The organism is Serratia sp. CY83965 (genome assembly GCF_052166375.1).
Lineage (GTDB): Bacteria > Pseudomonadota > Gammaproteobacteria > Enterobacterales > Enterobacteriaceae > Serratia > Serratia marcescens.
Map to the genome: position 1 here is coordinate 54,874 of NZ_JBJNOV010000019.1, position 161,617 is coordinate 216,490.

The 161,617-nt window shown below is 61.2% G+C and carries 136 protein-coding genes and 2 tRNA genes (1 of these 138 cut by a window edge); 71 read left to right on the top strand and 67 right to left on the bottom strand.

The window, feature by feature from the left end; translation table 11 throughout:
* On the bottom strand, positions 1–488 hold the 5' portion of the coding sequence (locus tag ACJ8PL_RS23775) for a PilN domain-containing protein (RefSeq protein ID WP_442531424.1). It extends 52 nt beyond the left edge of the window; 488 of the gene's 540 nt are visible here — the first part of the coding sequence; the start codon lies at positions 486–488; its stop codon lies beyond the left edge, outside the window.
* The gene (pilM, locus tag ACJ8PL_RS23780) at positions 488–1,321 is read right to left on the bottom strand and encodes a pilus assembly protein PilM (RefSeq protein WP_033639214.1); all 834 of its coding nucleotides are present in this window, start codon (positions 1,319–1,321) and stop codon (positions 488–490) included. Before pilM ends, ACJ8PL_RS23775 begins: the two co-directional genes overlap by 1 nt.
* Before the next feature lie 121 nt (positions 1,322–1,442).
* On the opposite strand from pilM, the gene mrcA reads away from it, so the two are divergent.
* Positions 1,443–4,001, top strand: coding sequence for a peptidoglycan glycosyltransferase/peptidoglycan DD-transpeptidase MrcA (mrcA, locus tag ACJ8PL_RS23785; RefSeq protein ID WP_031300057.1), 2,559 nt, complete (start codon positions 1,443–1,445; stop codon positions 3,999–4,001).
* Positions 4,002–4,052: 51 nt separating this feature from the next.
* Here mrcA and nudE read toward each other — a convergent pair whose 3' ends face one another.
* Positions 4,053–4,607 (bottom strand): ADP compounds hydrolase NudE, encoded by a 555-nt coding sequence (gene nudE, locus ACJ8PL_RS23790; protein ID WP_015379304.1) that lies wholly within the window; start codon positions 4,605–4,607, stop codon positions 4,053–4,055.
* A gap of 444 nt (positions 4,608–5,051) precedes the next feature.
* Between nudE and ACJ8PL_RS23795 the strand changes: the two genes are divergently transcribed.
* From ACJ8PL_RS23795 to ACJ8PL_RS23825, 7 genes are all read left to right on the top strand, one after another.
* Positions 5,052–7,187: an intracellular growth attenuator family protein gene (locus tag ACJ8PL_RS23795; RefSeq protein ID WP_028127610.1), complete on the top strand. Its 2,136-nt coding sequence runs from the start codon at positions 5,052–5,054 to the stop codon at positions 7,185–7,187.
* Positions 7,188–7,284: 97 nt separating this feature from the next.
* Positions 7,285–7,965 (top strand): GMP/IMP nucleotidase, encoded by a 681-nt coding sequence (gene yrfG / locus ACJ8PL_RS23800; RefSeq protein ID WP_016930376.1) that lies wholly within the window; start codon positions 7,285–7,287, stop codon positions 7,963–7,965.
* A complete protein-coding gene (gene hslR, locus ACJ8PL_RS23805; protein ID WP_016930377.1) occupies positions 7,962–8,369 on the top strand; it encodes a ribosome-associated heat shock protein Hsp15 in 408 nt (135 codons plus the stop codon). Before yrfG ends, hslR begins: the two co-directional genes overlap by 4 nt.
* A 25-nt stretch (positions 8,370–8,394) precedes the next feature.
* A complete protein-coding gene (hslO, locus tag ACJ8PL_RS23810) occupies positions 8,395–9,273 on the top strand; it encodes an Hsp33 family molecular chaperone HslO (protein WP_015379307.1) in 879 nt (292 codons plus the stop codon).
* Positions 9,274–9,467: 194 nt separating this feature from the next.
* On the top strand, positions 9,468–11,087 hold the full coding sequence (gene pckA, locus ACJ8PL_RS23815; RefSeq protein WP_015379308.1) for a phosphoenolpyruvate carboxykinase (ATP): 1,620 nt from the start codon (positions 9,468–9,470) through the stop codon (positions 11,085–11,087).
* A 126-nt stretch (positions 11,088–11,213) separates the two neighbouring features.
* Positions 11,214–11,477 (top strand): FitA-like ribbon-helix-helix domain-containing protein, encoded by a 264-nt coding sequence (locus ACJ8PL_RS23820; RefSeq protein ID WP_004930730.1) that lies wholly within the window; start codon positions 11,214–11,216, stop codon positions 11,475–11,477.
* Positions 11,474–11,953 (top strand): type II toxin-antitoxin system VapC family toxin, encoded by a 480-nt coding sequence (locus tag ACJ8PL_RS23825; RefSeq protein ID WP_442531425.1) that lies wholly within the window; start codon positions 11,474–11,476, stop codon positions 11,951–11,953. Before ACJ8PL_RS23820 ends, ACJ8PL_RS23825 begins: the two co-directional genes overlap by 4 nt.
* 33 nt (positions 11,954–11,986) lie before the next feature.
* Here ACJ8PL_RS23825 and envZ read toward each other — a convergent pair whose 3' ends face one another.
* The 4 genes from envZ to cbpA all read right to left on the bottom strand — a co-directional run bounded on the left by envZ (position 11,987) and on the right by cbpA (position 15,604).
* A complete protein-coding gene (gene envZ / locus ACJ8PL_RS23830; RefSeq protein ID WP_015379311.1) occupies positions 11,987–13,357 on the bottom strand; it encodes a two-component system sensor histidine kinase EnvZ in 1,371 nt (456 codons plus the stop codon).
* Positions 13,354–14,073: an osmolarity response regulator transcription factor OmpR gene (ompR, locus tag ACJ8PL_RS23835; RefSeq protein WP_004709363.1), complete on the bottom strand. Its 720-nt coding sequence runs from the start codon at positions 14,071–14,073 to the stop codon at positions 13,354–13,356. Before ompR ends, envZ begins: the two co-directional genes overlap by 4 nt.
* Before the next feature lie 257 nt (positions 14,074–14,330).
* On the bottom strand, positions 14,331–14,636 hold the full coding sequence (locus tag ACJ8PL_RS23840) for a chaperone modulator CbpM (RefSeq protein ID WP_004930739.1): 306 nt from the start codon (positions 14,634–14,636) through the stop codon (positions 14,331–14,333).
* Positions 14,637–14,641: 5 nt separating this feature from the next.
* Positions 14,642–15,604, bottom strand: coding sequence for a curved DNA-binding protein (gene cbpA, locus ACJ8PL_RS23845; protein WP_016930380.1), 963 nt, complete (start codon positions 15,602–15,604; stop codon positions 14,642–14,644).
* Positions 15,605–15,834: 230 nt separating this feature from the next.
* Between cbpA and greB the strand changes: the two genes are divergently transcribed.
* The 5 genes from greB (at position 15,835) to ACJ8PL_RS23870 (ending at position 22,256) form a co-directional block, all read left to right on the top strand.
* Positions 15,835–16,308 carry a transcription elongation factor GreB gene (greB, locus tag ACJ8PL_RS23850; protein ID WP_117287513.1) on the top strand — a complete coding sequence of 158 codons (474 nt, stop codon included), beginning with the start codon at positions 15,835–15,837 and terminating at the stop codon, positions 16,306–16,308.
* A gap of 157 nt (positions 16,309–16,465) precedes the next feature.
* Positions 16,466–18,799: a Tex family protein gene (locus ACJ8PL_RS23855; protein WP_442531426.1), complete on the top strand. Its 2,334-nt coding sequence runs from the start codon at positions 16,466–16,468 to the stop codon at positions 18,797–18,799.
* A 606-nt stretch (positions 18,800–19,405) separates the two neighbouring features.
* Positions 19,406–19,630, top strand: coding sequence for a ferrous iron transporter A (feoA, locus tag ACJ8PL_RS23860; protein WP_028127609.1), 225 nt, complete (start codon positions 19,406–19,408; stop codon positions 19,628–19,630).
* Between the two features lie 71 nt (positions 19,631–19,701).
* Entirely contained in the window at positions 19,702–22,017 is a 2,316-nt protein-coding gene (feoB, locus tag ACJ8PL_RS23865; protein ID WP_442531427.1) for a Fe(2+) transporter permease subunit FeoB, read from the top strand.
* Positions 22,017–22,256 (top strand): FeoC-like transcriptional regulator, encoded by a 240-nt coding sequence (locus ACJ8PL_RS23870; RefSeq protein WP_004930758.1) that lies wholly within the window; start codon positions 22,017–22,019, stop codon positions 22,254–22,256. The genes feoB and ACJ8PL_RS23870 overlap by 1 nt, the downstream gene beginning before the upstream one ends.
* A 43-nt stretch (positions 22,257–22,299) precedes the next feature.
* Here the strand turns inward: ACJ8PL_RS23870 and ACJ8PL_RS23875 are convergent, their stop codons facing one another.
* Together ACJ8PL_RS23875 and bioH are read right to left on the bottom strand one after the other, a co-directional pair.
* Positions 22,300–22,584, bottom strand: a complete 285-nt coding sequence (locus ACJ8PL_RS23875) for a YdgH/BhsA/McbA-like domain containing protein (RefSeq protein WP_004930765.1) — start codon at positions 22,582–22,584, stop codon at positions 22,300–22,302.
* Positions 22,585–22,854: 270 nt separating this feature from the next.
* Positions 22,855–23,625 carry a pimeloyl-ACP methyl ester esterase BioH gene (gene bioH / locus ACJ8PL_RS23880; RefSeq protein ID WP_016930386.1) on the bottom strand — a complete coding sequence of 257 codons (771 nt, stop codon included), beginning with the start codon at positions 23,623–23,625 and terminating at the stop codon, positions 22,855–22,857.
* A gap of 40 nt (positions 23,626–23,665) precedes the next feature.
* Here bioH and gntX point away from each other — a divergent pair, with 40 nt between their 5' ends.
* Positions 23,666–24,349, top strand: coding sequence for a DNA utilization protein GntX (gntX, locus tag ACJ8PL_RS23885; RefSeq protein ID WP_028128296.1), 684 nt, complete (start codon positions 23,666–23,668; stop codon positions 24,347–24,349).
* Between the two features lie 58 nt (positions 24,350–24,407).
* Complete coding sequence (gene nfuA / locus ACJ8PL_RS23890) at positions 24,408–24,983, top strand: Fe-S biogenesis protein NfuA (protein ID WP_004930777.1); 576 nt, start codon at positions 24,408–24,410, stop codon at positions 24,981–24,983.
* Positions 24,984–25,167: 184 nt separating this feature from the next.
* Here nfuA and malQ read toward each other — a convergent pair whose 3' ends face one another.
* Both malQ and malP read right to left on the bottom strand, forming a co-directional pair.
* On the bottom strand, positions 25,168–27,258 hold the full coding sequence (gene malQ, locus ACJ8PL_RS23895; RefSeq protein ID WP_442531428.1) for a 4-alpha-glucanotransferase: 2,091 nt from the start codon (positions 27,256–27,258) through the stop codon (positions 25,168–25,170).
* 9 nt (positions 27,259–27,267) lie between these two features.
* Positions 27,268–29,673, bottom strand: coding sequence for a maltodextrin phosphorylase (gene malP / locus ACJ8PL_RS23900; RefSeq protein WP_046687935.1), 2,406 nt, complete (start codon positions 29,671–29,673; stop codon positions 27,268–27,270).
* Positions 29,674–30,133: 460 nt separating this feature from the next.
* Between malP and malT the strand changes: the two genes are divergently transcribed.
* From malT to glpD, 5 genes are all read left to right on the top strand, one after another.
* Positions 30,134–32,848 carry an HTH-type transcriptional regulator MalT gene (gene malT, locus ACJ8PL_RS23905; RefSeq protein ID WP_016930390.1) on the top strand — a complete coding sequence of 905 codons (2,715 nt, stop codon included), beginning with the start codon at positions 30,134–30,136 and terminating at the stop codon, positions 32,846–32,848.
* Between the two features lie 82 nt (positions 32,849–32,930).
* Complete coding sequence (glpE, locus tag ACJ8PL_RS23910) at positions 32,931–33,257, top strand: thiosulfate sulfurtransferase GlpE (RefSeq protein ID WP_004930790.1); 327 nt, start codon at positions 32,931–32,933, stop codon at positions 33,255–33,257.
* A 171-nt stretch (positions 33,258–33,428) separates the two neighbouring features.
* On the top strand, positions 33,429–34,265 hold the full coding sequence (glpG, locus tag ACJ8PL_RS23915; protein WP_016930391.1) for a rhomboid family intramembrane serine protease GlpG: 837 nt from the start codon (positions 33,429–33,431) through the stop codon (positions 34,263–34,265).
* Positions 34,266–34,315: 50 nt separating this feature from the next.
* Positions 34,316–35,074: a DeoR/GlpR family transcriptional regulator gene (locus ACJ8PL_RS23920; protein WP_004930797.1), complete on the top strand. Its 759-nt coding sequence runs from the start codon at positions 34,316–34,318 to the stop codon at positions 35,072–35,074.
* A gap of 247 nt (positions 35,075–35,321) precedes the next feature.
* Complete coding sequence (gene glpD, locus ACJ8PL_RS23925) at positions 35,322–36,830, top strand: glycerol-3-phosphate dehydrogenase (protein WP_004930801.1); 1,509 nt, start codon at positions 35,322–35,324, stop codon at positions 36,828–36,830.
* A gap of 59 nt (positions 36,831–36,889) precedes the next feature.
* Here the strand turns inward: glpD and glgP are convergent, their stop codons facing one another.
* The 6 genes from glgP to asd all read right to left on the bottom strand — a co-directional run bounded on the left by glgP (position 36,890) and on the right by asd (position 48,049).
* Positions 36,890–39,337 (bottom strand): glycogen phosphorylase, encoded by a 2,448-nt coding sequence (gene glgP / locus ACJ8PL_RS23930; RefSeq protein WP_004930804.1) that lies wholly within the window; start codon positions 39,335–39,337, stop codon positions 36,890–36,892.
* Between the two features lie 141 nt (positions 39,338–39,478).
* Positions 39,479–40,909 (bottom strand): glycogen synthase GlgA, encoded by a 1,431-nt coding sequence (gene glgA, locus ACJ8PL_RS23935; protein ID WP_004930807.1) that lies wholly within the window; start codon positions 40,907–40,909, stop codon positions 39,479–39,481.
* Positions 40,910–41,043: 134 nt separating this feature from the next.
* On the bottom strand, positions 41,044–42,321 hold the full coding sequence (glgC, locus tag ACJ8PL_RS23940) for a glucose-1-phosphate adenylyltransferase (protein WP_016930394.1): 1,278 nt from the start codon (positions 42,319–42,321) through the stop codon (positions 41,044–41,046).
* Positions 42,322–42,336: 15 nt separating this feature from the next.
* A complete protein-coding gene (glgX, locus tag ACJ8PL_RS23945) occupies positions 42,337–44,319 on the bottom strand; it encodes a glycogen debranching protein GlgX (RefSeq protein ID WP_442531429.1) in 1,983 nt (660 codons plus the stop codon).
* Positions 44,316–46,502, bottom strand: a complete 2,187-nt coding sequence (gene glgB / locus ACJ8PL_RS23950) for a 1,4-alpha-glucan branching enzyme (protein ID WP_123867969.1) — start codon at positions 46,500–46,502, stop codon at positions 44,316–44,318. Before glgB ends, glgX begins: the two co-directional genes overlap by 4 nt.
* Before the next feature lie 443 nt (positions 46,503–46,945).
* The gene (asd, locus tag ACJ8PL_RS23955; RefSeq protein ID WP_016930397.1) at positions 46,946–48,049 is read right to left on the bottom strand and encodes an aspartate-semialdehyde dehydrogenase; all 1,104 of its coding nucleotides are present in this window, start codon (positions 48,047–48,049) and stop codon (positions 46,946–46,948) included.
* A 395-nt stretch (positions 48,050–48,444) separates the two neighbouring features.
* Between asd and ACJ8PL_RS23960 the strand changes: the two genes are divergently transcribed.
* The gene (locus ACJ8PL_RS23960) at positions 48,445–49,038 is read left to right on the top strand and encodes a YhgN family NAAT transporter (protein WP_025159894.1); all 594 of its coding nucleotides are present in this window, start codon (positions 48,445–48,447) and stop codon (positions 49,036–49,038) included.
* 30 nt (positions 49,039–49,068) lie between these two features.
* Here ACJ8PL_RS23960 and gntK read toward each other — a convergent pair whose 3' ends face one another.
* The 4 genes from gntK to ACJ8PL_RS23980 all read right to left on the bottom strand — a co-directional run bounded on the left by gntK (position 49,069) and on the right by ACJ8PL_RS23980 (position 53,176).
* Complete coding sequence (gene gntK / locus ACJ8PL_RS23965; protein WP_033639197.1) at positions 49,069–49,596, bottom strand: gluconokinase; 528 nt, start codon at positions 49,594–49,596, stop codon at positions 49,069–49,071.
* A 101-nt stretch (positions 49,597–49,697) separates the two neighbouring features.
* The gene (gntT, locus tag ACJ8PL_RS23970; protein ID WP_016930400.1) at positions 49,698–51,014 is read right to left on the bottom strand and encodes a gluconate transporter; all 1,317 of its coding nucleotides are present in this window, start codon (positions 51,012–51,014) and stop codon (positions 49,698–49,700) included.
* A gap of 340 nt (positions 51,015–51,354) precedes the next feature.
* Complete coding sequence (gene gntR, locus ACJ8PL_RS23975; protein WP_033639195.1) at positions 51,355–52,350, bottom strand: gluconate operon transcriptional repressor GntR; 996 nt, start codon at positions 52,348–52,350, stop codon at positions 51,355–51,357.
* 130 nt (positions 52,351–52,480) lie between these two features.
* The gene (locus ACJ8PL_RS23980; protein WP_004930835.1) at positions 52,481–53,176 is read right to left on the bottom strand and encodes a pirin family protein; all 696 of its coding nucleotides are present in this window, start codon (positions 53,174–53,176) and stop codon (positions 52,481–52,483) included.
* A 390-nt stretch (positions 53,177–53,566) separates the two neighbouring features.
* On the opposite strand from ACJ8PL_RS23980, the gene ACJ8PL_RS23985 reads away from it, so the two are divergent.
* Both ACJ8PL_RS23985 and ACJ8PL_RS23990 read left to right on the top strand, forming a co-directional pair.
* The gene (locus ACJ8PL_RS23985; protein WP_049300445.1) at positions 53,567–54,082 is read left to right on the top strand and encodes a GNAT family N-acetyltransferase; all 516 of its coding nucleotides are present in this window, start codon (positions 53,567–53,569) and stop codon (positions 54,080–54,082) included.
* On the top strand, positions 54,075–55,253 hold the full coding sequence (locus ACJ8PL_RS23990) for a P1 family peptidase (RefSeq protein ID WP_442531430.1): 1,179 nt from the start codon (positions 54,075–54,077) through the stop codon (positions 55,251–55,253). Before ACJ8PL_RS23985 ends, ACJ8PL_RS23990 begins: the two co-directional genes overlap by 8 nt.
* A 61-nt stretch (positions 55,254–55,314) precedes the next feature.
* Here the strand turns inward: ACJ8PL_RS23990 and iolE are convergent, their stop codons facing one another.
* From iolE to iolD, 4 genes are read right to left on the bottom strand one after another with little or no spacing between them, the layout of a single operon-like run.
* Positions 55,315–56,211 carry a myo-inosose-2 dehydratase gene (iolE, locus tag ACJ8PL_RS23995; protein ID WP_016930404.1) on the bottom strand — a complete coding sequence of 299 codons (897 nt, stop codon included), beginning with the start codon at positions 56,209–56,211 and terminating at the stop codon, positions 55,315–55,317.
* A gap of 59 nt (positions 56,212–56,270) precedes the next feature.
* Positions 56,271–57,155, bottom strand: coding sequence for a sugar phosphate isomerase/epimerase family protein (locus tag ACJ8PL_RS24000; RefSeq protein WP_004930845.1), 885 nt, complete (start codon positions 57,153–57,155; stop codon positions 56,271–56,273).
* Between the two features lie 39 nt (positions 57,156–57,194).
* Positions 57,195–58,208: a Gfo/Idh/MocA family protein gene (locus ACJ8PL_RS24005; protein WP_016930405.1), complete on the bottom strand. Its 1,014-nt coding sequence runs from the start codon at positions 58,206–58,208 to the stop codon at positions 57,195–57,197.
* Between the two features lie 41 nt (positions 58,209–58,249).
* Positions 58,250–60,190, bottom strand: a complete 1,941-nt coding sequence (iolD, locus tag ACJ8PL_RS24010; RefSeq protein ID WP_048796030.1) for a 3D-(3,5/4)-trihydroxycyclohexane-1,2-dione acylhydrolase (decyclizing) — start codon at positions 60,188–60,190, stop codon at positions 58,250–58,252.
* A 548-nt stretch (positions 60,191–60,738) separates the two neighbouring features.
* On the opposite strand from iolD, the gene ACJ8PL_RS24015 reads away from it, so the two are divergent.
* A complete protein-coding gene (locus ACJ8PL_RS24015) occupies positions 60,739–62,670 on the top strand; it encodes a bifunctional 5-dehydro-2-deoxygluconokinase/5-dehydro-2-deoxyphosphogluconate aldolase (protein WP_442531431.1) in 1,932 nt (643 codons plus the stop codon).
* A 203-nt stretch (positions 62,671–62,873) separates the two neighbouring features.
* Positions 62,874–63,710, top strand: coding sequence for a MurR/RpiR family transcriptional regulator (locus tag ACJ8PL_RS24020; protein WP_004930856.1), 837 nt, complete (start codon positions 62,874–62,876; stop codon positions 63,708–63,710).
* Between the two features lie 41 nt (positions 63,711–63,751).
* Here the strand turns inward: ACJ8PL_RS24020 and ACJ8PL_RS24025 are convergent, their stop codons facing one another.
* The 4 genes from ACJ8PL_RS24025 to ACJ8PL_RS24040 form a co-directional block, all read right to left on the bottom strand.
* Positions 63,752–64,090 carry a type II toxin-antitoxin system RelE/ParE family toxin gene (locus tag ACJ8PL_RS24025; RefSeq protein ID WP_004930859.1) on the bottom strand — a complete coding sequence of 113 codons (339 nt, stop codon included), beginning with the start codon at positions 64,088–64,090 and terminating at the stop codon, positions 63,752–63,754.
* A gap of 14 nt (positions 64,091–64,104) precedes the next feature.
* Positions 64,105–64,374, bottom strand: a complete 270-nt coding sequence (locus tag ACJ8PL_RS24030) for a hypothetical protein (RefSeq protein ID WP_004930864.1) — start codon at positions 64,372–64,374, stop codon at positions 64,105–64,107.
* A 175-nt stretch (positions 64,375–64,549) separates the two neighbouring features.
* Positions 64,550–65,371 (bottom strand): 5-deoxy-glucuronate isomerase, encoded by an 822-nt coding sequence (gene iolB / locus ACJ8PL_RS24035; protein ID WP_033639188.1) that lies wholly within the window; start codon positions 65,369–65,371, stop codon positions 64,550–64,552.
* 77 nt (positions 65,372–65,448) lie between these two features.
* Positions 65,449–66,954: a CoA-acylating methylmalonate-semialdehyde dehydrogenase gene (locus tag ACJ8PL_RS24040; RefSeq protein ID WP_015379335.1), complete on the bottom strand. Its 1,506-nt coding sequence runs from the start codon at positions 66,952–66,954 to the stop codon at positions 65,449–65,451.
* Between the two features lie 556 nt (positions 66,955–67,510).
* Here ACJ8PL_RS24040 and ACJ8PL_RS24045 point away from each other — a divergent pair.
* Both ACJ8PL_RS24045 and ACJ8PL_RS24050 read left to right on the top strand, forming a co-directional pair.
* Positions 67,511–68,953, top strand: coding sequence for a sugar porter family MFS transporter (locus ACJ8PL_RS24045; protein WP_016930409.1), 1,443 nt, complete (start codon positions 67,511–67,513; stop codon positions 68,951–68,953).
* 32 nt (positions 68,954–68,985) lie between these two features.
* Positions 68,986–69,822, top strand: a complete 837-nt coding sequence (locus ACJ8PL_RS24050; protein ID WP_016930410.1) for a TIM barrel protein — start codon at positions 68,986–68,988, stop codon at positions 69,820–69,822.
* 35 nt (positions 69,823–69,857) lie between these two features.
* Here ACJ8PL_RS24050 and fetB read toward each other — a convergent pair whose 3' ends face one another.
* The 5 genes from fetB to ACJ8PL_RS24075 all read right to left on the bottom strand — a co-directional run bounded on the left by fetB (position 69,858) and on the right by ACJ8PL_RS24075 (position 73,295).
* Positions 69,858–70,631, bottom strand: coding sequence for an iron efflux ABC transporter permease subunit FetB (gene fetB, locus ACJ8PL_RS24055; RefSeq protein WP_004930878.1), 774 nt, complete (start codon positions 70,629–70,631; stop codon positions 69,858–69,860).
* Positions 70,618–71,295, bottom strand: a complete 678-nt coding sequence (gene fetA, locus ACJ8PL_RS24060; RefSeq protein ID WP_016930411.1) for an iron efflux ABC transporter ATP-binding subunit FetA — start codon at positions 71,293–71,295, stop codon at positions 70,618–70,620. Before fetA ends, fetB begins: the two co-directional genes overlap by 14 nt.
* A 191-nt stretch (positions 71,296–71,486) precedes the next feature.
* On the bottom strand, positions 71,487–71,774 hold the full coding sequence (locus ACJ8PL_RS24065; protein ID WP_004930885.1) for a FaeA/PapI family transcriptional regulator: 288 nt from the start codon (positions 71,772–71,774) through the stop codon (positions 71,487–71,489).
* A gap of 37 nt (positions 71,775–71,811) precedes the next feature.
* Positions 71,812–72,921 (bottom strand): FKBP-type peptidyl-prolyl cis-trans isomerase N-terminal domain-containing protein, encoded by a 1,110-nt coding sequence (locus tag ACJ8PL_RS24070; RefSeq protein ID WP_079452439.1) that lies wholly within the window; start codon positions 72,919–72,921, stop codon positions 71,812–71,814.
* A 29-nt stretch (positions 72,922–72,950) separates the two neighbouring features.
* The gene (locus ACJ8PL_RS24075) at positions 72,951–73,295 is read right to left on the bottom strand and encodes a hypothetical protein (protein ID WP_370446676.1); all 345 of its coding nucleotides are present in this window, start codon (positions 73,293–73,295) and stop codon (positions 72,951–72,953) included.
* Positions 73,296–74,121: 826 nt separating this feature from the next.
* Between ACJ8PL_RS24075 and ACJ8PL_RS24080 the strand changes: the two genes are divergently transcribed.
* The 9 genes from ACJ8PL_RS24080 (at position 74,122) to pdxR (ending at position 83,165) form a co-directional block, all read left to right on the top strand.
* Positions 74,122–74,652, top strand: a complete 531-nt coding sequence (locus tag ACJ8PL_RS24080; RefSeq protein ID WP_015379342.1) for a fimbrial protein — start codon at positions 74,122–74,124, stop codon at positions 74,650–74,652.
* Between the two features lie 91 nt (positions 74,653–74,743).
* Entirely contained in the window at positions 74,744–75,295 is a 552-nt protein-coding gene (locus ACJ8PL_RS24085) for a fimbrial protein (RefSeq protein WP_016930414.1), read from the top strand.
* A gap of 86 nt (positions 75,296–75,381) precedes the next feature.
* Complete coding sequence (locus tag ACJ8PL_RS24090; RefSeq protein ID WP_042706109.1) at positions 75,382–77,868, top strand: fimbria/pilus outer membrane usher protein; 2,487 nt, start codon at positions 75,382–75,384, stop codon at positions 77,866–77,868.
* A gap of 24 nt (positions 77,869–77,892) precedes the next feature.
* Positions 77,893–78,639: a fimbrial biogenesis chaperone gene (locus tag ACJ8PL_RS24095; protein WP_442531432.1), complete on the top strand. Its 747-nt coding sequence runs from the start codon at positions 77,893–77,895 to the stop codon at positions 78,637–78,639.
* Positions 78,640–78,650: 11 nt separating this feature from the next.
* Complete coding sequence (locus ACJ8PL_RS24100; protein ID WP_048795381.1) at positions 78,651–79,283, top strand: fimbrial protein; 633 nt, start codon at positions 78,651–78,653, stop codon at positions 79,281–79,283.
* A gap of 14 nt (positions 79,284–79,297) precedes the next feature.
* On the top strand, positions 79,298–80,302 hold the full coding sequence (locus ACJ8PL_RS24105) for a fimbrial protein (RefSeq protein ID WP_016930417.1): 1,005 nt from the start codon (positions 79,298–79,300) through the stop codon (positions 80,300–80,302).
* A gap of 18 nt (positions 80,303–80,320) precedes the next feature.
* A complete protein-coding gene (locus ACJ8PL_RS24110) occupies positions 80,321–80,860 on the top strand; it encodes a fimbrial protein (RefSeq protein ID WP_016930418.1) in 540 nt (179 codons plus the stop codon).
* A 108-nt stretch (positions 80,861–80,968) separates the two neighbouring features.
* The gene (locus ACJ8PL_RS24115) at positions 80,969–81,592 is read left to right on the top strand and encodes a LuxR C-terminal-related transcriptional regulator (protein ID WP_016930419.1); all 624 of its coding nucleotides are present in this window, start codon (positions 80,969–80,971) and stop codon (positions 81,590–81,592) included.
* Positions 81,593–81,671: 79 nt separating this feature from the next.
* Complete coding sequence (gene pdxR, locus ACJ8PL_RS24120) at positions 81,672–83,165, top strand: MocR-like pyridoxine biosynthesis transcription factor PdxR (RefSeq protein ID WP_079450491.1); 1,494 nt, start codon at positions 81,672–81,674, stop codon at positions 83,163–83,165.
* On the opposite strand, the gene ACJ8PL_RS24125 is transcribed toward pdxR, so the two are convergent.
* Positions 83,162–84,079: a DMT family transporter gene (locus ACJ8PL_RS24125; protein ID WP_370530996.1), complete on the bottom strand. Its 918-nt coding sequence runs from the start codon at positions 84,077–84,079 to the stop codon at positions 83,162–83,164. The two genes, pdxR and ACJ8PL_RS24125, sit on opposite strands and share 4 nt — an antisense overlap.
* 294 nt (positions 84,080–84,373) lie before the next feature.
* Between ACJ8PL_RS24125 and ACJ8PL_RS24130 the strand changes: the two genes are divergently transcribed.
* The 3 genes from ACJ8PL_RS24130 to ACJ8PL_RS24140 are packed head-to-tail and all read left to right on the top strand — an operon-like array spanning position 84,374 to position 90,743.
* Positions 84,374–85,612 carry an SrfA family protein gene (locus ACJ8PL_RS24130; RefSeq protein ID WP_110147497.1) on the top strand — a complete coding sequence of 413 codons (1,239 nt, stop codon included), beginning with the start codon at positions 84,374–84,376 and terminating at the stop codon, positions 85,610–85,612.
* On the top strand, positions 85,612–88,557 hold the full coding sequence (locus ACJ8PL_RS24135) for a virulence factor SrfB (protein WP_028130681.1): 2,946 nt from the start codon (positions 85,612–85,614) through the stop codon (positions 88,555–88,557). Before ACJ8PL_RS24130 ends, ACJ8PL_RS24135 begins: the two co-directional genes overlap by 1 nt.
* Positions 88,554–90,743: a virulence factor SrfC family protein gene (locus tag ACJ8PL_RS24140; protein ID WP_442531433.1), complete on the top strand. Its 2,190-nt coding sequence runs from the start codon at positions 88,554–88,556 to the stop codon at positions 90,741–90,743. Before ACJ8PL_RS24135 ends, ACJ8PL_RS24140 begins: the two co-directional genes overlap by 4 nt.
* Positions 90,744–90,776: 33 nt before the next feature.
* Here ACJ8PL_RS24140 and ACJ8PL_RS24145 read toward each other — a convergent pair whose 3' ends face one another.
* Positions 90,777–91,676 carry a LysR substrate-binding domain-containing protein gene (locus ACJ8PL_RS24145; protein ID WP_016930425.1) on the bottom strand — a complete coding sequence of 300 codons (900 nt, stop codon included), beginning with the start codon at positions 91,674–91,676 and terminating at the stop codon, positions 90,777–90,779.
* A gap of 142 nt (positions 91,677–91,818) precedes the next feature.
* On the opposite strand from ACJ8PL_RS24145, the gene ACJ8PL_RS24150 reads away from it, so the two are divergent.
* The 4 genes from ACJ8PL_RS24150 to ACJ8PL_RS24165 all read left to right on the top strand — a co-directional run bounded on the left by ACJ8PL_RS24150 (position 91,819) and on the right by ACJ8PL_RS24165 (position 94,682).
* Positions 91,819–92,829: an aldo/keto reductase gene (locus tag ACJ8PL_RS24150; protein WP_016930426.1), complete on the top strand. Its 1,011-nt coding sequence runs from the start codon at positions 91,819–91,821 to the stop codon at positions 92,827–92,829.
* Positions 92,830–92,884: 55 nt separating this feature from the next.
* Complete coding sequence (locus tag ACJ8PL_RS24155) at positions 92,885–93,682, top strand: SDR family NAD(P)-dependent oxidoreductase (RefSeq protein ID WP_028127812.1); 798 nt, start codon at positions 92,885–92,887, stop codon at positions 93,680–93,682.
* Positions 93,683–93,718: 36 nt separating this feature from the next.
* The gene (locus ACJ8PL_RS24160) at positions 93,719–94,135 is read left to right on the top strand and encodes an SRPBCC family protein (RefSeq protein WP_028127813.1); all 417 of its coding nucleotides are present in this window, start codon (positions 93,719–93,721) and stop codon (positions 94,133–94,135) included.
* Between the two features lie 127 nt (positions 94,136–94,262).
* Positions 94,263–94,682 (top strand): VOC family protein, encoded by a 420-nt coding sequence (locus ACJ8PL_RS24165; protein WP_016930429.1) that lies wholly within the window; start codon positions 94,263–94,265, stop codon positions 94,680–94,682.
* Here the strand turns inward: ACJ8PL_RS24165 and ACJ8PL_RS24170 are convergent.
* A complete protein-coding gene (locus ACJ8PL_RS24170; protein WP_016930430.1) occupies positions 94,679–95,362 on the bottom strand; it encodes a Crp/Fnr family transcriptional regulator in 684 nt (227 codons plus the stop codon). The genes ACJ8PL_RS24165 and ACJ8PL_RS24170 overlap by 4 nt on opposite strands.
* A gap of 160 nt (positions 95,363–95,522) precedes the next feature.
* Between ACJ8PL_RS24170 and ACJ8PL_RS24175 the strand changes: the two genes are divergently transcribed.
* The gene (locus ACJ8PL_RS24175) at positions 95,523–96,464 is read left to right on the top strand and encodes a nucleoside hydrolase (protein ID WP_016930431.1); all 942 of its coding nucleotides are present in this window, start codon (positions 95,523–95,525) and stop codon (positions 96,462–96,464) included.
* A 9-nt stretch (positions 96,465–96,473) separates the two neighbouring features.
* On the top strand, positions 96,474–97,466 hold the full coding sequence (gene add, locus ACJ8PL_RS24180; protein ID WP_028127815.1) for an adenosine deaminase: 993 nt from the start codon (positions 96,474–96,476) through the stop codon (positions 97,464–97,466).
* A gap of 28 nt (positions 97,467–97,494) precedes the next feature.
* On the opposite strand, the gene ACJ8PL_RS24185 is transcribed toward add, so the two are convergent.
* Positions 97,495–98,694, bottom strand: coding sequence for an NAD(P)/FAD-dependent oxidoreductase (locus ACJ8PL_RS24185; RefSeq protein WP_016930433.1), 1,200 nt, complete (start codon positions 98,692–98,694; stop codon positions 97,495–97,497).
* A 300-nt stretch (positions 98,695–98,994) separates the two neighbouring features.
* Here ACJ8PL_RS24185 and pitA point away from each other — a divergent pair, with 300 nt between their 5' ends.
* Complete coding sequence (gene pitA, locus ACJ8PL_RS24190) at positions 98,995–100,497, top strand: inorganic phosphate transporter PitA (RefSeq protein WP_016930434.1); 1,503 nt, start codon at positions 98,995–98,997, stop codon at positions 100,495–100,497.
* Positions 100,498–100,840: 343 nt separating this feature from the next.
* On the opposite strand, the gene uspB is transcribed toward pitA, so the two are convergent.
* Entirely contained in the window at positions 100,841–101,176 is a 336-nt protein-coding gene (gene uspB, locus ACJ8PL_RS24195) for a universal stress protein UspB (protein WP_016930435.1), read from the bottom strand.
* A 433-nt stretch (positions 101,177–101,609) separates the two neighbouring features.
* Between uspB and ACJ8PL_RS24200 the strand changes: the two genes are divergently transcribed.
* The 10 genes from ACJ8PL_RS24200 to ACJ8PL_RS24245 all read left to right on the top strand — a co-directional run bounded on the left by ACJ8PL_RS24200 (position 101,610) and on the right by ACJ8PL_RS24245 (position 112,748).
* Positions 101,610–102,383: an SDR family oxidoreductase gene (locus ACJ8PL_RS24200; RefSeq protein WP_033639172.1), complete on the top strand. Its 774-nt coding sequence runs from the start codon at positions 101,610–101,612 to the stop codon at positions 102,381–102,383.
* Between the two features lie 104 nt (positions 102,384–102,487).
* Positions 102,488–103,396, top strand: coding sequence for a LysR family transcriptional regulator (locus ACJ8PL_RS24205; protein WP_016930437.1), 909 nt, complete (start codon positions 102,488–102,490; stop codon positions 103,394–103,396).
* 267 nt (positions 103,397–103,663) lie between these two features.
* Complete coding sequence (uspA, locus tag ACJ8PL_RS24210; RefSeq protein WP_004930988.1) at positions 103,664–104,101, top strand: universal stress protein UspA; 438 nt, start codon at positions 103,664–103,666, stop codon at positions 104,099–104,101.
* A 199-nt stretch (positions 104,102–104,300) separates the two neighbouring features.
* On the top strand, positions 104,301–105,644 hold the full coding sequence (gene gdhA, locus ACJ8PL_RS24215) for an NADP-specific glutamate dehydrogenase (RefSeq protein ID WP_016930438.1): 1,344 nt from the start codon (positions 104,301–104,303) through the stop codon (positions 105,642–105,644).
* A gap of 328 nt (positions 105,645–105,972) precedes the next feature.
* Positions 105,973–106,959, top strand: coding sequence for an autoinducer 2 ABC transporter substrate-binding protein (locus ACJ8PL_RS24220; protein ID WP_028128102.1), 987 nt, complete (start codon positions 105,973–105,975; stop codon positions 106,957–106,959).
* A gap of 105 nt (positions 106,960–107,064) precedes the next feature.
* Positions 107,065–108,564: a sugar ABC transporter ATP-binding protein gene (locus tag ACJ8PL_RS24225; RefSeq protein WP_123867961.1), complete on the top strand. Its 1,500-nt coding sequence runs from the start codon at positions 107,065–107,067 to the stop codon at positions 108,562–108,564.
* A complete protein-coding gene (locus tag ACJ8PL_RS24230) occupies positions 108,557–109,546 on the top strand; it encodes an ABC transporter permease (protein ID WP_442531434.1) in 990 nt (329 codons plus the stop codon). Before ACJ8PL_RS24225 ends, ACJ8PL_RS24230 begins: the two co-directional genes overlap by 8 nt.
* A gap of 1 nt (position 109,547) precedes the next feature.
* Complete coding sequence (locus ACJ8PL_RS24235) at positions 109,548–110,501, top strand: ABC transporter permease (RefSeq protein WP_016930441.1); 954 nt, start codon at positions 109,548–109,550, stop codon at positions 110,499–110,501.
* 10 nt (positions 110,502–110,511) lie between these two features.
* Positions 110,512–112,149, top strand: a complete 1,638-nt coding sequence (locus tag ACJ8PL_RS24240; protein ID WP_016930442.1) for an FGGY-family carbohydrate kinase — start codon at positions 110,512–110,514, stop codon at positions 112,147–112,149.
* Entirely contained in the window at positions 112,149–112,748 is a 600-nt protein-coding gene (locus tag ACJ8PL_RS24245) for a KpsF/GutQ family sugar-phosphate isomerase (protein ID WP_016930443.1), read from the top strand. The genes ACJ8PL_RS24240 and ACJ8PL_RS24245 overlap by 1 nt, the downstream gene beginning before the upstream one ends.
* Before the next feature lie 28 nt (positions 112,749–112,776).
* On the opposite strand, the gene rsmJ is transcribed toward ACJ8PL_RS24245, so the two are convergent.
* The 4 genes from rsmJ to ACJ8PL_RS24265 all read right to left on the bottom strand — a co-directional run bounded on the left by rsmJ (position 112,777) and on the right by ACJ8PL_RS24265 (position 116,575).
* Positions 112,777–113,523: a 16S rRNA (guanine(1516)-N(2))-methyltransferase RsmJ gene (gene rsmJ, locus ACJ8PL_RS24250; protein ID WP_442531435.1), complete on the bottom strand. Its 747-nt coding sequence runs from the start codon at positions 113,521–113,523 to the stop codon at positions 112,777–112,779.
* An 8-nt stretch (positions 113,524–113,531) separates the two neighbouring features.
* Positions 113,532–115,574: an oligopeptidase A gene (prlC, locus tag ACJ8PL_RS24255; RefSeq protein WP_016930445.1), complete on the bottom strand. Its 2,043-nt coding sequence runs from the start codon at positions 115,572–115,574 to the stop codon at positions 113,532–113,534.
* A gap of 118 nt (positions 115,575–115,692) precedes the next feature.
* Entirely contained in the window at positions 115,693–116,154 is a 462-nt protein-coding gene (locus ACJ8PL_RS24260; RefSeq protein ID WP_049300429.1) for an HIT family protein, read from the bottom strand.
* Between the two features lie 16 nt (positions 116,155–116,170).
* Positions 116,171–116,575, bottom strand: coding sequence for an ASCH domain-containing protein (locus ACJ8PL_RS24265; protein ID WP_079450483.1), 405 nt, complete (start codon positions 116,573–116,575; stop codon positions 116,171–116,173).
* Between the two features lie 135 nt (positions 116,576–116,710).
* Here ACJ8PL_RS24265 and ACJ8PL_RS24270 point away from each other — a divergent pair, with 135 nt between their 5' ends.
* A complete protein-coding gene (locus ACJ8PL_RS24270; protein WP_004931012.1) occupies positions 116,711–117,553 on the top strand; it encodes a 23S rRNA (adenine(2030)-N(6))-methyltransferase RlmJ in 843 nt (280 codons plus the stop codon).
* Between the two features lie 130 nt (positions 117,554–117,683).
* Complete coding sequence (gorA, locus tag ACJ8PL_RS24275) at positions 117,684–119,036, top strand: glutathione-disulfide reductase (RefSeq protein ID WP_442531436.1); 1,353 nt, start codon at positions 117,684–117,686, stop codon at positions 119,034–119,036.
* Between the two features lie 78 nt (positions 119,037–119,114).
* Here the strand turns inward: gorA and ACJ8PL_RS24280 are convergent, their stop codons facing one another.
* The 3 genes from ACJ8PL_RS24280 to ACJ8PL_RS24290 form a co-directional block, all read right to left on the bottom strand.
* Positions 119,115–119,633 (bottom strand): DinB family protein, encoded by a 519-nt coding sequence (locus tag ACJ8PL_RS24280; protein WP_110147503.1) that lies wholly within the window; start codon positions 119,631–119,633, stop codon positions 119,115–119,117.
* Positions 119,634–119,699: 66 nt separating this feature from the next.
* Positions 119,700–120,551, bottom strand: a complete 852-nt coding sequence (locus ACJ8PL_RS24285; protein ID WP_079450481.1) for a PhzF family phenazine biosynthesis protein — start codon at positions 120,549–120,551, stop codon at positions 119,700–119,702.
* 33 nt (positions 120,552–120,584) lie between these two features.
* On the bottom strand, positions 120,585–121,214 hold the full coding sequence (locus tag ACJ8PL_RS24290; protein WP_016930451.1) for a LysE family translocator: 630 nt from the start codon (positions 121,212–121,214) through the stop codon (positions 120,585–120,587).
* A 139-nt stretch (positions 121,215–121,353) separates the two neighbouring features.
* Here ACJ8PL_RS24290 and ACJ8PL_RS24295 point away from each other — a divergent pair, with 139 nt between their 5' ends.
* The 3 genes from ACJ8PL_RS24295 to ACJ8PL_RS24305 all read left to right on the top strand — a co-directional run bounded on the left by ACJ8PL_RS24295 (position 121,354) and on the right by ACJ8PL_RS24305 (position 125,140).
* Positions 121,354–122,703 carry an aminotransferase-like domain-containing protein gene (locus ACJ8PL_RS24295; protein WP_116404077.1) on the top strand — a complete coding sequence of 450 codons (1,350 nt, stop codon included), beginning with the start codon at positions 121,354–121,356 and terminating at the stop codon, positions 122,701–122,703.
* A 161-nt stretch (positions 122,704–122,864) separates the two neighbouring features.
* Entirely contained in the window at positions 122,865–123,359 is a 495-nt protein-coding gene (locus ACJ8PL_RS24300) for a molybdopterin-dependent oxidoreductase (protein ID WP_004931017.1), read from the top strand.
* Entirely contained in the window at positions 123,356–125,140 is a 1,785-nt protein-coding gene (locus tag ACJ8PL_RS24305; protein WP_016930453.1) for an ATP-binding response regulator, read from the top strand. The genes ACJ8PL_RS24300 and ACJ8PL_RS24305 overlap by 4 nt, the downstream gene beginning before the upstream one ends.
* Here the strand turns inward: ACJ8PL_RS24305 and ACJ8PL_RS24310 are convergent.
* The 3 genes from ACJ8PL_RS24310 to ACJ8PL_RS24320 form a co-directional block, all read right to left on the bottom strand.
* A complete protein-coding gene (locus tag ACJ8PL_RS24310; protein ID WP_016930454.1) occupies positions 125,130–125,981 on the bottom strand; it encodes a helix-turn-helix domain-containing protein in 852 nt (283 codons plus the stop codon). The genes ACJ8PL_RS24305 and ACJ8PL_RS24310 overlap by 11 nt on opposite strands.
* A gap of 454 nt (positions 125,982–126,435) precedes the next feature.
* Positions 126,436–129,459: an autotransporter outer membrane beta-barrel domain-containing protein gene (locus ACJ8PL_RS24315; protein WP_442531437.1), complete on the bottom strand. Its 3,024-nt coding sequence runs from the start codon at positions 129,457–129,459 to the stop codon at positions 126,436–126,438.
* Positions 129,460–129,937: 478 nt separating this feature from the next.
* Positions 129,938–130,591, bottom strand: coding sequence for a TetR/AcrR family transcriptional regulator (locus ACJ8PL_RS24320; RefSeq protein WP_042706136.1), 654 nt, complete (start codon positions 130,589–130,591; stop codon positions 129,938–129,940).
* Between the two features lie 250 nt (positions 130,592–130,841).
* Here ACJ8PL_RS24320 and ACJ8PL_RS24325 point away from each other — a divergent pair, with 250 nt between their 5' ends.
* Positions 130,842–132,059, top strand: coding sequence for a Tm-1-like ATP-binding domain-containing protein (locus ACJ8PL_RS24325; RefSeq protein WP_442531438.1), 1,218 nt, complete (start codon positions 130,842–130,844; stop codon positions 132,057–132,059).
* A 94-nt stretch (positions 132,060–132,153) separates the two neighbouring features.
* On the opposite strand, the gene spy is transcribed toward ACJ8PL_RS24325, so the two are convergent.
* Positions 132,154–132,645 (bottom strand): ATP-independent periplasmic protein-refolding chaperone Spy, encoded by a 492-nt coding sequence (spy, locus tag ACJ8PL_RS24330; RefSeq protein ID WP_442531439.1) that lies wholly within the window; start codon positions 132,643–132,645, stop codon positions 132,154–132,156.
* 531 nt (positions 132,646–133,176) lie between these two features.
* Here spy and pdeR point away from each other — a divergent pair.
* Positions 133,177–135,171, top strand: coding sequence for a cyclic di-GMP phosphodiesterase (pdeR, locus tag ACJ8PL_RS24335; protein WP_016930460.1), 1,995 nt, complete (start codon positions 133,177–133,179; stop codon positions 135,169–135,171).
* 16 nt (positions 135,172–135,187) lie between these two features.
* Here pdeR and ACJ8PL_RS24340 read toward each other — a convergent pair whose 3' ends face one another.
* Positions 135,188–136,054 carry a crotonase/enoyl-CoA hydratase family protein gene (locus ACJ8PL_RS24340; protein ID WP_016930461.1) on the bottom strand — a complete coding sequence of 289 codons (867 nt, stop codon included), beginning with the start codon at positions 136,052–136,054 and terminating at the stop codon, positions 135,188–135,190.
* A gap of 341 nt (positions 136,055–136,395) precedes the next feature.
* Here ACJ8PL_RS24340 and yhjD point away from each other — a divergent pair, with 341 nt between their 5' ends.
* The 3 genes from yhjD to ACJ8PL_RS24355 all read left to right on the top strand — a co-directional run bounded on the left by yhjD (position 136,396) and on the right by ACJ8PL_RS24355 (position 139,936).
* A complete protein-coding gene (gene yhjD, locus ACJ8PL_RS24345) occupies positions 136,396–137,415 on the top strand; it encodes an inner membrane protein YhjD (protein WP_016930462.1) in 1,020 nt (339 codons plus the stop codon).
* A 329-nt stretch (positions 137,416–137,744) separates the two neighbouring features.
* Complete coding sequence (locus tag ACJ8PL_RS24350) at positions 137,745–139,067, top strand: MFS transporter (RefSeq protein WP_016930463.1); 1,323 nt, start codon at positions 137,745–137,747, stop codon at positions 139,065–139,067.
* Between the two features lie 101 nt (positions 139,068–139,168).
* A complete protein-coding gene (locus ACJ8PL_RS24355) occupies positions 139,169–139,936 on the top strand; it encodes a CDP-diacylglycerol diphosphatase (protein WP_116404213.1) in 768 nt (255 codons plus the stop codon).
* Here the strand turns inward: ACJ8PL_RS24355 and ACJ8PL_RS24360 are convergent, their stop codons facing one another.
* A complete protein-coding gene (locus ACJ8PL_RS24360; RefSeq protein ID WP_123867988.1) occupies positions 139,937–141,976 on the bottom strand; it encodes an AsmA family protein in 2,040 nt (679 codons plus the stop codon). It abuts the gene before it with no gap.
* A gap of 91 nt (positions 141,977–142,067) precedes the next feature.
* Positions 142,068–142,859, bottom strand: a complete 792-nt coding sequence (gene pdeH / locus ACJ8PL_RS24365; RefSeq protein WP_016930466.1) for a cyclic-guanylate-specific phosphodiesterase — start codon at positions 142,857–142,859, stop codon at positions 142,068–142,070.
* 238 nt (positions 142,860–143,097) lie between these two features.
* Between pdeH and ACJ8PL_RS24370 the strand changes: the two genes are divergently transcribed.
* A complete protein-coding gene (locus ACJ8PL_RS24370) occupies positions 143,098–144,030 on the top strand; it encodes a sugar kinase (protein ID WP_442531440.1) in 933 nt (310 codons plus the stop codon).
* A gap of 243 nt (positions 144,031–144,273) precedes the next feature.
* On the top strand, positions 144,274–144,975 hold the full coding sequence (locus ACJ8PL_RS24375; protein ID WP_261460443.1) for a LuxR family transcriptional regulator: 702 nt from the start codon (positions 144,274–144,276) through the stop codon (positions 144,973–144,975).
* Positions 144,976–145,022: 47 nt separating this feature from the next.
* Here the strand turns inward: ACJ8PL_RS24375 and ilvC are convergent, their stop codons facing one another.
* Positions 145,023–146,498 carry a ketol-acid reductoisomerase gene (gene ilvC, locus ACJ8PL_RS24380; protein WP_016930469.1) on the bottom strand — a complete coding sequence of 492 codons (1,476 nt, stop codon included), beginning with the start codon at positions 146,496–146,498 and terminating at the stop codon, positions 145,023–145,025.
* A gap of 168 nt (positions 146,499–146,666) precedes the next feature.
* Between ilvC and ilvY the strand changes: the two genes are divergently transcribed.
* Entirely contained in the window at positions 146,667–147,557 is an 891-nt protein-coding gene (ilvY, locus tag ACJ8PL_RS24385) for an HTH-type transcriptional activator IlvY (RefSeq protein ID WP_004929971.1), read from the top strand.
* A 9-nt stretch (positions 147,558–147,566) separates the two neighbouring features.
* Here the strand turns inward: ilvY and ACJ8PL_RS24390 are convergent, their stop codons facing one another.
* The 10 genes from ACJ8PL_RS24390 to ACJ8PL_RS24435 form a co-directional block, all read right to left on the bottom strand.
* Positions 147,567–148,268, bottom strand: coding sequence for a DUF2461 domain-containing protein (locus ACJ8PL_RS24390; protein ID WP_016930470.1), 702 nt, complete (start codon positions 148,266–148,268; stop codon positions 147,567–147,569).
* Positions 148,269–148,289: 21 nt separating this feature from the next.
* A complete protein-coding gene (locus tag ACJ8PL_RS24395; protein ID WP_016930471.1) occupies positions 148,290–148,868 on the bottom strand; it encodes a hypothetical protein in 579 nt (192 codons plus the stop codon).
* The gene (locus ACJ8PL_RS24400; RefSeq protein WP_016930472.1) at positions 148,868–149,863 is read right to left on the bottom strand and encodes a hypothetical protein; all 996 of its coding nucleotides are present in this window, start codon (positions 149,861–149,863) and stop codon (positions 148,868–148,870) included. The genes ACJ8PL_RS24395 and ACJ8PL_RS24400 overlap by 1 nt, the downstream gene beginning before the upstream one ends.
* A gap of 112 nt (positions 149,864–149,975) precedes the next feature.
* Entirely contained in the window at positions 149,976–151,520 is a 1,545-nt protein-coding gene (ilvA, locus tag ACJ8PL_RS24405) for a threonine ammonia-lyase, biosynthetic (protein WP_016930473.1), read from the bottom strand.
* Positions 151,521–151,525: 5 nt separating this feature from the next.
* Positions 151,526–153,376, bottom strand: coding sequence for a dihydroxy-acid dehydratase (ilvD, locus tag ACJ8PL_RS24410; protein WP_442531441.1), 1,851 nt, complete (start codon positions 153,374–153,376; stop codon positions 151,526–151,528).
* 106 nt (positions 153,377–153,482) lie between these two features.
* Positions 153,483–154,409, bottom strand: a complete 927-nt coding sequence (locus tag ACJ8PL_RS24415) for a branched-chain amino acid transaminase (RefSeq protein WP_016930475.1) — start codon at positions 154,407–154,409, stop codon at positions 153,483–153,485.
* A gap of 23 nt (positions 154,410–154,432) precedes the next feature.
* Positions 154,433–154,690, bottom strand: coding sequence for an acetolactate synthase 2 small subunit (gene ilvM / locus ACJ8PL_RS24420; protein ID WP_004929955.1), 258 nt, complete (start codon positions 154,688–154,690; stop codon positions 154,433–154,435).
* Entirely contained in the window at positions 154,687–156,333 is a 1,647-nt protein-coding gene (gene ilvG, locus ACJ8PL_RS24425; protein WP_261106780.1) for an acetolactate synthase 2 catalytic subunit, read from the bottom strand. The genes ilvM and ilvG overlap by 4 nt, the downstream gene beginning before the upstream one ends.
* A 142-nt stretch (positions 156,334–156,475) precedes the next feature.
* Entirely contained in the window at positions 156,476–156,574 is a 99-nt protein-coding gene (gene ilvL, locus ACJ8PL_RS24430; protein ID WP_013814970.1) for an ilv operon leader peptide, read from the bottom strand.
* Between the two features lie 133 nt (positions 156,575–156,707).
* Positions 156,708–157,940 (bottom strand): MFS transporter, encoded by a 1,233-nt coding sequence (locus tag ACJ8PL_RS24435; RefSeq protein ID WP_261106782.1) that lies wholly within the window; start codon positions 157,938–157,940, stop codon positions 156,708–156,710.
* 341 nt (positions 157,941–158,281) lie between these two features.
* Here ACJ8PL_RS24435 and ACJ8PL_RS24440 point away from each other — a divergent pair, with 341 nt between their 5' ends.
* Positions 158,282–159,805 (top strand): YifB family Mg chelatase-like AAA ATPase, encoded by a 1,524-nt coding sequence (locus ACJ8PL_RS24440; protein WP_442531442.1) that lies wholly within the window; start codon positions 158,282–158,284, stop codon positions 159,803–159,805.
* 27 nt (positions 159,806–159,832) lie between these two features.
* Here ACJ8PL_RS24440 and ACJ8PL_RS24445 read toward each other — a convergent pair whose 3' ends face one another.
* Positions 159,833–160,171 carry a DUF413 domain-containing protein gene (locus ACJ8PL_RS24445; RefSeq protein WP_004929946.1) on the bottom strand — a complete coding sequence of 113 codons (339 nt, stop codon included), beginning with the start codon at positions 160,169–160,171 and terminating at the stop codon, positions 159,833–159,835.
* Positions 160,172–160,290: 119 nt separating this feature from the next.
* Here ACJ8PL_RS24445 and hdfR point away from each other — a divergent pair, with 119 nt between their 5' ends.
* Entirely contained in the window at positions 160,291–161,118 is an 828-nt protein-coding gene (gene hdfR, locus ACJ8PL_RS24450) for an HTH-type transcriptional regulator HdfR (protein WP_028128092.1), read from the top strand.
* Positions 161,119–161,387: 269 nt separating this feature from the next.
* Here the strand turns inward: hdfR and ACJ8PL_RS24455 are convergent.
* A tRNA-Trp gene (locus tag ACJ8PL_RS24455) sits at positions 161,388–161,463 on the bottom strand.
* 51 nt (positions 161,464–161,514) lie between these two features.
* Positions 161,515–161,591, bottom strand: a tRNA-Asp gene (locus tag ACJ8PL_RS24460).
* Positions 161,592–161,617: the final 26 nt, after the last annotated feature.

Below are 161,617 nucleotides of genomic sequence, written 5' to 3' on the forward strand. Positions count from 1 at the left end.
TCGCGTTGCGCCACCTCAGCCAAACGCAACCGCGGCAACGCAGGCATCCCCGCCAGCCGCCGTTCGAACTGCGTGATGGCCGCAGGAGAACGGCTCAATCCACGCAGCCGCAGGCCGTTCACAGCATCGCTCTCCAGCGCCGTGAGCCACAGCGGTGGAGGAATGCTGGAGGACAATTGCTGCAGCAGCTGAAAATAACGCCGGTTATGCTGGGCATTGCTCGCCTGCCGTTCGGCGCGGACGCGGTGCAGCGCCCGCTGCGCCCGCTCTTGCTGTTGCTGACGGGCGAGCAACGTCAGTGCCGCCAGCTCTTCACCCAGCATCGCCAGCCGCGCCTGCCGCTGCGCCTGTTGGTGACGCAATTGGCCGGCGACCAGGAACAGCGCCAGCAGCAGTGCCGTTACCTGCAACATCAGCACGCCCAACCAGAAATAGCCGCGTCGCCGATCGCGGCGTTGTCGCCAGGGCAGAAAGTTGACCTGATACATCAGCGATCCTCCTCGCGCAGCGCCAGGCCACCGGCCAACGCGAACGCCGAAGGATGCGCAGGCAACGGCGGACGCAGCTGCGTGAAGGCGCTGAGCGGCGACCAGGCAAGGCAACCGGCGGGCAAGGCTCCCGCCAGCACGCTGCCGGCATAGACCGGCCGATCGTCGCCCGCCGGCATCTGAGCTTGCAGCGCCCGCAGCGCCTGCGCGTCATCGTCGCCCGGCGCCAGACCAAAAGCGAACGCGCCGTCGGCCGGCGCCACCCACAGCCATTCTCGTTCGAGACGGTGCATCAGCCCCGCAGCGGGCGGCACGCCTGCCGCCGTCGCCATCATCCGCAGCGCGCAGGGGGTGATATCGACCGCTTGCGGATGCAGGCCAGCCTGACGCAGACAATGCAGCCACTGCTGCAGCTCCTGCCGCCGCGCGGCGGTCAGCAACAGCGCCGCCTCATCCGCCGGCGCGGTGCGATAGTCGAGCGCCAGCGTCTGGCCATCGAGCGGAAACTGCTTCACACCGTGGCCGCCGATATAGTCGCTGCGTTCCGGCTCGCGCAGCCGCACGTCCGGCTGCGCCATGCGTTGCTGCAACACGCGCTGCGCCGGCAGGGCAATGCGTAAGGAAATATGTCGCGGCAGTTGGACGCGCCATTGCCGCAGCGCCCGGATCAGGAATTCGGAAGGTTCCAGACAGCCATCGCGTAAAACCGCCTGCGGCAGCGCCTGCTGCCACCAGTGGCGCAACTGCCAGCCGTTGCGGCGGCGTTGGGCCGCCACCGCCCGCACGCAGTCGATTTGTATATCCAGCCCCACCTGCCATGCTTGAGGGAACATGTTTCGCAAGCCTCCATAACATCAGATGATAAAAGAACATATCCATGTCGCAGGCTTGCCTTTATACTACCGCGCGGTTGTTTATAAACTGCCCAAATGACTTAGAAATGGGAAATCTCAGGTGAAGTTCGTAAAGTATTTACTAATCCTTGCAGTATGTTGCATCGTGCTGGGAGCAGCCTCGATTTTCGGCTTGTACAAATATGTCGAGCCGCAGCTGCCCGACGTCGCAACGCTGAAAGATGTGCGGCTGCAGATACCGATGCAGGTCTACAGCGCCGATGGCGAACTGATCGCCCAATACGGCGAGAAGCGCCGCATTCCGCTGAAACTGGATCAAATTCCACCGGTGATGGTGCACGCATTCATCGCCACCGAAGACAGCCGCTTCTATGATCACCATGGCGTCGATCCGGTCGGCATCTTCCGCGCCGCCTCCATCGCGTTGGTCTCCGGCCACGCTTCGCAGGGGGCCAGTACCATTACCCAACAGCTGGCGCGTAACTTCTTCTTAAGCCCGGAACGCACCCTGATGCGTAAAATCAAGGAAGCCTTCCTGGCGGTGCGCATCGAGCAGATGCTCACCAAGGATGAAATCCTTGAGCTGTATCTGAACAAGATCTATCTGGGTTACCGCGCCTACGGCGTAGGCGCCGCCGCGCAGGTCTATTTCGGCAAAGACGTCAGCCAGCTGACCCTGAGCGAAATGGCGACCATCGCCGGTCTGCCGAAAGCGCCGTCCACCTTCAACCCGCTCTATTCGCACGATCGCGCCGTTGCCCGCCGCAACGTGGTGCTGTCGCGCATGCTGGACGAACACTACATCACGCAGGCGCAGTACGATCAGGCGCGCTCCGAAGATCTGGTCGCCAATTACCATGCGCCGGAAATCAGCTTCTCCGCGCCGTATCTCTCCGAGATGGTGCGTCAGGAGATGATCAAGCGTTACGGTGAAAACGCCTATACCGACGGTTACAAGGTTTACACCACCGTCACCAAACGGCTGCAGTTGGCGGCGCAGGAGTCGGTACGCAACAACGTGCTGGCCTATGACATGCGCCACGGTTACCGCGGCCCATCCAACGTGTTGTGGAAAGTCGGCGAAGCGGCCTGGGATCGCAAACAGATTGTCGATTCGCTGAAAAACCTGCCGAACTACGGCCCGCTGGCGCCGGCGGTGATCACCGCCGCCAACCCGCAGGAAGCGACGGCGATGCTGGCCGACGGCAGCAGTATTGCCCTGCCGATGGCGACCATGCGCTGGGCACGCCCATACCGTTCGGACACTCAGCAAGGCCCAACGCCGAAACGCGTCACCGACGTAGTGCAGGCCGGCCAGCAAGTGTGGGTGCGTAAAGTGAACGAAGCCTGGTGGCTGTCGCAGGTGCCGGACGTCAACTCGGCGCTGGTCTCTATCAACCCGAACGACGGCGCGGTGAAAGCGCTGGTTGGCGGCTTCGACTTCAATCAGAGCAAGTTCAACCGCGTCACGCAGGCTCTGCGTCAGGTGGGCTCGAACATCAAACCGTTCCTGTACACCGCCGCGATGGATAAAGGCCTGACGCTGGCCACCATTCTGAATGACTTGCCGATTACCCGTTGGGATGCCGGCGCCGGCACCGACTGGCGGCCGAAGAACTCGCCGCCGACCTACGACGGCCCGATTCGCCTGCGACAGGGGCTGGGGCAGTCGAAGAACGTGGTGATGGTGCGTGCGATGCGCGCGATGGGCGTCGACTACGCGGCGGAATATCTGCAGCGCTTCGGCTTCCCGGCGCAGAATATCGTGCATACCGAATCGCTGGCGCTGGGGTCCGCCTCCTTCACCCCGATGCAGCTGGTGCGCGGCTACGCGGTGCTGGCGAACGGTGGTTATCTGGTCGACCCGTACTTCATCACCAAAATTGAAGACGATAACGGCAATACGGTGTTCGAAGCCAAACCGAAAGTGGTGTGCGGCAGCTGTAACCTGCCGGTGATCTACGGCGACACCCACCGTTCGGCGGTGCTGTCCGACGACAACATCGAAAACGTCGCCACCTCGCAGGAAGGCAACAACAGCACGGTGCCGATGCCTCAGCTGGAGCAAGTCACCCCGGCTCAGGTACAGCAGGACGGCGATCAACAGTATGCGCCGCACGTCATCAGCACACAGCTGGCCTTCCTGATCCACGACGCGCTGAACAGCAACATCTTCGGCGAACCGGGTTGGATGGGTACCGCCTGGCGCGCCGGCCGCGATCTGAAACGTCATGATATCGGCGGCAAAACCGGTACCACCAACAGTTCCAAGGACGCCTGGTTCTCAGGCTATGGCCCGGATACCGTGACCTCGGTGTGGATCGGTTTCGACGATCACCGCCGCGACCTGGGCCGTTCGACGGTATCCGGCGCCATCCCGGATCAGATTTCCGGCGGTGAAGGCGGTGCCAAGAGCGCCCAGCCGGCGTGGGACGACTTTATGAAAACCGCGCTGGAAGGCATCCCAGAGCAGAAAGTCACGCCGCCGCCGGGCATCATCAGCGTCACCATCGACAAGAGCAGCGGCAAGCTCTCTGGCGGTGGCGGTGGCAGCCGTTCCGAGTACTTCATCGAAGGAACGCAGCCGACGGACTACCCATCGCGCGATACCGGCACCACGTTGACCGATCCGGGCGGTGAAAGCCACGAGCTGTTCTGATCGAAAAGGGCCAGAGAAATCTGGCCCTTTTTTTATTCGGCGTGAAGCGTATCAGCGCGACGCGCGCAAAAATGCCTCGGAAAGGAACAGCGCGCTGACGTTGCGCGCCTCACGGAAATCCGGTTCCGCCAGCAGCGCCATCATGTTGGCGATCGGCCAGCGCACCTGCGGCAAGGGCTCCGGCTCATCCCCCTCCAGGCTCTGCGGATAGAGATCGTGCGCCAGCACGATATTCATTTTGCTGGAAAAGTAGGACGGCGCCATCGTCAGCTTACTGAGAAAATCAAAGCGTTTCGCGCCGTACCCCACCTCTTCCATCAGCTCGCGGTTGGCCGCCTCCAGCACCCCTTCGCCGGGATCGATCAGCCCTTTCGGGAACCCCAGCTCATAGGATTCGGTGCCGACCGCATATTCGCGGATCAGCAGCAGGTCATCGCCAATCACCGGCACGATCATCACCGCTTCGCGATCCGAAGGCCGCATGCGTTCATACACCCGCCGAACACCGTTGCTGAATTCCAAATCGACCGACTCGACGTTAAACAAACGCGAACGCGCGACCGTTTCCACTTTCAGAATTTTAGGTTTTTGCAGGTGTTTATCCATGATTGCCTCAAAGAGGTTACCCAGGCGCGGACGGGCAACCGAAAAAATGATTGGCGTAACGCACGGCTCGTTGGCGCTCAAACGCTGACCAAATTCGATCCTGATCACATTGTGCGTTAAGGGCAAGCTCCGCCGCAACGCGCATGAACAGTAATTTACTTTCTTTTAACAAGCGTAGCCAGCGGCCGGCGATTTTCCGTACTGATTCAGCAAACAGCGCGCAAGAAAATAGGATAATACCGATATCGACGGCAGAGACCGGTTGCTAGTATCACGCAGGCAAGAATCAGTGATAAAATGGCCTTGCGTCATGAAGGAATGAGATCCAGAGCGAGAATCTGTTTGTTCCCTCATTAGTTCTGGGTGCCTCCTGGCGGTTTACTCCGTATAATATTCAGCTTTTCATCAGGTTGGCGAAATTCACGGGTGTGAGATGGGGATTGCATGAGCACAATAGTGTTGATATTGGCCTTAGTGCTTGTCTGCCTGATTGCCGCCGGCCTGTACCTGTGGTTCAAGGCCCGCAACCCGTCGGCGCTGGCGCACGCATTGCCGTTTATCAAGCCTGCCCACCGCAAGCTGACCGACGAAGAGCGCGCCGCGGTCGAGTTCTATCTCAATCAGCAAAACAAGCTGAGCAACAAACTGTTGCCCGGCGGCGGCGCTACGCTGCCCGCGGCCAAGCTGGCGCTCACACCGCAAAGCGATAACGTATATCCGGTCACGCACGCCATTACCCGCTACGGGCTGGCCAGCGACGATCCCAATAAATGGCGCTATTACCTCGACGCGGAAGAGGTACATCTGCCGCCGTTTTGGGAACCCTATATCACCGCCGACAACCATGTGGAAGTGATCAGAACCCAGACGCTGCCGCTGGTGATTTCGCTCAACGGACACTCGCTGAAAGATCATATTCACGATCGGCCGCAGCCGCCGGTAGTGGCCGCCACGCCGACCAAAAACGCGTCCATCCGCAAGGAAGAGAGCGAGCATGTCGAGCTGGTCAATATTCGCAAGGAAACGCCGGAAGAGCATGCGCTGAACCGGCCGAACGGCATCCGTGAAGCCGTCATCATCTCCGCCGCGCTGCTGCTGCTGTTCTTCAGCCTGATAAGCCCGGTGCTGGTTATCCCCTGGATGATTTTTGTGGCGGTGCTGATGATCGCTTGGGGATGCTGGAACCTGTTCCGCCGTCCGGCGTCGCGTGAGCTGAAAGAGATCCACTGCCTGCGCGGCACGCCGAAGCGCTGGGGCCTGTTCGGCGAGTCCGATCAGGGGCAGATCAGCAACATTTCGCTCGGCATCATCGATCTTATCTACCCGCCGCATTGGCAGCCGTACCTGACGCAGGATCTGGGCAAGACCACCGATGTGGACGTCTACCTCAATCGGCAGGTAGTGCGCCAGGGGCGCTTCCTCTCGCTGCATGACGAAGTGAAGAATTTCCCGCTGCAGCAGTGGGGCCGCAACGCGGTGCTGGTCGCCAGCTCGGCGCTGGTACTGCTGTTGCTGCTGATCTATATTCCGCTCAACCTGCCGCTGACCCTCAGCATGGCCTGGCTGCAGGGTGCGCAAAAAGTGGAAGTGACCAGCGTGCAAGCCCTGGAAGCCACGCCGCTGCGCATCGGCGACACGCTGAAAGTGCGCGGCAGCGGCATGTGCTATGTGCCGCCGCCGGCCAACGGCGGCGGCACCGTCAATTTTGCGCCGTTCGACTGCTCCGGCATCTATTGGAACAACGCCGCCCCGTTGCCGCAGCCGGAATCGGAAGTCATAGACAAAGCGACGGCCCTGCTGGCCACGGTCAACAGCCAGCTGCATCCGAGCGGCGCCGATCAGAAGGTCAACCCGCAGCTGGCCAGCGCCATCGAGAAATCCGGCATGATCCTGTTGGATGATTTCTCTGATATCGTTCTGAAAACACAGGATTTGTGCCAGGCAGAAAACGACTGCGTGCGGTTAAAAAACGCCTTGGTCAACCTGGGCAACGCCAAAAATTGGAGCGGCCTGGTGAAACGCGCTAGATCCGGCGCGCTGCAAGGCGTCAACGTCCTGCTGCGCCCGGTAAGCGCAGAGTCGCTGGAAAGCCTGACCAAAGTGGCCACGTCGTCGTTCATCTTCAATGAAACGCGCCTGGCCGCCGCGGCGCTCAACAGCCCGCCGCCGGGCGGTTTCCTGATCCGCAGCGATGAAGGCCGCCAGCTGGTCAGCCATCCGCAATCCTCAGCGCCGCAGAGCGAATACAACGCCCTCGACCAGTGGAATGAGCTGCAGCGCCTTTCCACTCTGCTGCTGCATACCCCGTTCCAGGCGCAAGGGGTAATCACCAGCCTCAGCGTCGATGCCAACGGCACCCGCCACGTGGCGCTGCACAGCGAACCGGACATGATCACCCTGTGGCGCTATCTCGGCACCAGCCTGCTGTTGCTGGCCGTAGTGGTCAGCCTGGGTTATAACGCCTGGCGGCTGGTGCAGCGTCGGCGCATCAATCAGCACCGCGTCGCCGATATCCAGCGGTACTACGACAGCTGCTTCAATCCGCAGATCAATCCGATGTCGATGCGGCCGATGGCCTGAACCTGACGCCGGGCCTCCGCCCTGTCATCTGCTTATGCTACGCTAACGCTATTATTCTCATCTGCGGACCGCCCGTCGGTCCGCCCGTGGAGTTTTTATGGTTCCCGAATTTGATTGGCCGCAGATCGATACCGTGCTGCTGGATATGGACGGCACCTTGCTGGACCTGGAATTCGACAGTCACTTCTGGCTCAGCCTGGTGCCGCAAGCGCTGAGCGAAAGGCGCGCCATTCCGTTTGACGAAGCCCGTCATATCATTGAGCGGGAATATCAGGCGGTGCAGCACACCATGAATTGGTATTGCTTCGATTACTGGAGCGAGCGGTTGGATCTGGATATCTACCGCATGACCAGCGAAGTGGGCAGCCGCGCCCGGCTGCGCGAGGATACCGAGCCGTTTTTACGGGCGCTGCGCGGCGCCGGCCTGCAAACCATTTTGCTGACCAACGCCCATCCGCACAGCCTGGCGGTGAAAATCGAGCATACCGGTCTGGATCGGCACCTTGATTTATTGTTTTCCACCCACACATTTGGTTATCCGAAAGAAGATCAGCGTCTGTGGCAGGCGGTGCAACAGCACACCGGGTTCAACCCGCAGCGCACGCTGTTTGTCGACGACGGCGAGCCGATCCTCGACGCGGCGCGCACTTTCGGCATTCGTTACTGCCTGGGCGTGCAAAACCCGGACTCCAGCACGGCGGAGAAAAGCTTCCAGCGCCATCCGTCGATGCGCGACTATCGCCTGCTGATACCGGCGCTGGCCAAGGGGGAAGCATGAAAGACAAAGCGACGCGCGACGACGCGGTTCGGCTGGATAAATGGCTGTGGGCCGCACGCTTCTACAAGACCCGCGCGCTGGCGCGCGAAATGATCGACGGCGGCAAGGTGCATTACAACGGCCAGCGTGGCAAGCCGAGCAAGATTGTCGAACTTAACGCCGAGCTCAAGCTGCGGCAGGGCAACGAAGAACGTACGGTGATCGTGCTGGCGCTGACCAGCCAACGCCGCGGCGCCGGCGAGGCGCAGCAAATGTATCAGGAAACCGAAGCCAGCATCGCCAACCGCGAAAAAATGGCGCTGGCGCGCAAGATGAACGCGTTGACCATGCCGCATCCGGACCGTCGTCCGGACAAAAAGGAGCGGCGCGACCTGATGAAATTTAAATTTGGTGAGCCGGAATAAGCCCTCACCGCAATGAGAGAAGATTATGTCCAACCATGACCAATTGCACCGTTACCTGTTTGAAAACTACGCGGTGCGCGGCGAGCTGGTTACCGTCAGCGAAACCTATCAGCAGATCCTGAATAACCACGACTACCCGGCGCCGGTGCAAAAGCTGCTGGGTGAACTGCTGGTCGCCACCAGTCTGCTGACCGCGACCCTGAAGTTCGACGGCGACATCACCGTTCAGTTGCAAGGCGACGGCCCGCTGAAGCTGGCGGTGATCAACGGCAACAACCGCCAGGAGATGCGCGGCGTTGCGCGCACCCAGGCGCCTATCGCCGACGACAGCACCTTGCATCAGATGATCGGCAACGGCGTCATGGTCATCACCATTTCCCCGACGGAAGGCGAGCGCTATCAGGGCGTCGTCGGCCTGGAAGGTGAAACCCTGGCCGAATGCCTGGAAGCCTACTTCCGCCAGTCCGAGCAGCTGCCAACCCGCCTGTTCATTCGCACCGGCGAAGCGGAAGGCAACGCCGCGGCGGCCGGTATGCTGCTGCAGGTGCTGCCGGCGCAGGACGGCAACCTCGATGATTTCGATCATCTGGTGCAACTGACCAACACGGTCAAAAGCGAAGAGCTGTTCGGCCTGCCGGCCAACGAAGTGTTGTACCGCCTGTACCATCAGGAAGAGGTCACCTTGTACGAACCGCAGGACGTGCAGTTCCGCTGCACCTGTTCTCGCCAGCGTTGCGCCGACGCGCTGCTGACCCTGCCGACCGACGAAGTGGCGGACATGCTGGAGCAGGACGGCAACATCGACATGCACTGCGACTACTGTGGCAGCCACTATGTCTTTGACCCGGTTGATGTTGCCGCGTTGTATGCGGGTAACACCGGCGAAAGCGACCAGTTGCACTAAGTTACACCCTTTCGGCGGGCGCGCCCGGCGCCCGCCAACGCCCGCCGTTTGCACGTTTGCTTTTTTCCGTGTGCTATCTCTCAGATCGTAACGAAATACCGCCTAAAACGTTAAATATTTGATACCCATCGCGGTTACGCACCGTTAGATCCCTACAATTGCCGCCAGAAATTCTGTGACCAAGGAGTAGTAACATGCGCGTTAAAGGTATAACCCCTCAGGATCTGGCCGCTTACGGCATTCACGACGTTAGCGAAATCGTTCACAACCCGAGCTATGAACTGCTGTTTAAGGAAGAAACAGACCCATCTCTGGAAGGTTTTGAGCGTGGGGTAGTCACCAAGCTGGGTGCCGTCTCCGTCGATACCGGCATCTTCACCGGCCGCTCGCCGAAAGACAAATACATCGTCCGCGACGACATCACCCGCGATACCGTGTGGTGGGCCGATCAGGGCAAAGGCAAAAACGACAACAAACCCCTCAGCCCGGAAGTGTGGGCCGATCTGAAACACCTGGTCACCGAACAACTGTCCGGCAAACGCCTGTTCGTGGTGGATACCTTCTGCGGCGCCAACGCCGACTCGCGCCTGAAAGTGCGCTTCATCACCGAGGTGGCCTGGCAGGCGCACTTCGTGAAAAACATGTTTATCCGCCCGAGCGACGAAGAGCTGGCTGACTTCGAGCCGGACTTCGTGGTGATGAACGGCGCCAAGTGCACCAACCCGAACTGGCAGCAGCAAGGCCTGAACTCGGAGAACTTCGTCGCCTTCAACCTGACCGAGCGCATGCAGCTGATCGGCGGCACCTGGTACGGCGGCGAAATGAAGAAAGGCATGTTCTCGATGATGAACTACCTGCTGCCGCTGAAAGGCATCGCCTCGATGCACTGCTCGGCCAACGTGGGCGAGAAAGGCGACGTGGCGGTGTTCTTCGGCCTGTCCGGTACCGGCAAGACCACCCTCTCCACCGATCCTAAGCGTCAGCTGATCGGCGATGACGAGCACGGCTGGGACGACGACGGCGTGTTCAACTTCGAAGGCGGCTGCTACGCCAAGACCATCAAGCTGTCTGAAGAAGCCGAACCGGACATCTACCACGCCATCAAACGCGATGCGCTGCTGGAAAACGTCACCGTGCTGGCCGACGGCAGCATCGACTTCAACGACGGTTCGAAAACCGAGAATACCCGCGTTTCTTACCCGATCTATCATATCCAGAACATCGTCAAGCCGGTGTCCAAGGCGGGTCACGCCACCAAGGTGATCTTCCTGACCGCCGACGCTTTCGGCGTGCTGCCGCCGGTATCGCGCCTGACCGCCAACCAGACTCAGTACCACTTCCTGTCCGGCTTCACCGCCAAACTGGCCGGCACCGAGCGTGGCGTAACCGAACCGACGCCAACCTTCTCCGCCTGCTTCGGCGCCGCGTTCCTGTCGCTGCACCCGACGCAGTACGCCGAAGTGCTGGTGAAACGCATGCAGGCCGCCGGCGCCCAGGCTTACCTGGTCAACACCGGCTGGAACGGCACCGGCAAACGCATCTCGATCAAAGATACGCGCGGCATCATCGACGCCATCCTGAGCGGTGAAATCGACAAGGCGGAAACCGTCACTCTGCCTATCTTCGATCTGGCGATGCCGACCGCGCTGCCGGGCGTGAACCCGGAAATCCTCGATCCGCGCAACACCTACGCCAGCCTCGAGCAGTGGCAGGAAAAAGCGCAGGATCTGGCCGAGCGCTTCATCACTAACTTCGACAAATACACCGACACGCCTGCGGGCGCGGCGCTGGTTAGCGCCGGCCCGAAGCTGTAATTCGGTAACGTTACCTCTTCAGCTAAGGCGCGGATCCCGCGCCTTTTTTTATTTCAATTGATTGCTTTTTAATCGGCAAGACGAGAGAATAAGTCAATGCAATCATTGATAGCAAAGGAGGTTTCAATGGCTACTATCACCGTCAGAAATCTGGACGACGAAATCAAAGAGCTGCTGCGTATCTCAGCGGCGAAAAACGGCCATTCCATGGAAGAGGAAGCGCGCATGATCCTGAAACAGGCGCTGGTGAAAAAGCCGCCGCGCTATGGATTGGGTACCTGGATGCATCAGCACTTCGCCGAATTCGGCGGCGTTGAGCTGGAGATCCCACCGCGTGACGCCGTGCCGCCACGCATCGTCACCTTTGATGATGAAGATGACAACGCATGATCATTATCGACACCAACGTCATTTCAGAAACGCTGCGTCCCAGCCCGTACTACAACGTCATTAACTGGTTAAATGAAAAGGACAATGACGAGCTCTATCTCAGCGCCATTGTCCTCACCGAACTGTTTAGCGGCGTCGCCTGCATGCCTGACGGCAAGCGCCAGCGGGATCTCAAGCTGAAATTGGCGGACGCCATTGAATTGAAGTTCGAGGGGCAGATATTGCCGTTTGATGGGCTGTGCGCGATGCAATACGCGGAATTGACGGCAAGGAATCGGCTGCTGGGTAAAGCGATGAGCGTGCCGGATACCCAAATCGCCGCCACCTGCCTGCATTACGGCGCCGCCCTGGCCACCCGCAATACCAAAGACTTCCTCCACTGCGGCATCGAGTTAATCGATCCGTGGCAGGCGCCGACCGGCCGTCGGTTGCATGAAGATGCGGCGGAATACTACGTGATGAGCAGAAAGTCCTGACGGGGCCGCAGCGGCGCGGCCCACACCAGAGTGTCAGGCGTTTTCCCTGGCCGTTTGATGGCCGTTGGTCGACTCTTTTTTCTCCATCGGCAACGGAATATACGCGCGGATCAACAGCCCACCGCGCTCGCTGGTGCCGATATCCAGTTCGCCGTCATGCGCGTCGATAATACGCTGCACGATCGCCAGCCCCAGACCGGTGCCGCTGGTGCTGCGCGCGCTGTCACCGCGTACGAACGGCTGCAGCAGGTGCTTCAATTCTTCCGGCTTGATGCCCGGGCCGTCATCTTCCACCTGGAACCAGCCGCGCTGCAGCTCGCGACCGCTGCTGACCTTGATCCAACCGTTGCCGTAACGCGCCGCGTTCACCACCATGTTCACCGCCGCCCGCTTAATCGACAGCGGATGCACATTCATCATCAGCTCGCCCGGCGACAGCGCGGTTTCAATTACCCGCTCATAGCCGCTTTCCGCCGCGACCACTTCGCCTAAAATGGCGTTCAGATCGCTGCTTTCGGTCGGCATCTCCTGCCCGGTGCGCAGATAATCGATGAACTGCTCGATGATGGCATTGCACTCTTCGATGTCTTTATTGATCGACTCGGCCAGATAACCGTCTTCGGCGCTCATCATCTCCGTCGCCAGCCGAATGCGCGTCAACGGCGTGCGCAGGTCATGGCTGACCCCGGCCATCAGCAAGGTGCGATCGTCCGCCAGCTGCTTGACGCCCGACGCCATCTGATTGAATGCGCGAGTCACTGACCGCACTTCGGAAGCGCCATACTCGCGCAGCGGCGGCGGAATGATGCCCTTGCCCACCTGCAGCGCCGCATGTTCCAGCTCCACCAACGGGCGGTTTTGAATGCGGATAAACAGCCAGGCGCCGCCGATCGCGAGCAGCATGATCGCCAGCGTATAGCGGAACAGCGGCGAGAAGTCGCCCTGGTGGATTTCCGTCAGCGGCACGCGCACCCAGATATCGGGCTGCAGCCAGGTTTTCAGCCACACCACCGGGGAGTTCTTGTTCACCTCCACCCGCACATCGGTCGGCCCGCCGAGCTGCTGCGCCATCTGCTGGCTGAGGAACTGGTAGTGCTGCGCCCAGCGCAGGCCGCTCTCCTCCGCCGCCGAATTCGTGTAGAGAGAGATGCCCAGTTCGCGGTAGATCTCACGGCGGAATGCCGGCGGCACTTCCAGCAGCGTGCCGTCTTCCAGCTGCAGCCGATCGGTCATCAGCATACGCACTTCGTAGGCCAACACCTTGTTGAACTGCTGCAGGCTGGGCAGGATGGCGAAGTTCAGCACCACCAGATAGGTCGTCACCAGGCTGACGAACAGCAAGGTGACGATCAACAACAGGGTTCGGGCAAACGAGCTACGCGGTGAAAAGCGCAATCGCCTCATGCCTTGCTGCCGTCCGGTACGAAGACGTAGCCGAGCCCCCACACGGTCTGGATATAACGCGGATGCGCCGGATCTTCTTCAACCATGCGGCGCAGGCGAGAGATCTGCACGTCAATGGAACGCTCCATGGCGCTGTATTCGCGGCCACGCGCCAGGTTCATCAGCTTATCGCGCGACAGCGGTTCACGCGGGTGGCTGACCAGCGCCTTCAGTACCGCGAACTCGCCGCTGGTCAACGGCATCGGTTCGTCTTCGCGGAACATTTCGCGGGTGCCGAGGTTCAGTTTGAATTTGCCGAACGCGATCACCGCCTCTTCCTGCGAAGGCGCGCCCGGCAGTTCGTTCGCCTGGCGGCGCAACACCGCGCGGATACGAGCCAACAGCTCACGCGGGTTGAACGGTTTAGGAATGTAGTCGTCGGCGCCGATTTCCAGCCCCACGATGCGATCGACCTCTTCGCCTTTGGCGGTGACCATAATGATCGGCATCGGGTTGCTCTGGCTGCGCAGGCGGCGGCAGATGGACAGGCCGTCTTCGCCCGGCAACATCAGATCGAGCACCATCAAATGGAAGGATTCACGAGTCAGCAAGCGATCCATTTGCTCAGCGTTGGCAACGCTGCGAACCTGGAAGCCCTGCTCGGTTAAATAACGTTCTAAAAGCGCGCGCAGGCGCATGTCATCATCGACAACCAGGATCTTATGATTCTCTTGCATGGTATTACTCCCAAAGGCTTTATTGCCTGACTCGAATATTGTTAGAAATCCTTGCCATTTGAGACAGCGTTTAATGGTATGTATTCTAGACGAAATTGTTACAAAGCTTATTCTTTTCCCCATTTATCAACAATTTTCAGTGAATGTCGACGGGGGTTCGTTAAAATTTCGCCCTTTATCGGCGCAATGTGGGGCGACGGCCCAATTTTGCACAATTTCGCCACCGGCGAACCGACCGGTGGCGTTTAGCCGTCGGGTCAGGAAGTCTGCAGGAAACGCGCCAGCTGCCGGCGCAACTGCCGGTTCTCTTGCTGCAGCGCATCAACCCGATCGAGCAACGTCAGCGCCATGGCGATCCCCGGCCAATCCAGATCCAGCTCGGCACGCAGCCTGCGCGCGCGCTGCAGATGGCTCAGCGCCGGGTAATCGAACTCCCAGCGCGGCTGCGCCGGCTCCAGCGGCACGATCACGCCCAGGCCGACGATCTCGACCAATTCGTCCTCTGAAATCTCCACTCGCTGACACAGTTCCACCACGGTGAATGTGATCTCTTTCTTCATCATGTGCTTTACTCCCATTCCGCACGCGGGTTGAACGCCGCCTGCTCAGCCAGCTCTCGCCACAGGGCGCTGGCCTTCTCGTTCGGCTTCGGCGGCATCACCACCTTGAGAATGACATACAGATCGCCGGGCTCTTTCTTGCCCGCCAGCCCTTTGCCCTTGACCCGCAGCCGTTTGCCGCTCTGGCTGCCGGCCGGCACGGTCAACGCGATTTTGCCGGTCAGCGTCGGCACCTCGATGCTGGCGCCGAGCGCCGCTTCCCACGGGGCGAGCGGCGCCACGATGCTCAGATTGTGGCCATCAATTTCGAACAGCGGATGCGGCGCGAGGCGGATGACCAGATACAGGTCGCCGTTCTGGCCGCCGCCCACGCCGGCAACGCCCTGCCCCTTGAGGCGAATGCGCTCGCCGTCGCCCACGCCGGCCGGGATTTTCACGTTCAGCGTTTTGCTGGCTTCGCTCACCTGCCGCCCCAGCTCGTCGTACACTGGCAGCGTGTAGGAGATCTCGCGGCTTTGGCCATGTAGCGTTTCCTCGAGGAACAGCGGCACCTCCATTTCGAGATCCTGGCCGCGGAAGCCATGCCCGCCGTGCGAGTGCGAAGCGGAGCGATGCCCGCCCGCCGCCCGCCCGCCGAACATGCTTTCGAAGAAATCGGAGAAGTCTTGCGCGTCGGCGCCGCCGCCGTGCCATGAAGCGCTCTGCTGATAGCCGCCGTGATCGCCGCGCGCCTGGCGGCCAAAGTTCGGATCGTTGCGGTGCAGCCGGATCTGATCGTACTCGGCGCGGCGCTCCTCGTCCTTCAGCACCTCATAGGCTTCGGCCACTTCCTTGAACTTGCTTTCGGCGTCGTCTTCAGTGCTCACGTCAGGGTGATATTTACGCGCCAGCCGACGGTAGGCCGTTTTGATGGTTTTCAGATCGGCGTTGGGCTCAACGCCCATCGTGGCGTAGTAATCTTTAAATTCCATGCGGTAATACCTTCAATGTGTTGGGTTGTGCGCCAAAATTCCTTGTCTCTCTCGCCAGATATCCTCCTTTCGTCACATTCCTTTTCCGCTATCGCTAAGCATACTCCCGATTGTTAAAAGCTGCGCAAACTGAATAAAAACCGTGCGACAACGCGCAGGCCCGCGCACCATTTCTAAAGCCCCCCGCATTCACGTACACTGTGGCGGTGACCCCATAAAGATAAATCACGATGAGAACTCAACTGATAACCCGTGAAGGGTATGACAAGCTCAAACAAGAGCTGGATTACCTCTGGCGCGAAGAACGCCCCGAGGTGACCAAGAAAGTGACCTGGGCCGCCAGCCTGGGCGACAGAAGCGAAAACGCCGATTACCAGTACAACAAGAAGCGGCTGCGCGAGATCGATCGCCGCGTCCGCTATCTGACCAAATGCCTGGAGCAGTTGAAGATCGTCGATTACTCCCCGCAGCAGGAAGGCAAAGTGTTCTTCGGCGCCTGGGTAGAGGTGGAGAACGAAAACGGCGAAATCAAACGCTTTCGCATCGTCGGTTACGACGAGATCTTCGGCCGCAAGGATTACATCTCCATCGACGCGCCTATGGCGCGCGCCCTGCTGAAAAAAGAGGTCGGGGACGTCGCCACCGTCAATACGCCGCTGGGCGAGGCGCAGTGGTACGTGAACGAGATAGACTACCCGAAGTAAGCTTTCAGCTTTTTCCGAACCGCCGCCAACGCCGCCGCCTGAGCTGTTCTCCACGCCGCGGCCGCGCGGCGGCGGCCCGCTCCACTGGCATTTTCCCCGATCAATCCGTATAACTGTCCCCTGTTTATTCACCGTTCTCAATACAGATACCAGACCTATGAATGACCCACTGAGCCGCATTATTGCAACAGAACTGCAGGCCCGGCCGGAGCAAGTCGACTCCGCCATCCGTCTGCTGGATGAAGGTAATACCGTGCCCTTTATTGCACGCTATCGTAAGGAAGTCACCGGGGGCCTGGACGACACCCAACTGCGCCAGCTGGAAACCCGCCTGGGTTATCTGCGTGAACTGGAAGATCGTCGCCAGACCATCCTGAAGTCGATCGATGAACAGGGCAAACTGACTGAACAACTGGCGGGGGCGATCAACGCCACGCTGAGCAAGACCGAACTCGAAGACCTCTACCTGCCGTACAAACCGAAGCGCCGCACCCGCGGCCAGATCGCCATCGAAGCCGGCCTGGAACCGCTGGCGGACACGCTGTGGCAGGATCCGCAACAGCAGCCTGAACAACTGGCCGAACACTACGTCGACGCCGACAAGGGCGTGGCGGACGTGAAAGCCGCCCTCGACGGCGCGCGCTATATCCTGATGGAGCGCTTCGCCGAAGACGCCGCGCTGCTGGCCAAGGTGCGCGACTACCTGTGGAAAAACGCCCATCTGGTGTCCAAAGTGGTCGAGGGCAAGGAAGACGAAGGCGCCAAGTTCCGCGACTATTTCGATCACCACGAACCGATTTCCCAGGTGCCTTCGCACCGCGCGCTGGCGATGTTCCGCGGCCGCAACGAAGGCGTGCTGCAGCTGGCGCTGAACGCCGATCCGCAGTTTGAAGAAGCGCCGCGCGAAAGCCAGGCGGAGCTGATCATCATCAATCACCTCAATCTGCGCCTGAACAACGCTCCGGCCGACGCCTGGCGCAAGGCGGTGGTCAACTGGACCTGGCGCATCAAGGTGTTGCTGCACCTGGAAACCGAGCTGATGGGCACGGTGCGCGAGCGCGCGGAAGATGAAGCGATCAACGTGTTCGCCCGCAACATGCATGATCTGCTGATGGCTGCGCCAGCCGGCATGCGCGCCACCATGGGCCTCGATCCGGGCCTGCGCACCGGAGTGAAAGTCGCCGTGGTCGACGCAACCGGCAAGCTGGTCGCCACCGACACCGTCTACCCGCACACCGGGCAAGCGGCCAAAGCCGCCGCCATCGTCGCGGCGCTGTGCATCAAACACAATGTAGAGCTGGTGGCCATCGGCAACGGCACCGCGTCGCGTGAAACCGAGCGTTTCTATCTCGACCTGCAAAAGCAGTTCAGCGACGTCCGGGCGCAGAAAGTGATCGTCAGCGAAGCGGGCGCATCGGTGTACTCCGCGTCGGAACTGGCGGCGCAGGAGTTCCCGGATCTCGACGTATCGCTGCGCGGCGCGGTGTCCATCGCTCGCCGCCTGCAGGATCCGCTGGCGGAGCTGGTGAAGATCGACCCGAAATCCATCGGCGTCGGCCAGTATCAGCACGACGTCAGTCAGAGCCAGCTGGCGAAGAAGTTGGATTCGGTGGTGGAAGACTGCGTGAACGCCGTCGGCGTCGATCTGAACACCGCGTCGGTGCCGTTGCTGACCCGCGTGGCCGGCCTGACGCGCATGATGGCGCAGAACATCGTCAACTGGCGCGACGAGAACGGCCGCTTCAGCAACCGTGAACAGCTGCTGAAGGTCAGCCGCCTGGGGCCGAAAGCGTTCGAACAGTGCGCCGGCTTCCTGCGCATCAACCACGGCGACAACCCGCTGGATGCCTCCACCGTTCACCCGGAAGCCTATCCGGTGGTGCAACGCATCCTGGCCGCCACCGAGCAGGCGCTGCAGGATCTGATGGGCAACGCCTCCGCGGTGCGCAGCCTGAAAGCAGTTGATTTCACCGACGACAAGTTCGGCGTGCCGACGGTCACCGACATTCTGAAAGAGCTGGAGAAGCCGGGCCGCGATCCGCGTCCGGAGTTCAAAACCGCCACCTTCGCCGAAGGTGTGGAAACCCTCAACGATCTGCAGCCGGGCATGATCCTGGAAGGCTCGGTGACCAACGTCACCAACTTCGGCGCCTTCGTGGATATCGGCGTGCATCAGGACGGCCTGGTGCACATCTCCTCGCTGGCGGACAAATTCGTCGAAGATCCGCACACCGTGGTGAAGGCCGGCGACATCGTCAAAGTGAAGGTGATGGAAGTCGATCTGCAGCGTAAACGCATCGCGCTGAGCATGCGCCTGGATGAGCAACCGGGCGAAGGCTCGCCGCGCCGCGGCGGCAACGCGCCGGCACAGTCGCGCGACACCGCCAACCGTTCGGCGGGCGGCAACAAGGCCAAACCGCGCAACGCGGCGCCGGCCGGCAACAGCGCCATGGGCGACGCGCTGGCGGCGGCATTCGGCAAGAAACGCTAAGTCAGAGCCAACAGGGCGGAGCCTGCTCCGCCCTTTCTGATGAATAAAACTTGCGGCATTTATTGACCCGTCTCAATAAACCGTCATCTTTTTATTTCCCGTTCCTGCGTGACCACCCTCTCATTATTCAGCCAGCAAAAATGCCTTCTGCAGCCATTTATTAACAACTTTGTTAACACGCATTTTTCATCTCGCCAATTGTGAGAGAAACACAAATGGTTACCGCTCGCATTACGGCGGAATAATGTTATCGAATTGCTTTTCAGCGGAAATAAATAAAGGGAAAAAACCCTCGATATTTGCAAACGAGAAAACTTGGCTACAAATACGCAACTGATTTAACTCGCCATTCTCATTTGTTCCCCATCGCAAGCGGTGGTAAAACGTCGTTAATCAAGACAACGCCATCAAAAACTGTCGACGCCATAATAATTGGTTACAATACCCCTACTTTTTGTATTGAACGCGATAATGATAATTACTATTATTTTCGCTCACTTTATTGCATGACCTTATGGATGAATACCGCCGACGGCGTGGCATTTTCGCCGGCAACGTCCAATTATCATCAGCCCGATGTTCATCGGCACCCGGAAGGTTAATCACATGCAGCTTCAACCTAAACACACATATAAGATTATCGGCTTTTCCGGTGAAATTGCGCCGGCCTACCGCCAGAAACTGTTATCGCTCGGCATGCTGCCCGGCTCTTCGTTCGACGTGGTGCGCGTCGCGCCGCTGGGCGATCCGATAGAAATTAAAACCCGCCGCGTCAGCCTGGTGCTGCGCAGGAAGGATCTGGCGCTGCTGCAGCTCGACGGCCAGCCCTGAACCGGCACGCCTCCATTTGCCGACGCGCCCTTGCGCCGGCGCTGTTCTCCTTGAAGACGACACGCTGAACTATGAAAAAACTCACCATCGGCTTAATCGGTAACCCGAACTCCGGCAAAACCACGCTGTTCAACCAGCTGACCGGCGCACGCCAACGGGTCGGCAACTGGGCGGGCGTGACGGTCGAACGCAAAGAAGGCCATTTCACCACCCCGCAGTCCGACGTGCGGCTGGTCGATTTGCCCGGCACCTACTCCCTCACCACCATCTCGGAGCAAACCTCGCTCGATGAGCAGATCGCCTGCCACTACATTTTGAGCGGCGACGCCGATCTGCTGATCAACGTGGTCGACGCCTCCAACCTGGAGCGCAACCTCTACCTGACGCTGCAATTGCTGGAGCTGGGCATCCCCTGCATCGTGGCACTGAACATGCTCGACATCGCCAAAAGCCAGCATATCGATATCGACGTCGCCGCGCTGTCGGCGCGCCTCGGCTGCCCGGTAGTACCGATGATCTCCACCCGCGCCGACGGCATCGGCGTGCTGAAACAGATGATCGACAATCATCGCATCAACGAACAGCAGGCGCTGGTGAACTACCCGCCGTTACTGCTGAAAGCGGTCGCCACGCTGAGCGACGCCATGCCGCAAACGCTGACGGCGGTGCAACGCCGCTGGCTGGCATTGCAGATGCTGGAGGGCGACATCTACAGCCACCGGCTGGCCGGCCCCGCCGTCGCGCTGCTGCCTGCGGCCATTCAGGCGTTGCAACAGCAGCAGCAAGAAGACCCGGCGCTGGTGATCGCCGACGCGCGCTACCAGTCCATCGCCACCCTGTGCGACGCGGTCAGCAACTCGCAGCAGGCGATGCCCAACCGCCTGACCGATATGCTGGATAAAGTGATCCTCAACCGCTGGCTGGGCGTGCCGATCTTCCTGCTGGTGATGTACCTGATGTTCCTGCTGGCGATCAATATCGGCGGCGCGCTGCAGCCGATCTTCGATATCGGCTCGGCGGCGATCTTCATTCAGGGCATTCAGTGGCTGGGTTACACCCTGCACTTCCCCGACTGGTTGACCGTCTTCCTGGCGCAGGGCGTCGGCGGCGGCATCAACACCGTGCTGCCGCTGGTGCCGCAGATCGGCATGATGTACCTGTTCCTGTCGTTCCTGGAGGACTCCGGCTACATGGCGCGCGCGGCGTTCGTGATGGACCGCCTGATGCAGGCGCTCGGGCTGCCGGGCAAATCCTTCGTGCCGCTGATCGTCGGCTTCGGCTGCAATGTGCCGTCCATCATGGGTGCCCGTACGCTGGACGCCCAGCGCGAGCGCCTGATCACCATCATGATGGCGCCGTTCATGTCCTGCGGCGCCCGTCTGGCGATCTTCGCGGTGTTCGCCGCCGCCTTCTTCGGCCAGGACGGCGCTGGGGTGGTGTTCTCGCTGTACATGCTCGGCATCGCGGTGGCGATCCTGACCGGCCTGGTACTCAAATATACCCTCATGCGCGGCGAAGCCTCGCCGTTCGTCATGGAGCTGCCGGTTTACCACGTGCCGCACCTGAAAAGCCTGTTGCTGCAAACCTGGCAGCGGTTGAAAGGCTTCGTGTTGCGCGCCGGTAAGGTGATCGTGGTGGCCAGCATATTCATTGGCGGCCTGAACAGCTTCTCGTTCAGCGGCAAAACGGTCGACGACATCAACGACTCCGCACTGGCCTCGGTCTCCAAGGTGCTGACGCCGTTGCTGCAGCCGATGGGCGTCCACAGCGATAACTGGCAGGCCACCGTTGGGCTGGTGACCGGCGCGATGGCGAAAGAAGTGGTGGTCGGCACGCTGAATACGCTGTATACCGCCGAGCACATCAACAAAGAGGCGTTCGACGCCGCCAACTTCAACTTGCTCGATGAACTGGGCGGCGCGCTGCAGGAAACCTGGGACGGCCTGAAAAACACCTTTAGCCTGAGCGTGCTGTCCAACCCGATCGAAGCCAGCAAGGGCGACGGTGAGATGGGCGTCGGTTCGATGGGCGTGATGAGCAGCAAATTCGGCTCCGGCATCTCCGCCTACAGCTACCTGATCTTCGTGCTGCTGTATGTGCCTTGCGTTTCGGTGATGGGCGCCATCGCCCGCGAATCGAGCCGCGGCTGGATGACCTTCTCTATCCTGTGGGGGCTGAACGTGGCCTACTCGCTGGCGACGCTGTTCTATCAGGCGGCCACCTTCAACCAACATCCGCAGTACAGCCTGACGGCGATCCTGGCGGTGGTGCTGGTAAACCTGCTGGTGCTGTTCGGCCTGCGCCGGGCGCGCAGCCGCGTCACGGTTCGCCTGGGCAACGCCACGCCGGCGGCCTGCTGTCAGGGCGCCAAAGGGAGCTGCCACTGATGGCCGGGCTGCTGCAGGTGCGCGATGCGTTGGCGCTGCGCGGCAGCGCCCAGGCGCAGCAGCTCAGCCAATCGCTGGCGACGCCGCTGCCGCTGGTGCAGGCGATGCTGGACCGTTTGACGGCGATGGGGAAAGTGGAACGCATCGAACAGGATGACGGCGCCTGTCTGAGCGGCGGCTGCAAAAGCTGCCCGCAGGGCCAGGGGTGCAGCACGGTGTTCTACCGGCTGAAGGCCTGACGATCAGGGGCGCCGCTGCGGGCGCCCCTTTGCCGTTCAAGGCTTATTGCTTGTCTTTGTAAACTTCGGCGATGGCGCTGAATTTACCGTGTTCGCGGCCCGCCAGGATCACGTAGTATTGACCGCCCTTTTCGTCCGCCAGTTTGGACAGCTCTTCCTTGGCGTCCATCGGTGACGTGGTTTCCGCCGTCGTGGTGACGGTGCCGATCTTCTCGTATTTACCCGGATTCTTATCCAGATCTTCCTTGGTCAGCAGGGTTGCCGCCATGGAGCCGAAAGACACCGAACCCAGCACTGCCGCTGCAATAATCATCTTCAATGATTTCATGACACTAACCTCTCAATGGATAATTTATCTGTTATGAAAGCCGTCCAGGATCCATGCGTAGTACCGCAGGCTGCCGCGACATCCTCAGGCCTCGTTGCTTTCCCTGACGGGGCCTGTTTCCCAGAGACGAAACGCCAAAATGAAAATCGCCGCACGCGGTCTTTTCATTTTGCAGCCAACGCATTGACTCACTAAGTATTGAACAGCTTTGTCTTTTATCCACCCGGCGGCGTTTTTTTTCGCGCTCTATCGTGCGTTTTCCCGCTGCATTCAATGTGCTGCAATAAACGCTTCGATCATCGTCACAAATTCATCGGGATGAGAGATAAACGGCGCATGGGCGGCTTTGGCCACGATCTGCGACGTGGAGTTCGGCCAGGCGGCGTCGAGCAGCTCGGCGACCTTGCGCGGCACCAGCCCGTCCAGATATCCGTAGATCCGCAGCAGCGGCAGATTCAACTCCGCCAGCGGCGCGCGCAGATCGGCGGTGCGCAGGATCTCCAGCCCGCCGTTCAGTACCTCGACGCTCGGCGTCGGTTGGTTGAGCACTACCGCTTTCAGCTGGCGCGCATCCTGACGCGCGCTCTCGGTGCCCAGCGTCTGCAGCGCCAGAAAACGCTCGACGGTGCGCTGGAAATCCAGGCTTAGCTGGTGCTGGAAACCGCTCAGCACATCCGGACGGATCCCCGGCCACGCATCGCGGGCGGCAAAGCACGGCGAAGAGGCCACGGTGATGAGCCCGCTGACCCGCTGCGGCTGCATCAGCGCCGCCTGGCTGGCCACCAGTCCGCCGAGCGACCAGCCGAGCCACCAGGCCTGCGGCGGGGCAGCCGCCAGCACGATTTCCGTCATCTGCTCCAGCGACAGGGCGCCGAACCCCTGGCTGCGGCCGTACCCCGGCAGATCGACCAGGTGCAGGCGAAAATGCGGCGTCAGCCGCGCCTGAATGCAACGCCACACTTCGGCGTTCAATCCCCAGCCGTGCAGCAGCACAAGATCGCGTTCGCCTTCGCCTATTGTTTGCCAGTACAGCGCTGTCATTGGTTATTGTCCTTTCATACTTACCCGTCTCGGAGACGCTATGCTATCAATCCGCAGCCGCTGTTGGCTATGCCGACAACCGTTGAGCCTGATGCGTCATGGCATCTGCAGTTGCTGCCTGCGCCATCTGCCGGCCCACCCGCCGTGTTGCCCGCGCTGCGGATTGCCCGCCGGGAAGGCGCGAACGCCCTGCGGCCGCTGCCTGCAACGGCCGCCGCCCTGGCAACGGCTGGTGTTCGTCGGCGACTACGCTGCGCCCCTCAGCCAACTGGTAAAAAGGTTCAAGTTCCACCGCGCGCCCGAGCTCGCGCCGACGCTGGCGCGCCTGATGCTGTTGCGGTGGCAGCAGGCGCGCAGAGAGCAGTATCTGAACAGACCCGACCTGATTTTAGCGGTACCCTTGCATGCATCACGCTGCTGGCGCCGTGGCTATAACCAGAGCGATCTGCTGGCGCGGCCGCTGGCGCGCTGGCTGGGCTGCGCCTATCAGCCCGCCGCCTTGCGCCGGGTGCGCAAAACCGCCCTGCAACAGCGGCTGAGCGCCTCTGCCCGCAGACGCAATCTGCAGCGCGCGTTCGCCTGTACCGTGCCGGTCGCCGGCCGGCATATCGCCTTGGTGGATGACGTGGTGACCACCGGCAGCACCGTCGCGGCGATCGCGGCGCTGCTGCGGCGGCAAGGCGCCGCCTCGGTGCAGATATGGTGCGTTTGCCGCACGTTGTAGTGCCACGGCAATGGGCGTATTATAACCGACTATAGAAGTCAACTATTGAGCTAATGCTATGATCCGTATAACAGATGCTGCACAGGAACACTTTGCCAAACTGCTGGCAAATCAAGAAGAAGGCACCCAAATCCGCGTATTCGTGATCAACCCGGGCACGCCGACGGCCGAATGCGGTGTCTCTTATTGCCCGCCGGACGCGGTAGAAGCGACGGATACCGAACTGAAGTTCGACAAACTGTCCGCCTATGTCGATGAGCTGAGCGCGCCGTATCTGGAAGACGCCGAAATCGACTTCGTGACCGACCAGCTGGGTTCTCAGCTGACGCTGAAAGCGCCGAACGCCAAGATGCGCAAGGTCGATGACGACGCGCCGCTGATGGAGCGCGTGGAGTACGTGCTGCAGTCGCAGATCAACCCACAGCTGGCGGGCCACGGCGGCCGCGTAACGCTGATGGAGATCACCGACGACAACATGGCTATTCTGCAGTTCGGCGGCGGTTGCAACGGCTGTTCGATGGTCGACGTCACGCTGAAAGAAGGCATCGAGAAAGAGCTGCTGCAGAAATTCCCGGAGCTGAAGGGCGTACGTGACCTGACCGAGCACCAGCGCGGCGAGCACTCCTACTACTGATACCCTTCTTACTTGAAGTTGCAGCGTTGTTGGCCGCATGCGCGCACCCCAGTCACTTACTTAAGTAAGCTCCTGGGGATTTACGCACTTGCCGCCTAGCTGCAACGCCAATTAATTCGGGTATCCGTCATTTGGATGGGACTAAAGTTCTCGTCCTTTGACCTAATACAACGACACCTCATCGTCACCCCACCGAAACCTTGCGTCGGCGCTTGTCCAAATCCTTCAGCAGCCGGTTTATCCGCGGGTCGGCGAACATCTCCTCCAGCGTCCGGGTCAGCTTGCGCCGCCAGTTAGGGTACTGATCGCTGGTGCCGGGAATGTTGACCGGATCCGCCATATCCAGCCAGTCTTCCGGCTGCAGGCCGAGCAAGGCGCTGGCGCTGTCGGCGACATAACGCTGCAGGCCGCGGTTGAGCAGCGGGCTCATGCCGAGCAGCGCCGCCTTCTTGCCCACCTTCTGCGGCACGCAGCCATAGCGATGCAATCCGTCCAGCAATCCCTGCTTGGCGCGTTCCCGATCGGCGAACAGCGCCCGCAGGATTTCCGCGTCCGGGTAAAGACCCAGCCGGTTGCCGAGCGTCAGGTCGTCGCTTTGCCAGTAGCCGCGCAGCGTCGGCAGATCGTGGGTGGTGATGGTCGCCATCGCCTGCACCGGGTAGGCCTGCGGCGCGCGGAAATGGTGTTCGCCGTCGCTTTCGAAATAGAGCACTTTGTAGGAATAGACGCCGCTGTCGCGCAGCTTGCCGACGATTTCCACCGGCACCGTGCCGAGATCCTCACCGATCACCATGCAGCGGTGGCGCTGGCTTTCCAGCGCCAGCACCGCCAGCAGATCGTCCACCGGGTATTTGACGTAGGCGCCGCGATCGGCGGTTTCGCCATACGGGATCCACCACAGCCGCAACAGCGCCATGACGTGATCGATGCGCAGCGCGCCGCAGCTGGTCATGTTGGCGCGCAAAAGATCAATGAACGGCTGATACCCGCGCGCCGCCATCACGTGCGGATCCATCGGCGGCAGGCCCCAGTTTTGCCCCAGCGGCCCCAGAATATCCGGCGGCGCCCCGACCGACGCTTTCAGGCAGTACAGCTCACGGTCACACCAGGTTTCCGCCCCGCCTTCCGCCACCCCGACCGCCAGATCGCGATACAGGCCAATCGGCATCTGCTGCTGTTGACTCTGGTCAAAACACTGCGCGAACTGCGTGCCCGCCAGCCATTGCAGCCACAAATAAAAGCGAACCGCGTCCTGATGTTCAGCGCAGAACTGCCGCACCGCTTCGCTCTGCCCCTGCCGATAACGTTCGGGCCAGGCCGGCCAGCCCCACTGGCTGGCGTCTTTGGCCGTCAGATGGGCGTGCAGCGCATCAAACGCCGCCTGCTGATACAGGCTGTCGCCGCCCTCAGCCACAAACAGCTCGAACGCCTGACGCTGCGCGTCGTTCGGCTGGCGCGCCTGAAACAGCGGGAACGCCAGCTTCAGCGCCGCCAGCTTCAGCTGCATCACGGCGGTGTAATCCACCCACTCCGCGGCGCGCGCCCTGGCCAGCTGCTTCTGCGTCGCCGGCTTCTGCCACCAGCGCTGCGCCGCGTCGCTGCGCTGGAAATCCTCCACCGCGTTGACGTCGATATACGCCAGATTCAGCCAGCGGCGCGACGAGGGGCTGTAAGGGCTGGCGCTCTCCGGGTTGGCCGGATACAGCGCATGGATCGGATTGAGGCCGACGAAGGCACCGCCGCGTTCCCCCACCTGCTCCACCATCAGGCGCAGATCGCCGAAATCGCCGATGCCCCAGTTGCGATCGGAACGCAGCGTATACAGCTGAACGCAGGCGCCCCACAGTTTCTTGCCGGTCAGCAAGGCGTCCGGCTCGAAGCAGCGCCTCGGCGCGACGATCACGCGGCATGACCACTGCCGCACGCCCTGGCTCAGCGTCAATTGATGGTAGCCCGCCGGCAAATCGCCGGGCAACGTCAGGGTCTTGCGCGCGCCGACGCGCCCCTGCAGGCATTCGCCGTCTTCACGCTGCAGCGCCCACAGGTACTCGCCTTCACCCGCCGGGGTCAACGCCAGCGGCGCGCCCTGATAGAACACCTTGACCGCCGGTAACGGCGACGCCGCGTCGTCCTGCGCGGCATCGGCCCGATTCATGGCCGCCAACAGCTTGCGCTTGGTCTCCGGTTCAATCGCCTGCCGCTTGCCGTGGGCATTGATGAAATCGGCAGCGATCCCCGCCTGCGCTGCCGCCTGATCGATACGCTTGCGATCCATTCGCTCTCCTTAACGTTTGGCTTGCCAGATGCGCTGCTGATAATCGCGGATCGAGCGATCCGAGCTGAACATGCCGACGCGCGCGGTGTTAAGGATAGTCCGCCGCGTCCACTCGTCCCGATCGCGATACAGTTCATCGACCCGGCGCTGCGCCTGGCAGTACGAGGCAAAGTCCGCCAGCACCAGGTAGGGATCGCCGCCTTCCAGCAGGCTGTGCAGCATCATGTCGAACGCGTGCTTGTCGCCGTGGCTGAAGGCGCCGCTCGCCAGCTCGTCCAGAATCGCCTTCAGGTGCTTGTCTTTCTTGCGGTAGCTGAGCGGATCGTAACCCTTCGCCACTATCGCCTTCACCTGCTCCACGGTATTGCCGAAGATAAAGATATTGTCTTCGCCCACCTGCTCGGCGATTTCGACGTTGGCGCCGTCCAGCGTGCCGACCGTCAGCGCGCCGTTCAACGCCAGCTTCATGTTGCCGGTGCCGGAGGCCTCTTTGCCGGCGGTGGAGATCTGTTCGGAGATATCCGCCGCCGGGATCATCAGTTCGGCCACCGAGACGCGGTAGTCAGGGATGAACGCCACTTTCAGGCGATCTTTCACCAACGGATCGTTGTTGATCTTCTCGGCCGCCTGATTGATGGCGTAGATGATGTTCTTCGCCAGGTAGTAGCCCGGCGCCGCCTTGGCGCCGAACAGGAAGACGCGCGGCACGATGTCCAGGTTGGGGTTGTCGCGCAGCTGGCGATACAGCGACAGGATGTGCAGCAGGTTCAGGTGCTGACGTTTGTATTCATGCAGGCGTTTGATCTGCACGTCGAAGATCGCGTCCGGGTCGAGCGTCAACCCCATCACGCCGTGCACGTAATGGGCCAGCGCCACCTTGTTGTCGCGTTTGATCTGCTGATAACGCTGGCGGAACGCCGCGTCGTCGGCGAATTTTTCCAGCCCGCGCAGCGCGTCGAGATCGCTCGCCCACTCCACCTTCAGCGTCTCGTCGATCAGGCCCGACAGCGCCGGGTTGCACTGTTTCAGCCAGCGGCGCGGCGTGATGCCGTTAGTGACGTTATGGAATTTGTTCGGCCACAGCTGGTGATATTCCGGGAACAGATCTTTCACCACCAGATCCGAGTGCAGCTGCGCTACGCCGTTGACCGCAAAGCCGCTGACCACGCACAGGTTGGCCATGCGCACCTGCTTGTTGTGGTGCACCGCCAGTTTGGCCCACACCGCCTCGTCGCCCGGCCAATGCTTATCCACCAATTTTTTAAACCTGGCGTTGATTTGTTTGATGATGGAGAAATGGCGCGGCAGCAGGCTGCGCACCAATTTTTCATCCCAGCATTCCAGCGCTTCCGGCATCAGGGTGTGGTTGGTATAGGCGAAGGTGTTGCTGGTGATCGCCCAGGCCGCCTCCCACTCCAGCTGGTGTTCGTCCAGCAGAATGCGCAGCATTTCCGGAATGGCGATGGTCGGGTGGGTGTCGTTCAGCTGGATCACTTCGTACTTCGGCAGCTCTTCAATCTTGCGGCCGGCCTGATGGTGCTTGCGCAAAATGTCCGCCACCGAGCAGGCGCACTGGAAATACTGCTGCATCAGGCGCAGGCGCTTGCCGGCCTGATGGTTGTCGTTCGGGTAGAGCACCTTGGTCAGCTTGTCGGCTTCTACGCCCTGCTTCTCCGCCTGCAGGAATTTGCCGTCGTTGAAATCGCTCAGGTTGAACGGATGCTGATGGGTCGCCTGCCACAGGCGCAGCGGCTGCGCCACGCCGTTGCGATACCCCAGCACCGGCAGATCCCAGGCTTCGCCGCGCAGGGTGAAGGCGGGGCGCCACAGTTCGCGGCCGTCGGCCTGCTTTTCCAGCTTGCCGCCGATGCCCACGTCCACCGCCAGCGCGGCGTTGTGGCGGAACCACGGGTAGCTCTCGCGCTGCCAGTTATCCGGCGCCTCTTGCTGTTGCCCACCCTGGAACGACTGGCGGAACAGCCCGTACTGGTAATTCAGCCCATAGCCGGTGGCCGGTTGTTCCACCGTCGCCATCGAGTCGAGGAAACAGGCCGCCAGCCGCCCCAACCCGCCGTTGCCCAGCGCCGGATCGGTTTCCTGCTCCAGCAGATCCGCCAACTTGACGTTCTGCTCGGCCAGCGCCTGCTCGACGGTGTCGTACCAGCCCAGGTTGATCAGGTTGTTCGCCGTCAGCCGGCCGATCAGAAACTCCATCGAGATGTAGTTCACGTGGCGCAGCGGTTTGGCGCTTTTGCGCGGTGCCGGCTGCGCGGCCAACTGCTCGGCCAGCGCCGCACTGACGGCTTCCCACCATTGATGTTGCGTCATCTGCTGTGCGGAACTGAGGCCGAACCGTTGCCACTGACGGGCGAGCGCCGCCAGAAAAGCATCCTTCTTGAGCGTAGGCTGTGACATAAGGAAAACTCTCTATCCAGTAAGTGGGTCAAATTGCCGCTATCGTGCCGGTGAGAAAGCCTGACGGCATCATCCCGCCTGGGGATTAGCTGGGGAGGAGGATTGGGGCGTAGCTGGAATTGTGATCTCAGGCACTGTTTGACTCCCTTGCAACGATGCAAAAAAGCCCGCCAACGCGTGCGGCGAGCACTGAGAACGTTAACCATGACGTTAGCACAAGTATTCGCGCTGCTGAAGTTTTGTCCATGGCCGGAAATGCGATCCGCAACCGTATCGTCGCGCGCCGGCGCCAAACGTAAAAAAGTGTGATCGATAGCAACTTAACTCCAAGCCGATGCGGAAGCTTGTTGCAATACGTTTAGGGTTGGCAGAAGTTAGGGGGAGCTATTAATTACGAACCATAAAATAATTAGCGCCACTCCAATCCCGGCGGGAACCGCGATTTATACCCTGGAATACTATGCTGATCCCATCAAAACTGAGCCGCCCGGTACGGCTGCAAAATACCGTGATCCGCGATCGCCTGCTGGCCAAACTGGCCAGCGCGGGCAACTATCGCCTGACACTGGTCAATTGCCCGGCGGGATACGGGAAAACCACGCTGATCGCCCAATGGGCAGCCGGCAAGGCCGATCTGGGCTGGTATTCCCTGGATGAGAGCGACAACCAGCCGGAGCGCTTCGCCAGCTACCTGATCGCCGCGCTGCAGCAGGCCAGCGGCGGCCGCTGCGTCAAGAGCGAGGCGCTGAGCCAGAAACACCAGTACGCCAGCCTGTCGGCGCTGTTCGCCCAACTGTTTATCGAGCTGGCCGACTGGCATCAACCGCTGTACCTGGTGATCGACGACTATCACCTGATCACCAACGACGCCATTCACGAAGCCATGCGCTTTTTCCTGCGCCATCAGCCGGAAAACCTGACGCTGATCCTGCTCTCGCGCACCTTGCCGCCGCTCGGCATCGCCAACCTGCGGGTGCGCGATCAGCTGTTGGAAATGGGCACGCAGCAGCTGGCGTTCACCCACCAGGAGGCCAAACAGTTCTTCGATTGCCGTCTGGCGGCGCCAATGGAACAGCAGGACAGCAGCCGCCTGTGCGACGAAGTCGAAGGCTGGGCCACCGCGCTGCAGCTGATCGCGCTGTCGGCCCGCCAATCCGCCTCCTCGGCTCAGCTGTCGGCCAAACGGCTGGCGGGGCTGAACGCCAGTCACCTGTCCGACTATCTGGTGGACGAAGTGCTGGACCACGTCGATGCCGATGCGCGCGCTTTCCTGCTGCGCTGTTCGGTGCTGCGCTCGATGAACGACGCGCTGATCGTGCGGCTGACCGGCGAAGACAACGGCCAGCAACGGCTGGAGGAACTGGAACGCCAGGGGCTGTTTATCCACCGCATGGACGACACCGGCGAATGGTTCAACTTCCATCCGCTGTTCGCCTCTTTCCTGCGCCAGCGTTGCCAGTGGGAACTGGCGCTGGAGCTGCCGGGGCTGCATCGCGCCGCCGCCGAGGGCTGGCTGGCGTTGGGGTATCCGGCGGAGGCCATTCACCACGCGTTGGCGGCCAGCGACGTCAGCATGCTGCGCGATATCCTGCTGCAACACGCCTGGTCGCTGTTCCACCACAGCGAACTGGCCTTGCTGGAGGAGTGCCTCAACGCGCTGCCCTATGAGCGCCTGATCCAGAACCCCAAACTGGCGCTGCTGCAGGCCTGGCTGGCGCAGAGCCAGCACCGCTACGGCGAGGTCAACACCCTGCTGGAGCGCGCCGAGCGCACCATGCGCGAACAGAAAATTGAGATAGACCAAACGCTGCACGCCGAGTTCGACGCCCTGCGCGCCCAGGTGGCGATCAACGCCGGCAAACCGGAAGAGGCCGAACGGCTGGCGACCGAAGCGTTGAAATTCCTGCCGCTGTCCAGCTACTACAGCCGCATCGTCGCCACCTCGGTGACCGGCGAAGTGCACCACTGCAAGGGCGAACTGGCGCGCGCGCTGCCGATGATGCAGCAGACCGAGCAGATGGCGCGTCGTCATCAGGCCAACCATTACGCGCTCTGGGCGCTGCTGCAGCAGAGCGAAATCCTTATCGCCCAAGGCTTCCTGCAGGCCGCTTACGAAACCCAGGATAAGGCGTTCGAACTGATCCGCGAGCAGCACCTGGAACAGCTGCCGATGCACGAATTTCTGCTGCGCATCCGCGCCCAGATCCTGTGGTCATGGTCACGGTTGGACGAAGCGGAAGACGCGGCGCGCGCCGGGCTGAAAATTCTGGCCAACTACCAACCGCAGCAGCAGCTGCAGTGCATCGCCATGTTGGCCAAATGCTCGCTGGCGCGCGGCGATCTGGACAACGCCAATACCCATCTGCAGCGCTGCGAAACCCTGCTGCACGGCGCCCACTATCATCGCGACTGGCTGACCAACACCGACAAGTCGCGGGTGATCCACTGGCAGATGACCGGCGACACCGCCGCCGCCGCCCAGTGGCTGCGCCACACCGAAAAACCCGGCATGGCGGACAACCACTTCACGCAGGGCCAATGGCGCAACATCGCGCGGGTGCAAATCCTGCTCGGCCAGTATGAAGAGGCCGGCGTGGTGCTGGATGAACTGAACGAAAACGCTCGTCGCCTGCGGCTGGTGAGCGATCTCAACCGCAACCTGCTGCTCAGCAACCAGCTCTACTGGCTGCTGGAGCGCAAGGGCGAAGCGCAGCAGGCGCTGATCGAAGCGCTGTCGCTGGCTAACCGCACCGGCTTTATCAGCCACTTCGTCATCGAAGGCGAAGCGATGGCGCAACAGCTGCGTCAGCTGATCCAGCTCAACACGCTGCCGGAGCTGGAGCAGCATCGCGCCCAGCGTATCCTGCGCGACATCAACCAGCATCATCGGCACAAGTTCGCGCATTTCGACGAGAACTTCGTCGATAAGCTGCTGACCCACCCGCAGGTGCCGGAACTGATCCGCACCAGCCCGCTCACCCAACGCGAATGGCAGGTGCTGGGGCTGATCTATTCCGGTTACAGCAACGACCAGATCGCCGGCGAGCTGGACGTGGCGGCCACCACCATCAAGACGCACATCCGCAACCTGTATCAGAAACTGGGCGTGGCCCATCGCCAGGAGGCGGTGCAGCAGGCGCAGCAACTGCTGAAGATGATGGGCTACGGCGCGTAAAAACCCTGATGTCCCTCTGGTCTTAAACGCCGCAGAGTTGGTTACAATAGCGGCGTCCCCCTATTACGAGGCAGTCAGCAGTATGGAACAGTTCGAAGCGATCAACGTTGAGCAGGCGTACACCCGCTGGAAAGAGGGCAGCGCCGCCCTGGTCGACATCCGCGATCCGCAAAGTTTTGAAGCCGGGCATACGCCGGGCGCCTTTCACCTCACCAACGCCACCCTGTCGGCCTTTATGCAGCAAAACGACTTCGAGCGGCCGGTGATGGTGATGTGCTACCACGGCAACAGCAGCCGCAGCGCGGCACAGTACCTGCTGCACCAGGGGTTCGACGCGGTCTACAGCATCGACGGCGGTTTCGAGGCCTGGGCCCGCCAGTATCCGCAAGACGTGGAAACCTCTGCCTGATCCCCGCCGCCCGCCGCGCGTCGGCGGGCTTCCCCTTCGTTTTTATGCGCGTTTTCGCGGGTTTTTCGCAGATCCGTTTGCCAGCGCTCAGGATTTCGACGTTATAATCGGCCGTCAGGGTCGCCGGCGAGCAAGCCGCGGCCAAAATCATTCACTTACGACGGAAGAGCAATGGTTAGAGTAATCGCCATATCCAACCCGCGCCTGGCGCTGGCCTTTGTCGACTATATGGCGACCCAGGGCATCCGGCTTGAGCTGCGCAACAGCGGCGAGGCGGCGGAAATCTGGCTGGCCGACGACGGTCACCTCGAGCAGGTGCAACACGAGCTGCAGCAGTTTCTGGCCGATCCGCTCAACCGCCGTTATCAGGCCGCCAGCTGGCAGACCGGCCATACCGACGCCGGCCTGCATTATCAGAGCGAATCCTACCTGCATACCCTGCGCAGCAAGGCCGGTCCGCTGACGCTCGGCGTGATGGTGCTGTGCATCGCGGTCTATATTCTGATGCAGGCGCTCGGCGACGATACCGTGATGTATTGGCTCTCCTGGCCGCAGGACAGCAGCCAATACACCCAGCTGTGGCGCTGGATCAGCCATGCGTTCCTGCATTTCTCCCTGCTGCATATCCTGTTTAACCTGATGTGGTGGTGGTATCTCGGCGGCCAGATGGAAAAACGCCTCGGCGCCGGCAAGCTGTTCGTGCTGGCGGTGGTGTCGGCCTTCTTCAGCGGCTGGGCGCAATCGCTGTTCAGCGGCGCGCTGTTTGGCGGGCTGTCGGGCGTGGTCTATGCGCTGATGGGCTATGTGTGGCTGTCGGGCGAACGGGCGCCGGAGCGCGGCCTGATGCTGCCGCGCGGCCTGATGGTGTTCTCGGTGTTGTGGCTGGTGGCCGGATATTTCGATATTTTAGGAATGTCGATCGCCAACGCGGCACACGTAGCCGGTTTAGTGTTAGGGTTATTGATGGCATTTTGGGATACGCGTCATCGCGCACACAACGAACAATAACAGCCGAGAGCTATGTCCAGCGGGCATAGCGGGCGTTTTAGGGGATTATCGTGAAGCAAACACAGCGTCATGACGCAATTATCGAGCTGGTGCGCCTGCAGGGTTACGTCAGCACGGAAGAGCTGGTCGAACATTTTGACGTCAGCCCGCAAACGATTCGCCGCGATTTGAATGACCTGGCCGACCAGAACAAGATCCAGCGTCACCACGGCGGCGCGGCGCTGCCTTCCAGCTCGGTCAACGCTGCCTATAACGATCGCAAGGTAATGTGGTCGGAAGAGAAGGCCCGCATCGCGCAGCGCGTCGCCAGCCAGATCCCGGACGGCGCCACGCTGTTCATCGATATCGGCACCACGCCGGAAGCGGTGGCCCATGCGCTGATGAACCACAAGAACCTGCGCGTGGTCACCAACAACCTTAACGTCGCCACCCTGTTGACCGCCAAGGAAGACTTCCGCCTGATCCTGGCCGGCGGCGAAGTGCGCACACGCGACGGCGGCATCATGGGCGAAGCCACCCTGGACTTCATCTCCCAATTCCGTCTCGATTACGGCATTCTCGGCATCAGCGGCATCGATATGGACGGCTCGCTGCTCGAATTCGACTATCACGAAGTGCGCACCAAACGCGCGATTATCGAAAATTCCCGCTGCGTGATGCTGGTCACCGATCATTCCAAATTCGGCCGCAACGCCATGGTCAACCTGGGCAACATGAACCTGATCGACTACCTGTTTACCGACCAACTGCCGCCGCCGAGCGTGATGAAAATCATCGAACAGTACGACGTGCAGCTGGAGTTGTGCTGATTCGGCCTTAACCTGCGGGGCGCGCCGCCGTCCCGTTTCATACCTTCAGGCTCCCCTCATCGACAGCCGTTTGCGCGCCCGCGCCATATCCATACTACTTGTGTGACTATCATCACCAAACTGTTACCTCTATCACGCCTAAATGTTTTTGTTTGGTTAACTCTTGGCTTGCCTGTTGGTTTTTGATTACAATCATGAGCGAAAACGAACATGAAAGAGCTATTTCGAACATCTGGAGGAAGATGACGTGGAAACCAAAGACTTGATCGTTATCGGTGGCGGCATCAACGGTGCCGGCATCGCGGCGGATGCTGCCGGGCGCGGGCTGTCGGTACTGCTACTGGAAGCGCAAGACTTGGCCTGTGCTACGTCTTCCGCCAGTTCCAAACTGATCCACGGTGGCCTGCGCTACCTGGAACACTACGAATTCCGTCTGGTGAGCGAAGCGCTGGCCGAACGTGAAGTGCTGCTGAAGCTGGCGCCGCACATCGCGTTCCCGATGCGTTTCCGCCTGCCGCACCAGCCGCACCTGCGTCCGGCCTGGATGATCCGTATCGGCCTGTTCCTGTACGATCACCTGGGCAAACGCACCAGCCTGCCGGGCAGCAAGGGTTTGCGCTTTGGACCAGAGTCGGTGCTGAAGCCCGAATTGAAGCGCGGTTTCGAATATTCCGACTGCTGGGTCGACGATGCTCGCCTGGTGGTGCTGAACGCGCAGGAAGTGGAAAAACGCGGCGGCGAAGTGCGCACCCGCACCAAAGTGACCCGCGCATGGCGTGAAAACGGCCTGTGGATGGTGGAAGCGGTCGATATCGACAGCGGCAAAACCTTCACCTGGCGCGCCAAAGGCCTGGTGAACGCCACCGGCCCGTGGGTGAAAAACTTCTTCGACGACGGCCTGAAGCTCAAATCGCCTTACGGCATCCGCCTGATCAAAGGCAGCCACATCGTGGTGCCGCGCGTGCACGATCAGCCGCAGTCTTACATTCTGCAGAACGAAGACCACCGCATCGTGTTCGTGATCCCGTGGAATGACGAGTTCTCCATCATCGGCACCACCGACGTGGAGTACAAAGGCGATCCGAAAGACGTGAAGATCGACGAGAACGAAATCGCTTATCTGCTGAAAGTGTACAACGATCACTTCAAGAAGCAGCTGGGCCGCGACGACATCGTCTGGACTTACTCCGGCGTGCGTCCGCTGTGCGACGACGAATCCGATTCACCGCAGGCGATCACCCGCGATTACACGCTGGACGTGCACGATGAGCAGGGCAAAGCGCCGCTGCTGTCGGTCTTCGGCGGCAAGCTGACCACCTACCGCAAGCTGGCCGAACATGCGATGGAAAAACTGGCCCACTACTACCCAGGCTGCGGCCCGGCGTGGACCAAAAACGCCACGCTGCCGGGCGGTGACATCGACGGCGATCGCGATGGCTACGCGGCCAAACTGCGCCGTGCGCACGGCTGGCTGCCGGAAGCCCTGGCGCGCCGCTATGCCCGCACCTACGGCAGCCAGAGCGAGCTGATCTTGGCCGGCGCCAACGGCCTCGCCGATCTGGGCGAAGATTTCGGCCACGGTCTGTATGAAGCCGAGCTGCGTTACCTGACCGAGAAAGAGTGGGTCGTAGAGCTGGACGACGCCATCTGGCGCCGCACCAAGCTGGGCATGTGGCTGGACGAGGCGCAGCAGGCGCGAGTGAAAGCCTGGCTGGCGGAACACGCGAAAACGAAAGCGCTGTCTCTGGCTTCCTGAGCCGCAGCGTAACGACAAAGGGCCGGTTATCCGGCCCTTTGCTTTTTTCCTCTCCCGTTTTACAGCTTCACCGGCTTTATGTGCCAAATTTCATCCGCGTATTCCTGAATGGTGCGATCGGATGAGAAGTAGCCCATATTGGCGATATTCAGCACCGCGCGCCGCGTCCACTCGTCCTGATTGAGATACACCTCGTCCACCTTGTCCTGCGTGTCCACATAGCTGCGGTAATCCGCCAACAGCTGATAGTGATCGCCGAGGTTGACCAGCGAGTCGAACAAATTGCCATAGCGTTTCGGCTCTTCCGGGCTGAACACCCCGGTGGCGATCTGCGTCAGCGCCTGATGCAGCTCCGGGTCTTGCTCATAGTACTGGCGCGGGTTGTAACCGTTGCGGCGCAGTTCCTCAACCTGCTCGGCGGTATTGCCGAAAATAAAGATATTCTCCTCCCCCACGTGCTCGCGCATCTCGACGTTGGCGCCGTCCAGCGTGCCGATGGTCAGCGCGCCGTTCAGCGCGAACTTCATGTTGCTGGTGCCCGAGGCCTCGGTGCCCGCCAGCGAGATCTGTTCCGACAGATCCGCCGCCGGGATGATGATCTGCGCCAGGCTGACGCCGTAGTTCGGAATGAACACCACCTTCAGTTGGGTATGCACGCGCGGATCGTTGTTGATCACTTTGGCCACGTCGTTGATCAGACGGATGATCTGCTTGGCGGCATAGTAGGCAGAGGCCGCCTTGCCGGCGAAGATCACCACCCGCGGCACGCGCTCGATGTCAGGGTCAGCCAGCAAACGGTTATACAGCGTGATGACGTGCAGCACGTTGAGCAGTTGCCGTTTGTACTCGTGGATACGCTTGATTTGCACATCGAACAACGCATCCGGGTTGACCACCACGTTGAGCGTTTTGGCGATATACAGCGCCAGCCGCTCCTTGTTCTGCCGTTTGGCGCGCTGCACCGCCTGCAGGAAGCTCGGGTAATCGACGTTGGCTTTGATCTCGCTCAGTTGGCTGAGATCGGTGCGCCAGGTTTGGCCGATGCAGTCGTCCAGCACCGCCGCCAGCGGCGGGTTGGCCAGCGCCAGCCAACGGCGCGGCGTCACCCCGTTGGTTTTGTTGCAGAAACGAGTCGGGAACAGCCGGGCGAAGTCGGCGAACAGCGACTGCACCATCAGTTCGGAATGCAGGGCGGAAACGCCGTTGACCTTGTGGCTGGCCACCACCGCCAGCCACGCCATGCGCACCCGGCGGCCGTTGGTTTCGTCGATGATCGAGACCCGCGCCAGCAGGTCGTTGTCGTCCGGCGCCACTTCCTGCACCATCTTGAGGAAGTGATCGTTGATTTCGAAAATCAGCTGCAGATGGCGCGGCAAGATGCGGCCTATCATGTCCAGCGGCCAGGTCTCCAGCGCCTCGCTCATCAGCGTGTGGTTGGTGTAAGAGAACACCTGCTCCACCACTTCCCAGGCGTCGAGCCACTTGAATTTGTGCTCGTCGATCAGCCGGTGCATCAGCTCGGGGATCGACAATACCGGGTGGGTGTCGTTGAGGTGAATGGCGATCTTGTCCGCCAGGTTGTCGAAGGTTTTGTGCATCAGCCAATGGCGGTTGAGAATATCCTGCACCGTGGCCGACACCAGGAAATACTCCTGCCGCAGCCGCAGCTCGCGCCCGGAGGAGGTCGAATCGTCCGGATAGAGCACGCGCGACACGTTCTCCGAGTGGTTTTTGTCTTCCACCGCCGCGAAGTAATCGCCCTGGTTGAACTTGCCGAGGTTGATCTCATTACTGGCCTGCGCGCCCCACAACCGCAGCGTATTGGTGGCGTCGGTGTCAAAACCGGGGATCACCTGATCGTAGGCGATGGCCACGACCTCTTCGGTCTCCAGCCAGCGCGCCTTGGCCCCCTCCTGCTGCACGCGGCCGCCGAAGCGCACCTTGTAGCGGGTGTTATGGCGCGGAAACTCCCACGGATTGCCGTACTCCAGCCAGTAGTCCGGCGACTCCATCTGTTGGCCGTTGACGATGTTCTGCTTGAACATGCCGTATTCATAGCGAATGCCGTAGCCGCGCCCCGGCAGCGCCAGCGTCGCCAGCGAGTCGAGGAAACAGGCCGCCAGCCGGCCCAGGCCGCCGTTACCAAGCCCGGGGTCGTTTTCTTCCTCCAGCAGCTCCGCCAGGTTCAGCCCCATCTCGTTCAGCGCGTTGTCGATGTCCTGATAGATGCCCATCGACAGCAGCGCGTTTGACAGGGTGCGGCCGATCAGGAACTCCATCGACAGGTAATACACCTGCCGCACGTCTTGAGACAGCTGGGCGCGGTTGGAACGCAGCCAGCGCTCCACCATGCGATCGCGCACCGCGAACAGCACGGCGTTCAGCCAATCGTGCCGGTTGGCGATGGCCGGATCCTTGCCGACGATAAACATCAGCTTATAGGCGATGGAGTGTTTCAGCGCTTCCACACTGACCGTAGGTGAGGTGTAACTAAACGGTGAAGTCATGGCTTTTTAATCCCTTGTGGGGAGCCCCGCCATTCGCCGCGGAATAGCGGGCTCCGCTGAACATGGACGCGGCACGCCGCGCCCCGACAATCTACCCTTACGGCTGCCCGCCGCGCGTCAACCCGAGACGCGAAACGCGGGCTACAAGCGTTGATAAAGCGATAAATACTCTTTCGCCGCCACCGGCCAGCCGAAGTCCACGCTCATGGCGTGGCGCTGAACGTGGCGCCAGTGTTTCGGCCGGCTCCACAGCACCATGGCGCGGCGGATGGCGTTGCCCAGCGCGACGGCGTCGCAATCGTCGAACACGAATCCGCTGGCGGTGCCGTCGGCCAGGTTCTCCAGCGCGCAGTCCACCACCGTGTCCGCCAGCCCGCCGGTGCGGCGCACCAGCGGCAGCGTGCCGTACTTCAGACCGTAGAGCTGCGTCAGACCGCAGGGCTCGAAGCGGCTCGGCACCAGAATAACGTCGGCGCCGCCGATGATGCGGTGGGAGAAGGATTCGTGATAACCGATCTGCACGCCGACCTGTTCAGGGTAGTCGGCGGCGGCGGCCAGAAACGCCTGTTGCAGCACCGCATCGCCGGCGCCCAGCAGCGCCAGCTGCCCGCCCTGCGCCAGCAGTTCAGGCAACGCCTGCAGCACCAGATCCAGGCCTTTTTGGCTGGTCAATCGGCTCACCACCGCGAACACCGGCAGCGATTCGTCCACCTTCAGCCCCATGGCCTTTTGCAGATGCAGCTTGTTTTTGACCTTGCTTTTCAGATCGTCGGCGTCATAGCGGGCGCTCAGCCGCGGGTCGTGGGCCGGATCCCAAATCTTGTCGTCCACCCCGTTGAGGATGCCGCTCAGCCTGCCCTGCCGCTGCCGCTCCTGTAGCAGCCCCTCCATGCCGTAGCCGAACTCCGGCCGGGTGATCTCGCGCGCATAGGTCGGGCTGACGGCGGTCACGTGGTCGGCATAAAACAGCCCGGCCTTGAGGAACGACATCTGGCCGTAGAACTCCAGGCCATAGACGTTGTAAAACGACGCCGGCAGCCACAGTTCGGTCACGTGATGGGCGGAAAACAGCCCTTGATAGGCCAGGTTATGCACCGTGAACACCGAACGCGCCGGGTGGCCGTTGGCGGCCAGATAGGCGCAGCTAAGACCGGCGTGCCAGTCGTGGGCATGCACCAACTGCGGCCGCCAGTAGCGATCCAGCCCCTTGGCCAGCTCGCAGGCCATCCAGCCCAGCAGCGCAAAGCGGCGGTGGTTGTCGGGGTAGGCGTACATAGACTGATCGTGGTACGGGCTGCCCGGCCGGTCATACAGCCAGGGCGCATCGATGAGATAGATGCCCACGCCATGGTAGGTGCCGTAACGCAGGCCAACCCGGCCGGCGAACGAGTCGATTTCCGCCACCAGCACGGTGTCGGGTATGCCGTTGCGTACGTCAGGGAAAGCGGGCAATAGCACCCGAACATCGGCGCCTTCGGCGATTTGCGCCGCCGGCAGCGCGCCAACCACGTCTGCGAGTCCGCCCGTTTTCAGCAGGGGGAACATTTCAGAACATACGTGTAAGACCTGCATTATCACTCCTGAAAGTCGGCCGAAGGCCTCTGGATAAGAAATAAAGCAGGCTTGCCGCTGTTATGTGTGCCGCGTTGCGCAAGCCATCGAACCGTTCATCGGGCGGCAGGCTATCGTTCTGCCCCCACGTTAACTCACAATTTTGACAACATTTCGCGCGTCACCAGCACGATGCCGCCTTCCGAGCGATAGAAACGCTTGCTGTCCTCATCGGCGTTTTCCCCGATCACCATGCCCTCCGGAATATGGCAGGCGCGGTCGATGATGCAGCGCCGCAGGCGGCAGGAACGGCCGACGTTCACGTCCGGCAACAATACGGTAGAGTCGATGGTGCAGAACGAGTTCACTCGCACGCGCGGGAACAGCACCGAATGCACCACCACCGACCCGGACACGATGCAACCGCCGGACACCAGCGAGTTCATGGTCATGCCATGGCTGCCGGAGCGATCCTGCACAAACTTGGCCGGCGGCAGCGGTTCCATGTGGGTGCGGATCGGCCAGGCGCGGTCGTACATGTCCAGCTCCGGCGTCACCGACGCCAGATCGAGATTGGCGCGCCAATAGGCGTCCAACGTGCCCACATCGCGCCAGTACGGCGGCAGATCGGGATTGGACGTCACGCAGGACAAGGTAAACGGATGCGCCCACGCCGCCTGCTGCGCGGTGATTTTCGGGATCAGATCCTTGCCGAAATCGTGGCTGGAGCCGGGGGTCGACATATCCTCTTGCAGCAGCTGGAACAGGTAGGCGGCATTAAAAATATAGATGCCCATGCTGGCCAGCGACATATCCGGGTTGCCCGGCATCGCCGGCGGATCGGCGGGCTTTTCCAGAAACTCGATGATACGGTCGCTTTCATCCACCTTCATCACGCCGAATTCGCCGGCTTCGCTGCGCGGCACCGGCAGGCAGGCCACGGTGCACTGAGCGCCCTTCTCGACGTGATCGATCAGCATGCGTGAATAATCCATCTTGTAGATGTGATCGCCCGCCAGGATCACCACGTATTCGGCCTCGTAGCGGCGGATGATATCCAGGTTCTGGTACACCGCGTCGGCGGTGCCCTTGTACCAATGCTCGGTGCTGAGGCGCTGCTGGGCCGGCAGCAGATCGACGAACTCGTTCATTTCCTCGTTGAGGAACGACCAGCCGCGTTGAATGTGCTGCACCAGCGTGTGCGACTGGTATTGGGTGATCACGCCGATGCGGCGGATGCCGGAGTTCAGGCAGTTCGACAAGGCGAAATCGATGATGCGGAATTTGCCGCCAAAGTGGACGGCGGGCTTGGCGCGGGTGGAGGTCAAATCTTTCAAACGTGAGCCGCGGCCGCCGGCCAGGATCAGCGCTACGGATTTAATCGGCAACTGGCGCGCCAACATCAGGGGGTCTTTATTTTCAAACCTAACCATAGCGGACTCCTTTTATTATTTCCGTACCAGTACGCAAAGCGAGCGCGCGGCCTGGTGCCAGGCGGGCAATACCGCCCGTGAGTCTTCCTGAGTGAAGGGAGCGACAACCTGCCAATCGCCTTCCGGCAATCTCATCTCCGTCGTTTGCGGCGTGGCGTTGACCAGCAACAGCCAGCGCTGCGACAGCAGGATCTGCATGAGCGGCTCGCCCCGCTCCCACTGCTGCGCGTCGAGCGGCTGGCCTTGCGCGTTCAGCCACTGCACGCTGCCGTCGTCCTGCTGCCACCAGCGGTCCTGCTGCAGTGCGGGGATCTGGCGGCGCAGCGCGATCAGCGCCGCGACGTAATCGGTCAGCGCATCGTCCGCCGTGGCCCAATCGAGCCAGGCGGTGGCGTTGTCCTGACAATAGGCATTGTTGTTCCCCTGCTGGCTGTGTCCCTGTTCATCGCCGGCCAGCAGCATCGGCGTACCCTGGGACAGCAACAGCGTGGCGAGCATCGCCCGCTGGCTGGCCCTGCGGCGTTGCACAATGGCGTCGTCGGCGACCAGGCCTTCGACGCCGTGGTTGTTGCTGAAATTGCGATCGCTGCCGTCGCGGTTGCCCTCGCCGTTCGGCTGATTGTGTTTCTCGTTGAAGCTGACCACGTCCTGCAGGGTAAACCCGTCATGGGCGGTCAGCATGTTGACGGTGGCGTAAGGCGCCCGCCCGCGCTGGTTGTACAGATCGCTGGAGGCGGCAAAACGCTGGGCGAACTGGCCGAGCGTAACGCCGCTCTGCAGCCAGAAACGGCGCATGTCGTCGCGGTAATGATCGTTCCATTCGGCGAAGCGGCCGGGAAATGCCCCCACCTGATAGCCGCCGGGGCCAATGTCCCAGGGTTCGGCGATCAGCTTGCAGCGCGACAGCAGATCGTCCGCCAGCATCGCCTGGAACAGCGGCGCATCGCGATCGAACCCCGGCGTGCGACCGAGCACGCTGCCCAGATCGAAGCGGAAGCCGTCGACGTGGCACTCCCGCACCCAAAAATGCAGGCAATCCATCACCCAGGCCACGCCCTGCGGCTGATCCAACCGCAGCGTGTTGCCGCAGCCGGTGTCGTTGACGTAGTCCCCTTCGGGCGTCAGCCAGTAGTAGCTCAGGTTATCGATGCCGCTCAGCGACAGCATCGGCCCGTCCCTGTCCAGCTCGGCGCTGTGGTTGAACACCACGTCAAGGATCACCTCGATGCCGGCTTGGTGCAGCGCCTTGACCGCATCGCGGAATTCGTTCAGCGGCGTGGCATCGGTGCTCAGGCTGGCGTAGCGGTTGTCCGGCGCATAGGGCGCCAGCACGTTATAGCCCCAATAGTTGATCAGCCCCAACCGCTGCAGGCGCGGTTCGGAGGTATGTTGCTGCACCGGCAACAGTTCCAGCGCGGTGATGCCGAGGCGTTTGAAGTGGGCGATCATCGCCGGGTGCCCCAATGCGGCGAAGCTGCCGCGCAGCGCCGGTGGGATCTGCGGGTGCAGCAGCGTCAGACCGCGCACGTGCGCTTCGTAAATCACCGTCTGCCCCCAGGGCGTGGCGGGCGGGCGATCGTCCTGCCAGTCGTACCGTTCGTCCACCACCACGCACTTCGGCATCAGCTCCGCGCTGTCGTGCGGGTCCGGCTGCTCGTAACCGCCGTGCAGGTGCGGGTGGTCCGCCACCGGCCCTTCCACCGCGCGCGCGGCCGGATCGAGCGCCAGTTTGTTGGGGTTAAAACGCTGCCCGTTCGCCGGGTCAAACGGGCCGTAGACCCGGTAACCGTAACGTTGCCCCGGCCTGCCGCCCGGTAAGTAGCCATGCCAGATATCGCCGCTGCGCGCCGGCAGCGGCAGGCGCACTTCGCGCTGCTGGCCGTCGAACAGGCACAACTCCACCCGCTCGGCATGCGCCGAGTACAGGGTAAAGTTGATGCCTTCGCCGTCGTACTGCGCGCCCAGCGGCGCGGCGAGGCCGGCTGTCAGCTCCGTCATGGCGCCTCCCGCAGCAGATAAATGGTCGCCAGCGGCGGCAACGTTACGCAGATGGAGAAGTCACGGCCGTGGCTGCCGACCGCTTCGGAAGAAACCCGCCCCTGATTGCCGGCATTGCTGCCGTGATAGTGGTGCGAATCGGTATTGAGGATCTCGCGGTAGTCACCGGCGCGCGAGAGGCCGATGCGGTAGCGGTAGCGCGGCACCGGGGTAAAGTTGCTGATGGCGATCAACTCATTGCCCTGCGAATCGTAGCGCGCGAAGGCGAACACCGAGTTGTCGTGATCGTCGACCACCAGCCATTCGAAGCCGTCCGGGCGGTAGTCGCGCTCGTACAGCGGCGCCTGCTGCCGGTAGCAGTGGTTCAGATCGCGCACCAGCCGCTGCACGCCGTTATGCCAGTTATCCAGCCCTTCCAGTAAATGCCAGTCAAGGCTGGTATCGAAATTCCACTCGCGCCCTTGCGCGAATTCGCAGCCCATAAACAGCAGCTTCTTGCCCGGATGCGCCCACATAAAGCCGTAATAGGCGCGCAGGTTGGCGAATTTCTGCCAGGCGTCGCCCGGCATACGGTCGAGGACCGATTTTTTGCCGTGCACCACTTCATCGTGCGAGATAGGCAACACGAAGTTCTCGGTATAGGCGTACAGCATGCCGAAGGTCATCTGGTTGTGGTGATACTTACGGTGCACCGGATCGCACTTCATGTAATTGAGCGTGTCGTGCATCCAGCCGAGGTTCCATTTGTAGTGGAACCCAAGGCCGTTGGCGTCCGGCGGCAGGGTGACGCCGGGATAGTCGGTGGATTCCTCCGCCAGCGTCACCGCGCCCGGCTGCGCCTGGCCGATAGTCTGGTTGGTATAACGCAGGAAGGCGATGGCCTCCAGATTCTCGTTGCCGCCGTAGTAATTCGGCACCCACTCGCCGTCGGCACGGCTGTAGTCGCGATAGATCATCGACGCCACCGCATCGACCCGCAGCGCGTCGATGCCGAAGCGCTCCAGCCAATACAGCGCGTTGCCCGCCAGGTAGTTGCGCACCTCGTGGCGACCGTAGTTGTAAATCAGCGTATTCCAGTCCTGATGGTAGCCCTCGCGCGGATCGGCGTATTCGTACAGCGCAGTGCCATCGAAATTCGCCAGGCCGTAGGCGTCGCTGGGGAAGTGCCCCGGCACCCAGTCGAGGATCACGTTGATGCCCGCCTCATGCGCCGCCGCCACAAACGCCCTGAAGTCGGCCGGCGTGCCGAAGCGCCGGGTCGGCGCATACAGCCCCAGCGGCTGGTAGCCCCAGCTGCCGTCGAACGGGTGCTCGTTGACCGGCAGCAGCTCGATATGGGTGAATCCCATGTCCTTCACATAGTCGATCAGCTGCACCGCCAGTTCACCGTAGCTGAGCCAAAAGTGGTTATCGGTGTGGCGGCGCCATGAGCCGAGATGCACCTCGTAGATGGCGATCGGCTGGTCAAAATCGTTGGCGCGGCGGCGCGCCGGCGTCGACGGCACCACCTCCGGCAGCGGCGCCACCAGCGAGGCGGTGTCCGGGCGCATCTGCGCCTCGAAGGCGTAAGGATCGGCTTTCAGCTGGGTATTGCCGTAGCAATCGACGATTTCATATTTGTACAGCTGGCCGGCCCGCACGCCGGGCAGGAACAGCTCCCAGATGCCGTTTTCACGCCGCAGACGCATCGGGTGGCGGCGGCCGTCCCAGAAGTTGAACTCCCCCACCACCGAGACGCGCTGGGCGTTGGGCGCCCAGACCGCAAAACTGACGCCGTCGATGCCATCCAGCGTAACTAGATGGGCGCCCAGCCGTTCATAGGGACGCAAATGCGTGCCCTCGGCCAATAGCCAACTGTCGATATCCTGCAGCAGCGGGCCAAACCGGTAGGGATCGTCGACGATCTGTTGATGATCGCGCCAGCTGACCTGCAGTTGATAGCGGAAAGGATTTTTTCGCCGCGGCACCACCGCGCTGAAGAAACCGCGCGGGTCGTCGCAGTTCAACTGCGCCAGCCGCCGGCCGGTCTGCTGTTCCACCAGCCAAACTTCGGTAGCATCGGGCAGCAGCGCGCGCACCTGCAGACCGTTATCGGTCGCATGCATGCCAAGCAGAGCAAAGGGGTCGGCGTAATGGCCGGAGATGATCTGATCAATCACGTCACGATCGGGAAGTACAGGCATAGTCTTCTTCCTTAGATTAACAGCATGATCTAAGCACGGCTTGTTGGTTATTCCTTGGCCGTTTTGGTCATCATGCAATGCATTCGGACTCTAAAGCGTGATTGCGGTCGGTTATTGACCAATCTTTACTCTGCCGACCTGAATTTCGCTCTTTATGCTTATTTTTTGAAATATTTCAGTCATGGTGAAAAAGTGTTCACCCCTGCGTTAAGCATAGCCAATGTCTGTTAAAAACTGCTCGGCATTGGTGAGGAAAATTCTTCATTAAGAAAACTGCCAGCCTGGCGGCATCTGCATGCGGCGGCCGACGAGAAGAGATGCGGGGTACAGCCCAATGAAACGAGGCTTGCGATAACGCTGCCCGACGCGGCGCGCAGCGAACAAAAAGGCGGAAAATAAGGCGTTAGGGGGCTGAAAGCGCTCAGCCCCCAGGAAGTGCGGGTTTACAGCAGGATGCGCAACATGCGTCGCAGCGGCTCGGCCGCGCCCCACAGCAGCTGGTCGCCCACGGTGAACGCCGATAGATACTCCGGCCCCATATTCAGCTTGCGCAGACGGCCGACCGGCGTATTCAGCGTGCCGGTCACCGCCGCCGGCGTCAGTTCGCGCATGGTCAGTTCGCGGTCGTTCGGGATCACGCGCACCCAGTCGTTGTGCGTCGCCAGCATCTGCTCGATTTCCGGCAGCGACACGTCTTTTTTCAGCTTCAGCGTGAACGCCTGGCTGTGGCAGCGCAGCGCGCCGACGCGCACGCACAGACCGTCGACCGGGATCACGCTGCCGGTATTCAGAATCTTGTTGGTTTCCGCCTGACCCTTCCACTCTTCACGGCTCTGGCCGTTGTCGAGCTGCTTGTCGATCCACGGGATCAGGCTGCCGGCCAGCGGGACGCCGAAGTTATCGGTCGGCAGTTTGCCGCTGCGCGTGGCTTCGGTCACCTTGCGCTCGATATCCAGGATGGCGGAAGCCGGATCCTGCAGCTCTTTCGCCACGTCGGCATGCAGCATGCCCATTTGGGTCAGCAGTTCGCGCATGTGGCGCGCGCCGCCGCCGGAGGCCGCCTGGTAGGTGGCGACCGACGCCCACTCCACCAGATCGTTGGCGAACAGGCCGCCGAGCGACATCAGCATCAGGCTGACGGTGCAGTTACCGCCGACGAAGGTTTTGATGCCTTTGTCCAGGCCCTGCTGAATCACCGCGTGGTTGACCGGATCCAGGATGATGATGGCGTCGTCCTGCATGCGCAGCGACGAGGCCGCGTCGATCCAGTAACCCTGCCAACCGCTGGCGCGCAGCTTAGGATAAACTTCGTTGGTATAATCGCCGCCCTGACAGGTAATAATGATATCGAGCGCGCTCAGCGCGTCGATGTCATACGCATCCTGCAGCGTGCCCTGCTGGCCGCCGAAGGCCGGCGCGGCGGAACCGTGCTGCGAGGTGGAGAAAAAGACCGGGCGAATGGCGTCGAAATCGCGCTCTTCCGTCATGCGTTGCATGAGAACCGAGCCGACCATTCCGCGCCAACCGATGAAACCAACGTTTTTCATAATATCTGTGTCCCGCCCGGATAAGGGCTTATGTAGGTGATAACGAGTTGTGTGCAATATCTCCTCACCTTACAAAATGTCGGCGCGGGCGCAAAGTGAATTTATTCGATGGCTGAGGATTTCTCAGCAATCCTTCTTATATACCCGTCGTCTTTCAAACTGCAGCGTTGTTACCTGCACGTAGTTACGTGGCCCATCCGTGGGCCACGCCCCAAGGGGCCGCTGCGAGCAGCGTTCAAATCTGCTCCCGGCAGATTTGTCATACCCCAGTCACTTACTTGAGTAAGCTCCTGGGGATGCGATCGCTGGGCGCCTAGCTGCAATTTGAAATCCATAGGGGATAGGCAAGGACGCGGCCGGAAAGGCCGAGGCGTTTTCCCGATCACGAGGTCACCATGACAGAGATGATTTCCGCTACGGTATTGCTGTTTTTAATTATGGATCCGCTGGGCAACCTGCCGATTTTCATGTCGGTACTCAAGCACCTGGAACCGCGCCGCCGCCGCGTGGTGTTGATTCGCGAGCTGCTGATCGCCCTGCTGCTGATGCTGATCTTTCTGTTCGCCGGCGAGAAAATTCTGGCGTTCCTCAACCTGCGCACCGAAACCGTCTCCATTTCCGGCGGCATCATCCTGTTTCTGATCGCCATCAAGATGATCTTTCCCTCGCAGGAGGGAAATAGCTCCGGGCTGTCCGCCGGCGAGGAGCCGTTCCTGGTGCCGCTGGCGATCCCGCTGGTGGCCGGGCCGTCGATTCTGGCTGCATTGATGCTGCTATCGCACCAATACCCGCATCAGTTGCCCCATCTGGTGGCGGCGCTGCTGATCGCCTGGGGTCTCTCTGCGGCCATTTTGCTGATGTCGAACCTGTTCCTGCGCCTGCTGGGCAGCAAAGGCGTCAGCGCGCTGGAGCGGTTGATGGGGCTGATTCTGGTGATGCTGTCGACCCAGATGTTCCTGGATGGCGTGCGGGCTTACATGAAGCTGTAGGCGCCTGGCGGCGCCGACAACGGTCCGCGCTTAGCGGGCGGTAACGCGGCGAATATGGGCGAGCGTATCGGCGACCACGCCGTCCAACGGCTGGTTGATGTCGATCGCTTGCACATCCGGTTCCTGCTCGCCCGGCTCTTCCAGCGTGGCGAACTGGGAAATCAACATCTGCGGCTTGAAGAAGTGGCCCTTGCGTTGCTTCAGACGCTCCTCGATCACCGACTGGTCGCCTTTCAGGTAGAGGAAATGCAGGTTGAGGTTGCCGTCGCGCAGGCGATCGCGATAGCTTTTCTTCAGCGCCGAGCACACCAGCAGCGACACGTCGTTGGTGCGCTGCATGGCGAAGATGGCGTCGTTCAGGGCCGCCAGCCACGGAGCGCGATCGTTGTCGTCCAACGCATGCCCGGAGGACATTTTGATGATGTTGGCGCGCGGGTGCAGGTAGTCACCATCCAGCATGGCGGCGTTGGCCTCGTGGGCGACGGCGCTGGCCACGGCGGATTTGCCGCTGCCGGAAACGCCCATCAAAACAAATACGTGATTCTGCGGATTACTCATTGTGTCATGCCCTTATGGGAACTGGCGCGAGCGCGCCAAATGCGCCCCAACTGATAAAGATACTCTGGAACGCCGACGCCCCGCAGGGCGCCGGATAAAGATTATACGACCGTCGCCAGCAACAGACAGCCCACCAGGCCACACACCGAGATAATGGTTTCCAACACCGACCAGGATTTGATGGTTTCCATGATGCTCAGGTTGAAGTACTCCTTGAACAGCCAGAAGCCCGGATCGTTGACGTGCGAGAAGATGACGCTGCCGGAACCGACCGCAATCACCATCAGCTCGGGGCTGACGCCGGTGGTGGCGATCAGCGGCGCGACGATGCCGCCGGCGGTGATCGCCGCCACGGTGGCGGAACCCAGCGCCAGACGCAGCGCGGCGGCGATTGACCAGGCCATCAGGATCGGCGAAACGTTGCTGCCTTCCATCAGGCCGGCGATGTACTGTTCGACGCCGCTGTCCACCAGCACCTGCTTGAAGGCGCCGCCGCCGCCGATGATCAACAGCATCATGGCGATGATTTTAATCGAGTCAGTGATGGTGCCCATCACTTCATCCATGGTGCGCCCGCGGTTCAGGCCGAAGGTGAAGATGGCGATCAGCACGGCGATCAGGGTCGCCATCACCGGGTCGCCGAAGAACTCGGCGAAGCGCAGCAGGCTGTGGCCCTTCGGCAGCACCATTTCAGCGACCGCGCGCAGCGCCATCAGGATCACCGGCACCAGCGACGTGGCAACGCTGACGCCAAAGCTCGGCATCTCCGCGTCGGTAAAGGTTTTCGGGTTGTACAGGCCTTCCGGCACCGGCTTGTCAATGCCTTTCAGGAAGCGGGCATAGACCGGGCCGGCCAGGATCACCGTCGGGATCGCCAGCAGCGTGCCGTACAGCAGGGTTTTACCCATGTCGGCATGGAAGATGGTGGCGATGGCGGTCGGGCCTGGGTGCGGCGGCAGGAAGCCGTGAGTCACCGACAACGCGGCGGCCATCGGCACGCCGACGTACAGCAGCGGAATGCGCGCGGAGGCGGCGATGGTGAACACCAGCGGCAGCAACAGCACGAAGCCCACTTCGTAGAACAGCGCGAAGCCGACGGTGAAGCCGGTCAGCACCACCGCCCATTGAATGTGTTTTCTGCCGAACTTGTCGATCAGCGTGGTGGCGATGCGCTGTGCGCCGCCGCAGTCCGCCAGCAGCTTGCCGAGCATGGCGCCGAAGCCCATGATCAGCGCCAGGCTGCCCAGCGTGCCGCCCACGCCGGCCTTGATGGAGCCGATGACCTTATCGACCGGCATACCCTGTGCAATCCCGACCGCCAGGGCAACCAGAACCAGAGAGATAAAGCCGTTCAGCTTGAAGCGGATCATCAGCAGCAGCAGCAGCGCTACGCCGCCTGCAACAATCACTAATGGCATAGTTTTTCTCCAACCTTTTATCGCGACTCTCTTTACGATAGGCGTAAAGCGTGCGGTTGTTTTATTTTTAGGCTCTTTCCCGGTGTTTAAGAAGAGCTGTAGGTGTTGTTGAGTCAGAGGTTCAGTCTTGCAGCAAGATGACCGCGCTCATGTTGTTACCGGTATCATGATACCGGTAACAACATGAGCGCCGGAACCGGGTAACCGGCTAAAATTCGCGTTCTGGGACAGAGATCAAACTTATGTCGGCAACGAGCTGCGGGCTTACAGGCGGGATAACCAGCGCGCCTCAGGGCGCGCTGCAAAAAGAAAGGGTGTTAAAACAGAACGTTAAAATGGCTCAGATACTGCCGCCGGGGATCACGGTGAAACCGACGTCCACCATGCGCGGGCACACCGTTTCGCCGCGCAGCCGGGCCAGCAAGCGCTCTGCGCCGATCTGCCCCATGCGTTCACGCGGCGTCAGCACGCTGGCCAGCTTCGGCACCATCACCTGGCCGATGTCATGGCCGTGGAAGCCAGCGATCGCCATCTCCTGCGGGATCGACAGCCCCTGCCGCTGGCATTCGAAGGCCGCGCCGATCGCCAGGTCATCGTTGGTGCAGAAGATACTGTCGATCTGCGGATAGTCACGCTGCGCCTGGCGCAACAGCTCCCCGCCGGCGGAATAAGAGGAAGAACGCGCGGTCATGATACTGTACGGCTCCAGGCCGGATTCACGCATCGCCTGCTCATACCCCTGCTGCTTGATAATAGTACGCTCATCCTGGCGAGCGCCGAAATAGACTACGTGACGGTGGCCGTGCGCGATGATCTGCTGGGTCATCTGGCGCGCCGCCTCGAAGTTGTTGAAGCCCACCGCCAGATCGATGCACGGCGAGACGCAGTCCATCAGTTCCACCACCGGAATGCCCGCCACCTCGATCATCTTCAGGGTGCGCGGTGTATGGTGGCGCTCGGACAGGATCAGGCCGTCGATATTGTAAGAAAGCAGCGAAGTCAGACGCTCTTCTTCACGCTCCGGCAGGTAACCATAGTGCGCCAGCATGGTCTGGTAGTTGTGCGCGTCGGTGACGCTTTCGATGCCGCGCAGCACTTCGGCGAACACCTGGTTGGTCAGCGACGGCAACAGCACGCCAATCGCCCGGCTGGTGGCGTTGGAGAGGATGTCCGGCGCGCGGTTGGGGATGTAGCCCAGCTCATCCAGCGCGACGGCGATTTTTTGCTGCAGGGCGACGGAAACCTGGTCGGGATTGCGCAGATAACGGCTCACCGTCATCTTGGTCACGCCCACCTTGTCCGCCACATCCTGGAGTACCGGCCGTTTTTTCTTCATTATCAATGAACTGACTAACCATGAATGGGCAGTCATTTTAGCAAAAAAAACGGCGGGCCGATATTGTCGGTTATGCGACGGCCAACGCAAAAAGGGCTCACACCGTGAGCCCTTGATATTTACCGCTTAATCACACTGGCGGCAGATCGAACAGCAGGATTTCGCTCTCTTCGTCGGCCTGGATCGTCAGCGCCGATTCATCCCACACCGCGAACGCGTCGCTGATGCCGGCGGTCTGGCCGTTGACCGAGACCTTGCCGCGCACCACCTGGATCCAAACGCGACGGCCGGCGGCGATCGGGCATTCCCCCTGCTCGCCTTTATTCAGCGCCCAACGCGACAGCGTCATGTCCTGGAACACCTTCAGCGAGCCGTCACGCGCATCCGGCGACAGCACCAGCTGACGGCCCTGCGGCGCGTCGAACATGCGCTGCTCATAGCGTGGCTCCAGCCCGACCTGATCCGGGATGATCCAAATCTGGTACAGGTGCAACGGGCGATCCTGATTGGCATTGTACTCGGAGTGACGCACCCCGGTGCCCGCACTCATGATCTGGAATTCGCCGGCCTGGATCTGCTCCTTGTTGCCCATGCTGTCCTGGTGTTCCACCGTGCCGCTCAGCACGTAGGTCAGGATTTCCATGTCTTTATGCGGGTGAGTACCGAAACCCTGCCCTGCGTCGATCACATCTTCGTTGATCACTCGCAGCGCCGAGAACCCCATAAAGTTCGGATCGTAATAATCGGCAAATGAGAAGGTGTGCCAGCTATCCAGCCAGCCATGATTGGCGTGGCCGCGGTCTTCCGCTTTACGTACATAAATCATTTTCAACTCTCCTCAATGTTTTTTTACAGTCTAGTCCTGCCAGCAGAATAAGAAAGCGTAAAAAACTCATGCCTCTGTTCAAAAATTTCGATGGAATGAAACAGCGAATGGGCAGCGGATTTGTTGAAAACGGAACCGGCTGAAAAAGGGCAAAAAAAAAAGCCAGCACCCGAGCTGGCTAAGTAAACACTGGAAGCAATGTGAGCAATGTCGTGCCTTCGCAGCGAGAGTATCAAGGGTTGATGCCCTCCCCGGAACGCATCGCAATAATAATCATTATCATTCGCACCTGTAAAGCGTTTTTTTTGACCCGTTGAAATAATATTGACTCAAGGCAGTAAACGGATAAATTCAGAGGTTATTCAACCGGTAAGCAAAAGGAGCAGCGAGATGAGCGAGATCGCGATACGCCACGTGGAAACATCGGATGCGCAGGCCCTGCATCATCTTTATTCTCAGATGCCCGTCTACCGCGATACGCTGCACCTACCGCTACCGACAGTCGACCTGTGGCATAAACGCCTCGCCAATCCCGAACCGGGCACGCATAACCTGGCAGCCTTCGTTGACGGACAGCTTGTCGGTCAGTTAGCCGTGATGCTGAATCAGCGCGTGCGCCGCCGCCACGTGGCCACTTTCGGCATCGGCGTCGATCCGCGCTACCACGGTAAAGGCGTCGGCAGCCGCCTGATGCAGGCGATGATCGACCTGTGCGACAACTGGGCGGCCATCGAGCGCATCGAACTGACGGTGTTTACCGACAACCCGGCGGCCATCGCGCTGTATCGCAAGTTCGGTTTTGAGATTGAAGGCACCAGCCGCGCTTTCGCCATGCGCGACGGCGTGCTGGTCGATGCCTACCATATGGCGCGTTTTCGCTCCGGGCAGCCGCGCGCCGATGCGTGATATCATCCCCCCGCAGGGGCCGCTGCGCCGGCCCCTGAATATCAACCGCCGAACCTTTTTACACGCGCTGGCCGGCCTGACCGCCGCCGGCATGTTCCCCCCCTTCACCCCATTAGGTGCCGCTATGCCAACTTCCGCCGCCGGGCGCCCTGGCGCCCGCAACCTGATTACCGATGTACCCGGCCTGAAGGTCGGCGTGGCGCAGGACAGCCGGGTGCGCACCGGCGCGACGGTGATCCTGCCGAACGGCCCGGCGATTGCCGCCGTGGACGTGCGCGGCGGCGGCCCCGCCACCCGTGAAACCGACGCGCTGGGTGAGGACAATTTGGTACAGACCATCGATGCGCTGACGTTCAGCGGCGGTTCGGTATACGGCCTGGCGGCGGCGGACGGCGTCGCGGCCTGGCTCGGGCTACAAGGCAGAGGCTATGCGCTGCGGCCGGCTCCCGGCGTGCCGGTCTCACCTATCGTGCCCACCGCCTGCCTGTACGACCTGGCCAACGGCGGCGATAAAAACTGGCAGCTCACGCCGCCGTATCGCCAACTGGGCATCGACGCGGTCGGCAAGGCCGGCCTGGACTTTCCGCTGGGCACCGTCGGCGCCGGCTACGGCGCCATGACCGGCATGGGCAAGCTGAAAGGCGGGCTCGGTTCGGCATCGATCGTTGCCGCCAATGGCGCTACCGTCGGCGCACTGGTGGCGGTCAACAGCCTAGGTGCGGTGGTAGCGCCCGGCACCCGCGCCTTCTGGGCGACGCCCTATGAAATCGATGGTGAATTCGGCAACGGCGGCGCGGCGGCTCTGGCGCAGCTGCGCGCGCAGGGCGAAGACGGGATGGTGCGAGAGCCGCAGGGCGGCAGAAAGAACACCACCCTGGCCTGCATCGCCACCGACCTGGCGCTGACGCGGGTGGAGTTGAAACGGGTGGCCATCATGGCGCAAGACGGCATGGCGCGCGCCATCCGCCCGCTACACAGCCCATTTGACGGCGACGTGGTGTTCGCCCTGTCCACCGGGCAGCGCGAGGTGCAGGGCAGCCGTGAACTGGCGGTGCTGCAGATCGGCGCGCTGGCGGCGGACACCCTCGCTCGGGCGATCGCCCGTGGCGTATACGCCGCCACCCCGTGGCCGGGCAGCCAGGTCACAACCTGGCAAACGCTCGGCGGCTAACGCGCCGCCATCAAAAAAGGGGCGCCGGCGGCGCCCCTCGATCTCTATTGCCCCTCGCCGCCTAAATGCCGGCGGTTTCCCGAATATAACGGCGCGCCTTCACCGCATACTCGAACGGGTTGGCCAGCGCCGGGTCCTGCTCGGCCTCCACCACCATCCACCCTTTGTAACCGCGCTCGTCCAGCAGCTTGAACACCGGTCTGAAATCGATCACGCCATCACCCGGCACGGTGAAGGTGCCCTTCTTCACGCCATCGAGGAAACTCAGCTTGTTGGCCTTCACTTCCGCCACCACCTCATCGCGCACGTCCTTCAGGTGGACATGGTTGATGCGCGGCAGATACTTCTCCAGGATCGCCATCATCGCCTGTTGGCTGCCTTCCGAATAGTAGGCGTGGCCGGTATCGAACAGCAGATAAACGTCGTCGTTGACCATGCTCATGTAGCGATCGATTTCGGCCGTGGTCTGAATGCCGGTGCCCATGTGGTGGTGCAGGCACACCTGCATGCCTTTATCGGCGGCGATCTTCGCCAACTCGTTGTAACCGTCGGCCACCCGCCGCCACTCTTCATCGCTGAAATACGGCTTCTCTTCGAACACGCCTTTGGTGGTGCCCTGAATGCTCTTGCTCTGCTCGGAGCAGCCAATCACCCTGGCGCCCATGGCATGCAGGAAATTCATGTGGTTGATAAATTCATCAATGGTTTTGTCTTTCTGGCCGTCGGCGAAAAAGGTGCTGAACCAGGCGTTGCAGATCTGGATGCCGCGAATATCCAGCATCGGTTTCAGCACCGCCGGATCGCGCGGGTATTTGCTGCCCACTTCGCTGCCGGTGAAACCGGCCAGCGCCATTTCACTAACGCACTGCTGGAAGGTGTTTTCCTTGCCCAGATCGGGCATGTCGTCGTTGGTCCAGCCGATCGGCGCAATGGCCAATTTCACGTTGTCTTTATTCATGGTTTGCCTCGGTCCTTGCAGGGCCGCCGGTACAAACGCCGCCGGCGAGCCGAATCAGATTATTTGCCCAACAGCTCTCTTTCGATGCGTTCTCTGGTCGCCACCGCCTGGCTCGGCATCTTTTCCGGGTAGCCGAACAGCGAGGTGCAGATGATCGATTCGCCGCCGACCTTGAAGCTGCGGTTGGCAAATTCCATATCGCGCAGCGTCTGGAACAGGGCGTCGAAATTCACCTCGCCTTCGCCGATGCCGACGTGCTGGTGCACCGCGGCGTCAACGCCCGGCGGGTTGACGATATAACGGCAATGCTTGGTGTGATTCATGGTGTCGGCGATCAGCACGTGGGACAGATCGTCTCCGGCGTACTGCAGCATGCCGGCTACGTCACCCTGCCCCTTGTCGTAGTAGAAGGTGTGCGGCACGCTGTAGAGGTATTTGACGTGGTCGCTGCGCAGCGACTTCACCAGATCGGCGGTTTCGTTGCTCAGCTCGCAGAAGTCCCACGGGTGCGACTGGATCTCCATACGAATACCCTCGCGCTCAACGATCGGCAGCAGCTCCTCCATCGAGCGATACCACAGCTCCTCGCAGATCTCCGGTTCGTTGGGATTGCCGGCCAGTTCGGTGTTGATCACCTGCACGCCCATTTCCACCGCAATTTCGATCATCCGCCGCCAGTTTTTGACCGCCGCCTGGCGGCGATCTTCCCCCGGACCGGACCAGCGATACACCACGATAAATGAGGAGATCTCCACGCCGGTCGCTTTCAGGGCATTTTTATACTCCGCCATGATTTCGCGGCTGGCCTTCGGATGTTTGTAAAACGGGTTGATCTGCGGGTGCGGCGACTGCTCGATGTATTTGTAGCCCCAGTCCGCCACCTGCTGAACCATTTTGGTGACGCCCAAATCCCGGATAACGTCGACATCAAAAGCGATCTTCATGGTCACTCCTCTACAATCATGGGTACGCGCTGCGAGCGGTTATTTGCCGTAAAACGCCGGGCGCGCCGGCAGGGTCACCGGCACGATCTCGCCGCTGAGCTGGGCGGCCACGCAGGCGTCAGCGGTCACGGCGGCGGCGTAGCCGTCCCAGGCGGAAGGGCCGGTCAATTTGCCCGCGGCCACGTCGTTGATGAACCCCTGCAGCTCGACGTCATAGGCGTCGATAAAGCGATCCTTCCAATCGGTCAGGATTTCGGTCGACAGGCGGGCGCCGCTGCGCATCTGCACCGAGGACGGCTCCGGCAGTTTGGCGATGCCGGTTTCCCCTACCACTTCACACTGAATGTCATAGCCGTACTGGCAGTTGACGAAGATTTCGACGTCGATGCGCGTCCCTTTGGCGGTTTCAAACAGCACAATTTGCGGATCTTTCAGGTGCGGGAACGCCTTCGGGCTCTTGCGCGGGAACACCACCTGCACCGACACATAGTCGTCGTCGAGCAGCCAGCGCAGCACGTCGATTTCGTGGATCAGGGTGTCGGTGATCGCCATATCGGTGGTGTAGGCCTCGCCGACCGTCGGATTGCGGTGCGCGCAGTGCAGCATCAGCGGCTCGCCGATCTGGCCGCTGGTCAGCACCTGTTTCAGCGCGCGATAGCCCTGGTCATAGGGGCGCATAAAGCCGACCTGCACCAGCCGCTTGCCGTGCTTCGCTTCGGCGTCGACGATGTTTCTGCAGCCCTGCGCGGTCACCGCCAGCGGCTTCTCGCAGAATACCGGTTTGCCGGCGGCGATGGCCGCCAGCACGAACTCTTCATGACTCGGCCCCCAGGAGGTGACCAGCACCGCCTGCACGTCGGCGGCCTTGATCAGATCGTGGCCGTTGTCATACACCCGCGCATCCAGCTGCAGATCGCTCACCACCTTGGCGGCGTTGTCGCGATTGATGTCGTTCACCGCCACGACGCGGGCGCCCTGCAAAACTTTGCTGCAGCGACGGATATGATCGCGGCCGATAGCGCCGGTGCCGATAACCCCAATGTTCAATGTCATTTTCGCTACCCTCTGGAAAGTGTGTTGTGTTCGAAAACGAATCAGTAATCGCGCGCCTTATCGATGTTTTCCTGCAGCTTGCGCGCCACTTCGACGATTTTCTCGCTGTCGGCCACCTGAGCGCCGCCCACGCGCCACCAGCTGAGATATTTGTGCACCATGGTCTTCGGCAGCACCTTGATGTCGAGCAGCGTGGACACGGTCTGCCTGCGGGCGTCGGCCAGCGCATCAAGCAGCTGCTGCTCGGTGGTGACGCGATAGGTTTTGCAGCCGTAAGCCGCCGCCAGCATGGCGAAATCGACCGGCACCAGTTTGCCGTCGAGCTTGCCGCCCTCTGGATTGCGGAAGCGGAATTCGGTGGTGTAACTGTCCATGCCATGTTCCATCTGCAGGTTGTTGATGCAGCCGTTGGTCATGTTGTCGAACAGCACCACGTTGATCTTGCAGCCTTCCTGAATCGAGGTGACCAGCTCGGAATGCAGCATCATGAACGCGCCGTCACCCACCATCGCGTACACCTCACGCTGCGGCTCGGCCAGCTTGACCCCCAATGCGGCGTTCACCTCGTACCCCATGCAGGAGTAGCCGTATTCCACGTGGTAACCGTGCTCGCCGCGGTTGTGCCACACCCGCTGCAGGTCGCCCGGCAGGCTGCCGGCGGCGGCGACGATCACGCTGTCCGGCGGCAGTTCGCGGTTCAGCACCCCCAGCACCCGGCTTTGCGTCATCGCCGAGTCGGTCTGAGCGATAAATTCGGCGAACACCCGCTCGCGATCGAGGTGATCGTCGATCTCCGGCACAAAGCCTGCGCCGCTGTATTCCACCGCGTAAACCCGCTCGGTCTCTTCATGCTGCGCGCTGCGCGCCGCGGCGATGGCGTCGCCCCAGCCGGCGCGATAATCGGCCTGCGCCAGCCGTGCGCCCAGTTCGCTCAGCGCCTCGCGGGCGTCCGCCAGCACCTGCACGCCGTCAAGCTTGCCGGCGTCGAAGGCGCTGACGTTGACGTTGAGGAAGCTGACGCTCGGATGTTGGAACAGCCATTTGGACGAGGTGGTGAAATCGGTGTAGCGGGTGCCGACGCCGATCACCAAATCGGCCTGTCGGGCCAGCGTGTTGGCCGCCAGGCAGCCGGTTTCGCCGATGCCGCCGAGGTTGAATTCATGGTCGCTCGGCACCGCGCCTTTGCCGGCCTGGGTCTCGGCGAACGGAATGCCGAAGCGCTCGGCGAATTCGCGCAGCGCCCGCCCGGCCTGCGAGTATTTCACGCCGCCGCCGCACACCAGCAGCGGTTTGCGTTTGGCCGTCAGCAGCGCCAAGGCGTCCGCCAACATGCCCTCGGTCGCCGGGCGGCGATCGAGCCGATGCACGCGTTTTTGGAAGAAATAGTCGGGATAGTCGTAGGCTTCACCCTGCACGTCCTGCGGCAGACACAGCGTCACCGCGCCGGTTTCCGCCGGATCGGTCAACACGCGCATCGCATTGATGCAGGCGCTCATCAGCTGTTCCGGGCGCACGATGCGATCCCAGTATTTGCTCACCGCACGGAACGCGTCGTTGGTGCTGATGCTGAGATCGTAAGACTGTTCGATTTGCTGCAACACCGGATCCGGCTGGCGAGAAGCGTAAACGTCGCCCGGCAGCAGCAATAAAGGGATGCGGTTAGCGGTGGCGGTGGCGGCGGCGGTGATCATATTGGCGGCGCCGGGGCCGACCGATGAGGTGCAGGCGTAAATTTGCCGGCGCAGCTTCTGTTTGGCGAAGCCGATCGCCGCATGGGCCATCCCCTGCTCGTTGCGGCCCTGGTGCACCCGCAGATCGCCGCTATCCTGTTCCAGCGCCTGCCCCAGCCCCAGCACGTTGCCGTGGCCGAAAATCGCGAAAATGCCCGCGACGAATTTGGTTTCCACGCCGTCGGCCAGCAGATACTGGTTATCGAGAAATCTGACGAGCGCCTGCGCCATGGTTAACCTGATCTTGCCCATTTACTCACCCTTTAGATTGAGGGCCGCCCCGGAAAGCGCTCATGCCGAGCCGACAATCCCGTGTTTGTGTTACGCGGCGGCAGCTATTATCTTGAGCAGACGATGCCCGCGCTGCTCACGAAGTCGACAACCTGAAACGTGAAGCGATTATAAACAAATATATTTTTCATAAAATCACATTACAGAAGAAACATTTCATTTTGCGATAAAGATCGCATATTACATGAAAAGCGCGTTTCATCTCGTGGTTCAGCCTTCATGGGCTTCGTGCCGCGCACCGGCCGATAAAAGTCGTTGGCACATGGGCTGACAGCCTTTTACCCTGCCCTCACCCCCCTTTTATGTACGGCCTCGGCGGCCCTTATCCAGCCGGTTCACCGCCTTTTCCCACGCCTCTGTCGATGTTTTAAACGCATCACATTTTTGGGGTATAAATTTCATTTCATATTGAAATTGAAATTTTCATTCCCCATACTGTCCCCATGCTTCCTGCAGGGCGCCACGCTCGGGCCGCCGCCGGAGTTTTGCTTAAACAGAAGGAAACGGGTATGGCTACACAACAAAAACAGCTTGATGTCATTTGTCTCGGGCGCATCGCCGTCGATTTCTATGCTCAGCAGATCGGCGCGCGTCTGGAAGACGCCGGCACATTCGCCAAATACCTCGGCGGCTCTTCCGGCAACGTGGCCTACGGCACCGCCATTCAGGGGTTGAAATCCGGCATGCTGGCCCGCGTCGGCGATGAACACATGGGCCGCTTTCTGCGTGAAGAGCTGCAGCGCGTCGGGGCCGATACCCGCTGTCTGATCACCGACAAGCAACGATTAACCGGCCTGGTGATCCTCGGCATCAAGGATCAGGAAACCTTCCCGCTGATCTTCTACCGCGAAAACTGCGCGGACATGGCGCTGACGCCGGACGACATCGACGAGGCCTACATCGCCTCCGCGCGCGCGCTGGCCATCACTGGCACGCACCTGTCGCACCCGAACACCCGCGCCGCGGTGCTGAAGGCGCTGGAGTATGCGCGCCGCCACGGCCTGCGCACCGCGCTCGACATCGATTACCGCCCGGTACTGTGGGGGCTGACGTCGCTGGGCGACGGCGAAACCCGCTTTGTGGAATCAGACCAGGTGACCCGCGAACTGCAGGAGGTGCTGCACCATTTCGATCTGATCGTCGGCACTGAAGAGGAATTTCATATCGCCGGCGGCAGCACCGACACGCTGACGGCGCTGAAAAACGTGCGCCGGGCCACGGCGGCCACGCTGGTGTGCAAGCGCGGCGCGCAGGGCTGCTCGGTGTTCGAAGATGACATCGCCGACGACTGGGAACAGGTGAAGCTGCACGCCGGCGTGCGGGTGGAGGTGCTGAACGTGCTGGGGGCCGGCGACGCCTTTATGTCCGGGTTGCTGCGCGGTTACCTGAACGATGAAGGCTGGGAGCAGGCCTGCCGCTACGCCAACGCCTGCGGCGCATTGGTGGTTTCGCGCCACGGCTGCGCGCCGGCGATGCCGACCAAACGGGAGCTGGACGACTACCTGCAGCGTGAACAACAGGTCACGCGCCCGGACCGCGACGCACGTCTGAACCACCTGCACCGGGTCACCACCCGCAAGCAACAGTGGCCGGAACTGTGCGTGTTCGCCTTCGATCACCGCAAGCAGCTGGCGGACATGGCGCGCGAAGCCGGCGTCGGCGAGGAACGCATTCCGCGCCTGAAGACCCTGCTGCTCACCGCGGCGCAACAGGCTGCCGCGCAGGCCGGCCTCGACGGCAACAGCGGCATTCTGGCCGACACCACCTACGGGCAGGCGGCGCTGAACGAAATCACCGGTCAGGGATGGTGGATTGGCCGGCCGGTGGAGCTGCCCAGCTCGCGCCCGCTGCGCCTGGAGCACGGCAATATTGGCTCGCAATTGATCGACTGGCCGCAGGAGCACGTGGTGAAGTGCCTGGTGTTTTATCATCCGCACGACGCGGCAGAACTGCGCCGCGAACAGGATGCGCTGATCGCCGACGTCTACCGCGGCTGCTGCAAATCCGGCCACGAACTGCTGCTGGAGGTGATCCTGCCGGACAGCAACGCCGACAAAGACGAACGCTATTACCTGGAGATGATTGAACACTTCTACCAGTTGGGCATTCAGCCGGACTGGTGGAAACTGCCGCCGCTGAGCGCGGAAAACTGGCAGCGGGTCGGCGCGCTGATCGACGCCTGCGATCCCGACTGCCGCGGCGTGCTGATCCTGGGGCTCGACTCCCCGGAGGCGGTGCTGAAGGCGGGCTTTGCCGCCGCCGCGGATGCGCGCTGGGTCAAAGGTTTCGCCGTCGGCCGCACCATTTTCGGCCAACCTTCGCGCCGCTGGCTGCAGGGGGAAATCGACGACGCGGCCCTGATCGAGCAGGTGAAACAAAAATACCTGACGCTGATCGGTTACTGGCGCCAGTACCGTCCGCAGGCGGGCGGCGCGCACTGACAGCCACAGCAGGTTCACGTCCCCTTAAGGCCATTTCGCCGCTTTAAGGGGATTTTTTTGCCCATTTTCTGTGAAGTCGCGCAATGTGCAATCGAATAAATCGCTTTTTGAGGAAATGAAATTTCCGCTCCGTCTGTTAAAATACCCTGTCAATATTTCAGGCGTCAGGCCAATGCGCCTTCACCCCACTGCGAGCCGAATGGATGAACAACCCAACTCAACTTTCGCTGTTACAGGACGAGATCCGCCACCGTTATGAAACGCTGAGCAAGCGTTTGAAGCAGGTGGCGCGCTATATTTTGGATAACAGTAACAGCATCGCTTTCGATACCGTTGCCTCCATCGCCGCACAGGCCAGCGTGCCGCCTTCCACCCTGATCCGTTTCGCCAACGCCTTCGGCTTCAGCGGCTTCAACGAAATGAAGCAGGTGTTCCGTCAGCATCTGATGGAAGAAACGGTGAACTATACCGAGCGCGCACGCCTGTTCCGCCAAACCTCCACCGACGACAACGTCGCGCCGGAGAAGCCGGCGGAGATTCTCAACGTATTCACCATGGTCAACGCGCAGGCGCTGCAGCAGCTGGCGATGCAGATCGCCCCCGAGCAGTTGGATCGCGCCGTCGAGCTGCTCAACAACGCTGAAAACATCTACGTGATCGGCCTGCGCCGCTCGTTCAGCGTCGCTTCCTACCTTACCTATGCGCTGCGCCATCTGGAGCGCCGCGCGTTTCTGATTGACGGGCTGGGCGGGATGTTTACCGAACAGCTGAGCATGGTGAAACCGAAGGACGTGGTGATCGCCATCAGCTATTCGCCGTACGCCCGCGAGGCGGTGGAACTGGTGGAATTGGGCGCCAAGCGCGGCGCGCAACAGATCGCCATCACCGACAGCCAGGTCAGCCCGCTGGCCGCCTTCAGCGACGTCTGTTTCGTGGTGCGCGAAGCGCAGGTGGACGGGTTCCGTTCGCAGGTGGCCTCGATGTGTCTGGCGCAGACGCTGGCGGTCTCGCTGGCGCTGAATAACGCCCGGGACGAGTAAGGCGGATGTGAACGCGCCCGACAGGCTCGGGCGCGGCGGGATTATTGCAGCAACAAATAGCGGTAGAGCGCGCTTTCCAGATCCTGCTTCATGCTGATGAAAAGCAGAATCTCCACCGTTTGGCCGTCGTAGTCATAGATGACGCGGTATTCGCTGTCGGGATCCAATCGTTCGTGCAACCGCACTCCCATGCCCGCCAGCACGGCGTTGAAGCGGTAGCGGGCGGGATCGTCGGCAATTGCCGCGAGGGACGATAACAACAGATTGTCCACGAACATCCCGGCTGCGACGGCCCCTATCGTTCCGCTCTTATAAGACTCGATGTCTTTCAGGCTCCATTCCGCCGCCGGCGCGACGGTAAAACGTATTTCCTGGGGCATCCTGCACCTCGGGTCTATTTCCGCGCGTCACGCAGCCGCTGCAAGGTTTCTTCGGGCGACAGACCGCGCTGATTTTTAATCTCTTGCTTCGCCATCATAGTCAGTTTCAACAACGCGTTGGACTGGCGCTCGAGATTGCGTTCCCGTATTTCGGCCTCTCTCTCAGCCGCCGTTTGTACAAACAGCTCGGCAACACCATTTTTTGTGACGTAAACCCCGCCTTCAAACAGATCGGGCGAACCTAATCCTTCGCGCGCCGCTTTTTGAGACATGGTGGTTGTCATAATTTTTCCTCCTGTGTACCGGCATTCTCACTGCATAACAGCGGTTCGTTAGATTCACTCAGCCAGGGAGCAATCGCGTGCGGACAGGTTATCATTTGAGCAAGATAGAGGGCAAATTTAGGTCAAATTTATACCCTTATTAAAGAGAAAGCCCGGCAAGCCGGGCCTCAAGCGCTTATTGCGCGGCGGGATAGCCGTCGCCGTTAATCCAGGCGTGGTCTTTTTCCCAGGTGAATTTCCACTGCCGCACCGGCCCGGCCATCACGTTAAGGTAATAGTTGTCGTAACCCGCCAGGGTCGCCACCGGGTGATAACCGCGCGGCACTTTCACCACGTCGCGATTGTAGACCGGCATGCATTCGTCGAGCGTGCGATCGTCGGTATAGACGCGCTGCATGCAGAACCCTTGCTCCGGCTGAATGCGGTGATAGTACGTCTCTTCGAGATAGGTTTCGTCCGGCGAGTCTTCTTGATCGTGCTTGTGGCTCGGGTAGGAGCTGGTGTTGCCCTCGTCGGTGTAAACCTCCACCACCAGCAGACTGTCTGCCGGCTCGCTGTCCGGCAGAATGTTGTGCACCAACCGCTGGTTGCGCCCCTTGCCGCGCCGCTCCACGCCGATTTCCGCCGGCGTGATCAGCCGTGAAGGCAGGTGGCCGCTGCCGGGCGCGCTGCACACCGCCAACTCCAGATCGGTTTCTGCCCGCACGTCGATGCGATCGTGGTGCGGCACGTACACCGCGTAAGGCGGCGTGCGCTCGAACGGGCTCATGCGTTTGCCGATATGCGGGTATTCGGCGCGCAGCGTGGCGACGGAGGCGATACCGGCCACCAGCACCAGACACAGTTCCCTGCCACCGCATTCCAACTGCAGCGACTGCCCGGCGGCCAGGCGGTAAACGTCAAAGCCGACATAGCCCCAACCGGCATTTTCCGGCGTCACGTGCTGGATACGCCCCTCGGCGTTCGGCGCCTGACATTTGGCAAGCAGTGAAGACATTTCGATTCTCCTGTTAACTCCCCGTGCAAAGGCCGCTGCCCCAAAGGAGCAACGGCCCGCTCATACTCTGCGATCGCTTAGCCCAGCGTCGGCATGCTGAATTCGGACACCGTCTGCTGCCCGGCCGGCCAGCGCGCGGTGGCGGTCTTCATGCGCGTGTAGAAGCGCACGCCGTCGGTGCCGTGCACGTTCAACGCGCCGAACACCGAGCGCTTCCAGCCGCCGAAGCTGTGGAACGCCATCGGCACCGGCACCGGCACGTTGACGCCGACCATCCCGGCCTGCACTTCCTGCACGAACTGACGCGCGTAGTGGCCGCTGCCGGTAAAGATGGCGCTGCCGTTGCCAAACTCGTGACCGTTGACCGTGTCGATGGCGGTGCGATAGTCCGGCACCCGCACGATGCCCAGCACCGGCCCGAAGATCTCTTCGCGGTAGATGCGCATGTTCGGCTTCACATGGTCGAACAGCGTGCCGCCGACGTAGTAGCCTTCAGGGTAGCCCGGCACCTGATAATTGCGGCCGTCGGCCACCAGGGTGGCGCCTTCTTCCACGCCCAGATCGATGTAGCCCAGCACCTTTTTCTGATGGGCGGACGACACCAGCGGCCCCATTTCATTCTCTTCGCCACCCTGCTGCAAGCCCGGCCCGACGCGGAGCTGCGCGATCAGCGGCTTCAGTTTGGCGATCAGTTTGTCAGCGGTATCGTCACCGACCACCACGGCGATCGGCAGCGCCATGCAGCGCTCGCCGGCAGAGCCGAACGCGCCGCCCATCAACGCGTTGACCGTGGCGTCCAGATCGGCGTCCGGCATGACGATCGCCTGGTTTTTCGCCGCGCCGAAGGCCTGTACCCGCTTGCCGTGTGCGCTGGCGGTGGTATAGATATGTTCCGCCACGGTGGAGGAACCGACGAAGCTCACCGCCTGAATGCGCGGATCGGTGCACAGCTGCGCCGCATCTTCATTGGCGCAGTGCACCACGTTGAACACGCCGTCCGGCAGGCCGGCTTCTTTCAGCAACTCCGCCAGGCGCACCGAGGCCGAAGGCACCAGCGCCGGCGGCTTGAGGATAAAGGTATTGCCGCAGGCCAGCGCGATGGGGAACATCCACATCGGCACCATCGCCGGGAAGTTGAACGGGGTAATGCCCGCCACCACGCCCAGCGGCTGCATCAGCGAGAAGCTGTCGACGCCGCTGCCGACGTCCGGCGAATACTCGCCCTTGATCAGATGCGGGATACCGCAGGCGAATTCGACCACTTCCATGCCGCGCGTCAGTTCGCCCAGCGCATCCGAATACACTTTGCCGTGCTCGCTGACGATAAGCTCGGCCAGCTCGTCACGGTGCTGTTCCAGCAACGCCTTGAAATTGAACATGATGCGCGCGCGGCGCAGCGGCGTGGTGCGCGACCAGTCGGCGAACGCCCGGTGGGCCACGTCGATGGCCTGTTTGACTTCGGCGGCGGTGCTCTGCGTAACGCGCCGCTCAACCTGCCCGCTGGCCGGGTTGTGCACGTCGACGGTTTGATTGCTGCTGCTCAGGCACACCTGCCCGTCAATAAAGTTACCCACGGTTTTCATGTCACGCCCTCTTTTCAAGTCCGCTGTCGCCTGGCCACACCCAGGCGGCGCGGCGTTAATCGTCCCGCTCGCCAAACTCCGTCGGCAAGCCGGCTAAATCCTGACCGGATGCAGCAAACTCTATTTCATTGAAAAAAAAGTTTCAAATAAATTGTTTTGAAAAATTTGTTTTTAGTGCGTGAAGTCGCAATTTTGAGGTGTCGATCGGGCGGGCGCTTGCATTGCCGTGCCAGGGAAAGCGCAACGGCGGCGGCGAAAGTTGGGGGAATACACACTGACTTTGCTACAGAAAACCCGCACTGCGCCTGCCCTGTCGCCGTTACCGCACGCCCTCGTTCGCCCAAGAGACCCGGCACAGAGGTGACGGTTTTTTTTGAACTGGATCTAAAAATCAATATTCCATTATTCACTAATTATGAAATAAATGTTCTTGTTTGTTCCAGCATTTATCGACGACATCGCCTTGATGACAGGCACGGTTCACACCCTTCCGCTCGCCCCCTTCCCGACACCCCAACCGTGCGGACGGAAGCCAGGATAAAAATCGGAGCAACACATGTCATATCAGCGTAAGCACAATACCGGCTACATATTGCGAATTTGCGGCATCGCCGCCCTGGGCGGCATTCTGTTCGGCTACGATACCGCCGTGATCTCCGGCGCGATCGAAGCGTTGAAAGCCTATTTCGATCTCAGCCCGGCCGAAACTGGCTGGGCAGTCTCCAACGTGGTGATTGGCTGCGTGGTCGGCGCCTTCGCCGCCGGGCCGCTGGCGGCGCGCTGGGGCCGTAAAAAGGCGCTGATGCTGGCGGCGCTGCTGTTCACCGTGTCCGCCGTCGGCGCAGCCTTGGCCCCGACCTTCACCTGGTTCGTCATCTACCGCATCATCGGCGGGCTGGCGGTCGGCATTGCCGCCACCGTGTCGCCGATGTACATGTCGGAGGTGTCGCCGAAAGACATGCGCGGGCGGGCGCTCAGCATGCAGCAATTCGCCATCGTCTTCGGCCAGATCGTGATTTTCTACGTCAACTTCAAAATCGCCAGCATCGCCAGCGAAGCCTGGCTGGTGGAAATGGGCTGGCGCTGGATGTTCGCCTCGGGCGTGATCCCCTGCATTCTGTTCTGCATCCTGGTATTCGTCATTCCTGAATCGCCGCGCTGGAACGTGATGATGGGCCGCGACGATCAGGCGCTGGCGATGTTGACCAAGGTATCCAACGCCGCCCACGCGCAGAATCTGCTGAAAGAAATCAAAGACTCGCTGCAGCAGGATCAACAGCAGCAGCACCGGAAGCTGAACTACGGCGATGTGCGGGTGCGGTTCATTCTGTTCGTCGGCTGCATGATCGCCATGTTGCAGCAGGTCACCGGCGTCAACGTGATGATGTATTACGCGCCGGTAGTGCTGAAAACCGTCACTGAAAACGCGCAGGAAGCGCTGTTCCAGACCATCTGGATCGGCGTGCTGCAGCTGGTCGGTTCGGTCATCGGCGCCATGCTGATGGATCGCATGGGCCGCATTCCGCTGATGCGTTACGGCACGCTGGGTGCCATCGCCGGCCTGCTGCTCACCTCGTACGCGCTCTACACGCAGGCCACCGGCTATTTCGCGCTGTTCGGCATGCTGTTCTTCATGGTGTTTTATGCGCTGTCCTGGGGCGTCGGCGCCTGGGTGCTGGTATCGGAAATCTTCCCGAACCGCATGCGCGCGCAGGGGATGAGCATCGCCGTCGGCTGCATGTGGGTCGCCAACTTCGCGGTGTCGCAGTCGTTCCCGATGATCAACGACCACCCTTACCTGTTCTCGCATTTCCACGGCGCCTTCCCGATGTGGATCTTCGCCGCCTGCTGCCTGTTCAGCTACTGGTTTATCGGCCGCTATATTCCGGAAACCAAAGGCGTCTCGCTGGAAAAAATGGAACAGGTGGTGCTGGCCAAACGCCACCGCCAACCCCTGCCCGACGGTAAGCCGCTGCCGCTGGAAAACGGCAAATCCTGATCTCTCACCCCTGACCGCTGGAGTAATGCCTCATGACCATTGCGCTGAACCGCTTCTGCATTAACCGCAAGATCGCGCCGAATCTCGATCTGGACAATTTTTTCCGCCTGGTGAAACGCTGCGGGCTCAGCAAAGTTGAGCTGCGCAACGACATGCCCAGCGGCAAGGTGACCGACGATCTGAGTAACGCGCAGCTCAACGCGCTCGCCGCGCAATACGGCATTGAAATCGTCACGATCAACGCCCTCGGCATGTTCAATCGGGTGGATGACCCGGCGGCGCTGCAGCAGCGCGCCGAAGCGTTGCTGGCGCAGGCGCAGGCTATCCACAGCCGGGCGCTGGTGCTGTGCCCGCACTGCAGCGCCGACGACACGCGCAGCGAGCAGCAAAAACGGGACGACACCCTCGCCGCGTTGCGTCTGCTGGCGCCGCTGTTTGCCCGCTATGGCGTGCAGGGATACGTCGAACCGCTGGGCTTCGGCATCAGCTCGTTGCGATCGTCGCTGCTGACCCAAGCGATCATCCGCGATTCGGGCGCGCCGTACCGCATCGTGCTCGATACGTTCCACCACTACCTGAGCGATGTGACGCAGGCCGACTTCGACGCGCAGATCCAGGTGGCGCAGATCGGCCTGGTGCATCTGTCCGGCGTGGAGGACGGGCGGGATAAAGGCGCGTTGAGCGACGAAGAACGCATTATGCTGAGCGAGGGCGACCGGCTGGAAAGCCGCCGCCAGGTGCAGAACCTGGAACGCCTGGGCTATACCGGCGTCTATGCCTTCGAGCCCTTCTCTTCACAGCTGGACGGCTGGAGCGAGGCCGATATCGAACGGGAAATCCGCCAGAGCATCGCCCTGCTGCAAGGGTAAAAAAACGGCCTCCGCGGAGGCCGTTTTTCATGGCGTTACTTCAGGTTGCCGACCACCAGTTGGTGACGCGCGTTGTAGAACTTACGGTAAGCCAGATAGCAGGCGATGATGGTCGACAGGCTGGCGGTGGAAAGCAGCATAAAGGTCACCATAATCTGGTATTTGATCGCTTTCACCGGGTCGATGCCGGCAAAGATCAGCCCGGACATCATGCCCGGCAGGCTGACCAGCCCAACGGTTTTCGCCGAGTCCACGGTCGGGATCAGCGAAGCGCGGATGCTGTCGCGGATCAGCGCCGCCGATGCGAACTTGGGCGTCGCCCCCAGGCTGAGCATCTCCTGAATCTTCTGCTGCTCGCTTTTGAAACGCTGGCCGAGGTTGGTGTAGCACAACCCCACCGCCACCATGGCGTTGCCGGCGATCATCCCGGAGATGGGGATCACCTGCATCGGCGTAAATTCGATGGAACCGGTCAATACCAACACCGCCAACGTCAGCACCGCGCCGGTGGTGATGGCGATAAACGACGTCACGAACGCGTGTTCGACGTACTTGCTGCGTTTCTTGGCGTTGTAGGCCGCGTTAAAGCAGATGAAGAGCACCATCAACACGGTGAGAACGGCGTTATCCAGGTCGAAAATATACTTCAGCACGTAGCCGACGATGATCAGCTGCACCACCGCGCGGCAGATGCTCCAGATAATGTCCTTTTCCAGCGCCAGCTTTTCCCGGTGGCTGATCAGGATGGCGACCACCACCAGCACCATCGACAAGCCCAAGGATTCGTTGGTGATGTTATGCTGATTCATGTTGTTGCTCCTGTTGCTCGGCGCCGTGCGCGCGCAGGGTGATCACTTCGTCCGCATGCGCTATCTCTTCGGTATCGTGCGTCACCCACAGCACCGCCAGCCGGTGTTCCGCCGCCAGCTGATGCACGATCTCATTGACGTTGCGTTTGTTTTCCTCGTCCAGCGCGCTGGTGATCTCGTCGAGCAACAGCACCCGGGGCATAAACTGCAGGTTGCGGATCAGGGACACCCGCTGCTTCTCCCCGCCGGACAGTTCATTGATGCTTTTGGTCAGCATCGCCTCCGGCAGCCCGAAACGCGCCAGATCGGCCTTCATTTTTCGCTCGGCTGGCGGTTCCTGGCGGATCTGGTAGGGCAGCGCCAGATTGTCGTAAACCGTATTGCCGAACAGTGACGGCGTCTGGAAGCAGTAAGAGACCTGCTTGCGATACGCCTCCGGCGACATCTCGTCGATCGCCTGACCGTCGAAATAGAGCTTTCCGCTGGTCGGATCCATTAAGGAAGAGATGATTTTCAGCAGGGTGCTTTTCCCGCAACCGGAAGGCCCGGTGATCAGTTTGAACTCGCCTTCACCCAGCGTGAAAGAGACGGAATCCAGGATCACCTGGCTGTCTATTTGATAATGAATATCATCCAATCTCAGTATGTCTTTCTTTTCCTTCATTACGATGCCGGCTCCCTACACCTGTTCCCGTCTGAGCGATAAGTATATGGCCGCCAAAAACATCTTAGCAATGGCTGTGCGGATGGCAGCGAACGAAGGGGGAGGATTGACGGAGCGAAACGCCCCGTCAAATGATAAATTTAATTAATGATTAGCTGTAGGAATAGTCAAAAGCGACCGCCAGGGTCGAATCACTCTTTTTTTATCGCTGCCTGTTCGTCGCAGCTGTACCAGCGGAGGGAATTGTTGATGCTGCGGTGGGTGCAGTGAACCTTACCCTCCTTTTCCAGCGCCAGCAGCAGGGTGCGGGTGGTATAAATATTTTCGCCGCATTTATCCGCCAGCTCGCGCGTCTTCGGCCACTGCTCCGGCGGGGGATGATGGCCCCCAGATCCTTCCACACGCTCCCTGCACAATCCTTGCAACACATTCAGCATCAGCGATTTTCTGCTTTCAAACGTTTTCGGCGCCTTGGCCATAGCATTCCTCCTGAGTGGTTACTGCTGAGCACCCCGCTCACGGCTGCACGTCAGCGATGCGCAGGGTGTAAATCATGGTGGCATTCGGGGGGATCGCCGGCGGGTTGCCCTGTTTGCCGTACGCCAGCGCCGGCGGCACCACCAGCGTGATCGCGCCGTGGCGCTGCAGCTTCTCGATAGCCGCGCGAAACAGCGGCGGGTAGCGCGTCAACGGCTGCGAGATCACCGTCCCCGCCAGCTCCATGTCTTTGACCACCCGGCCGTCGGTCAGGCTTTCGCGCACCACGATATCCACCCGATCGTCGGCGCCGATCGCCCCGCTGCCGGCATAGTCCACCCGGTAATAGAAACCGAGCGCATCCTGCTTGACCCCCTCCTGACGGACGAAATTGGCCAGGTAGGCGTTGTCATCCCGAGGTGGCGCCTGCGTCTGTTGCGCCTGCTGCAACCGCTGCTGCGCCGTGTGCAGCGCGCCGTCGATGGCGGTTTCATCGAGCCGCAACCGCCCGGCCAGGGTATCGGCGATGCCCGCCAGCAACAGCTGGGTATCCGCTTCCAACCCCGCGCGCCGGTTCTCCTGCTGCAGATGCAGAATGTCGCGTCCGAGCGACACGCCAGCGGCATACGCCTGCTTGTCCGCCTCGCTGGCCAGCGCGGGCGGCTCGGCCGCCTGCTGCCGTTCGGCCAGCAAGGTCTCTACCCGCCGGCGCTGCTGCGCCAGCTGCGCCGCCAAACTTGCGCTGCGCTGTTCGGCCCGCGTTAACGAAGCGGCCAGCACGCCCACTTCTGGCACCGGCGCAACGGCGTGCCGCAATCCCTTCAGGGCATCGGCCAGCGGCCGAATATCGACGACGGCCGGTTCCCGTTTCGGCGCCGCCGCGGCCTGAGCCGCCGCCAACTGCCGCTCCAACTGACGGATTTTCTCCGTCTGCTGTTGCAAAGACTGCTTCAACGACGTTAAACGAGCGCTGTCTGCCCCGACGATAGCGGCCGGTTTGGCGGCCGGTGCTGACGCCGATTGACGCACGGTGTCTTCCCTGGGCGCGGCCGGTGGCGCCTGCCGCTGTTCGGCAAACTTCAACAGCGCGGGAATGCCGTCATCGGCGGCGCAAGCGGCCCCGCTCGCCGCCAACAGCAAAAGAGCCATCGCCCATCCTTGCGCGCATCGCTTCATGGCTACAGATTCTCAACCCGGCTGGACAGATCGGACATCAGCTCATGCTCGACGTCGGCGCAGAATTTCTCGGTTTTATATTGATAAAGAGCATCAATCGCTTTACGGGTACTCTCATCCACGTTGCCGCGCACCCCGGCATATCCCGAAGCGTTGGAAAGCAGGCCATTAAAATAGGCGATGCGTTTTTGGTAACTTTGCGGATTAATATTCTTTAATGAATTAACCCGCTGCTGACAAAGCGCGATGCGTTGCTCATCGGATTTATCATTAGGATTGTTCTGTGAGATTTTTTTCACGGAATTCAGTTTTGTCTTGCTCCCGCCCGCACAGCCAGAAAGCGCCATAAAAGACAGCAGAAATAGGGTCAAACCCGCCCAACGGCGCCCGCCGCAAGCATTAATCATCGTTATCATTCCGTTTATAATCCTTTAATTGTCACTTAGGTCATCATTATGTGGCGAACGGCAGCAGCACATGCCTTAATTTGATTAATCAAAATGGGTTAGGCAGCGAAAAATCCCTATTCCGCAAGGTGATAGGATAATTCACTACCGGTGAAATTGTTATTTAATTGTTAATCAATTAGGCTTAAACGCGAACTAAACGCGAATAAGAAACCCAATCACTCGTGAACAGAAAATCACTAAACAACAATAAAAACAATGAATTATGTTTTATATTTTGTTTCTAAAAGGAAATGCATCATCTGCTGCCTCAGAGCGATATTAGCAAAACAATATTGTGAATTGTAGGTGCCACCCTATTTCCCCCGATCTAATATCTCGCATATCGTTATTTATATAGTGATTTATACTGGATAATATTTGTATACGATCTATTGATTTTAAAGCAAATATATTTCTTTTTCCTTTTGGTTTTATATTCTGAATTTGACTTAATTTAATAAAATCTATTTCCAAGCAATACTATTATTTGCAAGAATATTCCCAGCAACACGCCACACGTAAAAATCGCATTTTATTTACCAGAAAATCCATTATCGATTTTCCAAATCTCGTTATTTCTCATAAATAACGGATGTCGGCGTATTGCCCAGAGCAAAAGGATCTGGCTCCAACCGCACGGACGGCGACATGGCGTTGCCGCCGCCGCGGGGGATTTAGATGTGCTGTTCTTTTTATTTAAAAACTCTCTACAGGAACCTGAGAAATGAAACTGAATAAATTAATGCTGGCAACCGTGATTGCTTTCGCTTCCGCATCTGTTGCTCATGCCGCATCTAATCAGGGCAGCGGTAAAGTCACCTTTACCGGCGAAATTATCGATGCGCCATGCAGCGTCGCGCCGGAATCCGTTGACCAAACCGTGCCGATGGGCCAGATCAGCAGCCGCATCCTGGCCAACCAGGGTAAATCCAGCATGCAGCCTTTCAACATCGAACTGAAAGATTGCTCCATCTCCACCATGAAAAACGTCAAAGTGACCTTTACCGGCACGCCTGATCCGGTCAACAACAAACTGCTGGCCCTGAGCGGCACGGCAACCGGCGCCGGCATCGTGATCTACGACAACCTGCACTCCAAAGAGGTGGAACTGGGCACCGCGACCGACGGTCAAGGCCTGAACGATGGCGACAACTCGCTGAAATTCGCCGCTTATCTGCAGGGCAGCAGCGCCTCAAGCGCCGTGGTGCCGGGCGACTTCACCAGCGTGGCGAACTTCACCCTGGCTTACCTGTAATACCCCACAGGGGATGTCTCAGGGCATCCCCCGCTTTATTGCATGCCGAGGATACCGGCAAGGGAACAGGGAAAGACAGGGAGACGCCAGCATGACTATCCGCCTTTGCGGCCTGTTGCTCATCGCGCTCAGCGTCGGCAGCGCGGCGGCGGCAGCGAAAAATCAGGGCCACGGCAAAGTCAGCCTGGGCGGCACCATCGTTGAAACGCCGTGCGGCATCGCCAGCGACAGCCTGGATCAAACCGTCGATTTTGGTCTGATTTCCATGACCGACGCCTCGCAGGACGGGCAGTCGGTGCTGATCGGCAGCCGCCGCCATTTCACGATCAAACTGGTGAACTGCGAGCTGGCCAGCCAGGTGAAGCCTGACTTCATCTATCGCGCGGCCAACGTCACGTTCGACGGCACCGCCGACAGCGGGGATCCGTCCCTGCTCGGCGTTTACGGCGAGGCGAAGGGCGTGGCTATCGAGCTGTTGAACGATGCCGGCGCGCCGATCCCGCTCGGCAGCACGACGGCGGATTACCAGATCGTCGCCGGCGACAACACGCTGCGCTTTGGCGCGCAGTTGCGCCTGCATCCCGACAAGGCGCGGGCGGGCGGCTTCAGCTCTCTGGCCAAATTCACCCTGTCTTATCTCTAGCGCCGGCGGGCGCTGCACAGCATTACGTATTCAGGTCGTACGGATGACCTGCTATTGGGCGCGGACTTGCCATGAGTGATTATGCTATGACGTCATTACTGACACGGAAACACCTACCTCTCCTCGTCATTCTATCTTTCCTCTGGGTGCGTCCGGCATTTTCCGCCACGGAATTCAATACCGACGTCCTGGATATCGGCGAGCGCAGCAAAGTGGATCTTTCGCGCTTCTCCGACGCCGACTACGTCATGCCCGGCGCTTATTTGCTGGACATCAAGATCAACCAGAAAACGCTGCCCCAGCGCAGCATTCAGTATTTCCCGTCACCGGATAACAAGAGCGGCAGCCAGGTGTGCCTGCCGCCTGACCTGGTGGAAAAAATGGCGTTGAAAGAAGAAGCGGCCAAAAAAATCACCCTGTGGCACGACAACCAGTGCGCCGACATTCGCGGCATCAAAGGCGCGACCATCTCCGATCGCATCGGCGGCGGCGTGCTGGCGATCACCATCCCGCAGGCGTGGATGAAATACTCCGATCCCGACTGGACGCCGCCCGAGCAGTGGGACGACGGTATTCCCGGCCTGCTGCTGGACTACAACCTGAGCGGCCAGTTAGGCAAGCAGAGCCACAACAACAACACCGCCCAGAACCTGAGCAGCTACGGCACGCTGGGCGCCAACCTGGGCCCCTGGCGCCTGCGCGCGGACTACCAGGCCAATTACAATCAGCAGGCTGGCGATCGCAGCACCGGTTTCGACTGGAACCAGATCTACGCCTATCGCGCGCTGCCGATGCAGGCCGCCAAGCTGACGCTGGGTGAGATTTATCTCGACTCCGGGGTGTTCGACGCCTATCGCTTCACCGGCCTCAACCTGGCCAGCGACGAGCGCATGCTGCCGCCCAACCTGCAGGGTTATGCGCCGGAAGTGCGCGGCATCGCCAAGAGCAACGCCAAGATCACCGTTTCGCAGGAAGGCCGCACGCTGTACGAAACCACCGTGCCCGCCGGGCCGTTCGCCATTCAGGATCTCAACAGCTCGGTGCGCGGCAAGCTGGACGTCAAGGTGGAAGAACAGGACGGCACCGTCTCGACCTTCCAGGTGGATACCGCCACCATTCCGTACCTGACCCGCCCGGGCTACGTGCGCTACAACGTGGCGCTCGGCAAAACCTCGGCCTACGACCACCGCACCCAGGGCCCGCTGTTTTCCGCCAGCGACTTCTCCTGGGGGCTGAGCAACGCCTGGTCGCTGTATGGCGGCGCGCTGCTCGGCGGCGACTATAACGCCTGGGCGCTCGGCCTCGGCCGCGATCTGAACGTGTTCGGCGCCATGTCGCTGGACGTCACCCAGTCGATCGCTCGCCTGCCCGGCGAGCCGACCGCCAGCGGCATGTCGTTCAAGCTCAACTACGCCAAACGCTTCGACGAGCTGAACAGCCAGATCACCTTCGCCGGCTACCGCTTCTCGCAACGTAAATTCATGAACATGTCGCAGTATCTGCAGGAGCGCTACGGCGATTACGACAAGAATTACAACGGCCGTCAGAAAGAGCTGTATACCATCACCGCCAGCAAAACCTTTATGGCGGAAGACAGCGCCAGGGCGATCACCACTTATCTGACCTACTCGCACCAGACCTATTGGGACGCGCGAACCCAGGATCGTTACGGGCTGTCGACCAGCAAGTTGTTCAGCATCGGCGATATCAGCAACATCACCGCCTCGCTGTCGGCTTACCGCACCTATTACCAGGGCCGCACCGACGACAGCGTGATGATCAACTTCACCGTACCGATCGGCGATCGTCGGCGCGTCGGCTATGCGCTGCAAACCAACAACGGCGACGTCACGCAGACTGCGTCGTACAACGACTACAGCGATCCGGACAATACCTGGCAGGTCAGCGGCGGCTTTAACCAGTCCGGCAAATCGCTGGCGCGCGGGTACTACACCCACAACGCCTCGTTCGGCTCGCTGAACGCCAGCGCCTCTTACCAACAGGACAGCTACTCGTCGATCGGCGGCTCGTTCCGCGGCGGTCTCACCGCGACCCGGCACGGTATCGCGGCGCATCAGAACTCGAGCAACGGCGGCAGCCGCATGATGCTCGACACCGACGGCATCGCCGGCGTGCCGATCAATAACGGCCGCGCCTACAGCAACCGTTTCGGGCTGGCGGTGATTTCCGACATCACCAGCTACTACAACACCGACACCCGCATCGACGTCAACAAGCTGGCGGACGACGTCGAAGCCACTCGCGCCGTGGTGCAAGGCACGCTGACCGAAGGCGCCATCGGCTACCGCCACTTCGAGGTGGTGAAAGGCAGCAAGCTGCTGGCCACCATTCGCCTCGCGGACGGCAGCGAACCGCCGTTCGGCGCCGCGGTGCTGAGCGAGAAAGGCCGCGAGGTCGCGGTGGTCAACGACGGCGGCTCGGTCTACCTGACCGGCGTGCAGCCGGAGGAAAAACTGGACGTCGCCTGGGAAGGCCAACGCCGCTGCCGCATCGTGATCCCGGGCGCCGCCAAGCCGCTGGACCAGCTGCTGCTGCCGTGCGCCACCCTGTAATCCGTAACGCTGAGAAATAATGACATGAACAAACACCCGATAACGCTACTGACCGCCGCCGGCCTGGCCCTGAGCGCCGTACTGCCCACCGCCGACGCGGCGATATCGCTGGATCGCACGCGCGCCGTCTATGTGAGCGACGCCAAATCGATCAGCCTGAATATCGTCAACGAAAACAAAGAACTGCCTTTCCTGGCGCAGTCCTGGCTGGAGAACGAGCAGCATCAGAAAATCACCTCGCCGCTGGTGGTGCTGCCGCCGTTGCAGCGCGTGGAACCGAGCGAGCGCAGCGTGGTGCGCATCACCAAGACGCCGGAGGCGGATCGCCTGCCGCAGGATCGCGAGGCGGTGTTCTACTTCAACCTGCGCGAAATTCCGCCGAAAAGCACCAAAACCAACGTGATGCAGCTGGCGCTGCAAACGCAGATCAAGCTGTTCTACCGGCCGAAGGCGATTGTCGCGCCCAAGGGTGAAGTGTGGCAGGAAAAGCTGGTGTTCCGTAAAAGCGGCGGCGCCATCACCGTCGACAACCCGACGCCGTTTTACATCACCCTGACCGGCATGACGCGGCAGACGCAAAAACAGGGCGGCGGCGCGATCGGCGGTTTTCAACCGCTGATGCTGAAGCCGAAATCCAGCGAAAGCCTCAAGCTGCACGACACCGGCATGAACAGCTTCGTCATCACCTACATCAACGACTACGGCGGCCACCCCGAGCTGCGCTTCGCCTGCAACGGCAGCGTTTGCACCGCCGTGCCCGAGAAAAAATAAGGAGATCCAGCATGGCTGAATTCACCGATCGACTGCGCCCGCTGCTGCTCGGCGCGCTGTTGTGCGGCGGCGGCGCGCTGTTGTGCGGCGGCGGCGCGCTGGCGGCAACGCCGCTGGGCGTGATCGAAGGCACCACCGGCACCGTCAGCTTTCACGGCGGCCTGCTCAGCTCTCCCTGCAGCCTGACGCCGGACAGCCGGGATCAGTCCGTCGATCTGGGCGACGTCAGCGCACGCGACTTCCGCAACGCCGGCGATCGCAGCGCGCCGGTGCGTTTTCGCCTCTCGTTCCGCAACTGCCTGCTGGGCGCGCGCGCGCTGGCGGATAATCCGGCCGGCCCGCGCAACGGCGACGCCGGCCGCCTCTACCTTCAGGGTGAACAGGCCGCCACGCTGGTGTTTCTCGGCGAAAGCGACGTCGACAACCCGTCGCTGCTGAAGCTGAACGGCGGCGTACAGGGCATCGGCCTGCGGCTGCAAGACCAGCAGGGCCAGGCGTTGGAGCTGAATCAGCGCAGCCGCCCCTACATTCTGCAACCCGGCAGCAACACCCTGTGGTTCAGCGCCAGCGTGGAATCCACCCAGCGGGCGGTGATGGCCGCCGGTTTCGCCGCCGTGGCGCACATTCAGGTGATTTACCTGTGAGGCTCGAGAACGCGATGAAAACACAACTGACCAAACTCTGCCTGCCGCTGGCGATCGCGCTGGCGGCCCCCGCCGCCTGGGCCAACGGCTACGTCACGCCGGACGGCGGCCCCAAACAGTTCTATATCGATCTGAATGAAAGCAACATCACCAACCAGGTGGGGTTCACCAAACTGTTTCCCTATGATCTGGGCGGCACCTATACCGGCAAGGTGTATTGCGATACCCCTATCCCCACCAGCCCGCACTTTTACAAGTCGGATTCGTCGTTGCCCCCCTCCGACTACGGCAACGGCTATTTAAAGCTGAATGACTTTTTGGATTTAAAAGCCGAGGTGTGGATTGCCGGCAACAAGAACGCCTACGTCACCGTGCCTTTTTACAACGAATCGAATTTGCTGAGCCAACACCGCTGCCAGCCGCCGTACTTACAGGTCAACAACTACGGCAGCGGCTCCAAAGGCAAGATCACCTTCCGGGTGCGCAAAAAAATCATTAACGGCGTTGAGATTAACGATCGGCAGATCATCGAGATGTACGGCCGCCTCGGCTCGACCGACGGCGGTTTCGGCCCCAATCCGATGGCGCAGGTGTTTATCCAGTCCGCAATCCTCTACGTGCCCGATAAATGCGTGGTGAACGAAGGCCAGTTGATCAACGTGGAGTTCGGCGAGATCGGCGGCAGCGATCTCAACGGCTCCAACTACCCGCAAAGCATTCCGGTGCGCTTCCAGTGCGAGGGCGGCAGCTTCGAGGACGGCACGCTGAATATCAAGCTGGCGGTGTCGGGTACGGCGGCCTCCTTCAGCAACGAGGTGTTCAAAACCGACAAGAACGATCTCGGCATCCGGCTGACGCACAACGGCCAGTTGGTTATCCCGAATGAGTTTTACCCGGTGCCGAACATCGGCAACGGCGGCTCCTGGAACCTGGTGGCGGCGCCGTTCGCCAACGGCGGCGCAGAGATCGGCGAAGGGGAATTCAACGCATCGGCCACCATCGTGGCGGCATTCCAGTAACCGAGGGAGGAACGGAAAATGCGTCTACGCGCTTTAGCGCTGCTGAGCTGCGCGCCCTGGTGGTTTGCCGCCATGCCGGCGGCGGCGAACACCGAACTTATCGGCGCGCCGGTGCAGTTCCACGGCACCGTGGTGAGCCGCCCGTGCAATATCGAACCGCAGTCCGCCGATCAGCTGGTGGAAATGGGCACGGTGATCGTCAAAACCCTGTACCGCTATGGCCACACCACGCCGGTGCCATTCAGCATCAAGCTGACCGACTGCAAGACCACGGTATTCAAATCCGTCAGCGTGACCTTCAGCGGCGCCGAAGACGGTGAGCTGCCGGGCAAGCTGGCGATCAACAACGGCGCGAACGGCGCCGCCATCGCGCTGTTCGATCATCAAGGGGCGGACATCGACCTGAATAAGGCCACCAGCGCCGTCGCGCTGCAAAACGGCCCCAACAGCCTGAACTTTACCGCCTATGTGCAGGGGCGGCCGAGCGCGATCCAGAACCAAAGCATTACCGAAGGCGAATTCACCTCCGTCGCCAATTTTGTGCTGGCGTACCAATAAGCCCCGCACCGCCCAGGGAAATCAGGAAAACGACCGGCGCGCGAACGCCGGCAATGGGCCGTCACCGTTCGCTCCGGCGCGGCGCCACGGCCTTTTAAGGAGCCACCCATGCCAGATATTCGCTTCACGCTGTTCGACAGCGATAACTTCTACCAGCAGGGGCTGCGTCTGCTGCTGCAGGATTATCTGCACTCCCTGAACGAATGCCAGCGCCTGTACCCGCAGTTCTCGCCGCTGGCGCTGCAGGCGTTGGATAACATCGAAATCGTGTTCCGCACGCCGGAAGAGCGCTGGGGCTGCGCCTGCTGTTACCAGAGCCCCTACGGCATCCCGCGCCAGCGGCAGCTGACTTTGCTGATCCTCGACGACGCGACCCAGCAACAGGTGAAAAACCTGCCGCCGCTGTTCAGCATCCACCGGCGCGATTCGGCCTACGCCATCCGCCTCAAGCTGCAGATGGCGCTGGAAAAATTTATCCAGCATCCGTGGATGGCGCTGCACGCCGCCGGCATGTGGAAATGCCAGGCCTGCCGCATCGCCGCACTCAGCCACTGCGAAAAAAAAGTGCTGGGGTTGATGAGCAGCGGCATGTCCGCCTGCAGCATCGCCGGCCTGCTGCAGCGCAGCCAGAAAACCATCAGCGCCCATAAGCGCTCGGCGATGCGCAAGCTTAACGTGCGTAAAAACAGCGAGTTGAATAAAGTGCTGCTGAATCAGCGTGGGCTAAGCTGACTGACAACGGACTCGCGAGTACCGACAGAGTGGTTTACTCTGAATACTCATTTTCGCACTGCAAAGCGAGCCGGAATCCATGCCCAGAACAGCCAAAGTCGTTGACGTCCCCGCCCTCGGCGAGCTCGATCGCCAGGCAGGCCAGCTAAGCCACCAGCTGGCGCAGGCCCTGCGTCAGGCCATCCACCGGGGCGATCTGAAAGCGGGCGATCTGCTGCCCTCGACGCGCCGGCTGTCGGCGGCGCTGACTCTGGCGCGCGGCACGGTATTGGAGGCCTTTGCTCAACTGACGGCGGAAGGCTTTCTCGAACCGCAGCCCGGTTCCGGCACCCGAGTTGCCCACTATCAGACGCCACGCCGCGCGCCGCATGCCACGGTGCAGGCGAGTTCAGCGGTAGCGGCTCCGCTTTCTTCACAGGCGCAGCATCTGGCGCGCTTTGCCACTCAGGCGCGAGCGCTGCCGCCGGTGCCGTTCACTGTGTCAGTGCCAATCGGCGATACCGCGCCCGACGATATCTGGCGGCGGCTCGGCAACCGCATCCGCGCCCGCGGCCCCGGCGCGCCGTCGGGCTACGGCGATCCGCTGGGCGCGCTGCCGCTGCGCGAAGCCATCTGCGACTATGTGCGCCGTTCCCGCTCGGTAAACTGCACGCCGCAGCAAATCCTCATCACCTCCGGCACCCAACAGGGACTGTATCTGGCCGCGCAGATCCTGTTGGACGCCGGCGACAGCGCCTGGGTCGAAGATCCTGCCTACGCCGGCATTACCGCCATTTTCGATAGCCTGTTTCGCGATCGGCGCATGATTAGGGTGCCCGTCGCCGACGACGGCATCGACGTCGCCGCCGGCGTGCGCCTGGCCGCCAATGCCCGCGCCGCCTTTGTCACGCCGTCGCATCAGTATCCGCTGGGCATGCCGATGAGCATGGCGAAAAGAAGCGCCTTGCTGGCCTGGGCCAGAGAGCGGCAGGCCTGGATCGTGGAAGACGATTACGACAGCGAGATGCGCTACGCCGGCCACCCGTTCCCTTCGCTGCAGGGGCTGGCGCCCGAGCGGACGCTTTATCTCGGCACCTTCAGCAAGGTGTTGTTCCCTTCGCTGCGGTTGGGTTACGCCATCGTGCCGCCGCCTCTGGTCGACGCCTTTTGCGGTGCCAGGATCCTGATGGATCGTCACCCGCCCAGCGCGGATCAATACGTGCTGGCCGCCTTTATTGCCGAAGGGTATCTCGACCGGCATATCCGAAAAATGCGCGGCGTCTACGCCGAAAAACGTCGGGTGCTGATCGAGGCGATCAACGCGTACATCCCGGCTGAACTGGCGGTGGTGCAGCCCTGCGATCAGGGCATGCACATGGTGCTGTGGTTGAGGAAAGATCTCGACGACGTGCGTGTCGCCCGGCAGGCCAACGAAGCCGGGTTGGCGCTGCGGGCGGTGTCGCCGATGTATGCGCCCGGCCAGGGTGAGCCGGGCCTGGTGCTGGGGTTGGGCGGTTACGCCGACCGCCAGGTGCAACAGGCGGTGGAACGGCTCGGACAGGTGATCCTGGCCTGCGCCGGCAGCGGCGCCTAGCGGGAAAAACGTTTGGCGCCGAACACGCAAACCACCACGCCGGCCATCACGGCGATCATCATCGGCTGGACGGCTTCATGCAGCAGCCAGCCCGCCAGCGCCAGGCCGAAGAACGGCTGCAGCAGCTGCAACTGCCCGACGGCGGCGATGCCGCCCTGCGCCAGGCCGCGATACCAGAAAATAAACCCAATCCACATGCTGAACACCGAGACGTAAACCAGCGACAGCCAAGCGGCGCCGCTGACCACGGGCCAGGCGGCCGGTGCCGCCAGCCAGGTGGCCGCCAGCGTCAACGGCAACGCCACCACCAGCGCCCAGGAGATCACCTGCCAACCGCCGATCCGACGCGACAGCACCGCCCCTTCGGCATAACCCAGACCGCACAGCAGCACCGCGCCGACCATCAGCGCATCCCCCTGCCAGGCGCCGCCGCTCCCCTGGCTCAGCGCGAAAGCGCCCACCAGCGCGGCGCCGACGCCCGAAAAAACCCAAAAAGCGGGCTTGGGCCGCTCTCCGCCGCGCAAGACGCCAAAACCGGCGGTCGCCAGCGGCAGCAGGCCGATATACACCAGCGAATGCGCCGACGTGGTGTGCTGCAGCGCCAGCGCCGTCAGCAGCGGAAAACCGATGACTACGCCGAGCGCCACAAACAGCAGCGGCGGCAAATCGGCCCGCCTCGGCCGCGCCTGGCGGGTGATCAGCAGCGCGCACAAGGCCAGCAAGGCGGCGATCGCCGCCCTGACCGCCGTCAGAAACAGCGGATCGAGCTCCAGCACCGCCACTCGCGTGGCGGGCAGAGAACCGCTGAAGATAATCATGCCAAGAAAACCGTTCATCCAGCCCTGGGCCGAATGCCCGGCGGCGGGATGTGCAGGGGTAACAACGAGAGTTTTTTCAGACTGGCTGTCCGTCATGTGAACGCTCCGCACGCCTGAGGCATACCGAAATCGGCAACCCGCGAGGCGATGTCATAGTGAAAGAGAACATCGTTCCCCGGCGTCGCCTGCCGGGGCTGCGTTCTATTTTTCAGATAAAGCGGTTCACAGACAGGTCCAGATAGCGAGATTTTCACTGTGCCGGTTGCCAAAGTGCGCCGCTAACGCCAAAGAAGGGCGTTTTTCGGGCTGTCCTTGGCCGTTTGGCGGCTCTGCCTGCGGGGTATCATGGACTTTTATGCGTTTTTGCAGAACAGGACAAGGTGCGGCGCCGTGGTGAAACCCTTCTTACGCAGTGGCAGTTTGGATGATGTGCTGGCTTTAGGCGAAAACGGGCAATCGATCTACGCCTGCGCGCAGCAGCTGCGGGAAACCCTGCGTCTTCGCCGGCAGCAGCAGGCCGCCGACTGTCTGGCGATCCCCCAGCCGAACGAAAGCGGCACCCGCATCGACTGGTATGCGCCCTTTCCGGGCAAGGTGACCTCCTGGCTGGCGGCGAGCGACGCCCAGCGCGCGCAGGCGGTTCGCCATCTGGAACACTGCCTGACGACCTTCCGCAGCCTGACCGAACAGGCCCGGGCGACCGATCACCCCAGCCATCGCCTGTTCGGCGCGCTGCTGACCAAAGCGATGCATATTCCCGATCCCAACCACGTCTACCTGGTGGACGATCGGCCGGTGCTGACCTTTTGGGGCTTTATCAAACCGCAGGCGCAGAGTCCGGACGATCCTTTAGCCTGCCTGCGCCCTGCCGAAACGGAGGTAGAAAAACCGGCGCCGATCGCCGCCGCTCCGCGCAAACCGGCCGTTATCGAGCCGGCCAAATCGGCTCCGGCGGCAGAGCCTGAACCGGTGCCCGCCCCGGCGACGCCCGTCGAATCCCCTGCCGCTGTTCGCCCGCGCCGGCGTCACGCCCTCTGGCTGTTACCGGTACTGCTGCTAGGCAGCGCGGCGCTGGCCGCCTGGCTGCACCGCTCGCCGCCGCCGCAACCGGCGATGCCGGCGGAGGTGCGCCATCCGGCAGCGCCGGAAAAAACCGCCGCGCCGTTGCCTGAGCTGCGCTTGCCGCTGGCGCACGCCACGCTGATGCCGCCGCCCCCGGCGCCGGCCATCCCGCAACCGCTGGACAAAAATGCGCTGGTGCTGCCGCCCGAGGCGGTGAAGGCCGGTTCCACCCGTTTCCTTAACGGCAAATGGCGCGCCACGGTGGCGCTGAAAGATCCGATCACCGGCAAGCGCCCCAGCCTGCAATACCGCCTGAACGCGGGCAAAGGCAGCGCCGTCATCGCCTACGGCGACGGCGTCACCTGCCGGGCGGCGGTCGAGGCCGGGCTGATGCAGTCCGGCAATCTGGTGATCAACAGCCGCACCAAGGCGCGCTGCAGCGATGGCAGCCGCTATCAGATCCCGGAAATCGTTTGCCGCCAGGGCGAAACCGGCGCGGCGGAGTGCACCGGCCGCTACGATGCGGACACCACCTATCCCATGACGTTCAAGCGCGAGAGTAAATGATGCTGGCCCCCCTAACTGACTACAAACACGGCATTACGCTGATTCAGGACAGCGGCATTCAGTTTCTGGACTTTGCCCTGACGCCGCGACTGGACGCCGAGTTTCCCGGCAAATTCGTGCGCAAGACCGCCAGCGGCCCGCTGCTGCGCCTGCAATGGGAGGCCGAGAGCGGCAAATACCAGTTGCCGGCCGTGGGCGACCAGGCCGCCGAAGTGGTGCGGCCGGAGTTCAGCTATCCGCTGCAGCAGTCGCTGCACCTGCTGGATAAGCTCTGGCTGCCGCTGCCCTTCTTGCGCCACACCCCGGCGGGCCTGTTTTTGTCGGGCCCGGACAACTGGGCGCGCCTGCAGGTGGTGCAGCTGGATGAACCGGATCAGGACGGCAACCTGCTGCGGGTGGTGCTGGCCTTCGACACCCGCGCCGCCGCGCCCGGCCAGGAAGCATTGGCGCCAAGCGAGAGCGATCTCGGCGCCGGCCTCAGCTTCGCGCTGGCGCACCGCAACCACGAGCTGGGCGAGTTCCTCGATCTGACCTGGGTGGACGGCTGGCTGCGCGAGGCGTTCAGCCAGCGCGCCGCCGAGCGGGAACAGCGCACCGAGGCGGAGATCAACGCCGGGCTGAAAACCTTCGAGTATCAGGCGCACTACCTCAACCTGTTGCACATGCTCGGCCATCAGTTGACGGTGCCGCAGATAAAAATGGCGGCGGCGACGCTGCAACAGCCGGCGATCGACGTCGATCTGGTGCTGGACGTCGGCAATTCTCACACCTGCGGCGTGCTGGTCGAGGACCATCCGGAAGAGAGCAACGGCCTGAAGCAAACCTATGAGCTGCAGCTGCGCTCGCTGTCCGAACCGCACTGCGTCTACAACGAACTGTTCGAGAGCCGGGTGGAGTTTTCTCGGGCCTCGTTCGGCAAGCCGCATCTGTCCTTCCAGAGTGGACGCGACGACGCCTTCCAATGGCCGTCCATCACCCGCGTCGGCCGTGAAGCCGCGCAATTGGCGCAGCGACGCGAAGGGCATGAAGGCACCACCGGCATCTCCAGCCCACGGCGCTATCTGTGGGACGAGGAGCGCTATGCGCCCGGCTGGCGCTTCAACGAGCGGCACGAGCCGATGGCCGCCGCCGCGCCGTTGACCACCTTGATCAACGACGAGGGCGTGCCGCTGTCCGCCCTGCCGACGTCCCAACGGCTGCCGGTATTCGCCGCCCATTACAGCCGCAGCGCGGTGATGAGCCTGATGCTGAGCGAGCTGCTGGCGCAGGCGCTGATGCAGATCAACAGCATCGCACAGCGCAGCCGCATGCCGAACGCCGCCGCGCCGCGCCGTTTGCGCGCCATCATTCTGACGCTGCCTTCGGCGATGCCGAAGCCGGAGCGCGAGATTTTCCGCCGCCGCATGCAGGAGGCGATCGGGCTGGTGTGGAAGGCCCTCGGCTGGCACCCGCAGGATGCGCCGTTCGACGGCGCGCGCACCCGCTTCCCGGCGCCGCAGGTGCAGATGGAGTGGGACGAGGCCACCTGCGGCCAGATGGTCTATCTGTACAACGAAACCCAAGTGAACTTCGCCGGCCGCACCGACGCCTTTTTCGCCGCCATGGCCCGGCCCGACCGGCCGCTGGCGCCAAGCGAACAAGCGGGCAAAACGCTGCGCATCGCCTCCATCGACATCGGCGGCGGCACCACCGATCTGGCGATCACGCACTACTCGCTCGACGACGGCGTGGGCAACAACATCAAAATCAACCCGCGCCTGCTGTTCCGCGAGGGCTTTAAGGTCGCCGGCGACGACATCCTGCTGGACATCATCCAGCAATTTGTTCTGCCCGCCGTGCAACAGGCGTTCGAAGCCGCCGGCGTGAGCGCCGCCGCGGCGCTGATGGACAAACTGTTCGGCAACGAAGGACGCATGGACGGGCTTTCCACCCTGCGTCAGCAGGCCGCGCTGCAGATCTTCATGCCCGCCGGACGCGCGCTGCTCAGCGCCTATGAAGAATACGATCCGCTGGACAGCCGGGCGGAAATCGCCGCCAGCCTGGGCGATCTGCTGCCGCAGCCGCCGACGCCGCAGGTGCTGGCGTTTATCAACGGCGAAGTGCAGCGCGAAGCTGACAGCAACGCCTTCGATATCCTGCACACCCCGCTGGTGATCCGCCTGGCCGATCTGCACGCCGCCTTCTTGTCCGATCGCATCGGCATCGGCCGCTGCCTGCGCCTGCTGGCTGAGGTGGTGGCGCTGTACACCTGCGACGTGCTGCTGCTGACCGGCCGCCCGGCGCGCTTCCCCGGCGTGCAGGCGCTGCTGCGCCACCTGCAGCCGCTGCCCGCCAGCCGCATTCTGCCGCTGGAGGGGTATCACACCCGCAGCTGGTACCCGTTCAACAAACGCGGCCGTATCGACAACCCAAAATCCACCGCCGCCGTGGGCGCCATGCTGTGCCTGCTGGCAATCGACCTGCGGCTGGAGAGCTTTTACTTCAACGTCGGGGATTTCCAGCCCTACTCCACCATTCGCTATCTGGGCATGCTGGACGGCAACAACATGCTGGCGGACGATAACGTCTATTACCGCGACATCGATCTGGATCGCGCCGATTTCGCGCTCGATCCCGCCGGCAGCTTCCAGCTGCGCGGCCCGCTGCGCCTGGGCTTCCGCCAGTTGGACAACGAACGTTGGCCGGCCTCGCCGCTCTATACGCTGACCATCAATGACGCCCAGTTGGCGCGTAAGCTGGCCGGTGACGCGGTGATCGGCCTGCGGCTGGCCATCACCGCCAGCGCCGAACAGGGCGCCGAAAGCGTCAAGATCGCGCAGGCGGTGCTGGCCGACGGCAGTGCCGTCCCGGCGCACCATCTGCAACTGAAACTCAATACCCTGGCTGCCAGCGCCTCCGGCGCGACCCACTACTGGATAGACAGCGGGAGCATTTACCCACGATGAAAGCGACTACCACCGTCCAATCAGCCCCAAATAACGCGCTCAGCGCCGGCATTCTGCAGGCGATCGACTGGGTGGACGCCGCGCGCCGGCAGTCCGCCCGTTTGGAACAGGAGGCGGATCGCCTGACGCTGCGCCTGCGCCGTTGCCATAATCGCGCCGTCCAGTTGGAAAACACCCAGCCTGCGCAGGTCGCCATCGGTTTGTATGGCCACAACGCCGCCGCCAAGGCCCACTTGCTGGCGGCGCTGGCCCCTGGCGCAAAGCGCTTCAGCGCGGACCTTTCGCTCGCGGTGCGCTACTGCACGGCGGCCGAGGCGGGGCCCGCCGAGTATCCGATCGCCCTCGCCCTGCTCAATGAAGCGCAGTGGCTGGCCATCACGCTCGATGCCGCCGCGATGGGCGGCTTCCGGCTGGACTGGGACGCCCGCGCGATCGCCGGCCATCTGCAAACGTTGGCACGCCACCGCCAAGCCGTCGCCCCCGACGGCCTCAGCGACAGCGATGTGCTGGCGCTGTGGGATAGCCAACGCCGCCACGGCGACAAGGGGCAACAGACGCTGGACAGGCATTTCTGGCCGCAGGCCGTGGCGCTGGCGCCGCAGCTGAGCATCGACGATCGCGCGCGCCTGTTTGCACCGCTGTGGGGAGAAGAAGCGACGCTGACGACGCATTATCGCCAGCTGGCACATACGCTGCATGCCCTCGGTGACAGCCGGCGGGTTCATGCCCCGCGCCGCGCCTTGACGCTGCTGACCGCGAGCGCCGCACCGGAAAACACGGCAATCGTCGTGATGGCCGAACACGGCGGTGAACGGGAGATCGCGCTGAGCGATCTGGCCTGGCTGACCGCCGAAGTGACCACCGGTCTGCCGCAGACGGCGCAGGCGGGCCTGCCCGCCGACGTGGCGCTGATCGACCTGCCCGGCAGCCGCGCCCGCCCGCAGGCGGAGCCGGCGCAGCGGCTGCAACAGGCGAAACGCGCCCATTTGCTGACCCGCTGCGCGGACGGCCTGCACGCCAACCTGCTGCTGGTGACCGATGCCGCCGCCGCGCCGCAGGACGCCGCGCGCATCGGCCATGCGCTCGCCGGTTGGGTCGACCACACCCAGGGGGAAACCCCGGCGCTGCGCCAACGCCGCAAACCCGGTTTAATTTGGGCAATCACGCCGTTCGACTCACGCCAGGAAGGCAAACCGCGCCCTGACGACGCCGTTCAGCGTCAGGTCGGCGAACCCGGTGACAGCTGGGCCACGCTGCTGGCGCTGGATGAGCAGGATTGCCGCCGCATGGTGAACTACCTGGCCGCACAGGCGCGCCCGGCCCACAAGCAAGCGCGCCTGCTCGAGCTGCGCGAAGAGTTGCAGCGCGAGCTGACGGACAGCCTGCTCGGCAACTGGCTCACCGCCGCCGATCCGTACGCGACCCAGCAACGCGCCCAACAGCTGCTGCGCGCGCTGCAGGCACAGGCCGGCCGCCACGGCGAACTGCTGGAACGACTGTTGCCCCAGCGCGATACGCTGCGCCAGCTTTACCAGCAACAGCAGCACGCCGCGCCGACCCCGGCGACGCCTGCGCCGTTCGGGCTCGACATCGATCTGTTCGGCGCACCGGAAACGCCGGCCTCCGGCGAGCCCCCCGCGTCACCCTTTGCCGCGCGGGTATTCGCGGATTGGATCAACCATCTGCGCAGCCTGCCGGACAACCGCCGGTTGCTGGATCTGCTCGGTGTCGACAAACCGCATCTCGAACTGCTGGTCGATGCGTTGATCGGCGCCGCCTGCCGCCAGCGGCTCGACGACGAACTGGAGCGCGCGCTGTGCGCCGGCGGCCTGCCGGAACAGGGAGAAGATCGGCAGATCAGCCAGGCGCTGGCGCTACTGGGCGACTTCGTCGCCTGGCTCGGCTTCCAGCGGCGCGATGCGGCAACGCGCCCCGAGAGCCGCGTCAATCCCGGCCAGCCGATCTTTACCCCGCCGCCGCAGCCGGCGGTGGACTGGAGCGGCCAGCAGCGGCTCACCCGGCTGGCGCCGACGCCAACCAAAAATACCGCGTTTTATATCTATGACTGGCTGATCGGCCTGCAGACCCTGCTGGCGGAAAATGCCGCGCAGGCGCAGCCCGCGCTGGCAGACGAGCAGCGCGGCGCACTGACGGCGATCGTCGCCGCCCTACGCGCTGTGCCGTAGCGGGCGCAAGCCGGGCCGGACACCGCCGCGCAGTCAGTGGCAGGCCGGACCGGCCGACATCACTTCGCGGAAATGGGTGACCAGCGGGCGCAGGTTGGCCTTGTGCCACACGGCCCACAGCTGCGTGGTGTATTGCATCCAGGGCAGTTCGCGCAGCACTACGCCTTGCGGCGCGTTATGCCGCAGGCTGTGCTGGATCAACGTCATCCCCAATCCGGCGGCGACCAGCCCCAGCGCGGTCAGCGGCTCGCCCGCCTCCAGCCGAATATCCGGATCGAACCCGGCCTTCACGCAGGCCGCCACGAAGTCGTCGCGCGAATGGGCATCCTCTTTGTGGATCACCGAGATCCAAGCCTGATCGGTGAGATCCGCCGGCTGCAGCGTTTCCCTGTCCGCCAGCGGATGCGTCTGCGGCAAGGCCAGCAGCATGCGATCGTCCAGCACCTGCGTATATTCAAAATCCGGATCCGCGCGATCCGGCGCCGTATTGACCAGCGCCACGTCCAGGCTGCGCTGCCGCAGCCCTTCCAGCTGCATGGAAGAAGGCTGGCTGTAAAGCACGATATGCACATCCGGCCGGGAAACCCGCAGCGACCGCAATGCGTTCGACAAGACGCCGGAGTGCATCGCATTTTCGATATAGCCGATGCACAGCCCGCCGTCTTCCCCCCGCCCCAGGCGGCGCCCGAGCGATTCGAGCCGGGTGGCGTGCGTCAACAGCGCGCGGGTTTCGGCCAGAAACGTCTGGCCGTCGGCGGTCAGGCGGATGCGCTGCTGATTGCGCTCGAACAGCATCAAACCCAGACGTTCCTCAAGCTGGGAAATCTGCCGGCTCAGCGGTGACTGGGAAATGTGCAGCCGTTCGGCGGCGCGGCCGACGTGCTCCTCTTCCGCCACCGCGACGAAGTATTTCAACTGACGTAAATCGATCATCTCAGACCTCAAAGGACTTAACTTAGACAAATTATGTCCTATCAAGTCACAACTTGCCAAGTTATCTTTAGCCTCGTGACGGGGCAGACGCTGTATGAGCCCCACAAGTTTCCCTGAAAAGATAACGTATTGAGGATTCACCATGAGCATCAAAAATATTTTACCCGGCAAGATCGGTTTGGGCGGCGCGCCGCTCGGCAATATGTACCGCGCCATTCCAGAAGAAGAAGCGCGGGCTACCGTAACCAGCGCCTGGGACTTGGGCATCCGCTACTTCGACACCGCGCCGCTTTACGGTTCCGGCCTGTCGGAAATTCGCATGGGCGAAGCGCTTTCTCAGTACCCACGCGATGAGTTCGTACTGAGCACTAAAGTGGGCCGCATCATGCTGGACGAAATGGAAGATCCCGCCGCCCGCGATCTGGGTGAGAAAGGCGGCCTGTTCGAACACGGTTTGAAAAACAAGATCCTGAACGACTACTCGGAAGACGGCACGCTTCGCTCCATTGAAAACAGCCTGAAGCGCCTGAAAACCGACCGTCTGGATATCGTCTGGATCCACGACGTCGCTCAGGATTTCTACGGCGACAGCTGGCTGGAACAGTTCAATATCGCCCGTACCGGCGCCTTCCGCGCGCTGTCCCGCCTGCGTGACGAAGGCGTGATCAAAGCCTGGGGACTCGGGGTTAACCGCGTCGAGCCTTGCGAGCTGACGCTGGCGCTCGATGAACCTAAACCGGATGCCTTCTTGCTGGCCGGTCGCTACAGCCTGCTGGATCACGAACGCGCCCTGCAACGCCTGATGCCGGAAGCGCTGGAACAGAATGTCGATATCGTCGTCGGCGGCCCATACAGCTCCGGCGTGCTGGCCGGCGGTGAACATTTCGAATATCAGAAAGCGTCCCCGGCTATTCGCCAGCAAGTCGCGAAAATCAAAGAGATCGCCGCTCGCTTCCAGGTAGACGTCAAAGCCGCTGCGCTGCAGTTTGCGCTGGCTAACCCGGCCGTCGCCGCCGTGATCCCCGGTTCGAGCCGTCCTGGCCGCATGGCCGAAGATCTGGCTGCGCTGGATGCAGTGATCCCGGCTGAGTTCTGGGCGGAGATGCGCCGTCAGAAACTGGTGGCCGACAACGCGCCGCTGCCGATTCGTTAAGTTTTATGGGGCCGCCCCCCGGCCCCATTACCCACATTACAGAGTGATATACATGATGAAACTGGATCTTTCAGGCAAAGTCGCCGTCGTCAGCGGCTCCACCTCCGGCATCGGCTTGGGCATCGCGCGCGGACTCGCCAAAACGGGCGCCACCGTGGTGATCGTCGGCCGTCAAAAAACCGGGGTCGATAACGCTATCGCCGACATCAGCGCCAACGTGCCCGGCGCGCAAGTGCGCGGCGTGGTCGCCGATCTCGGCACGGAACAAGGGGCAGAAACCCTGTTCGCCGCGGAGCCTAAAGCTGACGTGCTGATCAACAACCTGGGCATTTTCAACGATAAAGACTTCTTTACCGTGCCCGACAGCGAGTGGATGCACTTCTATAACGTCAACGTCCTCTCGGGCGTGCGTCTGGCGCGCCACTACGCGCAGAACATGACCGAACAGGGCTGGGGACGCATTATTTTCGTATCGTCCGAATCCGGCGTCGCCATCCCGGCGGACATGATCAACTACGGCGTGACCAAAAGCGCCAACCTGGCGGTGTCTCACGGCCTGGCGAAACGCCTCGCCGGCACCGGCGTGACGGTCAACGCTATCCTGCCAGGGCCAACCTTTACCGAAGGCCTGCAGGAGATGCTGGCGGAAGCGGCGGCCAAATCCGGGCGCAGCGCGCGCGATCAGGCCGACGAGTTCGTTAAAACCGAACGCCCAAGCTCCATCATTCAGCGCGCGGCGGACGTCGATGAAGTGGCCAACCTGGCCGTTTACCTTGCGTCCCCGCTGTCTTCGGCCACTACCGGTGCGGCGCTGCGCGTCGACGGCGGCGTCGTCGACACCCTGGCAATGTAATTCCGTACCCTAAACCGATATCAAGAGAGAAAGAAAATGGCTAATACATCCGTATCTATGAACATCCCGGCATCCGCCGACACCGTATGGCAACTGATCGGCGGCTTCGACGCCCTGCCTGACTGGCTGCCGTTCATCCCGAAAAGCGTCATTTCAGAAGGCGGCCGCGTGCGTACCTTAACCACCGCCGACGGCGGCACCGTCATCGAGCGGCTGGAAGCGTTCGACAACCGTCAACGCAGCTACAGCTACTCCATCATGCAGGCGCCGTTCCCGGTGGTGAATTACCTGTCCACCCTGTCAGTACACGCCACCGACGACGCCAACGTGGCGCGCGTGGAATGGTCGGGCAGCTTCACGCCGGTCAACATCAGCGACGACGAGGCCGTCGCCCTGTTCAGCGGCATCTACCAGGGCGGCCTGGATGCGCTGAGCGGCAACTTCCCGCGCTAACGCCGGTATGCTCAAGCGCTCGCGGCCGATGGTGAAAGCCATTGGCCGTTTTTTTTGGCTTTAGCTCTGGAGCAGGATAAATCCGCCAGCGCCGTTTATGCTGTAAAGGAGACTTCCGTTTGAGGAGATGGCCGTGCGCCCTTTCAGCCTGAAGACTATCGACCATGTGGTGCTGCGCGTGCGCGATATGCAGAAAAGCCTGCATTTTTATACCCAGATCGTCGGCTGTGATATCGCCAAACAGCGGCCGGATTTGGGGCTGATGCACCTGCGCGCCGGAGCGGCCATGATCGATCTGGTGGATATTAACGGCGTGTTGGGGAAAAAAGGCGGCGCGGCGCCCGATCGTCACCGGCAAAATGTCGATCACGTCTGCCTGCGCATCGATCCTTTCAACGAGGACGAGCTGCTGGCCTATCTGCGAGCGCAGGGGATCGGCGTGGATCCCGCCGAATCGCGCTATGGCGCTGAAGGCGACGGCCCGTCCATTTATTTCAGCGATCCGGACGGCAATCGCGTGGAATTGAAGGGGCCGGCGATCGGCTAGATCCTGGCGCTCCCGTTGATGTCGGACAGCCGTTGGCGATCCGTCACCCACAGTGACTTGTTTTTAAATTGAATGATGCCGTCCGCCGCGAGCTGCGCCAGCGCGCGGCTCAGCTGTCTGACGGAGATGCCCAATCTCGCCGCCAGCGCCTCCCGGTTTTCCAGCTCAATCAATTCCCCTTCGTTCTTTATCTTGAATAATAAAAATTTTCGCAGTTTATACTCCGCCGTAAAAACGCCGTTCGCATGCAGCAAAGAGGCATTCAGCAGCTTAGTGCTCAATTGCCGGCAGATAAAGGTGAGGAACGCCGGGTCGCTCAGGGCGTGATTGTTGATGGCCTCTATCGGTGCCGCGAGGAGCAGCGCGTCGGTCACCGCCTGCACGGTGCTGAACAGCGTGCGCTGCGTCTGGGAGAACAGCTCCAGATCGCCAATCACCGAGAAATCCGTTTCGAAGGAAAAGACAATGTGCGCGCCATTCACATCAAAATTCTCAACCTGCAATTTTCCCTGCACGAGAAAAAACAGGTGGGTCAAACGATCGCTTTGCGTCACCAGGTATTCGCCGGCTTCGACGCTGACCAGGCGCAGTGCGGCGAGCAGCGTGGGCGAAAGCGCCGTTCGCAGATCGTGAGCGTCGATAAAAGCTTCTTTTAGCTTGCTGTCACCGACCGTTTTCAAGGCGATTCACTCCCAGGGCTCATCCTTAAACGTCTTACATCCTCGCTTTCGACTGCGTTCAGCATAGCCGACGCGCTTCAGAACGAAAAAGGACATCTGACCTTTTTTGCCTTAGGTCGTCTGGGTACTTTCTCCGCATAGCCCACCCGAGGAGATGGCCATGCGACATATTTTGATAGATACCGATACTGCTTCCGACGATGCCGTCGCGCTGCTGATGGCGTTGCGCGCACCCGACGTGAAGGTGGAAGCGATCACCACCGTCGCGGGAAACTGCCCGCTTGAACAGTGCGTCAAAAATGCACTTATCTGCGTGGAAAAAGCGGGAACCTATGCGCCCCCGGTTTATGCCGGCATGGCGAAACCGCTTTTCCGAACGCGTTATCATTCGCACCATATTCACGGCGAAGACGGCATGGGCGACATGGCCTTGCCCGATCCGCGCCAGAGCGCCGAACCCGTTCATGCCGTGGACGCCATCATCGACTGCGCCGCACGGCTCAATGGCGAGCTGGAAATCGTCACCCTCGGGCCGTTGACCAATCTCGCGATGGCGGTGCTGAAAGCGCCCACGCTGGCCGAAAAAGTGAAGAGGGTTTATGTGATGGGCGGTTCCGGGCTGATGCCCGGCAATATCACCCCGCTGGCCGAATTTAATTTTTACGCCGATGCCGAGGCCGCGCACCTGGTGCTCACTGCCGGGCTGCCGCTCACTCTCGTCGGCTGGGAGATCGGCATGGGGGAAGCGTTTATCGACGAACGCGATATAGAACGATTGAATAACCTCGGCGAACTGGGACGCTTTGCCGTGCGCTGCAATCGCGCGCTGATGGCGTTCAACGCACGGCGTACCGAACGCAAAGGGTTTGATTTGCCCGATCCGACCACCATGGCGGTGGCGCTCTATCCGGATATCGTCGAGACCAGTCTGGAGGCGTATTCCTGGGTTGAATATAAAAGTGAGAGGTCTTACGGCCATTACGTCATCGATTCCACTCAGCTTACCGGCGAACCGGCCAATGCGCGCGTGATTACCCGCATTAAGCCCGGCCTGTTTAAAGAAAAACTGTTCTCGTTGTTATCTCAGCCGTTAATGAAATAAGTGACTCGCATGAAATTCGATCCAAGAAAATTGAAGAAAGTGGAATTACACGTTCATTTGGATACCTGTTTAAGCTACCACTATTTAAAAAAGGTCGACCCGCAAATAACCAGAACGGCATTTAATCGGCAATTTGTCGCGCCGAAACGATGCGCCGATCTGGGGGACTTTCTAAGCAAGATAGCGCCGCAAATAGATCTATTGCAGACACGCCAGGCGATAACGCTGGCCGTCGAGGACTTATTCGCGCAGTTGGCGGCGGATAATGTCATCTATGCCGAGCTGCGCTTCGCGCCGCTGCTGCATACCCGGCTGGGGTTAAGCGATGAAGCGGTGGTCGAGACGGTGCTGGCGGCCATGCATCACGCCTCGCGGGCTTACGGCATCGCCGCCGGGCTGATCCTGTGCACGCTGCGGCATTTCGACGCGGCCGCCAGCCTGCAAACGGCGAAACTGGTTATCGATTATCAGGGAAGCGGCGTGGTGGCGCTGGATTTGGCCGCCGATGAAGCGCGTTACCCGCTGACCCACCATGTGGCGGCCTTTCGCGCCGTGCGTGCCGCCGGCGGCAACGTCATCGCCCACGCCGGCGAGGCGAAGGGCGCCGACAGCGTACGGGAAACGCTGGAGCAGCTACAGGTGTCGCGCATCGGCCACGGCGTCAGAAGCATCGAGGACCCTGCGCTCGTCGAGCGTCTGATAGCCACCGGCGTCCTGCTCGAGATCTGCCCCAGCTGCAATCTCGTCTGCAATCTGTTCGACAGCATCGACGATCATCCGATAGATCGGCTGAAAAGGATGGGAGTGCGGCTGAACGTGAATACCGATGCGCGCACCGTCGCCGACACCACGCTGAACAAGGAGTATCAGCTGTTGCATGACGCCTTCGGCTGGCAGGATGACGATTTTAACCGCAGCAACCGACAGGCGCTGGAGGCGAGCTTTCTCGACGGAAACACTAAAATGAAATTAATGAATCAGCTCAAGGCCGGGCCAATGTGACCCGGCACGTGTCAAGGCTGAGCGGGTTTTAACGCCCCTGCGCCGCCAGCGCCTGGGCGCAGGCCCAGGCCGAACTCCAGGCCCACTGGAAGTTGTAGCCGCCCAGCCACCCGGTCACGTCCACCACTTCGCCGATGAAATAGAGCCCTGGCGCCTTGTGGGCCTCCATCGTCTTGGAAGAAAGTTCGTTGGTGTCAACGCCGCCGAGCGTCACTTCCGCCGTGCGGTAGCCTTCGGTGCCGTTCGGCTGCACGCGCCAGTTCTGCAACAGATCCACCAACGCCGCCTGTTGCGGCGCATTCAGTTGCTTCAGCGTCGCCTCCGGCAATTGTCCCAGGGTCTGCAAACACTCCACCAACCGCTTCGGCAAATGCAGCGCCAGGGTGTTTTTCAGGCTTTGGTTCGGGTGCTCTTGGCGTTGGTTATCCAGGAAGCCCGCCAGATCCAGCTCCGGAAGTAAGTTAACGCTCACATACTCACCCGGTTGCCAGTAGCTGGACAGCTGCAATACCGCCGGGCCAGAGAGACCACGATGGGTGAACAGGATGCTTTCACGGAAGCTGACGCCGTTCTCGGCGGTGATCACCGCCGGCACCGACACGCCGGACAGCGTCTGCACATGCTCCAGCAGCGGCTTATGCAGGGTAAAAGGCACCAGCCCGGCGCGCGTCGGCAACACTCTGAGGCCGAACTGCTCCGCCAGTTTGTAACCGAACGGCGACGCGCCCAACCCCGGCATGGATAATCCGCCGCTGGCCACCACAAGTGAGCGAGCACTTACTTTTTCGCCATTGAGCGCCAGCTGGTAGCCGCTCTCGGTTTTCTCCACGCCCAACACTTCGCTGCGCAGGCGCATCGTCACCTGGCCCAGCTCGCACTCTTTAACCAGCAGATCCACCACCTGCTGCGCCGAATCGTCGCAGAACAGCTGCCCCAGCGTTTTTTCATGGTAGGCGATGCCGTAGCGGTTGATCAGATCGATGAAGTCCCACTGGGTGTAGCGCGCCAGCGCCGACTTGCAGAAGTGCGGGTTGTTCGACAGATAGGCCGCCGGTTCGGCGTACATGTTGGTAAAGTTGCAGCGCCCGCCGCCGGACATCAGGATCTTGCGGCCCGGTTTTTTGCCGTTGTCGAGCAGCAACACGCGGCAACCGAGTTGCCCCGCCTGCGCGGCGCAAAACATGCCGGCGGCGCCCGCCCCAATCACTACGACATCAAACTGTTCCACTTGAGCCTCACTTATCAAAACCACAATCGCGACAAAAGAGCGCCATATTACGCCGTTTCGCCGCCGGTCACCGCCAAATTCACGGCGGAAGATTGTAAAGCCCCGGCGCCGCCAACGCCACAGTAAGAAAATATTACAGAGGTCAGAGGAGAATAACGCGTTGATATTCAATATTTTTGTTATAGGCGCGTCATCGTTTCGTCATGTCCAAATCAAAAAAACGTCATATTTTCCTTTTCCCCGGCCCCGGTTGTCACTGATAATGCGCGGCGTTCATGTCCACAAACTGGCGTAACGCTTATGCTGCATTTGTTCGCTGGCCTGGATTTCCATACCGGCCTGATGTTAATTCTCGCATTGTTGTTCGTGTTGTTTTATGAAGCCATCAACGGTTTTCATGATACGGCCAATGCGGTCGCTACAGTTATTTATACCCGCGCCATGCGCTCGCAACTTGCGGTCGTGATGGCAGGTTTGTTCAACTTTCTTGGCGTAATGCTCGGCGGTTTGAGTGTTGCTTACGCCATCGTCCACTTGCTGCCTACCGATCTGTTGTTGAACGTCAGTTCAGCACACGGATTAGCCATGGTCTTCTCCATGCTGTTGGCGGCAATCATCTGGAACCTCGGCACCTGGTATTTCGGTCTGCCGGCGTCCAGTTCCCATACGCTGATAGGCGCAATCATCGGTGTCGGTTTAACCAACGCCCTGATGACCCACACTTCGGTGGTGGATGCGCTTAACGTCCCGAAAATGATTGGGATTTTCCTTTCTCTGCTGTTCTCGCCGCTGGTCGGCATGATGGTGGCGGGAGTGATGGTGTTCGCCTTGCGCCGCTATTGGAGTGGCACCAAGAAACGCCAGCGTATCCACATGACCCCTGCGGAACGTGAAAAGGTCGACGGCAAACGCAAGCCGCCGTTCTGGACCCGTATCGCGCTGATCCTGTCGGCGATTGGCGTCAGCTTCTCGCACGGCGCCAACGACGGCCAGAAAGGCATCGGCCTTATCATGCTGGTGCTGATCGGCGTTGCGCCGGCCGGCTTCGTGGTCAATATGAATGCAACCGGTTATGACATCACCCGTACGCGTGACGCCGTGACCCACCTGCAGCAATATTACCAGCAGCACGGCGACGCGCTGTCGCATGCGGTGTCGCTGACGCCGCTGGTGCCAAGCCCGGATGACGAAGCTGCGTCTGGCAAGCCTGCCGAGTTCCACTGCGACAGTTCGCGCGCCATGCCGGCCATCGAACTGGCTCAGGGCATGCTGACCAACCTGCAAAGCTACGATCAGCTGACGGTTGACCAGCGCAGCCACCTACGCCGCCTGCTGATGTGCGTGACCGACACGGCGGATAAAGTCGCCAAGCTGCCGGAAACCTCATCCGCCGACCAGCGCTTCCTGAAGAACCTGCGTCAGGATCTGCTGCAGACCGTCGAGTACGCGCCGATGTGGATCATCGTCGCCGTCGCGCTGGCGCTGTCGCTCGGTACCATGGTGGGCTGGAAACGCGTGGCCACCACCATCGGCGAGAAGATCGGCAAGAAAGGCATGACCTACGCCCAGGGCGTATCGGCCCAGATGACCGCGGCGCTGTCGATCGGCGTGGCGAGTTATACCGGCATGCCGGTCTCCACCACCCACGTCCTCTCTTCGGCGGTTGCCGGGACGATGATTGTGGACGGCGGCGGCGTGCAGAGCAAAACCGTGAAGAACATCCTGTTGGCCTGGGTACTGACCCTGCCAATCTCGATTCTGCTTTCCGGTGCGCTGTATTGGGTTGCGTTGAAGCTTATCTAAGCGATAAGCACCACGAGAAAGGCGGCCGCAGGGCCTAATGCCAGTCAGTTAAGCCTGACTGGCATTTTTTTATCCATCCTCTGGGCGTTCTGTGCAGGAGAATTGCCGTAAAACCCTCGCATTTCTCTGATGCCGTAGCGAACGGCAATTGTAGGGGCCGATGGCGCGGGTTGCCAGGGGCCGCGCCTTCGGCCCCTGGCTCGGTCGAGTGACAGGAGCTTCATGATGCACCTCTCATTTATCGACCGAAAACGTCACGAGTACTTCAAAAAAACGCTAACTGATAAGCATTAGGCCGCAGGGCCGCCTTGTTTTTGCCTGCATCAAGGGAAACAGGAAGGCATTAATACCAGATCATCAGCGCTATCAAGCTGATGACCACCAGGCCGCACAGGGCCGAAGTCAGCATAAACTGCCCGCGCACCCGCTCACAGCGGCGAATAAACTCCGGATCGTGGTGTTCGACATAGCGCTGCGCGAAGATATAGCGCACCAGCCTCAGTTGCTTGCTGGGTTGGCCGTGGGCGGTGAAGAAGCCGCCGCCGTCGACGTATTGGTACAGCAACGGGTCACAGCCGCGCAATACCACCAGCAACGCGCGCAGAGAAGAGTAATACCGCACCATGTTTACCACACACACCACACATAAGGCCCAAAACAGCGCGACGGTACTGATCATGATTACCCCCTCAAGGCGTTGTTATCCGCGGCCATCCGCCGGGTCCAACCGCCCTACCTCATTACCCGATACTCTGCTGGAGCTTACCGCTCTCATCCCCTTTTTTTGCCTGCACGAGCCACGCCCATAACCCACCGCCTCCAAAGACGTTGCCGCGCCGCACAGAGAGATTTGCACGGCATGGTTCTACTCAGAGGAGAAATGGTGAAGCCCATATTCATCATTGTAGGTTAATGGAACGCAAACTGGCCTGAGCAGTGGATAAAATTTACCGCCCTGTACCGAAAAGTCACCTGCCGGGGCGTTATAAGCGATAACCATCCGTTTCGATTATGTCGCATTTCTGGATAGTCTATCCCGCGCTGCGCCGCTGATCTTTCCCCCCACGCTGGCTAGACTCAGGTTTCCGTTACGTTCATCCAAGGAAACTGTTATGGCAAACCATTCAATCAAGGGAAAAACCGTCCTCATCGCCGGCGGCGCCAAGAACCTCGGCGGGCTGATCGCGCGCGATTTGGCTGAACAAGGCGCCAAAGCGGTGGTGATCCACTACAACAGCGCCGCTTCCAAAGCCGAAGCGGAAAAAACCGTCGCCGCCATTCAGGCCGCCGGGGCGCAAGGTGTCGCGCTGCAGGCCGATCTCACCACCGCGGGCGCGGTCGAGAAGCTGTTCGCCGACGCGGTCGCCGCCGTCGGCAAGCCGGATATCGCCATCAATACCGTCGGCAAAGTGTTGAAAAAGCCGATGATCGACATCAGCGAAGCCGAGTACGACGAAATGACCGCGGTCAACGCCAAAACCGCGTTCTTCTTCCTGAAAGAGGCGGGCAAGCACCTTAACGACAACGGTAAAATCTGCACGCTGGTCACCTCGCTGCTCGGCGCCTTCACGCCGTTCTACGCCGCTTACGCCGGCACCAAAGCACCGGTGGAGCACTTCACCCGCGCCGCCGCCAAGGAGTTTGGCGAACGTGGCATCTCCGTGACGGCGGTCGGCCCCGGCCCGATGGATACCCCGTTCTTCTACCCGGCTGAAGGCGCGGACGCCGTGGCCTACCACAAGACGGCGGCGGCGCTGTCGCCGTTCAGTAAAACCGGCCTGACCGATATCGAAGACGTGGTGCCGTTCATCCGCCATCTGGTCAGCGACGGCTGGTGGATAACCGGCCAAACCATCCTGATCAACGGCGGCTACACCACCAAATAAGTTCGACGGGGGCGGAGAGGCCCCCGCACCTGCTCGCACGCAACCGCGCCATGCGGCTACACTCTACTGTCAGAAACGGCGCCAAGGAGCAGCAGGTCAGCGAGATGGACAGATTCAATCAATACCGCGTATTCGTACAGGTGGCGGAAATGGGCAGCTTTATCCGGGCGGCCCATGCGCTGGAGGTGCCGCGCGCCTCGGTGTCCGCCGCCGTGCAGCAATTGGAAACGCAACTGGGCGTACGGCTGCTGCACCGCACCACGCGGCAAGTGCGGCTGACCGCCGACGGCGAACAGCTGCTCGAGCGGCTGCGTCCGCTGCTGGCCGAAGTGGAAGACATCGATCAGTCATTTCAGGCCAGCCAGCGGCAGGCCTCCGGGCGGCTCAGCGTCGACGTGCCGAGCCGCATCGCCCGCCGGCTGATCGCGCCGGCGCTGCCCGGCTTGCTGCGGCGCCATCCTCACCTGCAGCTGGCGCTCGGCTCCGCCGATCGCGCCATCGATCTGGTGCAGGAAGGGGTCGACTGCGCGGTGCGCGTCGGCGATCTGCACGACAGCAGCCTGGTGATGCGCCCGCTCGGCCATATCGCGCTGATCAACTGCGCCAGCCCCGCCTACCTGAGCGAATTCGGTCATCCGCTCCACCCCGGCGATCTCGCCGAGGGGCACTGGAGCATCGGCTACGCCTCGCCCAGAACCGGCCGCGAATCCCCCTGGGAATACCTGACCGGCGACGGCCATACGCAACGGCTCGAACTGCCCAGCCGGGTGGTGGTCAACAACGCCGAAAGCTATATCGCCTGCTGCCGCGCGGGGCTGGGGCTGATGCAAATCCCGCGCTACGACGTACAACACCTGCTCGACGCCGGTGAACTGGTGGAAGTTCTGCCCGGTTACCGCGCCGCCTCCATGCCGATCGCCCTGATCTACCCCCATCGCCGCCAGCGCTCAAGGCGTCTGGCGGTGTTCCATGAGTGGTTTGAAAGCCTGCTGCAGCCGCATCTGGAGCGCTGATTGCACATTTAGCGCTATACTTTGTTTAATAACGCTTATAATTCAAGCGGTCAGACCGTTAAAACCCGCATAACCCATAGGCTTTTACGCCGCGCGGGTGTACAACGAAAGGTATCGTGCGCAGAGATTTCCGATGCGGCGCAGTGTGATCGCCCCAACATATCATTGCGTTATCCAAATGATACTATGGAACCAACAGCGCCAGGCGGGTACACGGAACGCCTGCTAACCCTTTTTAATCGGCATGTTTATGGAAGGAGTATTCTTATGGCTTACAAACACATATTGATCGCGGTGGACCTATCCCCGGAAAGCAAGATCCTGGTAGAAAAAGCCGTCTCTATGGCGCGGCCGTATAACGCCAAAGTTTCTCTGATCCACGTCGATGTCAACTATTCCGACCTCTATACCGGCCTGATCGACGTCAATCTCGGCGACATGCAAAAACGCATCTCTGAAGAAACCCATCAGGCGCTGACCGAGCTGTCGCAAAACGCCGGCTACCCGATCACCGAGACCCTGAGCGGCAGCGGCGATCTGGCGCAGGTGCTGGTGGACGCCATCAAGAAATACGATATGGACCTGGTGCTGTGCGGCCACCATCAGGACTTCTGGAGCAAGCTGATGTCTTCCGCGCGCCAGCTGATCAATACCGTGCACATCGATATGCTGATCGTGCCGCTGCGCGATGAAGAAGACGAATAAAGTAAGCGCCTGCTAACTTAACTGACCAACGCCCGCGCCCTGCGGGCGTTTTTCATGCCGCCACGCCGATTAATCGCTTGATAATCAACCGCCCTCCGATGATATAGTCGCTAAAGACACAACATCCTCCCCCGGGCATCGCCTATACCCATATCTATAAGAAATAGCGGGGGAAATTTAATGCGAAAAGGAGTTATCCATGGAATATGCCGTATCGGTAGAGTCTTTCCTGTCCTCGTTACAACGCCATAACCCCCACCAGCCGGAATATCTGCAGGCGGTGCGCGAAGTGTTCACCTCGCTGTGGCCGTTTATCGAACGCAATCCGCGCTATCGCGAACAGGCGCTGCTGGAGCGCCTGGTGGAGCCCGAGCGCATCATTCAGTTCCGCGTCAGCTGGGTGGACGATCGCGGCCAGGTGCAGGTCAACCGCGCCTTCCGCGTGCAGTTCAACTCGGCCATCGGCCCCTACAAGGGCGGCATGCGCTTCCATCCGTCGGTGAACCTGTCGATCCTGAAGTTCCTCGGCTTTGAACAGACCTTCAAGAATGCGCTGACCACCCTGCCGATGGGCGGCGGCAAAGGCGGCTCCGATTTCGATCCCAAGGGCAAAAGCCAGGGGGAGATCATGCGCTTCTGCCAGGCGCTGATGACCGAGCTGTATCGCCATCTGGGCCCGGACACCGACGTGCCGGCCGGGGACATCGGCGTCGGCGGCCGCGAAGTCGGCTTTATGGCCGGCATGATGAAAAAACTGTCCAACAACACCGCCTGCGTGTTTACCGGCAAAGGCCTCTCCTTCGGCGGCAGCCTGATCCGCCCCGAGGCGACCGGCTACGGCCTGGTGTACTTCACCGACGCCATGCTGCAGCGCCACGGCCTGGGCTTTGAGGGCATGCGGGTGGCGGTATCCGGCTCCGGCAACGTGGCGCAGTACACCATCGAGAAAGCGCTGGAGCTGGACGCGCGCGTGATCACCGTGTCGGATTCCGGCGGCACCCTGGTGGACGAAGACGGTTTCACCACCGAGAAGCTGGCGCACCTGGCGGAGATCAAAAACCAGCGTTACGGCCGGGTGGCGGACTATGCACGTGAGCGCGGTCTGACCTATCTGGCGGGCCAGCAGCCGTGGAGCGTGCCGGTGGATATCGCCCTGCCGTGCGCCACCCAGAACGAGCTGGATCTCGAGGCGGCGCAGACGCTGATCCGCAACGGGGTGAAAGCGGTGGCGGAAGGCGCCAACATGCCGACCACCATCCAGGCCACCGACGCCTTCCTTGACGCCGGGGTGCTGTTCGCGCCCGGCAAGGCGGCCAACGCCGGCGGCGTGGCCACGTCGGGGCTGGAGATGGCGCAAAACGCCGCGCGCATCGGCTGGCGGGCGGAAAAAGTGGATGTACGTTTACAACATATCATGGCGGATATTCACCATGCCTGCGTGGAATACGGCGGCGAGGGCAAGCAAACCCACTATGTACACGGCGCGAATATCGCCGGTTTCGTTAAGGTTGCGGAGGCGATGCTGGCCCAGGGCGTGCTGTAATCGGGCGCAAAGGTGATCTTGTTCACACATCGATTAAATGCTTCAATGCCGGCTCCTTCGCCGGCATTTTTTTCCGCGTCCAAGCCATCGAAATGATGCGAATACGTTAATTAAAAGTTAATAAAAAGTTATTTAAAGCCGTTTAGTTGGTAGTAAATTTACCACTGCCAAATAATTAAACATTTATTTAACATTAAATGCGTCAATATTTTACTTAAATGTGCGCAGATCACATTTTGTTAACTTCGGCTACGCCCCCTCTTCCATTCCTTTGTAATCTGCAGCGGTGGAAAAACCGCCACCCCTACAGATAAAAAAGGTACAGCTAATGAAATTTAACCTCGCATTATTAAATGCATGTGTGGTTTCTGCGTGCATGTTATCGACAACACCTGTGTTCGCCGCTGATAAATATGAGATTGCCGTGGTCGCCAAAGTGACCGGCATTCCGTGGTTCAACCGCATGGAAGTGGGCGTCAACGAAGCGGCGAAAAAACTCGACGTCAACGCTTACCAGACCGGCCCTTCTACGCCGGATCCGGCCGCGCAGGTCAAGGTGATTGAGGATCTGATCGCCAAGAACGTCAACGCCATCATCGTGGTGCCGAACGACGCCAAGGTGCTGGAACCGGTGCTGAAAAAAGCGCGTGACAAAGGCATCGTGGTGCTGACCCATGAATCCCCGGACCAGCAGATCGGCCAGTGGGACATCGAGACCATCGACAGCGAGAAATACGCGCAGGCCAACGTCGATGAACTGGCGAAAGACATGGGCGGCAAAGGCGGCTACGCCATCTACGTCGGCTCGCTGACCGTGCCGCTGCACAACGCCTGGGCCGATTCCGCCATCAAGTACCAGAAAGAAAAATACCCGGACATGTTTGAAGTCACCTCGCGCTTGCCGGTGGCGGAAAGCATCGACAAATCCTACGCCACCACGTTGGATCTGATGAAAACCTATCCGCAGATGAAGGGCATCATCGGCTTCGGCTCGCTCGGCCCGATCGGCGCCGGCCAGGCGGTGGCCAAGAAGCGCGCCAAGGACAAAATCGCGGTGGTGGGCATCGCCATGCCGGCGCAGGCCGCCCCTTACCTGATGCGCGGCGACATCAAGAAAGCGCTGCTGTGGGATCCGAAAGACGCCGGTTATGCGCTGGTGACGGTGGCCGATCAGCTGCTGCAGGGCAAGGACGTGAACAAAGACCTGTCGATCGAGGGTCTCGGCAAGGCCGACGTCGATATGGAACACAAAGTGATTCGGTTTAATAAGATTTTGGAAGTGACCAAAGACAACGCCAAATCGCTCGGATTCTGATTTTTCGCGTAATTTCGCTACACCGGGAAAGTAGTTAAACCCTCGTAGGGGCGCAGCGTTGCTGCGCCCAGGGCTTCGGCCGCTACGCAAGCACAGGTTAACGTTATGACAGCCTCCCCCGCATTTATCACCCTGGAGAATATCAGCAAGCGATTCCCAGGCGTGCTGGCATTAGACCAGATCAACCTGACGCTGAATAAAGGCGAAGTGCACTGTCTGGCCGGGCAAAACGGCTGCGGCAAAAGCACCATCATTAAAATCATCTCCGGCGTCTATCAGCCGGAAAAAGGCGCCAATATTTCGCTGGAAGGCAAACTCTTCCACGCCCTGACGCCGCAGCTGTCCGGTTATTACGGCATACAGGTGATCTACCAGGACCTGTCGCTGTTCCCTAATCTGACGGTGGCGGAAAACATCGCCATCCACCGTTACCTGCCCGGCGGCCACTTCTGGGTGCGCAAGCGGGTGATGCGCCAGACGGCGCTGGACGCCATGGCGCGGGTCGGCGTACACATCGATCCCGATAAAAAGGTGGAAAAACTGTCAATCGCCGATCGGCAGCTGGTGGCGATTTGCCGCGCCATCGCCGCCGAGGCGCGGTTGGTTATCATGGACGAACCGACCGCCTCGCTGACCCGCCAGGAGGTCGACGGCCTGCTGCGGGTGGTTAACGAACTGAAAGCAGCCGGCATCTGCGTGGTGTTCGTCAGCCACCGATTGGATGAAGTGATGGAAGTCGCCGATCGCATCAGCGTGATGCGCGACGGCAAGCTGATGGGCACCTGGCCGGCCAGCGAGCTGGACAGCCATGAGCTGGCGTTCCTGATGACCGGCCAACGCTTCCATTACAGCCCGCTGCCGCCGCTGCCGCCGGCCGAACAGGCGCCGCTGCTCGAGGTGCGCAACCTCAGCCGCGGCGAGAAATACCGCAACGTCAATCTGGCGCTGCGCGGCGGCGAGATCGTCTCGATCGTCGGCCTGCTCGGCGCCGGCCGCACCGAACTGTGCCTCAGCCTGTTCGGCATGACGCGGCCGGACAGCGGCGAGATCCGCATCGAGGGCCGGGCGGTGCAGCTGCACAACAACCGCGAAGCGGTGCGCCACGGTATCGGCTATGTGTCGGAGGATCGTCTGACGCAGGGATTGATCATGGAGCAATCGATCTACGACAACACCATCGTCACCGTCTTCGATCGGCTGCATACCTCGCTCGGGCTGCTGGATCACGCCAGGGCGACCGAGCTGGTCAACCGACTGATCCGCGATTTGAACATCAAGGTGTCCGACAGCGCATTGCCGGTGAAAACTCTCTCCGGCGGCAATGCCCAGCGCATCGCCATCGCCAAATGGGTAGCGACCCAGCCGAAGATCCTGATCCTCGACTCGCCCACCGTCGGCGTGGACATCGCCAACAAAGAGGGGATCTACCAGATCGCCCGCGATCTGGCGCAGCTGGGCATGGCGGTGCTGATGATCTGCGACGAGATCCCGGAAGCCTATTACAACAGCCATCGGGTGATGGTGATGCGCAAAGGCGAGTTGATCGCCGAGTTCGCGCCGCACCAGAGTACCGAACAACAGATCGCCGAGGTGGTGAATGGATAAGTCATTATTGGCCCGCTTGGCCGGGCGACACGAGTTTTATCTCGGCCTGTTGGTGTTGCTGCTGGCGATCGGCCTGAGCGCCGGCACCGATGAGTTTCTGACGCTCGGCAACCTGACCGATGTCGCCACCAGCTACGCCATTCTCGGCATCCTGGCCTGCGGGCTGTTCGTGGTGCTGATCGCCGGCGGCATCGATATTTCGTTCCCGGCGATCACCGCCATCGCCCAGTACGTGATGGCCAGCTGGGTGATCCAGCACGGCGGCGGCTTCCCGCTGGCGTTCGCCCTGGCGATCGGCGTCGGCCTGCTGCTCGGGTTGGTGAACGGTTTCCTGGTGTATTGGCTCAAGGTGCCGGCGATCATCATCACCATCGCCACCCTCAACCTGTTCTACGGCCTGCTGGTATACGCCACCAACGGCACCTGGCTGTACGGCTTCCCGGACTGGTTCATGAACGGCATCAACTGGTTCTCGTTCCAGGGCGCCGACGGCTACGACTACGGTCTGACGCTGCCGCTGCTGTGCCTGCTGGCGACCATCGTCGTCACCGGCGTGCTGATGAACCGCACCCGGCTGGGGCGCCAGATCTACGCCATGGGCGGCAACCGCGACGCGGCGTCGCGCCTGGGGTTGAACCTGCTGCGGCTGCACTTCTGCGTCTACGGCTATATGGGCATTCTGGCCGGCGTCGCGGCGGTGGTGCAGGCGCAGATCACCCAGTCGGTGGCGCCCAACTCGCTGCTCGGCTTCGAGCTGACGGTATTGGCGGCGGTGGTGCTGGGCGGCACCAGCATGAGCGGCGGCCGCGGATCGTTGACCGGCACCCTGCTCGGCGTGGTGCTGCTGGCCTTCCTGCAAAACGGGCTGACGCTGCTCAGCGTCTCGGCCTATTGGCACCAGGTATTCAGCGGCGCGATCATTTTGATCAGCATCAGCACCACCGCCTGGAACGAAAAACGCAAGCTGCTCAAGGAGATCTGACATGACGCAGTTAACTCGGTTGATCCCAAACGATCGGATCATTCGCCTGCAGGGCGCGATCATCATCGCGGTGGCGCTGCTGTTCGCCGGGCTGCTCGGATCGCGCTTCTTCAGCCTCGGCAACTTCCAGTCGATCGCCTCGCAGCTGCCGATCCTCGGCCTGCTGGCGCTCGGCATGGGCATCACCATGCTGACCGGCGGCATCAACCTGTCGATCATCGCCGGCGCCAACGCCTGTTCGCTGGTGATGGCGGCGATCATCGTCAGCCATCCCGACCAGCCGCTGTTCCTGGCGCTGGCGCTGTTGGCCGGCCTGTTGGTGGCGGTGGCGATCGGCGCGCTGAACGGCGCGCTGGTGGCCTGGATCGGCGTTTCGCCGATCCTCGCCTCGCTCGGCACCATGACGCTGATCACCGGCCTGAACATCCTGCTGTCCAACGGCGCGGTGATCTCCGGCTTCCCGGCGGCGATTCAATTTCTCGGCAATGGCGCGGTGCTCGGCGTGCCGGTGGCGCTGATCCTGTTCCTGCTGGTGGCGGTCGGGCTGTGGCTGCTGCTGGAGCACACCACGCTGGGGCGCAGCCTGTACCTGATCGGCTCCAACGAGCAGGCCACCCGCTTCAGCGGCGTGAACACCGCGCGGGTGCAGATCGCGGTGTATATCCTGTCGGCGCTGCTCGGCTGGGGAGCCGCGCTGCTGATGATGGCCAAGTTCAACTCGGCCAAGGCCGGCTACGGCGAATCTTATCTGCTGGTGACCATTCTGGCCTCGGTGCTGGGCGGCATTAACCCGGACGGCGGTTTCGGCCGTATTCTGGGGCTGGTGCTGGCGCTGATCGTGCTGCAAATGTTGGAAAGCGGCCTCAATTTGCTGGGGGTCAGCAGCTACCTGACCATGGCCCTGTGGGGCGGCGTGCTGATCCTGTTTATCGCGTTACAGAATCGAAAAGCCTGAGGAGAAAATAATGGCGAGCTATTTTATTGGCGTAGATGTGGGCACCGGAAGCGCGCGCGCAGGCGTATTCGATCTTAATGGCCGCATGGTCGGCCAGGCCAGCCGGGCCATCGATCTGTACCGGCCGAAGGCGGATTTCGTCGAGCAGTCGTCGGATAACATCTGGCAGGCGGTGTGCAATGCGGTGCGCGACGCGGTCAACCAGGCCGACATCAATCCGATCCAGGTCAAAGGGCTGGGCTTCGACGCCACCTGTTCGCTGGTGGTGCTGGATAAAGAAGGCAAACCGCTGACCGTCAGCCCCTCCGGCCGCACCGAGCAGAACATCATCGTGTGGATGGATCACCGGGCGATCGCCCAGGCCGAGCGCATCAACGCCACCAAACACCGGGTGCTGGACTTCGTTGGCGGCATCATTTCGCCGGAGATGCAGACGCCGAAACTGCTGTGGCTGAAACAGCACATGCCCACCACCTGGGCCAACGCCGGTTACCTGTTCGATCTGCCGGACTTCCTCACCTGGCGCGCCACCCAGGACGCCACCCGTTCGCTGTGCTCGACGGTGTGCAAGTGGACCTATCTCGGCCACGAACAGCGTTGGGACAAGAGCTACTTCCAGCAGATCGGGCTGGAAGACGTGCTGGAACACGACGCGGCCAAGATCGGCAGCGACGTCAAAATGATGGGCGAGCCGCTGGGCCACGGCCTGACCCAGCGCGCCGCCGCTGAAATGGGACTGATCGCCGGCACTGCGGTGAGCGTATCGATCATCGACGCGCACGCCGGCACCCTCGGCACGCTGGGCGCCACCGGCGTCTCCGGCGAGGTGGCCGACTTCAATCGCCGCGTCGCGCTGATCGGCGGCACCTCCACCGGCCATATGGCGATGTCGCGCACCGCCCGCTTTATCGGCGGCGTCTGGGGGCCGTATTACTCGGCGATCCTGCCGGAATACTGGCTGAACGAAGGCGGCCAGTCCGCCACCGGCGCGCTGATCGACCACGTCATCCAGTCGCATCCGTGCTATCAGGAGCTGCTGGCGCAGGCGAAAACCCAGGGGCAGACCATCTATGAGGTGCTGAACGCCATTCTGCGCCGCATGGCCGGCGAACCGGAGAACATCGCCTTCCTGACGCAGGACATTCATATGCTGCCGTACTTCCACGGCAACCGCTCGCCGCGCGCCAACCCGACGCTGACCGGCATCCTGACCGGGCTGAAGCTGTCGCGCACGCCGGAAGACATGGCGCTGCACTACCTGGCCACCATTCAGGCCATCGCGCTCGGCACCCGCCACATCATCGAAACCATGAACCACAGCGGCTACAGCATCGATACCATCATGGCCAGCGGCGGCGGCACCAAGAACCCGATCTTCGTGCAGGAGCACGCCAACGCCACCGGCTGCGCCATGCTGCTGCCGGAGGAGAGCGAAGCAATGCTGCTGGGCGGCGCGATGATGGGCACCGTGGCGGCCGGCGTATTCGACACCTTGCCGGAGGCGATGAGCGCCATGAGCCGCATCGGCAAGACGGTTACGCCGCAGACCAACCAGATAAAAAGCTACTACGACCGCAAATACCGGGTGTTCCACGAACTGTACAACGACCACATGAAATACCGCCGGCTGATGCAGGAGGAGGCGTGATGCAGCAGGAATGGCGGCAGGCCGTACAGGGCTGGCAAACTTACAGCCGGGAACTGGCGCAGCTGGGCGAACGCCTCGACGCGCACACCTGGCAGCGGCTGCTGGGGCTGCTGGCCGGCTGCCGCGGTAAAATCGCCGTCACCGGCGTCGGCACCTCGGGAATTGCGGCGCGCAAGATAGCCCACATGCTGGCCTGCGTGGAGCGACCGGCGGTCTACCTCGACGCCACCGGCGCGGCGCACGGCGATCTGGGCTTTCTGCGCGCGGACGATCTGCTGATCCTGATCTCGCGCGGCGGCAATTCCGACGAGCTGACCCGTCTGCTGCCGACGCTGCAGACCAAGGGGGTGCCGCTGATCGCGGTGACGGAAAACCCGCACTCCGCCATCGCGCAGGCGGCGCAGCTGACGATCGCCACCGGGGTGCAACAGGAAATAGATCCGCTGAATATGCTGGCCACTACCTCGATCGTGCTGGTGTTGGCGATCTTCGACGCCGCCTGCGCCTGCCTGATGGCGCGCAGCGGTTACGACAAGAGCGCCTTGCTGGCGGTGCATCCGGGCGGCGGCGTGGGGAAAAGTTTGCGAGAGGAAAACTGAGGGCCCGACACGGCGGGCCCGGCAGACATTACAGCGGCATGTAGATATCGAAACGGTGGCTTTTGGTCAGCGTGGCGGCGTGCGCCGGCACGTCGGCCAGCGGCGGCGCGTAATCCGGGCGTTTCACCACCACGCGCTTGGTCGCCAAACGGCGCGCCGGTTCCAGCAGGCCGTCGGCGTCATCGTCGCTGCCCACCAGCGATTGAAACACCCGCATTTCTTTCTTCACCAACGCGCTTTTCTGCTTGTGCGGGAACATCGGATCGAGATACACCACCTCGGGGCGCGGGCTGAGATCCGCCAGCGCCGTCAGGCTGGAGGCGTGCAGCAGCGTCAGACGCTCGCGCAGCCACGGGCCGATTTCCGCATCCTGATAGCCGCGCTGCAGACCGTCGTCCAGCAACGCCGCCACCACCGGATTGCGCTCCAGCATCCGCACCCGGCAGCCCAACGCCGCCAGCACGAAGGCGTCGCGCCCCAGCCCGGCGGTGGCGTCCACCACGTCCGGCAGGTAGCTGCCCTTGATGCCGACCGCCTTGGCTACCGCCTCGCCGCGGCCGCCGCCGAAGCGGCGCCGATGCGCCATGGCGCCGGAGACGAAATCGACGTAGATCCCGCCCAGCTTCGGCTCGTCGCGCTTGCGCAGTTCCAGCCGCTGCGGGGCCAATACCAGCGCCATCGGCGCGTCGTCGTCGGACGTCAGCCGCCAGCGCTGCGCCAAAACAGACAAGGCGCCGGGATCGGCGCCTGCTTCACACAATAAACACACGCTCACGTGTCGGGTTATCCTTTAATGCCGTAATGGCGCAGCATAGCATCCAGCTGCGGCTCGCGGCCACGGAAGCGTTTGAACAGCGCCATCGGCTCTTCCGACCCGCCGCGCGACAGGATGTTGTCGAGGAAGGATTTGCCGGTTTCGGCGTTGAAAATCCCCTCCTCTTCGAAGCGCGAGTAGGCGTCGGCCGACAGCACTTCCGCCCACAGGTAGCTGTAGTAACCCGCCGCGTAGCCGCCGGCGAAGATGTGGCTGAAGGCGTGCGGGAAGCGACCCCAGCTCGGCGAAGGCACCACCGCCACCATTTTCTTGACTTCCGCCAGCGTCGGCAGGATTTGCGCGCCTTTCTCCGGGCTGTATTCGAAGTGCATGCGGAAATCGAACAGACCGAACTCCAGCTGGCGCAGAATGAACAGCGCCGCCTGGTAATTCTTGGCCGCCAGCAGCTTGTCTAGCATGGCCTTCGGCAGCGGCTCGCCGCTCTGGTAGTGGCCGGAGATAAACGCCAGCGCTTCCGGCTCCCAGCACCAGTTTTCCATAAACTGGCTCGGCAGTTCGACCGCATCCCACGGCACCCCGTTGATGCCGGAGACGCCGGCGGTATCGATCTGCGTCAGCATGTGGTGCAGACCGTGGCCGAATTCGTGGAACAGCGTGGTCACTTCGTTATGGGTGAACAGCGCCGGCTGGTCGCCCAGCGGACGGTTGAAATTGCAGGTCAGGTAAGCGACCGGTTTTTGCAGCGTGCCGTCGGCCTTGCGCAGGCTGCCGACGCAGTCGTCCATCCAAGCGCCGCCGCGTTTGTTCTCGCGGGCGTACAGATCGAGGTAGAAGCTGCCGCGCAGCTCGCCGTCGGCGTCGAACAGATCGAAGAAGCGCACGTCCGGATGCCAGGTTTCCACGTCTTTACGCTCTTTGGCGGTGATGCCGTAAATGCGTTTCACCACTTCGAACAGCCCTTCCACCACCCGCTGCTCAGGGAAGTACGGGCGCAGCTGCTCGTCGCTGATGGAGAACAGGTGCTGCTTCTGTTTTTCGCCGTAGTAGGTGATGTCCCAGGCGTCGAGCTCGTCCACGCCATAGTGCTGTTTGGCGAAGGCGCGCAGCTGCGCCAGCTCTTGCTCGGCCTGCGGGCGGGCGCGTTTGGCCAGATCGCTCAGGAAGCCGATCACCTGCTCCGGGCTTTCCGCCATTTTGGTCGCCAGCGACTTGTCGGCGTAGGTGGCGAAGCCCAGCAGCTGAGCCAGCTCGTGGCGCAGCGCCAGCGTTTCCGCCATCACTTCGCTGTTGTCCCATTTGCCGGCGTTCGGCCCCTGATCGGAGGCGCGGGTGGCGAAGGCGCGGTACATCTCTTCACGCAACGCGCGGTTGTCGGCGTAGGTCAGCACCGGCAGGTAGCTCGGCATGTCCAGCGTCAGCAGCCAGCCGTCCTGCTCTTTAGCCTGCGCCATCGCCTGCGCCTGCGCCAGGGCGCTTTCCGGCAGGCCGCTCAGCTCGGCTTCGTCGGTAATCAGTTTGCTCCAGCCCATGGTGGCGTCGAGCACGTTGTTGCTGTAGGTGGAGCCCAGTTCGGACAGGCGCGCAACGATCTCGCCATAGCGCTGCTGTTTGTCCGCCGACAGGCCGATGCCCGACAGTTCGAAGTCGCGCAGCGCGTTGTCCACCGCCTTGCGCTGCGGCACGCTCAGCGCCTCGAAAGCCGCGCCCTCTTTCAGGCTGCGGTAGGCCTGATACAACCCTTCGTGCTGGCCGACCCAGGTGCCGTACTCGGACAGCAGCGGCAGCGCTTGCTCATAGGCGGCGCGCAGCTCCGGGCTGTTTTTCACCGAGTTCAGGTGCCCGATCGGCGACCAGATGCGCGACAGGCGATCGTCCGACTCCGCCAACGGCTGACACAGATTGTCCCAGGTGAACGGGCCCGGCTGCGCGACCACGCGCTCTACCGCAGCGCGGCAGTCCGCCAGCGCGGATTGCACCGCTGGCACGATATCTTCAGGGCGGATCGCCGAGAAAGGCGGCAGGGAAAACGGGGTCAGCAACGGATTTGTCATAGGGCAGTCCTGATTAGCGTTGGGGCCCGCCGCACGGGCGAGCCTTAAAATGCGTATGAATCTCTAACATGGAGCCAGGCAGCAGGAAAATCAATGCCCGGCGTTGATCGTTCGTGCCTTAAATGGCGCTTTGGCGGATGCGGGCAGCCAGCGCCGCCAGCTGTTCGTCGTCGGCGCGCGCCGCATCGTGGGAGGAGATATAGCCCTCGTAACGCGTGAAAAACTTCGGCGAGGTCGCTTCGATCGGCCGCCACTGTTCCAGCGACGCGGTGCCGTGCAGCGGGATCAATTTGGCGTGCACGTGGTCGACGCCGTAGCCCTCGAACACCATGCCGCAGCGGCCGACATCCTCGAACGCGCGATCCAGCTGCCGCGCCACCCGCTTGGTCGCCAGCATCAACGCGCTCAGCACCTCGTCCGGCAGATCAAACGCGTAGCTCGGGTGGTGCGCCTTGGGGATCACCACGCTGAAACCGTCGGTGTTGGGAAAGATGGACAGGAACGCCAAATGGTCGTCGTCTTCCCAGATTTTATGGCACGGCGCCTTGCCCGCCACGATGTCGCAAAAAATGCAGCTCATCTTTTCTCCTTGTGATTCACAGCGTTTCAACCCATTCGAACTCTTCGAACACCAGCCACATGTCCGGCGCAAAGGTGCCCTCGCGGGTGAAGAACGCCTGATGCCCCTGGCGCCAAAACGCCAGGCTTTTGTCGCCTTCACCCTCTTTGGCCGCCATCTCGGCGGTCACCCGATCGTAGCGCACCAGGCGCAGCGCCAGGGTTCTGATCACGCAGGCCGGTTCGCCGCGGCCATCGAGAACGATGCTGTAATCGCCGATCCGCGGGGTTTGTTCCCGACGATAGCTCGCATAGGAACTGCAGGTGGCGGTTTTATCCCCGCTCAGCACCAATCCCAGCAGCTCGTCGGCTAACGCGGGGCCGTCGCCGAACGCCCAGCGCGTCGCGTCGGGGTAATTCGCCAAAATCGCCTGTTTGCTCATCGTCCTGTCCCTTTCTGTTAACGTCTGCGGCAACGGAGTCCGGTTTTTCCCGGCCAGACAGTTTATACTGTGCAGATTATAAGCCTTATTGCATTGAATGCTCCGTCTGCGGAGCACAAGGAACCGCCACCCGTCATGTTAAGTTATCGCCACAGTTTCCACGCCGGCAACCACGCCGACGTGCTCAAGCACACCGTTCAGAGCCTGATCATCGAGTCGCTGAAGGAAAAAGAGAAGCCGTTCCTGTATCTGGATACCCACTCGGGCGCGGGCCGTTATCAGCTCAGCGGCGAACACGCCGAGCGCACCGGCGAATACCTGGAAGGCATCGGCTTGCTGTGGCAGCGCGACGATCTGCCGGAAGAGCTGGCGGCCTACATGAGCGTGGTACACAACTTCAACCGTTCCGGCACGCTGCGCTACTATCCCGGCTCGCCGCTGATCGCCCGCCAGCTGCTGCGCCCGCAGGACAAAATTCACCTGACCGAGCTGCACCCGAGCGACTACCCGCTGCTGCGCAGCGAGTTCCAGAAAGACGAACGCGCCAAAGTGCAGCGCGCCGACGGCTATCAGCAGCTGAAATCCCAGCTGCCGCCCCTGTCGCGCCGCGGCCTGATCCTGATGGACCCGCCGTATGAAATGAAGACCGATTACCAGGACGTGGTCAAAGGCATTCAGGAAGGCTACAAGCGTTTCGCCACCGGTACTTACGCGCTGTGGTACCCGGTGGTGATGCGCCAGCAGATCAAACGCATGCTGCGCGATCTGGAAGCCACCGGCATTCGCCGCATTCTGCAGATCGAACTGGCGGTGAAACCCGACAGCGATCAGCGCGGCATGACCGCCTCCGGCATGATCGTCATCAACCCGCCGTGGAAGCTGGAGCAGCAGATGAAAAACGTGCTGCCGTGGCTGCACAAGGTGCTGGTGCCGTCGGGCATCGGCCACCATCTGGTGAACTGGGTGGTACCGGAATAATCCCCGGCAGGGCGCGGTTCGCCGCGCCCTGCGTCCACCTATCGCAGCCATCGACGCAATCTTTGCGACAAACCCCGGTCAGGCGTTAAACTCTTACCCTCTTCAAATTCACAACTCATGGAAATCCCAGATGACGAAACATTACGATTATCTAGCAATTGGCGGCGGCAGCGGCGGTATCGCATCGATCAACCGGGCAGCCATGTACGGCCAAAAGTGTGCGCTGATTGAAGCCAAAGAGCTGGGCGGCACCTGTGTAAACGTGGGTTGTGTACCGAAAAAAGTCATGTGGCACGCGGCGCAGATCGCCGAGGCCATCCATCAGTACGGCCCGGACTACGGCTTCGACACCACCGTCAACGCCTTCGACTGGAAAAAGCTGGTCGCCAACCGCACCGCCTATATCGACCGCATCCACAATTCCTACGACAACGTGCTGGGCAAGAACAAGGTCGACGTGATCAAAGGCTTCGCGCGCTTCGTGGATGCGCACACCGTGGAAGTGAACGGCGAAACCATCACCGCCGACCACATCCTGATCGCCACCGGCGGCCGCCCGAGCCATCCGGATATTCCGGGCGCGGAATACGGCATCGACTCCGACGGCTTCTTTGAGCTGGACGCCATGCCGAAACGCGTCGCCGTCGTCGGCGCCGGCTATATCGCCGTAGAGATCGCCGGCGTGCTGAACGCGCTGGGCGCGGAAACGCATCTGTTCGTGCGCAAGCACGCGCCGCTGCGCACCTTCGATCCGATGATCGTCGACACCCTGGTGGAAGTGATGAACACCGAAGGACCAAGCCTGCACACCGAATCCGTGCCGAAAGCGATCGTCAAGAACGCCGACGGCAGCCTGACGCTGCAGCTGGAAAACGGCAAGGCATTCACCGTCGACTGCCTGATTTGGGCCATCGGCCGCGAACCGGCGACCGACAACCTGAACCTCGGCGTCACCGGGGTGAAAACCAACGAACAAGGCTACATCGACGTCGATAAGTTCCAGAACACCAACGTCAAAGGCATCTATGCGGTGGGCGACAACACCGGCGCGGTAGAGCTGACCCCGGTCGCCGTGGCCGCCGGCCGCCGCCTGTCCGAGCGCCTGTTCAACAACAAGCCGGACGAACACCTGGATTACAGCAACATCGCCACCGTGGTGTTCAGCCACCCGCCGATCGGCACCGTCGGTCTGACCGAGCCGGAAGCCATCGAGAAGTTCGGCGCGGACAACGTGAAGGTGTACAAATCCTCCTTCACCGCCATGTACAGCGCCGTGACGCAGCACCGTCAGCCGTGCCGCATGAAGCTGGTGTGCGCAGGTAAAGAAGAGAAGATCGTCGGCCTGCACGGCATCGGCTTCGGCATGGATGAAATCCTGCAGGGCTTCGCGGTGGCGGTGAAGATGGGCGCCACCAAGAAGGACTTCGACAACACCGTGGCGATCCACCCGACCGCGGCGGAAGAGTTCGTCACCATGCGCTGAGGCGCAACCTCGCCGGGTTCCGGCGCGTAACAGGCCAGGCGCGAAAGCGTCTGGCTTTTTTTATTTATCTCGCTCGCCTCACGGCGCCCGGCGGTAATGATCGCGAAGAAACACCGGCAAATCGTTCGCCGGTGAAGCAAAGGGCACCTGATAGAGCATATCGCCGACAAAACCGCGATGATAGGTAGCGTGGTTGACGACATGCAGCACGATTTCCTGCCGCGTCATGCGGCCTTCCCCCCCGCCGACGAACGCGAAATGCACCACCTGCGCCAGCGCCTCCGGCGACCAGCTGTCCACCTGTTCGATATACCAGCGATCCATTTCCTCCACCGCGCACCGCAAGTCGTCAAGCGCAGGCGTTTGCTCGGTGTTGCGCGCGAGGTAGCCATGCTTGCGGCCTTGCAGATGGTGCCTGAAGATATCGTCCACCACATACACATGATTCAAGGTATGCACCATATTGCCGAAACGGGTCGGGCGCGGCCGCAGCGCTTCGCCTTCCGGCAAGGCCGCCACACAGTCAAAGGTCAAGGCGTTCGCCCAGGCTTTGTAACGCACCAGCATTTTCAAGGTATCGATGGCCGTTGCAGACATACTGCTCACTCCTTATCGGATGAAAATCGATATTCAGCTCAGCCGCACGCGGTGCGGCGGCGCGTTCTACGCCGTGCCAATCCCTTGCAGCCGCCCTTCGACCTGAGTGCGCGTATCGCCGCCCACCCAAATCCGGCCGCTCGCGTCGCGGGTGACATGCACGCGTCCGTTGCGCCCACGGCAGCGCCCCTGAGCGGCGATATAGCCGCCGCTGACCACGCCGCTTGCGAACAACCACTGGGCCAGGGAGGCATTGAGGCTGCCGGTGACCGGATCTTCGACGATAGCGCCAAGATGATCGCTCAAAAAGGCGCGAACTTCGAAGGCTGCGTCACCATCGGCATGTGGACCGACGACGCCAATGTCGACCCTGCGCGGCCAGCTTCTCGCCGGCGTCAGGGAAAGCACCCGTTCGGCGCTGGCCAGCCGGATCCCCAGCCACCCCGGACCGTTATCGATCCAGGCGGCATCGAGCGCCTCCTCAGGCGCGATCCCCAAAAACCGCAGCGCGTCGGCCAACGCCGCTTCTGAAGGCGCCCCGGAGCGAATCAACGGCGGCGCGGCAAAACACAGCCTTCCGGCCTCGCGGCGAATGCTCACCAAGCCCGCCCCGCACTCCTGGATGATCTCCGCATCATTGCGCGGCATACCCTCCGCAGTGAGCCAGGCATGACAACTGCCGAGCGTCGGGTGCCCGGCAAACGGCATTTCACGATCCAGCGTGAATATCCGCACCCGGTAATCCGCCTGGGGGTGCGTCGGCGGCAGCAAAAAGGCCGTCTCCGACAGGTTGAACCAACGCGTCAAACGCTGCATGTCCTCCGTCGACAACGTTTCGGCACCCGTGATCACCGCCAACGGATTGCCGGCGAGCGGCCCGGCGCCAAAGACATCCACCATCTGCATGCCAAAAACCATCGCTTCTCTCCTCAGGTTAACGCCGGGCGTTCATTACCCCCGCGATATCAACAGCTCCAGGCCCGCCAAAGCGAACAGCAGCGCAAGCGTTCCTTCAATCCAGCGCCTCACCCGGGTGTAAAACGCGATCATCGGCGCCGTTGAGAACAACAGGGCATACCCCCCGAAAATCGTCACGCCGAGCAGCGCGCAACCGCCAATAATTGCCGGTAAAACCTGCTCAGGCGCGCCTTGCCGCAATCCCAGCGACATGATCGCCATCCAGGACATGATGGCCTTGGGATTGCCGAGATGCATCAGCACGCCCTGCCGATAAAGCGCCCGATAAGGCCGCGCATCGCGCTCCGCGGCCATGCCCGACGTCGCGGCGGACGTGCGTAACGCGGACTTTCCGGCGCGCAGCGCCAGATACAGCATATACACGCCGCCAACGATCTTGATGGTCCACAGCGCCTGCGCATACGTGGCCAACACGGCGGAAAGGCCGGTCGCGGCCAACATCGCCCAGCACAGCGATCCGGTCATCACGCCGGCGGCCAGCACCAATGCGGGCCTGCGGCCGTCACGCATCGCCACGCCCATGATCGCCATGTTGCTAGGGCCGGGGCTGGCGGTTGCGAGGAGATAGGCGCCGTAAACCAACGCAAGCTGACTGACCATCATGGAAAAACTCCGCTGACCCGCCTTACGGCCGAGCCGTTGTTGAAAACGCCGGGACTCCTCACCAACATAGTATGTGTTACACTTTTCGCCTATTTAAATAGTGTCACGTGACACTATATTCTTTCTCCGGAGAGCGACCATGCGGCTTCAATCCCCCTGGCAACCCCGCCTGGCCAACGTGGAAGCCACTACCGTCGAACGGCTGGTGCTGGCGTTGGCTGACGACATTATCGAGGGCAAGCTGCAAGGGGGCGATCGTTTGCCGGCTCACCGTCCCCTCGCCTGGCAATTGGCGATCGGTCTGGGCACGGTGACCAAAGCCTACGCCATCCTGGAACGACGCGGGCTGGTTCGCAGCGTGAAAGGCCGCGGGATGTTCGTGGCGATTCGCCGCGCCCGTGAAAAACGCGAAATCGATCTTTCATCCAATGCGCCGCCGGCGATGCTTACCGATCGTTTGCTGGCGCGCACGCTGGCCGGCATTGCGCGGAAAATGGATGCGGACCATCTGAACTTCTATTCCCCTCCGACCGGGCATCTGGAGCACCGGCGTTTGTTGGCCCGCTGGCTGGAAAACGTCGGCGTCACGATCGATCCGTCGCACCTGGCGCTGACCAGCAATGCCCGTCAGGCGATTTCGCTGGCGTTTGACCTGGCCTGCGGGTCACGCGGCACGATACTGACGGAGAGACTCACCTACCCCGGCGCGATCGCGCTGGCCCGACGTAAAGGCCATCGCCTGATCGGCGTGGAGATCGATGCGCAAGGCATGGTGCCGCAGGCGCTGGCGAGCGCGCTCGAGCGAGTCTCCTCCGGCCATACCGCGGTCTATCTGACGCCGACGCTGCATAACCCGACGACCGCCACCATGAGCGCCGAGCGCAGGCAGGCTATCGTCGAGATATGTCGGCAGGCGAATGTCTGGATCATCGAGGATGGCGTCTACGCGCTGGGTCACTCTGCGGCGCCTGCGCTCGCGGCTTTGGCGCCCGAGCGGGCGTTCCATGTCAATGGCCTGTCGAAAACGCTCGGCCCGGGGTTGCGGATCGGCATGCTGACTCTGCCGCCCGGCATGCAAACTGCGGCGGAAGAAGCCTTGCAAGATATTCCTTTCGCGCCTTCGCCACTGTCTTGCGCGGTGGTGGAGGAGTGGCTGTCCAGCGGCGCAATCGAGACGATACCGCAAGCGTTGCGCCATGAGGCTCAGCGAAGAGTGCATCTGGCCACCTCGATATTTGATGCCGACGACTGCGTATCGCATCCCGACGCTTATCATGTCTGGCTGCCGATGCCGCGCGAAACCGCCGAGTCTGTGGCCGCCGCCGCCGCATTGGTCAACGTAAAGGTGACGCCGCCGGACACCGTGATGGTGGCCCGCGACGAACGTGCGACGGGCATTCGCCTGTGCCTGGGTTCCCCCTCGCCGGACGAGCTAACGGCAGGCCTGACGCAGCTGGCACAGCTGTTGAAAGAGCATCGGAACGGCTGACAAACGGAAGAGAAAGGTTACGCGCACGGGCCGACCGGCTCAGGGCTGTTCTTTTTGTGCGGTTTACTATTCCCTTCGCACCCGCCTGCTTTTTCTGCCATTATTCTGCCTGATAAATTAGCGGGACTGATACAACCTCCCCGCGCCTCTGGAGAACACCGATGCTGTTCAAACTATGCAAAACCCTTGCGATGGCCTGCGTGGCCCTGATTATCGCCCAGAGCAGCGCGCTCAGCTTTACCCTGGAAGTGGCGGGCAAGATCGACAACGTGACCGACCCGGTCAAAAAAAGCTATCTGTTCACCGATAAGCAGCTGTTGGCGATGCCGGTGCGCAGCATCACCACCTCCACTTCCTGGACGCCGCAGAGAAAATTTGAAGGGATTTCGGTGGCCGATATCCTGGAGCGCGTCGGCGCCAAGGGCGAGACGCTGACTTTCTACGCGCTGAACGATTATTACATCGACGTGCCGCTGTCCGACGTCAAGAAATACAACATGATCCTGGCCTACAGGATGGACGGGGAAATGCTGAAGCTCAGAAACTTCGGCCCGCTGTTCCTGGTTTACCCGCGCGACGCCGCCGGGCCTGAACTGAACTCGCCGTTGTACAATTCACGCTTTATCTGGCAAGTCGACAGGATCGTGATCAAATGAAGCTGACGACCTTTAAGAACGGCAGCAGGCTGGCGATCCCGGCCATCTTTGCCGCGCTGTTTTTAGTGGCTTCGACCGTCACGCTCTATTACTACAGCGCCACCCTGTCGAAAAAAGGGCTGTATGCCATCGCCGGCACGCAGGAGAATTACTCCTGGTCTATCGCCAAGTTCTCCATCAAGCTGGCGGAGTTCGACACGCTGGTCGAGCAGCAAAGCCATGCCGCGCAGGTGGACAGCGACAATCTGCGGCTGCGGTTCGAAATCCTCTATTCGCGCTTTTACGTGCTGGAAACCGTCTCCGAATCCACGCAACCGCTGTACGCCGAGCCGGGCTACCCGGAAGTGGTCAAGCAGATGCGCCTGCAGATGGATCGCATCGATAAACTGCTGGATAACCCAAAAATCGACTTCAGCCAGGTTTTCGCGGCCATGAAGGCCATCAAGCCTTACGCCATCGAAATGGCCAACCTGACCGACCACGCCGAGGTGAAGCAGCGCACCGCAGCCTATGAGGATTACATCGAGAAACGGCACATTATTTTCTATGGGCTGGTGATCGTCATGTTCTCGGTGATCGCGCTGATCGCCATCACCCTGATCGTGTTCCGCCAGCAGCGGCTGACCATTCGCCAGCAGGCCAAAGCCATTGAGGCGGAGAAAGCGACGCGCACCAAAAACGCCTTCCTCGGCGCCATCGGCCACGAGCTGCGCACCTCATTGCAGAGCGTGATGTCGGCCATCGACGTGCTGGTGAACACCCGAGTGTCGGCGGAGCATGCGGACACTTTCCAGCGGCTGGAGACCGCCGCGCAGCAAATCGAAAGCCAGATGAAGGATCTGACCGACTACGCGCACCTCGACAGCGGCATGATGGAATTGCGCATCGTGCCGTTCGACGCGCAGAAGCTGATCGCGGAAACCGCCAACGAAATCGCCACCCTGACCCGCAAAGAGCAGGTCAAACTGAGCTGCGAAGTGGAGTGCAGCCACCTGTTGGTGCACTCCGATCCGCTGCGCATCCGGCAGATTATCGTCAACCTGCTGACCAACGCCTACAAATACACCGAAAGCGGCAGCATTACGCTGCACAGCTGCCTGCGCCGCCAGCCGGGCGGCAATTCGTTGATCATCGAAGTGACCGACACCGGCATCGGTATTGAAAAAGACCAGCTCGATCAGATATTCAAACCCTTTACCCAGTTGGATCAGTCGCATACCAAACAGTATGCCGGCGTGGGGATGGGGCTGGCGATCGTGCACGGCCTGGTGACGCTGCTCAACGGCACCATCACGGTATACAGCGAAATCAAGAAAGGCAGCACCTTTATCGTCAGCATTCCGGTGCAGATCAGTGAAGAAGAGCGCGCCGACGAGCCCGCCGCCGCCAATGCCCCCCTGCAGCAAAAGCCGCAGCAGGTGCTGGTGGTGGATGACAACAAGTCGGTGGGTGACGCCTTTGCGGCGCTGCTGGACAAGCTGGGCTACCAGCACGAACTGTGCGACTCGCCGGAGCGCGCGTTGCAGAAACTGCTCAGACGCCCTTACGACGCGCTGTTGCTGGATCTGCAGATGCCGGGCATCGACGGCGCCGCCCTGGCCAGGCAGCTGCGCAATCGTCGCGGCCCCAACCGCCATGTGCCAATCATCGGCATCAGCGCCTATACGCCGGAGCAGCTGACGGCGGATCAGCGCGCCCTGTTCGATAACTACCTGATGAAACCGGTTCGGCTGGATGCGCTGTCGAGCGCGCTGGCCGAGGTGTTCCCCGCTAAAGATTAAAACAGCGTTGCAGTGCGGCTTCGATCACATGGAGCCGCACCGGTTTTTCATAAGGACCGAGCACATCGTACTCGCGCATCGCCTGAGCGATCTCCGACTCGCGTCGGTCGGTGCCCAGTTCGCCGGTCAGCACCAGTACCGGCGCGTCCGGGTTGTCGGAGGCGCGGATGGTGGCGATACAGCGATCCGCCGTTTCCTCACCGATCAGCCAGTCCACCACGTAACCGTCGAACAGGCTTTGCTGCAGCGCTTGGCAGAAGCTGTCGACATCGTAAAACGCCACTGCGTTGAAACCGCAGCCGCCGAGGTACTTGGCCAGCTCATCGGCCGCCTGATGCGAATCGTCCAATACCGCGATACTCAACCGCTCGTCATCGCCGTAACCGGGCCGAATTTCTATCAGTTCGACGCCGTAACGCGGGCCTGCCGGCGCCTCATCGGCGCGATAGATATGCCATTGCCCCTCCACGCGCAGCGCCACAAATTCCGCCGGCCGCCCGGCAGGAAGTTCGTCGCCAATGTGCCCGACGCAGGGCATCGCCACCCCCGCCACGAAAAAGATGGCATCACGCGCCATGTTTGGCTCGGTCGTCTCATGTTCGGCGCTCAAATCGGCGATCGCCGCCGGCGTTTCTCCCAACGCGGCCGCGACGCTGTTGATCTGTTCCAGCGTCCAGGGGCTTTGCCCTTTCAATTTGCGGTGCGCATGTGAAAAACTCAGATCCAAGATGCGGCTGAGTTCGCGGGCATGCTGACGTTTTCCAATCCCGTAATGTAAAAACAGCTCCCTGACCCGATTGGCAATCGACTGTGAATCGAATTTTTGATGATTGTTATCCATTTGTTCCTTCGATTTTTTTTACTGATTTATCAGTCGTTTTGATTATTTCTGCTGAAAAAGCCACACCTAAAACTAGCATCCCATGCAATTATGCGTTAAAAACGTTGCTTGACATACCATGTTGTATCGTCAAACATGGTATCAAAAGAGACATACAGCAATACACTATAAAAAATAACACCAGCACGATTTTTAATAATAACCATAGTAACACCAGGGAAAATTTGTTCCGTTGCCGCTACTGAGACGATGCTCACATCGCTTGGACTGCATAAGCAAAACGGGGCTTGAGCCTTTAGCGCTAATCTGTTTTACCCACTTTTAAGCCGGGATCCGTCAGGGTCCCGGTTTTTTATTGCCCTGGTGCCGCGCCATCATACGGACTCACCCCGCAGCCGCAAATAAAAACGGAGCCGGCATGCCGGCTCCGTTGACCCTGTAATGACCGCTTGGCTTAGAAACGCCAGGTGAAACCGGCGTTGACGCTGTTGTCCTGATGGTTCTGCGACAGCAGCCCGCCGTAGCCCAGCGACAGCGAGGCGTTCTCGTTCACCGCCACTTCCGCACCCGCCTTCAGCACCATCCCGTCGCGCGACACCGGCACGCTATCCACCACGAACGGCGCGTTGCCGCCGTTGAACCGCAGCCCGGTGCCACGCTCCAGCCCGCCGTACTGGTGTTGCCACCCCAGCTCGCTGCGCAGCGCCACCGTCGTGCCCGGGCTCACCTGCCACTCAGTGTCCGCGCGCAGTCCCAGCGTCGACACCGTCGCGTCGGTGTGCTGCTTGTCGCCGCGCAGCGCCGCTGCGCCGCCGCTTTCCGCGATGCCGTTGTTTTCGAAGTTCACGTACGCCAGGTTGACGAACGGCTCCAGGTTCAGCCACTCGCCCTTCACGCTGTAGCCCGCTTCCGCGAACAGCTGCTCGGTGCGCGCGCTGTACTTCGCCGTGTCGCGGTCCGACTGCATCCCGTAGTTCACCGACCGCTTGGTGTCGATGCGGTGCCAGGTGTAGCCCGCCCCGCCCCGCAGCGCCAGCGCCCCGAACTGCTTGTCGCCGTACGCCGCCAGGTGGTAGTTGTCGCTGTCCGCCTTCGACCCGTACCCGCCGTGCAGCGAGGTGCGGGTGTAGCCGGTCGCCACCCCCAGCCGCCAGTCGGCCGCCGCCGCCGAGTCCAGCCCCACCAGCACCCCGTAGGTCGAGGCCTGATAGCCGGTGGCGTTGGCGTCGCCCGACGCATGGTCCCACGCTCCCAGCAACTGCGCCCAGGCGCCGTCCTCGTCCGCCTTGATGGCCGACGAGCTCGCCAGCCCTTCCGCCTGACGCAGACGCCCGTTCAACGCCTCACGCAGGTAGCGGCTGTCGTTCACCAGCGCCGACGCGATGTCCGCATGGATTTGCCCCGACAGCTGACGGAACGCCTGCCGCGCCTCGCCCGCCGTGCCGCTGTTGAGCAGGCTCTCGTACACCGGGTTGCCCGCCGCCAGCGCATCCGCCGCCGCCGCCACCGCCCGTTCGTTCGGCGTCTGCGCCACGCTGGCGAAGCTCGTGCCGTTACGCCCGACGCTCAGCGTTACCCCGGTCGGCTGGTAGCTCAGCCCGGTGCCGAGGAACAGGTAGTTCGGCGCCACCGCGTCAAACTGTCCGCTGACCCCCTGCTGCGCGCTCAGGATGGTGTACTGCTGGCCCAGCAGGCTGCGCACCTCGCTTTGCGTCAGCAGGTTGCTGCTGTTCTCCAGCGTGACCGCCACCTCGCCGCCGCCGATCGTCGCCGCTCCGCCGCTCTGGATCCGATCGCTCTGGCCGTTCGACCCCACTTCCACCGCATAGCGCGAACCCGGCTCGAAGCTGACGTCGCCGGCCACGTTCAGGGTGCCGATCGAGTTGCCCGGCGCCACGGTGCCGCCGCGGCGGGCGGTCAGCGAACCGACCGTGCCGCTGCCGCCGACGATGCCGCCGCTCTGCACGCTGACGGCCGAGGTGACCGAGCCGTTGATCGCCAGCCGCCCCTGATTGACCAGCGTCGGGCCGGAATAGGTGTTGTTACCGGTCAGCACCAACGTGCCGATGCCCTGTTTGGTCAGGCCGCCATGGCCGGAGATGTCGTTGCTCCAGAAATCCAGGCCGCACAACACATCGCTGCAGACGCGCTCGGTCGGTTTGCCCTTGTCCAGCACCGCGCCGACGCCCGGCAGATCCACTACAAACTGGGTCGGGCCGTAGGCCACGCCCGTCGGATCCGGAATGCGGAATTCTTCGGGAATATCCTCGGCGGTCACCAACATGCCCGGGCCGTTGATGGCCTTGCCCAGGTTGATCATCCCCCAGCCGTAGAGCGCGTCGATGCCCGGCGCGCCCATGTCGGTGGCGGTGGTTTTCAGCACTTCCGCCACCTGCGCGCCATTCAGATACGGGAAACGCTCCATCAGCACGGCAACGCTGCCGGCCACGTGCGGCGCCGCCATCGAAGTGCCGCTGTATTTGGCGTAACCGGTCGTCAGATTCTCCACGCTGGTGCCTTCGATTATCGAGCTGTATACCCGGGTGCCCGGCGCCGAGACGCAGAGGCTGGCGGTGTAACCGCAGCGAGAAGAGAAGGTGCTGATGCTGTAATCGCCGGTATTGGTCGGATCCTGCAGGCTGGCGACCGAGAGCCAGTTCGGCGCAATGTCCGGCACAAAATAAGCCAGACCGGCCATGGCATCGGGGTTATTCAGATTGCCGTCGTTACCGGCGGCGAAGATGGTGACCACGCCGCTGCGGGCCGCGTCGATCGCGCCCTGATAGGCGCCGCCGGGCTTGGTGCCGAGGATCTGTTTGATCTGATCGAACTGCTTTTGCGCATCGTTTACTGTGAAATGCGGATAAGCCGGGTCATAACCGCCCTCATCAAACTTTTCGGTGATGCCGATGCCCCAGCTGTTGTTGATGATGCGCGCGCCGCTGGCCACCAGCGCATCCCAACCGGCCTGGTACACCGCGCCGTCGTTGCCGAGGATGATGCCGTCCTCCGGGCCGGGATCGCCGTTTTCCGCGCTGATGATCTGCGCGTTGAACGCCACGCCGTGCATGGCGCCGCCGTCTCGGCTGCCGGCGGCGATGCCGCCCACGTGGGTGCCGTGCGAACCGAGCGTGCCATCGGAATCCACGCTCGGCGTGCCGTCATAGCGGAAAGCGTCGCCTTTTTTCACCGGAATATAGGGGTCGGTATATTCGCGGATGCCTTCGGTAACCAGATTGATCACCTTATTCTCACCGGCGAACTCCGGGTGCTTGGCGTAGACTGGCTGATCGAAAATGCCAAGTTTGATGCCTTTTCCGGTATAACCGGCGGCGTAGGCCTGGTCGGCGTGGATCGCCCCCAGCCCCCATTCCGCATTAAACTCACTGCTGCGCCAGCTGGCCGGATCGCCCGCTTTGCCGTTCTCTATATAGCTGGAGGCCTGCGCCCCGCCAATCGCCGTCAGGCAGATCAGCATCGCGCTCCATTGTGCGCGATGAACTCCGATTTCAGGCCAGCCGAAGGCCGCCCGAGCGGATTTGACTCCTCTAAGTTTCTTCTCCATCCCAGATACCGTCCGTTGTTGTTTGCAAATGTTTTATAAGATTTTTTGTGTAACAGTTTGGTAACACCAAATAAATAAAGCACAACAATCTCAAGTGCGCTTAATGTGTCATCCGGCAGCTCAACGGGAGGAGAGAATGTTTCAGGGGTGAATCAGGCCAGTGCCGATAAGAAATGACAATGACGTTTGCCGGTATCAAAATGGCGATAACACGTGAAGGGATAAATTATAATTTGCTGATAAATAAAAATATAACCTAGGGAGACATAAAGGATGCGGCCGCCTGAAAAGTGCTTAACAGGCGTCTTTTATCACTTTTAATTATAAATTTTGCCAATATTCACTCAGTGAATTATGCTGGTTTTTCACTCGGTCATCGGCAAAAATTGGATTATCCTGCTGATGTTTTTTTGCAGTTCGTCGCGTCCTCTTCCGCCTGACGCAGAATGGCTTTGGCCATCCATTGCGTGACGTCCTGAATGCTCTCAAGCTCCAGCCCCCAGATATCTTTCAGCACCAGGAACACCTCCGAGCCGTAAATCAGCGAGAAAGCATGAATCACTCTCTGCAGAGAGTCCGGCGGCAGTTTGCCCTGCAGCGGTTCCACCGCCAGCGCCAACAGACGCTTGCGGTTGCCGCGCACGAATTTCTCGCCCGGCGTCGCGTGCGCCCACTGTTGCAAAGAGAGTTGCAGCGCCGCGCGCAATGCTCCCTCGTGCCGCTCCATCTGAGGATAGGCGAAAGTCAGCAACTGCCGGATGCGTTTCAGGGCGTCATCGTCTTGCGGGCGCCATTCCAGAATAGGCCCCAGGCTTTCCGCCACCACGGCGCTAATCAGCGCACTCTGGGTCGGAAAATAGCGGTAGGCCGTCGCACGCGATACCTGCGCATGCGCCGCCAGTTCGGTGATCGAAGGAAACGCCCCTTCGTCATACAGCGTCATCGCGCTGGCCAGCAACAAACGGTAGGTTTTTGCCCGGGTGGAAGTCAGTGAAGGATCAAACGGGGTGGGAAAGGCATCTATCGGCACATAAACCTCATGCATCTGCACACGCTTGCGCAACAGAGGATGCGCCTCTGTCGACTGGCTGCCGGCAAAGCGCCGGCCACGTTGAAAAGCTCAAAAATGAGACAGGAGTCCCATTTTGCACTGAGCTGCCCTTGCAAAAATGATACTGCCGTCTCATTATATAAATACATTAATCAATTTAATTTAAACGCCAACACCAGGGCACCCTATAAAAATATAATAAAATGATTTTTAAATAAAAATTATAAACACCCCAGGAAAATACATGAAAGACACTTCAAATTTTGTCTATATTGCTACCACAGCAGATACGAAAGGACAAGAGCTGGAGTATGTACGGCGGCTGATCGCTGCCCTGAATTTACCCACGCGAACCGTCGATCTTTCCACTCGTCGCTTGCCGTTTGACTCCCCGGCCGATATCGGTCCAGAGGACGTCGCACGCCACCATCCGGCAGGCGCCGACGCGGTCTTCTGCGCCAGTCGCGGCCAGGCGATCGCCGCCATGGCGACCGCTTTCGAACGTTTTATCCTGACGCGCCGCGATATCGCCGCCTTGCTTGGCCTGGGCGGTTCCGGCGGCACCGCCATCATCACGCCGGCCATGCAGCAGCTGCCGATCGGCCTGCCGAAAGTGATGGTCTCGAGCATGGCGGCGGGAGACGTTTCCGCCTATGTCGGCGCCAGCGATATCAACATGCTGTATTCGGTCACCGATCTCGCCGGCCTGAATCGCATCTCGCGACGGGTGCTGGGCAACGCGGCGCGCCAGATAGCCGGCGCAGTGCACTTCGCCGCCGTCGACTATCACGACAACAATCCCGCGATCGGCCTGACGACGTTTGGCGTCACCACGCCCTGCATTCAGGCGTTGGTTGCCGAGCTGGGATCGCAATGGGATTGCCTGACGTTTCATGCGACCGGCAGCGGCGGCAGATCGTTGGAAAAACTGATCGATAACCGCCAACTGCACGGCGCCATCGATTTGACCACGACCGAAGTGGCCGATTACCTGTTTGGCGGCATGCTGCCCTGCAATGCGGATCGTTTCGGTGCCATCGCGCGTACCGGCATCCCGTGCGTGCTCTCCTGCGGCGCGATAGACATGATCAACTTCAGCGCGCCGAATACGATGCCGGCTCGCTATGCCAACCGTCTTCGTCACCATCACAACCCGCAAGTGACGCTGGTGCGCACCAGCGCGCGAGAGAATGCGTTAATGGGGCGTTGGATGGGCGAAAAAATCAACGCCTGCGCGGGCGAAGTGCGTTTCGTTATCCCGGCGGGCGGCGTATCGGCTTTGGATGCGCCCGGCCAACCGTTCTGGGATCCGGCGGCGCTGGCCGCCTTTATGCAAGCGCTGGAAGAAACGGTGCACGCCACCGGCAAACGCCGGTTGATAAAAACGCCTTATCATATTAACGACCCGCGCTTTGCGCAGGCCGTTGCCGAACAGTTTCGGCACATTGTCGGCGGAGAATGATGATCACCCACGGCAAAGCCTGCCGGTGATAACGCCAAATAGAAAAAGGGCCAGACAAATAGTCTGGCCCTTTATTATTTACCGCGAGCGAATATTACTGACCGGCGGGGGTTTGTTCTTTCATTTTATTCATGTGGTCCATCATCTTTTGCTCGCGTTTCTGATAATTCTCATTGTATTGTTTTTTCTGCTCGGGCGTCAGCAGGTTATACATTTTATTTTCCGCTTTGGCGCGTGCCAGCATGCGTTCGGATTGCGCTTTACCGATCGCGTCAATTTGCGCCTTCGCCTTCGCTTCGTCAAAGCTGTCGGAAGCGACCAGATTGTGCAGCGCCTGGCGCTCCTCTTTCATGCCCGGCCCGCGCTTCTGGTGCGACTCTTTCATGATATCGCGCATCTGCTGGCGCTGCTGCTCGGTCAGGTTCAGCCCGGCGAACGGGCCGCCTTTGCCTTCACCCTTGTGATGCATCATTTTCATCGGCGCCGCATCCGCCGCCGGAGCCGTCGCCGTATCGGCGGCGAACGCCGCGGAAGCAGAACCCAGAGCCAGCGTGGAAGCAATAAATAAAGCCGTCAATTTACGCATAATCATTTCCTTAAAAATTTTCTTCATCAGGAGCGCTGTACGTTAACAGGCTCATTCGTTGTCGGAGATAATAATAGGCTGATAAATTTCAAGTAATGCGAGGGTGTGTAAACTTTTTAAAACCCGTCTCGGATTTATTCACCAATTATGAGAAAACTATGAAGATGGCGTTTATTTGATGGAAATTTTAATTTCTCGGCAAAAATCCCCCCGGTGGAGTTATTTTTCCGCTTTCCCCTCATCGCTATAATTTACTCACCTGCATGGCAACCTTGCATCAACCGTTTTCCGATAGCAGGGGAAATCAGTAAGCATCACACGATCCGATGTTCTCCTACACTTTAAGACAAGCAGCGCCGGGCGACGTTTACACCGCAAAACTAATCATTGCTTATATAATAGTTTCCATCACCCGCCCCGCCTGTGAAAACCTGTTATATGATGCACAGATGCGTACGGCGATCGCTTTCGGGCCAACAGGCTGCCCGGAGCTGTGCCGCCCGCCCGCCCGTGCTCTTTTGAGGAATCGTCATGCCCGCAGACCAAGGCCCAGAGCTTCTTAGCGCTCACTTCGGCACCCAAAGCCCCCACTGGCGGCTGGCGTTTGACAGCAATGCCCTGGAGCTGTCCGCCGTTAAGGGCAAAGCTCATATCGCGGTGGCGCTCAGCGCCATGGAAGCGGCGAAAATCCGCCGTCTGACCGGCGTGACCGCCAGCCTTGATCTGACCATTACGCTGGCCGGTGAACCGCTGCATCTGCATCTGGTCGGGCGCCGCGTCAACAACCTCGAATGGGCGGGCACCGCTTCCGCCTTCAGCGACACCCAATCGGTGGCGCGCGACCTGGTGCACGGCCTCTCCTTCGCCGAGCAGGTGGTGTCCGAAGCCAACTCGGTGATCGTGATCGTCGATCAGCACGGCCGCATCCAGCGCTTCAACCGACTGAGCGAGGAGTACACCGGACTGCACGAACACGAGGTGATCGGCAAAAACGTTTTCCAGCTGTTTATGAGCCCGGAAGAAGCCGCCGCTTCGCGGCGCAACATCGCCGGCTTCTTCCGCAACGGTTCGTCCTATGAGGTGGAACGCTGGGTGAAGACGGTCAAGGGCGAACGGCTGTTCCTGTTCCGCAACAAATTCGTGCACAGCGGCAGCGGCAAAAACGAAGTCTTTCTGATCTGTTCCGGTACCGACATCACCGAAGAACGCCGCGCGCAAGAGCGGCTACGGGTGCTGGCCAACACCGATCTCATCACCGGCCTGCCGAACCGCAACGCCATCCAGGACAAGATCAATCACGCCATCGCCACGCGCGGCGAAGAGAGTTTCGGCCTGGTGTACCTCGATCTCGACAACTTCAAAAAGGTCAACGACGCCTACGGCCATATGTTCGGCGATCGGCTGCTGGTCGAGGTCGCGCTGGCGATCCTCGGCTGCCTGAGCCCGGATCAAGTGCTCGCCCGCCTCGGCGGCGACGAATTCTTGGTGCTGGCGCCGCAAAGCGATCGCGAGCGCCTGCAAACGCTGGCGCAGCGCATTATCGACAGGCTGAAGACCCCTTTTCGCATCGGTCTGATTGAGGTGTATACCGGCTGTTCGATCGGCATCGCGCTGTGCCCGGAGCACGGCAACGATCTCGACAGCCTGATCCGCAGCGCCGATACCGCCATGTACGTCGCCAAGGAGCACGGAAAACGCACCTATACCGTCTTCTCGCCGGAGATGAACAAACGCGTCGCCGAATACATGTGGCTGGACACCAATCTGCGCAAAGGGTTGGAACAAAATCAGCTGGTGCTGTATTACCAGCCTAAAATCGACGCGCACAGCGGCGAAGTGCACAGCGTGGAAGCGCTGGTGCGCTGGGATTCGCCGGAGCGCGGCCTGATCCCGCCGCTGCAGTTCATCTCCTATGCCGAGGAGTCCGGCCTGATCGGCCCGTTGGGCCAATGGGTGCTGCAAACCGCCGCCGGGCAGGCGGCGCAATGGCAAGAGCAGGGATTGAATCTGCGGGTGGCGGTCAACCTCTCTGCCCGTCAGCTGGCCGACGACGGCATCGTCAACGACCTGCTCGGGGTGCTGCACCGTCACCGCATGGCCCCCTGTCTGCTGGACTTCGAGTTGACCGAAAGCAGCCTGATTGAAGACGAGAACCGCGCGCGCGCGCTGATCACCCGGCTGCGCGAACTGGGCGCGCAGGTGCATCTCGACGACTTTGGCACCGGCTATTCGTCGCTGGCGCAGCTGGCACGCATTCCTCTGGACGCCATCAAGCTGGATAAAAGCTTCGTGCGCGGGGTGAATTTCAATCCGGTATCGCAATCGCTGGTACGCGCGATCGTCGCGGCGGCGGAGGCGTTGGCCTTCCGCGTGATCGCCGAAGGGGTGGAGACCGAGAGCGAAAACCACTTCCTCGACGAGGTCGGCGTGGACGAAAAACAGGGCTTTCTGTTCGCGCGGCCAATGCTCCCGGAACAGCTGGAGCATTGGCTGCAGTCCTATCGCCCGCGCTCACCCTCCGCATGAGGCGGGCGCGTTAACGTTAGCCGGCACGACGCAGGTTCAGGGTATGGCGATCCTGTAACATCACCAGCCGCTCGATGTAGGCACGGTCTTTTTCCTCAATGGTAAAGGCCGAGTGCACCCAATCTTCGGTAATGTCCATCAGCTCGGAACGCGTCAGCTGCAACACGCGCTGACGCGCCCGCAGCATGGCGCGCATGCCGTTGAGCTTCGGCCGGATGGTATCGATGAAGGTGCGCGTCGCCAGGTAGGCGTCGCCGGGCTGGAACAGCTGGTCTACCAGCCCGCGGCTCTCGAACCACTCTGCGGTGTGCGACTCGCCGCCCCAAATCAGCTCCTCGGCCAAGCGCATGCCCGCCTTGCGCGCCACCAGCGAGTAACCGCCCATACCGGGAAACAGGTTGAACGCAATCTCCGGGAACCCCATGCGCGCATTGTTTTGCGCCAATACGAAATGGTGCGCCAGCGCCGCTTCAAAACCGCCGCCCAGCGCACTGCCTTCAACCATCGCAATGCTGATCGCGCCGGTGTCGAAACCGCGTGCCGCCGCATGCACGCAGTCGATGCAGGCGCGCGCGTAGGCCATCATCGCCTCGCGCTTGCGGTTTTTGATCGCTTCGGCGAAGAACTGCAGATCGCCGCCGACGTTGAACATGTTCGGCACCAGCGAGCCGGTGACCCAGAAGTCGAACCGCAGCGAAGACTCCTTCGCCGCCTGCGCCAGCGTCATGATGTCTTCAATCAACGCCTGGTTGAAGCAGGGGCGCGGCGCGGCGCGCAGCAGCATCCACATGATGTGCCGCCCCTCTTCATAGTAGGCGGAGATCTGCGACAGATTGCCCGCTTCGGTAAACGGACGACAGGTGGGGTGATTAAGCAATTTCATAAGACCTTCCAGTTTTTCTGTTGATGACGGATGAGACCGTTCCAGCCCCTACGGCTGCAGCGGAGCGGCGAGCGGCAAAGCGCGACGCCACATCATGAGTAAACGCTTTCTCGTCGACGAAACAGATAAAAATTGGAGGTAGAGAAGTGAAAAAAACCGAGGCGCCACGGGGTTTTCATAGGAATTTTACCTATCGCGCCATCCCCGGCATTTCATGCCGGGCGCTAACGCGTTAAGCTCGCAAATTGACCGTTTGCCGCCCCGGCGCTCAAAACGCCGCAGGGCTTTGGCTATAATCAACGCTGATACATGCCGTTTAACGTTAAGGAAATCGTGAAGTAATGCCTACAGGACCAGACCAGGAACGCCGCCAGCCCACACAAGACACGCCGCCGAAGCCGCTTATCGCCATCAAGACCGGCCATGAGACGCTCGACCGCCGCATCAGCGGTTTTTCACGTCTGATTGAACGCATCAAAGCCTGGCCGAGCGTGGCGCACCTGCTGCGCGCCGCCGAACGCTTTAACGATCGGCTGGGCAGCCAGTTTGGCGCCGCCATCACCTACTTTTCATTCCTCTCGCTGATCCCGATCCTGATGGTGTCGTTCGCCGCCGCCGGTTTCGTGCTGGCTTCCAACCCGGATCTGCTGGCCCGCTTGATCAACCGGATCGTCGGCAGCATCAGCGATCCGACGTTGGCCAGCACGCTGAAGAATACCGTCAACACCGCCATTCAGCAGCGCACCACCGTGGGATTGACCGGTCTGGCGCTGGCGCTCTATTCGGGCATCAGTTGGATGGGCAACCTGCGCGAGGCGATCCGCGCGCAGTCACGCGATGTCTGGGAGCGCAATCCGCAGGATCAGGAGAAAATCTATTTCAAGTACACCCGCGACTTCATCTCGCTGACCGGCCTGGTGGTCGCGCTCATTATTACGCTGTCGCTGACCTCGGTCGCCGGGTCGGCGCAGGCGGCGATCGTCAACGCGTTGGGGCTGGATGGCATCGAATGGCTGCGGCCGGCGCTGACGCTGATCGCGCTGTCGATCTCGATCTTCGCCAACTATCTGCTGTTCCTGTGGATTTTCTGGATGCTGCCGCGCCACAAACCGAAGAAAAAAGCGCTGCTGCGCGGTACCTTGCTCGCGGCTATCGGCTTTGAGGTGATCAAGTTCGTGATGACGATGACGCTGCCGCAGGTGGCGAAGTCGCCTTCCGGCGCGGCCTTCGGCTCGGTGATCGGGCTGATGGCGTTCTTCTACTTCTTCGCCCGTTTGACGCTGTTTTGTGCCGCCTGGATCGCTACCGCCGACTACCAAGGCGACAAAGCCTTGCCGGAACGCGAGCCGCCGGCCCCCTGAAGCCATGCAATCGTGCCGGTGTTATCGCACACGCCGGCACTTTCCTCTGGTTAATAAGCAAAAACCCAGTCAATCCCTCTAAATCATGCGGCATGACATTCGGAAAACCAGCATAACAAACTACCCATTCACTTTTCTTTCCCGTTTTTACAGCCATTCCCTCTGTATGAAACCCATTTCTCAACGTTTAACGCTACAGAAAAGAAGCCCGGTAAAACATTAGTCTTTTTAACCGGTTAGCGGCGGCGTTGCCCAAAGTTACAGCGTTGAAAAGGCGGAATGCTGTCACTAAGATGGATTTTTACCCCCTCCAACAATAAGAAATAGATATGCAAGCCACCATCGCACCCCCACTCGACGCCGACGACGCGTCTACACCGGTGAATTCCCGCGGGAAAGTCATCGTCGCCTCGCTGGTCGGCACCGCCATCGAGTTCTTCGACTTCTACATCTACGCCACCGCCGCGGTGATCGTGTTCCCACACATCTTCTTCCCGCAGGGCGACCCGACCACCGCGACGCTGCAGTCGCTGGCCACCTTCGCCGTCGCCTTTGTCGCGCGCCCTATCGGCTCTGCGCTGTTCGGCCACTTCGGCGATCGCGTCGGGCGCAAGGTCACGCTGGTCGCCTCGCTGCTGACCATGGGGATTTCCACCGTGCTGATCGGCCTGCTGCCGAGCTATGAAACCATCGGCATCTTCGCCCCTATCCTGCTGGCGCTGGCGCGCTTTGGCCAGGGCCTGGGGCTGGGCGGCGAATGGGGCGGCGCAGCCCTGCTGGCGACGGAGAACGCGCCGGCCAAAAAGCGCGCGCTGTACGGTTCTTTCCCCCAGTTGGGGGCGCCTATCGGTTTCTTCTTCGCCAACGGCACCTTCCTGCTGCTCTCATGGCTGCTGAGCGACCAGCAATTTATGGAATGGGGCTGGCGCGTGCCGTTCATCCTCTCCGCGGCGCTGGTGCTGATTGGCCTGTATGTGCGGGTATCGCTGCATGAAACGCCGGTGTTCGCCAAAGCGGCCAAGGCCGGCAAACAGGTGAAAGTGCCGCTCGGCACGCTGCTGAGCAAACATCTGAAAGCCACCATCCTCGGCACCTTCATCATGCTGGCGACCTACACGCTGTTTTATCTGATGACGGTGTATTCGATGACCTACGGCACCGCGCCGCAGCCGTTGGGCCTCGGTTACTCCCGCAACAGCTTCCTGTGGATGCTGATGGTGGCGGTGATTGGTTTCGGCGTGATGGTGCCGATCGCCGGTCTGCTGGCGGACGCGTTCGGCCGCCGCAAGACCATGATCGCCATTACCCTGCTGATGATCGGCTTCGCGTTCCTGTTCCCGACCCTGCTGGGTTCCGGCAACCAGGCGCTGGTGATGGGCTTCCTGCTGTGCGGCCTGAGCATCATGGGGCTGACCTTTGGCCCGATGGGTGCGCTGCTGCCGGAGCTGTTCCCTACCGAAGTGCGCTATACCGGCGCGTCATTCTCCTACAACGTCGCGTCGATCCTCGGCGCGTCCGTGGCGCCTTATATCGCCACCTGGCTGGCGGCCCACTACGGGCTGTTCTACGTCGGCATGTACCTGGCGGCGATGGCCGGGCTGACGCTGCTGGCGCTGCTGCTGATGAAAGAAACCCGCCACCAGTCGCTGTGATCCTCTGCGGCCCCCTCACTGCGGGGGGCCGCACGCGTTGTTCGTTTCCTGTCATAAAACCGGGCTATGCTGAATGTTTCTCTCGGTAACAGGATCGGCCGATGTCTTTGCGTCGTGGGGTATTTGTCTGCGTGGCGCTGCTGGCGGCTCTCGCCATCGCGCTCTATTACGGGTTGAAGCCTGACCATCCCGATGCGCTATGGCGCATCGTCAGCCAGCAATGTCTGCCCAATCAGCAAGCGCATGACAACCCGGCGCCCTGCGCGCAGGTGGATGTGCCGGCCGGTTTCGTGGTGTTTAAAGATCGCAACGGGCCGTTGCAATACCTGCTGATGCCCAGCGCCAAAATCACCGGTATCGAAAGCCCGGCGCTGCTGGATGCCGCCACGCCGAATTTCTTCGCCCAGGCTTGGCGCGCGCGCCACGTGATGGCGGAGCGTTATGGCAAACCCATCGACGACAGCGATATTTCACTGGCGATCAACTCGGAATATGGCCGCACGCAAAACCAGCTGCACATTCATATCTCCTGCCTGTCGCCGGCGATAAAACAGCGGCTGGCGCAGATTGGCCCCGATTTCATCGAGCAATGGCAACCGCTGCCCGGCGGCCTGTTGGGGCATGACTATCTGGGGCGGCGGGTGACCCCCGCCGAACTGGAACAACAGGGCGCCTTCCGCCTGCTGGCCTCCGGCCTGCCGCGCGCCGACGGGCGCATGGGCAGCTTCGGCCTGGCGATGACCGCGCTGCCGGACGGCGATTTCCTGCTGCTGGCGACCGAACGCAGCCTGCTGCCGTTTACCCTGGCCTCGGCGGAAGAGATCCAGGATCACGACTGCCGGCTGCTCACGCCGCCGCCGCGCACCTGATTATTTTTTGCCTTTCATCTCCCGCAGGATCTGCCCGCACGGGTTCTCCTCGCCGCCCTCACTGGGCGAGACCAGCGCCAGCAGCGCCGCCGCCGGTGTCAGCACCGCCCCCAACGCCACCGCCGCCGCGCCGCGCGCGATCAGCGGCCCGGCTTTGACCCCGGCGTCGGGATGCTTGAAGGTCCCTTTCACGTACAGCGGCGAGCGCAGGGTCAGCACGCGCATCCCCTTGCTTTCCGGATCGATGGACAAATCCAGCCGTTCGGTGGCGAGGTTGGTGTTGCCGGTGATGTTGATCACCGCGTTCTCGGTGTCGAACACGAACAGCCGCGGCGCGGCGACGCCGCTGCGGATGCCGACGTCCGCCGCCGCGCAGTTGATGCCCACCACGTCGTCACCGAACAGCTGCGCCACCAGATAGTTGCCGACGTTCAGACCGAGGATCTCCATCAGGCTACGGCTGATCACCCCGTTATTGATCAACAGGCGCAGGTCGCCGTTGCTGGTCGCCAGCAGTTCGGCCACCGAATTGCCGCTGCCCGTCAGTCTGGCGTCGCCGTTCATCTGCCCGAGGCTGCGCTTCATCGCCGCCACGTTCGGCAACAGCTGTTTGAGCTGGAGTTTGCGCGCGTGCATATCTACCTGACCGCGCATCGGCTTTTTGCCGCCGTCGAGGCGCACGACGGCGCTCAGGCTGCCGCCCGCCATCCCGAAGCGCAGCGGATCCAGGCGCAGTTCGCCATTGTTCAGTTTCAGGTGCGTGGCCAGATCGCTCAGCGGCAAATCGCTGCCGCGTTCAATGCGCGCGGCGGCAAACTTCACGTCCGCATCCATCTTGCGCCAGCTTTGCGTATCGAACTGTTCGACCGGCAGCACCTTATCCGCCGGCTGGCGGCTCTTCTCGCCTCGCCCGGCTTTGGCGGCGTTGGAGTCCGCGCCGATCAGCGGCGCCAGATCCGCCAACCTCAGCTGCCGGGAGCTCACCGCGCCGCTCAGCGTGGGCCGCGGTTTACCGGCGACGTACTTCAAGCTGCCGTGAATGTCGCTGTCGCCGATTTTGCCGTCAAATTTCTGATACTCGAACACGGCGCCGCCCGGCTGATGCAGACGAGCCATCAGATGGCCATCGGTCGCATACGGCGGCGTGTTCGGCAACAGCACGCCGGTCAGGCCATAGAGGTTGCCCAGGCTGTCGCCGGAAAATTTCAGCTGCACGTCCAGGCCGCCGAGATTCAGCGGATCGGACAAGGTGCCCGCCACCGCCACCCGGGTGCTGCCGGAACGCACGTCGGCCTGCAGCGGGAACGGCAGATCGGCGCTCTGCAGCGACAGCATGCCGCCGATCTTGCCGCTGCCGCTCAGCGGTTCGCCGTTATATTTGCCTTTCACCTGCCAGCCGAAAACATAATCGGGTGTAGCGCTCTTGCCGCCGCTCTGTTTGCCGGTCACTTCACTGAACGGCAGCGGTTTGCCGAGCGGATCGATAACGGCGCGGAAATCCGCCTTTAGCGTGGCGTCTTTAAAGGCGATCTGTCCCTTGTCGAACACGATATCGTGAACGGTGAACGACCAGTCGGAAGGCGGCTGCTTGGGATCCTGGCCGCCGGCCAGGTCAAACGTCCAGTTGTTGTCGCCGTTGGCCAGGCGTTGCAACGACGCATTCGGCCGCTTCAGCCAGATGCGCGGGATCAGCAGCTCTTTACCCAGCAGCGCCAGCGGTGCGATGCTGGCGTCGATGCGCTGCAGCGTCACCATGCTGTCGCCGGGCATGTTTTTCGGATTACCCAGCCACACGTCTTCGGCATGAATATGCGGCCAGGGCACCCAGGCGCGCCAGCCGCCCTCATCCGGATTACGTGACCAGTCGACGCCCAGATCGCCGCGGATGGCGAACGGCCGCCGCAGTTCGGCCGACACTTTGTCGTTGATGGTGGGCTTGAGTCGATTCCAGTCGAAGGTAGCGATGAAGATCGCCAGTGCGGCGATCGCCAGCAGCACAATGCCGCCCAGCCAGCTGAAAACCTTTCCTGTTCTTGTCATAGCGGCTCCCTCAGCGCATAAGCCAGGCTGCCGAATAAAAGGAAAAGGAATTAGCAGCCCCGTTTAAGCCTAGCTGAGGATAGGCCGGAGTTCACGCCGGCGCGCCGGGCGCGGCAAACAACGTCGGCACGCTGTGCAGCGTTTCAAAGCACGCCGGACGGGAAAGGTAGTAGCCCTGTGCGGCCAACGCGCCGGAGCGCTGCACCAGGCGCCACTCCTGCTCGGTTTCCACCCCCTCGACGATCACCCCGTCGCTGTGCTGGTTCATCATCTTGATCAGGGTGCCGAGCAGCTGCACCCCCTCTTCCGACTGTTTGAGCAAGGTGAACAATTCGCGCGCCACCTTGATGTATTGATACCGCCAGGCACCGACGGCGGAGAAGTTGGCCAGCCCGCTGCCGAAATCGTCCAGCCACAGCCGCTCGCCGCCGACAATCTGCTGCAGCGGGCGGTTTGATGCCGTTGCGGCGTGCTCCACCAGCTCGAAGCGCAGATAGGGCATCTCGGCGATCTGCCGTTGCAACGCGCGATGACGCTGCAATGCTTGCAGCGCGATGCCGTCGATATTGACCGATACCATCACCGCGTGGCGGATGAACAACGCCTGCCAGCGCTGCAACAGCGCCAGCTGTTCCTGAACCACCCGCAAACGCTGGGCGACGCCGAGCGAGGCAAAATACTGTTCCGGGGATTGCCGCTTGTCCGGCTCATTCGGGTGATGCACCGCCGTCAGCAGTTCCACCGCCAACAGCGCGCCGCTGGTGCGATAAATCGGCTGGAAGGTATACAAGCGCCGGCATTGCCGCCAGTAGCGCCGCGATTTGGCGCAGGCATAGAGGGCAAAACAGGGCGCCAGCAGACCCGAGATCAGATTGGTTATCATCGGTACTATCGCCGTGGCGGGGAAGTGAGAGCGCTGCCGCTGTTTCTTTACCCAACTTATCGGCCACGCCACGTAAAACTTTAAGCACGAATTGCCGCACGCTTTCCTCTTCACCCTGTCGGCGTTGGCCGATCGCGATCATAAAAAATTAAAACACCGTTTTAATTTATTGACTCCCTTACCGCCTTGCGTGGAGACTGGTGGCTGTTGCTTCTTCTTTAGCCAGGGCTTATTGACGATGACTATCCGAAACCTCGCCGTGATCGGCGAATGCATGATCGAGCTGTCACAGCAGGGCGCACAGCTGACGCGCGGCTTTGGCGGCGATACCCTCAACACCGCCGTCTACCTCGCCCGCCAAATGCCGAAACAGACGTTGCAGGTGCATTACGTCACCGCGCTCGGCACCGACAGCTTCAGCGGCGAGATGCTGCAGGCCTGGCGGCAGGAGAAGATCGAGACCGGGTTGATTCAGCAGTTCGACAACAAGCTGCCGGGCCTGTACGTGATCGAAACCGACGCCGCCGGCGAACGCACTTTCTACTATTGGCGCAATGACGCCGCCGCCCGCTATTGGCTTGCTGGACCGCAGGCCGACGCACTGTGCGCGCGGCTGGCGCAGTTCGATTACCTGTACCTCAGCGGCATTAGCCTGGCGATCCTCGCGCCTGCCGACCGCACGAAGCTGCTGACGTTGCTGCGCCGCTGTCGCGCCAACGGCGGCCAGGTGATCTTCGACAACAACTACCGCCCGCGTCTGTGGCCAAGCCGTAAGGAAACGCAGCAGGCCTACCGCGAGGTGCTGTCCTGCACCGACATCGCCTTTTTGACGCTGGATGACGAAGAATTGCTGTGGGGAGCGCAGCCGGTTGAACAGATAGTGACGCGCACGCAGGCGCTCGGCGTCGGCGAGATCGTTATCAAACGCGGCGCGGATGCCTGTCTGGTGTTCAATGTGGAGGGGGAGCGGCTTGAGGTGCCGGCGATCGCACTGCCGCCGGAGCGCGTGGTGGATACCACTGCGGCGGGCGACTCTTTCAGCGCCGGCTACCTGGCGGTGCGCCTGAACGGCGGCGGCGCCCGGCAGGCGGCGCAGCGCGGCCACCAGCTTGCTGCGACGGTGATCCAACATCGCGGCGCCATCATTCCCGCAGCGGCGATGCCCGCATAATCAATAAGGCGGCAGCGAAGTCGCCCCGCCGCCCACGCAATGGATCCCAGAAGCATTGATCGGAGGATGATTGAAAGAATTTCCCTGGCGTTGGCTTATTTCCGCCCAGAGCTGCTAAGCTCGGGTCTTGGCATTGCCGTCTTTTTGAATTTATTAGCCGAGTATAAATTTCAATCCGCCGCACTGACTAGCTGGACTTTGGTGCAGGTCGGGCTGAGCCGCCGAACGACAGGGAGGTTACCGATGGCCGTCACATTCGCCAACGCCGTCGCCGCAAGACTGCATCTTGATGGCCGGCTACAGGCCTTCAGCCAATTCAAATACGCTTACTTGACCTTCAATAAACACCATCCCGACCGCCATCTGCTGGTATCGAGCTATCCGCAAGAATGGCTGGACATCTACAGTGCCAATCGCTATCAGCACATCGATCCCGTCGTGCGCGCCGCCCATAACCGCTGTGCGCCCTTTATGTGGCACGACACCGCCCTCACCACCGAGGATCGGCATTACCGGAAGATCTTCAGCCAGGCGCGGGAGTACGACATCGTGCACGGTTGCAGCTTTGTTTTGCACGATCACGACAACAATCTGGCGATCTTGTCGATCAGCGCGACGGCGGCCGATGACGCCGAACTGCGGCAGCTAATGGAGGAAGAAAAGGCCAGCCTGCAGATGGTCTTGGTCGATACCCACCAGCACGCGCTTGCGTTGGCCAGCGCCGAGGCGAGCCGAAAGGATCGGCTCTCGCCGCGCGAAGGGGAAATTCTCTATTGGGCCAGCCAGGGCAAAACCTATAATGAGATCGCGCTGATCCTGGGGATCAAAACCGGCACGGTGAAGTTTCACATCGGCAATGCGGTGCGGAAGCTGGGGGTCGCCAACGCCAAACACGCGATCCGGCGCGGCCTTGAACGGCAACTGATCGCGCCGCCTCAGGCATAAAAAAGCCGGCATTGCAGCCGGCTTTTTGTTTTTTATCTTGCGGAAAATCAGCCCGCAACGGCGATACGTTTCATGTCGGTCATGTAGCCGCGCAGTTTGCGGCCGACGGTTTCGATTGGATGGCTGCGCACCGCTTCGTTCACGTCGCGCAGCTGCGCGTTGTCCACCGCCGTACCCGCCACGGCTTTGCCCAAATCGCCCGCCTGCAGGGTGGTCATGAAGTCCTTCAGCAACGGCACCGCCGCGTTGGCGAACAGGTAGTTGCCGTACTCCGCGGTATCGGAGATGACCACGTTCATTTCATACAGACGCTTACGCGCAATGGTGTTGGCGATCAACGGCAGCTCGTGCAGCGACTCGTAGTAAGCCGATTCTTCGATGATGCCGGCATCGACCATGGTTTCGAACGCCAGCTCAACGCCCGCTTTCACCATCGCCACCATCAGCACGCCGTGATCGAAGTACTCTTGCTCGCTGATTTTGCCTTCAAACTGCGGCGCATTCTCGAACGCGGTTTTGCCGGTCTCTTCGCGCCAGGTCAGCAGTTTCACGTCGTCTTCCGCCCAGTCGGCCATCATGCCGCTGGAGAAAGCGCCGGAGATGATGTCGTCCATGTGCTTCTGGAACAGCGGCGCCATGATGGTTTTCAGCTGTTCGGACAGCGCATAGGCGCGCAGCTTGGCCGGGTTGGACAGGCGATCCATCATCAGCGTGATGCCGCCCTGCTTCAGCGCTTCGGTGATGGTTTCCCAGCCGAACTGAATCAGTTTCTCGGCGTAAGCCGGATCGGCGCCTTCAGCAACCAGCTTGTCGAAGCACAGCAGAGAACCCGCCTGCAGCATGCCGCACAGAATGGTCTGCTCGCCCATCAGGTCAGATTTCACTTCAGCGACGAAGGAGGATTCCAGCACGCCGGCGCGGTGGCCACCGGTCGCCGCCGCCCAGGCCTTGGCGATCGCCATGCCTTCGCCTTTCGGATCGTTTTCCGGGTGAACCGCAATCAGGGTCGGCACGCCGAAGCCGCGCTTGTACTCTTCGCGCACTTCGGTGCCCGGGCACTTCGGCGCGACCATCACCACGGTGAGGTCTTTGCGCACCTGCTCGCCCACTTCAACGATGTTGAAGCCGTGGGAGTAACCCAGCGCCGCGCCGTCTTTCATCAGCGGCTGCACCGCACGCACCACGGAAGAGTGCTGCTTGTCCGGGGTCAGGTTAACCACCAGATCCGCCTGCGGGATCAAATCTTCGTAGGTGCCGACCTTAAAGCCGTTTTCGGTCGCCTTGCGCCAGGAAGCGCGCTTCTCGTCAATCGCTTCTTTGCGCAGGGCATAGGCGACATCCAGACCGGAATCGCGCATGTTCAGCCCCTGGTTCAGCCCCTGGGCGCCACAGCCGACAATCACCACTTTTTTACCTTTCAGGTAGCCGGCTTCGTCAGCAAATTCGTCGCGCGCCATAAAGCGGCATTTACCCAATTGCGCCAACTGCTGACGCAGGTTCAATGTGTTGAAATAGTTAGCCATGGTGGTACTCCGGTTTGATGTTGTCTTGCATTGTTATTTTCATTCCCCGCCCTGTCTGTGCGGAGATTCGTTAAACTCAATGTATAACAGGAAATGCGTTGCTTAAATTGATATATTGAGAACGTGACATTGCAATTTTTGCAACACTCTCACTGCGAGCGTATCGATATGGATTTACGTGATTTAAAGCTGTTCCTGCATCTGGCCGAAAGCCATCACTTCGGGCGCACCGCCAAGGCGATGCACGTCAGCCCGTCGACGCTCTCCCGCCAGATCCAGCGGCTGGAAGAGATCCTCGGGCAGCCGCTGTTCCTGCGCGATAACCGCACCGTGCAGCTCACCGACGCCGGTGAACAGCTGAAAGAATTCGCCCAACAGACGTTGCTGCAGTATCAGCAGCTGAAACACTCGCTCGGCCAGCACGGCCCTTCGCTGAGCGGCGAACTGCGGCTGTTCTGCTCGGTGACCGCGGCGTACAGCCACCTGCCGCCGATCCTCGATCGCTTCCGTGCGCAGCACCCGCTGGTAGAGATCAAGCTGACCACCGGCGATGCCGCCGACGCGGTCGACAAGGTGCAATCCAACGAGGCCGATCTCGGCATCGCCGGCCGGCCGGAAACGCTGCCCGCCAGCGTGGCGTTCACCAAAATCGGCGAAATTCCGCTGGTGCTGATCGCGCCGGCGCTGCCCTGCGCGGTGCGCAGCCAGGCGTTCGCCGACAAGCCCGACTGGGCCGAGATCCCGTTCATCTTGCCGGAGCACGGCCCTTCGCGAAAACGTATCGAACTGTGGTTCCGCCGCCACCGCATCAGCAATCCGCTGATTTACGCTACCGTCGGCGGCCACGAGGCCATCGTGTCGATGGTGGCCCTGGGCTGCGGCATCGCGCTGATCCCAAGCGTGGTGGTGGACAACAGCCCGGAGCCGGTGCGCAACCGCATCTCGCAGCTGGATAACATCTCGATGGTCGAACCCTTCGAACTGGGGGTCTGCGTTCAGAAAAAGCGCCTCAGCGATCCGTTGATCGACGCCTTTTGGCGGTTGCTGCATCCCCGCTGACGCGGGGTTTCAAAGGTCTGCCGGATCGATCTGCTTCATCGCCTCTACCTGCATCAGCCAGTGGTAGAGCGGCTCAAGCTGCAAAAACGCCCCGGCCAGCAGCGGCGCCAGATCGGCGTTGAACAGCTTTTCCACTTCGCTGTCCGTCACCATCACCGCAAACGACTTGCGGTTGTACCAGGTGGCGATCTCCGCCGCCTGCTCCTTCACCAGCGGGCGCTTGTAGCTTTCGCCCACCAGCTCGAACGGCGGCCGGCAGCAGGCGGCCACCTCCAGGAAAGGCTGCGGCCGTTGTTTCAGCGTATGGCGGAACAGATCCATGGTCGGCTTGTTGGCGCTGTAGTAGCCGAGCCCATAGCGCAGCATGTCCGGCCCCAGTTCGAAAAAGTAGACCGGCGCATCTTTCCAGTCTTTACTCGGGCGCTTGAACGTCAGCCACATGCGGCTGCGGTAGCGCGACTTGTCGTGAGAAAACCGCGTATCGCGATGAATGCGCGACAGCGTTTTGCCGATCGCCGGGCGAGTCTCAAACTGCGGATCGATCGCCAGCATGCCGGGAGCCAACTGCTCCACCAGCGCGCGAAACGGCGCCAGCAGCTCGCGATCGTAGATGTCGCGGTTGCCGTCGAACCACGCCTTATCGTTCTCGATCCGCACCTGCTGCAGGAAATTCAGGCCCTGCTGGCTAAAGCCGGAGAAAGGTTGCGTCATAAGTTTTTCCGTTCTGACGGTTTATCGGGTGTTGCGCAGATCTTCCCTCTGCCAACGGCGTTTGATAAACACGCGCCGACGCGTGCGGAAATAAGCGACATACAGGTAGAACGCCGCCCGGTTGCTGAACAGCGCCCCGCCAACCGCACCCCCCAGCAGCAGGGCGCCGGTGGCGATGCCGGTCATGCCCGCCGCCCACGCCGCCGCGGCGCCGAGGCAACACAGACCGAGCATGCCAAGGTAATATTGCAGCAATACCACCCCGCTGTTTTTACCCTGCACCAGTTGGAACAGGATCAGCGTCATCCACACCGCCACGATCGCGCCGCTGCCCATTAGAACGGCGGCAGAAGTCTTGCCGCTCCAGGCGGCCGCCACGTCCGTGGCCAGGCCCATCACGCCCGCCAGCCCCAGCGTCAGGCATACCATCAGCAACATGACATTGCCGACGCCCGGCGGTGACAGCCGCTGGCCCGGCGTCAGGAAATGCTGCTCAAGCTGCGCATCCACGCCGGCGAAAAGCGCACGATCGCGCGCCGCGATTTGGCTTTCCATCTCCCGGCCCTGCACGATCAGGCGTTTAATCATCCAATCCGCCATTACCTCACCATCTGCGGCAATTTCTGCATAATGCCCACAAAATACTGCCCGGTGGTTTTCACATTCACCGGCGCAGACAGGGTGCCGCTGATGCCGCTGCCCACGAACGTCAATGAGTTATTGAGCGCCGAATGCAGTTGCTGACGCAGCCCGTTTTGGATCGCTTCCGTCGGATAGCGCTTCGGGTATAAGCCGTTCTTCACCATCTCTTTCAAGACGTTATTGGAAATCCCCGGGTTTTCCGCCCGAATGATGTTTTCGGTCAGCCGCTTCCTTTCGCTGCGGGGCATGCTTTTCAGCCATTCCGTCGCCTTGCGCGCCGAAATGCGGCGCATGGCGCGGTAGGTCATCGTCGCTTCCTTCAGGGCGGCCCCCGCGCTGGCCAGCGAGATCACATCGAGTACGGTGCTGGTGGCGATATACCACTGCTCAGAGTCGAGCTGAGCCAATTCATCGCCTTTTCCGTCATAAAGCTTGTTGACGCGGTATAGCCCATTGCCGCACTGCAGCGCGCTGGCGGCCATGCCGGCATAGCCCAGATAAGCCACCGCTGAGCTGGTGCCGCCGGTAAACGGCACGGCGACGCTGCCCGACGCCAGTAAAAATACCGATACCAGCAGCGTTCCGCACGACAGCGCGGCCGAGGCCAACTCTTTGCTGACGCTGGGTTTGCTCAACGCTTCCGACAGCGTATTGGTCGCGGCAACGCGCGAGGTATGAGCCACCGTTTTGCTGATGACCACGTGGGTGACCTGCGAAGCGTTCGAATAACCGGTGTGCTGCGTCGGGCGGACTAAAAATGAGTTTTGCCCGTCGGAAAAAATAATTCCCACGCCATGAAAAGCGAGGCTGCAGTCCAGCGAGTCCTGCAAGGCTTGCAGATTAATATCGCGATAGAACTCTTGTACCCCGGCATTGCCCAACAAGCGGGCAAATTCGGCGTTGGTCAAATCGTCTTCGGGAGAACCGAACGGCGTAGAAAAAGCGGTTTTCATTGTCGTGCATCCCTATACGTCAGAAGTCTTGGCAGTATAAAAATGCACGACAAAATCACAACCATGCAACCTATAAACTGACTAACGCGTCACGGTTGCTTATCAATCCGGCTCACCCCTGCAAAAAGAAGCGGAACGCCGGGTTGTCGGTTTCGTCGTGGCAATCGTAGCCCAGCGCCTGCAGGTGCCGCTCGAATTCCGGCTCGCTTTGCGCCAGTTCAAAGGCCGCCAGCACCCGGCCGAAGTCGGTGCCGTGGCTGCGATAGTGGAACAACGAGATGTTCCAGTGCGTGCCCAGCGTTTGCAGGAACTTCAGCAGTGCGCCCGGCGACTCCGGAAACTCAAAGCTGTACAGCCGTTCGCGCAGCGGCTTCGACGGACGCCCGCCCACCATGTAGCGCACGTGCAGCTTGGCCATCTCATCGTCCGACAGATCCACCACCTGATAACCGCCGGCGTTGAGTTCGTCGATGATCTCCCGTCGTTCGGCGTGGCCGCGCGTCAGACGCACGCCGACGAAAATGCAGGCGTTGTCGGCATCGGCGTAGCGGTAGTTGAATTCGGTCACCGAGCGCCCGCCCAGCAGTTGGCAGAACTTGAGGAAGCTGCCCTGTTGTTCCGGAATGGTCACCGCCAGCAGCGCTTCGCGTTGTTCGCCCAGTTCGCAGCGCTCGGAAACGTAGCGCAGCCCGTGGAAGTTGAGGTTGGCGCCGGACAGCACGTGCGCCAGACGCTCGCCCTGAATGTTGTGCTGCTGGACGTACTTTTTCAGCCCCGCCAGCGCCAGCGCGCCGGAAGGTTCGGCGATGGCGCGCACGTCCTCGAACAGATCTTTGACCGCCGCGCAGATGGCGTCGCTGTCCACGGTGATCACGTCGTCCAGATACTCACGGCACAGGCGGAAGGTTTCGTCGCCGATGCGCTTCACCGCCACGCCTTCGGCGAACAGCCCGACGCGCGCCAGATCCACCGGATGGCCGGCATCCAGCGCCGCGCGCAGGCAGGCGGAGTCTTCCGCTTCGACGCCGATCACTTTGATCTGCGGCATCAGCTGTTTGATCAGCACCGCCACCCCGGCGGCCAGGCCGCCGCCGCCGACCGGCACGAAAACCCGATCCAGATGCGCGTCTTGCTGCAGCAGCTCCATCGCCAGCGTGCCCTGCCCGGCGATCACCGTCGGGTGATCGAACGGCGGCACAAAGGTCATGCCCTGCTGCTGGGAAAGCTCGATCGCCTTCGCTTTGGCCTCGTCGAAATTGGCACCGTGCAGCAACACTTCACCGCCGAAGCCGCGCACCGCATCCACCTTGATGTCAGCGGTGGAGACCGGCATCACGATCAGCGTTTTGATGCCCAGCCGTTTACCGGAGAAGGCGACGCCCTGCGCGTGGTTGCCGGCCGAAGCCGTCACGACGCCGCGCGCCTTCTGCTCTTCGTCCAGCCCGGCGATCATCGCATAGGCCCCGCGCAGCTTGAAGCTGTGCACCGGCTGGCGATCTTCGCGCTTCACCAAAATGGTGTTGCCGAGGCGCGAAGAGATTTTGCTCATGGCCTGCAACGGGGTGACCTGCGCCACCTCGTAAACCGGCGAGCGCAGTACCGCTCGCAGATATTCCGCGCCGCAGGGGGCGCTGGGTAGGGGTTGAGAGACCGCCATGCTGCTTATCCCCCCAGTTTGCTCTTGTCGCGCACCGCGCCTTTGTCGGCGCTGGTGGCCAACGAGGCGTAGGCGCGCAGCGCGAAGGATACCTGACGTTCACGGTTTTTCGGCGTCCAGGCCGCGTCGCCGCGCGCCAGTTCCGCCTCATGCCGCGCCGCCAGCTCCTGCTCGCTGACGTCCAGCTGGATGCCGCGATGAGGAATGTCGATTGCGATCATGTCACCGTCCTGCACCAGGGCGATCAGGCCGCCGCTGGCCGCTTCCGGCGAAGCGTGGCCGATGGACAACCCGGAGGTGCCGCCGGAGAAACGCCCGTCGGTGATCAGCGCGCACGCCTTGCCCAGCCCCATCGATTTCAGGTAAGTGGTTGGATAAAGCATTTCCTGCATGCCCGGGCCGCCTTTCGGCCCTTCGTAACGGATAACGACCACGTCGCCCGCCACCACTTTGCCGCCGAGGATGGCGTCTACCGCCTCATCCTGGCTTTCATAGACTTTGGCCGGGCCGCGGAAGGTGAGGATTTCTTTATCTACGCCGGCGGTTTTGACGATGCAGCCGTTTTCCGCCAGGTTGCCGTACAGCACCGCCAATCCGCCGTCCTGACTGTAGGCGTGCTCACGGGTGCGGATGCAGCCTTCCTTGCGGTCGGTGTCCAGCGAATCCCAACGGCAGTCCTGAGAGAATGCCTGCGTGGTGCGGATACCGGCCGGCCCGGCGGAGTACATTTTCTTGACGCTTTCGTCGCGGGTCAGCATCACGTCGTAGGCTTCCAGCGTCTGCGGCAGGGTCAGCCCCAGCACATTGTTCACTTCGCGGTTCAGCAAGCAGGCGCGATCCAGCTCGCCGAGGATGCCGATCACGCCACCGGCGCGGTGCACGTCTTCCATGTGATATTTCTGCGTGCTCGGCGCCACCTTGCACAGGTGCGGCACTTTGCGCGACAGGCGATCGATGTCCTCCATGGTGAAGTCCACCTCGCCTTCCTGCGCCGAAGCCAGCAGGTGCAGCACGGTGTTGGTCGAGCCGCCCATGGCGATGTCCAGCGTCATGGCGTTTTCAAATGCCGCCTTGTTGGCGATATTGCGCGGCAGCGCGCTCTCGTCGTCCTGCTCGTAATAGCGTTTGGTCAGCTCGACGATGCGCTTGCCGGCGTTGAGGAACAGTTCCTTGCGATCGGCGTGGGTGGCCAGCAGCGAACCGTTGCCCGGCTGCGACAGGCCCAGCGCTTCGGTCAGGCAGTTCATTGAGTTGGCGGTGAACATGCCGGAGCAAGAGCCGCAGGTCGGGCAGGCGGAACGCTCGATCTGCTCGCTGTCGGCGTCGCTGACGTTCGGGTTCGCGCCCTGGATCATCGCGTCCACCAGATCCAGCTTGATGATCTGGTTGGAGAGTTTGGTCTTGCCGGCTTCCATCGGACCGCCGGAGACGAAGATCACCGGAATATTCAGGCGCAACGCCGCCATCAGCATGCCCGGGGTGATCTTGTCACAGTTGGAGATGCACACCATCGCATCGGCGCAGTGGGCGTTCACCATGTATTCGACCGAGTCGGCGATCAGTTCGCGCGACGGCAGGGAATAGAGCATGCCGCCGTGGCCCATGGCGATGCCGTCATCCACCGCAATGGTGTTGAACTCTTTGGCCACGCCGCCGGAGGCTTCGATCTGTTCGGCGACCAGTTTGCCCAGATCGCGCAGATGCACATGGCCAGGCACGAACTGGGTAAAGGAGTTGACCACGGCGATGATTGGCTTGCCGAAATCGGCGTCGGTCATCCCGGTCGCGCGCCACAATGCGCGGGCACCCGCCATATTGCGGCCGTGGGTGGTGGTGGCGGAACGGTACTTAGGCATGCTCTTTTCACTCCAAATGTATTTATGACAGGCGGCGAACGAACCGCCTGGATATTCTTATCTTGTCTGTCTTGTCGTCCGCCACGCTGCGCGGCGAACCTTATCGTTACGGATTGACCGGATCCAGCCAACCGTATTTGTCTTCGGTCTTGCCGCTGAACAGGCCGAAGAACGCCTGTTGGATCTGTTTGGTCACCGGGCCGCATTTGCCGATGCCGACCTGAATGCCGTCCACGCTGCGCACCGGCGTGATCTCCGCCGCGGTGCCGGACATGAACACTTCGTCGGCCAGGTACAGCGATTCGCGCGACAGCACCTGCTCGCGCACCTCGAAGCCCATGTCTTTCGCCAGCTTGATGATCGCGTCGCGGGTAATGCCCGGCAGCGCCGAAGAGGTGAATGGCGGGGTATAGAGCACGCCGTCTTTCACTTCAAACAGGTTTTCGCCCGCCCCTTCGGAAATGTAACCGTGCACGTCGAGCGCAATGCCTTCCTGATAGCCGTGGCGACGCGCTTCACTGCCCACCAGCAGGGAGGAAAGATAATTGCCGCCGGCCTTGGCCGCAGTGGGGATCGTGTTTGGTGCGACGCGGTGCCAGGAGGAGACCATCGCATCGATGCCTTGATCCAGCGCTTCTTCACCCAGGTAAGCGCCCCAAGGAAACGCCGCGATAATCACGTCCGTTTTATAACCGGCCGGCGGGTTGACGCCCATGCCGACATCGCCGACGAACACCAGCGGGCGAATGTACGCGCTGACCAGGTTGTTCTTGCGCAGCGTAGCGCGGCAGGCTTCCATCAGCTCGTCGACGCTTTGCGACACCGGCATGCGATAGATTTTCGCCGAATCGTGCAGGCGCTGCATATGCTCGCGATGACGGAATACCACCGGCCCCAAGTGCGAGTCGTAGCAGCGCACCCCTTCAAACACCGACGTGCCGTAATGCAACGCGTGCGACATCACGTGCACTTTGGCCTCGGCCCAAGGAACCATCTCACCATTGAACCAAATGTAATCGGCTTTCTTTGTCATTGTTATTTATCCTTCTCGGCGCCTCAGGCGCGTATTTGTTGTGATGTTGGCTGCTGGATCTCGACGCAGGAGACGTCCATCAGTTTGCTTAATTGAGATGACAACAGGGCGACCGGGCGCGGGCTGGCAACGGTCAATTCGATATTGATGCTGTCGGCGTTGGCCGGGGAAACCATATTCATAGCACAAACCTGAAAGCCGCGATGACGCACGACCCGCAATACGCGCTCTAACATTTCGGGGCGAAAACGCGCCTGGATCGAGAGTTGATGCTGCATCATGATATTTCCTCCAACATGGTTTCGTTACCGGCGCCCGGCGGCACCAGCGGCCAGACGTTTTCGAGTTCGTCGATAGAGACCTGCAGCAGATAAGGGCCTTCGGTGTTGAACAGCGCCTCGAGCGCGCCCTCCACCTGATCCTTGCGGCTGATGCGCTGGCCGGGAATGCCGAAGGCGGCGGCCAGCATCAGGAAGTCGGGGTTATCGGACAGGTTGGTTTCGCTGTAGCGGCCGTCGAAGAACAGCTGCTGCCATTGGCGCACCATCCCGAGACGCTGGTTGTCCAGCAGCACGATCTTCAGCGGCAGCTGTTTGCGCTTGATGGTGCCCAGTTCCTGCACGTTCATCATGAAGGAACCATCGCCCGAGACGCAGATCACCGTATCTTGCGGGCGGGCAATTTGGGCCCCTACCGCCGCCGGCACGCCGAACCCCATAGTGCCGAGGCCGCTGGAGGTGATGAAATTCTCCGGGCGCTCGAACGTCATGTGCTGCGCGCTCCACATCTGGTGCTGGCCGACGTCGGTGGTCACCACGCTGTTGGCCGGCTTGCGGGCGGACAGCTGGCGCAAGAACAGCGGCGCGTAGATCGGCTGGCCGGGGTGATCGTAGCGGCAGGCGTGCTCGGCTTTCAGCGCCGTCACCTGCTGCTGCCAGGCGGCGATGTTCAGCGGGCGCTGCAACGCCGGCAGCAACGTTTTCAAATCGCCCTGCAGGGCCACATGCGCCTGGCGCAGCTTGCTCATTTCCGCCGGGTCGATATCCATGTGGATCACTTTGGCGTGCGGCGCGAAGGCGTTCAGTTTGCCGGTCACGCGGTCATCGAAACGCGCGCCGACGGCGATCAGCAAATCGCACTCCTGCACCGCCAGGTTAGCGGCCTTGGTTCCGTGCATGCCCAGCATGCCGAGGTACAGCGGATCTTGCGCATCCGGCGCGCCCAGCCCCTTCAGGGTGGCGACGTTCGGCATGCGGGTCACGGCGATGAACTCGCGCAGCGCCGGCACCGCCTGCGCCATGCCCACGCCGCCGCCGACGTACAGCATCGGTTTATGCGTTTGCGCCAACAGCTCAGCCGCCTCGGCCAACGCCGCCGCCGGGAACGCCGGCGCTTCGTCGACCGGCATCAGATGCGGGTGCAAGTCGCCCTGCGCCAGCTGGATGTCTTTCGGGATATCGATCAGCACCGGACCGGGACGGCCGCCGGCGGCGATGGCGAACGCTTCCGCCATGATGCCCGGCAAGGCGTCCAGCGACTCCACCAGGAAGCTGTGCTTGGTGCAGGCCAGAGACAGGCCGAGAACATCGATCTCCTGAAAGGCATCGGTGCCGATCAGCGCGGAACCCACCTGACCGGTGATGGCGACAACGGGAACAGAATCGAGCAGCGCATCAGCCAGGCCGGTGATCAGGTTGGTGGCGCCGGGGCCGGAAGTGGCGATGCAAACGCCGACTTTGCCGGTGGCGCGGGCGTAGCCGATGGCGGCCATGGCGGCGCCCTGTTCATGGCGGCACAGCAGGTGTTCCACGCCGCCGTCATACAACGCATCGTACACCGGCATGATTGCCCCGCCCGGATAGCCGAATACGGTATCCACCCCCTGCGCACGCAACGCTTGAACTACCCACTGAGCGCCATTCATGGTTATTTCCCCGCCTTACTTCGACAACTGCAGGATTTTGTTCTGTTTTTCATGTTCTGCCCCTTGCTCCACTTTTCTCTTGCCAATAAAAAACCCCCGGACCTGACGGTGCGGGGGTTCTCTTGCGATTCCGGCTTGTTTGCTAAGCCTTTCTTCGTCCAAGTGCAGCCCCGCACGGTGGGATAATAATCACCACCACGCTAATCACGACTAGGCTAATCACTTGGGCAAAGGCTTTCATAATGGGTTTGTTCACTGTGCTCATTCAGAACTAATGCTTACAGAGGTATCATAGTCGCGCGCTGCATGACAACACTTTTTTTGCGTTATTATTCGGCGCAATCTGGTCATACCTCACGCGAATCGCCCATCTTTCACACGTTGGCGCGCATACCCGGATTTTCTACCGCGTCGGTGATCGCCTTGCCGCGCGTATCCTTGCCGAAGAACACCAACAGGGCGATCGCCACCGCCACCGTACCGGCGACGATCGCCATCGCCAGGCCGTAATTATGCCCATGATGCTCGGCGATGGTGGCTTGCAGCGTGGCGTTGACCGAAGCGATCAGGTTACCCAGTTGGTACACAAACCCCGGCAGCACCGCGCGGGTATTGGCCGGCACCAACTCGGTCAGGTAGGTCGGCACCACGCCCCAGGCGCCCTGCACCATGAACTGCATCAGGAAAGCGCCGATCCCCAACATCAGCGAACCGCTGGAAAACGCCCACAGCGGGATCACCGGCAGCGCCAGCAGCGCGGCAATGATGATCGCTTTTTTGCGGCCGATCTTTTCCGACAACGAACCGAAGAAAACACCGCCGATAATTGACGCGATATTGTAGCTAATGGCGATGATACTGACGGTTTTAGGGTCGAAACCGTGCTGAACTTTCAGAAACACCGGATACAGATCCTGCGTGCCGTGGGAGAAGAAATTGAACGCCGCCATCAGCAGCACCAGATAGCAGCATAGCTTCCAGTGGCTCTTCAACACCGGCAATAAAGCCGTGCTTTCTTTGCGCTCACGCGCCGCCAGCCACACCGGCGACTCCCGCACGCAATAATAAATAAACGGCAGCAGCAGGATCGGCGCCGCGCCGATGACGAACATGCCGCGCCAGCCGACCGTTTCGAACAGCAGGCCGTACACCACCGCCGCCAGCAGATAACCGAACGGATAGCCGGCCTGGAAAATGCCCGACATCAGGCCGCGTGAGCGGTCCGGTATGGTTTCCATCGCCAACGACGACGCCACGCCCCAGATGCCGCCCATCGCGACACCGTACAACACCCGCAACAGCAAGAAGACCGTCAGCGAGGGCGCGGCGGCGGAGAGCAGCTCAAACACCGAGAAAAAGACGATATTCAACATCAGGATCGGTTTGCGGCCATACTTTTCCGCCGCACGCCCGAAGATCAGCGCGCCAATCGGGCGCACCGCCAGCGTGAGCAGAATCGCCAACGTGACCTGTTCCAGACCGACGTGAAAGGATTGCGCGATGTCGCTGAGTAAGAATACCAGCACGAAAAAATCGAAAGCGTCGAGCGTCCAGCTTGAAAAGCTGGCGATTGCCGCGTTGCGTTGCAGCGGGGTCCAACCAAACATAGTGTTATCCCTACCGTAGAGTACGAAGTCAGGAGGTTTAGCGGCTGCCGGGCAGAATGCGGCGGCGGTCGGAGCTTGTTAAAGAAGTGATTTTTCTTTTAATCAATTGTTAAATACACCCGTTAACCCTATGATTGCAATGCGTATGGGCCGCTAATGTGTTGCAGCCTTCAGCGAATTGTTAATGGGTATTGCCGCAGGTTGCGAGGCGGCTCGCACAATCTCATTTACTTCGATGAAAATGAGCAATTACGCTGCGAAACCCATAGAAAAACCACCAATAACGCCGCGCAATGCCAGGATGAACCTCGCATCATGTCGTCCTCAGCAAGGAGAGCGATATGTCACTGGCGTTAATCTATAGCCGCGCCATCATCGGCGTTCAGGCCCCTTCCGTAACGGTGGAGGTGCATATCAGCAATGGCCTGCCCGGCCTGACGCTGGTCGGCCTGCCGGAAACCACGGTAAAAGAGGCGCGCGATCGGGTGCGCAGCGCCCTGATCAACAGCGGTTTCACCTTTCCCGCCCGGCGCATCACCGTCAATTTGGCGCCCGCCGATCTGCCGAAAGAAGGCGGGCGTTACGATCTGCCGATAGCGCTGGCGATCCTCGCCGCCTCCGAGCAATTGCCCCTCGCGCCGTTGGCGCGCTACGAGTTTCTTGGCGAGCTCGCGCTGTCTGGCTCACTGCGCGCGGTCAGGGGAGCGATCCCGGCGGCACTGGCGGCGGCTGATGCCGGGCGGCAACTGATCCTCTCGACGGACAACGCCGCCGAAGTCGGCCTGATCGCGCAGTCGCGCTCCCATACCGCCCAACACCTGCTGGAAGTCTGCGCTTTTCTGCTCGGCCAAGGCGAACTGCCGGTGGCGACCACGCCCCCCGATGCGGACAACACGTGCGAAAACGCCGACCTGCGCGACATCATCGGCCAGGAACAGGCCAAGCGGGCATTAGAGATCGCCGCCGCCGGCGGGCATAACCTGCTGTTGATTGGGCCACCGGGCACCAGTAAAACCATGCTGGCCAGCCGTCTCACGGGCTTGCTGCCGCCGCTGACGGAGGCTGAGGCGCTGGAAAGCCTGGCGATCGCCAGCTTGCAGCATCACATTCCCGCCGCGCCACCATGGCGCCAGAGGCCGTTTCGCGCGCCGCACCACAGCGCCTCGATGGCGGCATTGGTCGGCGGCGGCTCACTGCCGCGACCGGGCGAGATCTCGATGGCGCATAACGGCGTGCTGTTTCTGGATGAACTGCCGGAATTCGAGCGTAAGGTACTGGATGCGCTGCGTGAGCCGTTGGAATCCGGCGAGATCGTGATTTCGCGTGCCAACGCCAAGGTCTGTTTCCCCGCCAGGGTGCAACTGATCGCGGCAATGAACCCCAGCCCGACAGGGCATTATCAGGGGTTGCACAATCGCGCCTCACCGCAGCAGGTGTTGCGCTATCTGGCCCGGCTGTCAGGGCCTTTTCTCGACCGTTTCGATCTGTCTATCGAAGTGCCGTTGTTGCCGCCGGGTACGCTCAGTCATCGGAAAGCCCATGGAGAAAGCAGCGAACAAGTACGGAAAAGGGTGCAGCAGGCACGCGCCCGGCAGCTCGAACGCGCCGGTAAAGTCAACGCGCTGTTGAGCAACCGTGAAGTGGAACGAGATTGCGTTTTGCAGGCGGCAGACGCCGAGTTTTTGGAAGCGACATTAAACACGCTGGGGTTATCGGTCCGCGCCTGGCAGCGCATCTTGAAAGTGGCGCGCACGCTGGCGGATTTGGCGGGAGATGCTGAGCTCGACAGGCGCCACCTCAGCGAAGCGCTGGGCTATCGCAGTATGGACCGTCTGCTGTTACAACTGCATCGCAGTCTGGAATGAAAATGGGGCCCGCAGGCCCCATCGTCTTTAGTCTTCGCTGTCGCTGTAATCCTCTACTGCGTCAGCCTGCGGTTTACCGCCGGACAGAGTATGGAATTTCTTCGGGCGACGTGTGCGCGCCAGATATTTAGCCCATACTTTTTCCTGCTCGGTAGCCGCTTCGCGCTCACCGCGGCACACTGCGACGAACAGCTGTTCTTCTTCAGTGGCCGGCTGGCGTTTACCCGAGTCCAACTCGTTAAACGCGTAGCCGAAGCGCTCTAGCAATTGCGCCTCTTTAATGGTGAAATCGCCGTGACGGGAGAACCCGCGAGGGTAATGTTTATTATCAAAAAAACGATTGGTCGTGGTGAAGCTATCCGCCATCTGACACGCTCCTAATTCTCTTATGGCCGTGCTGTTTATGGCGCGGAGTATTAGATAGGCTTGACAGCGTGTAAAACAAAACATTTAAATCTTAACGACAAATTTTTTTGGAGATAGGTGTGGATACCGAATTACTGAAAACCTTTTTGGAGGTCAGTAGAACGCGTCACTTTGGCAGAGCCGCAGAATCTTTGTACTTAACGCAGTCCGCGGTCAGTTTCCGCATCCGTCAGCTAGAAAACCAGTTGGGCGCAAATTTATTTACCCGTCATCGCAATAACATCCGCCTGACGCCTGCCGGCGAGCGGCTTCTGCCCTATGCCGAGAGCCTGATGAACACCTGGCAGTTGGCGAAGAAAGAAGTCGTGCGTTCGCTGCAACACACCGAGTTGTCGATCGGCGCTACCGCTTCGTTGTGGGAGGCCTATCTGACTCCCTGGTTGCAAGCACTCTATCAACAACGCGAGGCGCTGCAGCTAGAAGCCAGGGTGGCATTAAGGCACTCTTTGGTAAAACAACTGCATGAAAGGCAGCTCGATTTACTGATCACCACTGAACCGCCGAAGATGGATGAGTTGGCCAGCCAGCAACTGAGCAATTTCTCATTACGCCTGTTCTCATCCGCTTATCGTGACAAACAGGCCCCAATGCCCTACATCAAGCTGGAATGGGGAGCCGACTTCCACCAACAAGAAAACCGCATGTTGGAAGGTGATAACGTACCGGTGCTTACCACCACCTCCGCTCACCTGACGCGTCAGCTGTTGGAAACCACGGGTGGATGCGCTTTCCTGCCCAGCCATTGGGAAAAAGAGTACCCACAGCTGGTGGCCGCCACCGAGATCCCGCCGATTATCCGCCCACTGTATGCCGTCTGGTTGCAAAACAGCGATCAACAACCTTTGATTCGGCAATTACTTAAAATACCTTTAAATACCGCAGCCTAAAGCGCCATGGCGGCCTTAAAAGCCGCCACCGTGGTCTTGGCTGTCTATCATGCCAAAAGCCGCCCATCGCCTTCTGAGAGAAGAAAATGCAAAATGGTAGGAGAATCAGGAGGTCTGCGGGGGTAAAGATCGAAAGGCTATGGAGCAACTCGGATCAGATAAGCATCAGCATAGAGCACCCGATGCGCTCTTTTCCCAAACGATAACGCTCTAAGGATCGGGATAATAGGCAAAAAAAAACCCTTTGCTTTCGCAAAGGGTTCTTAATATGGCAGGGGCGGAGAGACTCGAACTCGCGACACCCGGTTTTGGAGACCGGTGCTCTACCAACTGAGCTACGCCCCTAAATCTCGCTTAACATTATGCCTGCTAATAAAGCAGGCATAATTAAATAAGTGGCGGAACGGACGGGGCTCGAACCCGCGACCCCCTGCGTGACAGGCAGGTATTCTAACCAACTGAACTACCGCTCCACCGATTCTTTTACGTTGCATCTTTC

What these genes read in the sequence shown, in the direction of transcription:
- pilM (WP_033639214.1), bottom strand. Translation starts at nt 1,321, where the DNA reads ATGTTCCCTCAAGCATGGCAGGTGGGGCTGGATATACAAATCGACTGC.
- nudE (WP_015379304.1), bottom strand. Translation starts at nt 4,607, where the DNA reads ATGGATAAACACCTGCAAAAACCTAAAATTCTGAAAGTGGAAACGGTC.
- ACJ8PL_RS23795 (WP_028127610.1), top strand. Translation starts at nt 5,052, where the DNA reads ATGAGCACAATAGTGTTGATATTGGCCTTAGTGCTTGTCTGCCTGATT.
- yrfG (WP_016930376.1), top strand. Translation starts at nt 7,285, where the DNA reads ATGGTTCCCGAATTTGATTGGCCGCAGATCGATACCGTGCTGCTGGAT.
- hslR (WP_016930377.1), top strand. Translation starts at nt 7,962, where the DNA reads ATGAAAGACAAAGCGACGCGCGACGACGCGGTTCGGCTGGATAAATGG.
- hslO (WP_015379307.1), top strand. Translation starts at nt 8,395, where the DNA reads ATGTCCAACCATGACCAATTGCACCGTTACCTGTTTGAAAACTACGCG.
- pckA (WP_015379308.1), top strand. Translation starts at nt 9,468, where the DNA reads ATGCGCGTTAAAGGTATAACCCCTCAGGATCTGGCCGCTTACGGCATT.
- ACJ8PL_RS23820 (WP_004930730.1), top strand. Translation starts at nt 11,214, where the DNA reads ATGGCTACTATCACCGTCAGAAATCTGGACGACGAAATCAAAGAGCTG.
- ACJ8PL_RS23825 (WP_442531425.1), top strand. Translation starts at nt 11,474, where the DNA reads ATGATCATTATCGACACCAACGTCATTTCAGAAACGCTGCGTCCCAGC.
- envZ (WP_015379311.1), bottom strand. Translation starts at nt 13,357, where the DNA reads ATGAGGCGATTGCGCTTTTCACCGCGTAGCTCGTTTGCCCGAACCCTG.
- ompR (WP_004709363.1), bottom strand. Translation starts at nt 14,073, where the DNA reads ATGCAAGAGAATCATAAGATCCTGGTTGTCGATGATGACATGCGCCTG.
- ACJ8PL_RS23840 (WP_004930739.1), bottom strand. Translation starts at nt 14,636, where the DNA reads ATGATGAAGAAAGAGATCACATTCACCGTGGTGGAACTGTGTCAGCGA.
- cbpA (WP_016930380.1), bottom strand. Translation starts at nt 15,604, where the DNA reads ATGGAATTTAAAGATTACTACGCCACGATGGGCGTTGAGCCCAACGCC.
- greB (WP_117287513.1), top strand. Translation starts at nt 15,835, where the DNA reads ATGAGAACTCAACTGATAACCCGTGAAGGGTATGACAAGCTCAAACAA.
- ACJ8PL_RS23855 (WP_442531426.1), top strand. Translation starts at nt 16,466, where the DNA reads ATGAATGACCCACTGAGCCGCATTATTGCAACAGAACTGCAGGCCCGG.
- feoA (WP_028127609.1), top strand. Translation starts at nt 19,406, where the DNA reads ATGCAGCTTCAACCTAAACACACATATAAGATTATCGGCTTTTCCGGT.
- feoB (WP_442531427.1), top strand. Translation starts at nt 19,702, where the DNA reads ATGAAAAAACTCACCATCGGCTTAATCGGTAACCCGAACTCCGGCAAA.
- ACJ8PL_RS23870 (WP_004930758.1), top strand. Translation starts at nt 22,017, where the DNA reads ATGGCCGGGCTGCTGCAGGTGCGCGATGCGTTGGCGCTGCGCGGCAGC.
- ACJ8PL_RS23875 (WP_004930765.1), bottom strand. Translation starts at nt 22,584, where the DNA reads ATGAAATCATTGAAGATGATTATTGCAGCGGCAGTGCTGGGTTCGGTG.
- bioH (WP_016930386.1), bottom strand. Translation starts at nt 23,625, where the DNA reads ATGACAGCGCTGTACTGGCAAACAATAGGCGAAGGCGAACGCGATCTT.
- gntX (WP_028128296.1), top strand. Translation starts at nt 23,666, where the DNA reads ATGCTATCAATCCGCAGCCGCTGTTGGCTATGCCGACAACCGTTGAGC.
- nfuA (WP_004930777.1), top strand. Translation starts at nt 24,408, where the DNA reads ATGATCCGTATAACAGATGCTGCACAGGAACACTTTGCCAAACTGCTG.
- malQ (WP_442531428.1), bottom strand. Translation starts at nt 27,258, where the DNA reads ATGGATCGCAAGCGTATCGATCAGGCGGCAGCGCAGGCGGGGATCGCT.
- malP (WP_046687935.1), bottom strand. Translation starts at nt 29,673, where the DNA reads ATGTCACAGCCTACGCTCAAGAAGGATGCTTTTCTGGCGGCGCTCGCC.
- malT (WP_016930390.1), top strand. Translation starts at nt 30,134, where the DNA reads ATGCTGATCCCATCAAAACTGAGCCGCCCGGTACGGCTGCAAAATACC.
- glpE (WP_004930790.1), top strand. Translation starts at nt 32,931, where the DNA reads ATGGAACAGTTCGAAGCGATCAACGTTGAGCAGGCGTACACCCGCTGG.
- glpG (WP_016930391.1), top strand. Translation starts at nt 33,429, where the DNA reads ATGGTTAGAGTAATCGCCATATCCAACCCGCGCCTGGCGCTGGCCTTT.
- glgP (WP_004930804.1), bottom strand. Translation starts at nt 39,337, where the DNA reads ATGACTTCACCGTTTAGTTACACCTCACCTACGGTCAGTGTGGAAGCG.
- glgA (WP_004930807.1), bottom strand. Translation starts at nt 40,909, where the DNA reads ATGCAGGTCTTACACGTATGTTCTGAAATGTTCCCCCTGCTGAAAACG.
- glgC (WP_016930394.1), bottom strand. Translation starts at nt 42,321, where the DNA reads ATGGTTAGGTTTGAAAATAAAGACCCCCTGATGTTGGCGCGCCAGTTG.
- glgX (WP_442531429.1), bottom strand. Translation starts at nt 44,319, where the DNA reads ATGACGGAGCTGACAGCCGGCCTCGCCGCGCCGCTGGGCGCGCAGTAC.
- glgB (WP_123867969.1), bottom strand. Translation starts at nt 46,502, where the DNA reads ATGCCTGTACTTCCCGATCGTGACGTGATTGATCAGATCATCTCCGGC.
- asd (WP_016930397.1), bottom strand. Translation starts at nt 48,049, where the DNA reads ATGAAAAACGTTGGTTTCATCGGTTGGCGCGGAATGGTCGGCTCGGTT.
- ACJ8PL_RS23960 (WP_025159894.1), top strand. Translation starts at nt 48,445, where the DNA reads ATGACAGAGATGATTTCCGCTACGGTATTGCTGTTTTTAATTATGGAT.
- gntK (WP_033639197.1), bottom strand. Translation starts at nt 49,596, where the DNA reads ATGAGTAATCCGCAGAATCACGTATTTGTTTTGATGGGCGTTTCCGGC.
- gntT (WP_016930400.1), bottom strand. Translation starts at nt 51,014, where the DNA reads ATGCCATTAGTGATTGTTGCAGGCGGCGTAGCGCTGCTGCTGCTGCTG.
- gntR (WP_033639195.1), bottom strand. Translation starts at nt 52,350, where the DNA reads ATGAAGAAAAAACGGCCGGTACTCCAGGATGTGGCGGACAAGGTGGGC.
- ACJ8PL_RS23980 (WP_004930835.1), bottom strand. Translation starts at nt 53,176, where the DNA reads ATGATTTATGTACGTAAAGCGGAAGACCGCGGCCACGCCAATCATGGC.
- ACJ8PL_RS23985 (WP_049300445.1), top strand. Translation starts at nt 53,567, where the DNA reads ATGAGCGAGATCGCGATACGCCACGTGGAAACATCGGATGCGCAGGCC.
- ACJ8PL_RS23990 (WP_442531430.1), top strand. Translation starts at nt 54,075, where the DNA reads ATGCGTGATATCATCCCCCCGCAGGGGCCGCTGCGCCGGCCCCTGAAT.
- iolE (WP_016930404.1), bottom strand. Translation starts at nt 56,211, where the DNA reads ATGAATAAAGACAACGTGAAATTGGCCATTGCGCCGATCGGCTGGACC.
- ACJ8PL_RS24000 (WP_004930845.1), bottom strand. Translation starts at nt 57,155, where the DNA reads ATGAAGATCGCTTTTGATGTCGACGTTATCCGGGATTTGGGCGTCACC.
- ACJ8PL_RS24005 (WP_016930405.1), bottom strand. Translation starts at nt 58,208, where the DNA reads ATGACATTGAACATTGGGGTTATCGGCACCGGCGCTATCGGCCGCGAT.
- iolD (WP_048796030.1), bottom strand. Translation starts at nt 60,190, where the DNA reads ATGGGCAAGATCAGGTTAACCATGGCGCAGGCGCTCGTCAGATTTCTC.
- ACJ8PL_RS24015 (WP_442531431.1), top strand. Translation starts at nt 60,739, where the DNA reads ATGGCTACACAACAAAAACAGCTTGATGTCATTTGTCTCGGGCGCATC.
- ACJ8PL_RS24020 (WP_004930856.1), top strand. Translation starts at nt 62,874, where the DNA reads ATGAACAACCCAACTCAACTTTCGCTGTTACAGGACGAGATCCGCCAC.
- ACJ8PL_RS24025 (WP_004930859.1), bottom strand. Translation starts at nt 64,090, where the DNA reads ATGCCCCAGGAAATACGTTTTACCGTCGCGCCGGCGGCGGAATGGAGC.
- ACJ8PL_RS24030 (WP_004930864.1), bottom strand. Translation starts at nt 64,374, where the DNA reads ATGACAACCACCATGTCTCAAAAAGCGGCGCGCGAAGGATTAGGTTCG.
- iolB (WP_033639188.1), bottom strand. Translation starts at nt 65,371, where the DNA reads ATGTCTTCACTGCTTGCCAAATGTCAGGCGCCGAACGCCGAGGGGCGT.
- ACJ8PL_RS24040 (WP_015379335.1), bottom strand. Translation starts at nt 66,954, where the DNA reads ATGAAAACCGTGGGTAACTTTATTGACGGGCAGGTGTGCCTGAGCAGC.
- ACJ8PL_RS24045 (WP_016930409.1), top strand. Translation starts at nt 67,511, where the DNA reads ATGTCATATCAGCGTAAGCACAATACCGGCTACATATTGCGAATTTGC.
- ACJ8PL_RS24050 (WP_016930410.1), top strand. Translation starts at nt 68,986, where the DNA reads ATGACCATTGCGCTGAACCGCTTCTGCATTAACCGCAAGATCGCGCCG.
- fetB (WP_004930878.1), bottom strand. Translation starts at nt 70,631, where the DNA reads ATGAATCAGCATAACATCACCAACGAATCCTTGGGCTTGTCGATGGTG.
- fetA (WP_016930411.1), bottom strand. Translation starts at nt 71,295, where the DNA reads ATGAAGGAAAAGAAAGACATACTGAGATTGGATGATATTCATTATCAA.
- ACJ8PL_RS24065 (WP_004930885.1), bottom strand. Translation starts at nt 71,774, where the DNA reads ATGGCCAAGGCGCCGAAAACGTTTGAAAGCAGAAAATCGCTGATGCTG.
- ACJ8PL_RS24070 (WP_079452439.1), bottom strand. Translation starts at nt 72,921, where the DNA reads ATGGCTCTTTTGCTGTTGGCGGCGAGCGGGGCCGCTTGCGCCGCCGAT.
- ACJ8PL_RS24075 (WP_370446676.1), bottom strand. Translation starts at nt 73,295, where the DNA reads ATGGCGCTTTCTGGCTGTGCGGGCGGGAGCAAGACAAAACTGAATTCC.
- ACJ8PL_RS24080 (WP_015379342.1), top strand. Translation starts at nt 74,122, where the DNA reads ATGAAACTGAATAAATTAATGCTGGCAACCGTGATTGCTTTCGCTTCC.
- ACJ8PL_RS24085 (WP_016930414.1), top strand. Translation starts at nt 74,744, where the DNA reads ATGACTATCCGCCTTTGCGGCCTGTTGCTCATCGCGCTCAGCGTCGGC.
- ACJ8PL_RS24090 (WP_042706109.1), top strand. Translation starts at nt 75,382, where the DNA reads ATGACGTCATTACTGACACGGAAACACCTACCTCTCCTCGTCATTCTA.
- ACJ8PL_RS24095 (WP_442531432.1), top strand. Translation starts at nt 77,893, where the DNA reads ATGAACAAACACCCGATAACGCTACTGACCGCCGCCGGCCTGGCCCTG.
- ACJ8PL_RS24100 (WP_048795381.1), top strand. Translation starts at nt 78,651, where the DNA reads ATGGCTGAATTCACCGATCGACTGCGCCCGCTGCTGCTCGGCGCGCTG.
- ACJ8PL_RS24105 (WP_016930417.1), top strand. Translation starts at nt 79,298, where the DNA reads ATGAAAACACAACTGACCAAACTCTGCCTGCCGCTGGCGATCGCGCTG.
- ACJ8PL_RS24110 (WP_016930418.1), top strand. Translation starts at nt 80,321, where the DNA reads ATGCGTCTACGCGCTTTAGCGCTGCTGAGCTGCGCGCCCTGGTGGTTT.
- ACJ8PL_RS24115 (WP_016930419.1), top strand. Translation starts at nt 80,969, where the DNA reads ATGCCAGATATTCGCTTCACGCTGTTCGACAGCGATAACTTCTACCAG.
- pdxR (WP_079450491.1), top strand. Translation starts at nt 81,672, where the DNA reads ATGCCCAGAACAGCCAAAGTCGTTGACGTCCCCGCCCTCGGCGAGCTC.
- ACJ8PL_RS24125 (WP_370530996.1), bottom strand. Translation starts at nt 84,079, where the DNA reads ATGACGGACAGCCAGTCTGAAAAAACTCTCGTTGTTACCCCTGCACAT.
- ACJ8PL_RS24135 (WP_028130681.1), top strand. Translation starts at nt 85,612, where the DNA reads ATGCTGGCCCCCCTAACTGACTACAAACACGGCATTACGCTGATTCAG.
- ACJ8PL_RS24140 (WP_442531433.1), top strand. Translation starts at nt 88,554, where the DNA reads ATGAAAGCGACTACCACCGTCCAATCAGCCCCAAATAACGCGCTCAGC.
- ACJ8PL_RS24145 (WP_016930425.1), bottom strand. Translation starts at nt 91,676, where the DNA reads ATGATCGATTTACGTCAGTTGAAATACTTCGTCGCGGTGGCGGAAGAG.
- ACJ8PL_RS24150 (WP_016930426.1), top strand. Translation starts at nt 91,819, where the DNA reads ATGAGCATCAAAAATATTTTACCCGGCAAGATCGGTTTGGGCGGCGCG.
- ACJ8PL_RS24155 (WP_028127812.1), top strand. Translation starts at nt 92,885, where the DNA reads ATGAAACTGGATCTTTCAGGCAAAGTCGCCGTCGTCAGCGGCTCCACC.
- ACJ8PL_RS24160 (WP_028127813.1), top strand. Translation starts at nt 93,719, where the DNA reads ATGGCTAATACATCCGTATCTATGAACATCCCGGCATCCGCCGACACC.
- ACJ8PL_RS24165 (WP_016930429.1), top strand. Translation starts at nt 94,263, where the DNA reads ATGGCCGTGCGCCCTTTCAGCCTGAAGACTATCGACCATGTGGTGCTG.
- ACJ8PL_RS24175 (WP_016930431.1), top strand. Translation starts at nt 95,523, where the DNA reads ATGCGACATATTTTGATAGATACCGATACTGCTTCCGACGATGCCGTC.
- add (WP_028127815.1), top strand. Translation starts at nt 96,474, where the DNA reads ATGAAATTCGATCCAAGAAAATTGAAGAAAGTGGAATTACACGTTCAT.
- pitA (WP_016930434.1), top strand. Translation starts at nt 98,995, where the DNA reads ATGCTGCATTTGTTCGCTGGCCTGGATTTCCATACCGGCCTGATGTTA.
- uspB (WP_016930435.1), bottom strand. Translation starts at nt 101,176, where the DNA reads ATGATCAGTACCGTCGCGCTGTTTTGGGCCTTATGTGTGGTGTGTGTG.
- ACJ8PL_RS24200 (WP_033639172.1), top strand. Translation starts at nt 101,610, where the DNA reads ATGGCAAACCATTCAATCAAGGGAAAAACCGTCCTCATCGCCGGCGGC.
- ACJ8PL_RS24205 (WP_016930437.1), top strand. Translation starts at nt 102,488, where the DNA reads ATGGACAGATTCAATCAATACCGCGTATTCGTACAGGTGGCGGAAATG.
- uspA (WP_004930988.1), top strand. Translation starts at nt 103,664, where the DNA reads ATGGCTTACAAACACATATTGATCGCGGTGGACCTATCCCCGGAAAGC.
- gdhA (WP_016930438.1), top strand. Translation starts at nt 104,301, where the DNA reads ATGGAATATGCCGTATCGGTAGAGTCTTTCCTGTCCTCGTTACAACGC.
- ACJ8PL_RS24220 (WP_028128102.1), top strand. Translation starts at nt 105,973, where the DNA reads ATGAAATTTAACCTCGCATTATTAAATGCATGTGTGGTTTCTGCGTGC.
- ACJ8PL_RS24225 (WP_123867961.1), top strand. Translation starts at nt 107,065, where the DNA reads ATGACAGCCTCCCCCGCATTTATCACCCTGGAGAATATCAGCAAGCGA.
- ACJ8PL_RS24230 (WP_442531434.1), top strand. Translation starts at nt 108,557, where the DNA reads ATGGATAAGTCATTATTGGCCCGCTTGGCCGGGCGACACGAGTTTTAT.
- ACJ8PL_RS24235 (WP_016930441.1), top strand. Translation starts at nt 109,548, where the DNA reads ATGACGCAGTTAACTCGGTTGATCCCAAACGATCGGATCATTCGCCTG.
- ACJ8PL_RS24240 (WP_016930442.1), top strand. Translation starts at nt 110,512, where the DNA reads ATGGCGAGCTATTTTATTGGCGTAGATGTGGGCACCGGAAGCGCGCGC.
- ACJ8PL_RS24245 (WP_016930443.1), top strand. Translation starts at nt 112,149, where the DNA reads ATGCAGCAGGAATGGCGGCAGGCCGTACAGGGCTGGCAAACTTACAGC.
- prlC (WP_016930445.1), bottom strand. Translation starts at nt 115,574, where the DNA reads ATGACAAATCCGTTGCTGACCCCGTTTTCCCTGCCGCCTTTCTCGGCG.
- ACJ8PL_RS24260 (WP_049300429.1), bottom strand. Translation starts at nt 116,154, where the DNA reads ATGAGCTGCATTTTTTGCGACATCGTGGCGGGCAAGGCGCCGTGCCAT.
- ACJ8PL_RS24265 (WP_079450483.1), bottom strand. Translation starts at nt 116,575, where the DNA reads ATGAGCAAACAGGCGATTTTGGCGAATTACCCCGACGCGACGCGCTGG.
- ACJ8PL_RS24270 (WP_004931012.1), top strand. Translation starts at nt 116,711, where the DNA reads ATGTTAAGTTATCGCCACAGTTTCCACGCCGGCAACCACGCCGACGTG.
- gorA (WP_442531436.1), top strand. Translation starts at nt 117,684, where the DNA reads ATGACGAAACATTACGATTATCTAGCAATTGGCGGCGGCAGCGGCGGT.
- ACJ8PL_RS24280 (WP_110147503.1), bottom strand. Translation starts at nt 119,633, where the DNA reads ATGTCTGCAACGGCCATCGATACCTTGAAAATGCTGGTGCGTTACAAA.
- ACJ8PL_RS24285 (WP_079450481.1), bottom strand. Translation starts at nt 120,551, where the DNA reads ATGGTTTTTGGCATGCAGATGGTGGATGTCTTTGGCGCCGGGCCGCTC.
- ACJ8PL_RS24290 (WP_016930451.1), bottom strand. Translation starts at nt 121,214, where the DNA reads ATGATGGTCAGTCAGCTTGCGTTGGTTTACGGCGCCTATCTCCTCGCA.
- ACJ8PL_RS24295 (WP_116404077.1), top strand. Translation starts at nt 121,354, where the DNA reads ATGCGGCTTCAATCCCCCTGGCAACCCCGCCTGGCCAACGTGGAAGCC.
- ACJ8PL_RS24300 (WP_004931017.1), top strand. Translation starts at nt 122,865, where the DNA reads ATGCTGTTCAAACTATGCAAAACCCTTGCGATGGCCTGCGTGGCCCTG.
- ACJ8PL_RS24305 (WP_016930453.1), top strand. Translation starts at nt 123,356, where the DNA reads ATGAAGCTGACGACCTTTAAGAACGGCAGCAGGCTGGCGATCCCGGCC.
- ACJ8PL_RS24310 (WP_016930454.1), bottom strand. Translation starts at nt 125,981, where the DNA reads ATGGATAACAATCATCAAAAATTCGATTCACAGTCGATTGCCAATCGG.
- ACJ8PL_RS24315 (WP_442531437.1), bottom strand. Translation starts at nt 129,459, where the DNA reads ATGCTGATCTGCCTGACGGCGATTGGCGGGGCGCAGGCCTCCAGCTAT.
- ACJ8PL_RS24320 (WP_042706136.1), bottom strand. Translation starts at nt 130,591, where the DNA reads ATGCATGAGGTTTATGTGCCGATAGATGCCTTTCCCACCCCGTTTGAT.
- ACJ8PL_RS24325 (WP_442531438.1), top strand. Translation starts at nt 130,842, where the DNA reads ATGAAAGACACTTCAAATTTTGTCTATATTGCTACCACAGCAGATACG.
- spy (WP_442531439.1), bottom strand. Translation starts at nt 132,645, where the DNA reads ATGCGTAAATTGACGGCTTTATTTATTGCTTCCACGCTGGCTCTGGGT.
- pdeR (WP_016930460.1), top strand. Translation starts at nt 133,177, where the DNA reads ATGCCCGCAGACCAAGGCCCAGAGCTTCTTAGCGCTCACTTCGGCACC.
- ACJ8PL_RS24340 (WP_016930461.1), bottom strand. Translation starts at nt 136,054, where the DNA reads ATGAAATTGCTTAATCACCCCACCTGTCGTCCGTTTACCGAAGCGGGC.
- yhjD (WP_016930462.1), top strand. Translation starts at nt 136,396, where the DNA reads ATGCCTACAGGACCAGACCAGGAACGCCGCCAGCCCACACAAGACACG.
- ACJ8PL_RS24350 (WP_016930463.1), top strand. Translation starts at nt 137,745, where the DNA reads ATGCAAGCCACCATCGCACCCCCACTCGACGCCGACGACGCGTCTACA.
- ACJ8PL_RS24355 (WP_116404213.1), top strand. Translation starts at nt 139,169, where the DNA reads ATGTCTTTGCGTCGTGGGGTATTTGTCTGCGTGGCGCTGCTGGCGGCT.
- ACJ8PL_RS24360 (WP_123867988.1), bottom strand. Translation starts at nt 141,976, where the DNA reads ATGACAAGAACAGGAAAGGTTTTCAGCTGGCTGGGCGGCATTGTGCTG.
- pdeH (WP_016930466.1), bottom strand. Translation starts at nt 142,859, where the DNA reads ATGATAACCAATCTGATCTCGGGTCTGCTGGCGCCCTGTTTTGCCCTC.
- ACJ8PL_RS24370 (WP_442531440.1), top strand. Translation starts at nt 143,098, where the DNA reads ATGACTATCCGAAACCTCGCCGTGATCGGCGAATGCATGATCGAGCTG.
- ACJ8PL_RS24375 (WP_261460443.1), top strand. Translation starts at nt 144,274, where the DNA reads ATGGCCGTCACATTCGCCAACGCCGTCGCCGCAAGACTGCATCTTGAT.
- ilvC (WP_016930469.1), bottom strand. Translation starts at nt 146,498, where the DNA reads ATGGCTAACTATTTCAACACATTGAACCTGCGTCAGCAGTTGGCGCAA.
- ilvY (WP_004929971.1), top strand. Translation starts at nt 146,667, where the DNA reads ATGGATTTACGTGATTTAAAGCTGTTCCTGCATCTGGCCGAAAGCCAT.
- ACJ8PL_RS24390 (WP_016930470.1), bottom strand. Translation starts at nt 148,268, where the DNA reads ATGACGCAACCTTTCTCCGGCTTTAGCCAGCAGGGCCTGAATTTCCTG.
- ACJ8PL_RS24395 (WP_016930471.1), bottom strand. Translation starts at nt 148,868, where the DNA reads ATGGCGGATTGGATGATTAAACGCCTGATCGTGCAGGGCCGGGAGATG.
- ACJ8PL_RS24400 (WP_016930472.1), bottom strand. Translation starts at nt 149,863, where the DNA reads ATGAAAACCGCTTTTTCTACGCCGTTCGGTTCTCCCGAAGACGATTTG.
- ilvA (WP_016930473.1), bottom strand. Translation starts at nt 151,520, where the DNA reads ATGGCGGTCTCTCAACCCCTACCCAGCGCCCCCTGCGGCGCGGAATAT.
- ilvD (WP_442531441.1), bottom strand. Translation starts at nt 153,376, where the DNA reads ATGCCTAAGTACCGTTCCGCCACCACCACCCACGGCCGCAATATGGCG.
- ACJ8PL_RS24415 (WP_016930475.1), bottom strand. Translation starts at nt 154,409, where the DNA reads ATGACAAAGAAAGCCGATTACATTTGGTTCAATGGTGAGATGGTTCCT.
- ilvM (WP_004929955.1), bottom strand. Translation starts at nt 154,690, where the DNA reads ATGATGCAGCATCAACTCTCGATCCAGGCGCGTTTTCGCCCCGAAATG.
- ilvG (WP_261106780.1), bottom strand. Translation starts at nt 156,333, where the DNA reads ATGAATGGCGCTCAGTGGGTAGTTCAAGCGTTGCGTGCGCAGGGGGTG.
- ilvL (WP_013814970.1), bottom strand. Translation starts at nt 156,574, where the DNA reads ATGAAAGCCTTTGCCCAAGTGATTAGCCTAGTCGTGATTAGCGTGGTG.
- ACJ8PL_RS24435 (WP_261106782.1), bottom strand. Translation starts at nt 157,940, where the DNA reads ATGTTTGGTTGGACCCCGCTGCAACGCAACGCGGCAATCGCCAGCTTT.
- ACJ8PL_RS24440 (WP_442531442.1), top strand. Translation starts at nt 158,282, where the DNA reads ATGTCACTGGCGTTAATCTATAGCCGCGCCATCATCGGCGTTCAGGCC.
- ACJ8PL_RS24445 (WP_004929946.1), bottom strand. Translation starts at nt 160,171, where the DNA reads ATGGCGGATAGCTTCACCACGACCAATCGTTTTTTTGATAATAAACAT.